The sequence below is a fragment of the Bradyrhizobium sp. IC4059 genome, assembly GCF_020193615.1.
Classification (GTDB): Bacteria; Pseudomonadota; Alphaproteobacteria; order Rhizobiales; family Xanthobacteraceae; genus Bradyrhizobium; species Bradyrhizobium yuanmingense.
Genome location: NZ_JADYVH010000012.1, coordinates 55933 through 233768, shown reverse-complemented (window position 1 = coordinate 233768; position 177836 = coordinate 55933). Strand labels below are relative to the sequence as shown.

The window sequence follows — 177836 nt, the reverse complement described above, 5'->3', positions numbered from 1 at the left end:
GTGTCCTGGAACGTCGAGCGCGTGCCGAACAGCGGCAGGAACTGCTTGGGCCGAACCTCGCGCGAAGCGGGCCACAGCCGCGTGCCGGCACCGCCGCACATGATCAGGGGGATTATGCGTTTGTCCAAAATCTGAAGCTCCAGGCCAAATTCAATTCACAAATCGTACAACATTCATAAAGCCAGAATTTCACCGTTGGGAATACAAATTCGAAATAGCCTCAGCAGGACTCTGTTGCCTATTGCGCAGACCTCAACGCTGTTAATCTAAGCTTGCTTTTTTGACCCAGCCCATCTCCCTATTCTCTTCGTTTTCGAGTACGAACGGCCTACCGAACCTTGAGATTATTATGACAAAGAAACGAGCACTTATTACCGGCGTCACCGGGCAGGACGGCGCCTATTTGGCCGAACTTCTTCTGCAGAAGGGATACGAGGTCCACGGCATCAAGCGCCGGACCTCCCTCTTCAATACGGACCGCATTGATCATCTTTATCTCGATCCGCACGAGCCCGATCCGCCCTTCCGGCTTCACTACGGCGATCTGACGGATTCCTCGAGCCTGATCCGGATCGTTGGCCAAGTGCAGCCAGACGAAATCTATAATCTTGCGGCGCAGAGCCACGTTGCCGTTTCGTTCGAAGAGCCCGAATACACAGCCAATTCCGACGGTCTCGGCACCCTGCGCATCCTCGAGGCCATGCGTATTACCGGCCTGGAGAGGAAGGCGCGCTTCTATCAAGCGTCAACATCCGAGCTTTACGGATTGGTCCAGGAGATCCCGCAGAAGGAGACCACGCCGTTCTATCCGCGTTCACCATACGCGGTCGCCAAGCTGTATGCCTACTGGATTGCGGTCAATTACCGCGAAGCCTATGGGATGTATGCCTGCAACGGCATCCTCTTCAACCACGAATCTCCGGTCCGCGGCGAGACCTTCGTGACCAGAAAGATCACGCGTGCTTTGGCGCGCATCCATTTGGGGCTGCAGGAAAGGCTCTATCTGGGTAATCTGGATGCCTTGCGCGATTGGGGACACGCGCGCGACTACGTCGAAATGCAATGGCTGATGCTGCAGCAGGACAAGCCCGAGGATTTCGTGATCGCTACTGGCGTGCAACATTCGGTCCGAGATTTTGTCAATGTCGCTGCCAACGAAGTCGGTATGACGATCCGCTGGGATGGAAGCGGCGTCGAAGAAAAGGGATATGACGCCAAGACCGGCAAGTGCGTCGTTTCGGTCGATCCCCGCTATTTCCGCCCAACTGAGGTGGCGACGCTTCTTGGTGACCCGTCAAAGGCCAAGCAGAAACTTGGCTGGGAGCCCAAGACGTCGTTCGAAAGCCTGGTTCGAGAAATGATGAAGGAAGATCTCGGGTCCGCAAAGCGCGACGAACTCATCAAGCAGCACGGGTTTAGATATTATCCGCGCCACGAGTAGTTCTCATAGATCGGCTATCAAGCAACTCAAGCAAGCAAATGAGCGCCCATTGCGGCGCTCATTCTTTTCGGACCGTATCCAACTCTGTCGAATGCCTCAGGGCGACCGAACGGCATCCCCCACAGGAAGCCCAATATCGTTGGCAGCGCCCGCCGGGCTGGCACTCGTCTGCCCTGTCGCATTGCCCTGCCCTGTCATGGCCTCCGACCACCGGCGCACGATCGTGCGTCGATCCCAGCGATCAAGAGCTCGCCTTCTTCCTTCTTCGCCGTAATGCTCACGCAGGGTGGGCGCGTCGCTGAGCTGGCAAATTGCCATTTCGAGAGCCGACGAATCTCCTGGCGGAATCACGAGGCCCGCGTTCGTGACTTCCGCCGCGAGGCCGGTGCCTTCTTCGGCCATCGCAATGACCGGCCGAGCGGATGCGAAGATCGCGCCGAGCTTCGAGGGCAACACGAGATCGGCGGCCTCGGCCTTCTGCGGAATCAGATGGAAATCGGCCGTGGCCATCAATTGATTGAAGCTGTCATTGGGCTGAAGCCCGAGAAAGTGGATATTGCGATGTCCGGCTGCAAGCTGCTCGAGCCTCATCTTGTGAGGCCCTTCGCCTGCAAGGATGAAGTGGATATGCGGATGACTTCGCTCCAGGCCAATCGCGGCCTCGATCACGAGTTCAAGACCCTGCTTGTTGGACATCGTGCCGGAATAAAGTCCAACGATATCGCTCTCAGCCAGGCTCAGTTGTTGACGGTATTTGGTCGCTCGAGGCCCCGGGCAAATCGCAGTCGTGTCGATCCAGTTCCTCACTTCCGCGGTTTTGTCGGGCCGCAATCCCTTGATCCTCAACCGCTCTACCATCGCTTGAGAGATGGTTGAAACGTTGTCGAACGATTTGAGGATCGCCGCTTCGATTCGAAGCATCCATTTTCGCAGAGAAGGATTGCGCAGCAAACCAAGATCGAACGCCGCATCCACCTCGAAATCCTGCACGTGAAGCCATGATTTGGCGCCGACGCGACGAGCGACGAACGAGACGAAGGCTGCCGACATCAGCGAAGGTGCGACAGCGATCATGACGTCGGGCCGCCAGGACAGCGCCTCAAGAAGAACCGGGGCCGAGCTCGTGAGCGCGAATGAAGCGTGATGGACTAGCCGTCTGACGCCAGAGGGATGTCCGGGCACATAAATCGGCGTACGCGTTACTCGAACTCCGTCAACATCTCTCGATCTGAAGTACGAGGAATTGAATGCAGGTGGGATTTTCCAGGCGGGGTAATAGGGAGGCGCCGTAATCACTCTGACTTCATGGCCTTCGGCGACCAGACTTTCGCAGAGCTCGGCGTTGTATTTCGCCACACCGATCAGATCGGGGGCATAATTGATGCCGACCAAGAGAACACGCATAAAGCCCGCCCCAATTCAAACTTCAGAATAAAAAAATCTCTAGCAATCTAACTAGTCTACTCAGCGCGTTGCGCCGACTTCCAGATGACGCCCGTAGCCATGAAGATAATCTGCGTAGGCGGCTGCAAGGCCTGTCCGCAGGGCAACTTTCGGCTGCCAACCAAGTGCTCGGATTCTCGAGCTATCCAGCAACTTGCGTGGCGTTCCGTCAGGCTTGGATGTATCGAACGCGAGCTTGCCCCCGTAGCCCACCACCTCCGCGACTGTGGTCGCGAATTCGGCAATCGACAATTCGTCGCCCGTGCCGACATTGATGGGCTGGTCACTCGAATAGTTCTTCAGAAGGAAAACGCAGGCATCCGCAAAATCATCGACATTGAGGAATTCGCGCAGCGGCGTGCCGGTGCCCCACACCGAAACGCTGGGTGCATTGGCGAGCTTGGCTTCGTGGAAACGTCGGATCAATGCGGCCGGCACATGACTATGGTCCGGATGATAATTGTCACCGCGGCCGTAGAGATTGGTCGGCATCACCGAGATGAAATCGTCGCCATATTGCCGACGATACGCCTGGCACATCTTGAGGCCGGCAATCTTGGCGATCGCATACCACTCGTTGGTCGGTTCGAGCGGTCCTGTCAACAATTCGCATTCGGCCATCGGCTGCTTGGCGTGCTTTGGATAGATGCAGGACGAGCCGAGGAACAGCAGGCGCTGCACACCAACCGCGTGACTTGCGCGGATCACGCTCAATTCCAGCGCGAGGTTGTCGCAGAGAAAGTCGACCGGGAAATTGTTGTTGGCTGCGATACCGCCGACCTTTGCAGCGGCATGAACCACGACGTCCGGGCGATTGGCCTCGAGCCATTTGAGCGTGGGTTCTTCCTTCGTCAGGTCCAGCTCGCGCCGATCAGCCGTGAGCACGGTGCAGTTCTCCGATGCAAGCCGGCGGACGACAGCTGATCCCACCATGCCGCGGTGACCCGCAACGAAGACACGTTTGGCCGTGAGATCGTAGGTTGAAGCCCCTGTCATCGTACCCTCTATCAGCATCGGTTTGGCTGGATCGCACCACCTGGCGAGATCCGGCGACCGGTCGCTTTACGCTATCACGCTGCAGATGCAGCCCCGCCGAACTGCTAACACAATCTTCACCATGCGACAGCCTGCCCCGGCCCGACAAAGATATTCATGGTGAACCTGCGCTGCGCGCACAAATGATCGGCACACAATGAAACAAAAACAAGCAAGGCAGCCGCATCAATTGTGCGACTGCCTTGAAAACGATCGGTGACAGGCGGCAGCCGCCGCTCGGTTTATTTCGATCTCAGTACGCCCGACGCAGGACCGGACCGACCGGCGCGCAAACGCGATCCATGTACCAGCCATAGGGTGTCTCGACCCGCACCAACGGACAATGGCGCCGCGGCACATACCGGTAGGGATACGGCTGCGCCCAGAACGTAGTGGGCGTCACCTGGCTCTCGCCTGTGAGCAGGGCGGCCGGCGCGGGCATCTGCATTGCGGCGTTCGCTCCGCTCGCTGCGCAGAAGGTAACGGTTGCAGTCAAAAGACCTGCTCGCATCAACGTCTTGAACATCTAAAAAGCTCCTCGCCCCTGCGGATTTGAACCCCGACCCGCGCTTGCCAGACCCCAGCCGACCAACGTCACGGTCCGTAAAGCCACTCCGCAACTAGCCCAAATAGTGAACCGAACTTTACCAAGGCCACCGACGAAAATGCAACCGATGCCGGGGCGGCCAGGCGCCTTTTGGGACGATATAGCGCGCAAGTGTGGCTTCTTGGTCCTATTTTTTTCCTATTTGTCCTGGCTCCACGCGCCTGGAGCCGCGAGGTCGGGTGAACGGCGGTACACATCCCGCAAGAACTGGTAGCTGACCGTTTGAGCCAAAGGCACGTCTTCCTCGCCCAGCTTGGCGAAGAGAAGGATATCCCGAAGCGTCCGCCAGCGGCTTTCGTCGTAATCGCCGATGCGGCCGCCCGTCGGCAGCACCAGCGGGCGCTGCTGCTGCAGCTCGAACTTCAGCCGCTCAGGGTTCAGGCCAGCCGGTCCGGTACCCGTAAGAACGGGCACGCTCCGTGCATAGTCCGCGTAGGTGAATTGCCATCCTCGAATGAGGCCCTGAAGCACGTCGGCAATCATAGATGGCTGTTCATGGACGAGACTATTGCTCGCAAAGTAGACTAGGCCAGGAACATGGATACCATAGTCTTGCGGCTTGATGACGTTGAGCTTCACGAAGGCCGAGCTGGTGGGATCCGGCTGCTCGTCGATGGCGGCGATGATCGCATCCACCTCCCCGGCCCGCAGGGCTTCGAAGCTGTCGCGGTCCGGCACCTTGGTGATCTGGCTTCGGGGAAGCCCGAGCTGCGCCATCATGGCATCGAAGACGACGTCTCCCTCACTCGCCCTGCGGTATCCGATCCGCTTTCCGACCAGATCGGCCGGCCGCCGCAAGCCGGAGCTTTCGAGCGTGAAAATCGCGACAGAGGTATCGAGGAAGCTTGCGGCAAACGCAGTCACGGGGACGCCGCGCCAGCTCGCCAGCAGGAAGTTCTGGCCGCTCGTCACGCCGATGGCATGTTGGCGTGCAATGGTTTGGACGAAGTCGGGACCGGGCTGCGCCGACACCTCGATGCGGGAGGAGAAATATCCCTGCCTCGATGCGGCGAGCTCCCCGGCAAACCGCGCGCCATACGGCCCATCAAGGAGGAGCTTGATTGCAACGGGCCTGGACGCTGTTGGAGCTCGGAGGGGCGCCGCATCGGGGCGCAGAAGGAGAAGCACAAGTCCCGCCAAAGCGACGGCCGCAAGGCCAATGGCGAGGTAGCGCTTCCCGCTCGAGCGGGATCGCCGCCGGGACTGGGTACGAGGCAACGAGGACTTCCTAACGGGTTGTGAAATTTAACATATCAGTCGAGGCGAGATGAGCTACAATGCACGCTTGTGGGGTAAGGTTAATTTTTCCTTCGCCTTGTTCTAACAGCGATTTTGCCCGATAGCACGGCTTGTTCGGGCTAATGAATTTTGCGTCAATGGATTTGGCAGGATGACAATTCTTTCTACTCGGCCGGTGCCTGTCGCTGATTCTGCGACGGAAATCCGGCTGGTCGAGCCGGTTGCGTCGGCATCTACAGGCTTTGCGCCGAGCTGGTTGCGACCTGTGGTGGTCGAGCGGCTGCTGGCGGTGGTGGATGCGGCGCTGATCGTGGTCAGCGGCATCGGCTGCGCAGTCGGGTATCACGTCATCACGGCGGGCACGCTCGGCAAGGCGGACGTCTATGCGGCGGCGAGCGTGCTGGTGGCGATCAACTTCGTCCTGCTGACCATCGTGCAGCAGGGTTATCGCCTCAAGACCGTCACCAACCTTGCCCGCACGTTCCGGATGACGCTGACGACGTGGACCTTCCTGTTCGGCGCGCTGCTGGCGATCGCCTTCACCATGAAGGTCAGCGACGAGTTCTCCCGCGGCACCACGATCTCGTTCTATTTGGTCGGCCTTGCCGCCCTGCTCGCCTGGAAGATTGTGGCGGCGCGCTGGACCGCGCATGCCTTGCGCACCGGCGCCTTCGCCAACGGACGGGCGCTGCTGATCGCCGAGTTCGGCCTTGCGACCTCGTCCAACACGGTCGAGGACCTCGGCCAGCACGGCTACCGCCTGATGCGCGTGATGGAGATCCCGGCCAAGGAGCTGGCTTCGCCGCTGCTGCTGTCCTCGTTGGCGCCGCGCTTCGAGGAGCTGATCAATTACGCGCGCGAGCAGCGGATCGAGCACGTCTTCCTCCTGATCAACTGGAGCCGGCAGCATGCGATCGACAGCATCCTGGACGCGCTGAAGATCCTCCCCCTCCCCGTGCATCTGGTGCCGGACCCCAACACCGCGCGCTTCCTGCGCTATCCGCTGGTCGGCACCGGCAACACCTTCACCGCCGAGCTGCGCCGCGCCCCACTCACCTGGCGCGAACGCGCGCTCAAGCGCGCGCTGGACCTTGCCGGCGCCAGCCTTGCGCTGCTCGTGTTCGCGCCGGTGATGCTGGTGACCGCGCTCCTGATCAAGCTGACCTCGCCGGGGCCGGTGTTCTTCCGCCAGACCCGCCACGGCTTCGGCGGGCGCGCGTTCAGGATCTTCAAGTTCCGCACCATGCGCGTGCTCGAGGACGGCCCGACGATTCAGCAGGCGCAGAAGAACGACCCGCGCGTCACGCCAATCGGCAAATGGCTGCGCAAGACCTCGATCGACGAGCTGCCGCAGCTCCTCAACGTGCTCAAGGGCGACATGTCGCTGGTCGGCCCCCGCCCGCACGCGGCCGCCCACAACACCGAATATGAGCAGATCATCGGCAACTACGCCTTCCGCCACCACGTCAAGCCCGGCATCACCGGCTGGGCCCAGGTTAATGGTTATCGCGGAGAAACCCGCACGCTCGACCTGATGCAGAAGCGCGTGGAGTATGATCTGTGGTACATCAATAATTGGAGCGTTACGATTGATCTCATGATCTTGGTGCGAACCATCGCTGTTACTTTCACCAAACCAACGGCCTACTAACAGCTAAGGAGGCGCGAACTCCTTCGCGCCATGCAAATGCCTGTACGCTGCCATCTATGACTGCACCCGTGATTATGTCTCATAACTTCGCCTACACTAAGAATCCCGGCGGAGTTGCTGATGTGGCGCATAACCTCTCCGAGGCTTTCCGAGCAGGGCTGCCCCACTTTAGTGAAGCTTTCCCATCTACAAGCCATCCGAATGCGAAAGTTCTACGGAGATTCTCAGAAGAAATCTCTTTAGAACTGAAGCATTTTCGGAAAGACGTTATTTTATTCTTTCCAAACTATTTTACTCTTCCCCTCCCCGGCTCATCGACGCGCAATGTGGTTCTCGTCCACGACTTGCAGTATCGAGCTTATCCTCATTTTCATTCGGCCCCCAAACGCCTCCTGCTCGAATGCTCCTACCGAATCGCTCGGAGACGTGCCGCTGGAATTGTCTTTATCAGCCAGTCGACGCAAACCGACTTTGTTCGCGTGTTCGGAGAGCCAGCTTGTCACAAGGTCATCTTCAACCCCGTGATAGTAGATAGGTCTCCTGTCGACTCAGCAATCAAAAAGGCGATTGGCTCATCTCCTTACGCGATTGCGAACTTCCATTCCTATCCGCATAAGAACATCGACAAAGCATTCGCGATGTTCAGCCAAATGCGCCGCCGCATTCCAGATCTTAAGCTGGTCTTGACTGGTCGGCACTCCCAAATCGATCCATTGCTGCGCAGCCATGGACTGTCCAAAGAGGTGATTATCTCAACAGGCTTTATTCCTAAAAGGATGGTGCTCCAATTAGTGGCTGATGCAGAACTCTTTATATCTCTATCACTGTTTGAGGGTTTCAATATGGCGGCAGCGGAAGCGGCCAAGCTTGGAAGGCCCCTGATCCTATCAGACATTCCCGTTCATCGAGAGCTGTTTAGAAACTACGCGCTGCTAGTGGACCCAGATGTTGCTCACTTTCCATGGGAGCAGTTTCAAGCATACCTGAGTGACTTCAAACTGAAGCCTCGATGGGAGTTCTTCGAGGCCACAGAGCCAGAGGTCGTCGCACGAAATTACAAGCACTTTTTTGAAAAAGTGAGTGTGGGTTGACGGATCATCCACTGCTGCAGGAGAGTAGCTTGTCCAAACTCAAACAAGCAGTCATCGCCCTTACACGTAAGTACTTATCATATTTCGGAGGCGCCTTAAGAGGCACGACGCGGCCCGAGTTAGAGGCGGTCTATCAACATATCTTCACGAGGGATGCTGCTCGAATTGGCATTCACGATGAGTTTTATCCGATTGGCGCTGCAGCAAACTATAGCTTTCTGTATTTGATCCTGCGTGCGACGCGGTCCTTTCAATTCCGATCGATTCTTGAGTTGGGCGCTGGGCAGACCACGCTACTGCTGAATGCGCTGCGGGCGACGGGCGTCGTCAGCGGTGAAATCAACACCATTGAACATGATACCCTTTGGGGCAATAGCGTCGGCAAGCTGGTAACCCATAAGGTTCAGTGCCTGCCCCTTGTTGAACGCACAGATGGGCCATATCGGTATAAGGGGTACGACCTTAGAGCTGCTGCAATCCCTGACCTGATAGATCTTCTGCTGATCGATGGGCCTGTCGCGTGGCAGAAGGACTGTCGCTACTCTCGTCACGGCGCCCTGCCCCTTCTCGATCGGCTTGATCGAGAGGGCTTTGTTATTGTGGTGGACGATGCAGAACGGGAAGGCGAGAGCGCGTTAGTGGAAAGGATCAGAGACTGGCTTCTGCACGAAAAAATCAGCTTTCAGTATACACGCGTTTCGGCAGCAAAGTGCCAGAGCGTCTTTGCAAGTGGGAAGTTTTCCGAAGTCGCTTTCTATTAGTTCACTGTCTCTGCTGACGCCCCTCAAAGGTATCTGGTACTTGAGGCAACCTGGAGGTCAATTGAGGAGCAATCGCTATTGAGGCAGGCACCTCTGCTGGACCGAAATTTTGTTCGCGCAGCGGCGAGTCGCTCTCGACGCGAAAATCGCCATTCGTCGGATTCTTAAACTTGGGATCTACCTCAATCGAATCTCGGTCCCGAAACGTGTCCCCCATCGACCAGTTCGCCAAGGCTGGAAGCCCTGGATAAAATTGGCTGACGTTGCTGGTCCGCCAATAGGCATTATGCTCAAAGGCGAAACTGCCCCCGTTGCATTCCCCCACAAAGACGGGAGAAGTTGCTTCGTGATAAAAGACGTTAGCGCGAAATCGAACTGATAGGTGTTGCTCTTGACGCGAGCAACGAACCTCGGATCGCTCACCAAGCGCAATAATATTGTTATGAAACTCATTGGCAAAACCGAAGTGAATGTGAAAACCGCCATCACGCGTACGAAAGACTAGGTTGTCGTATATATCTAGGAACGAAGCTCCTTGATCAGCATAGATGCCCCAACCGCCATATTGGTGCACATCCACATCATGAATCACATTCTTCGCGACGACAGTACCAGGACTCGAGCCGAGTAAATAGATTCCGCCAAGGTCGCTTAACACGCCTTTGCCAATCTGATGAACGTGGTTTCCAATGATAGTGTTGTGGTGGGCTCCGCTCTTTCCATATCCCCATGTCCAACCAACAGAAATCCCGGAATAATAGAAGTCATGGATCTCATTTTCCTTGATGGTCACGTTGTCCATGTTGCCGACCCAAATTGCTACTGCGCCTGGTGAGGTGCGACCGCCGGCCGAGATCAGATTGCGGGAGATAAAAACCCTATCTCGGTCGATCGCAGGCGAAACATCTTGAGGGGGCGGCACCGCAGCCCCGATATTAGGAGTTCCGATCTGGAGCCCGCCGGCTCCAAGATCCCTCAACTCACAATTCTGAATCCGAATACGAGAACTAGACGAGCCAATCGAAATGGCATGAGCTCCTGTATGGATGACGCCGACATGATCCAAAGTAATGTCCTGAGCGGCGCCAACTTCAACGGCGGCAGGCAGGCCCACCTCCGCTTGTGGAGCGCTACGGCCGTTGGTTGGCATGTTCCAGTTAGTGTGCTCAAAAACTAGGTTACGAAACTCAATGCGCCCAACTAACTCCTTTGCACCATAGGCATTACCAATCCGCAGCAGCGTGGGCAGCAGCGGCGCTACAACCTGTGTAGCCAGCGGCGATTCGCCAGGAAAAGGCGCATAGGTCAACTCTCCGGTTGAATGGTCTAGATGCCATTGTCCCGCCTGCAACTCGGAGGCAGCGACATTATCAAAGAAATACCGTGCGCCGGCTCTAATTCTTCCATTGTTGTTAGATGTGAACGTGTGCCCGTGGGCAGTCAAAATGGAAGAAGTCCGATCAATCTGGGCGACAGGAAGCCTTGACGTCGTCCAACTGTGAAAAACAAGCAGCTCCGCGTGCTGGCCCAGAAGTGCGTCGCTTGGGAAACCGATTGGATTGAACTTGAACCGATTGTGCCCAAGTGCTCCAGCCGCCTCGGTTGGATCGATGGGACCGACCGCGCTTAGATACCCTTGAGCCGGATAGCGAGGACGTGTTCTTCTCTGACCATCAACGAACAACTGCGAAAACTTCCACTTGCCCCGGACTACATCCTCAAGCCTCGTGCGCCAAAACCCGTCAGCTCCTACCTTCCAATTGTCAAGGATGCGCCCCCCACTGAGAATCGGCCGTTCACCATCGTACGCCTCGATTCGAAGCGGCGGCGCTCCTGCGCCTGCAATAGCTGGTGTTATTGCCAATGGCTCCGGGAGTAGATAGAGGCCGCCGCGCAGAACAATTCGCCTGAGTTGAGCTGCGGGCATCCAGCGCCCTGAGCACGACGCCATGCGTTCCAGCGCTTTCTTGGGTGAACGAAAAGGTCCATCGTTTAGGCCAGCATTCGGCTCAGCCAATGTTCCCGACCACTCATCTGACCCCAGAGGTGAGACAAATAGAGATTGCTCGCAAACCTGACCGGGCGGATTCGGTTCGGCTGCTTGCGCAACCACCCAAAACAAGCTGAAAACTACGGTGAGGCTCGCTCTGAGAATCAAAGTCATCTCACTGCGTATCCGTCGCAAGCTCATTCAGTCAGTTTGGTGTTGCGCCGACCTGAACTGCGGTCTTCATCCTCATCATCTTTCTAGGTCTGCGATGGAGCGAGGCGAGGTTTCCTGTCAACGCTCCGGCAAACGCAAGCAAAAAACCACCATCGAAGTATCCAGCACCGCGGATTACATTGCCAATAAGCAGGTTCAAGAAGATGGCACCAATCATCTTGCGCGGGCCACTCCCGAATGCATCCCTTGTGTGCTTCACCAAAACAATCAAGAATAAAAGCAAACCCGCTCCACCAAACTCTGTTAAAAATTTCAGAACAGCGCTTGATCCATCTCTCTCATTTATATTGCCGAAAGCCGTCGTTAGTTGAAAGCCGTACGTCCAATTCGCAAAGATATAGTTGTCCAGCCCAAATCCAAAGGGATAGCTCTCCATCACCCGCTGGAGCACGTACACACTCTTAGCATATACAATCGAAGATACGTTCTGATGCCCATTGATCCTCCCTGAAAGAATATCCAAGAGGTCGATGATCCGCTCGAAGATAGGATTCTGATCTCTTAACACATATGCAATGGACAATAGGGAAGGAGCAACAATCATGGCTGCAAGCAGAACCAGCCGCCCGCGATTGCTTCGCGCGAGCAGAACCACAACATTCAAGAAGACGCTGACAATTAGTGTGGCTGAAGGGCAAAGCACCACAATCATGAAGAGAATGGCTGATTGCAACAATCCCATCTCAGCAATCCATCGGCGAGGAAACTGCAGAAGGATCGAGATCGGAATCGACAACATGATACCAACGTGAGAGGGCTCTCGCAGGATTCCTCCCTGTCGTTCGATCGGCAAAAAGTAGTGCTGATACTGAGAATTACCGGATGAATAACCTAAGACAGTTTGGGCAATCATTACCGCCAATTGGATCGGCAAGAATATCCTCACCGCAAGTAGTATTGCTTCTTCGAACGAACTGACTGACAGGACACCCTTCGCCAAACATGCAACCGTCACAGATGCAAAGACTGCTATTCCGATGTGCCTGACATCGACTCCCGCTCCGGCAGATGACATGCCAGTAAGCTCCGTTGCGACGTAGAGGTGCAACAGCAACAAGGCGAACGTTGTGGCAGCAACAAGTACAAATCCGGTCAATGCCCCGATACGCCCAATGCAGATCAGGAATAGTGGGATCGACACATAGAACCAGAGCGGAGTTGTACCCAGGACAAAATCAAACTTGATCCCCCAGGTAAAAAGGAAAAAGAATAGCGCCACCCCCAAGATCGTGCTTGACCCTGGACCCCGAGATGCATGAGGGCTTGGTTTCATTTTGCTCATCTACGACGCTCGCTGGGGTGCAGCAGAGGTGCTGGCTGCACGGATGAGTAACACAACTCGCTTTGTTCTAATCAAAAGAAAGATAAGGGTGAGTGCAGAGATGAAAGTCATGACCCCAGGAAGACTGCCCAATACTGCAGCCACCGGCAGAAACGCGATGTAGATTGGGAAAAAAGTCAGGTTACTAGCAGCGACAAATCTGTCGTCCCGAGCGCTTGCCAGGACAGCGTTCATTGCAACGGAAAGTACAGCGACCCACTGACAAGATGCCATTGCAACAGACAACCAAAGATAAGGGCGCACTTCATTCCCTTTGACCGATAGCGCCGAAAAGTAGGCTGCAATTGCAGCTAATGAACAAAGACAAAGCGCGAAGACCGCCACTCGGCACACATACCTTCTCGCAAGCTTGCTCCAATCCGAGTGGCTTCCGGCGTTGCGGCGCGCTCGAACTAGCTCAGGCCATTCAGTTTGTACCACTCCAGCATCTACCAAAGTGAGCACCGTGTTCGAAAAGGCCCAAAAGAAACTATAGATCCCAACCTCCCGGAGCCCGAGAACGCTGGCGATGATGTAACGGTCAAGATTCGAGGCTATCGCATGAACGACCTCGTTGAGGTAGATGTACCACCCCTTCCGCGCGATAATTAGGTAGCTACCAAGCTTAGGTCGGGTCCAAATGAGGTCTGGGTTCCAGTTTAGAAGGAGGGCCAGAACGCCAATGTAACTGGCGATGGTGAAACCAATCCATAGATCAAAGATGATTTTGAGCGAAAAGAACCAGCCAAATCCAAAATGGCCGGCAAGCACTAGGGGCACCCAAGCAGACGACCGAATAAAGTACAGAAGATTTGCGGTGCGAGAATGTCGAACCGCATTAAGCCCAACGTGGATATCTTTCCCAATCACTTCAAGAAAACACAGCCCAATTATCTCCGGCAACAAGCCGCTGAAGCGCACATCGATCCAAGACGCCGACGAGAATACAATCAAGGAAATCACAGAGCATACGAGCAACGAAAGGATCATCCGATCTCGGACTGCTAAGCTAGCTTCGCTCAGCGAGGCATGAACTAGGTTGCGTCCCCAAAAATAGTTAATTCCAAGCCCCAATGCCGCTGGAGAGGGGGCGATTAAAGACTGCACCACACCGTAAACACCGATTCCTTCAAGGCCTGCCTCACGAGTAATGAAAATAATCAACGAAAATCGAAGCACGATCGCACTGGCCCGCAAACCAGCATTTATCAATGATGGAGCCTGATCGAAAGCTCTCCTGATTTGGGGCATCATCTCTCACAAGCTCTCATCGATGAGAACTATTGCTCTGATGCAAGACATGAAGCGCCAAGCTTGACAGCTACTCGATTCGGCTGGAGACGTCTCAGACGCGATTGGCAGCAATTTCGCAAATGAAAGTCGTATAGGCATTGACCACTCTGTCTGGATCAAGCATTTCGCGAACAGATTGACGAGCATTGGATGCGAGCATTTCATATAAGCTCTCATCATCCAACAACCGGCGCATCGCAAGACCGAGAGAGTCGGGTTCATCGGGATTGCAGAGCAACCCATTGACTCCGTCCTGGATGATCTCAGGGAGACCACCCCGATTTGAGGCGATAACGGGCATGTGGCGTGCGCAGGCTTCGTACGCCACATTGCCAAGCGCTTCCGGCCAAATCGAAGGAACGACACATACATCGATCTTTGCGTAGAATGAGGATGAGTCACAGTATCCTAAGAACTCAACGTTCAGCCCTCCACCTTTTTGCTTCAGGTGCTTGAGGTATTCGGGATCACCATCGCCGGCGATTAACAGCCGATTCGTGATCCGGTGCCGAATGAACTGATCCAACAACCACGACACTCCCTTCGCGGGTATAATCGTTCCAATGTAGCCAAACGTTAGCTCGTTTGACTTGATCTTCTTTTGGGAGCGCCGCTCTTCCGCAATCGCGCGTGCATTGCGGATGGTACGTGCTTTAGCGCGGCTGAAATAACCTTCTTGGCGGAAACGCTCCAACATGTAGGCGCTAACACCAACAACACCATTAACTCGATTGGAGGCGAACCGGTGCGGCAAACGAGCTAGGCGACAGGTCACGCAACGTTGAACACAGGCTTGCCCGTTCCTGAACATAAGCGCGGACCGGCAAAGCATATAAGAGTCATGAAGGACTGCGATGGTGGGCAAACCGGTACGAATAGCAGCAACACAAGCAGAGATCGACCAGCCTGAGAGGTTGTGACAAACAACAATATCAGGCTGTTCAGCGCGAATTGCTTCCCGGACGTGCCGCGACATCCAGGGATTATAAATGTCCAGCAAGTGCCAAATTGCGCGTATGAGTCCAGCCGCTTTTCTGGGCTTTAGATGCCAATAGATGTTGGCAATGGGGATCCGAACAACCCTGATTCCGTCGATAAGATCTGTTCTTCGTTCCGAAGATCCAGTTGTGGCAAGGAGAACTACGTCCACACCCGCTGCAGCGAGTGGTCTATAGATAGATTCAATTGTGACCTCTGCCCCACCCCCAACGTCAGGCTTGTAAAAGGAGTTAATCACCAAGACTTTCATGGGCATTACAACTCAGTGCTGCAGGTCAGCGTTGGGAGATGGTGTACTTAAAGAATTGTATGCCCTTCATGGATCCTAATATCGTATCCACTCGCCTATAGGGTTGAACGTCCAGGTTGTTACAATGGCCAGAGTTGGAATAGCAGACACTTACCCTTATCAAGCGTGAACAGTTGTTCTTGATACTGACAACATGGTCCAACATAGTCGGGTTTATAGCTTGAGCCCTGGCGGCCGCCTCCACGTCCAAGCATGGACGTCCTAACGGATCTTTGATGGCTGCGGAATTTGAACGTTCAGGAGGGCCTTGCAGCGTGAGATTGGATGAAGCCTGCGCGCTAGCCGGGTCGCAAGGGACCAGTTGAGATGTGAGGAACAAGACAACGACACACGTCGGCCGGGCAACTAGAGGACATTTGATCATCGTTGCAACAGCCTTTCATCCAAGGATACTCCTGGTATCGTGACCTGAACCCCGTCTCGCGCAAGTCGCTTAGCAAGGGCCTCCCGCGAGACAATGTACACTTCGGTGAGCCCCCTCAACAGCCGATCCCTTTGAGCCCAGCCAACTCCTGCCAGATTAGTTGCTGCATGCTCAGTGAACCCGCTCTCAACCAACGTGGCAAATTCCGTGACGACCTTGTCCTGTAGAGGTTCGCTTAAATCTCCAAATGCGGCCAAGCCCAACTTGTTGCGACGCAATACAATCCAACCCTCTAGCGAACCTCTATTATAAGATTCTTCAAGATATCCGACGTTTGCTGAGCTGAATCCGGCACGAGTGGTCTTGATTGAATAAAGCGTCAGCCAAAGGAAAGAGTCGCCGGGACTTGCAATAAGAGCAAATCTCAAACTTGCCTCCGCGGCCGCGAACTCGCTATCGGCTTCCGCTGAGCTTCTGCGCATTACCGCATCTTCCGCTAGTCGCACCCGAACAAGTGCGCTAGCGCGCGCGAAGTCGGGGTGAGGCAGTATTGGAATGCGTCCGCCTTCGATGACGGCTAACAGATTCGGAGCGGCACCTCGCCTGAAGCTATCATCTTCGATGACGCGAGCCGCAGCAGCAGTGGCTGGGACCAATCGCAAGAAAGACGGCAGGACGACAATCGACCAGATTGCGCTTGCAAAGCCGAACGCCAAGACCGGCCCGTGCACCAGCATCTGAGCGGTGATTGGCAATCTATTCGACATACCCATAGCGGGCATAGTATTTCTGATAATAGTAGCGCCCGTGATAGGACTCATATCTTGCGAGAGCTTTGGTATCGGCTTTGTTCAATACCACCCCAAGCAGCTTGTCTTGGATTTCCGGCGAGCCGCGCAGGTTGTGCTTCACAACATCAATTTTAGTTTTGCCCCACTCCACCACAAAGACATAGGAATCAACAAATGACGAGGTGACGCGAACGTCGACCACTGGAGCCATCGGTGGCATGTCCAAAACGACATAGTCAAAGTTCGAACGAAGCTGAGTGACCAGCGCGTGCATTGCCTTCGATGCGAGGATTTCGTTGGTGTGTAGCAGCTTTGAGGTCGTTCCGGCCGCGAGGATTGCAAGCTTGGTTTGAGGATCGACGACTAGTGCGTCTTCCAGTTTTGCTTTCTGAGCGACGACTTCGACTAAGCCGATCTTGGCATCTGGCACCAGCGCACGCGACAGTGAAGGATTGCGCAGATCGGCATCGACCAGGATAACGCGCGCGCCCCCATGCGCCATAATCTGGGCGAGATTGGTCGAAAGCGTGCTCTTGCCTTCGTTTGGCAGGGTCGAAGTGGTCGCCAGCACGCGATTCTCTCGCACGATCGCATTGAGATCCACCGCCACCTTCACCGAGCGAACGGCCTCCGAGAAGCGCGACAGCGGGTTGTCGACGACATATCGCATCAAATCGGGCTCGGGATTGTTCTTCCTCAGAAGCTTGCCACCTAACACCTTCTCGCCGAGTCTTGGGGCGATGGCCGCGGTGCCGAGCGCAGGCAGAATCGCAATGCAATTCGCGCCGAGTTCTTCTTCAACTTGGCCGGTCGTGCGAAAGACCTTGTCTGCGAATTCCCGCATCATTGCGGCACCAAAGGCCAACATCATTCCGCCGAACACGCCCCCTGCCAAGATGATCAGTGTTTTGGGGTAGCTCTTCTTCAACGGTGTGGTCGCCGCACTGATTACACGGGCCTCGGTGATCGGGAACGACTGCTGCTGTACGCTTTCCATGTAGCGCTGCAGGAAGTTGTCATACATGGCCTGGTAACTTTGCGCGTTACTCTCAAGTTCGCGGAGAGCTACCTGTGCCTGATTGGTGAGTTGCGATTCCGAGACGACGCTGGCTAGGCTCGACTTGATCGCCTCCTCGCGAGTTTGAGCGATGTCGTAATCGCTCTTGTAGGACTCCTGGATGCGCCTGAGCTCGTCAATGATGTTCTTCTTGATCTCGGCCATCTGCCGGCGGAGGTTGACCGCGGCAAGGTGATCCGAGCCGTATTTCATGGCCCAGATCGATTCCTTCGAGGCCATGTCGACATATTGGCCGCGCAGCTTGACGATGGTGTCGTTCTTCAGCGCGTCGGCGACGCTGGCGTCCGGGATCTCCTGCTTCAGGATATCGTTGATACGGTCCATCCGCGCCTTGGCTTCGGCGGTGGCTGCGTGCGCCATCACGAGCTGACTGTTCACCTCGGCAAGCTGCTGCTCATTCATCAGCCGGCCGCCGGTGTCGACGATATTGTTGGCGGACTTGAAATCCACCACCGCCCTCTGCGCCGCGGAGGCTTGGGTGCGCAGTTCTTTGATACGGTCCTGCAGCCAGACGCTAGCTCGTTTAGTTGCTTGGTACTTCGCCTCAAGCTGGTCAACAATATAGGCGTCTGCAATGGCGTTAGCGATCCGAGCCGCCTTCGCTGGATCCAGCGAGGTGAAGTTGATCTCCATGACGTACGTGAAGCCGAGGCGTTTGATGGTACGATTCTTTTCGAAGCGCTCCAATGCCTTGCGCGTCAGCTCGAACTCTGTGGGCGGATGACCGTCTGAAAATAGACTAGAGATGACATCTAGCAACGCGCCAAGCACGCCGCCGCCGTTGCCGGTGAACTCGGGATCATCGATCAGATGGAGGTCCCGGATCACAGCGAGGCTGATGTTCTCCGATTTCAGGATCTCAACCTGGGTTTCCACCGTCGCGGAGTCCACCGCGATGTCGCCGAGCACGGATTGCTGCTGGAACAGTTGCACCTTGCGGGTGTCGATCACCATCGATGCGGTGGAGGTGAACCTTGGCGCGGCGGTGAAGAGATAGAGCAGCGCCAGGATCACGCAGGCCGAGACGATCGCGACCATGGTCGGAAACTGGCGGCGGATGATGTCGAGATAAGACGTGAATGTCTGCGACGCAGAGCCGTCGGCCTCGGCGAAATCACGGTTGATCTCCGAGGTCGGCTTGTTCACCTGCAACATTTATCGATTCCTGAAATCAATCCGCGATCTGCTTTTTAGGGATGGAGGTTTGTGTGGAGGCCTGGCAATTGCCTCCCGCCTTCGGAAGCAAGCCCCCTTTGCTCCGTCGCTATATATTAAGGTAGCACAAGGGCATCTGAAGTTGAACGCTGTTGATGCAGGGCAGCGCGACTTTGACACTACAATTCGCGTGAACGTTAACGCCACCAACGCAAAAGCGGCGCTCGATGGCGCCGCTCTGCTGGACTTTCGCAACAATGTCCCCCGCGCAGGGCTTTACCGCGGGCTCACCTGATTGGGGGTGGTGCCGCCGACGCCGCCGCCCGCGGTCGCGGGCGGATTGTTGGCGTTGTTGTTGTTGCCGAACCTGACAGCGCCGCCGCCATTGCCGCCGTTCGGGAAGTTGTTGCCGGTGGGGCCGCCTGAGCCGCTGCCACCACCACCGCCGCCGCCGGTCGCGGCGATCGCGACGTCGCCGGTCGCGGCCTGGTAGGCGGCGATCACGTCGGGGTTGCCGATGCCGGCGATCGCGGTCTGGATCTCACTGGCAAAGGCCTGGTCGGTCTGCGCGGCCATGCGGGCGACCTGGGCGAGGCCGCCGACGATCGCGCGCATCTGGTCCTTGGTGGTCGCGGGATCCTTGAGCAGCGCGATCAGGCCCGGCAGCGTGGTCGGATCGGAGGCGCCGAGGTCGCGCACGCGCGAGATCAGCTGCGGGCCGCCGGTCGGATATTGCTGCAAGAGGCTGTTGGGAGCGGCCTTGAAGTCGGAAATGACGGTGGCCGGCAGCTGGCGCTGCGGCGGGTAAACGGCGGCGCTGGCGGCCGTGGTGATGGTCGCGGCGAAGGCCGCGGCGGCAGCCATGCGAAGCGCGTTTCGGATAACGCTCATAAATCAACCTCCAAAAAATCAGCTGCCCCGATTCCTCGGCCCGGGCAAATGGCTGTGCAGTGCGGAACCTAGCGGAAGAGAAAACAGCTGTCCACTTATTCTAAAGACTTCGTAAACGGCGCAACTGCTTCATATCTAGACACTTTTGTGAAGCTCGCCCAGAGCGCGCGGGGCTCGGGCTGCGGTTGCGGAGCGGCCCTCCGCTCGCGGTGCGGTGGCGAGCGCCTCGGCCGCGGGGCGGCCCTCCCGGCTGGAGAAGGACTGCGCCAGGCCCGCGCCGAAAAGCGCAAAGAACGGAATGCTGTAGCCGGGCACCTGCAGCGTGAAATCGAGGCACGAATGCAGCAGCGACAGCGTCGCGGTCGCCGCGGCGGAAAGCGGGATGATGACGTCGCGCCGGCGGGTGAACACGCCCCGCGCCAGCACCAGCAGCATGATGGCCCAGCCGAGCGCCACCAGCAGCGCCATGGGGATGCCTACCTCGGAGGCAAGCTCCAGCGGCGTCGAATGCGCGGCATCCCAGACGCCGCGAATCGAAATGTTGGGGCTGCGGTAGGGCGGGAAGGCCCATTGGAAGGTGCCCATGCCGGTGCCGAACCAGGGATTGTCGGCGATGATCCGCAGCGTCGATTTCCAGGCCTCGATGCGGCCCTCGTCGACCAGGCCCTGGCTGTCGAAACGGCTGGAGACGCGCCCGCCGAGCAGCTGCAACAGGCCGAGCGCGACGGCCGCGCCCGAGCCCAGCGAGATCCAGATGCCCGTGCGCGGCGGCAGGTCCTTGCGCAGGAACAGCGTGAAGGCGACGATCATGGCGAGCAGCGACAGGCCGACGCCGGCGCGCGAGGTCGTCATGAACATCGCCATCAGGCAAATCAGCAGGCATGCGAGTTGCGGCAGGATCTCTCTTGGCGGGATCGCGCGCAGGTCGAGCGATAGGCGCCGCCACTCGATGTGCCGCTCCGGCAGGCGGCGACGGACGTCCTCCAGGATCAGCAGCATCCAGATCACGGCGGCCGAGCCGAAATAGGCCGCCGCCGTGTTGCGGTTGATGAAGGTGCCGGTGACGCTGCCGAGATAGGCCGTCTTGTCCCGCCACAGGATCATGGTGGGCTCGATCAGGAACGAGGCTACGCCGTAGAGCGCGTAAGCCGCGCCCGATATCGCAATCACCCAGAGCAGGCGGCGCGCGCGCATCCGATCGGCGCCGACGGTGATGCCGAGCACGATGGCCAGGATGTTGGCAAGCGGCGCGCCGAGCGCGAAGAATGCCTCGTTCTTGACGATGGAAGCGGACGGGGCGATCGGGACGCCGAGCAGATCCGAGGCCTGCTTCCAGATCGGCTGGAACGGCGCGACGAAGGGATGGTCGGACAGCTGCTCATGCAGCACGAAGGCATAAGCTGCAACGATCACGCCGATGCCGGCGAGCAGCCAGCGATGCGGCGGGCGGAGATCGCGCGTCGGCGCGAAGATCACCGCGACGCCAAGACACAGGCACCAGAACGCGATCGACAGATCATTGGTCGAGCCGAACGGAAACGGCGCGCCGGCGGCCACGAAGAACAGGATGAAGGCCGCGGGCAAGCTCCATGACCAGCGAATCTCGGGAAGCCGAAGGCGCATCGTCATGTCTTGCGAGCCTTGCTTAAGCCTAGAGGAAGCAATCGATCGGATAGATCTTCAGATCCACGTTGAGGCGGCTGTTCCGGCTCTGCGCGCGGAACGCATAGAATAATCCAAAGCTATCACTCCCCTGATCGAGTTTTATTCCGGGGGTTAATTCATCCGGCGGGACCAGGACGCCGATGTGCCGGTTGATGGCGGAAATCTCGATCCGTCCCTCCCCTTGCGCAAAATGCCCGCCGAGCTGGGTCACCGTGACCTTCGGCAGGCCGCGGCGCTGATGGCAGACATCCTCCTCCCACAGCTTGGTCTGCTGCACCAGCGGCTTGCCCGGGCCATCCGGCACGACGATGTCGGGGAAGGACGGGCGCAGCATCCCGAAGAACTTGCTCTCCTTGGAGTTCGCCGAGAGGCGAACCGTGAAGGACAGCTCGCCCCTGGCGCCCTTGAGGCGGGACAGGACGGGAGCATCCGGCTCGGCGGAAACCATCACGTCGATGCGGTGGCGGACGCCCATCTCCGCGCCGCGCACCGACCCGACCTGTGCAAGGGCGAAGGCGAGCGGGGTGAGAGCCAGAAGACGGCAAAATGTTCGAAAGCGCATGAAGCCCCTTGCAAGACCCTCAGGGTGACCGATCACCGGCACGCCGTGCCGCGTGCCGCCTCGATCCTGATCCCGGGCTCGTCGGCGCAGCAGAACCGCTTCGATTGCTAAACGAAAATGGCACCGGGACAAAGCCCCGGTGCCATCGTTTTTGGTCGGTCAAGTCGGCGTCTTACGGCGCCAGCTTGATGTTGTTGCGGAAGATCAGGGCGTCGTTGGCGAGATTGATGCTATCGCTGCCGGTCGCCATGATCACACGCAGGTAGTTCAGGAACTTGGCAACTTCGACGTTGCGCGAGTTCGAGACGTAGATGATGTCGCCGTTCTTCATCATGACCTTGGTGGCGAGGAAGAAGCCGCCCGGATCGCGGAAGTTCACGTTGAAGATGACCGGGATCGTCTCCGAGGTGTACTTGCTCACGTCGATGCCGAGCTGGGCCGCAACCTCGCGCGGCTCGCGGCGATAGAGATACACGGCCGCCGGATCGGCCTGGCCATCCAGCAGGCCGCCGGCTTTGCCGACGGCTTCGCCAAGGTTGATGCGCCAGGCATCGAAGTTGAACTCGCCGCTCTGGCCGCTGGCGCCGAACGCCAGGAACTTCTGCTGCTCGCGATAGACGTAGATGCTGTCGTCAGGACGCACATAGACGTTGTTCTCAGGCGCCATCACGAGATTTTCGAACGGCACGGTGGCCCGCCGTCCGCCACGCTCCAGCATGACCCAGGTCTCGAAGCCCTGGCCCTTGATGCCGCCGGCGCGGGTGATCGCATCGAGCACGCGATCCTTCGCGCCCGCCGCGCTCGCCGGATAACGCGCCGGCGAATTGACCTCGCCGAGCACGCTGATCAGCTGGGTGCGCTGCGAGGACATCGCCACGACCGCCTGCGGCTCGATGGCGCGGTTGCCGATCCTCTCGACGATCGCGCGCTGGATTTGGACCGCCGTCAGGCCTGCGGCCTTGATCTGACCGGCATAGGGCACGGTGATAAAGCCATCATTGTCGACCGACTGATCCGGGATGGTCACATAGTTACCCGGGCGGACACCGGCTTCCGCCGGGATGAACAGACCGCCTGCCGCGGCCTCGAAGATGGTGACGCTGACAACGTCGCCGATGCCGAACACGATGCTGGCGGGCGGGCGGCGATCGGTGAACACGCCGGCTAGGCCCTTGGGCTCGTGTGTGTGCAGGATCTTTACGGTCGCCGGATTGAGCGGCACCAGCTCGTAGGCCGGCGCGTTTTCCGTCTGTATCTTGTTGTTGACGTCGTCTGTCAGCGGACCCGAGCCGGGATTGGTCGAGCAGGCTCCGAGCGCCAAAGCGGCGGCCAGAAATGCTGGCTTGAAAAGATATGACTTGGCAAAGGAATGCATCAATCGCGCCCCAGGAGACCCCAATTAGCCCTTGATTGGTACGGCCTAGGGGGTGGTGCGACAAGGGTTCCCGGTAGTTAACGGAGCGATCGGTCGGCTACTGTTGCGTGCGGGACACTGTTTCGGGCTTAGTTTAAGTCTTTGTGACTATTTGTTGTATTTCGCGTGCTCGATCGGTGAGCAGATCGCCCCAATCGTGGGGGCGCTGTGTCGGGCTCAAGGCTTCTTGACCCCGCCGCCGTCTGCTAAGTCTGGGGCTATTAAGGATAGGAACTCCCCGTGTCTGGCCACCTTCTGATCCTGCTGTTGGCAGGCTCCCTTCTTGGCGCCGCCGATCGCGCATGGGGCCCCGCCGCCGAGTGCCCTGGCAGCGCCCGGGCGTGGTGTCGCGGCGCGGCCGTTGTTGAGGTGGCCGCCCCTGCGTCCACGTCCGCCTGGAAATTCACCCGGACCCAAGGGTCCAAGGATGGCGAAAGCTTCGCGGCCATCATGAAGACCGCCGACACCACCCAATCGGACCCGGACTTCGCCGGCCTGATCGTGCGCTGCGCTCCGAAGGGCAAGGTCGATGTGCTGGTGGCCTTGATCCGGCCCTTCCCGCCCCGGAGCCGCCCCAAGGTGACCATCGCGGCGAGCGGCGGCGGCACCCTGAGCTTCGAGGGAAGCATGGCGGCCGCGGGAGCAGCCGTGCTGTTGCCCGACGAGGTCTCGGCCTTTGCTGCCGGAAAGTGGCAGACGACGGCCTCCCTGTCCGTGGTGGTCAGGGAAGGCGACAGCGAGATCAAGGGTATGGTGGCGCTCAACGGGCTGCGGGAGGCCTATCATGCGCTGCTGGCAAATTGCGGCCAATAGGCTAAATTTAGCCATACAACTTAAGGGTCTTTTTAGGCGGGGAATCTAGGGTCCGGAGCACGGAGAGTGTTTCGGATGACCGCCTTTTTGATTTTCAGCTTTCTCACAGGTGCCGTGCTGGGCCAACGCTTTCGCGTGTTCGTGCTCCTGCCGGTCACAATTGCGCTGGTGCTCACCATGCTGCCGGTCAGCATGATGACCAGCCTGGGCTTCCTTGACGGCATGAAGGCTGCGGCGTTCGCCGCCATCGCCCTCCAGGGCGGTTACCTCTTCGGTTCGGGGGCGCGCTTTGCCCTTGCCGCCGCACGCGCCACCCGCGTCTTCGGTCGACCGGTCAAGGCCACGCGCTGATCGCAACGCAAGCCTCTGTTTGAAAACGCACCGCTCGCTTGTATGGTGACCTGACAGTTTCAGGATTCCGTGTCGAGCGCGCCGTTTGTCCCTCGCTTATTTTGCCCTCATCGTTTCCATCGTCTCCGCTTCCGCTCTCGAAATCGCCGGCGCCGCATTGGGGACGCAGCTGGGGTCGATCGCCGCAGCGCTAGGCCTGCTGGCCGCGGCCTCGAGCTCGCGAAAGGCCGACCACGAGCACTATCTTCGTGCGACCTCCTGGGGCCGCTGGATTCTGCTCGCCATCCCGCTGTGCATCGCGGCCCAACTCGCTCCGCTTCCGCTGCGCTTTGCGCATCCGATCTGGGCCAGCGCCCACGAGGTGATCGGGGGCCTCTCGCTCGGGCCGATCACGGCCGATATCGGCTTGACGGTGAATGCGCTGCTGCTGGCGCTTGCCGCGATCTCATTGCTCGGCGTCGCGATCCTTGTGGTCCGCAACCGCGGCCGTGCCGAGCTGGTTTTGTTCGTGCTGAGCGGCGTAACCGCGATCTCCGCCTTGATGTTGGACCTGCATCGGCTCTCGCCGGCGCTTGCCGGATCCGTCCCCCATGACCTCACGACGAGCCTGGCGGGGCTCGGCCTCATGCTTAATCTGGCGGTCATGCAGCTCGCCGCTGAACGGGCGGAGACGCATCATTCGATCGTTCGCTCGGTCGCGATCGGACTTTGCGGTCTGGTCGGAGCCTTGGTCAGTGCCGCCGCGATCTTTGGGCTGTCCGGGACCAACAGCGCCATCGCGGCGACCTTTGGCGTCGTGCTGATCCTGCTGATCCTCGTGATCCGCAGACTGGATCTGTCGCCATTGGCCGCGAGCGCGTTGTCGGTGGCAGCCCTGATCGGCGCGGCGATCGTGCTGACCTTCCTCTTCGAAAAGAATTCCGGACCGATCCTCCTACGGCTCGTTCCGGAGATGGGGACCGAGACCAAGGCCGCCCTCGAGCGCATGCTGGCCGATACACGCTGGTTCGGCGCCGGTGCCGGGACTTTTCCTGCGGTGGGCAGGATCTATCAGAGCGATGCCGGCGCCGTCCTGACGGCGCCCTCGGCGGCCACATCGGTGTTCGCGGGGATGGGTTGGGTCGGCTTGGTCGCCATGATCGCGGTGAGCCTGCTCGCTTTGGTCCGCCTGTTCGTCGGCGCCCTGCAGCGCGGACGCGACTCGTTCTTTCCGGCGGCGGCCGCGGCCTGCGTCCTGTTTGCGCTGGTTCAGAGCTTTGCCGGTCCCGGATTGCTGCACCCGGCAGCAATCCTTTGCCTTTCGGTGATCTTGGGACTGGGGCTATCGCAGAGCGTCAGCCAATCCGGATCACGATAGCGCGCGGGTGATCAGACCGCGCGGTCGCCGAGCGAGGCCCAGTAGTTCGGATTCTTGGGCGACTGAATGCGGACCCAGCGATAGGGCTTCTTCGACCACGGCATGATGTGGCCGGAGAGATTGTCCAGCACGAGATCGCCGGAGAAGGTGCGCACCACGACCACGAGATGATGCTCGCCCCAGCTGGTCACGACCTCGCTCAGCAGCACCGAGCGCGCCGGAAAGCCCTTGGCGATCAGATCGTGGCGTTTTGTCACGGCGTAATCGTTGCAGTCGCCGCTCGCCGGATGCAGCAGCCATTTCTCGCCGCGCAGCCCTTCCAGATTGGCCTCGGGACGGATCGCGGTGTTGACCCGCTGGTTGACCTCTTGCATTTGCGCCATGCGCTCGGCCGTCAGCTTCAGGCGGCCGCCCCGGAAGACGATCCGCTGCGGCCGCGGCCTGCACTCGTCCTTGTACTTCAGGCAGAAGAGCGTGAACGCCATCGGCGGCAGCGTCGGCTGGTCGAACTTGATGTAGTGGATGGCACCACGCAGCCCCAGGGGCGCCCCGACGAAGGCGGCTTCCGCTTTCTGCTGCACCCCCGCAGCAACGACGATGGCGGCGACGGCCGCCAGGAACTTCACAACTTTGCGCATGTCGCGCTCCCCGTTCTTGTTGGGGAGACGCTACGCGAGACCTCTTGAAATACGGCTCAAAGGCCACGCGAGGCTTTAATCAAAATGCGGGCTCATCGGTCGGAAACAATTAAGAATACCGATGTGTGACTTGTTCTGCTAAGAGCGGTCACGACTTCCGCTCGTGACGCTGGATGCGATTCGACCGACCCGATGGGCCTTTCCTCCCGCTTTCGCAAGAAGACCAAGCCGCGGCTTCCCGATGGCGTCCGCGTCTATGCGATCGGCGACGTGCATGGCCGCGCCGACTTGCTTCAATCGCTGTTAACCGTGATCGACGCCGACTTGGCCCGCTCGGCGCCGCAACGCGCCATTCAGGTCTTTCTCGGTGACTATGTCGACCGCGGCCCGGACTCACGCGCCGTTCTTGATCTCCTGATCGAACGCTCGAAGTCGCACGAGACGGTCTGTTTGAAGGGCAATCACGAGGTCTTCCTGCTCGAGGTGCTCAAGGACCCGACCCGCCTGCAGGAGTGGCGCCACTATGGCGGCCTGCTGACGCTGGTCTCCTATGGCGTCACGCCGACGATGAACCCTTCCGCGGAGCAGCAGGTCGAACTGATCGAGGGACTGAGACGTGCGCTCCCGCCGGAGCATCTCGCCTTCCTCCAGCAATTGCCCTCGTCCTTTACCTGCGGCGACTTCTTCTTCGTCCATGCCGGCGTCAAACCGGGCGTCCCGCTCGATCGCCAGAAGGATGAGGACCTGCTCTGGATCCGCGAGGAATTCCTCGCCTCCGAGGAGCGCTTCGGCAAATATGTCGTGCACGGCCATACGCCGGTCAGCGCGCCCGATATCCGGTCGAATCGCATCAACATCGACACCGGCGCTTATGCGACCGGCAACTTGACCCTGTTGACGATCCAAGGCGATAGTCTTCTCGCAATTTGAAAGCTCAGGCCGCAACTTCGGTGATCACGCTTCGCGCCATTGGTATCTTGACCGCGATCGCGCTGGCGCTCCACGCCGGCACGACGTTCTATGGCGATCTGGTGCGGCCGAACTTTCGCGCCAGCGACTTGTTCTCGGGCGAGATTCCGCCGGACAAGGCCAAGCTCGCGGCCGCAGGCAGCCTGGCATCCTTTTCGTGGGATGGCGACCTCCTGGCAAATCATGCGGCGGCGATGGCCGCCGACGTTCTGCACCGTCCGTCGGCCGAGGCAGGCGGAAGGGCCAGCGAGAACAAGACGGCCCAAGCCGCTGTCGTGGCAGCCTTGAAAGTTTCGCCGATCAGGCCGGCGCTCTGGCTCACGCTCGGCACGCTACAGGCCCAGGCCGGCGAGGCGGTCACGCCTGCGGTGAAGATGTCGTACCTGACCGGGTCGGTGCCGATCGACGTTGCCTTCTCACGCGTCCGCACCGTGACCTCGAGCGCCGCTGCAACCGACGAGGAGATCAAGCTGCTGGCGCAATCCGACATCCGCTCGGCGCTGGCCAACCGCTCGCGCTACGAGCCGCTGCTGATCGCGGCTTATGTGCAGGCAACTCCGCAAGGCAAGTCGCTGCTGCTGGAGACGACGAAGGTGACCGATCCAAGATTCAACGAGATCTTGCGGCGGTACTAAATCAGCGCACCGATTTCGGGTTGACCGGCACGAAGTCCTGATCGCGGCGCGGCTGATCGGATCGCCCCTGGTAGACGAACATGCCCTTCTTGGTGGCGACGATGTCGCCTCGCTGCAGGCTGTCGTCGCGAAGCAGACGTTCGGTCGCGACGAGGTCCGGATCTTCCGAAGCCGGCTTGTAGAGTTCCGGATGCTCGCGCCGCTCGCGCGCAACCCCCTTGGCACGGCGTCGCGCATCCTCGATGCGCTGCCGCCATTCGTCGCGCGAGACTTCCGGCTCGCTCGGCGGAAGATAGTCGTTGATGGACGGCTCCGGCTCAGTCTGAGCACGGCACGAGAGCGGGCAGGCGTAAAGAGCCAATCCGACAGCGGCCGCCACGGCCGCCTGAACCGGCGCGCGCGCCGGTCTCCGGCGGTCTGACAGGGACTTGCAGCGGACGGGTCGCACTCCGATGACTCCGATGGCGGGCCGAGCAGCAGCCGCAACTTCAGCTGATACGGCTGCCAATTGCAACATTTTCGGAACGCAGCGGCCGTCCCTTCAAAAAGCGAAAAACAACCCCATGCACAGTAGCCGGCACCAACCGAATCAATGACTTACGTATTTTCCGAAGTCCTGACTTGATCCGTCGGGCAAAACAGGTCTAGTATGGCATGATCCGGAGAGAGGCCGACCGATGATCGACCTATCTGCGATCGGCATCGGATGAGCGCCGCAAGGACAATAGCGTCGTTCTAAGGCCTCGTTAGGCCATCGCTGCTAGACTTCGGCATCTGTCGATGGAGTTGCCGAGAATGCGTGCAAGCCTGGTATCGTTGTTGCGCGTTGCCGTTGCGGCGTATGCCATGTCCGCCCTCACGGCTCACGCCAGCCCGCTCTGCATCAAGGAGCGCACGCCCTTCGCCTTGTCGCAAGACACGGTGAAATGGACGATGTCGATCGCCCCTGGCGCCGACTGCATTCAGGGACTGCGTTGGTCTTACATGCAGATCTTCAACGTATCCGTCGTGAGCGGGCCATCACGGGGACAATTGGCGGTGGTCGGGTCCGGCTTTCGCTATTCGGCAGAAAGGGAAGCGCGAGGCGCCGACAAGTTCACGCTGCTGATTTCGGGCAAGAACCGTCATGATCCCGGGACGTCGACTCTGGAGGTCGAAGTCAACCCGCAATAGGCAGGCCCACGACGCGCGAGGGGTATCTACTTCGCCCGAAAACGCTTTAGTAACGGCGGCTCGACCCGCTACCCCGGGTCGTATTCCCGTGATAGGGCCGGGCCCGTCCGTAAGTCGTCACGGGAGGCTCGATCCGGCTCGGGATATTCGGCGTCGCGTTGGGACGCGCGGGCTGCGACGGGTTGACGATGATCACATTGCGATTGGGCGTCGACGGATCGCTGACGCCCTGGGCCCAGGCGCCCGCAGGCACCACAAGGGCGAGTGTGATCAAGACTATTCGTTTCATGCGATATCTCCCGAGCAAGAACGTCAGGGAGGGAACACCGTTCCTTCACGACGGCATCACGGTTCGTTGCGCGACCTCACCGCGGCACGGGTGACCTCAGCGAGGCACCGCGATCAGCTTGCCATTCCTCCAGACAGCTTGGGCCGCCTGTCCGGTAGAACCGCTACCCACGTTCCGGACAGCCGTAGGCCGCGAGGCAGCCTGGGTGGTCTGCTTCTTTTTGTCGGTCGTCGTCACGATGCTGGAGCTAGTCGTGTTGGCCTGATCCTTGGTTCCTTGCGCAGACGCAGACTGAACCAGAAGGGCCGAAAACATGATTGCTGTCAAAATGCCGCGCATGGTCACACACCGGAGGAAGGAGCCGGTCGAAATGTCACAGGTTTCCGCCCAAAAGCAAGCGCTACGAAACGACCGCGCAGGACCTTTGCGGCCGGAGCATCAGCGTGTTTCACCGCAACCGACGCGATCCGGGGTGAAAAAACCTAGCGAAACGGCACTATCCGGGCTAGTTGATCGCTCTTGATGACCGAGACCGGCGACACCGCAGCCAACGCCTCGCAGGCGCAAGAGATCAAGGCCGGGCTCGTCCGCCTGTTGTCAGAGCGGATCCGCGAAGTCTCCGGCGACCCCAGGCAGATGCGGGATGTCGTCTACGAGCTGGCTCGCGTCAAGCTTCTGGAACAATTCACCCACGCCGATGCGCGGGAAGCGCGAGAGCTCCAGCAAGTCCTCGAACGCGCCATTCGAGAGGTCGAACGCGCCTTTGAGCGAAGCGAGAAGTCTTCACCGACCAGGGATGCCTCGGTCCCCGTGGCGAATTCTCCACCGGCGAACGTTCCCGTCCCCCCGCCCATTCCGACGCTCGCTGCCTCGGCGTCATCAGCCATTCCGATGGCTGCCGAGACGCCGCGGCGTCCTGCCGCACCGCCAGGATCGCCCGACCAACCCAAACGGAGCGGCGCTTTCAAGTCTCTCGTTCGATTGACCGCGATCCTCCTGCTCATTGCGGGCGCCGGCACCGCGGTCGTGTATTGGCCGCGGCTGAAGGCACAACTGACGGCATCGTCGCAGATGGCGCAGCCCGAACGTTCGGCCAAGAGCCCGGAGCCTCAGCCGGCCGCGATTCCGACTCCCTCGGCCAGCGAGGCCGCTGAACGAACCCCGGAGGGCGCAAAGGAGCCGGCGCCGGCGGCGCACCCCTCGATGCCCCTGCCGACGACGTTCGGCGTCTACGCCTTGAGCGAGGGCCAGCTCCATGAGCTCAAGCCAGTGCCGGGAAAGATTCCGGACCGGCGGGTCGCGATCTCGGCCGCCATCAACACGCCGAGCGCGACCACTTTGATGGACGGCGACGTCAAATTCATCGTGTTCAGGCCCGACGGGGGTGTCGATGCGACCGGGACCGAAGTTCGGGTGATCGCGAAAGTGTCCCGGTCGATGGGCATCGATGCCACGGGCAAGGCCGCCATGGTCAGCGCCGGCGATTCCTGGGTCATCCGCAGCATGTCCTACCCCTACAAGGTAGGTCCGATTGACGACCAGTCGAGAATGCTGTTGCTGCAACCGGAGCAAGACGGCTTCACGCTCGCGCCCGGCCGCTACGTCGTGGTGGTCAGGGGAATGGGCTATGACTTCACCATCGCTGGGACGATCACCGATCCCAACCAATGCGTCGAGCGCATCAATGCGGCGAACGGCGCGTTCTACTCGCCCTGCCCGCCGCCGCGGCGATAACGCAGCCTTTGTTTCCTATTTGGCCGGCTTGCTGTCCTTTGGCGCATCCGCCGGCATGTCGTCGACCTTGCCGTTGTTGGCGACGCATTTCTGGAAGTACTCGCGCTGGTCTTTGCCCGTTCCCTTGGCACTCCCCGCTGCGGGGTTGCCGATCTGCCTGGGCGGAAAGGCCTTGGCCACCGCGGCGTCACATGCCCGCGCCACTTCGGCAGTGATGGCCGACGCCGTCGCCGGCACGGCCAATGTCAAAGCGAATGCCAGCCCAACCAATGTCCGCAAATTCTTGACCGGCACGTCGTTGCTCCTTCACTCGGTGAATGCTTGCCGGACCATACCAAAAAGGAACGAGGCGCCAAACGGCAAAGCGCGCTGAATTGTGACTGCGCACTTGTTCGGACCATGCTCCAGAGCCGCGTCTCGAAGCACGGCCGCAGAGCGCGCAGAAATATCACCGCTCCTAGCTGTTCAGCTGCGGCGGCTTGAAATCCGGAAAGCGCGTGAGCATTGCCGTCTTGACGAACTTCAAGTGGGCGATGCTGCTCGCCAATTCCTTGAGCCGGCGCTGGCCGTTCGAGATGTCGGCCGCGAAGAGATCCTGATGATGATTGTCGAGCGGCTCCCGCTCGAGATATTCGTCGGTGCCGTTTCCGAAGGTGACGGAGGCACGGGCAAGCGCATCGTCGACACGCCGGTTGAGCCCGGCCTGCTCCCTCTCCGCCTCCTGCAAGGCGGTTTCGATCGCGGCCAAAACGGCACCGATCCGCCCGCGGTCGGTCTCCGCGTCACGCTCGGCCGAGCGGGCCTTGAAGGTTTTGTCCTCGCGGCGGGAGCCGAGAAGATTGTGTGCGCGCGCTCTCAGGAACAGCTGAAACATCCGGGCCATCCCACATACGAGATCCAGGCGGGTACCATCGGTCAGACGTAGTTAACAAATCCTGAATCCGGCGCCCGTGCGGTCTGGCTTTGTGCAATCCATGCCCGCCAAGCTCCCGCGTGCTTGGAATACAGCTCGTGCCAGCGGATCTCGCCGTCGGCAGCGGCTCCTTTTCGCACGCGGACCTCGGATGTAAATTGCCCTGTCTCGTTCGATGCAAGATCCAGAGCTTCGAACTCCGCCGTCTCTTCCGGAGACAGGCCGATCAGAACGCGATGCCCTTGGGCATCGACGAAGTATCTGCGCGGCGCGTTGTGCCTTTGATCAGTCATTCGCAGGGCCCTCGTTCATGATCCAAGGCCCCGGACGATCCTTCAGCCGCCGCTCAAAGCCACGAACAAACGCGATCAAAACGAGGACGCAAGTCGCGCCCAGCAAAGCAATCAAATACGCCATTCACGCCCACCTATGCGAGCCGCGAAAATACAGGCGGCTAAACTCTCACCATGAATTGCTACGTTCTAGGTTGCCTTTCCAAAGCTCTCAAGCGCCGCACCGCGTTAACCTAACTGCGCATGGTTATCCGACGCGGCCGCACGGCAGGATCAGCGTGCACTCTCATCGCGGCCATGGCTGTGCCACTACGATGGATGCTCGCTCTGCTTTGACCCCATCGCCGCCGGCGTGTAGGGCGCATAGAGACGATATCGTGCCGATCGCCTGCGCGAGCGCCATGCCCGCACGCCGTAGCCGCAGCAAAAGCCAGCTGCAAAAATCGAAATCAGAACCAGAATTGCAAACATTTGGAATGTTCCCAATGATCGGAACGCTCCTCCCGGTACATTTCAACGTGATGTTCTGACGACTTCAAGATCATCGGCGCTGAAAGTTTTGTCAGAGGAAGATGAAGTTTGTGCAACGTGGTGCTTGAATTTTGGCCGTCGCGAGAACCACGAGCCCGGAGGACGACGAAATCTCGCATCGTTCGGGGGCGATATCCAGCCGGCGATGTTAACCCGTGTTCACGGCGGCAGCAGCCTCGAACGAAGCGGCTGGATGCGCTGTCATCGGGCACAGTTGCGATCTGCACGATAGGTCTTGCGAAACGTTCTCGAACGTATGGAGCGGCCTCTCGGACGAGACCGCTGAAGAAGCATCCGTGCTTCTACGGAGCGCCATGCACCAACTTCATCGCGGTAAGGTTGAGAGGTTAGCTTAACCCGCGTTGTTTGTTGCGAACTTTCGGCGATTGCTTATCCATCTCGCACCGGGCTCCCCCAAGCCCGGCCCCACCCAAGCAAAGCCGTCGAGCGAACATGGGTCCGCTTGGCGGCTTTGTCGTTGTGTCGACGAGAGGATCATTTCGGTTATGGCGCGCAGGCCCTGGTCGTTCAAGGAAGATCGCCGGCTCATCGAGCTGGCCAAGTCTTCAACCTCGCTGGAGCAGGCAGCGAAAGCTCTCGGGCGCTCGCCCGATGCGATCAAGCGCATGGCGTTGCGGCTTGGTCTTTCCTTGAAGTCGAAGCCGGCAAAGAAGAGCTGATCTTAGAAGTGCCGGCGCTCGCCTCGGCTTCATGTACGGCCGCTGCAGTCCAACGGCCCCGCATCGATAGGGCCAGCCGCCCTTATCCCGGGGTCGTTCCGGTCCGCCATCGTCTTGGACGGTGAGGTGGATTGAGCGGGTTGCCGGCGGTGCCCCGCCAGCCGCCACACTTAATTCTGCGTCCTCTTCTGGGACCCCATCCCTGGGCTGGTTCCGTAGCTGGGCGTCCCCGTTCCCTTGAAGGCGCCGCCCATCGTGTCGGATCCGGAATTCGTGCCCGTGCCACTGCGCGTCGCGGAGGTGGATTGCGTGCCCGATGGCGTGTCTTTGGTCCCCTGCGCCGAGGCCAGAGAGCTCCCGATTGTCAACGCCATCACGAGACTTAACGTCCTGATCATACTGCTCAACTTTCCATGCTTGTTTCTGACCCCGAGCCGCCAGACCATTGGCCGGGCACTGCTCAGGTGGGGCCCTTCGGGCCGGTCTTTCCGTTAAACCCTATCTTAGCCCCCGCTGGCTAGGATCAATCTCCACGCCTTGCTTGAATTTCCGCCCCGCCCTGTTTTCGCCTGAGCCGGATGAGAGTGCTGCGACCAGACCTCCCGTTTGTGGCACTCGTGCTTGCGAGCACGATGGCGTTCGCCTTGGCGGGTCATTTCGCCGCTGGCGCCGTCATTCGCCAGCACCAGGCGCATCAGCTCAATGAGCTCACCGAGGTGGTTCTGCGCCGATCGGAGCTTGCGGTCGATTTCGCTGCGGGCAGCCTGGACGAGCTCGCGCGGCGCAATTTCGCCAGCTGCGAGCCGGCGGCGCTGCAAGCCATCCGCCTGCACGTCTACCAGCGCTCGGCGATCAAGGACGTCCGCCTCGTCAAGCCGGACGGCTCGGTGATCTGCTCGGCCTATTCCGAGACGCTCGAATTCGACAAGGGATGGGTGGATCGCCGCGACATGCTGCCTTCGCGCGACAAGACGCTTTCCCTGTTCCGCGTGGAGCAGTTCGGCGGCGACGCCCTGGGCGTGCTCAGGGACGTCAATGGCAACTCCGCCCTGGTCGCCATTGTCGGTGTCAATGCCAGCGTGTTCGACATCATGCCGGCCGAGCTGCGCGCGCACAGCCAGGTGATCCTCGCCTTGAGCAATGGCGAGAAGCTCGGCGAATTCCAGACCGAGGCCGGCAAGTCTCTGCCGGCGCCGATCGGCTTCGAGCGAGCGTCCGCTCGGCTCCCGCTTCATGCCACGATCCGGCTCGAGCACGCGGTGCTGTCGAGCTGGAACAACGAGGCCTATTGGCCAACGCTTGCAGTGGCGCTCGGACTTGGCGCGATCTTCGGCATCCTGCTGGCACGCAACCGCCGCATGGAAGGGCCAGTGGCCGATCTCGACCGGGCGCTGACAGCCGGCGAATTCAAGCCATATTACCAACCGATCTTCGACCTCCGGACAGGTCGGATCAAGGGCTGCGAGATTCTGGCGCGCAGGCTGCGCCGCGATGGCTCGGTGGTCCCGCCGATGAATTTCATTCCGCTCGCCGAATCCAGCGGACGCATCCAGGCGATGACCTGGCAGATCCTGGGATCGGCGCTCACCGAGCTCAGGCCATTGCTCAGGGCCGACAAGAATTTCAAGCTGTCGCTGAACGTCGTGCCCAAGCACCTCCTGAGCGCCGGCTTCGTCGAGACACTGCGGCGCACGGTTCTGACGGCACGCGTCTCCGCGCGCCAGATCGTGGTCGAGATCACCGAGCGCGACGAATTGGATGATCTCGCCCGCGCCGCGTCGGTCGTCGCCGAGCTGCGGGACCGCGGCTTCCGCGTCGCCATCGACGATGTCGGCGTCGGCCATAGCGGACTGTCGCGGCTGAAGGGCCTCGGCGCCGATACGATCAAGATCGACAAGTTCTTCGTGGACACGATCACGGTGGACGCATCGACGACCACGATCGTGGAGATGCTGGTGGCGCTCGCCAAGGACCTCAATATGAGCGTGGTCGCCGAAGGCATCGAGACCGAGGAGCAGCTCCGCGCATTGCTCGCCTCCGGCGTCGAGGAAGGCCAAGGCTATCTGGTTGCGCCGCCCCTGCCCGCCGCCAAATTCAATGAGCTCATCAAATCGCGTCGGGCTGCGCAGCCGGATGCGGCGACATCCGGTGCTAAGGCTTTGGTGGCCTGACTGGTCGGCCCCCAGAGGCTTTAACGATACTTTCTAACGATGTTTTCGGCTTTCGAACCGGAGCGGCGACCAACCTTGTATGTTGGCGCCATGCGCAGGAACCACCTCATAGCAGCCGCAAGCATCTGTCTGGCGCTGATCGCCTATGCCACGCTGGCGAAGCTGTCGGGCCGGCCTGCGCTCATGGGTCACCACGAGGCCTATTGGATCGTCGTGATCGAGCGCTTCAGCGCCTATGGCCTGCTCGGCTTCCTGCTGTCGTTCCTGCTGCCGGGACGGTTTAGCCTGGCTTGCTCGCTCGTCATCGCAGTCGCCATGGGGTTGGAGCTGATGCAAGCGTTGATACCCGATCGCGATCCAGGCTTTCTCGACGTGCTGCAGAAGGCGGCGGGCGGCACCGTGGGCGTCATGCTCGCCCAGATGATCCTGGCGTTCCTGCCCAGACCACCTGCCTGAAACGGCGAGCATGGCCTCGGCGGAGCGACCGGGCGACCCGGTCCTTACTTCATCATCTGGCCGCGCAACTCACCGCCTGGGTTGGCGGCCGTGTGAATGTTCGCGTACCATTTTCCGCCCAACAGATCCGCCGCCTGCGCCTCGGTGAGGGTTGCACTGCCTTCGATCGGGCTTTGCGCCGTCTTGAACGGCAGGGCGATGCCGGCATTCTTCCCGGCCTCGCCGGGGCCGTGAAAATGCGCCCCTATCGCCGGTCCCGTCAACCCGGTAAAGGTGACGAGGTAGGTCAGGACCTTCGTTTCGGTGTTGTAGCTCGCCTCCGCCTTGCCCGACCCGGTCGAGCTATTCGGCGGCACTTCATTGCTTCCCTTGAGCTCCGCTCGCAGCTTCACGACCTCCGCACCTGCCGTTCCGCTCGTCGCGCTGACGCCTCCGACCAGCGCCAATGCCCCCAACAGTGCCACGGACCGTCGACACACGGCTTTGCTCATGCACTTCCTCCTGCGGATTTCGTTGGTCCCGCGATGAAAACACCGAGGACTGCCGGACATTCCACCGCAGAGCTTATGCTGATTCGGGACAACGCTCGCGGGAATTAGCCATCGCAAGCGCATCACGCGCCGGCTCAGGCCGCCCCGCGCCTCGTGTGACGCTCGGAGGGAACCAGGAGCTCGGCCATCTTCCGGTGGGTGTCGTGCAGCGCTTCAATGGCGCAGTCGAGATCGAAATCCGCCTCGCGGACGGATGCAAAGAACTTGGCCGTCAGCGCCAGATCGAGCTTGACGCGCGTGGCACCGTCGCGACTCCTGCGACGATCGAGCGACAAATGGATCGCGCGGTCCCTCGCCTCCACAGCATCGCAGCCGCAAAGCGCGCCGAGCTCGTCATATGTCATCCAGATTTGAGGCATGTTCTTCCACCACGCTTGATCTATCGCAGACTAGATAGCTCTCGCTTCTGAAGGCGGAGTTTCTGCAGCGCGAATTCGAGCCAACAACGTCAACGCAATGCTAAGCGCGGCGCAGACGTGAGCCGGGTGGACTGGCGCAGCTTGTTGCCGATCCACTGTCACTTGGGCGCGCCCGTCGTGAACGGATGCCGCGGCCGTGAACGGCTGTCGAGCCTCTTGGGCAGCTTGTCGGCCTTGAGCTTCACGACCGCGCCCCGGGGGTCAGGAGCCGGCGCCTCTTCCTGGCTGTAGATCAGCGTCGCTTCGAATCTCACGTCGGGCGCTTGGCGGGCCGTTCCCGAACAGGTCGCCATCGCCCCGCTATAAACGCCGGAGAGCTCGACCTCGACCTCGTCCAGCCCGAACACGGTCGGCGGCCCGTCGGCATGTCGCCGTGTGGTCAGGACGGCCGTGAAATGCCGGTCGTTGTCGAACTGATAGGAGCCGCCATAATTGAAGAAGCTGTCGCTGCCCGAGATCCGTCCCTGGGCCAGATGCACGATGCCGGTGCCTTGCGCGTGCGCTGTTCTGAACCACGCCGCGTATTTGCCCTCTTTCAGCATGGAAACATCCACCCGTAATTTCCACGTGTATTTGCAACGAAGCTTGAGGCGCGACAATGACCGACACGACGAGCATTCCGCCACGGTTAACGCCCTGCAAAATCAATCCGTTAAATTTCTGCGGCCGCACGCGGCGGCGGCGACGTCAAAACAATTCGATGCCGTCGTCAGCCGTTTCCACGACTTCGACGCGACGCGACGGCCGTACAAGGAGCCAATGCCGCTCGAGGCCGCGCGCGGCTACCTGGTCGAGAACGCCGGGCGACAGTTCGATCCTGGCTGCGTCGAGGCTTTCCTGTTGCGCTGGGACGAGGTGGTCGAGATCGCCGGCGGTCAGCGGACAAGTCCCTTGCCGGTCGCCGCGGCCCCTCCCGCTCCCGATATAGAGCGTGCAGCAGCGAGCTCGTCAGACGCGCGCCATCCCGCGTCCCGACCGCCTGACCCGATCGATCCGCCAACATCTTGCCGCGGCACCATTTTTCTCCGGTCGCCGGTTTGAACCTGTTCCTGCTAAAGTGGCACCAAGACCTGAGAGTGATTCTGGTCACACTTGCCCCGGCGCCCTGCTGCTAGGCATCGAACCAGGACGGGCACCAGAGCATCGTCGAATTGGATGAGAATTCCCATGAAAAGCCTGATCGGCGCCTGTGTCGGCGCATTCTGCCTTGCGGCCCCCGCTTGGGCGGAGACTCCCGCTGCGATCGTCGAGGACGTCCAGGGCAAGGTCGACGGAATCGCGTTCATGGACTACGTGGCGCCAGGCAAGATCATCAAGCTCGGACCAAAGGCCAGCATCACGCTCAGCTACCTGAAATCCTGCCAGCGCGAGACCATCAGCGAAGGTGTCGTCCTGGTCGGCGCCGAGCAGAGCACCGTGCAGCTGGGCGAGGTCAAGCGGGAAAAGGTGCCCTGCGATACCAATGCGGCAAAACTGTCCGAGCGCGAGGCGAACCAGAGCGCCGCAACGACCTTCCGCACCGTGCGCTCGGACGCCAAGGGCGGACCGGCCAAGCTGCCGACGCTCTACGGCGTCTCGCCACTGGTGCAGGCCAAAGCCGGCGGCACGCTGGTGATCGAACGCACCGACGGCAAGGAGCCCACGATCAGCGTGCCGCTCAAGCGCGACGCCATGACCGGCGGCGGCAAGTTCTATGATTTCGCCAAGGCCGGAAAGACACTGACCCCGGGCGGCAGCTACCTCGCCATTCTCGGTGCCAAACGCTACACCTTCCAGATCGACGCCAGCGCCACCTCCTCGCCGACCCCGATCATCGGCCGCCTGCTGCGGCTCGAATAGGCGGACTCGAATAAGCGGAGTTGGCGACGGGGCGATGCGGCGGATCGGGGGACGGGACATCGTTGCGGCAATCCTGATCGCGCTCCTTGCGGGCGCGATCTTCACGTCCCCGCCGCTGCAGACACTGCAAGGCCTCTCGCTCGACATCCTCACCGCACTGCGTGGGAAGGTTGTCGGCGAGCGCCGCGATCCCGCGACGTCGCCGGTCGTCGTCGTGGCGATCGACGGCGAAACCTACGAGACCCCGCCCTTCAAGGGATCGCCGACGCAGACCTGGACGCGCGAGATCGGCCGGGTGCTCGGCAGTATCAGCGACGGCGGCGCCAAGGTGATCGGCTTCGACGTCATCTTCAAGAACTCGATCGAGCAATCCGAGATTCCCTTTGGCGACGCGCCGCTCGGCGCCCGGATGCGCGGATTTGACCGGGACTATCTGATCGCGCTGCGGCAGATCGCCGACAACGGCAAGCTCGTGCTCGGCGAGATCCTGAGCAATGACCAGCCGGAAGTGCCCTACCGTGCGCAGCGGCTGGCGGTGCGAAACAACGTCCGCGCGCTCAATGTCCACACCGACGCCGACGATGTCATCCGGCGGATGCCGCTCAGCTTCTCGATCGAGGGCAAGCCGGTGCCCACAATGGCGGTCGAGCTCGCCGCCCGCGCGCTCGGCGCGAAGGTCGAGATGGCGCCATCCGGCGCGGCCGGGCTGTCCGGCTACGCAATCCCGAGCACTGTACCGAACACGCTGACGCTCAACTTCCGCGGCCTCAGCCGCGACGTTCCGACCTTCTCCTTTGCCGATCTGCGCGCCTGCGTCGAAAAAGGCGACCGCGATTTCTTCCGGCGCGCCTTCGAGGGCAAGGTCGTGCTGCTCGGGACCGTCCTCAACTTCGAGGACCGCAAGCTCACCTCGATGCGCTTGTCCGGCGGCTATGACGGAACGCCGTCGGCGCGATGTGCCCTGCCCGCGGCTGCCGGCTCCGCGCAAAAGGCCCGCAGCGACGTCGCCGGTGTGTTCGTGCACGCCGCTGCGGTCCGAAACCTGATCGAGCGCGATGCCGTGACCGAGCTCGGCTTTCCCTCGCGCACCCTTCTCACGATCGCGTTCGCGGCCGTCATCGCCTGCGCGGCCGGCGTGTTTGCGCCGAGCGGCGCCCTGATCGCCTGGCTCGGCCTCACCATCGCCTACGCGGTCGTTGCCGTCGGGGCATTCGTCCATGCCTTGGCGCTGCCGCTGACCGAGCCGGCGCTCGCCAGCCTTGCCGCGCTCGCGATCATGATCGGCTATCGCTTCGTGCTGGCCGACCGCGACGAGCGCTTCCTGCGCAAGAGCTTTGCCTTTTACCTCGCGCCCGAGGTGATCGAGACCATGGTGGCCTCCGGCAAGATGCCGGCGCTCGGCGGCGAGATGCGCAACGTCACCATGTTCTTCTCCGACCTAAGCGGATTCTCGTCGATCGCCGAGACGATGACGCCGGTCGAGCTGGTGACGCTGATGAACGAATATCTGTCCGCCATGACCGACATCATCGAAGGCCATGGCGGTTACGTCGACAAATATATCGGCGATTCCATCGTCGCCATGTTCGGCGCCCCGGCCGACGATCCCGCCCACGCGCGCAATGCGGTGCGGGCCGCGCTGAAGTGCCACGAGACGCTGGCCGAGCTCAATGAAGGCCATCCCGCCTTCGCCGGTCACGGCCTGTCGCACCGTATCGGGCTCAACAGCGGCGAAGCCGTGGTCGGCAACATCGGCTCGCGCCGCCGCTTCAACTACACCGTGATGAGCGACACCGTGAACGTCGCCTCGCGGCTCGAAGGCGCCAACAAATATTACGGCACGGCGATCATGGCCTCGGAAACCACGATGGCGCAGACCGGCGATAGCTTCGCCTGGCGCGAGCTCGATGCGATCAGGGTGCAGGGCCGCGGCGAGGCGATCAGGGTGTTCGAGCCGCTGGCGGAAACCGGCGCGGAAAGCGCCGAGCAGGCCAAGGTCGCCGCAGCCTATGCGGAAGGGCTGGCGTGCTGGCGGGCACGGGAGTTTGCCAAGGCGGCCGACGCGTTCGGGGGCGTCGCGAAGATCGATCCTGCGTCAGCCCGGTTCGCCAAGCGTGCGAACGTACTGACGCAGACTCCGCCGCCGCCGGACTGGACACCGGTCAATACGCTGGAAGGAAAGTAGTGGCTTCTTACCCTCCCCTGGAGGGCCCTCCAGGGGAGGGTTAGATCGCCTAAAACGGCAGCCCCGTATAATTCTCCGCAAGCAGACGCTGCGCCGTCTCGGACGAGAGCAGGTAGTCGAGCTCCGTCTGCTGCAGACGATCCTCATATTCGATCCGGTCGGGGAAGCGGTGCAGCATCATCGTCATCCACCAGGAGAAGCGTTGTGCCTTCCAGATTCGCGCAAGCGCCTTGGCGGAATAGCCCTTGAGACCGGCATCGTCGCCGCTCTGATAATGCGCGAGCAGCGCGTGATAGAGATAGTAGATGTCGGACGCCGCGCTGTTCAATCCGCGCGCGCCGGTCGGCGGCACGATGTGCGCGGCATCGCCGGCGAGGAACAGGCGGCCATAGCTCATCGGCTCGGCGACGAAGCTGCGCAAGGGCGCGATGCTCCTCTCGATCGACGGACCCGTGATCAGACGGCCGGCGACCTCGTCCGGCAGGCGGCGCTTCAGCTCGGCCCAGAACGCGTCGTCGCTCCAATCCTCCACCTTGTCGGTCAAAGGCACCTGGATGTAGTAGCGGCTCAGCACCTGCGAGCGCAGCGAGCACAGCGCAAAGCCGCGCTCGTGCTTCACGTAGATCAGCTCGGGCGATACCGGTTTCGTGCGCGACAGCACGCCGAGCCAGCCGAACGGATAGACCTTCTCATATTCGCGCAGCACGTCCTTCGGGATCGACTTGCGGCTGACGCCATGGAAGCCGTCGGCGCCGACGATGTAGTCGCAATCGACGCGGAGCGTCTGCCCGTTCGAGCGATACGTCACATAGGGCCGATCCGACGTCAGATCGTGCGGCGTGACGTCCTCGGCATTGTGCACGACCTTGCCGCCGATCCGGTCGCGTGCCTCGTAGAGGTCGCGCGTCAGCTCGGTCTGGCCGTAGACCAGGACCGAATTGCCGCCGGAATGCTTGTGCAGGTCGATGTGGGAGAGCACGCCGTCATGGGCGATCTCGAACCCGTTGTGGATCTCGCCCTCGCGGTCCATCCGCTCGCCGCATTGCGCCTCGCGCATCAGCTTCGCAAAGCCGTGCTCGAGCACGCCGGCGCGGATCCGGGCCAGCACGTGGTCGCGGCTGTATTTCTCCAGCACGATGGTGTCGATGCCCTTGAGGTGCAGGAGCTGGGACAGCAACAACCCGGACGGCCCGCCGCCGATGATACAGACCTGAACTTTCATTTTTGCGTCCTCCCGTCGGCATTTTTTTGCATACGTTAAGGCGCAAGCCGATGGAGGGTTTCGCCTTTGTCTTGTACTATTCGAACATGAGAAGCGCGGCCCCCGCCCCGGCCATCCGGGTCTACAATCTGTTCGGCGAGTCCGGCGATCTGCCCGATGTCGTGCATTGCGAGACGATCGCCTCGCGTTCGGTGCTGCACGACTGGACGCTGGCCGTGCACCGCCATGCCCGGCTGCACCAGGTGCTGCTGATCGAGCGCGGCGGCGGCGAGGCGACGCTCGACGGGCGCGTGGTGCCGCTGAGGCCGATGCAGATCGTCAACGTGCCGGTCGGCCACGTCCACGGCTTCCGCTTCGTGCCCGATACGCAAGGGTGGGTTTTGACCATCGCCGCGGAGATCCTCGATGAAGCGCTGCTCGCCGCCGAGGGCCTGCGCGGTGCGCTGTCGCGGTCGGCCGTGGTGCGCGGCACGCCGCAGATCCGCGCCACGATGAAGCAGATCTTCGCCGAGCACGCCGCGCGCGACTTCGGCCGCGCGCATGTGCTCCGCGCCTTGTCGTCGGCCATGATCGGGCTCGTGGCCCGCGCGCTCACGGGCGAGAGCGGCGGCAACGGCACCGCGGAAAGCGGGTTGTTCCGCCGCTTCGAGGCGCTGCTGGAGCAGCATCATCTGGAGCGCTGGAGCGTCGCCGACTATGCCGAGGCGCTGTCGGTGACACCGACGCATCTCAACCGGATCACGCGGGCGGCGACCGGCGACACCGCCTCGCATCTGATCCTCAACCGACTGATCCGGGAGGCGCGGCGCAACCTCGTCTACACCAACCTGCCGGTCTCGACCATCGCCTACGCCCTCGGCTTCGAGGACCCCGCCTATTTCAGCCGGGTCTACGCCGCCGCCACGGGGGTCTCACCGCGCGCCTTTCGCGCCCGGCTCCATGGCGGCGAAGGCTGAACCACCGGACAAAGGATCAGGGCACGTCTGATCGACGCGCCCCGGATCCGCGATGTCTCTCGTTGCCACTTACCTTCGTATATAGCGCCCCATCCTTTGGATAGAGGCGCTTTACCTCCGTACAATTGAGCGGGGCACGCCCTCGCCCTAGCGTAACGGCATTCGGCGCCCTGGCGCTGGTGGCATGGAACCTCCCTAACCTCGGCGCAAGGCGGCCAACCCTGTCCGGTCGTCTGCGCCGCCTTTTCAGCAAAGCCATCGGCGCCTTCAGTTATTCCCGCCGATACGCCGCGCCATTTCGGCTGGACGGTCGGCTTTCGTGCCGAACCCGGGGAGTTGTGCATAATGTCTTCGCTTGGGAAGAGCGCGCTCTTTATCGACGGCTCCAATTTCCATGCCACCGCCAAGGCGCTCGGCTTCGAGATCGACTACAGACGCCTGCTCAGTGAATTTCAAAGCCGAGCTACGCTGTTACGGGCCTTCTACTACACGACCATCATCGAGGATCAGGAATATTCGTCGATCCGCCCCTTGATCGATTGGCTCGACTACAACGGCTTCACCGTCGTCACCAAACTCGCCAAGGAGTTCGTCGACCCCGCTACCGGCCGCCGCAAGGTGAAGGGCAGCATGGATGTGGACCTCGCCGTAAGCGCGATGGAGCTTGCCCAGCACGTCGATCAGATCGTGTTGTGCTCGGGCGATGGGGATTTCCGTTCGCTGGTCGAAGCCTTGCAACGCCGCGGCGTCCGCGTGACCGTCGTCTCCACACTCTCCACTCAGCCGCCCATGATCGCCGACGACCTGCGCCGGCAGGCGGACATGTTCATCGATCTGGTGGAGTTGAAGCCAAAAGTGGGGCGCGATCCACCCGATCGACCGGTATCGCGCGAAATGCGGCAGCCACCGCAATTCCTCGCGCGCGGAACCATCAGGCGCGACGACCGGGTGGAATGATCGAAGGACGCCGGCCCGACACCTCACACGTCGAAGAACACCGTCTCCTCCGGCCCCTGCAGATTGATCGTGAAGGAATACACGACCTTGCCGGCGCGCTCGCTGCGGGTTGCGATCAATGTCTTGCGGCGCACCGGCTGCTCGATCAGGTTGAGCACGGGATCGGCGGCGTTGGCCGCCTCTTCGTCCGAGAAATAGAGCCGCGTGTTGAGGCCGATATTGATGCCGCGCGCGACGATCCAGACGTTGACGTGCGGCGCGCATTTGCGCCCCGTCCTGTCGGTGATCGCACCCGGCTTGATGGTCTCGAAAGTGACGAGGCCGCTGTCGAAGTCGGAGCCGGCGCGGCCCCAGCCGCGAAACTCGTCATCCGGCGCGCCGGCGGAGCGATCGGCGGGGTGGTTGTAGCGGCCGGCCGCATTCGCCTGCCAGATCTCCAGCAGCACGTCGCGCAGCGGCGTGCCGGTGCCGTCGAGCACCTTGCCCTCCAGCGTGATGCGCTCGCCTTTGGTGTTCGGGCTCACCAGCACGTTGGAGAAGTTCTTCTCGAAGATGTCGAAGCCGGCCATGGCCGGGATCAGGCCGATATGTACGTAGGGCCCGGCGGTCTGCGAGGCGGTTTCCTTGAGATAATTGAGCGGTTGCGGCATGGGCGTTAGTTCCCCGCGGTGCGATTTTCGAAATAGGTGGAGCGCTGGCCGCGCAGCACGATGTCGAAGCGGTAGGCGAGCGAGTCGAACGGCGTCGAGGCGTTGAGGTCGAGCGGCGCCACGAGGCGGTCGAGCGCGTCCTTGTCCGGGATCGTCGTCAGGATCGGGCAGACCGGGATCAGCGGATCGCCTTCGAAATACATCTGCGTGATCAGCCGCTGCGCAAAGCCCGAGCCGAACACCGAGAAGTGGATATGGGCGGGGCGCCAGCTGTTGACGTAGTTGCGCCAGGGATAGGGGCCCGGCTTCACGGTGCGGAAGTAATAGTAGCCGGTGTCGTCGGTGAGCGCGCGGCCGCAACCGCCGAAATTCGGATCGATCGGCGCCAGATAGGTGTCCTTCTTGTGCCGGTAGCGGCCGCCGGCATTGGCCTGCCAGAACTCGACCAGCGTGTTCGGAACGCCCCGGCCGGTCTCGTCCAGCACGCGGCCGTGGACGATGATGCGCTCGCCGACGGGATCGCCGTCCTTGGCGTAGTTGCGGATCAAATCATTGTCGAGCGGGCCGAGATCGTTGTGGCCGAACACCGGCCCCGTGATCTCCGAGATCGAGTTCTCCAAGGACAGCAGCGACTGGCGCGGCGAGCGCAGCACCGAGGACTTGTAGCCTGGCGCATGCGCCGGCGGATGCATCGCGCGGTCGCGCTGGAAGAAGCCGCCGTCGCCGAGCGGCGGCGTGAAGGGCTCGGGACGGTTGAGGCGGGGATCCCGCAAGGCTGGCGCCTGGGCATTCATCGGCGTTGTCTCTCCCTGGGAGCCCGGGGTCGGGCGGCTTATCGGGAGAGCATGAGCCAGCCTATTCTCAAAATAAATAGATGAATTATAATGAATTGCATGAAGGAAATCGATCATTTGGCGCTCGACGGCCATGCCCTCGAGCTGTTCCTGGCGGTGCTGGAGGAAGGCTCGGTGACGGCGGCAGCGACGCGGCTCGGCCTCACCCAGTCTGCCGTCAGCCACGGGTTGAACAAGCTGCGGCGAATCGCCGGCGATCCGCTGTTCGCCAAGTCCGGCCGTGGCATCGTTGCGACGGCCCATGCGCAGGCACTGGCCGGCAAGGCACGCGCGCTGATCGACGAGATGCGCAGCTTTGCCGGTGGTGTCAGCTTCGCGCCGGAGGAGGCTCAGCTGTCGCTGACGATCGCCGCCAACGACTTCCAGCGCGACCTGCTGTTGCCGCGGTTCTTCGATCACGTCGCCGCACAAGTGAAGAGCCTGAACCTGCGCGTGATCCCCTCGCAATCGCCCTCGCCCGCGATGCTGCGCGAAAACCGCTGCGACCTCCTGATCACGCCGCTGCCGCCGTCGGGCGTCGACATCGTGCAGAAGCGGCTGCTGAGGGATCACTACGTCTGCTACTACGATCCCAAAGCGCGCGCCGCGCCGGCCAGCCGCAATGCCTATCTCGCGGCGCGTCACATCACCGTGGTCTATACCGACAATGAGCGGCTCGACTTCGACCGCCGGCTGGCAGCGAACGGGCTCCACCGCGACATCGCGATCTCCGTGCCGAGCTTCTCAGGCGTGCCGTCGTTCCTGCGCGCCTCACAGATGCTGGCGAGCATGCCGAGCCTGCTCGCGTCCGGCGTAATGCGCGGCTTTGCGCAAACACCGATCCCACTGGCGTCCCGCACGAAGACCCTGGCCGAGCTGCCGATGTTCATGGTCTGGCACCAGCGCTACCAGAAGGACCCGGCCCACCGCTGGGTCAGGAGCCAGCTCGAGGCCGTCGCGGCGACGGCCGCCACGTTCTGACCTGCCGTTCTCCTGATAGCAGGCGCCGCGCTCCGCAAGACTGCCCTTCCCAAACCCACTGGTTGCGCAGGGGGAGCCGCGCTAAAATCCTCCCATGACAGTGACTGACATTGCGAACCGGACCTACAATCACAGCTGGCGGCTGGATCCCATCATCCGCAGCCTGCTCGATACCGACTTCTACAAACTATTGATGTTACAGATGATTCGGGAGGATTACCCGAGTCAGAATGTGACCTTCTCGGTCATCAACCGCTCGCGCCATGTGCGCCTTGCGGAGATCATCGACGAGGGCGAGCTGCGCGCCCAGCTCGACCATGCCCGCACCATCCGCTTCACCAAGAAGGAGCTGATCTGGCTGGCCGGCAACACCTTCTACGGCAAGACCCATATGTTCTCGGCGGATTTCATCCGCTGGCTGGCGGAATTCCGCCTTCCCGAATACGAGCTGCGCAAGGTCGAGGGCCAGTACGAGCTGCATTTTCACGGGCCCTGGACCCACACCACGATGTGGGAGATTCCGGCGCTTGCGATCCTCAACGAGCTGCGTTCGCGTGCGGCCATGAAGGGCCGCGGCCGCTTCGAGCTCGACGTGCTCTACGCCCGCGCCAAGGCCAAGTTGTGGACCAAGGTCGAACGGCTGCGCCAGCTCGAGAACCTGCGGCTCTCCGACTTCGGCACGCGTCGCCGCCACGGCTTCCTCTGGCAGCGCTGGTGCGTCGAGGCGGTGAAGGAAGGCCTCGGCCCCTCCTTCATCGGCACCTCCAACGTGCTTCTCGCGATGGACAACGATCTCGAAGCCATCGGCACCAACGCGCACGAGCTGCCGATGGTGGCCGCCGCGCTCGCCAGGGACGACGAGGAATTGCGCTGGGCGCCCTACCGCATTCTCGACCAGTGGCGTCAGACTTACGGCGGCAACCTCCTGATCGCGCTGCCCGACGGCTTCGGTACCAGGACCTTCCTCCGCGATGCACCGGAATGGGTCGCCGATTGGACCGGCTTCCGCCCCGACAGCGCGCCGCCGATCCAGGCCGGCGAGGAGATCATCGCCTGGTGGCAGAAGCAGGGTCGCAACCCCAAGGAAAAGCTGCTCGTCTTCTCCGACGCGATGGACGTCGGCTCGATCGAGGACACCTATCGCCACTTCGCAGGGCGCGTGCGGCTCTCCTTCGGCTGGGGCACCAACCTCACCAACGATTTCGTCAGCTGCACGCCGGACGGCTCGATCAGCCTCGATCCGATCTCGCTGGTCTGCAAGGTCTCATCGGTCGACGGCCGTCCGGCCGTCAAGCTCTCCGACAATCCGGAGAAGGCGACCGGCCTGCCCTCGGAAATCGAGCGTTATCTGCGCGTGTTCGGCGACGCCGGTCGCGTGCGCAAGCCGGTGCTGGTGTAGGACATACGTCCACGGAGAGCGTGTAGCGCCCGTCCGACGCTACGTCGTCATTGCGAAGAGCTCTTGCGACGAAGCAATCCAGAATGATGCCGCGGAGGCAGGCTGGATTGCTTCGCTGCGCTCGCAATGACAAGGCATTGGTTCGCGATATCACATCAGCTCCGATTTCGCGGCATTTGAAACGATCTGCGCGCATCCACGTCACATTACCTTCACCCTCCGTCACAATCCCTCGCACTTTTCAGGTCCAGTTAAGCAACCATCTCGTCTACTTTGCGTTGCAGGCGCAACGCCCCTGCCGGGCGCGTCGATCGACTTGGGGACTGGTGTGTTTCGCAGAACAGCGGCGTCGGCGGAGGGCGGCAACCTCCTTCACGTCATCAAGCTCGTCTCGCCTTTCGTGATGGTCGTCGTGCTGCAGGCGGCGATCGCCGGATTCAGTCTCGAGGTGATGTCGTCGGTCCGCGCCTATGTCGCCGGCGAAGCACTCTGGTCGCGCTCGCAGAAGAACGCGGTCTACTTCCTCAATCTCTATCTGCATTCGGGCGAACCGAGCCAGTTCGCGCAATATCAGGCTTCACTCGCCGTCCCCATCGGCGACGAGTTCGCACGCTGGGCGCTGGAACGCGATCCGGTCGACGTCGAGGCCGCCCGCGTCGGCTTTCTGCAAGGCGGCAACCATCCCGATGACGTCCCGGGACTGATCTGGCTGTTTCGCTATTTCAATCGCGTCAGCTTCCTCCAGGACGCGATCAGGGAATGGGCCGCCACCGATCCCATGCTGCTGGAGCTCAGCGTGTTCGGCGAGGTCATCCGATCCGAGCTGAAGAAAGGTCCCATTCAGGACGACGACCGCCTGCAATTCCTGTCGTCGCGGCTATCGGAGCTCAATGCCCAGTTCACGGTGCACGCCAAGCAATTCTCCACCGTCCTCGGCGAAGGATCCCGGGCGATCAAGCTGACGCTGACGGGCATCAACATCATCACGGCTGCGGCGCTGATCCTGCTCCTGATCTGGCATACGCGGCGCCTGGTGCGGCAACGGCAGACCTTCGAAGACGCCTTGCATGCCGAGAAGGAGCGCCTGGCCTGGCAGGCATCGCATGATTGGTTGACCGGCCTCTCCAACCGCCGCGCCTTCGAGGCGCGCCTGCAAGCCGAACTGGACAATGCCGCGGCGGGTGCGCTCGCCCTCATCCTGCTCGACCTCGACCAGTTCAAGAGCGTCAACCACAGTTGCGGCCACCTCGCCGGCGACCGCCTGCTCTGCCAGGTCTCGCGCCTGCTGCAGCAGGACCGGCATGCGCATGATCTGGTGGCCCGGCTCGGCGGCGACGAATTCGGCCTGATCCTGCCGCGATGCTCGCCCTTCGATGCCGTCGACATCGCCGAGCGTCTGCGCCGGTCGCTGGAGCTGTTCAATTTCGCCTGGGACGACCGTTGCTTTGCCGTGACCGCCAGCATTGGCGTCGCCTGCATCGCAGACGGCAACATCACGCTCGAGGATGCGATGCGACGCGCGGATGCGGCCTGCTACCGCGCCAAGGAAAAGGGCCGCAACCGCGTTCAGGTCGAGAACGGGCGATCGGACGTTGTCGTCGTTGCGCCACGCCCGCGCGAAGCGGTCGCTGCACGAGGGTAATGGCATCGTCACCGCAGGGGCAGAATTCCAAGTCCTGCGAGATGGGTGTCGACGAATTGTTCGATCTGCTGGCGCAGCATCTGCGACGGCACGGCCACCATGCGCTCCTCGAGGCCGAGCGAGATGATGCCATGCACGGCGGAAAACAGCGTGCGCGACAGCAGCGCAATCTTCACGTCGTCCGCATCCGGCAATAGCCGCACCAGGGGCGGATGCATCAGCGCGAACGCATCCAGCACCATCTGGAGGATGTCGTCCGGATAGGGGCGATCGTCCTCCATCCGATGCTCGAACAGGGAACGCAGCAGATTGGCGTGCGCGGCGAAGAAGTCGAGATAAGTCTCGGCGAGCCCATAAAGCTGGCGGACCGGATCCTCGGCGGGAACAGCACGGAGCCGGGCCGTGAGCGCCTGAACCGTTTCCCGGTTCACCGTCAGAATGACCCCGTCGAAGTCGCCAAACTCGTTATAGACGCTGCCGACCGAGCAGCCGGCCGCCTCGGCAACATCCCGAACCTTCAATGATCTCAGCCCCTTAGCTGAGATGATGCCGCGGGCAATTTCGACGATCTGGAGCCGGCGCCGAAATTTTTTCTGGTCGCGCAGCGATTCTTCTTGAACATTGTTCATTTTCAAGCTACTCATGTGAACATTGTTCAATTTAACCCGGAGACCTGGAAAATGCAAACCCTTGCTGTCGATATCGCCACCACCTTCGTCGATGACGCCGCCGCCCTCGTCGCCGGCTTTGGCCGGGCCCTGCTGCGGCTGGCCATGGCCCCGGTCAACCGCATCGCCAACGCCTGCGACGTTGCCGGTGTGCTCGCCGAACGCCGGGCGACTCTTCGGATGTGGCGGGCGAGCCGTGCCCGTGCCCGTCACGAGGGCCGCCGGTTCAGCCTGCTCGGCCGCTTCTCGCCGTTTCGCCACCTCGCCCATCTCACCTGAGGCGCGCACGCGGGTCGGCTCGAATGCAAGCGCCGGCTGCAAGGATGGACTTAACCATGTCCGGACGGGCGTGGCCGATCCGGCGGATTTCGACGATGCGGTTCAGTCTTTCCTTCATCGCCCGGCGCCATATCCGGGCGAGCGAGGCCGCTCCGCCCGGCCTCGACCGGATATTTGCGAACCTAACGATGCCGATTGGAGACCAACAGGATCGGAGGAACCGAGGGGACAGAGCAGGCCAGCAACTTCGTTGCCGCGCAATCGTTCGCCCTATGCTTCCGGTCGTGACGTTTCACAGACAACGTAACCACCTCAGTCTGCCTTGCCAAAACAGGACCAGTCATGATCAGGGAATTGATGTCGTCACGCCGCTTTGCGCCGCTGTTCTGGGCGCAATTCTTCTCGGCGCTCAATGACAACGTGCTCAAGAATGCGCTCGTCATCATCCTGCTCTACAGCGCGGCGACGAGCCACGGCGATGCGCTGGTGACGGTGGCAGGCGCCGTCTTCATCTTCCCCTACTTCATCCTGTCCGGGCTCGGCGGCCAGCTCGCCGACAAATACGTCAAATCCGTCGTCGCAAGGCGGCTCAAATTCGTCGAGATCTTTGCAGCTTGCTTCGCCGCTGCCGGCTTCTTCCTGCATTCGGTGCCGCTCTTGTTCGCAGCGCTCGCACTGTTCGGAACCATCGCCGCGCTGTTCGGCCCGGTGAAATACGCGATGCTGCCGGACCAGCTCGAGCTCGGCGAACTCGCGACCGGCAACGCGCTGGTCGAAGGCGCGACCTTCATGGCGATCCTGCTCGGCACTGTCGCGGGCGGCCAGTTCGTCGCCGGCTCCGCGCATATGGGCTGGGTCGCATCCGCCGTGGTCGTGCTGGCCGTGTTGTCCTGGGCGTTCGCGTCCCGCATTCCGCAGACGACGCCCTCCGCGCCTGAGCTGCCCGTCGACGCCAATCCCTGGACCTCGACGGTGAGCCTGCTCAGGACGCTTCGTGCCGACCATCGCCTCTGGGACGGCACCGTGATCGTCTCCTGGTTCTGGCTGGTCGGCGCCATCGTGCTGTCGCTGCTGCCGGCGCTGATCAAGGACGTCGTCGGCGGCACCGAGGGCGTCGTGACGCTGTGCCTTGCCATCTTCGCGATCGGCATCGCCATCGGCTCGCTGTTTGCCGCCAGCCTCAGCCACGTTCGCCCGAACCTCGCGCTGGTGCCGATCGGCGCCATCATCATGGGCTTTGCCGGCCTCGATCTCGCCTGGGCCATCGGCGTCACCGCAAAGGGGCACGAGATCACCGCGCTCGGCTTCGCGACTTCGTTCGGTGGCCTGCGCATGCTGGCCGACTTCGTCGCCTTCGCCTTCGGCGGCGGCCTGTTCGTCGTGCCGTCCTTTGCCGCGGTCCAGGCCTGGTCGCAACCTTCCGAACGCGCCCGCATCATCGCCGCCGGCAACGTGCTGCAGGCTGCCTTCATGGTGGTCGGCTCGCTGTTCGTCGCGCTATTGCAGGCGGCAGGTTTGCATATCGGTTGGATCTTCTTCGGCCTCGGCGTCGCCAGCTTCGGCGCGGTGTGGTTCGTGCTGACCAAGTGGGGCAAGGAAGGCGTGCGCGATGCTGGCGGGCTTCTGTTCCGCGCCCTGTTCCGTACCGAGGTGCGCGGCCTCGAAAACCTGCCGCCTCCCGGCACGCGCATGCTGATCGCGCCGAACCATGTCAGCCTGATCGACGGCCCGCTGCTGCACGCCGTGCTGCCGATCGACGCGAGCTTTGCGGTCGACACCGGCATCGCCAAGGCCTGGTGGGCCAAGCCGTTCCTGCGCGCCGTCAAGCACTACACGATGGACCCGAGCAAGCCGCTGGCCGCGCGCGACCTGATCAAGCTGGTGGCGGCGGGCGAGCCTGTCGTGATCTTCCCTGAGGGACGGATCACCGTCTCGGGATCGCTGATGAAGGTGTATGACGGCACCGCGATGATCGCGGACAAGGCCGACGCCGTGGTCGTGCCGGTCCGGATCGAAGGCGCGCAACGCTCCTATCTCAGCTATCTCAACTCCAGCCAGATCAAGCGGTCCTGGTTTCCGCGCGTGACGGTGACGATCCTGCCGCCGGTCAAGCTTCCGGTCGACGAAACGCTCAAGGGCAAGGCACGCCGCAACGCTGCCGGCGCCGCGCTGCAGGACGTCATGATCGACGCCCTCGTCAAAAACGCCATGCTCGATCACACGCTGTTCGAAGCCCTCGGACACGCCTATCGCGACCGCGACACCGGCAAGGTCATCATCGAGGACGCGCTCGGCACCAAGCTGACTTATCGCAAGCTGATCCTCGGCGCGCAGGTCCTGAGCCGCAAGCTCGAGAACGGCACCGCAACCGGCGAGAATGTCGGCGTGCTGCTGCCGAACTCCGCGGGCGTCGCCGTCGTCTTCATGGCGCTGCAGAACAGCGGCCGGGTGCCGGCGATGCTCAATTTCTCGGCCGGTCCGGTCAACGTGCTCGCCGCCATGAAGGCCGCGCAGGTCAAGACCGTGCTGACGTCGAAGGCCTTCATCGAGAAAGGCAAGCTCGACAAGCTGATGACTGCGATCTCCGCGGAGGCACGCGTCGTCTATCTCGAGGACGTCCGCGCCTCGATCAGCCTCGCCGACAAGATCAAGGGCCTGCTCGCCGGCACGACCCCGCGCGTGCCCCGCCAGGCCAACGATCCCGCCGTCGTGCTGTTCACGTCGGGCTCGGAAGGTACGCCCAAGGGCGTGGTGCTGTCCCACCGCAACATCCTCGCCAACGCGGCGCAGGCGCTGGCGCGGGTCGATGCCAATGCGAATGACAAGGTGTTCAATGTGCTGCCTGTGTTCCACTCGTTTGGACTCACGGGCGGAATGATGATGCCGATGCTGGCGGGCATTCCGATCTACATGTATCCCTCGCCGCTGCACTACCGGATCGTGCCCGAGCTGATCTACCAGACCGGCGCTACGATCCTGTTCGGCACGGATACGTTCCTGACCGGCTATGCGCGCTCGGCGCACGCTTACGACTTCCGCACCCTGCGCCTCGTCATCGCCGGCGCCGAGGCGGTCAAGGACCGCACGCGGCAGGTCTTCATGGAGCGCTACGGCATTCGCATCCTCGAAGGCTATGGCGTCACCGAGACGGCGCCGGTGCTGGCGATGAACACGCCGATGGCCAACCGCCCCGGCACCGTCGGCCGTCTCTCGCCGCTGATGGAAAGCCGCCTCGATCCGGTCCCCGGCATCGAGGAAGGAGGACGCCTCTCGGTGCGCGGCCCGAACGTGATGCTCGGCTACCTCAGGGCCGAAAAGCCCGGCGTGCTCGAAAAGCTCCCCGACGGCTGGCACGACACCGGCGACATCGTTTCGATCGACGCGGCCGGCTTCATCACCATCAAGGGCCGCGCCAAGCGCTTTGCCAAGATCGCGGGCGAAATGGTCTCGCTGTCCGCGGTCGAAGCCATCGCGGCGTCGCTATGGCCGCAGGCGGCATCCGTCGCCGTGTCGATCCCCGACCAGCGCAAGGGCGAGCGCATCGTGCTGCTGACGACCGAGAAGAACGCCGAGCGCAGCGCGATGCAGGCCCAGGCCAAGGCGATCGGCGCCTCCGAGCTGACCGTGCCCGCTGCGATCATGGTGGTCGACAAGGTGCCGTTGCTCGGCACCGGCAAGACCGACTATGTCACGGCCACGACGATGGCCCGCGAGCAGGGATCCCCGCCCGAGCGCGAGGTCGCGTAAGAGGTTGCGAGACGGGCGGCGCGGGGTCACGCCGCCGTCCGCCGCTCCTGCGCGTAGCGCACCAGCGCGGCAAAGCGATAGATGCCGTGCATGAACTTGCCGTAGGGCATAGTGATGAACAATGCGAACACCGCGCCGAGATGCAGCGCCAGCAACGGGCCCATCGCGGCGGTCTCGCGCAGCACCAGCAGCAGCATTCCGGTGAGGCCGGTCAGGAACAGCATGGCGATGAAACCGACGTCCATGCCGTAGCTGTATTCGTCGAGCAGCGCGGGATCGCTCCGCATCTTGGCGGCGAACAGGCCGATCGGCCCGACGATCAGGCCGATGCCGCCGAGCGTGCCGAGCACCACGGGCAGGTCCCACCACGGATACGGCGCCTCGCGGCCGAGCAGATAATGATAGAGCGTCGCCACCGAGGTCGCTGCAAAGCATAGGACGAAGCCGTAGAAGGTCAGGTGATGATAGAGCTTGCGCCGGTCGGTCGGCTTGTCGTCCTCGTTGTAGCAGCCGACGCCACCGCCATGGAGATAGCGCAGCTCGCCGGCGTCGCGGATCGCCTGAAAGATCGAGCCGCCATTGGCGCGGCCGCCGATCGGTGTGCCGATGTCGCGCCAGAAGGCACGCACGCTCATGACGAGTGCGAGGATCGCGTAGAGGAATGCGGCGCCAAACAGCGCGACCATCGCGTTGTGCGGCATCAGCTTGTAGAAGGCGCCGGGCCCGGTGTGCACGCCGAACAACACGCCGCGGTCATTCAAGGCGGCAAAGCCGAGAATGAAGATCGCCATGCTGAGCGCGGCGGTGATGCTGATGACGAGGCCGTTGCGCGCGAAGGCGCCGGATAGCGGCCGCGGCCAGGCATAGGCCGCATAGGACTCCGCGCGCGCAACCGCCAACGTCTTCGGGACGTTGACGTTGAATTCGTGCGGCGGCGAGAACTGGCAGTCGACGTAGCAGGCGCCGCAGGAATGGCAGAGATTGGCGAGATAGTTGAGATCGCCGTCGGAGAAGGCGCGCCGCATCTCCATGGCCGGAAACACCGCGCACAGGCCCTCGCAATAGCGGCAGGAATTGCAGACCGTCATCAGACGGTCGGCTTCGTCGAGAGTCCTAGTTCCGTGCATGTTTCGCCGCTTCCCGTCCTGCGATCCGCCCGAACACGCTGCCGATCGTCATGCCCATGCCGGCCGCATAGCCCTTGCCGAGCACATTGCCGGCCATGATCTCGCCGGCCGCGAACATGTTGGCGGACGGCTTGCCGTCCTTCATCAGCATTCGCGCCTCCTTGTTCACGCGCGTGCCGAGGTAGGTGAAGGTGATGCCGGGCCGCACCGGATAAGCGAGAAAAGGCGGCGTCTCGATCCGGCGCGCCCAATGCGTCTTGGGCGGCGTGATGCCCTCCGTCACGCAATCATCCAGAATGGTGTGGTCGAAGGTCCCGGGCCGCACCGCGGCGTTGAACTCGGTGATGGTCTGTTCCAGCGCGGCCGGATCGAGCGCGAGCTTGCCGGCGAGCTCCGCGATCGTCTGCCCGGCGATCGGCGGAAACAACGTCGGCATGAAGCTGGTCACGACGGTGGAATCGAAGATGATGTAGGCGATCTGGTCGGGCTGCGCCGCGACCAGCCGGCCCCAGATCGCGTAGCGCTTCGGCCAGAGGTCCTCGCCCTCGTCGTAGAAGCGCTGGGCATGCTTGTTGACGACGATGCCGAACACGACGGAGTCGTGCCGCGTGATGATGCCGCCGTCGAATTTCGGCGCGCGGGCATCGATCGCGACCGCATGACACTGCGTGGGATCGCCGACCTCCTGCACGCCCTTGTCGAGCAGCATCTTCAGGATCGAGCCGCGATTATAGGGCGTGCCGCGGATCAGGAAGTTGTCGGCCGCCTCGCCCCAGTATTGCTTCAGCCATTCGATGTTGGCCTCGAACCCGCCCGCAGCGGCGACCAATGAAGTCGCGCGGATCTCGCTCTCGCCCTTGACCGGCCGCTTGAGGCGCGCGGCGAGGAACATGCCGTCCTCGATCACGAGATCGATCACCTCGGCGTCGTATTCGACGTCGACACCGAGCCGCTCCGCGGTGAGATAAAGCGCGTTCAGCATCGCCCGCCCGCCGCCCAGGAAGAAGGAGTTGGTGCGGCCGAGGCTCAGCGTGCCGCCGAGCGAGGGCTGCCAGCGCACACCCTGCTCCACGATCCAGTTCAGGATGTCCTTGGATTCGCGGATCATATGTCGGGCGAGCACCTCGTCGGTCTGCCCGCCGGTGACGCGCAGCAGGTCCTCCCAGAATTCTTCCTCAGTGTAGGGGCCGGTCAGGATTTCGGTCGCCGCATCATGGGCGCAGCGCATGTTGCGGGTGTGGCGGGTGTTGCCGCCGCGATAGAATTTCGGCGCGCCTTCGAGCACGAGCACCGAGGCGCCGCCGCGCCGCGCGCTGATCGCCGCGCACAGGGCCGCATTGCCGCCGCCGATCACCAGCACGTCGTATTTGCTGCTCATACCGTCCGCCCGACGGCACGCGAGATTGGAGAAATTCTGTCCGTCAGTGGCATGCTCGACCTTCCAGCGTTGCGCATTTTGTCGACAACTAGCGCCTCGCCCTGCGCGCTGGACGCGCGTCTTCAGCCAAAGCCGATAAGGCATTGTCGAGAATCTCGGTCGGACCGCCCAGCGTGCGCGTCAGGCGGATGGCTGCCTTCAGCAACAGCGACGCCATCGTCTTGATATTGTCTCTCGTGAAGCGCGGCTTCGGCCCCGAGAGCGACAAGGCGCCGACGCACTTGCCGCCGGACCCGAACACGGGGCAGGCCAGCCCGGCACAATCCGGATCGCGCTCCCCGAACGACACTGCGATGCAGGCCTCGCGAATCGCGTCATAGGTCGCGCCTTTCTCACCGTCGAAGGCGAGAATAACCCGGCCCGCCGCCCCGCGCTCCAGCGGCAGCAGCATGCCGGCCTCGACGCGGTCGAGCGTCGAGTGTTGGGAATCGACGCGGAACACGCAGAGCCGGCGCTTGGCATCATGCCGCACGTGGTACGACGGACTTTCGGTGCCGTCGGCCACGAGCTGGCGCAGCAGCGGCATCACCCGATCATGCAGATTGTTGTTGCGCTGGTACACCGCACCCAGCCGGAACGGCGTCGGCCCGAGATGGTAGCGGCCGTCGGCGAGTTGCACGAGGTAGCCGAATTCCTGAAGCGAGGCCATCAGCCGCAACAGCGTGCTTTTGTACATCTTGGTGCGCTTGGCAAGCTCCGCCAGCGTCATCGGCTCCGGGGCATCCTCGAACGCGGCAAGGATCGTCAGAGCGCGGTCGACGGCGGCGACACCGGGCGAAGGCATGGCGTTTCCTATTGGGGGAATCCGGAGGGATCGATGAGCTTAGCGATGACGGGAAAGTAAGCATCCCCCATCCCCTTGTCGATCGTCTCCTGGAAGATGGTGCGCATAAGCGCGGCACCGCGCAGGTTGAGCCCAGCCTGCGCGCCGAGCTCCAGCGCATAGGAGAGGTCCTTCATTGCATATTCAGTGGAGAACGCCCGCAGCGGAAACGCCCCGGCGACGATCGCCTTCATGCCGTGATTGCGCAGGGCAAAACTGTCCGCCGACCCCTTGGACAACGTCTCCAGCAGCAGCTTCGGCTCGACGCCGCTGTGCTTGGCAAGCGCGACGGCCTCCGCCAGCGCATTCACCGTCTCGAACAGCACCATGTTGTTGAGGATCTTCGTCACTTGGCCTGCGCCGGTTCCGCCACAGAGAGTGACGTCGGTCGCAAAATGCCGGATCAGCGGCTCGACCGCGGCGAACTGCTCGGCTGTCGCGCCGACCATAACGCTGAGCGTGCCGTCCTGGGCTGCCTGGCGGGTGCGCGCGATCGGCGCATCGATCCAGAGCGCGCCCTTCTCCGCGAGCTGCTTCGCGAATGAACGGGTCAGGCCGACGTCGGACGTGCCGAGATCGATCACAGTCTGGTCGCGCTTGACCGCCGGCAGGATGCTCTCGAAGACCGACATGACGTGCTTGGCGCTGGGCAGGCACAGGAAGACCGTCTGTGCGCCGGCGACGACATCCCCGATCGACGTCGTCGCCGTCGCTCCGTCAGCTGCGACCCGAGCCAACGGCTCCGCAGCAAGGTCGAAGGCAAGCACCGGCCGGCCGCTCTTGCGCAACAGGTTGCGGCAGATCGGCTCGCCCATGACGCCAAGACCGATGAACCCAATCGAACCAGACATTCCTAAACTCTCCCTCGAAGTCGTGTGGCCGGGCGGACGCCGGTCCCGCCCGGCCGGCGCAGTTACTTTACCAGCGGGCAGCCGCCTTCGCTCAACGGCCGGAATACCTCGTCGCCCGGCTTGGAGCCGACGATCCGGTAATAGTCGAACTTGTACTTGGACTCCTCCGGCTTCTTCACTTGCACGAGATACATCGTGTGCAGCACGCGCCCGTCGGGGCGGACCGCAACGTCCTTGTTGTACATGTCGTTGACCTTCAGCTCGTGCATCTTGGCGGCAACGACCGTTGCATCGGTGGTGCCCGCTGCCTTGACGGCGGCGAGGTAATGTCGGACGCCGCTGTAGACGCCTGCCTGCACCATGCTCGCGACCTTGCCGTCCATCAGCGTCGAGTAGCGCTTCGACCAGGCCCGGGTCTGCTCGTTGAGGTCCCAGTAGAACGAGGTCGTCACCTGCAAACCCTGCGTGACCTTCAGGCCAAGCGAGTTCACATCCGTGATGAAGACCAGGAGGCCGGCGAGCTTCTGGCCGCCCTCGACGATGCCGAACTCACCAGCCTGCTTGATCGCGGTCTGCACGTCCGCGCCCGACGTCGCGAGGCCAACGACGTCGGCCTTGGATCCCTGCGCCTGCAGCAGAAAGGACGCAAAATCCGCAGTGCCGAGCGGATGCGCGGCCGAGCCGATCACTTTGCCGCCGGCGACGTCGATGAACTTCGTGGCATCGCGCTGAAGCGCGTGACCGAAGGCGTAGTCGGCTGTCACGAAGTACCAGGTCTTGCCGCCAGCCCGCGTGATCGCGTCGCTGGTCAGCTTCGACAGCGCGTAGGTGTCGTAGTTGAAGTGGAAGCTGATCGGCGAGCAGGACTTTCCCGTGAAATCGGACGAGCCCGGACCCGAGATGACGAAGATCTTGTTCTTCTGCTTGGCGACTTCCAGGATGGCAAAGCCGGCCGAGGAGGCTGCGCCGTCCGCGATCATGTCGACGCCCTCATTGTCGAACCATTTGCGCGCAGTTGCCGATGCGATGTCCGGCTTGTTCTGATGGTCGGCCGAAATGATCTCGATCTTCTTGCCGAGGAGTTCGTTGCCGAAATCCTCCGCGGCGAGCCTTGCGGCGGCGACCGAGCCCCGCCCTCCATTGTCGGCGAACACACCGGACTGGTCGTTGAGAACGCCGATCCTGATGACATCGTCGGCCGCGACCGCGGCACTCGTCTGCGCGGCCAGAGCGACCGCAATCATCCAACGCAACTTCATAACATACGCCTCCCGTTTACGACTTTTGCTTATCGAGGATGTTTTGCAGCACCGGCGCGATGTAGCGGCGGAACTGGCCTGGGTTTTCACTCATCGGAAAATGGCCAAGCCGCTCCATGACGGTGGCCTTCGCACCGGGAATCCCGGCGGCGGTCCGCAGCGTGTCCTCCGGCGTGCAGGAGAAATCGTACTCGCCGGTCAGCAGATAGAGCGGGCACTGGTTGACGTCGATGTTGCCGGTGCGTCCACGCAGATCGCCATCGACGCGATAGAAATAAAGATCGCCCTTGAAGATGCCGGGTCCGCCCTGCTTGTAGCCCCACAGTGTCTCGTTGCGCGCACCCTCAGGACCGCCAGGCGCGATCAATCCCGATACCAGCGCGGCGCAGACCTCGCCGCCATGAACATCGGGCCGGTTCAGCCAGGTCGTTTCGTACCAGGGCTGCTGGAAGTCGGCGGCCTCAAGGCCGATCAGAGCGCGAAACTCGTGAGCATGCGCAATGGCGAGATTGAGCACGATGCGGCCACCGATCGAGCAACCCATCACCACCGGCCGCTCCAGCCCAAGCGCGCTGCAGAAGGCGCGGATCGTCGCCGTGTAGCTCGCGGTGGTCAGCCGGTATTCGCTGCCATATCGGCTGTCCGGGGGATTGGACTTACCATGCCAGGGCATGTCGAAGGTGATGACTCGGAAATGCCTCGTGAACTCGTCGTCCACGAGCAGATGACGCCACTGCCGCGCGTCGGAGCCGGCGGTGTGGAGGCAAACCAGGGGAATGCCGCTGCCGTTCTCCTCGAAATAGATCCTGTTGACCTCGCCATCGATCTCGACGTGCACGTAGCGCCCGACAATCGGCTCGATGAAGCCGTTCATGACGCGCCTCCGAACCCGCTGCGCCGCGGTAGCGCCAGAAGATCCTTGAAATACTGAAGGTACGCCATGAACGGATGCAGATCGCCTTCGAGCGTCGCCTGCCCGCGCTTGGTCAACGCCAGCAGATCGTGCCATCCCGCCGGCGGCATTCGTTGCCAATATGCGGCGAACGCGGCGGGCGTCGCGCGATAGGAGAAGCGCCAGGAACGCATCAGCACTGGCGCCGGCGCCATGTCGACGATCCGACCGGCCCGAATGGCGAGGTGGAATGGCTGCGTGCTCGGCCCGAGCAGGCAATCCACATCGAGCCAGCGACCACGGGCAGTGAGGGCCTCGTCGCGGATCAGCAAATCGGGAATCGCCTTGAAGGCTTCGATGACGGCATCGGGCGTGAATGGCACCGGTGAGCCGTCGTCCTGCCGGACGCGTTCGAATTCCATTGTCTCGTCCCTCAATTGCGTTCGTTCTATTGTACAGAACGATATTCTATTTCTATTCCAGTTTCTATACAGGGCTTGTGAGCGAACTCAAGTGCGCAGGAGCCGTGGGGCCGCGCGCCGTGGCGGAAGCAGGCCGACCGCGCGAGAGAGACCGCTTGATTTCAAGCTTCGAAGACGCGCGCGACCAGCCAATAGCCGCCGAGCAGGCCGATCATGGCAGAGAACGTGTAAACCAGCCCCTCCGCCCTCACCGGTTCGGACCGGTCCCCTCCGCTCCATCGATCGGCGAGACGGAGGGTCGGCAACGCGACCGCAACGATCGCGACCTGCCCGATCTCGACGCCGATGTTGAAAGCGGCAAGCGCCGGCACGGCTGTGTTTGGCGGTAACCCGATGTCACGCAGCACCCCCGCGAAGCCGAAGCCGTGGATCAAGCCGAACAGAAAAGCCACGCGCCAGCGCCTGTCGATGTCGCGCGAAAAGAAGTTCTCGACCGCGACGAACACGATCGAAGCGGCAATCGCCGGCTCCACGATGCGGCTCGGAATCACGAGAACATCGAGCGCGGCCAGCGACAAGGTGATTGAATGGGCAATGGTGAAGGCCGTCACGATTTTGACGACGGGCATGAGCCGTCGCGCCCACAGCACCACCGCGATCAGGAATGCGATGTGATCGTAACCGAGGAAGATGTGCTCGATGCCGGTGATGACATAGCGCTGCATCGTCGACCACAGCGACGGCGGCGCGGTTGAAAGCGTGACCGTCGTGTTGCCGGCGTCGAGCAAGGCCTGCGTTTCCGACCGCCCCTGCGCAATCAGCACGATTTGTCGAGCAGCCTTGTCCTTCTCGGTCAGCACGGTGGAGCGATAGATGAGATCGCCGGCAGCGTCGGCGCAGGCAAAGCTGTTGCGATAGACGACGCCGTCGCCGTCGGCCAAGATCGCGGCATCTCCGGCAACACAGGCCTTGGCACCACCTGTGACAGCCAGGTGCGTGCCCATATAGGCAAGGATCGCGGGCTTGGCCGCTTCGACCGCGACAGGATCGACCGCGTCCCGTCTCGGATCATAGATCTTCGTACCGATCAGGCGATCGACATCGCTGCCCTTCAACCCGAGCTCGACGCTCACCGAGCGATCAGGGCTCAGCCCCACGCGCGCGGTGACGAGATTGACCTCATGTGCCTCTGCCGGGAAAGCGATGCCGAGCAGCACCCAGAACCCCGCCAGAAGCAGCCGCCTCATGATCCCGCTCCATCGCGCTCACGCCAGCACATCCGCCACCACGGCCTTCAGGACGTCCCGCGCATCGGCCGGCTTCAGCCGGACCTGCAAGCCGCGCTGGCCTCCATTGAGATAGACGAGATCATGCGCAAGCGCGCTCTGCTCGATGACGGTGCGCACAGGCTTGCGCTGCCCGAACGGGCTGATGCCGCCGACCTTGTAGCCGGTGACGCGCTCGGCCTCGGGCGGCTTCATCATCTGCGCCGACTTGCCGCTCGCCGCCGCCGCCAGCTTCTTCATCGAGACCTCCTGGTCGGACGGCACGACCACGCACACCGGCTTGCCGTCGACCAGCGCCATCAGCGTCTTCAGGACGCGCGCCGGCTCCTCGCCGAGCGCGGCCGCCGCCTGGAGCCCGATGCTCTCGGCGTCGGGGTCATAGTCGTAGGTGTGAACCGTGAAAGCAACACCGGCGGCCGTGAGTGCGCGTGTCGCGGGGGTGACTTTGGACATGCGTCACATGTAGCACCGTCATTGCGAGGAGCGAAGCGACGAAGCAATCCAGAATCTTGCCGCGGAGGCAGTCTAGATTGCTTCGCTTCGCTCGCAATGACGGTGTGGGCACCATGCGCCCCACCCATGACGTCCCCTACTCCGCCGCGTCACGCATCACGGCGCGCTCGGCCCGCGCTGCGCAGAACTTGAACTCCGGGATCTTGCCGAACGGGTCCAGCGCCGGGTTGGTGAGCAGGTTCGCCGCCGCCTCGGCGTAGCAGAACGGCATGAACACCATGTTCTCCGGCACGTCGCGGTCGGAGCGGACCTTGACCTCGACGGCGCCACGGCGGGTCTCCAGGCGAATGAAATCGCCGGGCACCAGCTTCTTCTTGCGCATGTCCTTTGGCGACATGAACGCGACCGCCTCGGGCTCGATCTGGTCGAGCACCTGGGCGCGGCGCGTCATCGAGCCGGTGTGCCAGTGCTCCAGCACGCGGCCGGTCGAGAGCACCATCGGATATTCGTCGTCGGGAATCTCGTCCGGCGGGATGACCTTGGCCGGCACGATCTTGCCGCGGCCGCTCGCGGTCGGGAAGCCCGTGGTGAAGATGATCTCGTTGCCCGGCTTGTCCGGAGCGTCGACCGGATAGGTCACCGCGCCTTCGCGCACCAGCCGCTCCCAGGTGATGTTCTTCAGCGACGGCATCAGCTCTGCCATCTCGGTGAAGACGTCGCCGGGTCCGGCATAGTTCCACGGCAGGCCCATGCGCTTGCCGATCTCCTGGATGATCCAGAGATCCTGGCGCGCATCGCCGGGCGGCTTGATCACCTGACGCGCCAGCTGCACGCGGCGGTCGGTGTTGGTGAAGGAGCCGTCCTTCTCGGCGAAAGCCGAGGCCGGCAGGATCACGTCGGCATGGAAGGCGGTCTCGGTGACGAAGAGGTCCTGCACCACGAGATGATCGAGCATCGCCAGCGCATGGCGCGCGTGCTGCAGATCGGGATCGGACATCGCGGGATTCTCGCCCTCGATATACATGCCCGTGATCTCGCCGGCATGGATCGCGTTCATGATCTCGACCACGGTCAGGCCGCGGACGGGATCGAGATCCTGCTGCCAGAGCTTTTCGAAGGCGCCCCGCAAATCATCGCGGCCGACCGGCTGGTAGTCCGGCAGGAACATCGGGATCAGGCCGGCATCGGAGGCGCCTTGCACGTTGTTCTGGCCGCGCAGCGGATGCAGGCCGGTGCCGGGACGGCCGACCTGGCCGGTGATCAGCGCGAGCGCGATCAGGCAGCGCGCATTGTCGGTGCCGTGGACGTGCTGGCTGATGCCCATACCCCAGAAGATGATCGACGATTTCGCGCGCGCATAGGTGCGCGCCACCTCGCGCAAGGTCTGCGCCGGGACGCCGCAGATCGGCTCCATCTTCTCCGGCGTGAACTCCTTGATCTTCTCCTTGAGGTCCTCGAAACCCTCGGTGTAGCCGGCGATGTACTGGTCGTCGGTCAGGCCCTCAGTGATGATCGTGTTGATCATCGCGTTCAGCATGGCGACGTCGGAGCCGGGCTTGAACTGCAGATGCTTGGTCGCATGCCGCGACAGCGACTGCCGGCGCGGATCCATAACGAACAGTTTTGCGCCGTTCTGCTTGACCGCGTTCTTGATGAAGGTCGCCGCAACCGGATGGTTCACAGTCGGATTGGCGCCGATCACGATGATGACCTCGGCGTCCATGGCGGCAGAGAACGGTGCCGACACCGCGCCCGAGCTGAGGCCTTCGAACAGCGCCGCGACCGACGAAGCGTGGCAGAGGCGCGTGCAGTGATCGACGTTGTTGGAGCCGAAGCCGGTGCGCACCAGCTTCTGGAACAGATAGGCCTCTTCGTTCGAGCCCTTGGCCGAGCCGAAGCCGGCCAGCGCCTTCACGCCCTTCTCGTCGCGGATCTTGACGAGGCCCTTGGCGGCGATGTCGAGCGCTTCCTCCCAGCTCGCCTCGCGGAAATGCGTGAACGGATTGGCCGGATCGACCTGATCGTTCGCATCCTTTTTCGCGTTCGGCAACCGCACCAGCGGCTTCGTCAGGCGATGCGGATGGTGGATGTAGTCGAAGCCGAAGCGGCCCTTCACGCAGAGACGATTGTGATTGGCGGGGCCGTCGCGGCCTTCCGCATAGATCACCTTCTCGTCCTTGACCTCATAGGTGACCTGGCAGCCGACGCCGCAGAACGGGCAGAGCGAATCGACCTTCTTGTCGGCATAGGTGACGCGCGTCTGCTTGTCGTCGAGCATCACGGCCGGCATCAAGGCGCCGGTCGGGCAGGCCTGCACGCATTCGCCGCAGGCAACGCAAGTGGATTCGCCCATGGGATCGTCGAAGTCGAACACGATCTTGGCGCCGGCATTGCGGTAGGCCATGCCGATGACGTCGTTGACCTGGACCTCGCGGCAGGCGCGCACGCACAGGCCGCACTGGATGCAGGCATCGAGATTGACGCGCATCGCCGGATGGCTGGCATCGGTGGCCCAGCGCTCGGCGGCGGGAAAGCGGCTCTCGGTGACGCCTGTCGTCTCGGCCCAGTGCCAGAACTTCGACTCCGGGTCGTGGCTGATTTCGCGCGCCGGCTGGTCTGCGACCAGCAGCTCCATCACCATCTTCTGCGCAGCAGTCGCGCGGGCGCTCTCGGTCTTCACCTTCATGCCGACCGACGGCGTGCGCTTGCAGGACGCAGCCAGCACGCGCTCGCCCTCGATCTCGACCATGCAGGCGCGGCAATTGCCGTCGGGGCGATAGTCCGGCGCCGGCGAATAGCAGAGGTGCGGAATGTCGCGGCCCTGGCGCTTTGCGACCTGCCAGATGGTCTCGCCGGGCTTGGCCTCGACCTGCTTGCCGTCGAGTTCGAACGTGATCTTGGTCATTCGGCGGCTTCCTTGAACTCGTCAGGGAAATATTTGATCACGGAAGACAGCGGATTCGATGCCGCCTGTCCGAGCCCGCAGATCGAGGCATCGCGCATCGCCTGGCTCAATTCTTCCAGCAAGGCACGGTTCCAGACCGGCCTTTGCATCAGCAGCGCCGCCTTCTGGGTACCGACGCGGCACGGCGTGCACTGGCCGCAGCTCTCGTCCTCGAAGAACTTCATCAGGTTCAGTGCGGCCGACCGCACGCTGTCCTTGTGCGACAGGATCACGATCGCAGCCGAGCCGATGAAGCAGCCGTATTTCTCCAGCGTGCCGAAATCGAGCGGGATGTCGTCCATCGCTGCAGGCAAAATGCCGCCGGACGCACCGCCCGGCAGATAGGCGTAGAACTGGTGGCCGTCGGCCATGCCGCCGCAATATTCCTCGATCAGCTCGCGCACGGTGATGCCCGCGGGCGCGAGCTTCATGCCGGGATTCTTGACGCGGCCCGAGACCGAGAAGCTGCGCAGGCCGTGACGCTCGTGGCGGCCATGGCCCTTCCACCAATCGGCGCCCTTCTCGACGATGTCGCGCACCCACCACAGCGTCTCGATATTGTTGATCAGCGTCGGCAGGCCGAACAGGCCCACCTGGAACGGGTAAGGCGGCTTGTGCCGGGGCAGGCCGCGCTTGCCCTCGATGCTCTCCAGCAGCGAGGATTCCTCGCCGCAGATGTAGGCGCCGGCGCCGCGCCGCAGATGCAGCGTCGGGCCGCTCGACGGAAGCTTTGCGATCTCGCGCTGGAGGATCTCGCGCGAGGCCGGATATTCGTCGCGCAGATAGATGTAGACGTCGCTCGCCTGCACCACGTGAGCGCCGATCAACATGCCCTCGATGAAGCGATGCGGATCGGTTTCGAGATAATAGCGGTCCTTGAACGTGCCGGGCTCGCCCTCGTCGCCGTTGATCGCCATCAGCCGCGGCCCGGGCTCGCCGAGCACCGCGCGCCATTTGCGCCCGGTCGGGAAGCCGGCGCCGCCAAGGCCGCGCAGCGAAGCGTCGTCGAGCGCCTTCAGGAGATCGTCCTTCGACAACTCGCCGGAGCGCAGACGATTGAGCAGCTTGTAGCCGCCACCCGCGACGTAGGCATCGTACTCGGTATATTTGGGCAGATGCGTATGAGTATCGCCGGCCTTTGCCGCCGCCATCACATCGGCGACGGTCGCGTGGTCGACGAAATTGTGCCCGACCTCGGCGGCCGGCGCTGTGTCGCAGCGTCCAACGCAGGGCGCGCGCACGACGCGGATGCCGGGACCTGACGCGCTCTGCAGATCTTCGAGCAGGTTCTCGCCGCCAAGCATCGCGCAGGTGAGCGAATCGCATACCCGGATCGTCAGCGGGGGAATGTCGGGCTCGCCTTCCTTCACCACGTCGAAATGCGCGTAGAAGGTCGCAGTCTCGAACACCTCGGCGAAGGCGAGCTTCATCTCGTCGGCGAGCGCGGCCAGATGCGCCGCCGAGATCTGGTGATACTTGTCCTGGATCAGGTGCAGATATTCGATCAACAGATCACGCCGTCGCGGCCTGTCGCCGAGCAACAGCTCGATCTCGTGCGCGGCCGTGGGATCGACCTGCCGCCCCTTGGGGGTCGCCTTGGCGCGTCGGCGTCCCTCACCGGGATGCTCGAAGGAGCGGACCTTGTGCACGTCCTCGTGGCTCATCGCTTCGTCTCGATCTCGTCCTTATCAGAACTCCACTTCTATCCTCTGGCATGCCAGATGCCAAGAAAATTATCACGCTCGCGGAAGTGGTTACGCTGCACGGCTCAACAGAGCCCAGCACCGGCCCTGCGTTCTTGAGCAAGGCCGAGCCAAGCCCGAATTGGCCGGGAGATCAATAAAGGCGTCTCATGCTGCGATAGCGAAGTCCTATCGACGTCGCTTGAGGCGCGGCGGGAGCGCAAAGGCCGTCGCCGTGAACATTCCCCTTTCTACGGGGCGTCGCTCTTTTCGACCAGGAACACGATGCGTGTCTCGTTGCGCTCGGTGATCTCGACCTTGTCGCCGGTCTCGCGGATGAGATTGGGAATATCGATCACAGAGAGCGGATCGGTGCAGTGAACTTCGAGCTGGTCCCCTGCCTTGAGCGGCTTGAGCGCCTTCCGCGTCTTGAGGGCCGGCAACGGGCATTTCAACCCGGTGAGATCAAGTGTCGTCCTGGTCATGGCCGCACCATGGCGAGGCGCAGCGGCTGCGTCAACGTTAGGCGGCATCAGATCAGGCTGGCGTAGGGCAGGAAGCCGACATCCTGCCCCGGCTCGACATTCGTGATGTCCTCGCCGAGTTCGACGAGGCCATCGGTCTCGACCACCGAGGATAGGAGCCCTGCCCCTTCGCGCGGGAACTTGATCGCCTCGAGCCCGCCGTCCTGCGCGCGCCGCAGCGAGGCGCGCACATATTCACGCCGGCCGGCCTTCTTCTTGTAGGTGAACGCCGCGCGCAGCGGGATCGCCAAGAGCGGCTCCGGCAAGGCGCCCGACAGCGCCAACGCCGTCGGTCGCACCACATGGACGAATGTCACGAAGCTCGCGACGGGATTGCCGGGCAGTCCGATCAACGGTGTGCCGCCGATGATGCCCATCGCCACGGGACGGCCGGGCTTGATCGCCATCCGCCACAGCACCAGCGAGCCGATGCTCTCCACCGCCGCCTTGACGTGATCCTCCTCGCCGGTCGAGACGCCGCCGGTGGTGAGGATCAGGTCATGGCCGCCTGCGACCTGCTTCAGGCCGCGCGCCAGCGACGCTCGCTCATCGCGCAGAATGCCGAGATCGCTGACCTCGCAGCCCAGCCGCCGCAGCATCGCCATCAGCATGAAGCGGTTGGAATCGAACAATTGCGAGGCGGCGCGCGGCTCGCCGGGCGAGGCGAGCTCGTCGCCGGTCGAGAACACGGCGACACGGATGCGCCTGACGACGTCGAGCCTTGTCAGGCCGAACGCGGCGGCAAGGGCGACGTGCTGCGGCCGCAGGCGCTGGCCGGCGCGCAGCGCGACCTGACCTTGGGGAATGTCCTCGCCTGCGGGCCGCACATTTGCGCCGGGCTTCAGCCCCGGCGGCAGCACGATCCTGCCTGAAGCATCGATGCGGACGTCCTCCTGCATGAAGACGGTCTCCGCATCCGGCGGCATCGGGGCGCCGGTGAAGATGCGCGCGGTGTGGCCGGGCTTGATCGGCGCTTCCGCAGGGCCGCCGGCCTGGATGCGGCCGTCGAGCGGGAAGGCCTGCTCTGCGCTTGCCGGAAGGTCGGCGTTGCGCACGGCGTAACCGTCGACGGCGGAGTTGGTGAACGGCGGCAGCGGCAAAGGCGCGGCCACATCGCGCGCGAGCACGCGCCCGTCGGCATCGACCAGCGCCACCGTCTCGAGATCGACGATGGCGTTGACGCGCGTCGTGATGAGGCCGACGGCTTCGTCGACCGACATCATCGGGCCGCCGAAGGCAAAGCAATCGTCCGACAGTTGCGCCATGGTGCCTCGTCAGCGTGTCGCGGCGCTTCTTGCTACCGCTTCCTCGACCGGCATCGCCGCCCGTAGCATCAATGCCGCCGCGCCTTCGATATCGTCGAGATGGACAGTCGGGAGCCTCGTGTCAATCGCGACGTCGGTCGCAATCCCGGCAATTCCGGGATCGTCCGGAAACAGCAGCGGCTTGCCGTTGGCGGCACGATGCACCTCGATCTTGCGGTGCGGCTCGCGCTTGAATCCCTCGACCACGACGAGATCGACCGCGGAGAGCTTGTCGAGCAGCTCCGGCAGCCGCGGCTCCGCCGCCCCGCGCAGCTCATGCATCAGCGCCCAGCGTTTCGACGAGGCCACCAGAACCTCCGCCGCGCCGGCCTCGCGATGGCGCCAGGAATCCTTGCCGGGCACGTCGACGTCGAACTGGTGATGCGCATGCTTGATCACGGAGACGCGCAGGCCCTGCGCGTCGAAATGCGGGATCAGCCGCGTCAACAGCGTTGTCTTGCCCGCACCGCTCCAGCCTGCAAGGCCGATGACTTTCATTCCAGCTCTCTTTTCCAGCAACCAGCGCTCGCCGATGGAACCACCATCCCCTCCCCTCATTGGGAGCGCAGCGAAGCAATCCAGACTGCCGCTGCGGAAAGATCCTGGATTGCTTCGCTGCGCTCGCAATGACGACAAGGTGGCATTTCGCTCTCTCCCCGCCATGCTTATATCGGCTTGACCCGAATGTCATGCTAACCTCGCCGCCATGATGAAGATCGACAAAGCCCCGGTGCCCCTGATCGTCCCCAATCCGGACGACCCGCGCCTGACCCAGAGCGTGACCGGCACCGACCAGACCGGCGCCAGGGTCGAGATCAAGGTACCCATGGAGCGGCCGCTGACGCTCTATTTGAACGCGCAGGAGATCGTCACCATGATGACGATCGGCGACTACCCGGAATATCTGGCGCTCGGCTATCTGCTGAACCAGAACATGCTGAAATATAACGACGTGGTCACCGAGGTCGAGTACGACGACGACCTCCAGGTGGTCGTCGTGCGCACCTCACACCACACCAATTTCGAAGCCAAGCTGAAGAAGCGCACGCAGACCTCCGGCTGCGCGCAGGGCACCGCCTTCGGCGACCTCTTGGAGGCGGTCGAGAGCGTCGCGCTGCCTAAGGCAGAGCTGCGCACCTCCTGGCTCTACCAGATGACGCAGACCATCAACACCATGCCCTCGCTTTATCTGGAGGCCGGCGCGATCCACGGCTGTGTGCTGTGCAAGGAAGGGACCCCGCTCTGCTACACCGAGGATGTCGGCCGCCACAACGCCGTCGATAAGATCGCGGGCTGGATGTACCGCCACGGCGTCGACGCGTCCGACAAGATCCTCTACACCACGGGGCGCCTCACCTCCGAGATGGTGATCAAGACGGTGCGCATGGGCATTCCGATCCTGGTGTCGCGCTCCGGCTTCACCGCCTGGGGTGTCGATCTGGCAAGGCAGGTCGGCCTGACGCTGGTCGGGCGCACCCGCGGCAAACGCTTCATCGCGCTCGCAGGCGAAGAGCGTATCGTCTACGACCAGAACCTCGCTTATGTCGAAGAGGAATCGGCCAAGCACAAGCGCAAGGGTGAAGGCGGTGACGACTGACATTTCCGCGGCGCGTGTTCCGCCGACTCTCGGCGTGCTACTCGCCGGTGGGCTCGCGCGGCGCATGGGCGGCGGCGACAAGCCGATGCGCACCATCGGCGGCCGCACCATTCTGGAACGCGTGATCGCGCGCCTTGCGTCCCAGTGCAGCGGACTGATTCTCAATGCCAACGGCGATCCCGCCCGCTTTGCCGCGTACGGCTTGCAGGTCGTCGCCGACGACGTGCCCGGCTTCCCGGGTCCCCTCGCCGGCATCCTCGCGGCGCTCGACTGGGCCGCGGCGAACCGGCCGCAGATCGAATGGGTGCTCAGCGCCGCCGGCGACTGCCCGTTCCTGCCGCGCGACCTCGTCGCGCGCCTGCATGAGGCGCGCGCGCGTGAGAATGCGCAGCTTGCGGTCGCAGCCTCAGGCGAGCAGTCGCATCCGGTGATCGGCCTGTGGCGCGTCGCCTTGCGCGAGGAGCTGCGCCACGCGCTCGTGGACGAAGACCTCCGCAAGATCGACCGCTGGACCGCGCGCTATCCGCTCGCAACGGTGACCTGGCCGAACGAGCCGCTCGATCCGTTCTTCAATGCCAACACGGTCGAGGACATCGCCGAGGCCGAGCGGCTGGCGGCGCTGGATGACGCGTCTTAGCGACTCTATGATTTCGGAAACTCGTTGAGGAGCTGCGCCCAGATGATCGCGAAGGCGATCAGGCCGCAAATGCCGACGGCAGTGGTGAAGCGCGGCAAACGGCCGATCGCAACCAGCACCCAGGCCGGCAGGAAGAACGCCCCGAAAACCATGCCCAGCGGAAACACCGCGAGCCATTGAAAGCCGCTGCCGTCCCCGGGCGGGACATTCGCGATGTAATGGAAGGTGTAGAGCCAGAACAGCGTGCCGGCCGCCGCGACGAGAGCAGCGATCTTGCGGAATTTGAGGGGCGTCGATGCAGTCATGACCTGGCTCATGTTCCTTGGTCGCTGCGGCGCCCCGCCAGGTTCATGACGTCTTGAACCGGACCTGGAACGGGAGCGACCACAGGTCTGGACATTCCCCGGACGAAGCCATGGCCGCCCCTCTCTTGAATACGATCTTCGAATTCGTCGACTTCGTCTTCGATCTCTCCGAGACGATCGATCGCACGAGGCAGCTGAGCAAGCCTGACATCGTCGAGGTGCCGCCGGATCCAAAGCCGCTGCCACCCGCCGCGCGGCGCGCGCTTGCCGAGGCCGAGGATCGTGAGCGCAAGCGAGAGCAGGCCGCTCAGGCCGCCAGCCGTACCGACCAGGCATCGTAGCCGTAGACCTCTCATGGCTCGAACGCGTCGTGGTCCCTCGTCTATGCGGGCCGGAAGCCCGCTCGCGCGAGCGACGCGCGTACCTCGTTCGAGCCGAGTGCGTCGAGAAACGCCTGCACTGCCGGCCGTTGCTTTCGCGCACTCACCAGCGCGAAGTCATAATGCTCTTCGGCGAGCGGAATGAAATCGAGGCCGGCCGCATAGGCGACCGGCGCGATGGTCATGCCCCAGTCGGCGCGGTGCTGCGCCACGGCCGCCGCTACCGCATTGTGCGAACGCGGCTGGTTCCAGTAGCCTTCCGGACGCGCGCCGCCGAGCAGCCGGTCGATCAGGATGCGCGTGCCGGCGCCCTGGTTGCGGTTGACCATGATGCAGGCGGGATCAGCGAGCGCCGCCGCAACGGCGTCCTTTGCACCAAGACCTTGGAAACGTTTGTCGTCCTTTCGGAAGACGATGCCCTGCATCCGCCGCCAGCCTGGCACGAGCTCGAGACCTTCGACGAGATAGGGCGTGTTGTAGGTCTCGCTTCTGTCGTCGAACAGGTGGATCGGCGCGAGATCGCATTCGCCACGTTTGGCTGCTGCAAGCCCGCCGAGGCTGCCGACCGCGATCGAGCGCACGGTGAGACCAGCATGCGCGAGCTGTGCGGTGACGAGATCGAGGCCGGTGCAATGGCTGCCGACGATGACGAGATCCGGCACGCGCACATGCGGCGTGAACAGCGTCACCTCGGTCTCGGTGCCGGCCGGCATCTGGTCGGCAAGTGCGTCGATGCGCAGAAAGCCGTCCGCCTGAGCAAAGGACGTGATCGCACCAGACCCCTTGCCGGAGGGATAGGCGATGAGGCCCTCCCTGCCCTCAACCAGCGAGACCATGACGAATTCGGTACGGCCGAGCTCGGAAGCGATGCGTACCGGCACGGTCGCGTTCACCTTGGCATCGGAGCGCGGCGGCAGTCCGGCCATCCTGCGCAGCACCGGCACGATCATGTCGTGGAAGGTGAACATCGCCGAAGTCGGAAAACCCGGCAGGATCACGACAGGCTTGCCGTCGCACACCGCAAGACACAACGGCTTGCCGGGCTTGAGCGCGACGCCATGGGCGATGATGCCGGGTGCGCCGAGCCGGCTGATGATGCGATGAGAGAGGTCGCCCGCGCCTTTCGACGTGCCGCCCGAGAGCACCAGCATGTCGGCTTCCGCAAGCGCGTTGCGCATGGCGGCTTCGAGCCTGGCTTCGTCGTCCGGAACAGCGCCGAGGAAGACGGCCTCGCCACCGTTTTCGTCGACCGCGGCCGCGACGATGGCGCCATTGGTATCGTAGATCTCGGCGGGCCCGAGCACCTCGCCGGGCTGAACCAGCTCATCGCCGGTGGAGATCACGGCAACCCGCGGCCTGCGCGCGACACCCACCTCGGCGATGCCGCAAGCCGCCAGCATGCCGATCTCGCGCGAGCCGATGATGGTGCCGGCGCGCAGCAGCGCCTCGCCGCGCGCAATGTCGGACCCGGCATACGAGACGAATTGCCCCGGCGACACGGCGCGACGGACATCGATCGCATCCTGGCCGGCAGGCTGGGTGTGCTCGACCATGACCACGGCATCGGCGCCGCGCGGCAACGGACCCCCGGTGGCGATCGCCGTTGCGGTTCCGGCCGCCACCTGCAGCGTCGGCGCGGTCCCGCAATGAACGGTCTCGCCATTCAGCGCGAGGCGCACGGGCGCGCCCTCGCCGGCCGCCGCAAGGTCGGCGGAGCGCACGGCAAAGCCGTCGACATTGGAGCGGTCGAACGGCGGCACGTCGATCGTTGCCGTGATATCTTCGGCGAGGGCAGCGCCCAGCGCGGCTGCGAGCTTGCGCGTTTCAGTTCGAAGCGCGCGCGGGAACAAGGCCGCCTCGAAGCGCGCCAAGGCCTCTTCGCGCGACAGGATCTTGAGGAACTGCTCCTGCTCGAGCGCGCTGCGGTCCGGTGATTTCGGGATCATCGTCATGCCAGAACCCTTATCACGCCCGCATCAGATACGCATCGATCGGCGTACCTGCCGCAAATCCCTCGTCGCTGGCGGAAATGAGCAGCCATGCGTCCGCACGGGCGATGGCCTGAAGCGGCCATTCGCCCACGGCAAGCGGCATCCAGGCACGATGTTCCTCAGCCAGCAAAGCGATCTCCGTGATGCCGACGCTGGAGGCGATCTTTCGCGCAAGCGGCAGCGACACTTTTCGACGCGGCCGACGCGCCGACAAACGGTCCGCGAGCGGCAGCGCGAGTGCAAGCCAAGCTGCAAGCGCGGAATCGGGCGAGCCGGGCAAGGCGACGACGGGAACCCGTCCCAGCCGTCCGACCGCAGCGGTGCGTCCCGGCTGCAGCGCAAGGCCGTGCGCCATCACCTCGCCGCGCCGGGCGAGGGCGGCGATGGCGGCGTCCTGGCGGCCGACGCCGCTGCCGCCGATGGTCAGCAGGACATCGCAGGAGGACGCATCGAGCGCATCGGCAATCGACGCTGCATCGCGCGCACGCGCTGGACGCGTTTCCACATCCAGTCCCGCTGTGTGCGCGATCCCGGCAATCGTCTGCGCCGCGACCGTCCCACCCGGCACATTGACTATGCGCAGCCGCGGCCGCCTCACGGCGAGTTTGTCCCCGCCCGCCGCACGCGCCAGCAACAGGTCCGCCGCACGGATGGGATGGCCGGCGTCCCCCACGGCCCTACGCGCGGTGATGTCGCTGCCTGCGCGCCTGACACCCTGCCCCGGCGCGCCCTCTGCGAGCACCTGGGCAAGCGGCCCCGACGTCTCCACGGCGTCGGCATCGAGCACGCAGTCGCATCCCGCCGGCATCGCCTCGCCCGCCTCGACCCATGCAGGAGCCATTGCCAGCGGCACGGGCGAGTAAGCGGACGCCCCGACGAGATCGTTGGCAGATAGCGCCCAACCATCTACGGCCGCAACATCCCGGGAAGGATAGGCGGCAAGCAGCGGCGCACCCGCCGCGATGCAGCCGATTGCGTCCGCCAGCGGCACCTCCATCGGCGCGACGGGATCAACGCCCCGTAGCAGCGCGGCGAGCGCGGTGTCGAGCGGCGTGAGCGAAGGCGGCAGGCGCTGGGTCATGCGCCATGAGGACCATGCATCGTCCGGTTTGGCAACCGCCGGCGGTCCCGGCCTCAACCCTCAGCCGCCCGACCTGTCCGAATTGGGGAAGAACAATTGCTGCCCGTCCACCTTGTAGCCGGCAATCGCCGTCTGCCCCTCCGGCGATGTCAGCCAATCGACGAAGGTCTGCGCGAGGTCCTTCTTCACGTTCGGGAACTTCGCAGGGTTCACCAGCATCACACCATATTGGTTGAGCAGCCGCCGGTCGCCTTCGACGACGATGTCGAGATCGCCGCGATCGCTGAACGCGATCCAGCTGCCGCGATCCGCAAGCACATAGGCATTGGCCGCGCGCGCGGCCCCGAGCGATGCGGCCATGCCGGGCCCGGCCTCGCGATACCAGGCGCCCTTGGCGCTCGCGATGTCGATGCCGGCAACGATCCAAAGCGCGAGCTCCGCGGCATGAGTGCCCGACCGATCGCCACGCGTCACGAACGGCGCGCCTTTGGCTTCGATCGCCTTCAGCGCCGTCGCGATGTCCTTGCCCTTTACGCCCGCGGGATCGCTCTTCGGCCCGATCAGCACATAGTCGCTGTACATCACGTCGTAGCGCTTCACGCCAAAGCCGTCGGCGACGAACTTCTCCTCCTGAGGCCGCGCGTGCATCAGCACGACGTCGACCTCACCCCGCCGCGCCCCATCGAGCACTTCGTCGGCGCGCCGCGCGATCACGGCGACGTCGATGCCGGTCTTGTCGCGGAAGATCGGCAGCAGATAGTCGAGCAGCCCGGATTCCTGCGTCGCCGTCGTCGAAGCGAGGACAATGCTGCGGTCCTCCGCGGCCGAAGCCGCAACGCCTGCGGCAAGGCCGCAGAGAAGCGCAAGTGCAACGGACAGGCGGCCCATGATCGGGTTCCCTCAGGTTTGACGCCGTCATGATGATCATCGATTGCGCCGCACTCGTGACGCGTTTTTGCGCTGCCGGCCGGGAAATTTCGGCAACTTCATCGCGGCGCACCGGGCGCGCGATCTCTTTAGGATCGTTCACCAAAGCAGAGATCGCGCGTGCGGATGTGTTGCAAAGCAGCGAGATGATCGGGCATGGTTCCCTGCGACAAATATCTGAAATGCAGAATTCCACCTGCGTCGGACGTCAAAAAGAAGCAAGAATTTGCATAGGAATGCAGGATGGAATTCCTGACCACCAGCGAAGCCGCCGATTACCTTCGGCTCGGCGAACGCAAGCTTTACGAGCTCGTCACCACCGGTGCGATCCCCTGCAGCAAGGTGACGGGGAAATGGCTGTTCCCACGGCACGAGCTCGACCTCTGGGTCCTGTCGGGCCTTGCGCGTCCGGCCGGCATGTTGATCGCGGAGCCGCCGCCGGTCGTCGGCGGCAGCCACGACGAACTGCTCGATTGGAGCCTGCGCGAGTCCGGCTCGGGGCTCGGATCGATGAGCGAGGGCAGCGCGCGCGGGCTCGAGCGCTTGCAGCGCAATGAGGTGATGGCAGCGGCGGTGCACTTCCACGCCCTCGACGCCGGCGACAATTTCGCCAGCGATGCCAGTGTCGAAGCGCTGCGGACCACGCCGGACCTGCATGATGCGGTGCTGATCGCGTTCGTGCGCCGCGAAGAAGGTCTCCTGCTGCCACGCGGCAATCCCAAGCACCTGCACAGCCTGACCGACGTGCTAGCAGCCGGCGCCCGGATGGCGATGCGGCAACAGGGCACGGGCGCGCAGATGCTGCTCGACGTGCTGCTCAAGCGCGCGGGCGCCTCGATGCGGGACTTACGCCGGATCGAGACGCCGGCTCTGACCGGCCCGGATCTGGCCGAGCTGGTCCGCGCGGGCCAGGCCGATTGCGGCATCGCGACGCGCGCGGCGGCGCGCTCGGCCGGTCTCGATTTCGTGCCGCTGGTCTGGGAGAATTTCGACCTTGCGATGCGGCAGCGCAGCTATTTCCGCCCCGCCATGCAGGCCTTGCTCCGCTTCCTGAACGAGCGGCGGCTGCGCCAGCGCGCGGAGGAGCTGACCGGCTACGATCCCTCCCCCGCAGGACAGATCCGCTTCGCAGCCTGACATTGACGCCAGCCCCCTAATAGTTGCAAAAGAAACCAATTCCGCCGGGCTAATACCGGGGGACAAGCAACACCGGCCAATGAGCCGGATCAGGGGAGGACGAGGCGTGAACCCAATCAGATTTGGAGTGCCGGTCGCGGCCGCCTTGTTGGCGGCTCTGCTGTCCGGCGCGGCGTCGGCGCAGGTTTCCGACGACGTCGTCAAGATCGGCGTGCTCACCGACATGAACGGCCCGGCCTCGGCGCCGACCGGCCAGGGCTCGGTGACCGCGGCGCAAATGGCAATCGACGATTTCGGCGGCAAGGTGCTCGGCAAGCCGATCAGCGTCGTGATCGGCGACCACCAACTCAAGGCCGACATCGGCGCTTCGCTGGCGCGGCGCTGGTTCGACGTCGAGCAGGTCGATCTGATCGTGGACGTGCCCGTCTCGGCGGTCGGGCTCGCGGTGCAGACCATCGCCAACGAGAAGAAGCGGCTGTTCATCACCCACTCCACCGGCACCGCCGATTTCCACGGCAAGTTCTGCTCGCCTTACGCCATCCAATGGGTGTTCGACACCCGCGCGCTCGCGGTCGGCACCGCGGACGCCGTGGTCAAGCGCGGCGGCGACAGCTGGTTCTTCATCACCGACGATTACGCCTTCGGCCATTCGCTGGAGCGCGACGCTTCCGCCGTCGTCACCGCCAATGGCGGCAAGGTGCTGGGCTCGGTGCGGCCGCCGCTGGCAACACCCGATCTCTCCTCCTTCGTGTTGCAGGCGCAGGCCTCCAAGGCCAAGATCATCGGCATTGCCGCCGGTCCCCCCAACAACATGAACGAGATCAAGACCGGCGCCGAGTTCGGCGTGTTCAAGGGCGGCCAGCAGATGGCGGCGCTGCTCGCGCTGATCACCGACATCCACGGCATCGGCCTACAGGCGGCGCAAGGCCTGCTGCTGACCACCTCGTTCTACTGGGACATGGACGACAAGACGCGCGAATGGTCGAAGCGCTATTTCGCCAAGATGAACCGGATGCCGTCGATGTGGCAGGCCGGCGTCTATTCCAGCGTGATGCACTATCTCAACGCCATCAAGGAGACCGGCAGCGACGATCCGCTGAAAGTGGCGGCCAAGATGCGCGAGAAGCCGATCGAGGATTTCTTCGCCCGCAACGGCAAGCTTCGCGAGGACAATCTGATGGTGCACGATCTCTGGCTGGTGCAGGTGAAGACGCCGGAGGAGAGCAAATATCCGTGGGACTATTACAAGATCCTCACGACCATCTCCGGCGACAAGGCGTTCGGCCCGCCGGACCCGGCCTGCCCGCTGGTGAAGAAGTGAGATTGGCGAATATGAGGCCGCGATGACGGTGTACCCTCTCCCCTTGTGGGAGAGGGTGGATTCGCGAAGCGAAGCCGGGTGAGGGGTTCTCACCGCGAGCCCAGGTCTCATTTGAATGCGCGGATACAACCCCTCATCCGGCGCTTCGCGCCACCTTCTCCCACAAGGGGAGAAGGGAAGTAAGAGAGCTACTTCACCACCCCTATCTCGCGAAAATACTTCATCACGCCCGGATGGATCAGCTCCGGCCTCGGCGCGGCCGCGACCGTGTTCGCTGCGGTGGTCTCGCAGGCCTGGGCGAGCTTCTTGCAGAACGTCGCCTCATTGCCGTGCAGCGTCTTGGCGAGGCGGTAGGCGACGTCGTCGGGCAGATCGTCGCGCGTGAGGATGAAGCTCCAGGAACCGAGCGAGGCGATCGGCTCGGTCTGCTTCGGGTAGGAGCCGGCCGGCACGGACAGCGGCTTCAGGAACGCATGCTTGGCGCGGATGCGCGCGATCTCGTCCGCACTCGGCGCGATGAAGCGCGCGCCCGACGCGCTCGAAGCGACGGCGGCAAAGCCGGGCCAGCCGATGCCGGCGCCCCAGAGCGCGGCGACGCGGCCGTCCTCGACCATCGCGGGCCCGTCGCCGGCGCGGTCGAGATAAACAGCCTTGAAGTCCTCGTCCTGCTTGAGGCCGAGACCATCGAGCACATAGCGCGCCAGGATCGGCAGGCCGGAGCCCCTGGCACCGAACGCGACGGGCTGACCGACGAGATCGCGGATGGTCGTGTACGGGCTGTCGGCGCGCACCACGAACATGCCGGGGTTGGAATAGATCGCGGTGAGGATCTTCAGCGCTACCTTCGCATGGCCGATGCCGGCGAAGGCTTCATAGGCCGGCTCGCCCGCAACCAGTGCGAGATCGAGCTCGCCCTTTTCCAAGAGCGGGATGTTCTCGTTGCTGCCCTTGGTGTTGCGCGGGGCGATGGTGAGATGCGGATCGGCCGCGTTCATCAGCTCCGCGAAGGCGTTGCCATAGAGCGGGAAGCCGCCGCCGGGCGTCGCTGTTCCCAAGCTGATCGTCGTGGTCGGAATGACCGTGCCTCCGGTCTGGGCGGCGGCGGGGCTGGCGAGCAGCGCCGCACCGAGAAGGATCATCGCGAATCTCATGGTCGTCCCTGACGGGCCTGCGTCAACACCGACTTGCGGCGATGTAGGCAGCCGCCGGTTTTTATGAAAGCATGCCGCGCAACGACAATAGAACAATGGGAGGTGTCATGTTGCGAATTTTGCGTCACGGTGTTTTCGGGCTCGCAGTCCTGTTGGGTCTTTTCAGCGCCACCCCTCCCGCCGCCGCAGCCTATCCCGATCGTCCCGTACACTGGCTGATCGGCTTTTCCCCCGGCGGCCCGGTCGACATCGTGGCGCGGATCATGGCGCAGTGGCTGTCGGAGCGGCTCGGCCAGCAATTCATCGTCGAGAACCGCACCGGCTCAGGCGGCAACATCGCTGCGGCCGCGGCGATCAACGCCCCGCCGGACGGCTACACGCTGCTGTTCGTCGCGCCCAACAACGCGATCTCGACCTCGCTCTACAAGAAGCTGCCGTTCGACTTTTTGCGCGACACCACCCCGGTTGCGAGCATCATGCAGCTCACCAACATGCTGGTCGTCTCCAACGCGTTTCCGCCGAAATCGGTTCAGGAGTTCATCGATTATTGCAAGGCCAATCCCGGCAAGATCTCCTATGCCTCCTCCGGCAACGGCACCTCGGTGCACATGTCGGCCGAGCTGTTCAAGGTAATGACCAAGTGCGACATGGTGCACGTGCCCTATCGCGGCTCGGCCATCGCCTTCCCCGACATCATCTCCAACAAGGTGCAGCTGATCTTCGACAATCTGCCCTCGGCGATGGAGCAGGTGAAGGGCGGCAACGTCCGCGCGCTGGGCGTGACCTCGCCGCAGCGCTGGCCGAGCGTGCCCGACGTGCCCGCGATCGCCGAGACCGTGCCGGGCTTCGAATCGGTTGGCTTCTACGGCATCTCCGCGCCGAAGGGCACTCCGCCTGAGGTGATCGAGATCCTCAACAAAGCCGTCGGCGAAGCGCTGAAGGACCCGAAGCTGGTGGCAAAGCTCGCCGAGACTGGCGGCATCCCCAAGCCGATGACGCCGGCCGAGTTCGGCAAGCTGGTCGCGGACGAGACCGCGAAGTGGCGCAAGGTGGTCGAGTTCGCCGGGGTCTCGGTGGACTAGGCAGCGGCCGTGCCGCCGAGCGCAGCCGCACATGTTCGAGGGGGCCAACAGGCCCCCTCAAACAATTGCGAAAACAACCCCATGCACAGTAGACGAGACCAGTGTTTTCAATGGGTTACCGCCCACGTCGAAAAAACCTGCGAAAACGCGGTTTGCTTCGTCGGGCAAAACAGGGTTATACAGGCATCATCGCCAATTTCGGTTATTCGAAATTTATCAATGATGCCGTGCCGGCGTTCCCATCCACCAGCGCCAGCATTGCACCCCCGCCTCAGGCCCTGTAAACGAACCGCGCACCGTTGCCGGCCGCGCTACCTGCGGCCGCCTCGCGGCGGGGCCTGTAGCTCAATGGTTAGAGCCGGCCGCTCATAACGGTCTGGTTGCAGGTTCGAGTCCTGCCGGGCCCACCACGCTTCGCCCTTCGGGCTACGCGCGGCCCAGCCAAGCGGAGAACGAGGGGCGAAGCGCGGTGTCGTAGCCGGAGCGCAGCGGAAGCAAAGACGGACTGGCGCGGCAAGCTTCGGCTCGGCAAGCCAACGCCACACATCAAAGTAAGCATGCGAAGGTATTTCTCGCGTCCGTTCACTCGACGGTGCACTCTCGATCTTTCGCGAGCAGGCGAAAGCGCTCCCCGCTCGTTCAAGGTGAAACCAGCCGCTTGCGGACAGCATACCGAACCAGCTCGGCGGTGGAGGACATCCTGAGCTTGCGCATGGCCGAGGCGCGGTGTGTCTCGACCGTCTTGACGCTCAGATTCAGGATCGCGCTTATCGACCTGTTGGTGTGCCCCTCTGCGATCAGCTGGACCACGCTCTCCTCGCGCGAGGTCAGCAGCATGTCGGCCCGGTTCTGCTTGTTCGCCTGGTAGTCGCGGAGCAGCTTCTCCAGCAGAACACTCGTGAAGTAGGGTCTGCCGTCGAGCAGCGCTTCGACCGCGGAAATGAGATGGTTGCGAGCGTCGGACTTGAACAGGAAGCCGCGGATTCCGGCCAGAATGGCCTCTGTCAGCAACTCCTCGCTTTCATGCATCGTGAGGATAAGCACCTCGGTTTGAACGTGAAGCGCTCTGAGGCGGCGGCTGACCTCCAGGCCGTTGATGATCGGCATGGAATAATCGACGATCACGATGTCTGGCCTGGTTTCCAGCGCAAGCGTGACCGCCTGCTCACCATTGGTCGCCTCGCCGCTCACGATCCAGTTGGACCGCGTTTCAACAATCGCGCGAAGTCCGGAACGCACGATTTCATGGTCGTCCGCAATCAAGATGCGTTTCACGGGTCGTTCCCGTTTGCCTACCCTCGGCCAAGCCAGGTGGACTAGAGCGGTCATCGGCGGTCAGGTCGAACGATGATACGGCGTCCCACAAGAACGGTTATCCAGCAAAACCCTGAGAGATGCAGGCGAAGGTACTGACAGCCACGGATCGCCACGGCTTGCGATCAGGCCTCGACGAGTCCGCTCCGCACCGCGTAACGCACGAGGCCCGCCGTCGAGTTTACCTCCAGCTTGCGCATCGCCGCTGCACGATGTGCCTCCGTCGTCTTAACGCTCAGGTCGAGGATCGCGCTAATCCCTTTGTTGCTGTAGCCCTCGGCTACCAGCTTGACGACGAGTTGCTCGCGCGAGGTCAGCCCATGGTGGTGTCGTTCGCCGTGGGGGCCCGGCCCGCCATCGTATTCGATAATGCTATTCGTACAGAAGAACGGCCTATGCATCAGCAGCGACTCGACAGCCGCCAGCAGCAGCTTGTTCGCATCAGACTTCACCAAGAAAGCGCGGGCGCCGGCCTCGAACGCCTGCTGCGCTATCAGACCCGAATTGTGCACGGTGAAGATCAGGATCTCGGTTTGCAGCCGATAGTCCCTCATACGCCGCGCCACCTCCACGCCGGTCATCCTCGGCATCGAGAAATCCAGGATGGCGACGTGGGGCTGGCTCTGGATCGCCGCGGCGACCGCCTTGCCTCCGTCAGTGGCCTCGGCCACCACTTCCCAGTCCGCCCGCTGTTCGAGGACCGCCCGCAAACCCGATCGCACCGCTTCGTGGTCGTCGGCTATGAGGATACGTTTCATGCAGCACACTCCCTATTCTTGACGGCGGTTCGGGTCACACTTTCGACCCGCCGCCGCTGGCTAGTGTTCTTTCGCTGATTGTGTGCCGGTATCGGCCCTCGTATTGGTCGTGGTCCTTCGTCGATTGCGCCTATTTACTGCAAGGACGTGCGGGAAGACCGCGGACAGAACGGTACCGGAATGCGGCGCCATCCCGCTGGACTGGATGGCCAACGTACCTCCGATCCCGTGCAGTCTTGCTCGCATCGCGGGAATTCCGACGCCGCTCGATAGCGTCCCGGCACCCGGCCTGCCAGGGTGGGGAAGACCGCGTCCATTGTCGCTGATCATCAATTGGAAACGACTGTCGACAACATCGATGACGATTGCCACCTCCGTCGCTTTTGCGTGACGGAAGACGTTCGTCAGAGCCTCCTGAACAACGCGCAGCAGCGAGCGTTGGGCCTCATAAGGTAACCCATCGACCTCCGGCACGATGTTCACCCTCACATGCAACGAGGTGCGCGCCGCGAACCCTTCCGCGTAGCCTTCGATCGTGGCCTTCAATCCGTCACCCGTCAGATCCCGCGGATGCAGCAGATAGGCAAAAGCCCGGAGCTCCCGGAGCGCTTCATCAATCGACGCGTCGATTTCGTCGCAGATCCGTTCGGCGGCTTGTGTGCCGTCAAGCTGGCCGCGGATCCGCATCAAGCCGAGACTCGCGGCAATCAGATGTTGACAGGTCGAATCGTGGAGATCGGAAGCGATCCGCTGCTGAATGCTCTCCTGAAGCGACAGCAGGCCAGCTTCGACATCCAGCCCGTTCCCCCATGTGGTGGGGTCCTCGAAGCGAACGTCGCGCGCCTCGCGATGGCAGCCGATCAACCGGACGACACCGCGGGTCGCGGGATCCAGGATCGGCGTGACAGTCGTTTCCCTCGTGCGGGACGAACCACCAAACGCCAGCCGCTGCCGGATCCTGATCTCAGCCTTCTCCGCGAGGCTCGCCCGAAGTGCTTCGCAGACAGATCTCGCGTCATCCGCGCTCAGGCAATCGGATACATCCATGTCGAGCACGTCTCGCGACGATACGCCGAGCCGGGACTCGAATGCCGGATTGATGCTCTCGTAGACGAAATGTCCGCAAAAGGAGGGGCGCGCGACGAAGAGGAGATCTGCAGAAGAGTTCCAGTAAAGCTCCTCGGTCGATGGTTGCAAACCTACGCGCAGCCAGCGCTTGGGACTGGTTTGCCTCGACTCTCTGGCGGGGGAGCCATGTGGCTTCACTGTACTACTCACTCTATTCCGGCGACTCCCGATATTGGCCACGACGACAATAGCGGGGTCTCTCCCCACCCTGCCGGCGAGAAATCCTCCACCGAATTCGGAATAGCGCACCTGCGGGTCAATCAACTATACACCCAGCGAACCGCTCATTCAACATGAGGTAGTATTCATGGGGGATTGAAATCTTGGCCTTCGTCAAGGGCCGCCGAATCTCAAATCCGATGCAATAGAGAGTAAAAATGGCGATGCGCGGCGAACGAGCCCGAATGGCATCGTCGCGCCGCCATTCCGTGGTCGCCGGGCGTCCTCCACCGTTCCCCCGCCTAATGCGCTGACAGGTTCGCCAGGGCTATCGGCTACTGCTCGTGTCCGACTTCTTCTTTCTGGTCGCCTTCGCGGGCGGTGCCGCCGGGGCCGGCGCAATTGAGAGCGGGTGAGATGGTTGCTCCAGACGGCGCGTCGCGGCATCATCCCGAAGTGCATCGGTATCGAGTCGATGGCTACGATCGACCGCATCGCGAGGATCGGCCAGCACGACCGTCGTCATCATGCTTGAGATGATGAGGCAGGTCAGCATTAGAAGGCGTCTTGCCGGCATCTCTCGAGCACCTCTAAAAGGCAAAGTCCAGGCGAGGCCCGATCCGAACGTCCCTGTATCGCCGCAGCGGGACGTTCGAGGTTCGTGCCTCGTAGAGCACGGTCGTCGTGAGCGACACGTTGTTGGCAACGTTGTACTTCAGGCCGAGGTCAACCGAATAGAGCTGATCCTGGCGACCGGTATTGAGTCCATCGGTGAACCAATAGGCTTCGAACAGGGGCGTACTGACGATCGACCATCTGGGATCAAGCTTGACCTCGATTCCGAGCACGGCGTCAAAGCGCCAGCGGCGCGCCTCGGCCAGATCGGAGAAACGGTAGGTCAAAAGCACTAGTGGCGAGAACGTCGCGTTGCCAACGCGGAAATCGCGCGCGACTGAGCCCATCACGTCGTGGGACGTGAAGGCGAGATCGCGGTAGATGCCATCGAAATCATATCGATTTTCGTAAATGCCAGACAAGCGCCAGCCGTCCCAGTTCTCGGTCAGACGCGCGCCCATACGCGCGACGGCGAAATTGCCGTCCTTTTCCCGCGAAAAGGCTTCGTATTGAGCCCGCGCATAGAGCCGGTATGACAGATCGTTGGTGAGGTTCCCGTCAAGCCTGACGCTCACGTCTGGCGCGTAATAGACGTCGGACCTGCGGTTATCGCGGGTGAAGAGCGCGTTGTCGGTGAAAGTCGGCGAGATGGAACCAACGACGCTCCAGGACGGGGCTTGGTAATAAGGAACCGCGTAGGAGGATGTAGCGGCTCCGCTCGATTTGAAGTCGGTGAGATCGAGGTCCGCCGCCCAAGCCGTACTACTGCCGAGCAGTGCGGCAACCGGCAGAAAAAATCCAGACGGTCGCATAGGTCCCCTCCGATGCTGCAGCCGGACACCGGGATTCGTGTCACACTGCGCGCCGATTGTGGCGTGTTAATGTTCAGATGATAAATCACAGGTTGATCTGGGTCGATTCCTCCGCCGGCTAGTAGTCGACCGGATCCCTGGTAATCGGGCAGGTCATGCAGTGACCACCGCCGCGGCCGCGGCCGAGCTCCGCGCCGACGATGGTGATCACTTCGATTCCCTCCTTGCGCAGCAGCGTATTGGTGTAGGTGTTGCGATCGTAGGCGAAGACGACGCCTGGAGAGGCGCAAACCAGGTTAGCGCCGCTGTCCCACTGGGTTCGTTCGCGCAGATAGGCATTGCCACCGGTCTCCACGACGCGGAGCTTCTTCAGGCCGAGCGCCCCAGCCACGACGTCGACGAAAGGCTTCTCGTCCTTGCGCAGCTCGATTCCGGCAGAGTTGTCCGCCGGCCGGTAGGAGTACGCCGTGATGCTATTGACGATATCGGGGTAAAGCAGCACGCAATCCCGATCGGCGAACGTGAAGACCGTGTCGAGATGCATCGCCGCACGCAGCTTGGGCATGGCCGCCACGATGACGCGCTCAGCGGCCTTTTTCCTGAAAAGAGCGGCGGCAAGCTGGCTGATCGCCTGTCTCGATGTCCGTTCGCTCAATCCGATCAGGACGTTTCCCTTCCCGATCGGCATCACATCGCCACCTTCCAGAGTGGCAAGGCCGTGATCCTGAGTCGGATCGCCCCACCAGACGTGGACCTTGCCGGCGAAATCCGGATGGAACTTGTAAATGGCGGCGGCGAGGATCGGCTCCTCGTGACGCGCCGGCCAGAACAGCGAATTCAACGTTACGCCGCCATAGATCCAGCAGGTGGTATCGCGCGTGTACAGCGTGTTCGGAAGTGGCGGCAGCAGATACTCGGTCATGCCGGCCGCCTCCCGGATCAACCGGAGCATTTCACCGCCATGTGCGTCGGGGAAATCGTGGGTCGACAATCCGCCGATCAGGGTTTCCGCCAGCGCGCGGGGGGCGAGGCTTTCCAGATAGCCGCGGAGCTCGTCAATCAGGCCGAGACCGACCTGGTTTGGGACCACCTGATTGTCGAGGATCCATCGCCTCGCCTCCGGGATGGCGACGGTGTCCGCGAGCAGATTGTGCATCTCGACGACCTCGATGCCGCGGTCGCGCATCTTCTGCACGAAGTCGAAATGGTCGCGCTTGGCATTGTCGACCCAAAGGACGTCGTCGAACAGCAGCGTGTCACAATTGGTCGGAGTGAGACGCTGGTGAGCGCGGCCCGGCGAGCAGACCATTACTTTGCGCAACTGACCGACTTCCGAATGAACGCCAAAAGGAAGCGCTCCGTTTGATGTCTGTTGTGTCATGAGCGCAACCTCCGCAATCGATCCGCCTAGATCGTGATGTAGCCGGTGGCGAGGCCGTGAATGCCGACGGCCGCGCCGATCGCAGCCACGATGAAGATGCCCCACTCCACCGGTGCAAAAATCCGCGCCTTCTGTTGGACCCGCGCCCAGACATACAGCGCCGTGCCGGGCACGTAGAGCAGCGCGGATAGCAGCAGGTATTTCATTCCGGCCGCGTAGATCAGGAAGAGTGTGTAGATGACGGCGATGCCGGTGAAGATCAGGTCTCGTCTGTGCTCGCCCGCGCTCTTCTCGTACGTCTCGCCGCGCTTCACCAGCAGCAATCCGTAGGCGGCGACCAGGAAGAACGGAATGAGGTTCATGACGCTCGTGAGATTGAGCATCAGCGAGAAGGCATCCCGGGACCAGTAGGTGCTGATGACGAAGAGCTGCACCACGATATTGGTCAGCCAGAGCGCGGCAGCCGGCACCTTGTTGGCGTTTTCGGTACCGAACACGCGCGGCATGTCCCGGGTCCGACCGGCCGCGGAGAGCACTTCGGCGCAGATCAGCGACCAGGCGAGATAGGCGCCGAGCACCGAGACCAGGAGCCCGATGCTGACGAAGACGGCACCCCAATGTCCGACCACTGCCTCCAGCACCGTGGCCATTGACGGTTGCCGCATGTCTGCAATCTCCGCACGCGGCAGCACGGCATAAGGCAGCATGGTGACGAGCACCATCAGGCTCGTGACGACCAGGAAGCCCATGATCGTCGCCGCGCCGACGTCGGACCGCTCCTTGGCGTAGCGGGAATAGACGCTGGCCCCCTCGATCCCGAGAAAGACGAACACCGTGACCAGCATGGTCGCGCGGATCTGCTCGAAGAGTCCCGTGTCCGGCATGCCCTCGCCGCCCCAGAAATTGGCACGGAACAGGTCGGCCTTGAAGGCAAGGATCAGGATGACGATGAAGATCAGGATCGGCACGATCTTGGCGATGGTGACGATCGTATTGATCGCGGCGGCCTGCTGCACCCCGCGCAGGATCATGAAGTGGAACAGCCAGATCCCGATCGAGGCTACGACGATCGCGATGACCGTATTGCCGTCGCCGAACACGGGAAAGAACGCGCCCAGGGTCGATTTGATGAGGACCCAGTAGGACACGTTGCCGATGCAACTTCCCATCCAGTAACCGAGCGCCGACAGGAATCCGGGATAGTCGCCAAAGCCCTCTTTCGCATAGGCATAAACACCGGCATCCAGACCAGGCTTTCGCTCGGCCAGAGACTGGAACACGCGCGCCATGGTGTACATGCCACCGCCTGCGATGCACCAGGCGAGGATGGCGCCGAAGGGACCGGTTGCGGTGCCGAAGGTTCTGGGCAGCGAGAAGATGCCGGAGCCGACCATGGAGCCGACGACCATTCCCGTCAGCGCGAACAATGAGAGCTTCTGGGCCGATGTCGTCGCAGTCATTGAATGGCCTCGAAGAGCGAGCGAAGACCGACGCCGTCATCGATGTCTCGAACGATGCGTTGCCGACCTCCTCATTGCGAGATCGAACCATGCGCCGTGGCCTCGGCCCGGCCCATCAGGTGATTACCTAGTCGCTGTCCGGGATTACCCTCGCGCCGGGCTGGAAGCATCGGAAGCTGGCGCCATTTCTTTCCCGCCGAACCAGGCGACATACAAGGTCGGCAGCAGCACCAGAGTTAGAACGGTTGCGACGAGCAGGCCGCCCATGATCGCAAAGGCCATCGGCCCCCAGAAGACGGTCGGCGCTATCGGGATCATGCCGAGTACGGTTGAGACGGCCGTCAGCATGATCGGACGAAAGCGGGAGCTGCTTGCATCCACTGCCGCCTGCCAGGGCCCCTTCCCTTGCAAGCGCTCCGCCTCGATTTGCCCGATCAGGATCACCGCGTTCTTGCTAATCATGCCAAGCAGCGCCAACACGCCGAGGATGGCGACGAAGCCCAGCGGCCGCCCGGACACGAGCAGCGCCGCGACGACCCCGATCAGGCCGAGCGGCGCGACGCTAACGACCATCAATAGTCGCGGGAAGCTCTGCAGCTGCACCATCAGCACCGTAAACATGACGAACAACATCATCGGTACGACTGCCATCACGGACGACCTCGAATTTCGGCTCTCCTCCACCGTGCCGCCGACCACGACATCGTACGAACGCGGCAGAGTGGCCTTCAGCTTGGCGATAGCGGGAGCCAGCCGATTGACCACCGTCTCCGGCGGCATCTCGTCGGGAACGGCGGCCCGCACCGTCAGGGTCGGCATGCGATCGCGCCGCCAGATCAGCGGAAACTCCTGACCGTATTCGAAGGTGGCAAACTGGCTCAGCGGAACGGTCTGCCCTCCCGGGATCGGCACCTGCAGCGTCCGCAAGCTCGGCAGCGAGACGCGCTGCTCGTCCGTTGCGCGGGCCAGCACATCGACGAGGTAGATATCGTCCCGCACCTGGGTCACGGGCAGGCCGGAGATCACGGTGTTCAGAACGATTGAGATCGCCTGCGAGCTCAGGCCGAGACGGCGCACCTCATCCTGATTGACGCGAACGCGGATCTGGCGATCCGGCTCCATCCAGTCGAAATTGAGGCTCTTGGCCCTCGGATCGGAGCCGACGATCCGCGCGACTTCGACCGCGATGTCGCGCACGAGCTCGACGTCGGGACCGCTGACGCGATACTGCAGCGGCCATCCCACAGGGGGACCGAGCCCAAGCGGCGAAACCGAGGAGATGGCGTTCGGGAATTCTTCCACAAGGAACCGTTCCAGCTTGGCATGCAGGCGCTCGCGTGCCGCGACGTCTTTGGCCACAACGACCGCCTGGGTGAAGAAGTCATTCGGCAGCTCGACGCTGAGCGGCAGATAGAAGCGGATCGCACCGCGCCCGACATTGGTACTCCAATGACCAACGTCGGGATCACCGGTCAGTACTTGATCGAGGCGCTTGGCCGCCGCCTCGCTGGCGTAAATCGATGCATTCTGCGGCAGGCCGATGTCCACGAGAAGTTCCGGCCGGTCGGACAATGGAAAGAACTGCTGCGGAACCAGCGGAAGCGCGAGCACGGAAGCGAGAAAAAGCGCAACCGTCGCGCCGATCGTCAGCCATTTGGCGCGGATCGCCAGGACCAGAAAGCGCCGGTACAAGCGAAAGGCCATTCCCGGCGCATCGGCTGTGGTCTTGGGCGGCGCGAGGATAGCGACGCCGAGCAGCGGCGTGAAGATGACGGCGACGAACCACGACGCCAGGAGAGCGATCGTAACCACCACAAACAGCGAGAACGTGTATTCGCCGGCCGCGCTGGCTGCAAAGCCCACCGGAATGAACCCGGCGATCGTTACGAGTGTGCCCGTGAGCATGGCGACTGCATGCGTGCGAAAGGCGTAGGCCGCGGCCGCGATCTTGCCGTCGCCCAGCGCCAACCGATTAAGCGTGGCGTCCGTCGTCGTCATGGCGTCGTCGACCAGCAGCGCGAGCGCGATGATGAGAGCGCCGAGGGAAATTCGCTGCATATCGATGCGAAGAAACTCCATCGTCGGGAACACGATCGCAAGCGTGAGCGGAATAGCCAGTGCGATGATGAGGCCCGGCCGAACGCCGAGGCTGATGAAGCTCACGACGAGGATGATCGCGATCGCCTGCACCAGCGAGGTCATGAACTCGCGGATCGCTTTGTCCACCACGACGGCCTGGTCGGCCACGAGGCTCGGTTCGATTCCGATCGGCAGATCGGCCGTGATCTCTGCCATCGCCGCCTTGATGTTCCTGCCGAGAACGAGAATATCGCCGCCCTCGCGCATCGCGATCGCGAGCCCGATCGCTGGACGACCGCCGACCCGGAACAGCGGTTGCGGCGGATCGGCATAGCCTCGCCGTACCGTCGCGAGATCGCTCAGACGTAGCGTGCGACCGCCCGCGCTGAAGTTGATGTCGGCAATGTCCTGCTCCGACTGGAACGCCCCGGACACCCGAAACGAAATTCGCTCGGTCCCGGTCTGGATGGTGCCGGCCGGGCTCACGATATTCTGTGCCTGCAGGGCGGCGATCAGAGCCGTGCGATCGACCCCGAGACTTGCGAGTTGCCGTTTCGAGAACTCGACGAAGATCACTTCGTCCTGCGCACCCAGCAGTTCGATCTTCGCGACATCGGGCACGTCTAGAAGACGCGAGCGGACCGCCTCGACCCGGTCACGCAGCTCGCGCTGGGTAAATCCATCACTGGTGAATCCATACATGATCCCGAACGTGTCGCCGAAATCGTCATTGAACGCTGGCCCCACGATGCCCACCGGCAGCGTGTGACGGATGTCCCCGATGGATTTCCTCACCTGGTACCAGGTATCGGAGACGTCCCTTGCGTTGGCGCTCCCCTTCAAGTTCACGAAGATAGTGGTGAGACCGGCCCGAGTGAAGCTGCGCAGGAAGTCCAGATGTGGCGTCTCTTGCAACCGCCGCTCGAGCCGTTCGGTCACCTGCTTCATCGTCTCTTCGGCCGTCGCTCCAGGCCAGGCCGCTTGAACAACCATAGTCCTGATGGTGAATGCAGGATCTTCGTTCCGGCCCAGCCGCAGATAGGACAGCACGCCGGCGATGACGGCGGCAATCATCAGATAAATGACGAGCGAGCGGCGCCCGAGCGCCCATTCCGAGAGGTTGAGCCCGGTCATGGCTCCGACCCAAGGACGCGCACCCGCTGACCCGGATGAAGTGCCTGGACGCCCGCGGTCACCACGACCTCGCCTATGTCCAAACCTTGCGAGATGATCACCTGCGCCTGATCGAACCTCAAGACGTCGACATTGCGGATGGCGACCGTCTTCGTCGCGGGATCCAGGATCCAGACCGCCGGCTGGCGATTCATCCTGGTCAGCGCCGTTGCCGGAATGTCGATCATTGGTCCGGCGCTCATCTCGACGCGCCCCGTGACAGTCGCCCCCAGCCGCATCGCGGCAGGGGGATCGCGAAGTCCTATCTTGATCTCAAAGGTTCGCGTGACCGGATTGGCCTGCGCGGCAACCTGCCGGATACGCCCTTCCGCAGTCACCGCTGGATCGTCGGTCAGACTGACGCTCACCTGCAGATTGGACGGTGCCGCGCGGACGAATTGAGCCGGCATGTCGAAGACCGCGTCTCGGCCATCCTGCCGCGCGATCCGCGCAATCGTCTGTCCGGCCTGGACGACCTCTCCGGCGGCGGGCCCCGTTTCGGTTATCTTGCCCGGTGCATCGGCCCGCAGCTCGGTGAAGCTGACCTGGTCGTGGGCGGAATTCAACTGAGCTTCGGCCATTTCAACATTCGATTGCGCAGTCTGTTGCGCCTGCGTCGCGGCCTCGAAGTTGGCGCGCGTGGTCCATCCCTGCGCCAACAGAGTCTGCTGGCGTTCGAAATGATTGCGTGTCTGAGTGAGCTGGCCCTGAGCTGCGGCAAGGGCGGCCTGCGCCTGCCGCAACGCGCTGAGTTGGTCCTGCGATTCAAGCTTCGCCAACAGCTGGCCGGCCTCGACGCGCTCACCGGGCCGGATGTCGCTCGAGTGCAGCCGACCGGAAATTCGAAATGCCAGATTCACTTCGTCTTCGGCTTCGATGCGGCCGGAAAATGTGAGGGGCGTGAGTTGATCCCGCTTCTCGACTGTCATGGTGCGGACGGGACGCGCCGGCGTCGGCAGGGAGACCGTCGCCGCCTCCCTCTCACAGGCGACCAGCAGCAGCGCAGAAACCCCTGCAACAAGCGTCGTGCTCAGTGACCGCAGCTGCATGAATCGACCCATCCGTGCCGCTGAGGATTTTGCGGAGAATTCATCCCGCTTGTATCGGTAAATCTACTGAGCATCCGCGGGTGCAATCGTGAACGAACATCCGGCGGAGCCGAAAGATTCCGGCAGCGAAGTCAGGCGATCACCCGACAGCCCAAGCGCGCAGACGGTGCATAAGCCTGAAGCTGCCGCCGTTGCGGCGCATGCGATCCCTTCGTCAAAGCCGCGGCGGGTTTGACGAGCCTGCGATCCGCGGCTCGACGTGATTGCTCAACGACAAGGAAAAGCCAAGATGACAAAGCTGGCTTTGCTCTCCGCTGCCGTCTTCATTGCGCTCAGTGCCATGGGCTCGTGGACGCCAGGACAAGCGCAGGATCTGGCATGGTGCAGAAAGTTCAGGGGAACGCTGACCTGTATGTATGACACTCGCGCCCAATGCCGCGCGTCGGTGAGCGGGCGGTCCGGCACCTGCGTCCCCAATCCGCGCCGCTAGATGCCGCAATTGATCGCCGAGGTCGCATCGATCGGGCGGCGCCAGCAATTTCACTTTGCGCCGCCCCTTCGGGACGCAGTCTACAGCGTCCAATCTCATTCGGAACATTCCCCACCGGGACCGAGGGTTTTCTCCGATCCCCTGAGGCAGCTCTCGCGGGGTAGCTTCCTCGGGTCCGCTTGCATGCTCCAACGGGAGGTCTTCATGTCAGATCTGGTCGCCATCGTATATCCGTCCGAGGCGAAGGCCGAGGAAGTGCGTCAGCGATTGCTCAAGCTGCAGAAGGAGTATCTGATCACGATCAGTGACGCCGTGATCGCCGTAAAGACGGACCAGGGCAGCATCAAGCTCAACCAACTCGTCAACACGACCGCCATGGGCGCGGTGACGGGAAGCTTCTGGGGCCTTTTAATCGGTGTCCTCTTTCTCAATCCGATCCTCGGAGTTGCCGTAGGCGCAGCGTCGGGTGCGCTCGGCGGCGCTCTTTCGGACGTCGGCATCGACGATGCCTTCATGAAGAGTCTCTCCGCCAGCCTTCAGCCCGGCAACGCCGCCCTGTTCGTCCTGATCAAGCACATGACCGCCGACAAGGTGATCAAGGAGATCAAGGACGCGGGCGGCGTCGTACTCAAGACCTCCCTCGACGAGACGAAGGAAAAGGCGTTGCGCGATGCCCTCGCCAGCACGGTGGAGCGGCCGGCGGCCTGAGCCGCCGCCCTTCCCTTCTCAACGGCGGCCGCCCGCAAGACGCAGCAGCATCAGGAACAGGTTGAGGAAATTGAGATAGAGCGACAGCGCGGCAAGGACCGACTTTCGCCCCGAAGCGGTTTGGTCATCCGCGCTGTCGTACATCGTCTTGATCCGCTGCGTGTCATAGGCCGTCAAGCCGGCAAACACGCCGACTCCTACGATCGAGATCAGCCAGTCGAGCGCAGTCGACCACAGGAACAGGTTGACGACGCTCGCGAAGATGATCCCAATCAGCCCCATGAACAGGAAGGTACCCAATCCCGAAAGGTCGCGCCGGGTCGTGTAGCCTAAGACGCTGAGCCCGCCGAACATTGCAGCAGCGATGACGAAGACGCGGGTTATCGACGAACTGGTGTAGATGTGTAGTAGGATCGAGAGCGAGATACCGACCAGGGCAGCATAGAGGAAGAACAGCAGGCGCGCAGTTGGCACCGACAATGTCTCGATGCGCGAGCTGAGGAAGAACACCAACCCAAGCGGCGCCAGGATGAAAACCCACATCAGCGGGCTCTGCAGCAGCGCGGGGCCGGTGACCTGATAGGTCAGGCCGGCGGCGACGGCGGTCAGGGCGACACCCGCGGCCATGTAGCCATAGATCCGCAACATGTACTGACGCAGTCCGGCATCCACTGTGATCCGGCCGCCGACGACGTCTGTCGCCGCCAAGTTCTGATCGAGATTCGACATCGCATCCTCCTGTGCAGCCCCCTAAAGCGCGACCACGCTAGGCTCTGCTTCGACGGAACAACATCGGACAATCACCCGAAGACATCAGGTGAAAACCACTCTTGCCCGAATGGGGACGGCATGGCGCTGATTGCCGATCCGTAAGACTGGAACGTGCTTCGGGGTCGTAAGACTTTTGACTGAGGCACCTTGCGCTTTTGTCACTGGAGACCGGAGGCGCGATGACCTAACCGGAGGCATGCGCTTCTTCTTCCATATCACCGATCGATACGGCGTCTCGCCCGACACGATCGGATGCGATCTTAGCGAGCAGGATGCGGCCGTCCTACATGCCAGACGCCTGGCCGCCGAACTCGCCAAGTCCGGCGAGTTCTTCCGTGGCAGCGTCGTGCTGGTCGCGCGGGATACGTTGCCGACGTCCTGGCACAAGGGCGGGGACGACACCACCGCTTCCCGTGGCGATATCTGAATCGGCGGCCACCGATTTCCTGCCTCTCTTCCTACAGACAATCCCTGATGTGCGCACGCGGGAGGCGGCTCTAAGATTCCGGGAGGGAGGCCGCGAATGCAGCCGCCTCGGATCGGAAGGCATCCATCATGGCTGCTTCGACAAGCGAGGCCGATCAGAAGCTTTCGCGCAATGCGCTGATCGCCCTGGTGATCGGGTCGATGGTCGGCTCCGGCATCTTCGCATTGCCGGCTCAGTTCGGGCGCACCACCGGCGCTTTGGGAGCGATCATTGCCTGGATGATTGCTGGCACCGGCATGTTGACTCTGGCCTTCGTGTTCCAATCGCTATCCCGGCGCAAGCCGGAGCTCGATGCGGGCATCTACGCCTATGCCAAAGCCGGTTTCGGTGACTACATCGGCTTTGCGTCCGCCGCCGGCTACTGGATCGGCTGTTGTCTAGCCGACGTCGCCTGCCTCATCCTGATCAAGGCCACGCTCGGCCAATTCTTCCCCGTGTTCGGCGACGGCACCACGCCGGTAGCCATCGCTTCGGCCTCCGTGCTGCTTTGGAGCGTCCATATTCTGGTGCTGCGCGGCATCAAGGGGGCTGCCGCGCTCAACACGGTCACAACTTTCGCGAAGATCATCCCCATCGTGCTGTTCATCGTGGTGGCTGCGGTCGCCCTGAACCGCGGGCTTTTCTCCGACAATTTCTGGGGAACGACCGAGCCCGACGCCGGGCAGGTGTTGAGCCAGGTCCGCAGCACGATGCTGCTCACGGTGTTCGTCTTCGTCGGCATCGAGGGCGCGAGCGTGTATTCGCGTTACGCACGAAGGCGCGACGACATCGGTATCGCGACGGTCACCGGCTTTCTGACCGTTCTCTGCCTTCTCGTGCTCGTGACACTCCTGTCCTACGGCATCCTGCCGCGGAGCGGGCTCGCGGACCTGCCGACACCATCGATGGCAGGCGTGATGGAGGCCATGGTCGGCCGCTGGGGCGGTGTGTTCATCAGTATCGCATTGCTGATCTCGATCCTCGGCAATTACCTGTCATGGTCCCTCCTTGCGGCCGAGATCCTGCACTCAGCGGCCATTCAGCGCACGATGCCGGCCTTTCTGGCGCGCGAGAACGTTCACAAGGTCCCTGTCGGCGCGCTCTGGCTCACCAACTGCGTGATACAGGCGTTGCTTCTTGTGAGTTGGTTCGCCGAATATGCCTTCACGCTCGCCCTCAAGATGACGAGCGCAATGACACTGGTCCCGTATTTCCTCGTGGCGGCTTACGGCCTGAAGCTCGCATGGACTGGTGAGGCTTATGCTTCCGGCGAGCGCGCCCGCACCAGCGAGGGGATCTTCGCGGCTGTCGCGACGCTCTACGCGGCGGGAATGATCTACGCCGGCGGGGCGAAATTTCTCCTGCTATCCGCGATCCTCTACGCGCCGGGAACGCTGCTGTTCCTGATCGCCAAGCGCGAACGCAAGGAGCGGCTTTTCAGGCCGGTCGAGTCCGTCCTGTTCGGCGCGGTGGCCATCGCCGCGGGGATCGGAATCTACGGCCTGGCTGTCGGAGCCATCGCGATCTGACCGATGTCGCTGACCGCATGGAGGCGAGGATGAAGATGTGGATCAACTATCGTACCCTGTTCCTCACCGCAGTCGTAGCCGCCACTCTGCTGTCAAGCATTTCCCCGGCTCAGCCGAAGGACGATACCGTGGCCGCGCCGAAGCAAACCGGCACGGCCGCCCCGGGCGATGCGAGGCCCAACATCAACACCAACACGAATCCATTCAAGCATCGCTATTGGCGTCATCGCGGCGGCAAGCATCCGCATTTTGGCAGCCGCCGCGTTCGCTCGTGAGGCGTGACCACATGACGGCGGACCGATCGATGAGCGACGCCAGGGTCGGATCCGAGCGGGTCCGCGGCCTCGTTCGGAATGAGAGCCCGATCGACGAGTCGGTCCAACCCGGACGACCGAGCCTGCTTGCGATCGGCCTCACCGTGCTCGTCGTGGCCGTGGCCCTCTTCCTGGTCTGGCAAACGGTGTCGAGTCTCTTGATCGTGTTTGCAGGCGTGCTTTTCGCAGCCTTTCTCGATGCCGCAGCCCGGGCTCTGGCGCCGGTTCTTCCTCTCAGCCGCCTCTGGCGTCTGACGCTCGTTCTCCTGCTGCTGTCGGCGCTGGCAGGCTTCGGGCTGGCCTGGGGGACCGGTAAGCTGCCGGAGCAGACGCGTGTGCTGCTGAAAGTCATGGATGCCCAGGTCGACATCCTGCAAGAGCATTTGTTGTCTTATGGCGTGGATCTGCTCGGCCCGGAATGGGGGCGTGACTTCGCGCAGTGGCTGTTCGCCGACCAGGGTCGGTTCCTCAGCCATGCGCAATTCCTGCTCGGCGGCGCCTCGAGCCTTTTGACCGCCGTGCTCGTGATCTTGTTCCTCGGCATTCTCTTCGCCTTCGATCCCATCAGCTACCGCGACAGCGTGGTCGTGCTGGTCAGGCAATCTTACCGGGCCCGCGCGCGCGAGGTGATGGACGAGATGGGCACCGTGATGCGACTGTGGTTCGTCGGCCAGTTGATCCGCATCATCCTGATGACGCTCTTCGTCTGGCTTGCCCTTTATCTCATCGGCCTGCCTGGCCCATTCGTTCTCGGATTGCAGGCAGGATTGTCGAACTTCATCCCCTATCTTGGGCCAATCGTCGCCGCGATCCCGATCGCGCTCGTTGCGATGCCGCTCGGAGCCTCGCCGCTGATCTGGGCGGTCGCGGTCTACACCATCATCCAGTCGATCGAAGGTTACGTCATCGGCCCGCTGATTCAACGGCATGCGGTCGAGACCCCGCCAGCCTGGACCCTGGTCGCCATCGTCCTGCTGGGCGCCTTGTTCGGCGTCATGGGCATTGCGCTCGCGATGCCGCTCGTCGCGGTCGGACGGGTGGCGATCATCAGGTTGTATGTCGAGGATTATCTCGGAGACAGGATCGAACCGGCAACGACCGATCCCCCAATCCTGGGTGAGCAGCCATGAACGAAACGGATGCACAGCAGCGTGAAGACCACGTGCCTCAACAGGCTCGCTCGGGAATGGGGCGTCTTGTCTGGCAGCAGCTTCCGTACGCCGTCGCGCTGCTGCTCGCCATCGCAGGAGTTGCCTATACCAACGTCTCGCACCAGCCGCTGATCGGCTATTGGGAATTCCTGGCGCTGGCGATCGGGGTGGTCTGCGTCATCACCAAATGGCCGGAGATCGAAGGCAGGGAGGGCCAGATTCGTCTGATCTGGACCCAGGCGCTGCACTGGATCGCCGTCCTGATCACGATGAACATCATCCTGGTCTCCGGCGTTCAGCAACTGCTCCCGACGCCGGCAACCGGTCTCGTCCTGCTGACGCTGCTCGCGCTCGGCACATTCCTCGCAGGCATCAGCCTGTTGTCATTGCAGATCGCTTTTCTCGGCCTTGCAATGGGCGCAGCCGTCCCGGCGATCTCGTGGCTGAAGCAATCCATCTTCTTCTTCCTGCTCGGCGCCGTGCTGCTGATCGGGCTGGCCATTTCGTTCTGGCTGCGCCGGGACGGCGGCCCGCCGCGGGCGCCGACCGAAACAAAGCACCACGCGGAGGCTTGAATGCGACAATTGCCATATCTCGCGGCCGTCGGCGCAGTGGCGGTGCTGTTGACGATTCCCTCGCCCGCAGGAGCCGAGAGATTCAGAATAGGCAGGCTGCTATGCTTCTCGGAGCCACGCGTTGGACTGGTGCTCGGATCGACGCAGTCGCTGCGCTGCGTGTTCGATGGGGTGCGCCCTGCCCGCCGCTACATCTACGAGGGACGGATCAGACGCCTCGGCCTTGATCTCGGCGTGACCAGCGCCGGCACGCTGTCCTGGGCCGTGTTCGCCAGGACTTCGCGGATTGGTGCCGGCACTTTGCGCGGCAGCTATGTGGGCGCGAGTGGCAATTTCGCTCTAGGCCCCGGCCTCGGCGCCAACGTCCTGATTGGCGGCTCGCGCAGGAGCATCATGCTCCAGCCGATCTCGATCGAACGCTCGATCGGGCTCAATCTCGCGGCCGGCGTGACCCATCTGACACTGGGCCCGCGCGGACCGCGATGAGCCGTGTCCGCTCAGGAAAGGTCGCAACAAGTTGGAATGAGAATATTCCCGCCCCTCAACTCCGGGTTTCGTCCGATGTTGGACCTGCTGGTTCAAGTCTAGGATCGAAGGCGTGTCGATCGGAGCGTAAGCACCCAGGAGGTTCGCATGACCGTCTACGACAGCCGCGACGATCTCAACACGCTGGGTGCCCCACCGCTATGGGCTTGCGCTCTCCTCGGAATTGTCCTGATCGCCGCCGGCCTCCTCGCCCTCGGCGATCTCGCCTTCGCCACGATCATCAGTGTCAAGTTCATTGGGCTCACCGCAATCGCTGCCGGCGCCTTCGAGATCGCGCATGCGTTCTGGACAAAGGGTTGGGGCAGTTTCCTGTGGCGGATCATTCTCGGTGCGCTCTACCTCGCCTTCGGCCTGATCCTTCTCACCCAGCCGGTGTCGGGTGCACTGATCCTGACCTATTTCCTCGGCGCGCTGCTATTCGCATCCGGCGTCGTTCGATGCGTGCTGAGTTTCGCCTATTGGCGACAGAACGGCTGGATGATGCTGATCTCTGGCGTTTTCGCCATGGCCGCCGGCGTGCTCATCCTGTTTGGCTTCCCGGATATTAGCGTCTGGGCGCTCGGCTTCCTGCTCGGCGTCGACCTGATCTCACATGGCCTCGCATGGCTGCTCTACGCCCTGCAATCGCTGCGATCGACTGCGTGACAGAGGAGGACGACACATGGTTGGTTCCAGCCGCCGAGCCTTCCTAGGCTTTGCAACGAGCGCCCTTGCCGCTGCCGCGCTCGGCGCCACCGGCGTGCGTTTGATCGACGTTGCCGAAGCGCTGCCGATCGATCCAGATCCGCGACGCGCCACCACGTCATCAGAACTGATCAAGACGCAGTGGGGACCGCCTCCGCGACCCGGCTGGGGCCCTCCACCGCGCCGTCGCCGCCACCGGCGCTGGGTCTGCTGGTGGCATCGCGGCCGACGTCGCTGCGGTTGGCGTTGGGTCTAGGCGGGTCTCCGAAGCCTTGCGAAGCTGATGGAGGTAACGATGCGCGACAGGAACCAATGGGCGATCGCCGCCTTGCTGGCCGGTCTGCTGGTCGGGGCGAGCTGGTTTTGCGTGTCGGTCTGGCGATCGACGCCGATGCCCCTCTATGGAAACGTCATCCTGACCGGAGCCGTGATTCTCATCCTGATCTTAGGCTGCGGCCTGATCGCGCTGATGTTCTACAGCCATCGCAAAGGTTACGACGAACCAGCCCGCAGCAACAGGACGCAGCGCGAGTAATGCAGTCCGCCAGACGCCGAACGAAGTGACGTCGGCGTTCGGAGCTCTGGAACACGGAGCGGACCATGAACCTTGCTGACGTCGCGACCAGATTACTGGCGGCAGGATTGGTTACGGTCTCGATCGGCGGGACTGTCCGGACCCAGCCGACGCCTTCCACGCCTGCCGTCGGCGTTGTGGAGGCAACGCGCCGGCTGATCACCGAAAGCAACGAGTTCCTGGGCCGAGTTGAGGCGGTCAACCGGGTCAACGTGACGGCCCGTGTCACCGCCGCTCTGGAGCAGCGGCTGTTCAACGAGGGTGCCGAGATCAAAAAGGGCGACCAGCTCTATCGGCTGGAGCGCGGCCCATTCGAGGCCGATCTCGCAGCCAAGCAGGCGCAGGTGGCGCAACTCGAGGCGATGCTGGAGAACGCCAGGCTGACGACGGAGCGCGCGCACACCCTTCTCGGCGGGCCGGCTGGGCAGCAATCGACCTATGACGCCGCGCTCGCCACCCAGCGCAGCTTACAGGCCCAGGTCCAGGCTGCCCAGGCGCAGGTCCAGGCCTCGCAAATCAATCTCGACTACACCGTCATCAATGCTCCGATCGAAGGCAAGATCGGTCGCACGGCGGTAACCGAAGGCAACATCGTCGGGCCCTCCTCCGGCGTGCTGACCACGATCGTCAGCCAGGACCCGATGCACGTCACGTTCCCGGTGCCGCTGCGAGAGGGGCTCGAGCTGCGCGAGCGGTACCTCCCACAAGGCGGTCTCGAGGCGGTGACGATCAGGCTGCGGCTGCCGGACGGCCGTATGTACGGTCAGTCCGGCAGACTGAACTTCGTCGACAACAGCATCGCCCAGAATACCGACACGATCATGGTCCGCGGCGAGATTGCCAACCCGATCTTGCGCGCCCCGTCTGCCGCAGGCGTGACCGCGCACGAGCTGACCGACGGCGAGTTCGTCACCGTTCTGCTCGAAGGCGTCCAGCCGATCGAAGTACTTGCGATCCCACGCGCGGCGGTGTTGTCCGACCAGCGCGGCGACTATGTTCTCGTCGTCGGCAAGGATAATAAGGCAGAGCAGCGGCGCGTTCAGCTCGGACAATCGACCGCAACAATTGCCGCCGTCATCGGCGGGCTTGCTGCCGGCGACAAGGTGATCGCCGAAGGGTTGCAGCGGGTTCGCGCGGGTCAGACCGTCGCTCCGGATACAGCAAGCGCACTCCTGCGGTCGAGCATGGACGGCGTAGCGAGCGAGGCGCCACCGCGGAGCGGCCGCGGCACTCCGATCCGGCCCCACGCCGCGGACCGCACTCCATGATATCGGGCGTCTTCGTCGATCGGCCGCGCCTTGCGATAGTGATCGCACTTCTCATCACCATTGCCGGCGCGTTGGCACTCACGCAAATTCCCGTGGCGCAATTTCCGGATATCGTGCCGCCGCAGGTGACCGTCTCCGCGACCTTCCCAGGCGCGTCCGCCGAGGTCGTGGAAAGCAGCGTCGCCCAGCCTCTCGAAGCGCAGGTGATCGGCGTCGACCGCGCGCTTTACATGAAATCGACAAGCGGCAATGACGGCAGCTACACGCTCACCATTTCGTTCGCGCATGGCACCAATGCCGACATCAACACGGTCAACGTCAATAATCGCGTGCAGAGCGCCCTGTCGCAGTTGCCGACGGAGGTGCAGCAGCAAGGCGTGAGGGTGCAGAAGCGATCCTCGTCGATCCTGCAGTTCCTCGTGCTCTACAGCGCCGACGGCCAGCAGGATCCCCTCTTCATCACCAACTACGCCATCATCAACGCGCTGGACGCGATCGCGAGCACGCCGGGTGTCGGCCAAGCGAACCTGTTCGCAAAGATGAACTATTCGATGCGAATCTGGTTCGATTCGCAGCGGCTCACCAGCCTCAGCTTGACCCCGTCGGACGTGATTGCCGCGATCCGCGCGCAGAGCGTCCAAGCTGCCGTCGGCCGCATCGGCGCGCGGCCGATCAGCGACGATCAGCAGTTCCAATTCAACGTGCAGACCCTCGGCCGACTCGCCAGCGCCGATCAATTCGCAAACATCGTGCTGCGCGCCAATCCCGACGGATCCTCGCTGCTGGTGAAAGATGTCGCGCGCGTCGAGATCGGTGCGCAAAACGTCGACAGCGAGGCGCGGATCGACGGGCGCGCCGCCGTTCCGATCGCAGTCTACCTTGCGCCGGGAGCGAACGCGGTGACCACGGCGCGAGCGGTGGCCGAGACGATGCAACGGCTGTCAACGCGATTTCCGCCTGGACTGAGCTATCTCGTCCAATACGATTCCACGAGCTTCGTTCGGGACACGATCGCGGAGGTCTTGCGGACACTGGCCGAAGCCTTCGTTCTCGTGATGCTGGTCGTCTATATCTTCCTCGGTAGTCTCCGTGCGACGGTGATCCCGGCCATCGCAGTACCGGTGAGCCTGATCGGCACGTTCGCAGTTCTGCTCGCGTTCGGCTATTCGGCCAATACGGTATCGCTGCTCGCGATGGTCCTCGCCATCGGCATCGTCGTCGACGATGCCATCGTCGTCGTGGAGAATGTCGAGCGCGTCATGGCGGCGGAACCAAGCCTGGCTCCAGCCGAGGCCACCAAGAAAGCCATGACCCAGATCACCGCGCCGATCATCGCGATCACTCTGGTGCTGCTCTCCGTGTTCGTGCCGATCGCGTTCATTCCCGGCATTTCGGGCACGTTGTTCCGTCAGTTCGCCGTGACGATCAGCGCCGCAATGTTGATTTCGGCGGCGAACGCCCTGACGCTATCCCCTGCACTGTGCGCGCTGCTGATGCGCCACGGCAGACGGCCCCGCGGCATCATCGGACGTGTACTCGGCGGCATCGACTGGTTGCGCGAGCGCTACGGCAACGGCGTCCGCTACCTCGTGCGCCGGGCCGCGCTCTCGCTGCTGCTGGTTGCCGTCTTCGCCGCCGGCGTCTTCGGTGTCTCGATCATTACTCCGACGGGATTCCTGCCGGAGGAGGACCAGGGCGCCTTCTTCACCTCGGTGCAGCTCCCGGACGGCGCGTCGGTCGCGCGCACCAGCCAGGTTACGCGCCAGATCGAAGACGTCCTGAAACAGATGCCGGCCGTCGATCACGTGCTCGCGGTGATCGGCTTTTCACTGCTCGATGGCGTCTCCCAATCGAACAGCGCACTGGTGGTGGCGCGGCTCAAGCCGTTTTCCGACCGGACGGCGGCCGCAGACTCGGCGCAGGCGCTAATCTCCAGGACATTCGCAGCCGGTGCCCAGGTACGACAAGCCAATGTGCTGCCGTTCAACCTGCCGCCGATCATCGGCCTCTCCACCGGCGGCGGATTCGAGTACCAGCTTCAAGCTCTGGAAGGACAGGGCCCAGCCGCGATTTCGAGCGTGACAAACGCCCTGATCGGCGCCGCCAACGCCGATTCGCGGCTCACGCGGGTGTTCTCGACCTTCACCGCGACCAATCCGTCGCTCTATCTCGACGTCGACCGCCGAAAGGCCCAAGCGCTGGGCGTCGCGGTCAATGACATCTTCATGGCGCTGCAGGCGACGCTCGGCGGCGTCTACGTCAACAACTTCAACCTGTTCGGACGCACCTGGCAGGTCAACGTTCAGGGCGACGCATCCGATCGCGCCCACGTCTCGGATATCTGGCGGATCTACGTGCGCAACAACAACGGCGAGATGGTGCCGATGCGGGCGCTGGCCGACGTCATGGTCGTAACCGGGCCGCAGGTCATCACTCGCTACAACAATCATCGTTCCGTGACGGTGAACGGCAGCCCTGCGCCGGGGACCTCTTCGGGCACCGCGCTATCCGCGATGGCGCAGATCTCCGACGCCGTGCTGCCGTCCGGCTACGACTTCGCCTGGACCGGCACCGCCTTTCAGGAGCAGGGAGCGGCAGGTCAGACCGGAATCGTGCTCGCGCTGGCCGTGATGTTCGCCTATCTGTTCCTGGTCGCACTTTACGAGAGCACGGTTATCCCGATCCCGGTGCTGCTATCGGTGGTCGTCGGTGTGCTCGGATCTTATTTCGGCATCATGATTGCGCGCCTCAATCTCGACCTCTATGGCCAGATTGGCCTCGTTGTGCTGATCGCTCTTGCCGCCAAGAACGGCATCCTGATCGTCGAGTTTGCGAGGGAACAGCGGGAGGCGGGTATCCCGATCTGTGAGGCCGCGGTTCAGGGTGCCCATATGCGTTTTCGTGCGGTCATGATGACGTCACTTGCGTTCATCCTCGGCCTTCTGCCGCTGGTCATTGCGACCGGAGCTGCCGCGCTGAGCCGCAGAGCAGTGGGCACCGCTGTCTTCGCTGGTATGCTCGCAGCAAGCTCGATCGGGATCTTCCTGGTGCCGATGCTCTACGTCACCTTCCAGCGCATACGGGAGCGCGCGAAAGGCACAATCAAAAGCGGCTAAGAATGCCCGATCCTAACAAAAACATAGAACGTAACGAAAGAATGTCGTCTCGCTTAGATGAGCTACTTCGATGATTGAGGAGTACGCTGCCGGATTACGAGAGATTATTAGTAAGCTGCGCAGAAAATTGAACCAAGTTTACCCGGGTAGAGCTTTCATAGAGCGCTATTTCCACAGTTGGCACCCCGATTCCTGCTCCGCCGGTGTACAGAGAATCCCTAATGTACGGGACAGATGGCGTCTCTAAGCTGGCGGACTGGAAGGCTCGGGGACCCCGCTCAATCCGCGGGACGTACTTCTATGCGGGTCCTTTGGTGCAACGGAGCTCACATCAAGCGGAAGCTGGCGCAAGTCGAATGTAGCAGCATAGGGACCCGACCTTGCCACGAATGTTCTGATGGATGGCTCTCGCCAAATGGTCACGGTCCGATGGTTGTCGGTCGAGCGAATCGGAACGAACTCGTGTGCGGCGCGACAACTTCCGCCGGGCTCCGCGCCGCTGGCGAGAGAATACGACATGCTAGGAAGGAACACTGCAAATGCGGATAGCCGAGTGTGCCACGATCATTGTTGCGACGTGCACCTTTCTCACGCCGGCGGAGCCGCAAGAGCGGATTGCAGTCACCGTCTTCGAGAACGTGCGCATCTTTGACGGGAAGAGCGAGACGCTTTCCGTCCCATCGAATGTCGTCATCCGCGGAAACATCATCGAGCGGATCGTGACCGCGCCCATTCCAACCGATCGTCGCGTGGACGCCCGCGTCATACAAGGCGGTGGACGCGTGCTGATGCCCGGGCTCAGCGACATGCATTGGCACGCGATGATGGTCCGTCCGACACCCGCGCAGATGCTGTCGAGCGACCTCGGATATACGACGCTGCTGGCGAGCGCGGAAGCGACAGCGACACTGATGCGCGGATTCACGACAGTCAGGGACATGGGCGGCCCCACCTTCTCACTCAAACGCGCGATCGATGAAGGTCTCGTCCCGGGTCCTCGCATCTATCCATCGGGAGCCGTCATCACGGTCACCGGCGGCCATGGAGACTTCCGCGAGCTTTGGGAGCTGCCGCAAAGTCAGGGCGGAGCAAGCCGCGTCGAACAGCTCGGCGGAAGCATCATCGCGGATGATCCCGACGAGGTCCGCAAGCGCGTGCGCGAACAGCTCATGCAGGGCGCGTCCCAGGTCAAGCTGACGGCAGGGGGAGGCGTCGCCTCGCCTTTCAGCCCACTTGATGTGACCACATTCAGCGAAGCGGACTTGCGCGCGGCCGTCGAAACCGCCACCGATTGGGGGACGTATGTTGCAACACACGCATATACACCGAGCGCAATTCGACGTTCCATCGCCGCGGGCGTCAAAGTGATCGAACATGGTCATCTCATGGATGAACCGACTGCACGCCTCATCGCCGAAAAGCAAATCTGGCTGAGCACTCAGCCGTTCGTAGACCTCGGCGGCGCAGCCATGCTCCCCCCCGCCCAACAGGCGCAGATGCGCCAGGTTGTTGCGGGAACGGACACCGTGTACGGGTTTGTCAAGAAGTTTGGGATCAAGACTGCCTTTGGAACAGATATCCTCTTCTCGAAGCCACTGGCCGAGCATCAGGGTCAGGGCATCGTAGACCTCACGCGGTGGTTCACGCCGGCGGAAGCGCTGACGATGGCGACCTCAACCAATGGAGAGCTGCTCGCGCTTTCCGGTGCGCGGAATCCTTATCCCGGCAGGATCGGAGTGGTCGAGGAAGGCGCATTGGCCGATCTCCTGCTCGTCGATGGCAATCCGCTGGAAGACATTCGCCTCATCGAGGACCCCGCAAATAAGCTTGTCGTCATCATGAAGGATGGGATCATCTACAAAGACACCAATCCCAAGTGACCTATTCTCACGGCTGCGCCTGTGACCGATAGTGATGGCCTGTCACCCTGCCTGACGGACGTCAAACCGGATATTTCGACAACCAGCGCAGACCTTTCGCTTGGGTAAGCCGAGATGTGATGGACTCCAAGGGCCTGACCGACTTCATGAGCTCCGAGTCCACGAAGTGGGCCGGGATCATCAAGAAGATCGGCATCGAGCCGATGTAGCGATGCTTGGCGAAGACCTTTCGTTCCAATCCGCTTGGCGCCTCCAACCTGACCGCATCATGATCTAGATGCTGCGCGGTTGCGTTCCTCTGCATGCCGGCCTCGCAATACGCGCCCGGCACCGTCGTCGCCATCGATGGCGGCTTTCTGGCAGGATAGTCAGCCGTCTCCGATCGACCGCAGATCGTGCCAGAGTTGAAGATGCGGAAGCTCGACAAGGATGCGGTGCGTGGTCCTCTCGCCGCCCTAGGAGTGAGCAGGCCCGGACGGCGCCACATCCAAGCGGACCGCGATCCCGTCCAGATCCGGGGTCGGCGCTGGATAATGCATCATGACCAGCGGATCGTGACCTGGAACGATGTGGTCCGCATCCGGCGCTGCGGCGCGCAGCTTGTCGAACCCCACCAGCATGTCGCCGACATGAAACGCCGTCGTAAAGGGACGCTCGCTGGTCAGGTTTTCGTAGAAATGACTGACGTCGGAAGCGAGCACGACCGGACCGCGGCGCGTGTTGGCCCGGACAAATTGAAGCCCGGCGGAATGTCCCCCCGCCGCATGGACCGTCAGCCCGGGAGCGATCTCAGCATCGCCATCGTAGAACAGGACTCGGCGCGCATAGTTCAGCCGCACGATGCCGCAAACGTCCTCGACCTCGAAAGAATGCGACAACCTCGGATATTGCATGTAGCGGCCGGTGGCGTAGGCAAGCTCGCGCTCCTGGAGATGAAATCGTGCGTTCGGAAAGCGGTCGAAATTGCCGGCATGGTCGTAGTGCAGATGTGTGAGGATCACGTCCTTGATCTCGGCCGGCTCGATATCGAACGCCACAAGAGTCTCCACCGGGCAGCGCAAGAATGTCCGCCTGCGCTGCTTCGCAATTTCGGCGTTGAATCCGGTATCGATGACGAAGGTGCGCCCACCTCCCCGCGCCAGCCACATGAAATAGTCCATCGGCATCGGCCCGTCATGCGGATCGCCGCCGATGAAGTGGTCGCTCCGCTGCGCATCCCGCGTTGCGTAGCGGATGGCGAAGAGTTCGTAGATCGGGTCAGCCATGGATTTGCTCAGGAGCCGGCCGCGTCGACCTCGTTGAAGGCCTCGCGCGCATTGCGGAAGGCGTCGATGCCGGCGGGCACGCCGCAATAGACCGCGACCTGGAGCAGGATCTCCTTGATCTCCTCCTTGGTCAGCCCGTTCTTCAACGCGCCCTTCACGTGCAGCTTCAGCTCGTGCGGCCGGTTCAGTGCGCCGAGCATCGCCAAATTGACGATCGAGCGCGTGCGACGGTCGACGCCGGGCCGCGTCCACAGCGCGCCCCAGCAGAATTCGGTGGACCATTCCGCCATCGTGCGCGTGAACTCGTCGGCACCGGCGATCGATTTGTTGACGTAGTCCTCGCCGAGCACCTCCTTGCGGACTTTGAGGCCCTTTTCGAACAGTTCGGTCTTGGTCATGATCGTCCCTTTCAGGTCTTGCGAGAGTCTAGATGGAAGTTGTTCGGCGCATCGCCGAGGGCGGCCGCAACGATCGCAGCAGTTCGGCAACGTCAGCCACCGCATCGAGGCGCCAGACGGCGTCGATGACACCGTCCGCGTCCCAATTGCTCTGGCCCGTTCGTACGCTTTCGCGCAGCTTGGCCTCGAGATCGCGATCTTCAAGCGGCGCTGCCCGGCTGCCGCGCGGCGAGATGACGGTCTCGGTGAAAACGTCGCCGGACGACAGGCGCACGGTCGCGCGTGCCGCACCATCCGGCATCCCGTCATCCCACTCCGCCCTCACCTTCTGCCGCAGCTGCACAATATCGGGCCGGACGACCGTCTCGCGTGCAAACTCGGCGACGCCGGCTCTGCCGAGCAGCAATCCGCACGCCACGCAATGATGGATGCTGACGCGCGCATCGCGCTCGTTGTTGACGGGGCGGTCGCCGCGCGCAAGCAGCAGCTTCGAGCCTTGAACGGTCACGGTGTCAATCTGGTCGAATCGCCGACCGATCTGCTCTCGCAACTGAAGGCAGGCATCAATGACCGCATGAAAAACGATGCCGGCGGGATAGGGCTTGTAGGTGTTCCTGGCGATCTCCCAGGTCTTGCCGAGACCATCAAGCAAGCGGGCAATATCCGGCTCGTCACCCATGGTGCGTGCCCAACCGAGCGGGCCTTCAATGGCGTGGGGGGCTGCCTCATAACCCTGCTCTGCAAGCAGCGCCGCAAACAAGCCGTTGCGCGCCGCGTTGCCGACGCTGACATTCTTCGCGGCACTGGGCAGGTTCTCGACATTGCCTGCCGACTGGCTCGCCGCGAGCCCGATGGCATTCGCAATGCCCTCCGCGGGCAGCCCCAATAGTTTGGCGCAAGCCGCCGCGGCGCCAAAGATCCCGCAGGTCGAAGTGATGTGCCAGCCGCGCGCATAATGGCGCGGCGAAACGGCGTTGCCGATGCGACATTCGACATCCACGCCGAGGATGAACGCCGTCAACAATTCGCGTCCAGACAATTTATGCGTCTCCGCGAGTGCGAGGACTGGAGCTGCGACCGGTGCCGCCGGATGAATGATCGTCTCGGGATGGGTGTCATCGAAATCGAGCAGATTGGCCGAGATGGCGTTGAGAAACGATGCGCACATCGCGTCCATCGGCTGCGAATGACCGATGACCGTCGCGGTCGCGGCGCCGCTGAACGGCGACAGGGTTCGCATCGCCGCCATCACCACCGGATCGCGTGCGGAGCCGAGTGCCGTGGCGAAGAAATTCAGTATCGAGCGTCGCGCCTCGCCGCTCTGCGCCTCCACGTCCGCCCACGATGTCGCCGCGACGAAATCGGCGAGCGTCCTGCTCACGCTGGGAATTGGGTCTTGCGGCACGCGGGGCGTCTTCCTCGTTTTTCGGACCTTATGCCGATCCGCGGCAAACTGTCGACCCCAAATGTTATGCTTGACAGCTTGTCTGACAATCATAACAATCCGGCACGCTGGCACGGGAACCCGCCGCCGCAACGACGGCGGTCGTCAGGGCCGGCCGGCGAACTGACAACGACAAGATCAAGACGGCGCGCCCCGCGTGGGATCGCGCGACAGGGAGTGAACGATGGCGGGAGAGACGCTCGGTGTGATCGGAACGGGCCGCATGGGCGGCCCCATGGCGGGGCGGTTGATGGACGCGGGCTATTCGCTCGTCGTCTACGACACGCAGACCGACGCGACGCAGCCGCTGGTCAAGCGCGGCGCCTTGGTCGGCAAGTCGCCGGCCGACGTCGCCTCGCGCGCCGACATCGTGCTCGCCAGTCTGCCGACGCCCGACATCGTCAAGGGCGTCACTCTCGGCGAGGACGGCATCAGCAGCGGCAACCGCGCCAAGATCGTCGTTGATCTCTCGACCTCTGGTCCCGGCGCGGCGAAGCTCGTTGCGGAAGGGCTGAAAGCCAAAGGCATGACGCTGGTCGATGCGCCCGTCAGCGGCGGCATCAAGGGCGCCGTGAACGGCACGCTCGCCGTTATGGTATCGTGCCCGCAAGCGACTTACGACATCGTGCAGCCGATCCTGAAGAATTTCGGCAAGCTGTTCTACACCGGCGACAAGCCCGGCGTGGCGCAGACCGCCAAGCTCGCCAACAATCTGATGGCGGCGGCGGCACTGGTGATCACGTCGGAAGCGGTCGCCATGGGCGTCAAGGGCGGCGTCAACGCCAAGGTGCTGATCGATATCATCAACGCCAGCAGCGGCCGCAACAGCGCCTCCGAAGACAAATTTCCCCGTTCGGTGCTGCCGGGCACGTTCGATTTCGGATTCGCCACCGGCCTTTCCTACAAGGACGTCCGTCTCTGCGTGGACGAGGCCGAGGCCATGGGCGTGCCGATGGTCTGCGGCGCAGTGGTACGGCAGATGCTGGCGATCACCAACGCCAAATACGGCCCGTCATCCGATTTCACCTCGATCGCCAAGGTGCTCGAGGAGTGGGCCGGGGTCGAGATGCGCGGCTGAGCGCAAGAGCCTTTGGGAGAAACACTTGCGATGACGAACAGCCCGACCGGATCAGGCAAGGTATCGCTCGCGCGCCAGATGGCGCGGAGCGCACTTGCCGTTGATCTCGGAGATTTCGGGCCTGAAGTGGTCGCCAAGGCCAAGCTCTGCCTGCTCGACTTCCTGTCCTGCGCCTTCGAGGCGGGCCATCATCCCTGGAGTCGTCAGGCAATCGCGGTCGCACAAGGTGGCGGCAGCGCAACCATCGTCGGAATGTCGCGACTCTCCTTGCCGGCCGATGCCGCCTTCGCCAATGCCGTGATGGGGCACGGACTCGTGCGGGAAGACATGCATGCCGCCAGCATTGCGCACCACGGCGTGGTGATCTGGCCCACATTGCTCGCGCTGTCCGAACAGTCGCAGCTGCACGGCTCAAGGCTGCTCGCAGCCGCGATAATCGGCTATGAGACCGGCGCGCGGATCGGCCGCGCGTTGCTGACCTCCGATCTCGCCCGGCTCTATCGTCCGACCGGCCTCGTGGCCCCTCTGGGCGCGGCGCTCGCCGGAAGTTTCGCGCTCAACCTGTCCGAAGACGCAGCGACCAGCGCCATCGCGATCGCAGCCAACACGTCCAGCGGTCTCAACGAGTGGCCGCATGCAGGCGGCTCCGACATGTATTTTCATCCGGGCTTCGCCGCCAGCAATGCGATCAAGGCAATCGGCCTCGCCGCAGCCGGCGCTTTCGGCTCCGAAACGATCCTCGAAGGCGAAGCGGGCCTGTTCGCCGCCTATGGTCGCCGGGCCGCGCCCGACAGCATCGCGCTGTTCCCGAATGGCGAATGCGAGATCATGGCGGTCTACAACAAGCCGGTCCCGGCCTGCAATTTCGCGCAGACCGCCGCGCAAGCGGCCCTTCGCGTCTCGCACGAACTCGCCGGCACCGAGGAGATCGACAGCGTCGTCGTTCGCGCTCCCGATGCCGCCGTGCGCTATCCTGGGTGCGCCTCCACCGGCCCGTATCGGAACGCGCTCCAGGCCAAGATGAGCATTCCCTTCAGCGTCGCGGCCACCCTCGTGAGGGGCGAGATCGAGGAAGGCAACTACGCCGAACTCGATGATGTCGATATCATCCGCCTGGTTGCGATCACGAAGCTTGAGCCGGATGTCGGCTTCACCACCGCGTTCCCCGACAAGCAGGGCGCGGATGTGACCGTGCATCTGCAGAGCGGCCGGACGATCCGGCACGCGCTACCCGACGTCATCGCCGCAACGCCTTCAGATATTCGCACGCGCTTTCGCACTGCCGCTCAGGGAGTCCTCGGTGAGGACCGCACGTGCCAGTTGGAGCAACTCATCGAGAGCTGCGAACGGCTCGGCAACGCCGGCGATATCGCAGCACTATGCCGCCTGGACACGGCGGAACGGGTTTTACGATCGGCATCATAAGAAGTGCCGGAGAGTACGGGGGAAACATGGTCGACTTCGAGACCCGCTTAGGTTCGTCAGCCGCGCGGAGGCGAAGCTGATGGAAGGATTTTTGCAAGCGCTCGCCGCGGGCCTTCTGATCGGCGCCGTCTACGGCCTGATGTGCGTCGGGCTCGGCCTGATCTTCGGCGTCATGCGCGTCATTAACTTCGCCCATGGCGATTTCATGATGCTCGGCATGTACACTGCCTTCTATCTGTTCACCGCCGCCGGCGTTCAGTCGTTCTTCGGCAATGCCGTCGGACCGTTCGTCTCCATCTTGCTGGCCGGCCCCGTGCTTGCCGTATTCGGCTACTTCGTCCACCGGGCACTGATCTCGCACGTCTCGGGGACGCGCACCGCCTCGCTCGAAGGCGAGGGACACTACGCCCAGCTGATCCTCACGCTCGGCATCGCGCTGATCCTGCAGAACGGCGGCCTCATCGTGTTCGGCTCGGTGCTGGCCTCGATCCGCACGCCGCTGTCGAGCTCGGCGTGGGAGCTCGGCCCCTTCTTCGACATGAGCATCTTTCTCAACAAGGCCCGCAGCATCGACATGATCGTTTCGCTGGTCATGATGATCCTGCTTTCGCTGCTGATCACGCGCACGCGGATCGGCAAATCGCTTCGCGCCGCCGCGGATAATCCGACCGCCGCGACCTATATGGGCATCGACGTCGACCGCGCGCACCGAACCGCCTTCGCGCTCGGCTGCGGCATCACGGCGATCGCCGGCGGCCTCCTCGCTACGAACTATCCGTTCCACCCGTTCGTCGGCCTCGAATACGTCATCGTCATGTATGCGGGCGTCGTGCTCGGCGGCATGGGCAGCATCATCGGCGCGTTCTGGGGCGGCATGACGATCGGGCTCGTGCAGCAGATGTCGACGCTGATCCTGCCGACGCAGCTGCAGAACGCCGCGATCTTCGCCGTCTTCCTCCTCATCATCTTCTTTCGACCGCAAGGCTTCTTCGGGCGGATGGTGGAGAGGACGTGATCATGCTCCGGATGCGCTCCTTTCTTCCTCCCCTGCTCTTCACCATCGCCTATGCTGCGCTGTCGCTCGGCGTCACCAACTCCTACTACCAGCTCATCCTGACGCTGGTGCCGGTGTGGGCGGTGTTCGGCCTCTCCTGGAACCTGCTCAGCGGCTACACCGGGCTGATCTCGTTCGGCCACGCCGCGTTCTTCGGCATCGGCGCCTATGCAACCGCGCTTGGCCAGATCTACTTCGACATCTCCCCCTGGCTGCTGATCCCCATTGCCGCCGTGCTTGGCGGCATCGCCGGGCTGCTGATCGGATTTCCGACCTTCCGCCTCCAGGGCCACTATTTCGCCCTGGCGATGCTCGCCTACCCGCTTGCCATCCTCTACGTGTTCGAGTGGCTCGGCTTCCAGGAGGTGACCCTTCCGATCAAGCGCGACGCGCCGATCGCCTACATGCAATTCGCCGATCCGCGCATCTACACGCTGCTGGGACTCGCAATCATGCTTGCCACCATCGTGCTGACGCAATTCATCGAGCGCTCCCGCTTCGGCATGGCACTGCTCGCAATCAAGCAGAACGAGGCCGCCGCCGAGGCAGCCGGGATCAATACGCTCGCCTGGAAGCTGCGCGCGATTACGCTTAGCGGGGCCATTGCCGCGGCGATCGGCGGCTTTTACGCGCAGGTGTTATTGGTCGTGACGCCGCAATCGGTGTTCGGCATGCTGGTGTCGGCCCAGGCGCTGACGGTCGCGATGTTCGGCGGCGTCGGCACGGTCTGGGGGCCGGTGATCGGCTCCGTGATCCTGATCCCGCTCGCCGAGATACTGCATGCCGAAGCCGGCGCGCGCTTCCCCGGCATCCAGGGCGTGATCTTCGGCTTCGCCATCGTCTGCGTCATCCTGCTGGCCCCGGAAGGCCTGTTCTGGAAGCTGCGCGATCTCCTGCGCAAACGGATCGCGCCTAAGGCGCCTGCCTCCGACCTGCCCGAAACATCGGCTGCCAACGTCACCACGCTGAAGCCCGCACCGCGACAGCGGGCTGCCACCGGGGAAGTCATGCTCGAAGTCAAGAACCTGTCGCGGTCCTTCGGCGGCCTCAAGGCCGTGCAGGATGTCAGCTTCAAGCTGCACCAGAACGAGATCCTCGGCATCATCGGCCCCAATGGCGCCGGCAAGACCACGCTGTTCAATCTCCTCAACGGCTTCCTGAAACCGAGCGAGGGCGAGGTCTTGATCGATGGCCGCAACATGTCCGGCCAACGGCCGCACGTGATCTGCGAGGCCGGCATCGGCCGCACCTTCCAGGTGATGCGACCATTCCTGCGCATGTCGATCCTCGACAATGTCGTGGTCGGTGCCTATGTGCGCGCGCGGTCCGACGACGAAGCCCGCAAGCTTGCCGCCGATGCAGTTGCCCGTGTCGGGCTCTCTGCCGTCGCCGACCGTGTCGCCGGCGAGCTTTCGACCAAGGAGCTGCGGCTGATGGAGCTTGCCCGCGCGATCGCCGGCCAACCACGCATCCTGCTGCTCGACGAGACCCTCGCGGGCCTCGGCCACGGCGAGGCGGACGAGGTCGTCGCCGTGATCCAGCAGCTCGCGCGCGACGGCATGACCATCGCGATCATCGAGCACACGATGCAGGCGATGGTCCGGCTGGTCGACAGGTTCGTCGTACTCGACCACGGCGCCGTCATCACCGAAGGCCTGCCGGAAGTGGTGACGCGCGACAACCGGGTGATCGAGGCCTATCTCGGCAAGAAATGGGTGGGCCATGCTGCGAATTGAGGGATTGAGCGCGGGCTATTCCGCCAAACCCGTGCTGAACGACATCTCGATCAATGTCGGCGCCGGCCAGTTCGTCGCCATCGTCGGGCCAAACGGCGCCGGCAAGACCACGCTGTTCAAGACCATCTCCGGCATCGTCAAGCCGAGCGGCGGGGCCATCACCTTCGACGGCGTCGACCTCCTCGCAGTGCCGCCGCCGCAGCGCGCCCATCTCGGCATCGCCCACGTCCCCGAGGGCCGCCAGGTCTTTCCCTCGCTGACCGTGATGGAGAATCTGGAGATGGGTGCGATGACGGAGAGCGGTCGACGCGACTGGCAGAGCAACATCGAGCGCATCTTCGAATGGCTTCCGGTGCTGAAGGAGCGTCGCAGCCAGTTCGCGGGCACGATGTCAGGCGGCCAGCAGCAGATGCTCGCGATCGGCCGCGGCCTCGCCTCCTCGCCGAAACTCTTGATGCTGGACGAACCCTCGATGGGGCTGGCGCCCTCAACCGCCGACTTCATCTTCGATCGGCTGATCGAGATTCGCCGCCAGTCCGGGCTGACCATGCTGCTGGTCGAGCAGCGCGTCGCGGAAGCGCTGGAATCCGCGGACCACGGCTACGTCCTCGAAGCCGGCCATGTCGTGCTCGAAGGCAACAACGACACGCTGCGCGCCGACGACCGCGTGCGCAAGGCCTATCTCGGCATGTGACAACCATAAAAAAGACCAGGGAGTAAACAAAATGAACAAGACATCGGAGGGACTCTCGCGACGGACCGTGCTGTCCGGCGCCGCCGCCGTGGGCCTTGCCGGCGTGGCACGCGCGCAGACACCGGCCGAGATCAAGGTCGGGCTGATCGTGCCGCTGTCGGGCATCTACACCCGCCCCGGCCAGGTGATGAAGATGGGCGCCGAGATGGGTATCGAGCACATCAACGCGCAGGGCGGCATCAAGGCGCTCGGCGGCGCCAAGCTGAAGCTCGTCGTGATCGATTGCGGCGACACCACCGAGAAGGCCAAGAACGCGGCGCAACGCATGGTGGCGCAGGAGCCGGATCTCGTCGCTGCCACCGGCTCCTATCTCTCGTCCTTCACGCTGGCGGTCACCGAGGTGACCGAGCGTGCCGAGCTGCCGGTGCTGACGCTGTCCTATTCGGACCTTCTGACCGACCGCGGTTTCAAATACATCTTCCAGACCGCCGCGACCGCGAGCCGCCAGTCCGAGCTCGGATTGCCGACTCTGATGAAGCTCGCGGAGAACGCCTCGGGCAAGAAGCCGAAGACGGTCGCGATGCTGATGGACAACACCGCGACTTCGGTTGCCACGGCCAAGGCGCTGAAGGAGAAGCTGTTCGCGCAGGAAGGCCTCCAGCTCGTCGTCGAGGAAGTCTGGACCCCGCCGCTGTCGGATGCGACGCCGCTGATCCAGAAAGTCCGCTCGGCCAAGCCCGATCTGCTGCTGTTCATGCCGAACGCGGTGTCGGACGCCAAGCTGGGGCTCGAGAAGATCAGCGAGTTTGGCCTTGGCCAGGGCAAGATCCCGACCGTGTCCTTCAGCATCACCATCGCCGAACCGGACATGCTGCAGAGCGTGAGCCCGGAGACAGTGCAGGGCATCATGACCATCGTCGCCAATTGGGGCTCGAAAGGTCACGAGGCGCTGATCGCCGAGCTCAAGGCGAAATACAAGGAGCCCTGGATGACGCAGAACGTCATCTCGACCTATGGCGACATGTGGCTGATGAAGGAAGCCTTGGAAAAGGCCGGTAAGGCCGACCGCAATGCGGTCGCGCAGGCCTTCCGCACCATGGATGCCGGACCGTCGAAATACTATCCCGGCGGACAGCTCAAGTTCGACGAGAAGGGCCGCAGGGTCGGCGCCGGCGTCGTCATCGTGCAATGGCAATCGGGCGTGCCAGTCACCGTCTATCCGCCCGAGCTCGCGCAGGCGCAGCCGTTCTGGCCGAAGAAATAGCATCGCACGCTTTTCAGGGAGGAGGATTGTCATGAGAACAACGAGCAAGATCAGGATCACCCGTCGAACACTGCTTGCGGGCGCGTCCGGCACGCTGATCGCATCCCGTGCCTGGGCACAGCAGCCATCTGAGGTGAAAGTCGGCCTCTTGGTGCCGATCTCCGGCATCTACGCCCGTCCCGGCACGGTGATGCGTCAGGGCGCCGAGATGGCGGTCGAGCACATCAACGCGCAAGGCGGAGTCAAGGCGCTCGGCGGCGCCAAGCTGAAGCTCCTGGTGCTCGATTCCGGCGACACAACTGAGAAGGCCAAGAACGCCGCCCAGCGTATGGTGGCGCAGGAGAGCGACCTGGTCGCGGCAAGCGGCGCCTACCTGTCATCCTTCACGCTCGCGGTCACCGAGGTCACGGAACGCGCCAACTTGCCCGTCCTCACCCTCTCCTACTCCGATCTGATCACGGATCGCGGCTTCAAATACGTATTCCAGACCTCGGCCACGGCAGCCTCACAGGCCCGTCAGGCCTTGCCGCAAATCATCAAGCTGGCCGAGACGGCATCGGGCAAGCGGCCGAAGACGGTCGCGATCCTCACCGACAACACGGCCGCGTCGATCGCCTCGGCGAAATCGATGCGCGAGGGCCTCTTGGCAGAGAACCAGCTGCAGCTGATCGTGGACGAGACCTTCACGCCGCCGCTGGCGGACGCGACGTCGCTGGTTCAGAAGATTCGCTCGGCCAAGCCCGACCTGCTCTTCTTCCTGCCGACGGTGATCTCCGACGCCAAGCTGCTGCTCGAGAAGATGAACGAGTTCGGCCTCGGCCAGGGCAAGGTGCCGACCATCTCGTTCGGCATCGCCATCGCCGAGCCTGACATGCTGCAGACCGTGAGCCCGGAACTGCTCCAGGGAGTCCTGACCTGCGTTGCGAGCTGGGGCGCCAAGGGCCACGAGGCGCTGATCGCCGAGTTGAAGACCCGCTACAAGGAGCCGTGGATGACGCAGAATGCGATCTCCACCTATGGCGACATGTGGGTGATCAAGGACGCGCTGGAGAAGGCCGGCAAGGCCGACCGCGTTGCCGTCGGCGAAGCGCTGCGCACCATGGATGCAGGCCCCTCGAAATATTACCCGCTCGGCGAGATCAAGTTCGACCAGAAAGGCCGCCGCGTCGGCGCCGGCATGACCATCGTGCAGTGGCAATCCGGCGTGCCGGTGACGGTGTTCCCGCCTGAGCTTGCGCTGGCCAAACCGTTCTGGCCGAAGACCTGAGAACGCCCGAACGAGAAACGGAGAACAGAATGGACAAGGCGACCTACGACCGCGGCCTCGAAATCCGCAAAAGCGTGCTCGGCAGCGAGTTCGTCGACAAGGCGATCGCGTCCGCGGACGAGTTCAACCGCCCGATGCAGGATCTGACCACCGAGTATTGCTGGGGTTACGTCTGGGGCCGCGAAGGGCTGACGCGAAAGACGCGCAGCTTCCTCAATCTGGCGATGCTCTGCGCGCTCAACCGTCCGCACGAACTGAAGACCCACGTCCGCGGCGCCCTCGCCAATGGCGCGACCAAAGAGGAGATCCGCGAGGTCTTCATGCAGGTCGCGATCTATTGCGGCGTGCCGGCCGGCGTGGACGCGTTCCGCAACGCGAAGGAAGTCTTCGCCGAGCTCGACAAGAAATAAGGGCGGGCGGGCTGCGATGAAGGGCAAATGGGCACTCGTGACCGGCGCGACCGCAGGCCTTGGCCTCGCCATCGCGGAAGGCCTGGCCGGCGCGGGCTGCAACATTGTCCTGCACGACCTCGTTGCGCCGAAGCAGCCCGCGGACGACCTCAGCGCCCGCTTCGGCATCGAGGTCATCCCCGCCGCTGCCGATCTGTCCGGGCGCGACGACATCGAGAGCATGATGGTCGGCCTGCTCGACCGCTGCGGAGTCATCGACATCCTTGTCAACAACGCCGTTGTCAGGCATTTCTCGACGATCGAGCAGTTTCCACCCGATCGCTGGGACCAGGCGCTCGCTGTTAACCTGTCGGCGCCGTTCCACCTGATCCGCCTTGCGCTGCCCGCGATGAAGCAGCGCGGCTGGGGCCGGATCATCAATATCGGCTCGATCTATTCGAGCCGCGCGGTCGAAGATCGCATCGACTACGTCACGACCAAAGCGGCAATCCTCGGCATGACCCGCGCGGTGGCCATCGAGACCGCCCGCAGCGGAATCACCTGCAACGCGCTCTGCCCGGGTACGCTGCCGACGCCGGCGATCCTGAACAAGATCGCGACGATGGCAGCGAATAGCGGACGCCCCGTCGATGACGTGACCCGCGAATATCTTGGCGAGCGCCAGCCGACGCAGCGCTTCGTCGAAATGGATGCGGTCGCCGCCATGGTCATCTTTCTCTGCGGCACCGCGGCAAATGACATCACCGGCGCCAGCCTGCCCATCGACGGCGGCTGGTCAATCGCATGAGAGCATTGGAATGGGAGTGCTGAGATGACCGAACAACCAGGCCAGACCGTCGTCCTGACCGGCGCTGCCGGCGGCATGGGACGTGCCATCACCAAGGCGCTGCTGGACAGCGGCCGCCGCGTCGTGCTGGTCGATCGTGACGCCGAGGCGCTTCAGCAGCTGGCGGCCACCGTCGGCGACAGGGTGTTTCCGATTCAGCTCGACGTCAGCGATTTCCGGAACGTGGATAGTCTGCCGGAGGCCATCCCTGCTCATTTCAAGCCGGTCGAAATCCTCATCAACAATGCCGGGCATGACATCGGCGGCCGGACACGCTTCGACGCCGGCTCCGCCGACGACTGGTCCAACATCATCCAGACCAACCTGATTGGCCTGATGCGCGTCACCCGCGCGATCCTCCCCGACATGGTCAAGCGCAACGCCGGCCATATCGTCAACATCAGCTCCATCAACGCCGTCCGTATAGTCCCGGATATGGCGGCCTACAGCACCAGCAAGGCGGGCGTGCACATGTTCACCGAGACCCTCCGGGGCGAGCTGGCGGACACCGCGATCCGGGTCACCGAGCTCCAGCCCGGCCTGACCAGGACCAACATCATCCTGACCCGCTACCGCGGCGACAAGCAGAAGGAAAAGGACTATTTCGACCAGTTCAGGATGGCGCTTGAGCCGGCCGACATCGCCCGCTCGATCGTGTTCGCCCTGGATCAGCCCGCCCACGTTCAAATTGCCGAAATGATGATTCTGCCTGTAAACCGGTATTGAATCATTCCAACCAAGGCCCGGACATGGAAAGACGCCGCGAATTGCAGTCGACACTCCGCATCGATGACGTACCGACCGTCCGAGCGATGGTGGCGCAAAAGCTGCGCGAGGCGATCATGTCCGGCACGCTGAAACCGGGCCAGCGCCTGGTCGAGCGCGAGCTCTGCGAGATGATGGGCGTCAGCCGCCCCTCGATCCGCGAAGCACTACGCGCCCTCGAGGCCGACGGGCTGGTCAATACGGTCCCTCACCGCGGCCCTGTGGTCTCCACGATCAGCCTGGAGGAGGCCCGGCAGCTCTACGCCGCCCGCGCGGTGCTCGAAGGCTTCGCCGGCCGTGAATGCGCCAGGCTTCACGACCCGGAAGTGGCTCGCCGGATCGGGGAAGCCCTGACCCGGCTGAAGGCAGCCGCAGCCAAGCAGGACCTCGTCGGATGCCTGGAAGCCAAGACCGACTTTTACGCCGCTCTGATCGGTGGCTGCCGCAACGCGTTCATCGAGCGCATGCTCAAGCCGCTGCATGACCGAATCCAGCTGTTGCGGATCACCTCGATGTCGCAGCCGAAGCGGATCAACAAGAGCTTGCGCGAGGTTACCGCGATCTGGCGCGCGATCCAGAACGGCGATGCGGACCTCGCCGAGCGCTGCTGCGTCGACCACATCAATGCGGCTGCGGTGGCCGCGCTCGACATGATAGAAAAATCGTCGGCAGCCAAGGAGGCGGCGCCTTCCGACGACTAAAACATTGCCGCCAGGGAGTGTTCGATGACGTATCTCGTACGATCGCTGATCCTGCTTGTCCTGCTCTATCCCTGCCGCGCAGCCATTGCGGAAGACTACCCCACCCGCCCGGTCACGATGATCGTGCCGTTCTCAGCTGGCGGTCCCGGCGACGTGATCGCACGCATCCTCGGCGGCGCGATGAGTGCGACGCTGAAACAGTCGATCGTGATCGAAAACGTCGTCGGCGCCGGCGGCACGCTCGGCACCAACCGTGTCGCCAAGGCGGCCGCCGACGGCTACACGCTGCTGCTGATGCATGTCGGCCAGGCCACCGCGCCGGCCCTCTACGCCAAGCTGCCGTTCGATCCGGTCGGCGATTTCGCCCCGATCGGGCTCGTCACCGACGTCCCGATGATCCTCGTGGCGCGGCCGAACTTTCCTGCCAAGGATCTCAACGAGCTCATTGCGCGGATCCGCAATGCCGGCGACAAGATCACCTTCGGCAATGTCGGTCTCGGCTCGGCCTCACAGCTCTGCGGCTTGATGTTCATGAGCACCACCGATACCAAGCTCACCCCGATCTACTACAAGGGCGGCGGCCCAGCGCTGAACGACGTCATCGCCGGCCACATCGACGTTTATTGCGACCCTGCAACCGGGCCGACGCCTTATATTCAGTCGAACACGATCAAGGGCTACGCGATCACGAGCAAGAAGCGGGTTGCAACGCTGCCGAACGTGCCGACCTCGGCCGAGGCCGGCCTTCCCGCGTTCGACGTGACGACCTGGTATGGCCTCTACGCCCCGCGCGGCACGCCGAAGCCCGTAGTCGACCAACTCGTCGGCGCGCTGCAGACCGCGCTGAAGGATCCAGCCCTGATCAATCGGTTTGGTGAGCTCAGCATGTCCCCGGTTGAACCCGAACGCGCGACGCCGGAAGCCCTTGAAGCCTTTCTCAAGGCTGAGATCGGCAAATGGGGAAGGATCATCAAGGCAGCCGGCATCGAGCCGCAATAGGTTAGCTAGAGCGGATCGACCCCGTTGCTAGCTGTAGAAGATGCCTCCGTCCACGTTGAGGGCTTGGCCGGTCACAAACGCAGAATCGTCAGACGCAAAGAACGCAACGGGCCCGACGACGTCCTCCGGCTGCCCGAGCCGGTGCAGGTCCGTGACCTTCTCGAAATAGGCGACACGCTCGGGATCGCGGAGATTGTTCATCCCCATCTCCGTCACGATGATGCCCGGGCATACGGCATTGACCGTGATGCCGTAGCCGCCGAACTCCATAGACGACACCCGGGTGAATCCGACCACGGCCGACTTCGACGCGGCATAGTGGGACTGTCCCGGACCGCCCGTCCGTGCGGCGAGCGAGGCGATGTTGACGATCCGCCCGTATTTGCGCTCCTTCATGTGTGGCACCACGGCCTGGGTCATCTGGAAGACGCCGCGCGTGTTGACGGCGAAGGTCTGATCCCATGTATCCGTCGTCAGCTCGTCGATGGTGGCCAGCCTGAGGATGCCCGCATTGTTGACGAGGACATCGACGTGCCCGAGACCCTGGACGGCTTCAGCCACCGCACGCCTGCAATCGCCGATATCGCTGACGTCGCCCAGCACCGGGATGCAGCGGCCGCCAAGCTTGCCGACCTCGGCGACGGTCTCGAGCAGAACCTTCTCCTGGGCCGCGATGTCGGTCAGCGCGAGATCGTAGCCTCGCCTTGCAAGCCCAATGGCAATCGCGCGGCCAATGCCGCGGCTTGCTCCCGTCACGATCGCATGTCGGGCCATGTTGCGTTCTCCCCTGTTATTTCCAATGAATGTTGGTTCTTTACCGGCGTTGAAAAGATCAGGCGCGAGCCGGCTTGCGGACTGGCAAGGTGTTCATGGCCTTCACGGTTTCCTCGAAGGATACGAGATTGGCGCCCGAACCCAGCCCCGTCGCGACGATCGCGGCCGTCGCGGTCGCAAGCTTGGCGCAATCGAGCAGGTCCCAGTCGCGAGCCAGCCCCGCGATGAAGCCGCCCGTATAGGAATCGCCGCATCCCGACGTATCGCGAACGGCAACGTCGAACGCCGGCACCGTGAACTGGCGTCCGTCGCGGGTCATCACGAAGGAACCATCGGCACCAAGAGAGATGGCGCAGGCCCCCGCCCCCTTGTCGATGAAGAACCGCGCGCATGCGGCGGGATCGTCGGTTCCGACCATGGCACTGGTCTCGTCGATACTCGGCATGAAGAAGTCAACGTAAGGCAGCAGAGGCTCGACCAGCGCCAGCGTCTCACGCCGCGCCTGGATGAGATCGAGCGTCGTCGTGCAACCAGCGGCTTTCGCGTCCTGCAGCAATGCGACGGAAGGCGCTCCATCCATCGCAAGCAGAGAGCCGACCCCGCCGAGATGGAGAATTTTGCTCCGGCATGCGGCTACTTGCGTTTCGGGCGCGATCCGCCATCGGGCTGAGGCGCCCCTCGCATGCATGACCGGACGCGAGCCGTCGGGCCGGATCGGCAAGATCGTTGCAGAGGTTGGAGCGCCGGTCATTCGCTCCATCAGAGCGATATCGATGCCTTCGCGCTCCAGCGCGTTCAGCATCCAATCAGCCTTCTCGTCGGAGCCGACGGCACCAACCGCGAGCGCCTTCAAGCCGAGCCGCGCGCAAGGAACGACCGTTCCGCCGGCCGTGCCGGCGACCGCGAGCCGGATTTCCTCGATCAACAACCGGCCACCTCCGGGTGGGATCTCGGTAACGGGGACCCCGAGAATATCCAGGATGTAAGTGCCGCAGACGCTGACGTCGTGAGTGTAGGCCATGAGTTCTCGCAAGGCAGGGGATTATTCGTGATCTAGCTCGACAGCTGGGTAATCTTGGCCGCGCCTTCGTTATCGCGCAGGCCGTAATGCCCCCATCGCTTCAGGATGCTGTCGATCTCCTCGTCCGGTAGCAGCGGAGGAGAGCCGAGTTGAAGACAGCCGTGATACTGCTTGGCGAGCACCTCGACCTCCACCGCGAGCCACAAGGCTTTGCGCAGGTTGGGACCGATGGCGATCAGCCCGTGATGTGCGAGGAGGCAGGCGCGGCGATAGCGAAGCGCGTTCAGGGCCGCCTGCGACAGTTCGGCCGTGCCATATTGCGCATAGGGCGCGCAGGGGATGTCGTTGCCGCCGGCCGCGGCAATCATGTAGTGAATCGCAGGGATCGAGCGATTCATGATCGCGACGATGGTGCAAAAGACCGGATGGGCGTGAACGACGGCGCCAACCTCCGGCTTCGACTTGAGGATGTCGAGGTGAAAACGCCATTCGGTCGACGGAACATTGCCGGCCGATGCAGTCCATGAGCCGTCCCACTTCATGGCCACGATGTCTTCGGGCTTCATGCGGTCGTAGGGAAGACCGGACGGCGTCAGCAGGATGCCGTCGTCGGCTCGAACGCTGATGTTTCCGGACGTTCCCTGGTTGATGCCTTGCGCCGCCATCTCGCGGCACGCGTCGATGATGGATTGACGAAGTTCGAGCTCTGCTTCGCGGCCGGTCATACCTTGCTTCCACCCTGGTTCATGCACTTGCTCCGAGCTGGACCTGACGGTCGACCAACAGCCAGGTGGCTCGCGCGGTCGCCAGCACCTCCTGCTCGGCATCGAGCAAAGCACTCTCGGCAAACAACTTGCGGCCTTCCCGCCCGGTCGGCCACGCCACCACCGCACATCGATCTCCGGGACGCGGCCGGCGTTCGATCCGAGCGGCCATGCGTCCGAGCAGCGCCGTTTCGTCGCCCTTCAATCCCAGGTGACGGGCGCCAACGGTGCAATAGCCGGTCGGGCAATCGAGAGCGGCCCAGACGAATTCGGGCGCGACATGGCCGTCCGCACCGGACAGGCTCCCATGAGGTACCCAGGAGGCCGCGAACACGACGGGCTTGCCCGGGACAGCGCCCGCCTGCAGCGGGCCTGCGAAGATGCGAAGACCATCGCCGTGACCACGCGCGGGGCCACAGACAAAACAAGTCGGAAGGTTATGAGTCTGCTCTTCGTAGGGTGTTCGGCCGGCCGCCTCTTCGGCCGCCTCGTAGCTTACCCTGGGAACGTCCAGCACATCGATGTCTGTTGCACGCGCCGTCGCGAGCAGCTTGCCGTTCTCGCGCAACTCGATCCCGCCGTCGGCCCCCGTCAACACGTCGAGCGACCGCTCCAGCGGCGGCGGGGCGCGCAACGTCACTTCGGCGTCTCCACTGACGTGCCTTGCGAGACATCCGCATACATAACCGCCGTTGCCGGAGTTGGGTGGGCCCCGGAAGCGCCTGTCGATGACCAGCGATACCATTGCAGCTCTCGTTCGCGGCGTTTAGCGTCCCATCGCGAAGAACTCGTCGTTCGGACGCATGCTGGTGACGTTGGCGAGGCGGTTCGACATGCCGAAGAATGCAGCGATGGCTGCGATGTCCCAGACGTCCTCCTCGGTGAATCCATGTCCCTTGAGATCCACGAGGTCGGAATCGTCCACCTCATAGGCGCGCGCCGAGACCTTCATCGCGAAATCGAGCATCGCCCTTTGCCGCGCGGTGATATCGGCCTTGCGGTAGTTGACGGCGACCTGGTCCGCAATCAGCGGATTCTTCGCCCGCACGCGCAGGATGGCGCCGTGCGCCACGACGCAATACTGGCATTGATTGGCGCTGCTGGTCGCGACGACGATCATCTCGCGCTCGGCCTTGGTGATCGGCCCCGGCTTGTCCATGAGAGCGTCGTGATAGGCGAAGAATGCCCGGAACTCGTCCGGACGATGCGCAAGTGTCAGGAAGACGTTCGGGACGAATCCAGACTTCTCCTGAACGGCCTCGATCCGTGCGCGGATATCCTCCGGCAGCGTCGCGATATCGGGAACGGGAAAGCGGCTGATCGCGGTTGCAGACATGTTCCAAGCTCCTGTTAGACTGCCGCAAGCGCGTCGAGCGTTTCCTGATAGGCCTCGAACGCATCGCGCCGATCGGCGGCGTAGGGCTCGACCCGCACCAGGCAGGTATGGGCCGAGCAGCCCTGGCCGAATTGAGACGTGCCGATGTCGAGCGTGAGCACGTTCGGATTGCCGGCGACCTCGAGGCCGCTATTGCCGGTCGGTGTGAACCAGGCGCCGGTCGGGAGCACAAGCACGCATCGGCGGACCTCGTCGCTGACCTCAGCAGTCGCAAGGCATTCCCCGCGGTCGTTCCAGATGCGGATCGTCTGGCCGTCGACGATGCCGAGAGCAGCCGCGTCGTCAGGATGAAGACGGGCCTGTTCACGGCCATTGCGTTTCATGACGCGGCTCGATGGGCCGGTTTCAAGCTGGCTGTGAAGACGGCCGGCCGGCTGATGCGAGATGAGGTGCATTTGGCCAGCTTCTGCAGTGCCGAGCCATTCGGCGGGCTCGATCCAGGCAGGATGCGAGCGGCAGTCGGGATAGTCGAGCCTGGCAAGCGTCTCGCTGCCGAGTACGATCTTCCCGCTTTCGGTGTTGAGCGGGTATTCCTCGGGCTCGTTGCGGAAGTCGGCCAGGAACGTGTGGTCTGCCTTGACCGGGCAGTGGGCATAGCCGGATTCCCAGAACGCATCGAACTCCGGCATGGCGAAACCAAATCGCTTCGAGGCGTCGTCGCGGCAGGCTTCGTAGAGATGCCGGACCCAACCCATTTCGTCGCGGCCTTCGTTGAAGCGCTCGGCCACACCGAGCTTGCCTGCAATCGCGTTGAAGATATCGAAGTCGGAGCGGGCTTCGCCCAGCGGCTCGATGGCCTTCTTCATGGCCAGGATGAAGTCGGAGCGCCTGTTGCCGGCAAGATCGTTACGCTCGATCGACGTGGTTGCCGGCAGCACGATGTCGGCCCGTTGGGCTGTCGCGGTGAACATCGGGTCCTGCACGATGATCGTTTCGGGCCTCGTCCAGGCTTCCGACAGGCGGTTGAGATCCTGATGATGGTGGTAAGGATTGCCGCCCGCCCAATAGACCAGCCTCGTATCCGGATAGGAGCGGATCTCGCCTTCATAGCTGAATGGCCGACCGGGATTGAGCAGCATGTCGCTGATGCGCGCCACCGGGATGAAGCTGTCGATCGGCCTCTTCAGCTGTGAAATGGCTGGAGACTTGCCGAGATTGAGCGGGGCCCCGACACCTCCCAGCGAAGCATAGCCGTAACCGACACCGCCGCCCGGCAGCCCGATCTGGCCGATTATCGAGGCCAGTCCGAGCGCCGCCCAGAACGGCTGTTCGCCGTGATGGGCACGCTGCAGACTCCAGCTCACCGTCAACATGCTCCGCGTGTCGACCAGGCGCCTTGCGAGCTCGGCAATCTGGCCTGCACCGAGCCCGCAGATGCCGGCGGCCCACAAGGCGTCCTTTCGTCCGCCATCCGCCTTGCCTTCGAGATAGCGAAGAAGACGATCCGCGCCGCTGGTGCAGCGCGCAAGGAAATCCGTGTCGTGCCGGCCGGCCTTCACGATCTCGCCGGCGAGGCCGAGCATCAGCGCAGTGTCGGCGTTCGGCCGGATCGGCCACCATTCGGCATCGACCCAGTCCGGCAGATCGTCCTTCAGCGGCGAGACGTGGATGACCTTGACGCCACGCTCGACGATTTTCCTGAGATAAGTCTCGAGGCGGTGGCTGCCAATTCCTCCGGCCTCGTTTTGCGCGGTTCGTGGCGACAGAGCGCCGAACACCACCAGCGTCTCGGTGTGCTGCGCGATCGTGTCGAGCGTATTGGCGCGGCCGCCACACGCGTCGTCGTTGCCCAGCGTGTGGCGCAGGATCACCGGACCCGCCGCGATGGAATAGGTATCGACGTGCCGGGTGAAGCCGCCAACCAGATTGAGCATGCGCTTCAGAAGCGAAGAGGCATGATGCAGGCGCCCCGAATTCGTCCAACCATAGGAGCCCGCAAAGATCGATGCGTTCCCGAACGCGTCGGCGACGCGGCGCACTTCGTCGGCAACCAGCGTCGTCGCCTCGTCCCAGCTGACCGGAACGAACTTCTCTCGGCCACGCCGGCGGCGATCGCTCTTTTCGCGCTTGTCCAGCCAGCCGGAACGGACCATCGGCCGCAGCACGCGCCGCTCGGGATTTGCCCATTCGGCAATAGAATGGATGATCGGGGACGGCGCCGGATCGTGCTGGAACGGCTCGATGCCCACGATGCGATTATCCTCGACGAGGATCGTGTACGCACCCCAATGGCTGCAATGCGGGATCCGTTTGATCCTGCTCATGCGTCCACCGCTCCAAGTTCGCGCCGCATCTGCGCGGCGAATTCGGGATAGGTCTCGGCGAGTTCGTCGAACACGCGGCCGCGGAGCAGATCGAGTGTCGATCGATCGGGCAGCGCGGTCTGCCGCGGCTCGGCTTCATGCTCGAATCGAAAGCCGGTCGCTTGCTTGATCTCCGCAAGATCGTGCCCGGGGTGAACACTCTCCAGCTCGAACCCCGGCCGCGTCTTGTCGAATCGAAAGAGTCCCTTGCCGGTCAAGAGAGCCACGGGGCCGCCGCTCCGGAAGACTCCCTCGGGACTGACGCCGGGGGCACTGATGAAGTCGACCTTCTCGACGAAGACGCGCGGCGTATGCTCCTCGCGGAACAGGATGACCCGCGGCACGACGAAATAGAGATAGGCCGACCCGAACGAGCCGGGCCAGCGCACGCTGGAGCGCGGATAGTCACCGGTGCCGACGAGGTTCACGTTGCCAAGGCCGTCGATCTGGCCACCGCCGAGGAAGAACGCGTCGATTCGGCCCTGACCTGCACAATCGAACAGCTCCGCCGAACCGTTGGTGAAGAAATTATGCTCGACAGAACCGAGGATGGAGAGGCGTGGACCAACGGCGCCACGCGCCTCCTTCATTGCACGCAGCAGCATCGCGCCAGCGGCAGGAATCGGAGAGGAGGCGCCTACGGCAACATGCCTGACGCCATCGAGCAACCGCGCGATCGTGCAAATCAGCACTTCGCGAGGGAGAACGTCCGACATCACGCGGGCTCCATCTGCGCCTGCGCCATATAGGCCGAGAAGCCATCGGCCGTTCGCGCGGCCTTCGCATAACGCGCGATCTCCGCGCTATCGGCGGGATACTCGCCCCATAAACCGTATGGCCATGCACCCTTCGGTGCGCGCGCGACTGCCGTGACGTAGAGTGCCGGCAGCACGCCGGCCGCGCTCATCTCGTCGGCGAGCAAATTTTCCTCGACGATGCGCTCCACCGTGACGAGAACTGTCTGCGAAGCGTAGGCCATTGCGGCAAGCTCGCGGCGTCGCCCGATCCAGACATTGCCGAAGCGATCAGCCATCGGCACATGGAAGATCGTGACGTCAGGCTTGATGGCGGGAATCAGCACGATCGGATCGCCTCCATCCGCCAGCGGATTGTCGACGACACGCCAATCGTCGCGGTGGCGCAGCAGATCCGTTCCGATCAGCCCGCGAAGGGGCATGAAGGGGCTGCCCTTCTGCGCCGCCATCAGGCCCGCATGGATGGCAGGACAGGTCGCGTCCTTCAGTCGAACCGCGCCTTCCTTGACCGCCGCGTTGAACCGGGGCGCTCCACCTGCTTCGCCCAGCGAGACCGCACTGGTCTCCACCGTCCGGACCAGACCTGCGCCGACAAGCTGGTCGAGCTGCAATCCGCCGGTTGGCACGCAGACCAGATCGAGATCGCCCGCGCCATGCTCGATCATTGGACGCGTCATGGCCATGGAGACGCCGGCGTAATCGACGGGCAGCGCGACGCGCATGCCCGGCTCGATGTGCTTCGCCATGACGCGAGGCTCGCTCAACACCATCATCCTCCCCAGCCTTGTTCTATATTGTAGAACGCAATTCTAAATTATGTTAGGCGGGTTTGGACGATGTTGTCAATCTGGCTTCGCCGGCGGAGCCTAGATTTCCAGGACTCTCGCGCGCAGCCGGCCGCAGCAGCGCACTTTTGCGCCGCGATCAGGCGGCGCGACTTGACAAGACGACGCGCTGCTCCAACAATAATTGGAATGACGTTCTATAATATAGAACATACTGGGAGGATAGAATGGGCGAGCCTTCGGCTCAGCGTGCGATGCGCTCTGGCGATGCGAACGTTCGGACATTGCCGACCGGCCGCCTCCGGGACCGCGACGCGTTCGGATCGAGCATTGCCGTCCGTGAAGCGGTGAAAGCTTACGGCAACTTTCATGCGGTCGACCGGATCAGCATCGACATCGAGCCCGGCGAATTCATCACGCTTCTTGGCCCATCCGGCAGCGGAAAAACGACGCTGCTCAACCTTGTCGCCGGATTCCAGAGCCTCGACAGCGGCGAGATCCTCGTCGACGGCAAGCCGGTCCACAACGTACCCACGCACAAGCGCGGCTTCGGCATGGTGTTCCAGAGCTACGCGCTGTTTCCGAACATGACGGTCAGCCAGAACGTCGCGTTTCCGCTTCGGATGGCGGGGGTCGACCGGGCGACTGCGGAGCGGCGCGTCGCCGAAACGCTGGAGATCATGCGGCTGACGGAGCATGCGACGAAGTCTCCCTCGCAAATGTCGGGTGGACAGCAGCAGCGCGTCGCGATTGCCCGCGCCATCGTCAGGAAGCCCAAGGTCGTGCTGATGGACGAGCCCCTCAGCGCCCTCGACCGGCGGTTGCGCGAGCAGATCCAGATCGAGATCCGCGACCTTCACCAGACCATCGGCAGCACGATCCTGTTCGTCACCCATGACCAGGGCGAAGCCCTGACGATGAGCGATCGCATCGCGGTACTCAACGCCGGCAAGATCGTTCAGATCGGCCGCCCCCTGGACATCTACCGGCATCCGACAGATCGCTTCGTCGCCTCGTTCGTCGGCGAGAGCAATCTGATCGAGGCCGAGATCCTGCAGAAGCGCGGATCGACACTGACGATGAAGAACCGTGCAGGATACGTGTTCAGCGCCGAAAGCCGGGACACGATCGACGTCGGACGCGCAACTGTGCTCGTGCGTCCGGAACGCATCGCCGTGTCGAACGAGCCGGCTGCGAATTCCACGCCCGTCAGCGTCACGTCTGCGATCTTCCTCGGCGAGATCCTGCGGATCGAGGCGCAAATGGAGGGCGGAGATCCGCTCCTGATCCGCTGCACCGACATGGCCGACCGGCCGCTGCCGGCCGTCGGCGATCGTCTGCACGTGAGCTGGGGCGCCGCGGACTGCTGGGTGCTTGCATGACCGCGGCATCGATCGGCGCCCAGGCAGGCCGTCCTGCGGATCTCGATCTCGTCAGGAGGTTGAAGGATCCGGCGCTGCTGCTCCTGCCCGCGCTCGCGTTTCTGGCCTTCATCTATCTGCTCCCGCTGATCGATCTCATCCGCATCAGCGTGAGCGGGCCGTCGTGGTCGACCTATTTCGAGCGGGTATTCGCCATACCGCTCTATTGGGATTCGCTCGTCCGCACGATGCAGATCTCGGTCACCGTCGCCGGACTGTGCCTGCTGTTCGGATATCCGACGGCGCTGCTCATTCACCGCAGCCGCGGCATGACCCAGGCCCTGATCGCGACCGCGATCGTGCTGCCCTATTTCATCGCCATCCTGATCCGAACCTACGCCTGGATGGTCCTGCTCGGCCGCAACGGGCCGGTCAACAAGCTGCTGGTTTCGGTCGGAATATTGAGCGAGCCGGTGCAGCTCCTCTTCAATCGCGGCACGGTACTTCTCGGCATGACCGCGGTGCTTCTGCCGCTGATGGTGCTGACGATCTATTCCAGCGTGGCGCGCCTCGATCAAAGCCTGACCCGCGCGGCGCTGGCCAGCGGCGCCGGGCCCATTGCGGCGTTCTGGCGCGTGTTGCTGCCGCTGACCCTACCCGGGATGGGCGCCGGCTTCCTGCTGGTCTTCGTCGCAGCGATCGGGTTCTTCATTACGCCCACGCTGCTCGGGGGACCCGGCGACCAGATGTTTGCCATGCATATCACCCAGCAGGCGGACTCGGTCACATCGGAGGGATTCCTGCAGGCCTTGGGCGTGGTGCTGCTGACGATCACGCTGGCGGTGGTCGCGGTGGCCGGACGCTTCCTCGGCTTCGAGTTCATCTGGGGCGGCCGCAAGCTGACCGAGGCCGCACCGACGACGACTGACCGCCACGCTGCCGATGTCGGCCGCCGTAGTTTCGGCGCCTCAGCTGCCGACTTGATAGGCTGGCCGCTTCTGAGACTTTTCGGGCGGCTGCCGGCGAGTTTTGGGACCTGGACAGTTCGCCTTCTGGGCGGACTGGTCATTACCGTTCTCATCCTGCCGATCATCGTGGTGATGATCATTTCGTTCAGCAGCGCAAGCTATCTGACCTTCCCGCCGCCGGGCTTCTCATTTCGCTGGTATGAGCAGTTCTTCTCCGATTCGAACTGGATGCGGGCGTTCTGGACATCCTTGGTCGTCGCGGCGATGTCGGCCGGAATTGCGATCGTGCTGGGCGCGTCGGCCGCCCTCGGCATCGTCAGGAGCAGCATTCGCGGCAAGTCCACCATCATGCTGCTGCTCGTAAGTCCGATCATCGTGCCTCCGGTCGTGCTCGGCCTGTCGCTCTACAGCCTGTTCCTGCGTTTCGACCTGGTCGGCTCCGTCTTCGGCCTTGCCGCGGCGCATGCGATCGGCGGCCTTCCCCTCGTCGTGGTGATCCTGTCCGCATCGCTTCAAGGCGTCGATACAAGGCTCGAACAGGCGGCTGCCGTCCATGGCGCATCGTCCCTGACGGTGTTCCGCCTGGTGACGCTGCCGGCCATCATGCCGGGCCTCGCTGCAGCGACATTCTTCGCCTTCCTGCACTCGTTCGACGAGTTGGTGCTGACGCTGTTCCTGTCGAGCGCGGAGCTGAAGACGCTCCCGCTCATGCTGTGGGGCGACATCAATTACCGGCTCAATCCGGTGCTGGCCGTGGTCTCGACGCTGGAGGTGCTGCTGGTGGTCGCAGGGCTCGTCCTTGCACGGCCCGTTCTCGCCACGTCGCGGAAGGCAACGTGACACAGATCAATTTCAACTGGAGGAAAGAGAAAATGCTGGGAATGAAACGCTGGCGACTGTCGGTTTCCGTATTGGCCTCGGCCCTGTGCATCGCGATGGGGACGGGCCCGGCTCAGGCTCAGAGCAACGTCGTGATCATGCAGGACCCGGGCGGCGGATATGGCGATGCATTGCGCAAGGTCATGTACGATCCGTTCGAGAAGGCGACCGGCATCAAGGTGGTCACCGTCCAGGAGGCGCGTAGCGGCCCACGCATCAAGGCTCAGGCCGAGGCCGGCAAAGCTCAATGGGACCTGACGTTCATCTTCGACCAGGAGACCAAGCTGCTCGGCGACTGTTGTCTCGCCGACATCGACTATTCCAAGCTGTCCGACGCGGCCAAGCAGACGCTGGCGGCCATGCCGGACAATCTTAAGCGCAAGAAGGGCGTGGCGCTGCAGGTGATCGGCGTCGGCCTCGTCTACAACAAGGACAAGTACAAGGGCGAGAACGTGCCGACCAGCTGGGCCGACTTTTGGGACGTGAAGAAATTCCCTGGCCGGCGCTGCATGCCCGCCTGGCCGCGTTTCGTCTTCGAGGCGGCGCTGATGGCCGACGGCGTAGAGAAGAGCAAGCTCTACCCAATCGACATGGAGCGGGCGCTGAAGAAGGTCAAGGAGATCAAGCCACACATTGCCAAATGGTGGACGACATCCGCACAGCCGCCGCAGCTCCTGCTCGACGGCGAGGCCGACATGTGCATGGCCTACACCGGTTCGATGAGCAAGCTCGCGCTGGAGGGCGCCCCGATCGAGCTGACTTTCAATCAGGGCTTCATCTACTACGACTTCTTCTCGATTCCCAAGGGAGCGCCGAACTACGACAACGCGCTGAAACTGCTGTCGTGGCGGCTCGAGCCCAAGCGCGCGGCGCAGCTCACCTCGACCTTCCCGGTCGCCCTTCCCTCCCAGGTCGTGTTCGAGGCCGCAACCGACAAGAAGCTCGCGCGCTACTGGGCCAACAACCCGGACAACGTCTCGAAAGCGATCGAATGGAGCCCGGATTATTGGGGCGCGACTTCGCCGGCTGGAAATTCCACCAATGAAGAGTACGGGCAGGAGAAGCTCAACGCCTTGCTGGCCCAGTAAGCAGGCTGATCAGCCCCGATCCGAAAGGATCGGGGTTAATTCCACACCCGGGCTATTGCCGTTCGCGCGGCCATGCTAGATCGAGTGAAATATCATTCTATTTTGGCTGGTGGATGGATAAGGCTTTTACCAAGGGACTGCGTCTCCTGGAAGCACTTGCTCTGAGCGAGCAGCCCCGCGGCGTCACTGACCTCGCGAGCGAGCTGAAGCTCACCAAGAGCAACGTGCATCGGCTGCTGATGACTTTGCAGTCTCAAGGCTATGTGCGCCAGATCCCCCCGCACAGCACCTACGAGCTCACGACCAAGATCTGGGCGCTCGGCAGCCATGTCATCCACCGGATGGATCTCATCAACGTCGCGCGACCGGCAATGACGAAGCTTGCCGAGATCACCGGCGAAACCATTCACCTGTCGGTGCTCGAGGACACCGACGTGGTCTATGTCGACAAGATCGAAAGCGCTCACCATATCCGCGCCCATACAAGCGTGGGTATGCGCGCACCCGCTTTCACCATGGCGACAGGCAAAGCGATGCTCGCACATATGCCTGATGACTACCTGGAACGGTTCCGGCCGCATCTGAGGCGCTACACGGAAGCGACGCGAACGACGATCGAGGAGCTGCGGGAGGACATCGAGCTGGCACGCGCGCAGGGCTACTCCTCCGTCCTGCACGGCGAGTGGCGCGAGGGCATCGCCGCCTGCGCTTGTGCCATCCTCGGTCGTTCCGGCGAACTCGTGGGAGCGATTGGCATGTCCGGGCCCGACAGCCGCATCAAGCGCAAGCAGATAAAAGAATATTCGGTTCACGTGATGGAGGCAGCCCGAACCATCGGCGCTGCCCTCGGCTATTCCAGTAGGCCGGCGGCATATCCAGCAATGCGAGGCGGTCCTAGACAGTCACATCAATCACGACGAGCCACCTGATCTTTCCAGGACGGCGTTGGTGCCGGGCAACGGAAGCAGCCGCTGCTCGTCCATCGCGGACTTCAGATCGAGGTCCGCACCCGTATACCCGGCCAGGAAGTGGGCATCCCCCGCTCACTCGCAAAAGCCGAGGGCGACAACGGCATCGGCTTCACGGACGCGCTTGATTCGCTCGACCGCGCCCGCGCCGCCGATCGCAGCGGCGACATCGACGCGTGCCGCCGGGAGATCGCACGCGCGCGGGCCGTCCTGAGATAGCAAATGCCGCTCAAGGGTCGAAGGCAAGGCGATGCGCGCAACGCGGTCGTGCAGCCGTGGGAGCAGAACGTGCGTTCTGGAAATGCTCGCCCGAGCGCAGGTTTCTAATGTCAATGCAATCAGGTGGAGCCTTCTCCATGCATAAACAGCACTCATCGAACAATAGGCCACACACGGGCCGGGATCGCGCCGAGCCTTCTTGATGAATTTCAGTGCGATGCTTGCTGCGTCTTGCACCTGCCACTAGGGGTTCGATCTGCGTCCGACTTCAGCATCCGGGCGGCAGCACCGGCGACACGCCGGGCGTTGGTGCTGCGCCTGAAGCGTTCGCCGGCAGCACAGTCGCAGGCGAGGCGAGATTCATCGAGACGCCTTCCATGCAAGCCGAGCTGTTCGGGCTGGGCACAACCGCAGCGTTCGGGTCTATGCCCGTCCCACCGGCACCACTGGCTTCCGCCTGAATCGTACCAGGTGCGGGGCTTGTATCCACTTGCGGGATCGACAATGGCCGGGACGCAGCGCTCGTCACCTCTCCCCCCGGCGTCGAGCTGCATCCGACCGTCGTACCTGTTCCTGAGGGCGCAGCCGAGGAGATCGTACCGGTGGCGCTGCTGTTCTGCCTTATCACCGGCAGCAACGGCGCCGCGATGCCCGGTGGTGCAAGGCCTGTCGGCGATACGGTCGGCGTCGCCGGCACCGGCGTCGGCGATGACGACGGCGGAGCGCAGACGACCACCGTCCCCGGCGTCGTCGGATCCGACGCGAGCGGAACCGGCGCCAGCGTCGTGTCCGGAGCACCTGACACGGTCGTTGCGGAAAACGGCCCGGGACTGTTGAGCGGTGAGACCACGATCGCGCCCGGCACCGTCGGCAGATCCATTGCAGTAGTGCCGGTCGTTGCGACCTGTGCCTGACCAGCAGAGCTTCCGAGCAGCAACGCCGTCGCCGCTGCGAGTACAATTCGCATCATCTTTCGCGTCCTAGCTCGCCTCGCTCTTGCGAACGGTGACCTTGCTTCCCTCCGCCAGATTGACCGCGGGATTGAGCACGACCTGGTCGCCGGGCTGCACGCCGTCGCGCACTTCCACCGTGGTGCCGAAATCCCGGGTGATCGAGACCTGCTGAAAATGGACCGTGTTGTTGCGCACAACCACGACATGGAGGCCGTTCTGGTCGAAGACGAGCGCATCGGATGGGATCGTCGTCGATGCTGTCCTGCGCGGGATCGATAGTTCGACCGTGCAATATATGCCCGGACTGAGCAGGCCATCCGGATTGGGCACGTCGATCTCGGTTAGCAGCGTCCGGCTTCCCGGCTGCAGCGCGGTTGCGATCCGCGTGACCTTGCCCGCAAACGTCCGCCCCGGAATCTCGGGGACGCGGATATCCGCATCGACGCCCGGGCCAACGCCGAACGCTTCGTCCTGTGGCACGAACACCTGGGTTCGGATCACGTCGGAATGCATCAGCGTGAACATGAAGGTGGACCCGGCTGATACCAGGCTGCCGTTGTCCACGTTACGCTGCGTGACCACGCCGTCGAATGGCGCCACTACACGCTGATAGGACTTCTCCTGCTGAAGAACTCGGATCTGCGCTTCCTGCGCCGTGATATTCGACTGGGCGACACCCACCGCGCCTTGCTGCGCGCGCAGGGTGAGACGATCGTTGTCGCCCTGTTGTGCCGTCAACCAGCCCTGCTTGACGAGATTGCTGTCGCGCGAGTTGGTCACGTCGGCCAGTTCCCGGCTTGCCTCCGCCTGCTGAAGCGCGGCCTGGTCCTGCGCGAGCGTCGCTTGGGCCTGCGCGATTTGCTGGTCGAGCTCGGGCGCAGTGATTTCCACGAGCAGCTCTCCCTTCTTGACCCGATCGCCGATATCGACGTAGCGCTTCTCGATGTAGCCGCTGGTCCGCGCGAAGATGTTGGCCGCCTCGAACGCGGTCGTCGTCGCCGGCAGGCTCACCTTCATGATGTCGCCTCCGGGCTTCACCGTCGCGACCCGAACCTCGGGAAGGTTGGTTCGAGCCTGCTCTGCCACAGCGGCAACGCCACGCATGGCCTCATAGTGCCGCCAGCCGCCGATGCCGAGACCGCACGCAAGCAGCAGGAGCACGCCTCCGCCGAGCAGCGCGCCGCCGTAACGGCGTCCGGATCGAGGGCCCTTTCCCGGCAGTTCCACAATCCGGAGGCTCTCCGCCCCCGGGCGGTGTGTCGCCCCGTCGTCATCGGTCCTTGCGCGAACGTCACTCATTCCGGTTGCTCCTCGAATACCCCATGATGAGGCTTGCCGTCGTTGCCTTTGCGCAGCATGGCGAAGAGATAAGGCACGATCAGCAGGGTGGTCGGTGTTGCAAACAGCAGACCGCCGATGACCGCCCGCGCGAGCGCTGCATTCTGCTCCTCGCCGGGCCCGCCGATCGCCATCGGGATCATGCCGACGATCATCGCCGCCGCGGTCATCAGCACGGGCCGGATTCGCGTCCGGCCTGCGCTCAGCGCCGCCTGGAATGCCGAATGCCCCTTCAATTGCTCGTCGCGTGCGAATGTCACGAGCAGGATGGAGTTCGCGGAGGCTACGCCGATCGCCATGATGGCTCCCATCAGCGAAGGCACGTTCAGCGTCGTCCCGGTGATAAACAGCATCGTCACGATGCCGCAGAATGTCGCCGGCAGTGCCAGGATGACGACAAAGGGATCGCCAAAATTCTGGTAGTTCACGACCATCAGCAGGTAGACGAGGATGGCCGCGAACAGCAGTCCAAGGGAGAGATCGCGGAACGATTGGTGCATGCTCTGGATCTGGCCGAGAACCTGGATCGAGTTGCCCGGCTGGAGTTGCTTCTGCAGCGTGGACGTCACCTTCTCGATGTCAGCCGCGACGCTGCCGAGATCACGGCCCTGCACGCTCGCATAGACATCGTAAACCGGCTGCACATTGGCTTGGTTCGAGTTGGTCGGAACGGTGCCCCGCTTGAAGGTCGCAACATTGCTGAGCAGGCCCGGCACCGTCTGCCCGCTTGCGGCAAGCGAGGCCGAAACCGGCGTATTGCCCAGCGCGTTCAGCGAATTGGTCCTGTACTCTGGCGTCTGCACAGCCAGGTAATAGGGAATGCCGGAAGTCGGATCCGTCCAGAAGTTCGGCGAGACCTGCGCGGACGATGAGAGGCTGACATTGATGTTGGTTGCCACCGTGCTCGCATTGAGACCGAGTTGCGCGGCGCGGGTGCGGTCGATGTCGGCGTAGAATGCGGGAGCATCGACCTCCTGCTGCAGATGTGCATCGACCACGCCGGGGATCGCGGCGAGACTCTTTTGCAGTTCCTTGGCGACGGCGAGATTGTTGTTGCCGTAACCGACCGTGCGGACATCGATCTGCGCCGGGAGACCGAAGTTCAGGATCTGCGTGACGATATCGGCCGCCTGGAAATAGAACGTGTCCTCCGGGAATGCCCTCGGCAGCACCTGCCGCAGCCTCCTGATGTAATCCGCCGTCGGCTGGTGCCCTTCCTTCAACGACACGAGAATGGTGCCGTCGTTCACCCCGATGGTGGAACCGTCCGTGAAAGCAAGGTTATAGGGCCGCGCCGGCAGGCCGATATTATCGACGATCAGCGCCCGGTCGTGCTCGGGAATGACCTCGCGGATCTTGTCCTCAACTGCCTGGAAGATCGCTTCCGTCCGCTCGATCCGCGTGCCCGCGGGGGCGCGAACATGGAGCTGGATCTGGCCGCCGTCGATCAGGGGATAGAAGTCCTGGCCGACATAGGCGAACATCGTGGCACCGAGCGCCAGCACCAGCACGGCGACGACGGGTATCACTGCGCGGTGCCGCAGCAGTTTCAGCAGCAGATCGGAATAGCCGTCGCGCAGGCGTTCGAAACCGCGCTCGAATGCCGCGGAGGCGCGTGCGAGGATGTTTGACGGCCGATTGCCCTCGCCATGACGTTGCTCGCCCTTCAGGAGCAGGCCAATGGTGATCGGCGTCAGCGTCCGCGACAGGCCATAAGACGCCAGCATCGCGAACACCACGGCAAGGCCAAGTGGCGTGAACAGATATTTGGCCGGGCCCTCGAGGAATACGACCGAGATGAACACGCAACTGATCGCGAGCGTCGAGACCAGCGTCGGAATGGCGATTTCGGCGGCTCCGTGCAGAGTCGCGTCCGGCAGCGGCATGCCTTCCTCGGTCCAGAGCCGGTGCGTGTTCTCGACCGTCACCGTCGAATCGTCGACGAGAATACCGACGGCAAGAGCAAGGCCGCCGAGCGTCATGGTGTTGAGGGTCTCGCCGAGGAAATAGAGGACGATCAGCGAGGACAGCATCGCCAGCGGGATCGAGATCAGGACGACGAGCGTCGATCGCCACGATCCCAGGAACACCAGAATCATCAATGCCGTCAGGCCCGCCGCGATCGCGCCTTCGCGCAGCACACCATCGACCGAGTGTGTGACGAAGATTGACTGGTCGAACAGCTCGTTCACCTTCAGCCCCGCGGGTGCCGACGCGCGGATCGACGTCAGGGCCGCTTTCACGCCGTTGACGACGGCCAGCGTGGAGGCATTGCCGTTCTTGATGACGCTGAGCAGGACGGCGCGGTGGCCATCCTCGCGCACAATATTCTGCTGAACCTGGGCGCCGTCGCGGACCTGGGCGACGTCCTTCAGGAAGATCGTCGCCCCGTTCGCGAACTTCACCGGGATCATGTTGAGATCCTGGATCGTCGCCGGCGTCGCGTTGGTACGAACGGTGTACTGGGTGTCGCCGATCTTGGTCGTGCCGGTCGGCAGCGTCAGGTTCTGCGTGTTCACTGCGTTGACGATGTCGAGCGGTGTCAATCCGCGCGCCAGCAGCTTGTTCGGATCGAGGTCAACCATGATCTGGCGGTATTTGCCGCCGGTAGGCGTGGGCAGGGTCACGCCTGGAACGGGAGCCAGTTGCTGGCGGACCCGGTAGATGCCGAAATCGTAGAGCTGCTGCTCATTCAGGTTGTTCGATTCGAGGCTGAGCTGGAGCACCGGCACGCTTGAGGCATTGAACTGCACGATGATCGGCGGCTGGATGCCGGGAGGCATCAGAGCGCGGATGGCGTTGGTCGCCGAGACGATCTGCGAGATCGCGAGATCGAGATTGACGTCCGGCTGAAAGTAGATCTTCTGAACCGACAAGCCGTTGAGGGTCTGCGCCTCGATATTCTTGATACCGCTGACATTGGCGCTGATCGAATACTGGCTGTAGGTGCTGACGCGCTGTTCCATCTCCGGCGTGGAAAGGCCGGTGTAGCTCCAGATGACAGTGACGACGGGAATCCGGATCTCCGGAAAGATGTCTGTCGGCATCGAGCGAATTGCGATGCCGCCGAGGAACAGGATCAACGCCGCAAGCACGTAGAAAGTATGCGGAAGCCGCAGCGCGAAGCGAACAATTCCCATGATTGGTCTGCCTGAAACAGGGTTACGCAGGATCGTCGGACAAGTGAGGGCGGCCGCGCCTCCGTTCAAATGAAAACGAATTCAGTCGCTGCACGCGGCGGCGTGTGACACATCATGCGCGGCGTTCACGACGGCCCGTTTGACTTTGGCGAAGGTACGGATCTCGATCTGCCGAACCCGCTCGCTGGATATGGACAGCTCTCGGGCGAGCTGATCGCGCGTAACAGGACATTCCTTCAGGCGCCGCGCCTCGAAGATATGACGCTCCCGCGGCGCGAGCCCGTCCAGTGCAGCGCGCAAAGCCCTGCTGCGCTGCTCCGTCTGGTCGTGATCGGCAAGCATCGTCTCGGCGTCGACCGCACCATCGACCAGCAGGGCCTCCAGCTCGGTTCCACCGTCCTCGTCACCGACGCGCGCGTTCAGCGACATGTCGCGGTGGAGTCGCGCGTCCATCTCGATCACCTCGCGCGCCGTCACCTCGAGCTTCCCGGCGATCAATTCAGCGACGTCGGGTGTGAGCCCGGCCATCGCACTGCTGGTGGCTTTCCTGATCTCGCCGCGGAGTTTGAAAAACAGCTTCTTCTGCGCAGCCGTCGTCCCGATCTTGACCAGGGACCACGATCGCAGGATGTAGTCGTGAATGGTGGCCTTGATCCACCAGATCGCATAGCTGGAGAATCGGGCGCCGTGCCCGGGCTCGAAGCGCGACGCCGCGATCACGAGGCCGAGGTTCGCTTCCGCGATCAGATCGACCAGCGGCAGACCGTATCCCTTGTAACCCCTCGCCAACTTGGCGGCGAGCCGAAGATGGCTGGTGACGAGCGCATCCGCGGCGCGCCGGTCCCGCGTTTCCTGCCAGCGACGCGCCAGCTGCTGCTCCTGACCTGATTCAAGTAGCTCGTAGCGCCGGATTGCGGCGGAATAGGCGGTGAGGAACGGCGTCGACACCGCTGCGATCGGCACGGCAACAGGATCGCGGCACACCACCTCATGGCTCGTCTGCATTTGTCACTCCTATAGTCCGGGCCGGCTGATTGATCTCGGAGGCACGGCACGTCATTTGGCTCATCCCATCTGGCCGGCCTCTGCGTGCAGCAATGCGCGTGACCGGCGCGCGATGGGCCTGCCCGCACTCCCGGTCCAGGCGAGGATCTCGATGCGCCCACCGGGAGCCGGGCCAATGATCAGCCGGAAGCCGTGCAGCTTGACGATCGCCGCCACCAGGCTCAGTCCAAGCCCGACGCCCGGCGTATTGCGCATCTTGTCGGAGCGGTAGAACCGCCGCAGCACTGCTTTGCGCTCCTGCTCGCTGATGCCGGGCCCGGTATCGCTAACGCGCACCAGCGCGGTCTCGTCCTCCGCCTGCAGGGCGAGGTCCACCCGCCCGCCGGACGGCGTGAACTTGATGGCGTTGTCGACGAGGTTGGCGACTGCCTCGAACAGCAGGTCGCGGTCACCCCACACCTGCACATTGCACTCGGTGACGACGCCGAGCCCGACATGCTTGTCCTCGGCGATCGGGTCGTAGACGTCGCACACCTCCCGCAGAATCTCGTCGAGCGCGACGTCGCCAAACCCGGCCATACGGCGGTTGTTCTCGATCTCTGTCAGGCGCAGCAAGGCCGTGACGATCGCGAGCGACTGATCGATGCCGGCGATGGCCTTGTCCGCAACGTCCTGCAGCTGTTCCAGCGTCGCCGCATGGGTCCGGCCGCGCTCCAGCGCCAGACGGACGCGGGTCAGCGGCGTCCTGAGATCATGAGCGATGTCGTTGCCGACGCCGGCGAGCGCATTGATCATCGTCTCCATCTCGTCGAGCATGCCGTTGACGATCCTGGCCAGCCGCGCAAACGGGTCGTCCGTCCCGCCCTCCGGAAGCCGCTCGCGCAGCTCGCCGGCCACGATGCGCTGGACCCGCTGGTTGACCTCCTCTACGCGTCGCTGGGCGCGCAAGCTCAGCCAGGCACCCGCAAGCAGGCAGAGGCTGAAGGCCGGCAGCAGACCCAGGGCCAGGGCCTGGCCCACCACGCTCGATATCTCGCGCGTCTCGTCGACGTTCCGTCCCATCACCAAGACATCGCCGTCCTCGAGACGGCTGCCGACCACCCTGACGACGGGACCATGCGCCGTCGGCTTCTCCAGCAGATCGAGTTGCACGCCCTGCGCCGCCCCATCGAGCCCGAGTTCGCGCGGCAGGCGGTCGATATTCCCGGCCAGCCTTTTGCCGGCAGCATCGAACAGTCCCGCGTACTGAACGCCCCTGGAATCCTGCGCGAGGTGATCCGCGATGGCGCTGACGCGGCGGGCCGGGGACAATTCCGCGACGAAGTGGATCTGCGTGGTGATCATGCGATCGGACCGCGCGACCAGATAGGCATCGAGCTTCCAGTAGATGAAGGCGAACAAGGCGACCACGAACAGCGCAAAGGACGCCGCCACGGCCAGAGCCCAGAGAAATGTGCTGGAGCGGATCAACTGTGTCTGCTGCATCGCCCGTCTCTCCTACCGCGAGCGAAGGACGAAGCCGGAGCCTCGGACATTGTGGATGAGCTGTGTCTCCCCGGGACCGTCCACCTTGTGACGAAGCCGGCCCATATGCACGTCGATCAAGTTGGTGGTCGCCGGAACGAACTTGTAGTTCCAGACCTCCTCGAGCAGCATCGCGCGCGTCAAGAGCTGATCGCTCCGGCGCATCATGTACTCGAGCAAGCGGAATTCGCGCGGCAACAGGTCGAGCCTGCGCTCGCCGCGTCGCGCGGTGCGCTCGATCAGATCGAGCTCGAGGGGCCCGACATGCAGGATGGTTTCGCGGCTGTCGCTCGGCCGGCGCAGCAGCGCCTCGATTCGCGCAACCAGTTCGATGAGCGCGAACGGCTTTGTGAGATAGTCGTCCCCGCCCATGCGCAACCCGCGCACCCGGTCATTCACGGCGCCAAGCGCACTCAACACCAGCACAGGCGTCCTCACCTGCTCCTTGCGCAGCACCTCGATGACGGTCAGCCCGTCAACTCCCGGGAGCATGCGATCGACGATCATGGCATCGGGGCTCGACGCACGCGCGCGCTCGAGACCGTCGACGCCGTTGCCGGCCCACTGCACCTCGAAGCCGCGATCGCCGAGTTCGGCGAGGATCGCCTCGGCGGTTTCAGTGTCGTCCTCAATCAGGAGAATCCGGGTCATGAGCCTCGTACCATAATTCCCACGGCGTCTCGACGCGCGGTTGGGCAGCACGGGTACGGCGTCGGGCCGTGTCATGCTCAGTGCCCGCGTACGTCGGACGCGCGTCGCTGATGCCGCCTGTTGCCGGTCGCCCGCTGCGCTATGAGGTAGCTCTGCCGCGCGCACCGCGCCACTAAATTGCGGTTCATGTTGTCGGCTGTGCGTGCCGCCAACGGCACGAGGACCCGCACCACGCGTGTTACAAATGCAATGATCATCTTCCGCGCTCCGCTGCCAACCGACTGGATCGAACATATGCCGTCAACGCACGTGCCGTCGTCTCAGGGACCACGGATGTTATGCATTCGCACGATCGTGGTTGCGACACCGCAGCGGCTCTCGGGCGGTTGAAATGCAGTGAGCAAAACGTGCGTTGGAAACGTGGCCGATCGTTCACACATCGTCGCTGAGCCGGCTTGATCGGCCTGATGTCGTCAGAGGAGAGAGCGAATGACCACGTCCAAACTATTGTCGATAGGATTGATCGCGGCCGCAATGCTGGGTGGCCCAGTCATGGCGCGCGAGCACCAGCGCGCCGCGCAGCAGCCCGACGTGGCCGCCGATACAGTCGCGGCGACCACGCCGTTCCATTATCCGGGCGAGCGCGCCTGCGTTCCGGCGCCGCGCGTCGGCGCCTTTGCAACCGCGCCGTGGACCGGCAACAACGTACCGTGCGAGCCGGGCACAGGCAGCTAGTACTGATTGGGTGACGCGGCCTGCCCTATAGCTTCGCCGCGTTTTGCAATAACGAGGAGCGGACTGCGCTGGTCGGCCCGCTCCTACGCGTGCGTCGCGCCGATCCGCGAGACGCTCTTCGCGAGCGGCTTGCCTGATATTCTGACATCGAATTCAGTTGGATCGCCTCGTACCGGACCTACCTCTCCCTCATCACTGACCCGGCCATCGGCAACCTCGCGCGGAACATGGCCGGACAGCGCAACAAGAGGAGTCATCCATGAAACGTGCAATCATGATTCTGGCGACAGCAGCACTCGCCTCGACGCTCGCCGTTGGCGCGGCCAATGCCCATGGCGGCGGTGGTGGCGGTGGCCACGGCGGTGGTTTTGGCGGTGGCGGCTTTGGCGGCGGACATGCAGGCTTCGGCGGTGGACATGCGGCCTTCGGCGGCGGCGCGCATTTCGGCGGCATGGGCCATGAGGGAGATTTTGCCGGCGGCGCCCGGTTCGGCGGCGAGCACCTTGGCTTCGGTGGTCATGACGTAGGCCTGCGCCAGCACGCGTTTCACCACTTCCGCCGAGGCGGCTATGGATTCTACGGCGCCTATCCAGATTGCTACGACTGGTACGAGTTGCATCCCGACCTGCCGTTACCGCTGAGCTGCAGCTAACCGCCGCACTCTGCAACCATTGGTCTGGAGCAGCGGGGGCGCATTGCCGTTCGCGTCGAGGATAGAGTCGATGAAGTGCGTCGTTCTATGCGCGTGGCCACGTCAGGCACGCCCTGCGGTAAGCTCGTGAGCATCGCCTCCTTCTTCCGAGGTGCGCTGCCCGCGCTGTGCTTCCGTGCGCTTCTGCAAGGCGGCCTAATCGCTGCGATGCGGTCTGCGCGACCGCAGAATAGCTAAGGCGGAGCCCCGCTCAACTCTCGCGATCGAGGAGGCTGTTGCGCTCCCCTGGGCCCGTCCCGACTATAAAGCCTCGACCGGCGCGGCGCTCGACGATCGCACATCGGTCTCTCGATAGCGTTCCACCGCTTCAGACGACTTGTACTAAATTGGCCCCGACGGTTTTCCTCGAGCAGGTTGTTCATTGCGGGCCGCGCTCGCAGCACCCAGCTCCACAAGACCACGACATCTGGACAACAAATCGCGGCATCCAACCCAAGATCTAGCGTCATCACCCATTCGACTAGCAGATCTTTGGAATTGACCTAAAACGACTCGCGATCTTTTGGCGACGGACGCGAAACCAATGAATCGACTCGCATTTGATTGGTCCCGACAGCACTCAGGAATCGCTGAAAACGGTCGCGTACCGAAGGTGCGCGGATTGATTTCTGATCATTCGACTTGGCGCGCTACGGTTTCTCCGCCGGAATCCGACCATCCGGATCCATTTTCAGATACTCACCGCGATGGGTGGTGAAAGCCGTGGTGCTGGGCAACGCCAGGCATTGTCTGGTAGGCCCTGTTGGGCCTAAACAAGGGAGCCGCGCCGCCAGGGCGTTCCAGGCCCATTCTGCCTGCTGGCGTCAATTCGCAGTCGTTCAACACATCCCGATCGGGATATTGCGCCTGAAACGAATTTGGATCTTGAATCGCCCACAACGGGCACTGGGCGCTTGCAGAGCTTATCGCGCCAATCGACATCATCGCTGCAATAACAAAGGTCCTGAATCCAGTCATGGTCGTGCTCCGAACGGCTGTTGTTTTCGTGCGGAGCATTCGCGCTGACTCGAACCGGCTGCTCTGTTGAAATGCGCTTCCTTTGAATTTCTTGGTTGAGCATTAGGTGGGTATGCGCTCGGGAAAAACACGTGGGTGAACAATCACGCCTGCGCGAATGGCAAATCGGTGTGCTCATCATCGCGTGACGCACCCCGGCGACGAAAGACTCCAAACCGTGACGCAACTGCCAGCATGAAGCCGAGTGCGGGGTTTACAGATTCGCACGAATTCGACCGCCAACCCGCGCGTGATGCCGAGGACGTTACCAGTCTTGCAGGCGTCACCGATTGCGAGGGCGTGGACCGAGGCTCATCTAACTCATCATCGTAGGTCTATCGGAGAAACTCCCATGCGATCGGGTCTCGTTTTGAGCCTTTTGATTATCCTGTGGGCCCCCGTCAGCGCCGCGGTGGCAAGCCAGGTCCATCGGCATCATGCAAAAGCGCATCCTCGTGTTCTGACGACTGGGAGTACTGCGGCCTGGGCTTATTCACCGGCACGGCCGGACCGCCGTCAACCGGCCCCGCACTATGATGATCAACCAGAGCCAGGTCATAATCCTTACGAGAGATGGGGTGGTTAGCACCCCGTCGCCGCCGCGTCGCCGCCGACTTGGCGCCCCTTCGAGCGCGGCGATGGACCGCTAGTTCGTTGCCGACCTCAATCCCGGTTCAGGAGGCGTTCGCCCGCGCCCGTTCGCGGGCTTCGCGGCGGCGCTCTCGGCGCTCGCGCCTCCGCTTGGCCCGGTCGGCTGGCTGCGGCAGCGGGGGAAGCGGCGCAATCTCCAATACCGGCTCGGACGTCTCATTGACCACGGATGCCAGGCTGGGCTCGCTTGGTGCCGGGCGGGCTTCCATGAACGCCAAGATGTCTCGCCCCTTCGACGTCAGTCTCCAGCCACCGCTGATGCGCTCGACCAGCCCCTGTGAAAAGATGTCGAGGTCCGGCACCCGGCTGGCAAGACGCCTCGTCCGGTCGGCCCAATCGCGGCCGCTGGTCGCCAGGATCGCCATGTCGCGCTTGAGGTCTTCCATGACGGCAAAGCCATCCGGATAGCTCACCAGGATCTTCAAGACCGTAACCTGGAAATTCACGCCCCGGCCCCCGCTCTGGCTCAATCAGCGCCAGAAGATTCACTCCCGCGAAAACGCCCACCGTACTTTGCTTCGGTGCCTTCGCGATTCAAAAATGTTAAGTTCGAGAAAGAAGTGCGCACCGGAGAGCGGGGCTGCAGCCCGCGTCGGGCGAACCTAAAGCTTCCGATACGTCACATGCGCCGTCGCGAACGGAATGCCCGCGCGCCCGGCGGATCCGCGCACGATGCAGGCGCGGTCATCGATCGCATAGAACCAATCGTCGAAGTTCAGCTTGAACGACTTTCCATCGCCTTGGGGCGTGTCGCGCGTGTACTTCCAATGGAATGCACAACCGGCCTGCTCGCCCGTGGCTTCACCCTCCAGTCGATTTTCGTGGCCGATGTATTGACCTTCGCTCAGCTTGTGGATCGTCCAGCGCAACGTGTCGCTATGGCCGTCATCAAAGATGTAGGTTTCAGTCAGAACGACAGTGTCGGTGTCCGCGTCCAATTCGCCATGCGCCGTGATCGTCGCCCGCTTCAACAGCCCGCCGACGAGACTCTCGACCACCGCCCATCCTTCCAAGCGACCAACGAAGAACTGCTCAGGGAGAAACACCGGCGTGGTGCCAGCGAACGCATCAATGACCATGGCTTTTCCTCCGAAACCGATGACGACATAAGCCGCCTCTCAGCACCAGGGTTCCTCAGGAGGAAACCTGCCTGGCTCTGCTGGGTGCTTGCAACGCATACAGACGCTGCGTCACAACGCGCGCTCCCCTTCATCCGGAACACGTGGACAAGCCCAGCCCTGCCGTTTGGGAATCTCTGACCCGTGTTAACAGCCCGGAACGATCTGGCGGCGGCACGGATTCGTCCCGCAGGAGCAATCTCGCATGCTGATGACCAGGGAAAGACGGCCGGCGATCCGGACCTTACGGGGATGGGCCACCCACGTGCTGCACGAGGCCGGCGCGATCTGCGAATGCGAGGAGCACGGCTGGGCCAGGGATCGCGCCGACCCGCACGCGCGCCATCTCGCGGTCGCGCTTGCGCGCCAGGATCCGCCGGACGGCGTCTCTGCCGATCAGGCCGTCGCGGAGATCAACGATGTCCTCGATTCGATCGGCGATACATGTCCGGAGTGCCCTGACGAGGGCCTTTGAGGCCTGCGACTAGGACCTTCGCGTACCAAGCGGCATAGGGCGTGTTTTCGATTTAAGTCCGGCGTCACGGGATGCTTCATGCCGATTTCCGCCGCGCCCCTGCGGCCGGCTTTTTCGCGGACGTCTCCCTGGCGGCCGCCTTCTTGCCGGCGATCGGCATCAGCATCTCCTTCTGGCCGGCCGCCGCCTTCCTCGGCTTCTTCGCCGGCTTGTCCGCCTTCGCGGGCGCGGCCTGCTTCCCGACTTCCTTGCCGACGCTCCGCCGCAGCGCCTCCATGAGGTCGACGACGTTCTCGCCCTTCGGCCGCTCCTTCGGCCGGATCACCTTGCCGGCGCGCTTTTCGTTGATCAGGTCGATCAGCGCGGTCTCGTAATGGTCCTCGAACTTTTCGGGCGCGAAGCGTCCGGCCTTCTGGTTGACGATGTGCCGGGCGAGATCGAGCATGTCCTTGGTGACCTTCACGTCCTGGATGTCGTCGAAATATTCGGCCTCGCTGCGCACCTCGTAGGGGTAGCGCAAGAGGGTGCCGACGAGGCCCTTGTCCATCGGCTCCAGCGCGATGATGTGCTCGCGGTTGGTCAGCACCACGCGCCCGATCGCGACCTTGTTCATCTCGCGAACGGTCTCGCGGATCACCGCGAAGGCGTCGTGGCCGACCTTGCCGTCGGGCCGGATGTAATAGGGGCGGATCAGATAGCGCGCGTCGATGTCCGATTTGTCGACGAACTCGTCGATCTCGATGGTGCGCGTGGACTCCAGCGCGATCTCCTCGAGCTCTTCCTTGGAGACCTCGATGTATTGGCCCTTCTCGAGCTCATAGCCCTTGACGATGTCCTCGTTCGTCACCTCGTCGCCGGTCTCCGCGTCCACCTTCACGTATTTGATGCGGTGGCCGGTCTGCCGGTTGAGCTGGTTGAACGAGATCTTCTCGCTCTCGGAGGTAGCGGGATAGAGCGCCACGGGACAGGTGACGAGGGACAGTCTCAGGAAGCCTTTCCAATTGGCGCGCGGGGCCATTTACGCAGAACTCCGGTTCGAGGCGGCTTGGATTCAAGACGAACGGCCGGCCCGGGTTCCGACATCGGGAGCAACATTCATGACGAGCACGCTTTGCGGCGTCTTGCTCCATGTTTTGGTTTAGGCGGCGCCCGACTTGACAGAATCGACCACCAGCCGGCGCAACCAGACCGCGCCGGGATCGTCGTGACTTCGTTCGTGCCAGAGCAGGCGATAGCCGTAGGGCGTCACCTGCGCCGGCGGTTTCAGCATCACGAGACCGAGCCGCGGCGCAAGCTGCCGGGCCGCCCGCGAGGGCATGGTCACCAGGTAATCCGACGCAGCCGTGATCACCGCGGCCGTTGCGAAATATGGAACACGCAGCGCGACGTGCCGCTTGTAGCCGCGCTCGGCCAATGCGGTATCGATCGGCCCGCCCTGCCCGCCAAAAATGCTGACCACGATGTGCGGCCAGGCCGTGAACAGCTTGATCGGCAGCACGTCCTTTGCCCCGCGCATCTGCTTGAGCAAAGGATGCCCTTGCCGGACCAGCGTCACGAAATTTTCGCGGAACAGCTCGCGCGCCCGAAACGAGCCGGATACCGGATTATCGGCATACAGCACGAAATCGACCTGACCGTCAGCGAGCATGCGGAACACATCACGCGAGAAGCTGACGACCTCGATCGCCGCCCCGGGTGCCTCGCGCGCAAAGTGGGCGGCGACATTGGGCAGGATGGCGAGCGCCCCATAATCGGTCGTCGCGATGCGAAAGACGCGGTCGGTGGCGGAAGGATCGAATTTCGGCTTGTGGAGAAATGTCTCGACGCCGCCGAGCAAGGTCGCCAGCGGCTCGCGCATCGCCTCGGCGCGCAGCGTCGGCGTCATGCCGCTTGCCGCCTTCACCATCAGCCGGTCACCGAACAGGCGCCGCAGCTTTGCCAGCGCACGGCTGATCGCGGGTTGGCTGCTGCCGAGACGCTCAGCGGCGCGCGTGACGCTGCCGGTCTCGAGCAGCGCATGCAACACCACCAGCAGGTTGAGGTCGACTTTCGCCAAATCCATCGAACGCATAATGTAAATTCTATCATGACATTTGTGGATGATGCCAGATCATCGTACACAGACCCCACCGCGATAGGCCGCAGAAGCCGTATGCCATCACATCTGAACATCAGCCGCCGCATAATGCTCGCAGGCGGCGCGGCCGGAGCGATGACGCCGCTGCTGGGCATGCCGGCCGCGATCGCGCAAACGCCTGCTGGCAGGGCCAATTCCGGCCACTACAGTTTTCGGATCGGCGATATCAAGACAACCGTCGTCAGCGACGGCACGCTGAGCGGCAATCCGCGCATCTATGCCCACACCGCCCAGGCGGAGGAACTCGGCAGGACGCTGAGCGATGCGTTCCTGCCGACCGACACCTTCAGGCTCAACCTGAACACGCTTCTGCTGGAAACCGGTGGCAGGAGAATCCTGATCGAGGCAGGTGCAGCGCAAACGCTCGGCCCCGATGGCGGACATCTATTCCGCAATCTTGCGGCGATCGGCGTGGAGCCCGAGCACATCGACGCCATCGTGATCACGCATACCCATCCCGATCACGTCGGCAATCTCAGCCGCGCCGACGGATCGAGCGCTTTTCCGAAGGCGACGGTCCATCTTCCCGAGGACGATTTTGCGTTCTTCATCCGTAACGAGCCTGACCTGTCGCGGCTGCCCATGCCGGAAGATTTCCGGCGCGCCTTCATCGCCAATATCAAGCGAAGCGTGGCGCCCGTCGCCAAGTCTGCCGTGCTGTACCGGCCGGGCAGCGAGTTGTTGCCGGGCATAACGACGATCGCCGCCGGCGGCCACACGCCGGGCATGTCGGCGATCCTGGTGCATTCCGGCGCGCAAGCATTGCTGATCACGTCCGATGCCGCCTATAGCCCCCTACTCAACATCGACAATGCCTGGCGGCCCGGGCCGGATCTCGATCCCGATACCGCGTTGCAGTCGCGCAGGCGCTTGTTCGACCGCGCTGCGACGGACCGCATCCCGGTGCTTGGATTCCATTTCCCGTTTCCGGGCATCGGCAACATCAGGAAGACGGACGACGGCTATCGCTGGGTGCCGGCGAACTGGCGGTTCGAAGGCTGAGCCAGCCCGAAGATGCGAAAGCGGCTATCGTAGGATCTCAAGCCCATCATTCTACGACCGCCGTATGCAGAAGCGCTGTTCTATCCAGGCGCCGCCCCGGCGATTTCCGAGATGAATCGTCCGCAGCGCTCTACGATCAGATCCTTGTCGTTATCGAGCGTGGCGACATGATAGGAATTGTCGAGCCAAAGCAGGCGCACGTCGTTGGAACTGACCTCCTGCGCGATTCGCTTGCCATTGGCCGCCGGCACGACGTGGTCCTCTCTGGAATGAATGGCGAGCGTGGGACAGCTGACCTTGCGCAGCAGGCTTTCGGTCGCAGCAATCAGGACGTGGACCTGCCGGAGGCAAGCGACTGGCACCTCCTGATAGGCCAGCTCCTTGACGCCGGCGGCCTTGATGTCCGATCCGATGCCGGGAACGCGCTTCGGCGCCGCGCCGTCCGATACGAGCTCGGCCATCGCGCCATCGAAGATTCCGGCGGCACCGTTGATCGGCACGGCGCCTGCGACGATGTTCGGAAAACGTGCGGCTAGGTTGAGCGTCAGCGTGCCTCCCATGGACAGGCCGGTGACGAAGACCTTGGTGCCCTGGCCAGCCAGCTCGTGAAGCGCCTGCTCCGCCGACGCGAGCCAATCGAGATAGCCGGTCGTTTCCATGTCGTCCGGTGAGGTGCCGTGGCCCCGCAGGCGAGGCCCGCTGACGGTGAAGCCGAAGCGCCGGTGAAGCTCTTCGCCGAGATACCGCATGCTTTGCGTCGTTCCCGTGAAGCCGTGGAGCACGAGGACCGCAGGCCCCTTGCCCTGCATGAAGAATGGTTCGGCTCCAGCCATCACATCGGTCATGTCATCTCTCCTGTTGTCATCGCGGCTGCGGCCGCATCCGTTCTCGTTTCGATATCGAGGCAATCATGACTGGCGCCTTGCCGAATATGCGGCCGCTGCAAGGCCGATGATCGCACCCTGCAGCATCAGCTTGGCGGATTCGCCAAGCCCCAGACTCGTCAGCAGGTTGAAGCTGAATGTCAACATCAAGGCGGCGACGGTCGGGCCGAGCCCCTCTCCCAGGACTATTGCATATGGTGCTTTGCGCGAGCTGAGCGCGCGCCTCGTCCTTCAACGCCCGCTAACGGCGGGCGTCTCGAAGAATGGCCACAGGCGAGATCGCTCCCATATGCGATCGCCCTGCCCCTTTCCGGAGCCGAAGGTAACGCCGTCGGCGTGAACGGCGCTAGCGGACCCGCTCGAACGTGATGCGGATCTTCGTGCCGTCAGGTCGTTCAAAATTCTCGGTCATGACGTCGCCGTCGACCACCAGACGCAATTCCTTCCGCGTCCGAACGCTGCCGATCCAGTTCGGAAAGGTGCAGCCCTCGACCTTGTTGCCGCTGAACTCGCCGTTCTCATCCACCGTGTAGGTGCCGAAAAAGCCGATGCTGCCGGCCATGGCCGCGCGGTTTTCCGCGTCCGTGCCCTCGCCCCGCACGCTGGAGGCAAAGCGCGGGACGTCCGAGTCGGTCAGCACCTCGATGAAGTGCATGTCCGGCGTGAAGGTCAGCAGCCCGTTCGGCCGCGCGCCATAGGCCGGCAGGTTCTTTCCTTCCGGATCGATCTGAGCGGAGACCATTCTCCAGGTGCCGAGCACCTTGTTCGGCGGCGTAGCGTGGACTGGAGCACTCATCAGGCAAACTCCCAAAGCGATCAGCACCAGATTTCGACGGGTCATGTTGGAGTCCTCTGCTTCGTCTTTCCACGCGGCCGCCGGGCCTCGGAATGGCGGACCTGCGCGAGGCCGCTTCAAGTGCACAGATCCGTCCTCGCCTGGGTGCGGGACGACTCCGTCGCTAAGCGAGCGCCGGTCAGTCTTGCCGAGACATCCCACAGATGAGACGCCACCGCATCGTCATCGGCCTGCGGCGGCACGCGGGCCACGGACGGCGAACCGCGGATTTCGCCGAACTTGTCCGGACCGTAATAGCCGCCGGGGACGATGTCCGGCGACGTCGCCGCGAACAGCGTCGGCAGCGCACCTTGCGCCGCCGGCTGAAACAGGAACCAGAGGGCGGTCCGCGCCAGGCCGGGAAGGCTCATCCGGCCGGCGCCATTCGGAATGAGGTCGGTCCGCGATACGCCGGGATGGGCCGCAACGCTGGTGATGCCCCAGCCGAACCTCCGGCTGCGTCGCTGCAGCTCGAACGCAAACATCAGGTTCGCAAGCTTGGACTGGCTGTAGATCGGCATCGGCTGGTAGCGACGCTCAGCCTGCAGATTGTCGAACTCGATCGCTCCGCTGCGCGCTGCCAGGCTGGACACGGTGACGACGCGCGGCTCGACGCCCTTGTGCAGCAGCGGCAGAAGCTCGGCCGTCAGCGCGAAATGGCCGAGGTGGTTCGTGCCGAACTGCATTTCGAACCCGTCGGCCGTTACTTGCCGGACAGGGGGCATCATGACCGCGGCATTGTTGACGAGCAGGTCGAGACTGTCCCGTTGGCCACGCAAACGGGAGCCGAAGGCCCGCACCGAATGAATATCCGCAAGGTCGAGCCGTTCGAACCGGACGTTCGCGTTGGGCTGACGGGATCGGATCCGCGCGACGGCGTCTGCTCCCTTCGAGGCATTGCGACCGGCAATGATCACTTCGCCGTCCGCACGCGCCAACGCCAGCGCATCTTGGTAACCCAGGCCACCCGTGCCCGTGACAACGGCGCAACGCCCCCGCTGGGACGGAATATCGCTCGCACTCCAACCAGGCATCGGGCCATCTCCCACGGCACAACATCACATCGGGCCAGTTAAATTACACCTAGTGTAATTTTCAAGCGTTGTGCCGCCCGAGCCTGTTGACCTTCTCGTGAACGACACCTGCGCCGCGGCCCTCCCGCGCTGCGCGATTCAGTGGCCGCAGCGAAGCTCTGAGGATCCCGCGCAGCCGGACAAGCAAGAGGGCGGCTAGCGCCCGCAGCTTGGCCAGCGTCCCGGCGCGGATGACGGTCAGCACGGGGAGCAGCGCGAGCAGAAGGCTGAGGCCAATCCAGCGCAGAAGGCGGCCGGCCAGAAAGGCCTGGATCGTCGGGGTCCAGTCGTCCACCACGAGATTGACGGGTCGCGGCGAACGCCGCCTTCGCACCGAGACAGAGGAAGCTGTTCGAAACGACGTTCGCCAGATCGAAGCAGGGATGGAACGAGATGGCGCACAGCAGGATGAGAACGCCGAAATTGCCGAGATACGGCGAACGTATGGCCTTCACCGCGCGCGCGAGGGTCCGAGCGACAAATCGACGCTGGTCACGTTCCCTTGGCGAGCCTTGCACGGCGCCGTCGAGGCGCTGCTCGCCGGCATGACGGGCTCGCGCGTCATGTATCGTCCGGGGGACGGATTGCAGGCTCCTGCGAGGTCTGCTGATTGCACGGCGAGGCCGGTGCGGCGCGCCCTGGCGATGGCTGGAGGCGACGTAACCGGCAGGATTGCGGCGTAGAAGCTCGATGTTGCCGGAGCTGCGCGTGCGCTGGTCCTTCCCGGCCGCCGCTTGCAGCAAGCCGGCCTCGGCATCGTGGAAATCGCAACGCGAAGCATCGGCATCCCGGTCGTTCGCCGGGCCGTCCCTGTCTGCAGTCATCTTGATCCAGTTCGCTGGTCTTGGACGCCTCGAATCGGCCCGAGCCTTGCTGGCCGGCCTCACATGCAGTAATTTCGCACTTGATGCGGAATTTTATCGCACTGAGTGTAATTTTGAATGAGGCCGTTGTGTGTCGAAACAGGACGGAGACGACCCATCACCGAAAAGCGAGGGACTGAGGGAGCAAAAGCGCCGCGAAACGTTGCGACGGATCACCGACACCGGTCTGAGGCTCTTCCTTCGGAACGGCTATGAGGCGACGACGCTCGACGCCATCGCGGAGGCAGCGGGAATTTCGCGTCGGACCTTCTTCTATTATTTCAAGTCGAAGGAAGACATCATCCTGGCCTGGCAGGGCGGTCTCGCCGAAGCCATAGGGCGCGCCGTTCTGGAGCAATCGACCAAGCAGCCGCCGCTCGAAGCGGTGAAGAATGCACTGGTCAGACTCACGGCGTCCTACGAGGACGTCCAGGCCCGGAAACAAATGATGGAGATCGACCGGTTCATCCGCACCAACGAGACGCTTCGCGCCCGCGAGGCCACCAAATACGCCCAACAGGAACAGGCGGTCTTCGACGCGCTCTGCACGATGTGGCCGCAGCCCAAGCGGCGAACGGCACTCCGCATAGTCGCGATGGTCTCAATCGGAGCTTTTCGCCTTGCGATCGACAGTTGGAGCCAGGATGAGGGAAGGCGTCCCTTCGCCGCCTATTTGCGGGACCGTTTCGCAAACATGAAGGCGGAAGCTTGAATCCAGGGGCTGTGACTGAGGCGCAGCCTCGCAAGGCTTATTGCGCCGCGATGCCCTCAGCCCTCCACCCGGTACAGCCGCCACCTTTCGGGCACCCCCTTGAGCCGGTGCTGGCCATGATCCCTCAGGTTGATTGCGGACTGCGCCGCCATCAGTTCCTTTACCGCGCTCGAAACCAGCACCTCGCCCGCGCGTGCTTTCGCTGCAACCCGGGTGCAGATGTGGAACGCGAGGCCGACCATTTCGCCGCCGCTGATGGTGTATTCGCCCGCGTGGAGACCCACCCTGATCTCGAGGCCGAGCGTGCGCACGGCTTTCTGAATCGCGGCCGCGCAGGCGATGCCGGCAGCGGGTTTCCTGAAGGTCGCCAGCACGCCGTCGCCCGTGGTCACGACCTCCTTGCCGCGGCACGTCTTCAGCTCCTTGCGGACCACCGCGTAATAATGGCCTATCACCTTGGTCCAGCGCGCATCGCCGAGCTTGGCTGCCTTCGCCGTGGAGCCGACGATGTCCACGATGAGGATGGTGGCGAGCGCCTGCTTGAGCTCGGCGGCGCGGGCAGCCGACCGGCGCCGGTTCGCGATGGGTCCGGTCAGCGGCTCATAGCGGTGATTGCGGCGCCGCGCGATCGCGGCTTTCGTGTACTCCTGCGCGCGCTGCGCGGTGCCGCAACGGATCGTCTTCTCCTGCGGCGACCGCGACCAGTAGACCTTGCGCCCGGCGCCGGCGCCCTGCACCTCCACCGCGCCCCATTTCAGGAAGACCGCCGCGCCGACGCGTCTGACGCACCACGCCTTCGAGGTGTATCCGGAGACGTTGGACTGATGGACACCGATGCGGAGAAATTTGGGCATGAAGGTGCGGCGAGAGACCGTTTGGGCGTAGCTTCGGCAAGGCTAGTCGGACAATCCGGCCTTGGCAACCGGACCTCCGGCCTCTGACTCCGGCGGGACAAGCTTATCCAGGAGCGATGTCCAGATCGATGTGCTATCCTCCTATGGGGCGGCAGAAGAAAATCCGGAGAGAATTTATGGCAACGAGTGTCAAGCAAATGCTGGAAGCTGCGAACGCGGCGGTCCCGAAGATCACCTCGGAGCAGGCGGCCGAGATGATCAACAAGGGCAACACGCTGGTCGTGGACGTTCGCGATGCGCCGGAAGTCGCCGCCAGCGGCAAGATCGCCGGCGCCGTGAACGTCTCGCGCGGGATGCTGGAGTTTCGCGCCGACCCGGAGTCGCCCTATCACGACAAGGCGTTCGACAAGGACAAGACCGTCATCCTCTATTGCGCATCCGGCGGCAGGTCGGCGCTGGCCGGCAAGCTCTTGAAGGATATGGGTTACGAGAACGTCTACAACGTCGGCGGCTTCAAGGACTGGACGGGCGCAGTCGAGAAGTAGCGAGAACAGCGGCGCGGTTCCGTTGACTGCGCTGCGAACTCCGATTGGCACTTTCTGCGGCAAGGCGCGTTGCGGTGTTGTCGAGGAGGCGCAGATGACCAAGACCAAGGCTGCCCACGCACAAGACGCCAAGATTCCCACGCAAGCAGCGCTCAATCCCGGTGACGAAGCTCCGCCCGGAACCAAGGGCACCGGCGACGACGTCTGTCCCGATTGTCACGGCAAGGGACGCATCGACGGCGCGCCTTGCGCCACCTGCGGCGGGAGCGGCACCATCACGCGGGCAGTCGGCGGCGCCTGACGCCGCCTCGTCCAGCGGCTTCATCTTCGTAGCAACGATCGGCCCTTCACGTGTGTTTTCCCCAACTGGAGACAGTGAGGCGCACCATGAACAAGACGACCGGACTGAGACCCGACGATTTTCCGATCGAAGCCGACAAGGACAAGCTGAAGACACACAAGGGCGAGCCGGTGGCCTCGGCCGAGACCGAGCAGATCGCGGACGAGATCGCCGACCGGCTGAACGAGCAGGCCCACCAGGAAGAGCAGGATCGCTGGTCGGCGTAGTTCAGCGGCCCTGCCATCGAATTTGGAACGACCACGCGTTCCTGCGCATTGGCCCTTCGCCGGCGTCTCACCATTCCGGCAAATGGCGGCCCCGGCTCAAGCCCGCCCCCGGATGCCGGGCCGGGGCCGCCTAGAGCGCGATGCGATTAGGATGAACCGTCATCGCGCTCCAGGTTATTGTTTGAGCATGATCTTTTCGGAAAACCGCTGCGCACTTTGCGCTGCGCGGCCCTCCGGGTCCGGATCATGCACCAGGCCGAGCACAGGAGCGGACATGAAAGCACTCGTCATAGCAGGGCTCATCGCGGCGCTCGCCTCGTCCCCTTCCGCCTTCGCGCAAAGCGGCGCGGGGCCGTCGAGGACGGGCTCCGGCATCAATTCGACCGGCACCGGCGGCACGACCGGCGCGGGCGCCTCCAGCCTCAATACGTCATCGGACGCCAACAACGGCGGCGCCAATGCACCGGCGAAGTCGTCAACGATGAGGCCGGGCGACAACGATCCGGCCAGGCAGACCCAGGGGGGCCAACAGGCCCTGCCGAACGCCCCCGGAACTAACCGGAAATAGCACGAGCCGGATAGGCATAGAGCTCGATCGGGGCGTTGAAGCCGCGCACCTCGTGCCGGCCGACATGCTCCAATGCGAACTCCTTCTCGACAAGCTCGGCGAAATCGCGTGACAGCAGCACATTCCTGCCGAGCGTCTTGGTCAGCGCCTCAAGGCGGGAGGCCATGTTGACGGCCGGGCCGATCACCGTGAAATCCAGCCGCTGGGCAGATCCGATATTGCCGTACATGACATCACCGACGTGGACGCCGATGCCGTAGTTCAGCGGCGCGCGGCCGGTCGCGCTGTTCCGATCGTTGAGCGCGGCCATGGCTCCCCTCGCCTCGGCCACCGCATGCAGAAGATTGGCGCAGGCGTTCGGCTGATGCAGCGGGAAGATGGCGAGCAGCCCGTCGCCGATGAACTTCAGGATCTCGCCGCCGTGCCGCGCGATCGGCTCCGACATCGCGTCGAAATAGTCGTTGAGAAGGTCGATGACATCGTCGCGCGGCCAGTTGTCGGAGATCTTGGTGAAGTCCCTGAGGTCGCAGATCATGATCGCGGCGCGCACCGTCGTGCCGGTGCCGCGCCTGGTGGCGCCGGCCAGGATCAGCTCGCCGGCATGGGAGCCGACATAAGTTTCCAGCAGCGTGCGCGCCAGGCGATTCTTGATGCGGATCTCGCTGACCAGCGCCAGCACCGGCAACAGCTTCTTCAGGCCGGCGATGTGGACATCCTCGAAACCGCCGGGACGATCAGTGGCGAAGGTCACGACGTGGCGCTTGCCGAGCGTGTGCAGCAGCGGCCAGGCCACATAGTCGGTCATGCCCAGCGACCGCATGTCGTCATAGAGGGCATGCTTGCGACCGAGCGAGGAATCCTGCTCGAGCTTTTCGCGGACCTCGTCGGCACCGTCATGGATCTCGTTGGCGGAGCTGCCGATATATTCGGACCGCTCGCGAACGTCATAGTCGGCCAGCGTGATCTCCGCCTCGCGCTTGCCGTCGGACCACATCATGCGGGCACCCAGCCATTGCGGATGATGGATCATCACGTGAAGCGTCGATCGCTTGAGCGGAATGCCCGCCTGCTGCAGGCGGATGCACATCAGCGCGAAGATGTCGTCGATGAAGCGCTCGTCGCGCGTGCCGTTGGTCAGCCAGTCGATGACGCCGTCGGCCAGTGTGGGGGCGTATGTGTGTGGCGCATTCATATCCTGCCCCTCGAGCTGCGGTTTAGCCAGCAGATATCGTGCGCCGGCCCGGCGGCGTCAACCTAGCTAGTTGCATGGATTGTGCGCATCGGTCTGAGGTTCTAGACCAGAAGCCGGATCGACCCCAGCACCGCCAGACCCGCGACGAGCGCAAGCTGCGACGGCCCGGCCAGCTCGACCTTCAACGTGCCGGTGCGGGGAATCGCAAATTCCTCGTTGTCGAGGCGGATGCGGCATTCGCCGCGCGGGGCGTAGACCAGATGCGTGCCGGCGGCGAGGTGCCGGTCGCCGGGCTGCTTCAACGCGAGGAGATCGATCTCGGCCGCGCCGCGCCGCGCCATGAGGTTCACGACCTCGACGGGACCGGCCTCGAGCTCGGTCACGATCTCGAGCTCGCCGGTGAACCGCACCGTCGTAAAAGGTTCACGTTCGTCGAATTCCTGCGTCGGCGACTTCAGCACCAGCCCGCGGCCCTCGACGACCATTTGCAAGCGGTCGATGCCGGGCATGTGGGAGAACGGACCGGACGCAAGAATCGGCGTCGACGCAAAGCGCCAGAGCAGGCTGTCCCAGTCCTTCCGCGGCGCATCGGCCCGATGCGCATCCGCGATGTCGGTGAAGACGCCGGCGCCGTTCTTCCACGGCGAGCGGGTGTAGATTTCAGGATTGAGCAGCGTTGCCTTCATGTCTTGAGCTCGTCCGGGAAAGTCGGAGTATGTACCAGAGTTTGTAGCCGGATGATGTCGCTATTTCGACGCCAATGCCGCCACAGGCCGCCAGCTGACGTCGGGCGCAGCTGCAGCGAGCCGACGGCAGCGGTCACGCATCAGCTCGGCCGGGCGATCGTCGCCGCGCCGCTTCAGCACCGCCTCGAAATCGGCGAGCGCATCGGCAAAGCGGCGGGCGCGATAGGCGGCGAGGCCGCGTTCGTAATCCGCGATCCAGCCGATGCTGCCGACCGCATTCTCGTTCACCATCCCGATCAGCTCGTGGACGGAGAGTCCCTCCTCGCGTCCGTAGACCGCGATGCTGTCGACCTCGCGCGTGACGACGGCGCCGCGCGCCAGACGTTCGGTTGCCGCGCCGATCAGGATCTGCGTGCCGTAGGATTTGTTGGCGCCTTCGAGCCGGCTCGCGACGTTCACGGCATCGCCGATCACGGTGTAGTTCAGCCGCAGCTCCGAGCCGATATTGCCGACCAGCATGCGGCCGGAATTGATGCCGATGCGGATCTGGAGCGGCTGACCGAGATCGTCGACGAGGCCCGACTCGTCGATCGCCCGGCGGCAGGCGAGCGCGGCGCGGCAGCATCGTGCGGCGTGATCGCCTTGCGGCTGCGGCGCGCCCCAGAACGCCATCACGGCATCGCCGATGAACTTGTCGATGGTCCCGCCATTGGCGACGATGATCTCCGAGGTGAGGTCGAGATAGCGCGACAGCAGCGGCACGACGCGATCGCCGAGCCGCTCCGACAGTCCGGTAAAGCCGGCGATGTCGATGAACATCACGCTGAGCTCCTGAACGCTGCCGCCGGGCTTCGCCTCGACGCCCTGGCGCAGCAGGCCACGGACGAGATCGGCCGGGATGAACTTGCGGAATGCGGACAGGCCGGCCGCCATCTCCGCGATCGCACCCGATAGGCTTGCGATCTCCTTCAGCCGCGACGGATGGCGGCGGACCTGCTCCAGCGCGAAGGCTTCGACATGGCGCAGTTCGCCGACGACGCGCGACAGCGGCGCGGCGATGACGGACCGCGCCAGCATCGCCGAGGCCAGCGCCGCGAGCACGGCGCCGACGGCGAGACCGAGGATCAGGCGGTGCAATGTCGTCTCGACCGGCCCGAGAAATTCGGCCTCGGGGATCACGGTCGCGAGCGACCAGCCGGGAAACGGCAGCGGCGTCAGCGCAACCTCATAGGCCGCGCCGCCCGAGGTGAGCCGGCTCCGCCAGGCCTCCTTGCGGCCGGCTTCCCCCGCCTGGCCGAGCGCTGCGCGCGCCAGTGGCAGCAGCGCGGTGTCGCCGCGGGCCGGATGGAGCTCGTCGGCGTCCTTGTCCGGCGCCGCGACGAGCTCGCCGCTGCCGTCGACGATGAAGGCGGTGCCGGTGCGTCCGACCTCCAGCTGCGAGAGGAAGCGCGCAAGCCTGGTATATTCGATGATGACGGCAAGCACGCCTTGGCGCTCCTGGTAGACGTCGATCGGGCCGGCGAAGGCGATCGACGGCCGCTCGCCGGTCGCGTGGTCCATCACCCTGAACCATTGCGGGTCTTCCGCGCCGAGGCCGGCCTTGAACCAGGCCTGATCGGCGACGCGGAAATCGGTCGGCTCGAAGCGGCGGTTGGCGAACTCGATGTCGCCGGGCACCACGTCGTATTCGTCGACGCGGCGCTCGCCCGGATGATCCGTCAGCGAGATCTCCATCATCTCCAGGCGCCGATCGCCGAGCTTGTGCGCGGCGAAGAAGGAGCCGTCAGGCCAGCCGAACGCGACCCAGGAAATCGTGGCCTGCGATTGCAATTGCGAGAGGAAGACGAATTCGCGCTTGTCGGCCTCGCGGGTGTCGAGCACGTTCTGGAGGAACAGGGTGCGGATCGCGGTATGCGCGGCGCGCGCCTCGTCGACGATGGCCGAGACCTCCTTGCGCACCGCCGCGACGATCTGCTCGTTGATGGTCGAGGCGAGCTGCCGGCTGGCCGCCTCCGCGGTGCGCCACCACAGCAGGCTGGAGAGCGCCGCGGTCAGCAGGATCGCGGCGAGGACCAGCGCGGAGACAGCAAGGCGGATGCTCACCGTCATCCTAGCGATCGCGCGAAGCTGGCGTCCGGGATCGACGTTCATGGTTTTATCCGCCTTTGGGTGGGCGCGACTCCTGTCATCGCTCTACGCGGATGCCCTACCGTCCGTTACCTCTGCCAAGTTTCATCGGACGCATCCAATGCTCTCGCTCTAACGTGTCGATAGCGCCAAGGCATTGGATTGGCTGCCCACTTGCCCGCTACTCCTCACCCAAGCGCACCGTCCGTGCGCCCGATCCCAACCGGTCTCACGGATTTGTGAGCAGCCCGCCGTAACGCGGGCGGCGCGCGGAGCGAAGGAGACCATGCGTGCATCCCGGCCCAGGCGATGCCATCTCGAACAGGAGAACCTCGATGTCTGCCAAACATACCGTCACCTCCCTGGTCCTCGCCGGTGCGGTGTCGACCGCGCTCGCGACCCTTGCCTCTGCCGCCCCCCTGAGCAAGGCCGAAGCCGATGCCGCAATCGCCGCCAAGAAAGAGAAGTGCTTCGGCGTCGCACTGAAGGGCCAGAACGATTGCGCCGCGGGACCGGGCACGACCTGCCAGGGCACCTCGACCGTGGACTACCAGGGTAATGCCTGGAAATTCGTCAAGGGCGGCACTTGCACCAGCATCGAGGTGCCGGGCGGCAAGAAGGGTTCGCTGAAGCCGATCTGAACGGCGCAACGGCAGGCGCGAACGGAGCAGCACGATGAGCACGATCAAGCCGGCCCCGCCAGCAGCGCTGCCGCTCCGCTTCGCAACGCCGATCGGCGGCGTTGCCGGGACGAGCTTCAAGCCCGAGCACCTCCCGGCAATCCTCGAGGCAAAGGATCAGCGCGGCTTCTTCGAGGTCCACGCCGAGAACTACATGGGCGCCGGAGGGCCGCCGCATCGCGCGCTTGAGGCGATCCGCCGCGACCATCCGCTCTCGCTGCACGGCGTCTGCATGTCGATCGGCGGACCCCGGCCGCTCGACAAGGCGCATCTGGCGCGCTTCCGCGGCCTGGTCGCGCGCTATCAGCCGGCGCTGGTCTCCGAGCATCTCGCCTGGTCGACGCACGAGACCAGCTTCTTCAACGATCTGTTGCCTCTGCCCTATACCGCGGCGACGCTCGCTTGCGTCTGCGATCACATCGATCAGGTGCAGGAGGCGATCCGGCGACCGCTGCTGTTGGAAAACCCGTCGACCTATCTCGCCTTCCGCGAATCCTCCATGCACGAGACCGAATTCATCCGCGCCATTGCGGAGCGCACCGGCTGCGGCCTGCTGCTCGACGTCAACAACGTGTTCGTCTCCGCGGCCAACCATGGATATTCTGCGCTCGACTACCTCGCTGATTTCCCGCTGTCGCGCGTCGAGGAAATTCATCTCGCCGGGCATGCCGAGCAGGCCGACGACGAAGGTGACCTGCTGTTGATCGACAGCCACGATGGCCCGGTGGCCGACGCCGTCTGGAAACTCTACGAGATCGTGATCCGCCGCCGCGGGCCGGTGCCGACGCTGATCGAATGGGACAGCAAGATTCCGGACTGGCCGGTGCTGCAAGCGGAAGCCGCTGCCGCCCAGGCGATCCTCGATCGCCATCAGTCCGCCGTGCCGGCAGGAGAGCGTCATGCCGCCTGAACCAGGTTTGTGCTTTGCCGCATCGTTCGCGCCGGCGCTGCTGGATCCGGCGCGCAGCACGCCTGAGCTCGTGACCGGCCCCAACGGCAAGGCCGCTGGCCGGCGCTATGACGTCTACCGCAACAAGGTCACGGTCAGCCTGATCGACGCGCTCGCCGCGATCTATCCGGCGGTGCAGCGCATCACCGGCACCGACTTCTTCCGCGCCATGGCGCGCTTCCATGTGCGCAGCAATCCGCCGACATCGCCGCTGCTGTTCGAATACGGCCGCGATTTTCCGGATTTCATCGAAGCCTACGAGCATGCGCAAGGTATGCCCTGGCTCGCCGACGTCGCGCGTCTCGAGCGGGCCTGGCTCGATGCCTATCACGCCGCGGACGCCGTCCCGCTGTCGCCGGCCCGGCTCTCGGCGGTGACACCCGACCGCCTGGCTGATGTGGTGTTCATTCCGCACCCGGCCGCGCGATGCCTGCGTTCGGACTATGCCGCCGTGACGATCTTTGCGGCCAACCGCGACGACGCACCGGTCATGCGGATCGATGCCTCGACGCCGGAAGATGCCCTGATCACGCGAGGCGAATTCGACGTCGCCGTGCGCCGCCTTCCACCCGGCGGTGCGGTCTTCGCGCACCATCTCATGTCGGGCCGGCCGCTCGGCGAAGCCGCTGCGGCAGCGCTGGAGGCGGCAAGCGAATTCGACATTGCCGCGAACATCGCCGGGCTGATCGAAGCCGGCGCCTTCACCTCGCTCTGTTGCGGAGACCCATCATGATCACGGAGCAACCCATGACGCCCGCCAGCGGCCTGCCGTCGCTCGGAGCACTCATCGACAGAGCCAATCATCTGGTGCAGGCGCTCGCGATACCATCGCTGGTCCAGCTGGTGCTGCGCCTCGCGCTGGCCGTGCCGTTCTGGCGCTCGGGCCTGCTCAAATGGGACGGCTTCCTCAGGCTCAACGACACGGCAGTAACGCTGTTCAGCGACGAATTCATGCTGCATCTGCCCGGCGGTCCCTATCACTTTCCGGCCCCGACGGTGATGGCCTTTCTCTCGGGCTCCGGCGAGATCATGTTCCCGATCCTGCTGGTGCTGGGGCTGGGCACGCGGTTCGCAGCGCTCGGACTGCTAGTGATGACGGTGATCGTCGAGCTCACGGTGCCCGACGGCTGGCCGATCCATCTCACCTGGGCAGCGATGGCACTTGCCCTCATGGCTTACGGGCCGGGGCACATCTCGCTCGATCATCTGATCTGTCGCATCCGTAGCCCGGATGGAGCGCAGCGCAATCCGGGGCAGGTTGCGCGGTGAGGCATCGGTCCCGGATTACGCTTGCGCTCCATCCGGGCTACAGAAGAGCACTTACATTCCGCTCAGGCCGCTATCGACTGCGAGGGTCTGTGCGGTGACGTAGACGCTTTCGTCCGAGAGGAAGAACAGCACGGCATAGGCAATCTCCCAGGCTGTCGCCTGGCGGCCGAACGGGATGTGGCTCTTGCCGCGGGAGGGACGGCCGGCGCCGGCTTCGCGGCCGTTGGGGGTGTCGACGAGTCCGGGATAGACGAGATTGGCGCGGATGCCGCGGCGGGCTCCGAGATGGGCGATGTTGCGCATCAGACCGCCGAGCGCGGCTTTCGAGGAATCGTACACCGCCATCTGCGAACCCGCCTTCAGCGCGGCGATGGAGGAGATGAAGACGATGGCGCCGCCATCGTCGAATTTCGGCAAGCCGGCGCGGCAGCACAGCATGGGGCCGCGGACATTGACGTCGTAGATCTTGTTCCACTCCTCGGGGCTGACGGCATCGAGCCCGACCTTGCCGAATGTGCCGACGTTCAGCACCATGCCGTCGAGCCCGCCCATGGCGCGGCGCGCCTCGCCGATCATGCGGACGACGTCGGCCTCCGAGGTGACGTCGGCCGCGATGGCAAAGCCCTCGCCGCCTTCATCCGTGATGCGCTTCACCGTCTGTTCGGCGGAGCTGCGGTTGAGATCGGCGACCGCGACCTTGGCGCCCTCGCGGGCGCACAGGATGCTCATGGCACGGCCGTTGCCGATTGGATCGCTCGCTGCGTCGAACACGCGTTGGCCGCCGCCGACGATCAGGATGCGGCGCCCTTTGAGGCGCCCCCTGCCCGGCGCTTCTCCGGATGATTCCGCGCTCGGCGGACGAATGTAACGCTCCGGCTTGCTCTCGGTGTCCGCCATCTCAGCCGCCTGGCTTCTTGCCGCCGTCATAGACCTTCATGCCAGCGGCGGGATCGAGATCGGTTTCCGTTGCTTCGGTCAGGCGCGCCATCATCATGTAAAAGCCGAGCGCGACGATGGCTTCGACGATTTCCTGGTCGCTGAAATGTTTTCGCACGGCCGCGAAGATGGTCTCGGGGACACGGACGTTCTCGACCACTTCGCGGCCGAACTTCAGCAGCGCGCGCTCGGCCTCGCTCAGGCCGGCGGCGTCGTAGTCACTACGCTCGACGGCGTCGATCTGGTCCTGCGTGCAGCCGACGCCGAGCGCGATCGGCACGTGCTGGCGCCACTCGTAGGCGCCGCCTTCGAGCTGGGCGGACTGGAGGATCAGAAGCTCGCGGTTGACCGCGCTGAGCTTCTGCTTGTGCAGGATGGAATTGCCGAGCCGCATCGCCGGAATCATGTTGGCCTCGGCATGGGCCATCATGCGGAAGATGTTGAGCTTGACCGGCATGCGGTCGAACGAGGCGCGAATGTCGCCGCTCGTCGTCTCCGGATCAATCAGGGGCAGCCTTGCCACGCATTTCTCCCTTGGGCTTTCGTTTCTTGTTGTCGGCGTCTTGACCTGCCGCGATCAGCGACAGGAAGAAGGCGAGATAGCGGTCGATCGCCTCGATCACCTTCGGCCGCGGCGACGGCACCGCGCCCATCACGTAATGCTCGAGGCGGATGTAGATCAGACCGGCGGCGAACAGCCGCGCGGTCTCGCGCGGATCAGTGGTCGAGATCAGGCCGGCGAGCGCGAAGCCGCGGAAATAATCCGTCATCAGGCTCTGCTCGCGCGCGTAGAAATGATCGGCGAATTTGGCGCGAATGCCTGGCACGCGGTTGCGCTCGGCGGTGATGACCTTCTGGAACTGGTGCTCGCGCGGATCGGACCATTGCTCGACGAGGTCGAGCGCGAACTGCCGGCAGAACTCCGCCGGCTGCCGCGCCAGCTGCTTGTAGCGCGGCTCCTCCAGCCGGCTCGCCGAGCTGGCCGGGCCATGCTCGCTGACGATCGCCTCGAGGATCGCCGCCTTGCCGGGGAAATGATTGTAGAGGCTGCTCTCGCGGATGCCAACGCGGCGCGCGAGCTCGCGCATCGAGGCGCCGCCATAGCCGCTCTGCGCGAACAAATTGAGCGCTTCGGCGAGGATGCGCTCGCGCGTCGTGGGCGCGTCCGCCGCGCTTGAGGTGTGGACAGCCATGATGCTTGACTAACGAACGATCGTTCGCTAGTCAACCGTACGAACGATCGTTCGTTTCAACTCCGCTCGATAAGCGGAGAGCAATTGGGGAAGAACGCCATGGCAAGCCACGCTCGCCTTTTGCCCGCGCAAACCATCGCAGCGCTTCGCATCGTCACATCATTGCTGCTGATCTTGTCAGCGGCGCCGTCCGCCCGCGCCGAGGATGCTGCCGCCTACCCCACCCGCAAGATCAGGATGCTGCTGCCTTACGCGGCCGGCGGCGGCGGCGACGTAGTCGGCCGGCTGCTTGCGGACAGGATGGGCAAGACGCTCGGGCAGAGCATCTATATCGAGAACCACACCGGCGCCGCCGGCACGATCGGCACGCAGATGGTCGCGACTTCCGCGAATGACGGCTACACCATCACCGTCGGCGGCATGACCACGCATGTGCTGGCGCCCGCGATCTATCCAAAACTGCCCTACGATCCGATCAAGGACTTCACGACGATCGGGCGCGTCGGCGTCTCCTCCATCATGCTGGTGGCGACCAAGGATTTTGCCGCCAATGACATCAAGGGTCTGGTCGCGCTGGCCAAGAAGGGCGAGCCGATCCAGTACGGCAGCTGGGGCGTCGGCTCGACCGGGCAATTCTGCGCGGAAATCCTGATGCAGCAGACCGGCATCAGGATGGACCACGTGCCGTTCAACGGCATCGCAAAGCTAGCCGGCGATTTGCTCGGCCGCCACATTTCGCTGGCGACGCTCGACGTCGCCACCGCAACGCCGCTGGTGAAGGAGGGCTCGATCAAGGCGCTGGCCGCCTGCGGCGAGCGGTCGCCGAGCCTGCCCGACATCGCCAGCTACAAGGAGCAGGGGGTCACGTTCGACCGCAGCCTGTCCTGGGCGATGTATGCGCCAGCCGGCGTGGCGCCGCCGATCGCGCAGAAGCTGTCGACCGCCCTGAAGGATGCCCTTGGCGATGACGTCGTGAAGCAGAAGCTGCTGGCGCTCGGCATCACCCCGCAATTCGTGCCCGGCGAGGAGCAGCGCGACATCAACGCGCGCGACATTACGGCCTGGAAGCAGGTTGCCAAGGACGCGGGCATCGAGGTCAAGTGACCAACGTGACGAGGGGAGCGCGGGCATGAGCCGCATCTTCGGCGCGGTGCGCCAGAACGGATATGTGGTGCGGGACATCCACGCCGCGATGAAGCACTGGATCGAGGTGATGGGCGTCGGTCCCTGGTACTACATGGACCGGGTAAAGACCGACTGGTTCCGGCATCGCGGCCGGGATTCCGCCGTCGAGATGAGCATTGCGCTGGCCAATTCCGGCGATCTTCAGATCGAGCTGATCCAGCAGCGCAACGACGCGCCCTCGCTCTACAGGGAATTTCTCGATGCCGGGCACGAAGGCCTCCAGCACATGTCGTATTGGAGCCACGACTATCAGGCGCTCTACGACAAGGCGCTCGGGCTCGGCTATCGGATCGGCCATGAGGGCCAGATCGGCGGCAACAAGGGACGCTTTGCCTATTTCGACACGCAGGCGCATCCGGGCACGGTGATCGAAATCTCCGACATCAGCGGCACCAAGGGCCCGTTCTTCGAGAAGGTGCGGCAGGCCGCGATGAGCTGGGACGGCACGCGGCCGATCCGCGAGATCGGCGGCGGGAGATCGTAGAACCGATTGCCCGCAATGTACGCCGTTGCTGGCTCTTGCGGGAAACCATGGTAACGTGGCCTCGTGTCCGAACCTTCAGCGAGGCTAGCATGCCCGACACTGACAAGGTTTTCGCCGGCTCGATTCCGAAAATCTACGACGAGTATCTGGTCCCGATGATCTTCGCCGTCTATGCGGAGGACATCGCAAGGCGCGTTGCCGCACGCTCTCCCGCTGTATTGCTCGAGATCGCAGCGGGCACCGGTGCGGTGACGCGTGCCGTGGCGGCGGCGCTGCCGCGCGGCGTTCGATACGTTGCAACGGACCTCAACGAACCGATGCTCGCGGTCGCAGCGCAGCGCCAGGCGAATGACGATCGCATCACCTGGCGCCAGGCGGACGCAATGGCCCTGCCCTTGGGCGACGCCGAGTTCGACGTGGTCTGCTGCCAGTTCGGCGCGATGTTCTTTCCGAACCGCATCAAGGCCTATGGCGAGGTCAGGCGCGTCCTGAAGCCGGACGGCACGTTCGTGTTCAACGTTTGGGATCGCATCGAGGAGAATGCGCTCACGCATGAAGCAACGGTCGCGCTCGAGAAGCTGTTTCCCAATGATCCGCCGCGTTTCATGGTCCGGACGCCGCACGGCTATCACGACAAGGCCGTCATCAGGAGCGATCTCGAACGAGCTGGCTTCCGCGACATCTCGATCGAAACCCGATCCGAAATCAGCCGCGCGCCTTTAGCCGAAGATGTCGCCATTGCGCTCTGCCAGGGCACGCCGCTGCGCAGCGAGATCGAGGCACGGGATGCCGGCAAGCTTCAGGCTGCGACCGATACGGTTGCGGAGGCAATCCGGGCCCGCCATGGATCCGGTCCGGTGGAGGGCAAGATCCAGGCGATCGTGATCGAGGCCCGCCCGTAGCAGGGGCGTTGGCCGAGGCGGCGCGTCCTTTACCAGAAGCCGCGCTGGAACGGCTGCGCCGGCTGATAGTACTGGTACTGGCTGCGCCGGCGCGGGTTGGCCGGCTGGACGTAGGGATCGCGATAGAAGAAGCCGAAGCCGTTGTCCCAGCCGTCATCGCTGGCGATCATGGCAGGCACGGTCGGCTTGCGCGTGATGAAGCCGCCTTGCGGCTCGTTGCTCAGCACCGCGACGAACTCGGTGCGGTAATTGGTCTCGCTGCTCAGCGGCTCGTCCGAGACGACGATCGAGGAACGCGGCAACGCGGTCGGTCCGATGCGGTCCCATACGTCCTGCGGGATGGTGATGCGGTCGAGTGCGTTGCGCGCCTCATCGCCGTTCTCGATCGTGACAACGCTCCAGCGCAGGCCCGTCCCGGTCTTCGCCATCGCCGTAAAGATATGCGTGCCGATCGGCTGCTCGGGATTGCGGATCGTGACGGGGACCTCGATGCTGGTGTCGAACACCTCGCCGCCGCCGTCGGGCGCCGGCTTGTGCGTGTTCCGACGCACATAGAGCTTCTGCGTCGCCCGGCTGATGTAGACCGAGACCGGCTCGCCCGCGAGCTTCGCGTCGGTCGCCGCCTTCACCGCCTCGGTCTTTCTGGCCGCAGCGGTCTTCGCGGCTTCCTTGGTCGCAGCCACCGCATCGCGCTTCGGCTGCGCGGCGGCCCTGGCGGCCTCGAGCTGCGTCGCCGCGTCGGCAGCCTTGGTTGCTGCCTTCTGCTTCAGCTCCTCGGCCTTGGCGCGGGCCTGATCCGTCTTGGCATTTGCGAGCATTTTGTCGGCGAAGGCGAGCTCGGCATCGGCGCGGGTCTTCTGCTGTTCCAGCTTGCGCAACGCGGCCGGGAGCGAGGCGGCTTCCTTCGCGGCGGCGGACGCAGCCTTCTTGGCCTCGTCGGCCGCCCTTGTGGCCTCCTCCGCCTCGGCGGAGAGCTTGTCGGCCCGGCCGGGCACGGCCGCGATGGCCTCCGGCTTTGGCACGAACAGCGACGGATGAGAGAATTCCGTCGGGACCGTGTCATGCGGCGAGACGATCACGCGCATCCCGATATAGGTCTTGTCGAACACATTCTCGGCGAAGCCGAACGGCATTCGCACGCAGCCGTGCGAGGCGGCATAGCCGGGCAGCGGTCCGCCATGCAGGGCGATGCCGTTCCAGGTAATGCGCTGCATGTGCGGCATCCAGGCATCGTCATAAAGGCTCGAGCGATGCTCCCGGTTCTTCTCGAGAATGGCAAAGACGCCAGCCGGCGTCTCGCGTCCGGTGGTGCCGGTCGATACCGGCGCGCGCACGATCCAGCCGTCGGCATCGTAGAAAGTGACCTGCTGGCTCTTGATCGACACGATCGCCATGACCGGATCGCCGGCCACCCGCGGCGCGACTGCCTCGGCCACCTGGCGCTGCTGCTTGGCCGCAATCGCCGGGGTGGCCGCCGCAAGGGTCGCCGCCGCCACGAGCGCCATGATTCCGGCAGGCCCCCGGCGCCCCACCGCCCTGATGGATTGCGCCGTCGTCGATCGGTTTTTCATGCCATCCTCGGTCGAGCTGCCAGTCGGCTGGTGTCGCTCACGTGTCAGATTGGAATCATTGGATTAAGAAATCGCAGCCGCCTTACGTTCCCTCTGTGGCGGGATTCGGTACGTTCGGGCGACAAATCTCTCATATACGAGGGTTGGCGAAGGCGGAAGGCGGCCTTCAGCCGGGGGCGGTCCGGAGCTGCCTCGATCGCTGCGGCAGAATGTCCGGATCACCTTTTGGTGCAACCGTACGAACGCGCGGATAGTCCCTCGCTAGACGCCGAGAGCCTTGCGGTTCAACGTTCGCAGGAAACGCAGCGACAACGTTCGCACGTTCGCAACATTCAGCAGCCACGCCGCGGCGGCATAGGCAAGGCCGCCGGCGAGGCTGACGATGACGAGCGAGGCGAGGCCGGTGCCGCCCACTTGCGCGCGCGCAACAAGGATCGCCGCCGCCATCAATGCCGCGGAGGCGGCAACGCCGGCGAGGCGGTTGAGCTCGAACGGGACCGGATGGGCCCGATGCATCAGGACGAGTGCGACGAGGAAGCCGATCGCCTCGGTTGCCAGCGTCGCCAGCGCCGCGCCGTGAAGGCCGTAGCCGCCGATCAGCGCGAACATCAGGATGACGCTGATCACCAGCGTGAGAAAGGATTGCGCCGCCAGCATGAAGGGCCGCTCGGCGAGCTGGAAGCTGATCTGCACGTAGAACTGATTGGCGATGCCGAAAAGCCGCGCAAGCACCAGTGTCGGCAACAGGGCCGAGACGCCGGCGCGGAAGTCGATCCCGACGAGCGTTCCGGCCACCTGGTCCGCCGCAAGCGCAAGCCAGACCGCAACGGGCGCCACCACGACGAGCAGCAGCTCGAGGCTTTCGGTCAGCCGCTCCCGCGTCGTCTCGCCGTTGTTCTCGGACAATGACCGGAACACCAGCGGCACCGTCGCCGCGGCGACGCTGGATGCGATCATGACCATGAACTGGCGCGGCAGATCGGCGGCAACGCCGAAGATGCCGGCAGCGTCCTTGCCGAGCAGATAAGCGACAATGAGGCGGTCGCAGGCCGAATAGACCGCCACGGACAATCCCGCCAGCGTCAGCGGCAGGCCGTAGCGCGCCAGCTGCATGAACTGGCTGCGCTGGAAGCGCGCGATCCCGGTGCGGTCGCCGACGAGGTTCAGGATGATGCCGGCGAGCGACCCCAGGCCGAATGCGGCGAGCAGCCCCAATCCACCCCAGCCGAGCCAGATTCCGAGAAGACCGAAGCCGACGCTGGAGACGCTGCGCACGATCGAGATCGCCGCGAACCGGTAGGGGCGCAATTTAGCGCGCTCGAACTCCTGGCCGACATCGACTGCATTGGCCATGATCGCGACGAACATGCTGGCGAGCAGCAGCTCGACGCTGACATCGCTGCGGAACAGGACGACCAGCGGAGTGGTGGCGCAGAGCACCGCGGCCGTGAGCGCGAAGGCGACGATTGCCGTGCCACGAAAATCGACCTCCGCCGACATCGCCTGATAGCGCGACACCGACAGCTTGATCCAGGCGAAGAAGATCGCGCCCAGAATCCCGGCAAGGCTGATGCCGACGACATAGACGCCGTACTCCGCCGGGCTGAGGAGCCGCGTATAGGCCGTGACGGCGAAGAAGCCCACCGCCGCAGGCAGGATGTAGGCGACGAGATAGATCGAGAAATGGCGGTTCAGCATGCGAGCACGGGACCGTGGGCGGCCATCAGGATTAACGGATCGTTAAGACGATTGGGTGCGACAATCGGGGCTCGCCGCTGGCATTGCCAAGGATAGGTCAAGGACAAGTCAAGGATAGCCGGATAACCCTGCAAATCGGATCGCTAATGGAGCGAGCACGCGGTTATCGCGCGTTAGCGTTAAATTTGCCCTGTCCTTGAAGGAGCGGGCGCGATCACAGAAAAGAAGCAATGATAGCGAAACGTCGCCCGACTCCTCCGACGCACTGATGTAACTGATATGGACGTTGTCGAACGAACACGGGCGAGATCGACCTCCCTCCCGCGTCGAACCGCCACTGCTCCCGCGGCTCCGGCGTATCCCGGCGCGAAGGGCCGCGACAGGATGGTCCTCAACCTCTTCTTCGAGGAACGAGACGACCGCTGGTTTCCCGGCGACCGTCACCTTCGGCCGCTGCTGCGCCGGTTGCTGCTGGGCAAGTCCTTCATCAGCGGACAGCGGCGCGTTCTGCTCAATCTGTGCGCAGGTCTCGATCGGCTTGGCATTCGCTACCGCGTCAACGATTATCGCTACATTCGGAAGCATCCGGAGGAACTGGCCTGCATCATCGGCCGGCCGTTCGTGCTCGACTGGTTCAAGTGGAAGAATCCACTGCTGCTTGGCGTCGCCATGTATGACCATCCAATCGACGCACCAGAAACTCTAGAGGATCTCGACGTGAGGCAGGTGCTGTTGCCGTGCGCCTGGTATGCCGACATGTTCCGTCCGCACTGGCCCCATGTCGGTGCCTGGCCCGTCGGCATCGAGACGGATCTGTGGGTCCCGGCGCCGGCCGCGCAGAAGAAGATCGACGTGCTGCTCTACGACAAGGTCCGCTGGGATTACGACCGGTATCAACCGGAGCTGATCGAGCCGATCCGAAAGTTTCTCGAAGCCGGCGGACGCACGGTCGAAACGATCCGCTACGGGCACTACAAGGAAGAGGATTACAAGGCCGCGCTGGCGCGCTGCCGCAGCATGATCTTCCTCTGCGAGCACGAGAGCCAGGGCATCGCCTGCCAGCAAGCACTCTCGAGCGGCGTGCCCGTCTTCGCCTGGGATCGCGGCGGGCCCTGGCAGGATCCGAAATATTTCCCGGACAAGGTGCGATACGAGGGTAACGTGTCCTCGGTGCCCTATTTCGACGCACGCTGCGGCATGACCTTTACTGACGCGGGCAGCTTCGCGGCGGGCTGGGGCCGTTTCTGGTCAGAGGTCGAGGCGGGAGGCTTCGCGCCGCGCGATTATGTGCTGGACCACCTGACGCTCGAGAAGGGCGCGCTTCACTATTACGAAATCGCGGAAGCCGCGATGCAGCGGCACGCGTGACCGGGCTCGACCGACGCGAATTCCTGCTCGGCAGTGTCGCAACGCTCGCGGCGGGCGCATCGGCGTCCGCGGTGCCGGCCTCGAAACGCGTCCAACGCCGCCCGGGCTACGGCGCAGCCGCCACGCTCTGGGACCTGCAAGCCGATCCGCGGCTCGGCGAGGCCATCAGCACCTATTGCACGCAGGTGGTGCCGGTGCTCGAGCTGAAATGGCCGATGCTGCGGCCGGACGCCCATACGTTCACCTTCGAGCGCGCCGACGCGATCCTGGATTTCGCGCGCGACAACGATCTGGCCATGCGCGGCCACGCACTCGCCTGGTATCACGACATTCCGGACTGGACCAAGCAGATCAAGGGCAGCAAGGGCGTCGAACGGGCCTATCTCGACCACATCGGCACCGTCGTTTCCTACTACAAGGACAAGCTGACGTCGTGGGACGTCGTCAACGAGCCGATCCCGGACAATCCGCGCAGCCCGAAGGACCGGCGCGACACCTTCTGGACGCAACATCTCGGCGATCGCTGGATTCCGCTGGCGTTCCGCACGGCGGCGGCGGCCGACCCCTTCGTCAAGCTCGCGATCAACGAATATGACATCGAATCGGCGAAGGACTCGTTCATCGCCAAGCGGGCGGCCTATCGCACCCTCATCATGGACCTGCTCGATCAGGGCGTTCCGCTCCACGCCGTCGGGCTGCAGGCGCATCTTCACGCCGAGCTTGAGATCGACACGCACGGGCTCGCCGAATTCGTCACCGAGCTGCGTTCCTGGGGGCTCGAGGTTCTCATCACCGAGCTCGACGTCGACGACCAGAAGCTGGCGGGAAGTCCTGCGGAGCGCGACGCCGTCGTCGCCAAGCGCGTCGACGACCTGCTGACGGCCGTTGCCGCGAGCGGCCCGGTGCGGTCGATCCTGACCTGGGGCATCTCGGACCGTTACAGCTGGATCAACGGCACCTTTGCCCGCAAGGACAAGCAGCCGAACCGCCCCCTGCCGCTCGACGGCGAGTTCAAGCCGAAGCCGTTCATGGACGTCATCAGCAAGTTCACGAAGGGCGGCTAAAGCGCGATGCGATTAGGATGAATCGTCATCGCGCTTTAGATTATTGTTCGAGCATGATCTTTTCGGAAAACCGCTATGCACTTTTCCGGATCATGCTTTAGAAATCAGCGTGTCTTCGGCGTTTCGAACGCGGCCACATCGCCGATATGATCGGGGGCCAGGCTCGGCGCGCGCCGCTCGCGCGAGGACAGGCGGAACACGTCGCGGATGTCGGCGATCGACGTCGACGAATAGGACTGAATGCAAAGCGCGACCTGCTCGGGCGAGGCCGTGCGCATCATCGCTTCGATGGCCGGGCGATCGAGCGGCGTGTCGTCCCAGTGCGAGACCGCGATGCTGTCTTCGGTGAGCCGATGTCGCGCCAGGTGTTCCGGCGCATTGGCGACGAAGTTTCCGTAAAGCAGATACTCTGAAAACTTCTTCTTCCGGCACAGCGCCAGCACCCAGCTCAGGCCGGTCGCCGACTTGATCGCGTCCGTCATCGCACGCGCCGTGTCCCTGTCCCAGACCAGCGCGTTGCCGACATAATCGTCCGCCGGGAACGCGCGCTGCTTGATGCCGAGAAGCTGGTCGACGGTGCGCAGCCACAGGCCGTGCAACGGGTGGTCGGCGGCGATCGCTTTGCGCGTGACGAACAGCGGCGTCGTCTCAGCGCCGGCATATCGGCTGACGTCGAACTCGCGGAAGAACAGATTGTCCGAATCTAGGATGCAGACGCGCTGCTCGGGCGCGTTGAGGACGCCGGCGATCTTCAGGATCTGCTGGATGTGCCAGCCGTGCACCGGCGAGGACAGCAGCGACAGCCAGACGCGCCGGCTGCCGAACTGGAGCGCCGGCGGCAGCGCGAACAGCCACTTCGGCAGATAGCGCGAGGCCGGAACGATGACCCGCTTGTCGGACGCGAAGCGCGCGAACAGCGGCACGTCCTCATCGTTAACGAGTACATAATGCCGCCTGTATCCCGATAGCCAAGTGTCGATGCTCTCGCTAAGCAGCGAAAAGCGTTCGATATCCTTGGCGTAGCTGGCAGTCAGCAGGGCAACGGAATGCATGGAGCACGCTCAAATGGCCATCAGACCCGCACTGATAGCGGCAATGCGAGATACCGGAAACTCACGATCGAAATCAAGGTAAAGCGAAACGAAGTGTTAGCCATCCGACGGCAGCCCCTGCTCCAGCTCGCGAAAGCGGAGCGGTGCCAGGGCTGAGGCGCGCTGCCACCAGTCGGCGACGCGGTCGTCGAGGGCGGTCACGCCGCGGCCCCGGCCGGGAAAGATCCGGATCTGCTGGATCGCCTCTGCCTCGAA

At 63.4% G+C, this 177836-nt stretch carries 170 protein-coding genes, 1 tRNA gene and 1 pseudogene (1 of these 172 running past the window's edge); 78 read left to right on the top strand and 94 right to left on the bottom strand.

Annotation, left to right across the window (positions count from 1 at the left end):
• Positions 1-128 (bottom strand): sugar phosphate nucleotidyltransferase (locus I6F12_RS30975; RefSeq protein WP_225157958.1); only part of this gene is annotated, 128 nt, incomplete at its 3' end.
• A gap of 221 nt (positions 129-349) precedes the next feature.
• Between I6F12_RS30975 and gmd the strand changes: the two genes are divergently transcribed.
• Positions 350-1441: a GDP-mannose 4,6-dehydratase gene (gene gmd, locus I6F12_RS30970; RefSeq protein ID WP_225157953.1), complete on the top strand. Its 1092-nt coding sequence runs from the start codon at positions 350-352 to the stop codon at positions 1439-1441.
• A gap of 96 nt (positions 1442-1537) precedes the next feature.
• On the opposite strand, the gene I6F12_RS30965 is transcribed toward gmd, so the two are convergent.
• The 4 genes from I6F12_RS30965 to I6F12_RS30950 all read right to left on the bottom strand — a co-directional run bounded on the left by I6F12_RS30965 (position 1538) and on the right by I6F12_RS30950 (position 5654).
• Positions 1538-2845, bottom strand: a complete 1308-nt coding sequence (locus tag I6F12_RS30965) for a WcaI family glycosyltransferase (protein WP_225157952.1) — start codon at positions 2843-2845, stop codon at positions 1538-1540.
• A 60-nt stretch (positions 2846-2905) separates the two neighbouring features.
• Positions 2906-3880 carry a GDP-L-fucose synthase gene (locus tag I6F12_RS30960; protein ID WP_225157951.1) on the bottom strand — a complete coding sequence of 325 codons (975 nt, stop codon included), beginning with the start codon at positions 3878-3880 and terminating at the stop codon, positions 2906-2908.
• Positions 3881-4172: 292 nt separating this feature from the next.
• Positions 4173-4445: a hypothetical protein gene (locus I6F12_RS30955; protein ID WP_225157950.1), complete on the bottom strand. Its 273-nt coding sequence runs from the start codon at positions 4443-4445 to the stop codon at positions 4173-4175.
• A 219-nt stretch (positions 4446-4664) separates the two neighbouring features.
• Entirely contained in the window at positions 4665-5654 is a 990-nt protein-coding gene (locus I6F12_RS30950; RefSeq protein ID WP_225157949.1) for an ABC transporter substrate-binding protein, read from the bottom strand.
• Positions 5655-5916: 262 nt separating this feature from the next.
• Here I6F12_RS30950 and I6F12_RS30945 point away from each other — a divergent pair, with 262 nt between their 5' ends.
• The 3 genes from I6F12_RS30945 to I6F12_RS30935 are packed head-to-tail and all read left to right on the top strand — an operon-like array spanning position 5917 to position 9268.
• The gene (locus tag I6F12_RS30945; RefSeq protein WP_225157948.1) at positions 5917-7416 is read left to right on the top strand and encodes an undecaprenyl-phosphate glucose phosphotransferase; all 1500 of its coding nucleotides are present in this window, start codon (positions 5917-5919) and stop codon (positions 7414-7416) included.
• A gap of 56 nt (positions 7417-7472) precedes the next feature.
• Positions 7473-8507 (top strand): glycosyltransferase, encoded by a 1035-nt coding sequence (locus I6F12_RS30940; protein ID WP_225157947.1) that lies wholly within the window; start codon positions 7473-7475, stop codon positions 8505-8507.
• 29 nt (positions 8508-8536) lie between these two features.
• Complete coding sequence (locus I6F12_RS30935) at positions 8537-9268, top strand: hypothetical protein (RefSeq protein ID WP_225157946.1); 732 nt, start codon at positions 8537-8539, stop codon at positions 9266-9268.
• Between the two features lies 1 nt (position 9269).
• Here the strand turns inward: I6F12_RS30935 and I6F12_RS30930 are convergent, their stop codons facing one another.
• From I6F12_RS30930 to I6F12_RS30910, 5 genes are all read right to left on the bottom strand, one after another.
• Positions 9270-11432 carry a right-handed parallel beta-helix repeat-containing protein gene (locus tag I6F12_RS30930; RefSeq protein WP_225157945.1) on the bottom strand — a complete coding sequence of 721 codons (2163 nt, stop codon included), beginning with the start codon at positions 11430-11432 and terminating at the stop codon, positions 9270-9272.
• Positions 11433-11463: 31 nt separating this feature from the next.
• Complete coding sequence (locus I6F12_RS30925) at positions 11464-12774, bottom strand: hypothetical protein (protein ID WP_225157944.1); 1311 nt, start codon at positions 12772-12774, stop codon at positions 11464-11466.
• Complete coding sequence (locus tag I6F12_RS30920; protein ID WP_225157943.1) at positions 12775-14067, bottom strand: oligosaccharide flippase family protein; 1293 nt, start codon at positions 14065-14067, stop codon at positions 12775-12777. It lies immediately after the preceding gene.
• 91 nt (positions 14068-14158) lie between these two features.
• Positions 14159-15355: a glycosyltransferase family 4 protein gene (locus tag I6F12_RS30915; RefSeq protein WP_225157957.1), complete on the bottom strand. Its 1197-nt coding sequence runs from the start codon at positions 15353-15355 to the stop codon at positions 14159-14161.
• A gap of 1180 nt (positions 15356-16535) precedes the next feature.
• Positions 16536-18803, bottom strand: a complete 2268-nt coding sequence (locus I6F12_RS30910) for a polysaccharide biosynthesis tyrosine autokinase (protein WP_225157942.1) — start codon at positions 18801-18803, stop codon at positions 16536-16538.
• On the opposite strand from I6F12_RS30910, the gene I6F12_RS30905 reads away from it, so the two are divergent.
• The gene (locus I6F12_RS30905) at positions 18787-19098 is read left to right on the top strand and encodes a hypothetical protein (protein WP_225157941.1); all 312 of its coding nucleotides are present in this window, start codon (positions 18787-18789) and stop codon (positions 19096-19098) included. The genes I6F12_RS30910 and I6F12_RS30905 overlap by 17 nt on opposite strands.
• Here I6F12_RS30905 and I6F12_RS30900 read toward each other — a convergent pair.
• The 4 genes from I6F12_RS30900 to I6F12_RS30885 all read right to left on the bottom strand — a co-directional run bounded on the left by I6F12_RS30900 (position 19080) and on the right by I6F12_RS30885 (position 23296).
• Entirely contained in the window at positions 19080-19694 is a 615-nt protein-coding gene (locus I6F12_RS30900) for a hypothetical protein (protein ID WP_225157940.1), read from the bottom strand. The genes I6F12_RS30905 and I6F12_RS30900 overlap by 19 nt on opposite strands.
• Before the next feature lie 135 nt (positions 19695-19829).
• A complete protein-coding gene (locus I6F12_RS30895) occupies positions 19830-21323 on the bottom strand; it encodes an O-antigen ligase family protein (protein WP_225157939.1) in 1494 nt (497 codons plus the stop codon).
• A gap of 22 nt (positions 21324-21345) precedes the next feature.
• Positions 21346-21921 carry a hypothetical protein gene (locus tag I6F12_RS30890; RefSeq protein ID WP_225157938.1) on the bottom strand — a complete coding sequence of 192 codons (576 nt, stop codon included), beginning with the start codon at positions 21919-21921 and terminating at the stop codon, positions 21346-21348.
• 172 nt (positions 21922-22093) lie between these two features.
• Positions 22094-23296 carry a polysaccharide biosynthesis/export family protein gene (locus I6F12_RS30885; RefSeq protein ID WP_057026186.1) on the bottom strand — a complete coding sequence of 401 codons (1203 nt, stop codon included), beginning with the start codon at positions 23294-23296 and terminating at the stop codon, positions 22094-22096.
• 279 nt (positions 23297-23575) lie between these two features.
• Between I6F12_RS30885 and I6F12_RS30880 the strand changes: the two genes are divergently transcribed.
• The 3 genes from I6F12_RS30880 to I6F12_RS30870 all read left to right on the top strand — a co-directional run bounded on the left by I6F12_RS30880 (position 23576) and on the right by I6F12_RS30870 (position 25856).
• Positions 23576-24148 (top strand): hypothetical protein, encoded by a 573-nt coding sequence (locus I6F12_RS30880; RefSeq protein ID WP_225157937.1) that lies wholly within the window; start codon positions 23576-23578, stop codon positions 24146-24148.
• A gap of 75 nt (positions 24149-24223) precedes the next feature.
• Entirely contained in the window at positions 24224-24499 is a 276-nt protein-coding gene (locus I6F12_RS30875; protein WP_225157936.1) for a hypothetical protein, read from the top strand.
• Between the two features lie 85 nt (positions 24500-24584).
• Positions 24585-25856 (top strand): hypothetical protein, encoded by a 1272-nt coding sequence (locus I6F12_RS30870; protein ID WP_225157935.1) that lies wholly within the window; start codon positions 24585-24587, stop codon positions 25854-25856.
• 11 nt (positions 25857-25867) lie between these two features.
• Here I6F12_RS30870 and I6F12_RS30865 read toward each other — a convergent pair whose 3' ends face one another.
• The gene (locus I6F12_RS30865; RefSeq protein WP_057026184.1) at positions 25868-26494 is read right to left on the bottom strand and encodes a transglutaminase-like cysteine peptidase; all 627 of its coding nucleotides are present in this window, start codon (positions 26492-26494) and stop codon (positions 25868-25870) included.
• 192 nt (positions 26495-26686) lie between these two features.
• On the opposite strand from I6F12_RS30865, the gene I6F12_RS30860 reads away from it, so the two are divergent.
• Positions 26687-27424 carry a metallophosphoesterase family protein gene (locus I6F12_RS30860; protein ID WP_057026183.1) on the top strand — a complete coding sequence of 246 codons (738 nt, stop codon included), beginning with the start codon at positions 26687-26689 and terminating at the stop codon, positions 27422-27424.
• Between the two features lie 20 nt (positions 27425-27444).
• Positions 27445-28098 carry a hypothetical protein gene (locus tag I6F12_RS30855; RefSeq protein WP_036011260.1) on the top strand — a complete coding sequence of 218 codons (654 nt, stop codon included), beginning with the start codon at positions 27445-27447 and terminating at the stop codon, positions 28096-28098.
• A gap of 1 nt (position 28099) precedes the next feature.
• Here the strand turns inward: I6F12_RS30855 and I6F12_RS30850 are convergent, their stop codons facing one another.
• Positions 28100-28477 carry a hypothetical protein gene (locus I6F12_RS30850; protein ID WP_225157934.1) on the bottom strand — a complete coding sequence of 126 codons (378 nt, stop codon included), beginning with the start codon at positions 28475-28477 and terminating at the stop codon, positions 28100-28102.
• Positions 28478-28893: 416 nt separating this feature from the next.
• On the opposite strand from I6F12_RS30850, the gene I6F12_RS30845 reads away from it, so the two are divergent.
• Positions 28894-29271: a hypothetical protein gene (locus I6F12_RS30845; RefSeq protein WP_225112342.1), complete on the top strand. Its 378-nt coding sequence runs from the start codon at positions 28894-28896 to the stop codon at positions 29269-29271.
• Positions 29272-29317: 46 nt separating this feature from the next.
• Here the strand turns inward: I6F12_RS30845 and I6F12_RS30840 are convergent, their stop codons facing one another.
• Positions 29318-29560: a hypothetical protein gene (locus I6F12_RS30840; RefSeq protein ID WP_128262894.1), complete on the bottom strand. Its 243-nt coding sequence runs from the start codon at positions 29558-29560 to the stop codon at positions 29318-29320.
• 522 nt (positions 29561-30082) lie between these two features.
• Between I6F12_RS30840 and I6F12_RS30835 the strand changes: the two genes are divergently transcribed.
• Positions 30083-31294: a hypothetical protein gene (locus tag I6F12_RS30835; RefSeq protein ID WP_225157933.1), complete on the top strand. Its 1212-nt coding sequence runs from the start codon at positions 30083-30085 to the stop codon at positions 31292-31294.
• Between the two features lie 15 nt (positions 31295-31309).
• On the opposite strand, the gene I6F12_RS30830 is transcribed toward I6F12_RS30835, so the two are convergent.
• The 3 genes from I6F12_RS30830 to I6F12_RS30820 all read right to left on the bottom strand — a co-directional run bounded on the left by I6F12_RS30830 (position 31310) and on the right by I6F12_RS30820 (position 32500).
• Positions 31310-31588 (bottom strand): hypothetical protein, encoded by a 279-nt coding sequence (locus tag I6F12_RS30830; protein ID WP_225112340.1) that lies wholly within the window; start codon positions 31586-31588, stop codon positions 31310-31312.
• A 163-nt stretch (positions 31589-31751) separates the two neighbouring features.
• Positions 31752-32168: a hypothetical protein gene (locus I6F12_RS30825; protein ID WP_036011274.1), complete on the bottom strand. Its 417-nt coding sequence runs from the start codon at positions 32166-32168 to the stop codon at positions 31752-31754.
• A gap of 41 nt (positions 32169-32209) precedes the next feature.
• Complete coding sequence (locus tag I6F12_RS30820; RefSeq protein ID WP_036011277.1) at positions 32210-32500, bottom strand: hypothetical protein; 291 nt, start codon at positions 32498-32500, stop codon at positions 32210-32212.
• Positions 32501-33537: 1037 nt separating this feature from the next.
• Between I6F12_RS30820 and I6F12_RS30815 the strand changes: the two genes are divergently transcribed.
• From I6F12_RS30815 to I6F12_RS30805, 3 genes are all read left to right on the top strand, one after another.
• Complete coding sequence (locus I6F12_RS30815; protein ID WP_167361675.1) at positions 33538-33711, top strand: hypothetical protein; 174 nt, start codon at positions 33538-33540, stop codon at positions 33709-33711.
• A gap of 632 nt (positions 33712-34343) precedes the next feature.
• Positions 34344-35882: an EAL domain-containing protein gene (locus I6F12_RS30810; RefSeq protein WP_225157932.1), complete on the top strand. Its 1539-nt coding sequence runs from the start codon at positions 34344-34346 to the stop codon at positions 35880-35882.
• A 90-nt stretch (positions 35883-35972) separates the two neighbouring features.
• Positions 35973-36338: an antibiotic resistance protein VanZ gene (locus tag I6F12_RS30805; RefSeq protein ID WP_036011287.1), complete on the top strand. Its 366-nt coding sequence runs from the start codon at positions 35973-35975 to the stop codon at positions 36336-36338.
• A 44-nt stretch (positions 36339-36382) separates the two neighbouring features.
• Here the strand turns inward: I6F12_RS30805 and I6F12_RS30800 are convergent, their stop codons facing one another.
• From I6F12_RS30800 to I6F12_RS30790, 3 genes are all read right to left on the bottom strand, one after another.
• Complete coding sequence (locus I6F12_RS30800) at positions 36383-36829, bottom strand: CHRD domain-containing protein (RefSeq protein WP_036026578.1); 447 nt, start codon at positions 36827-36829, stop codon at positions 36383-36385.
• A 134-nt stretch (positions 36830-36963) separates the two neighbouring features.
• Positions 36964-37248: a hypothetical protein gene (locus I6F12_RS30795; protein WP_036011293.1), complete on the bottom strand. Its 285-nt coding sequence runs from the start codon at positions 37246-37248 to the stop codon at positions 36964-36966.
• 158 nt (positions 37249-37406) lie between these two features.
• Positions 37407-37850, bottom strand: coding sequence for a hypothetical protein (locus I6F12_RS30790; RefSeq protein ID WP_036011297.1), 444 nt, complete (start codon positions 37848-37850; stop codon positions 37407-37409).
• 193 nt (positions 37851-38043) lie between these two features.
• Here I6F12_RS30790 and I6F12_RS30785 point away from each other — a divergent pair.
• The 3 genes and pseudogenes from I6F12_RS30785 to I6F12_RS30775 form a co-directional block, all read left to right on the top strand.
• A pseudogene (locus I6F12_RS30785) lies at positions 38044-38349 on the top strand (hypothetical protein); the annotation flags it as partial.
• Positions 38350-38475: 126 nt separating this feature from the next.
• Positions 38476-39147 carry a hypothetical protein gene (locus tag I6F12_RS30780; protein WP_036035538.1) on the top strand — a complete coding sequence of 224 codons (672 nt, stop codon included), beginning with the start codon at positions 38476-38478 and terminating at the stop codon, positions 39145-39147.
• Positions 39148-39181: 34 nt separating this feature from the next.
• A complete protein-coding gene (locus tag I6F12_RS30775) occupies positions 39182-41332 on the top strand; it encodes an adenylate/guanylate cyclase domain-containing protein (RefSeq protein WP_225157931.1) in 2151 nt (716 codons plus the stop codon).
• Positions 41333-41381: 49 nt separating this feature from the next.
• Here the strand turns inward: I6F12_RS30775 and pobA are convergent, their stop codons facing one another.
• Positions 41382-42554, bottom strand: coding sequence for a 4-hydroxybenzoate 3-monooxygenase (gene pobA / locus I6F12_RS30770; RefSeq protein ID WP_225157930.1), 1173 nt, complete (start codon positions 42552-42554; stop codon positions 41382-41384).
• 50 nt (positions 42555-42604) lie between these two features.
• Between pobA and I6F12_RS30765 the strand changes: the two genes are divergently transcribed.
• The gene (locus I6F12_RS30765) at positions 42605-43510 is read left to right on the top strand and encodes a helix-turn-helix domain-containing protein (RefSeq protein ID WP_036026589.1); all 906 of its coding nucleotides are present in this window, start codon (positions 42605-42607) and stop codon (positions 43508-43510) included.
• Between the two features lie 345 nt (positions 43511-43855).
• Positions 43856-44467 carry an NYN domain-containing protein gene (locus tag I6F12_RS30760; RefSeq protein ID WP_225139041.1) on the top strand — a complete coding sequence of 204 codons (612 nt, stop codon included), beginning with the start codon at positions 43856-43858 and terminating at the stop codon, positions 44465-44467.
• 23 nt (positions 44468-44490) lie between these two features.
• On the opposite strand, the gene pcaG is transcribed toward I6F12_RS30760, so the two are convergent.
• A complete protein-coding gene (gene pcaG / locus I6F12_RS30755; RefSeq protein WP_225135058.1) occupies positions 44491-45117 on the bottom strand; it encodes a protocatechuate 3,4-dioxygenase subunit alpha in 627 nt (208 codons plus the stop codon).
• A 5-nt stretch (positions 45118-45122) separates the two neighbouring features.
• Positions 45123-45911, bottom strand: coding sequence for a protocatechuate 3,4-dioxygenase subunit beta (gene pcaH, locus I6F12_RS30750; protein WP_225142416.1), 789 nt, complete (start codon positions 45909-45911; stop codon positions 45123-45125).
• Positions 45912-46001: 90 nt separating this feature from the next.
• Here pcaH and I6F12_RS30745 point away from each other — a divergent pair, with 90 nt between their 5' ends.
• From I6F12_RS30745 to I6F12_RS30735, 3 genes are all read left to right on the top strand, one after another.
• Positions 46002-46931 carry a LysR family transcriptional regulator gene (locus I6F12_RS30745; protein WP_225157929.1) on the top strand — a complete coding sequence of 310 codons (930 nt, stop codon included), beginning with the start codon at positions 46002-46004 and terminating at the stop codon, positions 46929-46931.
• Between the two features lie 94 nt (positions 46932-47025).
• Complete coding sequence (pncB, locus tag I6F12_RS30740; RefSeq protein WP_225157928.1) at positions 47026-48330, top strand: nicotinate phosphoribosyltransferase; 1305 nt, start codon at positions 47026-47028, stop codon at positions 48328-48330.
• A 328-nt stretch (positions 48331-48658) separates the two neighbouring features.
• Positions 48659-49972, top strand: a complete 1314-nt coding sequence (locus tag I6F12_RS30735; protein WP_225157927.1) for a GGDEF domain-containing protein — start codon at positions 48659-48661, stop codon at positions 49970-49972.
• A gap of 8 nt (positions 49973-49980) precedes the next feature.
• On the opposite strand, the gene I6F12_RS30730 is transcribed toward I6F12_RS30735, so the two are convergent.
• Positions 49981-50601 (bottom strand): TetR/AcrR family transcriptional regulator, encoded by a 621-nt coding sequence (locus I6F12_RS30730; RefSeq protein WP_225157956.1) that lies wholly within the window; start codon positions 50599-50601, stop codon positions 49981-49983.
• 51 nt (positions 50602-50652) lie between these two features.
• Between I6F12_RS30730 and I6F12_RS37545 the strand changes: the two genes are divergently transcribed.
• Both I6F12_RS37545 and I6F12_RS30725 read left to right on the top strand, forming a co-directional pair.
• Positions 50653-50919 carry a hypothetical protein gene (locus I6F12_RS37545; protein WP_074448103.1) on the top strand — a complete coding sequence of 89 codons (267 nt, stop codon included), beginning with the start codon at positions 50653-50655 and terminating at the stop codon, positions 50917-50919.
• A 342-nt stretch (positions 50920-51261) separates the two neighbouring features.
• A complete protein-coding gene (locus tag I6F12_RS30725) occupies positions 51262-54666 on the top strand; it encodes an acyl-[ACP]--phospholipid O-acyltransferase (RefSeq protein ID WP_225139045.1) in 3405 nt (1134 codons plus the stop codon).
• A gap of 26 nt (positions 54667-54692) precedes the next feature.
• On the opposite strand, the gene tcuB is transcribed toward I6F12_RS30725, so the two are convergent.
• The 14 genes from tcuB to mobB all read right to left on the bottom strand — a co-directional run bounded on the left by tcuB (position 54693) and on the right by mobB (position 70169).
• Positions 54693-55793: a tricarballylate utilization 4Fe-4S protein TcuB gene (tcuB, locus tag I6F12_RS30720; protein WP_225157926.1), complete on the bottom strand. Its 1101-nt coding sequence runs from the start codon at positions 55791-55793 to the stop codon at positions 54693-54695.
• Positions 55780-57171 (bottom strand): FAD-dependent tricarballylate dehydrogenase TcuA, encoded by a 1392-nt coding sequence (gene tcuA / locus I6F12_RS30715; RefSeq protein WP_225157925.1) that lies wholly within the window; start codon positions 57169-57171, stop codon positions 55780-55782. The genes tcuB and tcuA overlap by 14 nt, the downstream gene beginning before the upstream one ends.
• 88 nt (positions 57172-57259) lie before the next feature.
• The gene (locus I6F12_RS30710) at positions 57260-58015 is read right to left on the bottom strand and encodes an IclR family transcriptional regulator (protein WP_225157924.1); all 756 of its coding nucleotides are present in this window, start codon (positions 58013-58015) and stop codon (positions 57260-57262) included.
• Between the two features lie 8 nt (positions 58016-58023).
• The gene (locus I6F12_RS30705; RefSeq protein WP_225157923.1) at positions 58024-58905 is read right to left on the bottom strand and encodes an NAD(P)-dependent oxidoreductase; all 882 of its coding nucleotides are present in this window, start codon (positions 58903-58905) and stop codon (positions 58024-58026) included.
• 62 nt (positions 58906-58967) lie between these two features.
• On the bottom strand, positions 58968-60164 hold the full coding sequence (locus I6F12_RS30700) for an ABC transporter substrate-binding protein (RefSeq protein ID WP_051057080.1): 1197 nt from the start codon (positions 60162-60164) through the stop codon (positions 58968-58970).
• Positions 60165-60180: 16 nt separating this feature from the next.
• Complete coding sequence (locus tag I6F12_RS30695) at positions 60181-61038, bottom strand: alpha/beta hydrolase (RefSeq protein WP_109145110.1); 858 nt, start codon at positions 61036-61038, stop codon at positions 60181-60183.
• Positions 61035-61478, bottom strand: a complete 444-nt coding sequence (locus I6F12_RS30690; RefSeq protein ID WP_036011397.1) for a hypothetical protein — start codon at positions 61476-61478, stop codon at positions 61035-61037. Before I6F12_RS30690 ends, I6F12_RS30695 begins: the two co-directional genes overlap by 4 nt.
• A 161-nt stretch (positions 61479-61639) precedes the next feature.
• The gene (locus I6F12_RS30685; RefSeq protein WP_225157922.1) at positions 61640-62725 is read right to left on the bottom strand and encodes a HupE/UreJ family protein; all 1086 of its coding nucleotides are present in this window, start codon (positions 62723-62725) and stop codon (positions 61640-61642) included.
• 18 nt (positions 62726-62743) lie between these two features.
• On the bottom strand, positions 62744-63217 hold the full coding sequence (gene ybaK / locus I6F12_RS30680) for a Cys-tRNA(Pro) deacylase (RefSeq protein ID WP_036011401.1): 474 nt from the start codon (positions 63215-63217) through the stop codon (positions 62744-62746).
• A 136-nt stretch (positions 63218-63353) separates the two neighbouring features.
• Positions 63354-66122: a formate dehydrogenase subunit alpha gene (gene fdhF, locus I6F12_RS30675; protein ID WP_225157921.1), complete on the bottom strand. Its 2769-nt coding sequence runs from the start codon at positions 66120-66122 to the stop codon at positions 63354-63356.
• A complete protein-coding gene (locus I6F12_RS30670; RefSeq protein ID WP_225142397.1) occupies positions 66119-67825 on the bottom strand; it encodes an NADH-ubiquinone oxidoreductase-F iron-sulfur binding region domain-containing protein in 1707 nt (568 codons plus the stop codon). Before I6F12_RS30670 ends, fdhF begins: the two co-directional genes overlap by 4 nt.
• A 269-nt stretch (positions 67826-68094) precedes the next feature.
• On the bottom strand, positions 68095-68328 hold the full coding sequence (locus I6F12_RS30665; RefSeq protein WP_225112323.1) for a sulfurtransferase TusA family protein: 234 nt from the start codon (positions 68326-68328) through the stop codon (positions 68095-68097).
• Between the two features lie 47 nt (positions 68329-68375).
• Positions 68376-69632, bottom strand: a complete 1257-nt coding sequence (gene glp, locus I6F12_RS30660) for a gephyrin-like molybdotransferase Glp (RefSeq protein WP_225157920.1) — start codon at positions 69630-69632, stop codon at positions 68376-68378.
• Positions 69633-69641: 9 nt separating this feature from the next.
• On the bottom strand, positions 69642-70169 hold the full coding sequence (gene mobB, locus I6F12_RS30655; protein WP_225135032.1) for a molybdopterin-guanine dinucleotide biosynthesis protein B: 528 nt from the start codon (positions 70167-70169) through the stop codon (positions 69642-69644).
• Positions 70170-70377: 208 nt separating this feature from the next.
• Here mobB and fdhD point away from each other — a divergent pair, with 208 nt between their 5' ends.
• Together fdhD and mobA are read left to right on the top strand one after the other, a co-directional pair.
• Complete coding sequence (gene fdhD, locus I6F12_RS30650) at positions 70378-71268, top strand: formate dehydrogenase accessory sulfurtransferase FdhD (protein ID WP_036011418.1); 891 nt, start codon at positions 70378-70380, stop codon at positions 71266-71268.
• Complete coding sequence (gene mobA, locus I6F12_RS30645) at positions 71249-71905, top strand: molybdenum cofactor guanylyltransferase MobA (RefSeq protein WP_225157919.1); 657 nt, start codon at positions 71249-71251, stop codon at positions 71903-71905. The genes fdhD and mobA overlap by 20 nt, the downstream gene beginning before the upstream one ends.
• Before the next feature lie 5 nt (positions 71906-71910).
• Here the strand turns inward: mobA and I6F12_RS30640 are convergent, their stop codons facing one another.
• Positions 71911-72210 (bottom strand): hypothetical protein, encoded by a 300-nt coding sequence (locus I6F12_RS30640; protein WP_225146962.1) that lies wholly within the window; start codon positions 72208-72210, stop codon positions 71911-71913.
• A gap of 110 nt (positions 72211-72320) precedes the next feature.
• Between I6F12_RS30640 and I6F12_RS30635 the strand changes: the two genes are divergently transcribed.
• Positions 72321-72551, top strand: coding sequence for a hypothetical protein (locus tag I6F12_RS30635; protein WP_036011421.1), 231 nt, complete (start codon positions 72321-72323; stop codon positions 72549-72551).
• Positions 72552-72592: 41 nt separating this feature from the next.
• On the opposite strand, the gene I6F12_RS30630 is transcribed toward I6F12_RS30635, so the two are convergent.
• From I6F12_RS30630 to I6F12_RS30620, 3 genes are read right to left on the bottom strand one after another with little or no spacing between them, the layout of a single operon-like run.
• Positions 72593-74542 carry a molybdopterin biosynthesis protein gene (locus I6F12_RS30630; protein WP_225157918.1) on the bottom strand — a complete coding sequence of 650 codons (1950 nt, stop codon included), beginning with the start codon at positions 74540-74542 and terminating at the stop codon, positions 72593-72595.
• 13 nt (positions 74543-74555) lie between these two features.
• The gene (locus tag I6F12_RS30625) at positions 74556-75662 is read right to left on the bottom strand and encodes a molybdopterin-binding protein (RefSeq protein WP_036026618.1); all 1107 of its coding nucleotides are present in this window, start codon (positions 75660-75662) and stop codon (positions 74556-74558) included.
• A 60-nt stretch (positions 75663-75722) separates the two neighbouring features.
• Positions 75723-76550: a substrate-binding domain-containing protein gene (locus I6F12_RS30620; protein WP_225157917.1), complete on the bottom strand. Its 828-nt coding sequence runs from the start codon at positions 76548-76550 to the stop codon at positions 75723-75725.
• Between the two features lie 282 nt (positions 76551-76832).
• Between I6F12_RS30620 and I6F12_RS30615 the strand changes: the two genes are divergently transcribed.
• On the top strand, positions 76833-77726 hold the full coding sequence (locus tag I6F12_RS30615; protein ID WP_225157916.1) for a helix-turn-helix transcriptional regulator: 894 nt from the start codon (positions 76833-76835) through the stop codon (positions 77724-77726).
• Positions 77727-77832: 106 nt separating this feature from the next.
• Complete coding sequence (locus I6F12_RS30610; RefSeq protein WP_225157915.1) at positions 77833-79047, top strand: ABC transporter substrate-binding protein; 1215 nt, start codon at positions 77833-77835, stop codon at positions 79045-79047.
• A gap of 188 nt (positions 79048-79235) precedes the next feature.
• Here the strand turns inward: I6F12_RS30610 and I6F12_RS30605 are convergent, their stop codons facing one another.
• Positions 79236-80198: a TAXI family TRAP transporter solute-binding subunit gene (locus I6F12_RS30605; protein WP_225157914.1), complete on the bottom strand. Its 963-nt coding sequence runs from the start codon at positions 80196-80198 to the stop codon at positions 79236-79238.
• A 107-nt stretch (positions 80199-80305) separates the two neighbouring features.
• Between I6F12_RS30605 and I6F12_RS30600 the strand changes: the two genes are divergently transcribed.
• Positions 80306-81280, top strand: coding sequence for a tripartite tricarboxylate transporter substrate binding protein (locus tag I6F12_RS30600; RefSeq protein ID WP_225124547.1), 975 nt, complete (start codon positions 80306-80308; stop codon positions 81278-81280).
• 334 nt (positions 81281-81614) lie between these two features.
• Positions 81615-81690, top strand: a tRNA-Ile gene (locus tag I6F12_RS30595).
• Between the two features lie 229 nt (positions 81691-81919).
• On the opposite strand, the gene I6F12_RS30590 is transcribed toward I6F12_RS30595, so the two are convergent.
• The 9 genes from I6F12_RS30590 to I6F12_RS30550 all read right to left on the bottom strand — a co-directional run bounded on the left by I6F12_RS30590 (position 81920) and on the right by I6F12_RS30550 (position 93208).
• Positions 81920-82555: a response regulator transcription factor gene (locus I6F12_RS30590; RefSeq protein WP_036035698.1), complete on the bottom strand. Its 636-nt coding sequence runs from the start codon at positions 82553-82555 to the stop codon at positions 81920-81922.
• Positions 82556-82719: 164 nt separating this feature from the next.
• Complete coding sequence (locus tag I6F12_RS30585) at positions 82720-83352, bottom strand: response regulator transcription factor (RefSeq protein WP_036011473.1); 633 nt, start codon at positions 83350-83352, stop codon at positions 82720-82722.
• Between the two features lie 60 nt (positions 83353-83412).
• Complete coding sequence (locus I6F12_RS30580; RefSeq protein WP_225157913.1) at positions 83413-84618, bottom strand: ATP-binding protein; 1206 nt, start codon at positions 84616-84618, stop codon at positions 83413-83415.
• A 349-nt stretch (positions 84619-84967) separates the two neighbouring features.
• Positions 84968-85195, bottom strand: a complete 228-nt coding sequence (locus I6F12_RS30575) for a hypothetical protein (RefSeq protein ID WP_225157912.1) — start codon at positions 85193-85195, stop codon at positions 84968-84970.
• A gap of 34 nt (positions 85196-85229) precedes the next feature.
• Entirely contained in the window at positions 85230-86066 is an 837-nt protein-coding gene (locus tag I6F12_RS30570) for an outer membrane beta-barrel protein (RefSeq protein WP_036011475.1), read from the bottom strand.
• Positions 86067-86184: 118 nt separating this feature from the next.
• A complete protein-coding gene (arcA, locus tag I6F12_RS30565; RefSeq protein WP_225157911.1) occupies positions 86185-87447 on the bottom strand; it encodes an arginine deiminase in 1263 nt (420 codons plus the stop codon).
• A 26-nt stretch (positions 87448-87473) separates the two neighbouring features.
• Positions 87474-88907, bottom strand: a complete 1434-nt coding sequence (locus tag I6F12_RS30560; protein ID WP_036011479.1) for a basic amino acid/polyamine antiporter — start codon at positions 88905-88907, stop codon at positions 87474-87476.
• Between the two features lie 144 nt (positions 88908-89051).
• Entirely contained in the window at positions 89052-92120 is a 3069-nt protein-coding gene (locus tag I6F12_RS30555) for an efflux RND transporter permease subunit (protein ID WP_225157910.1), read from the bottom strand.
• Positions 92117-93208 carry an efflux RND transporter periplasmic adaptor subunit gene (locus I6F12_RS30550; RefSeq protein WP_225157909.1) on the bottom strand — a complete coding sequence of 364 codons (1092 nt, stop codon included), beginning with the start codon at positions 93206-93208 and terminating at the stop codon, positions 92117-92119. The genes I6F12_RS30555 and I6F12_RS30550 overlap by 4 nt, the downstream gene beginning before the upstream one ends.
• A gap of 694 nt (positions 93209-93902) precedes the next feature.
• Here I6F12_RS30550 and I6F12_RS30540 point away from each other — a divergent pair.
• Positions 93903-94406: a DUF1269 domain-containing protein gene (locus I6F12_RS30540; RefSeq protein ID WP_036035718.1), complete on the top strand. Its 504-nt coding sequence runs from the start codon at positions 93903-93905 to the stop codon at positions 94404-94406.
• 18 nt (positions 94407-94424) lie between these two features.
• Here I6F12_RS30540 and I6F12_RS30535 read toward each other — a convergent pair whose 3' ends face one another.
• On the bottom strand, positions 94425-95135 hold the full coding sequence (locus I6F12_RS30535; protein WP_036026641.1) for a Bax inhibitor-1/YccA family protein: 711 nt from the start codon (positions 95133-95135) through the stop codon (positions 94425-94427).
• Between the two features lie 238 nt (positions 95136-95373).
• Here I6F12_RS30535 and I6F12_RS30530 point away from each other — a divergent pair, with 238 nt between their 5' ends.
• The 11 genes from I6F12_RS30530 to I6F12_RS30475 all read left to right on the top strand — a co-directional run bounded on the left by I6F12_RS30530 (position 95374) and on the right by I6F12_RS30475 (position 107280).
• Entirely contained in the window at positions 95374-95604 is a 231-nt protein-coding gene (locus I6F12_RS30530; RefSeq protein WP_225112296.1) for a hypothetical protein, read from the top strand.
• A 128-nt stretch (positions 95605-95732) separates the two neighbouring features.
• Entirely contained in the window at positions 95733-97172 is a 1440-nt protein-coding gene (locus I6F12_RS30525) for a basic amino acid/polyamine antiporter (RefSeq protein ID WP_225157908.1), read from the top strand.
• A gap of 29 nt (positions 97173-97201) precedes the next feature.
• Positions 97202-97447 (top strand): hypothetical protein, encoded by a 246-nt coding sequence (locus tag I6F12_RS30520; RefSeq protein ID WP_225157907.1) that lies wholly within the window; start codon positions 97202-97204, stop codon positions 97445-97447.
• Positions 97448-97476: 29 nt separating this feature from the next.
• The gene (locus I6F12_RS30515; RefSeq protein ID WP_225157906.1) at positions 97477-98616 is read left to right on the top strand and encodes an AI-2E family transporter; all 1140 of its coding nucleotides are present in this window, start codon (positions 97477-97479) and stop codon (positions 98614-98616) included.
• Positions 98613-99212 (top strand): hypothetical protein, encoded by a 600-nt coding sequence (locus tag I6F12_RS30510; protein WP_225157905.1) that lies wholly within the window; start codon positions 98613-98615, stop codon positions 99210-99212. Before I6F12_RS30515 ends, I6F12_RS30510 begins: the two co-directional genes overlap by 4 nt.
• Positions 99213-99698 carry a DUF992 domain-containing protein gene (locus I6F12_RS30505; RefSeq protein WP_128262852.1) on the top strand — a complete coding sequence of 162 codons (486 nt, stop codon included), beginning with the start codon at positions 99213-99215 and terminating at the stop codon, positions 99696-99698. It abuts the gene before it with no gap.
• Between the two features lie 147 nt (positions 99699-99845).
• Positions 99846-100403: an HdeD family acid-resistance protein gene (locus I6F12_RS30500; RefSeq protein WP_036026649.1), complete on the top strand. Its 558-nt coding sequence runs from the start codon at positions 99846-99848 to the stop codon at positions 100401-100403.
• A gap of 334 nt (positions 100404-100737) precedes the next feature.
• A complete protein-coding gene (locus I6F12_RS30490) occupies positions 100738-100977 on the top strand; it encodes a hypothetical protein (RefSeq protein WP_063822473.1) in 240 nt (79 codons plus the stop codon).
• Between the two features lie 65 nt (positions 100978-101042).
• On the top strand, positions 101043-102284 hold the full coding sequence (locus I6F12_RS30485; RefSeq protein ID WP_225157904.1) for an efflux RND transporter periplasmic adaptor subunit: 1242 nt from the start codon (positions 101043-101045) through the stop codon (positions 102282-102284).
• Positions 102281-105400, top strand: a complete 3120-nt coding sequence (locus I6F12_RS30480) for a multidrug efflux RND transporter permease subunit (RefSeq protein WP_225157903.1) — start codon at positions 102281-102283, stop codon at positions 105398-105400. Before I6F12_RS30485 ends, I6F12_RS30480 begins: the two co-directional genes overlap by 4 nt.
• 539 nt (positions 105401-105939) lie before the next feature.
• Positions 105940-107280, top strand: coding sequence for an amidohydrolase family protein (locus tag I6F12_RS30475; protein WP_225157902.1), 1341 nt, complete (start codon positions 105940-105942; stop codon positions 107278-107280).
• A gap of 455 nt (positions 107281-107735) precedes the next feature.
• Here I6F12_RS30475 and I6F12_RS30470 read toward each other — a convergent pair whose 3' ends face one another.
• From I6F12_RS30470 to I6F12_RS30460, 3 genes are read right to left on the bottom strand one after another with little or no spacing between them, the layout of a single operon-like run.
• The gene (locus I6F12_RS30470) at positions 107736-108545 is read right to left on the bottom strand and encodes an N-acyl homoserine lactonase family protein (protein WP_109145135.1); all 810 of its coding nucleotides are present in this window, start codon (positions 108543-108545) and stop codon (positions 107736-107738) included.
• 8 nt (positions 108546-108553) lie between these two features.
• Positions 108554-108943 (bottom strand): carboxymuconolactone decarboxylase family protein, encoded by a 390-nt coding sequence (locus I6F12_RS30465; RefSeq protein ID WP_036011521.1) that lies wholly within the window; start codon positions 108941-108943, stop codon positions 108554-108556.
• 28 nt (positions 108944-108971) lie between these two features.
• A complete protein-coding gene (locus I6F12_RS30460) occupies positions 108972-110324 on the bottom strand; it encodes an MmgE/PrpD family protein (protein ID WP_225157955.1) in 1353 nt (450 codons plus the stop codon).
• A gap of 247 nt (positions 110325-110571) precedes the next feature.
• On the opposite strand from I6F12_RS30460, the gene I6F12_RS30455 reads away from it, so the two are divergent.
• The 12 genes from I6F12_RS30455 to I6F12_RS30400 all read left to right on the top strand — a co-directional run bounded on the left by I6F12_RS30455 (position 110572) and on the right by I6F12_RS30400 (position 122606).
• Positions 110572-111465 carry an NAD(P)-dependent oxidoreductase gene (locus I6F12_RS30455; protein WP_225112286.1) on the top strand — a complete coding sequence of 298 codons (894 nt, stop codon included), beginning with the start codon at positions 110572-110574 and terminating at the stop codon, positions 111463-111465.
• A 30-nt stretch (positions 111466-111495) separates the two neighbouring features.
• Entirely contained in the window at positions 111496-112890 is a 1395-nt protein-coding gene (locus tag I6F12_RS30450) for an MmgE/PrpD family protein (protein ID WP_225157901.1), read from the top strand.
• Between the two features lie 79 nt (positions 112891-112969).
• Complete coding sequence (locus I6F12_RS30445; protein WP_036035780.1) at positions 112970-113905, top strand: branched-chain amino acid ABC transporter permease; 936 nt, start codon at positions 112970-112972, stop codon at positions 113903-113905.
• Positions 113906-113907: 2 nt separating this feature from the next.
• On the top strand, positions 113908-115680 hold the full coding sequence (locus tag I6F12_RS30440) for a branched-chain amino acid ABC transporter ATP-binding protein/permease (protein ID WP_225128799.1): 1773 nt from the start codon (positions 113908-113910) through the stop codon (positions 115678-115680).
• Positions 115667-116374, top strand: coding sequence for an ABC transporter ATP-binding protein (locus I6F12_RS30435; RefSeq protein WP_036011537.1), 708 nt, complete (start codon positions 115667-115669; stop codon positions 116372-116374). Before I6F12_RS30440 ends, I6F12_RS30435 begins: the two co-directional genes overlap by 14 nt.
• Positions 116375-116405: 31 nt before the next feature.
• Positions 116406-117638 (top strand): ABC transporter substrate-binding protein, encoded by a 1233-nt coding sequence (locus tag I6F12_RS30430; protein ID WP_128262831.1) that lies wholly within the window; start codon positions 116406-116408, stop codon positions 117636-117638.
• A gap of 31 nt (positions 117639-117669) precedes the next feature.
• Positions 117670-118905, top strand: a complete 1236-nt coding sequence (locus tag I6F12_RS30425) for an ABC transporter substrate-binding protein (RefSeq protein ID WP_225157900.1) — start codon at positions 117670-117672, stop codon at positions 118903-118905.
• A 29-nt stretch (positions 118906-118934) separates the two neighbouring features.
• Entirely contained in the window at positions 118935-119315 is a 381-nt protein-coding gene (locus I6F12_RS30420) for a carboxymuconolactone decarboxylase family protein (RefSeq protein ID WP_036011548.1), read from the top strand.
• 16 nt (positions 119316-119331) lie between these two features.
• A complete protein-coding gene (locus tag I6F12_RS30415; RefSeq protein ID WP_225151588.1) occupies positions 119332-120102 on the top strand; it encodes an SDR family oxidoreductase in 771 nt (256 codons plus the stop codon).
• A gap of 24 nt (positions 120103-120126) precedes the next feature.
• The gene (locus tag I6F12_RS30410; protein WP_225157899.1) at positions 120127-120867 is read left to right on the top strand and encodes an SDR family oxidoreductase; all 741 of its coding nucleotides are present in this window, start codon (positions 120127-120129) and stop codon (positions 120865-120867) included.
• Between the two features lie 23 nt (positions 120868-120890).
• A complete protein-coding gene (locus I6F12_RS30405; RefSeq protein ID WP_050991723.1) occupies positions 120891-121607 on the top strand; it encodes a GntR family transcriptional regulator in 717 nt (238 codons plus the stop codon).
• A gap of 24 nt (positions 121608-121631) precedes the next feature.
• Positions 121632-122606, top strand: coding sequence for a tripartite tricarboxylate transporter substrate-binding protein (locus I6F12_RS30400; protein WP_225157898.1), 975 nt, complete (start codon positions 121632-121634; stop codon positions 122604-122606).
• Between the two features lie 27 nt (positions 122607-122633).
• Here the strand turns inward: I6F12_RS30400 and I6F12_RS30395 are convergent, their stop codons facing one another.
• The 8 genes from I6F12_RS30395 to I6F12_RS30360 all read right to left on the bottom strand — a co-directional run bounded on the left by I6F12_RS30395 (position 122634) and on the right by I6F12_RS30360 (position 130389).
• Positions 122634-123380: an SDR family NAD(P)-dependent oxidoreductase gene (locus I6F12_RS30395; protein ID WP_036011561.1), complete on the bottom strand. Its 747-nt coding sequence runs from the start codon at positions 123378-123380 to the stop codon at positions 122634-122636.
• A 58-nt stretch (positions 123381-123438) separates the two neighbouring features.
• Entirely contained in the window at positions 123439-124401 is a 963-nt protein-coding gene (locus I6F12_RS30390; protein ID WP_225144711.1) for a sugar kinase, read from the bottom strand.
• Between the two features lie 32 nt (positions 124402-124433).
• A complete protein-coding gene (locus I6F12_RS30385; RefSeq protein ID WP_225157897.1) occupies positions 124434-125126 on the bottom strand; it encodes an L-fuculose-phosphate aldolase in 693 nt (230 codons plus the stop codon).
• A 19-nt stretch (positions 125127-125145) separates the two neighbouring features.
• A complete protein-coding gene (locus I6F12_RS30380) occupies positions 125146-125805 on the bottom strand; it encodes a hypothetical protein (protein WP_345944190.1) in 660 nt (219 codons plus the stop codon).
• A gap of 126 nt (positions 125806-125931) precedes the next feature.
• Entirely contained in the window at positions 125932-126501 is a 570-nt protein-coding gene (locus I6F12_RS30375; RefSeq protein WP_225157895.1) for a peroxidase-related enzyme, read from the bottom strand.
• Between the two features lie 14 nt (positions 126502-126515).
• On the bottom strand, positions 126516-128825 hold the full coding sequence (locus tag I6F12_RS30370) for a molybdopterin-dependent oxidoreductase (protein ID WP_225157894.1): 2310 nt from the start codon (positions 128823-128825) through the stop codon (positions 126516-126518).
• The gene (locus I6F12_RS30365) at positions 128822-129580 is read right to left on the bottom strand and encodes a CoA transferase (RefSeq protein ID WP_225157893.1); all 759 of its coding nucleotides are present in this window, start codon (positions 129578-129580) and stop codon (positions 128822-128824) included. Before I6F12_RS30365 ends, I6F12_RS30370 begins: the two co-directional genes overlap by 4 nt.
• Entirely contained in the window at positions 129580-130389 is an 810-nt protein-coding gene (locus I6F12_RS30360; protein WP_128262920.1) for a CoA transferase, read from the bottom strand. The genes I6F12_RS30365 and I6F12_RS30360 overlap by 1 nt, the downstream gene beginning before the upstream one ends.
• 242 nt (positions 130390-130631) lie before the next feature.
• Between I6F12_RS30360 and I6F12_RS30355 the strand changes: the two genes are divergently transcribed.
• From I6F12_RS30355 to I6F12_RS30340, 4 genes are all read left to right on the top strand, one after another.
• Positions 130632-131786: an ABC transporter ATP-binding protein gene (locus I6F12_RS30355; RefSeq protein ID WP_225124506.1), complete on the top strand. Its 1155-nt coding sequence runs from the start codon at positions 130632-130634 to the stop codon at positions 131784-131786.
• Positions 131783-133573, top strand: a complete 1791-nt coding sequence (locus I6F12_RS30350) for an ABC transporter permease subunit (protein ID WP_225157892.1) — start codon at positions 131783-131785, stop codon at positions 133571-133573. The genes I6F12_RS30355 and I6F12_RS30350 overlap by 4 nt, the downstream gene beginning before the upstream one ends.
• 32 nt (positions 133574-133605) lie before the next feature.
• Positions 133606-134700: an extracellular solute-binding protein gene (locus I6F12_RS30345; RefSeq protein WP_036011588.1), complete on the top strand. Its 1095-nt coding sequence runs from the start codon at positions 133606-133608 to the stop codon at positions 134698-134700.
• Between the two features lie 113 nt (positions 134701-134813).
• A complete protein-coding gene (locus I6F12_RS30340; RefSeq protein ID WP_036026695.1) occupies positions 134814-135629 on the top strand; it encodes an IclR family transcriptional regulator in 816 nt (271 codons plus the stop codon).
• Between the two features lie 114 nt (positions 135630-135743).
• On the opposite strand, the gene I6F12_RS30335 is transcribed toward I6F12_RS30340, so the two are convergent.
• On the bottom strand, positions 135744-136124 hold the full coding sequence (locus I6F12_RS30335) for a hypothetical protein (RefSeq protein ID WP_225157891.1): 381 nt from the start codon (positions 136122-136124) through the stop codon (positions 135744-135746).
• Positions 136125-136489: 365 nt separating this feature from the next.
• Between I6F12_RS30335 and I6F12_RS30330 the strand changes: the two genes are divergently transcribed.
• Entirely contained in the window at positions 136490-136801 is a 312-nt protein-coding gene (locus I6F12_RS30330; RefSeq protein WP_225114043.1) for a hypothetical protein, read from the top strand.
• Positions 136802-136867: 66 nt separating this feature from the next.
• Here the strand turns inward: I6F12_RS30330 and I6F12_RS30325 are convergent, their stop codons facing one another.
• The 5 genes from I6F12_RS30325 to I6F12_RS30305 all read right to left on the bottom strand — a co-directional run bounded on the left by I6F12_RS30325 (position 136868) and on the right by I6F12_RS30305 (position 144498).
• Positions 136868-138139 carry an efflux RND transporter periplasmic adaptor subunit gene (locus I6F12_RS30325; RefSeq protein WP_225134981.1) on the bottom strand — a complete coding sequence of 424 codons (1272 nt, stop codon included), beginning with the start codon at positions 138137-138139 and terminating at the stop codon, positions 136868-136870.
• Complete coding sequence (locus I6F12_RS30320) at positions 138136-141318, bottom strand: efflux RND transporter permease subunit (RefSeq protein ID WP_225157890.1); 3183 nt, start codon at positions 141316-141318, stop codon at positions 138136-138138. The genes I6F12_RS30325 and I6F12_RS30320 overlap by 4 nt, the downstream gene beginning before the upstream one ends.
• An 81-nt stretch (positions 141319-141399) precedes the next feature.
• Positions 141400-142323: an RNA polymerase sigma factor RpoH gene (gene rpoH, locus I6F12_RS30315; RefSeq protein WP_036011601.1), complete on the bottom strand. Its 924-nt coding sequence runs from the start codon at positions 142321-142323 to the stop codon at positions 141400-141402.
• Between the two features lie 60 nt (positions 142324-142383).
• Positions 142384-143808: an ATP-binding protein gene (locus I6F12_RS30310; RefSeq protein WP_225157889.1), complete on the bottom strand. Its 1425-nt coding sequence runs from the start codon at positions 143806-143808 to the stop codon at positions 142384-142386.
• A 12-nt stretch (positions 143809-143820) separates the two neighbouring features.
• Entirely contained in the window at positions 143821-144498 is a 678-nt protein-coding gene (locus I6F12_RS30305) for a response regulator transcription factor (RefSeq protein WP_192893334.1), read from the bottom strand.
• A gap of 489 nt (positions 144499-144987) precedes the next feature.
• Between I6F12_RS30305 and I6F12_RS30300 the strand changes: the two genes are divergently transcribed.
• Positions 144988-145233 carry a hypothetical protein gene (locus I6F12_RS30300; RefSeq protein WP_109145157.1) on the top strand — a complete coding sequence of 82 codons (246 nt, stop codon included), beginning with the start codon at positions 144988-144990 and terminating at the stop codon, positions 145231-145233.
• A 259-nt stretch (positions 145234-145492) separates the two neighbouring features.
• Positions 145493-145885, top strand: coding sequence for a hypothetical protein (locus I6F12_RS30295; RefSeq protein ID WP_036026706.1), 393 nt, complete (start codon positions 145493-145495; stop codon positions 145883-145885).
• A 1730-nt stretch (positions 145886-147615) separates the two neighbouring features.
• On the opposite strand, the gene I6F12_RS30290 is transcribed toward I6F12_RS30295, so the two are convergent.
• Together I6F12_RS30290 and I6F12_RS30285 are read right to left on the bottom strand one after the other, a co-directional pair.
• A complete protein-coding gene (locus tag I6F12_RS30290) occupies positions 147616-148038 on the bottom strand; it encodes a hypothetical protein (RefSeq protein ID WP_225157888.1) in 423 nt (140 codons plus the stop codon).
• A 156-nt stretch (positions 148039-148194) separates the two neighbouring features.
• Positions 148195-148671, bottom strand: a complete 477-nt coding sequence (locus I6F12_RS30285; protein WP_225157887.1) for a DUF3833 family protein — start codon at positions 148669-148671, stop codon at positions 148195-148197.
• Positions 148672-148915: 244 nt separating this feature from the next.
• On the opposite strand from I6F12_RS30285, the gene I6F12_RS30280 reads away from it, so the two are divergent.
• Positions 148916-149185, top strand: a complete 270-nt coding sequence (locus I6F12_RS30280) for a hypothetical protein (RefSeq protein WP_225157886.1) — start codon at positions 148916-148918, stop codon at positions 149183-149185.
• A 76-nt stretch (positions 149186-149261) separates the two neighbouring features.
• Here the strand turns inward: I6F12_RS30280 and I6F12_RS30275 are convergent, their stop codons facing one another.
• The gene (locus I6F12_RS30275) at positions 149262-150203 is read right to left on the bottom strand and encodes a Ku protein (protein ID WP_036026710.1); all 942 of its coding nucleotides are present in this window, start codon (positions 150201-150203) and stop codon (positions 149262-149264) included.
• A gap of 120 nt (positions 150204-150323) precedes the next feature.
• Positions 150324-151256, bottom strand: coding sequence for a LysR family transcriptional regulator (locus tag I6F12_RS30270; protein WP_225140426.1), 933 nt, complete (start codon positions 151254-151256; stop codon positions 150324-150326).
• A 141-nt stretch (positions 151257-151397) separates the two neighbouring features.
• On the opposite strand from I6F12_RS30270, the gene I6F12_RS30265 reads away from it, so the two are divergent.
• Entirely contained in the window at positions 151398-152324 is a 927-nt protein-coding gene (locus I6F12_RS30265; RefSeq protein WP_225128801.1) for an MBL fold metallo-hydrolase, read from the top strand.
• 80 nt (positions 152325-152404) lie between these two features.
• Here the strand turns inward: I6F12_RS30265 and I6F12_RS30260 are convergent, their stop codons facing one another.
• The 5 genes from I6F12_RS30260 to I6F12_RS30245 all read right to left on the bottom strand — a co-directional run bounded on the left by I6F12_RS30260 (position 152405) and on the right by I6F12_RS30245 (position 155411).
• Positions 152405-153169, bottom strand: coding sequence for an alpha/beta fold hydrolase (locus tag I6F12_RS30260; RefSeq protein WP_036026712.1), 765 nt, complete (start codon positions 153167-153169; stop codon positions 152405-152407).
• 63 nt (positions 153170-153232) lie between these two features.
• Complete coding sequence (locus tag I6F12_RS37385) at positions 153233-153355, bottom strand: hypothetical protein (RefSeq protein WP_260345905.1); 123 nt, start codon at positions 153353-153355, stop codon at positions 153233-153235.
• Positions 153356-153554: 199 nt separating this feature from the next.
• Positions 153555-154004 carry a lipocalin-like domain-containing protein gene (locus I6F12_RS30255; protein ID WP_225114035.1) on the bottom strand — a complete coding sequence of 150 codons (450 nt, stop codon included), beginning with the start codon at positions 154002-154004 and terminating at the stop codon, positions 153555-153557.
• A 116-nt stretch (positions 154005-154120) separates the two neighbouring features.
• On the bottom strand, positions 154121-155077 hold the full coding sequence (locus tag I6F12_RS30250; RefSeq protein WP_036011654.1) for an oxidoreductase: 957 nt from the start codon (positions 155075-155077) through the stop codon (positions 154121-154123).
• Positions 155078-155138: 61 nt separating this feature from the next.
• Complete coding sequence (locus I6F12_RS30245) at positions 155139-155411, bottom strand: hypothetical protein (RefSeq protein WP_225157885.1); 273 nt, start codon at positions 155409-155411, stop codon at positions 155139-155141.
• A gap of 731 nt (positions 155412-156142) precedes the next feature.
• Between I6F12_RS30245 and I6F12_RS30240 the strand changes: the two genes are divergently transcribed.
• Entirely contained in the window at positions 156143-156691 is a 549-nt protein-coding gene (locus I6F12_RS30240; RefSeq protein WP_225114033.1) for a TetR/AcrR family transcriptional regulator, read from the top strand.
• A 56-nt stretch (positions 156692-156747) separates the two neighbouring features.
• Here the strand turns inward: I6F12_RS30240 and I6F12_RS30235 are convergent, their stop codons facing one another.
• On the bottom strand, positions 156748-157545 hold the full coding sequence (locus I6F12_RS30235) for an adenylate/guanylate cyclase domain-containing protein (RefSeq protein WP_225157884.1): 798 nt from the start codon (positions 157543-157545) through the stop codon (positions 156748-156750).
• Between the two features lie 176 nt (positions 157546-157721).
• Here I6F12_RS30235 and I6F12_RS30230 point away from each other — a divergent pair, with 176 nt between their 5' ends.
• The 3 genes from I6F12_RS30230 (at position 157722) to I6F12_RS30220 (ending at position 158657) form a co-directional block, all read left to right on the top strand.
• Positions 157722-158090 carry a rhodanese-like domain-containing protein gene (locus I6F12_RS30230; protein ID WP_109145166.1) on the top strand — a complete coding sequence of 123 codons (369 nt, stop codon included), beginning with the start codon at positions 157722-157724 and terminating at the stop codon, positions 158088-158090.
• A 94-nt stretch (positions 158091-158184) separates the two neighbouring features.
• Positions 158185-158391 carry a hypothetical protein gene (locus I6F12_RS30225; protein WP_050991724.1) on the top strand — a complete coding sequence of 69 codons (207 nt, stop codon included), beginning with the start codon at positions 158185-158187 and terminating at the stop codon, positions 158389-158391.
• Positions 158392-158477: 86 nt separating this feature from the next.
• Entirely contained in the window at positions 158478-158657 is a 180-nt protein-coding gene (locus tag I6F12_RS30220; RefSeq protein WP_225157883.1) for a hypothetical protein, read from the top strand.
• A gap of 174 nt (positions 158658-158831) precedes the next feature.
• Here the strand turns inward: I6F12_RS30220 and I6F12_RS30215 are convergent, their stop codons facing one another.
• From I6F12_RS30215 to I6F12_RS30200, 4 genes are all read right to left on the bottom strand, one after another.
• Entirely contained in the window at positions 158832-159155 is a 324-nt protein-coding gene (locus tag I6F12_RS30215; RefSeq protein ID WP_158284442.1) for a hypothetical protein, read from the bottom strand.
• Positions 159156-159211: 56 nt separating this feature from the next.
• A complete protein-coding gene (locus I6F12_RS30210; RefSeq protein WP_036011675.1) occupies positions 159212-160417 on the bottom strand; it encodes an adenylate/guanylate cyclase domain-containing protein in 1206 nt (401 codons plus the stop codon).
• 101 nt (positions 160418-160518) lie between these two features.
• Positions 160519-161103 carry a HutD family protein gene (locus I6F12_RS30205; RefSeq protein WP_036026727.1) on the bottom strand — a complete coding sequence of 195 codons (585 nt, stop codon included), beginning with the start codon at positions 161101-161103 and terminating at the stop codon, positions 160519-160521.
• 60 nt (positions 161104-161163) lie between these two features.
• The gene (locus tag I6F12_RS30200) at positions 161164-163254 is read right to left on the bottom strand and encodes an adenylate/guanylate cyclase domain-containing protein (protein ID WP_225157882.1); all 2091 of its coding nucleotides are present in this window, start codon (positions 163252-163254) and stop codon (positions 161164-161166) included.
• Positions 163255-163565: 311 nt separating this feature from the next.
• Between I6F12_RS30200 and I6F12_RS30195 the strand changes: the two genes are divergently transcribed.
• From I6F12_RS30195 to I6F12_RS30180, 4 genes are read left to right on the top strand one after another with little or no spacing between them, the layout of a single operon-like run.
• Positions 163566-163871, top strand: a complete 306-nt coding sequence (locus I6F12_RS30195) for a DUF2282 domain-containing protein (RefSeq protein ID WP_225157881.1) — start codon at positions 163566-163568, stop codon at positions 163869-163871.
• 34 nt (positions 163872-163905) lie between these two features.
• A complete protein-coding gene (locus I6F12_RS30190) occupies positions 163906-164820 on the top strand; it encodes a DUF692 domain-containing protein (protein ID WP_225157880.1) in 915 nt (304 codons plus the stop codon).
• Entirely contained in the window at positions 164810-165592 is a 783-nt protein-coding gene (locus tag I6F12_RS30185) for a DNA-binding domain-containing protein (protein WP_225157879.1), read from the top strand. Before I6F12_RS30190 ends, I6F12_RS30185 begins: the two co-directional genes overlap by 11 nt.
• Positions 165589-166128 carry a DoxX family protein gene (locus tag I6F12_RS30180; RefSeq protein WP_225151627.1) on the top strand — a complete coding sequence of 180 codons (540 nt, stop codon included), beginning with the start codon at positions 165589-165591 and terminating at the stop codon, positions 166126-166128. Before I6F12_RS30185 ends, I6F12_RS30180 begins: the two co-directional genes overlap by 4 nt.
• A gap of 51 nt (positions 166129-166179) precedes the next feature.
• On the opposite strand, the gene I6F12_RS30175 is transcribed toward I6F12_RS30180, so the two are convergent.
• Genes I6F12_RS30175 through I6F12_RS30165 form a run of 3 tightly spaced genes read right to left on the bottom strand, consistent with a single transcriptional unit; the run spans position 166180 to position 168257 of the window.
• Positions 166180-167025 (bottom strand): SDR family oxidoreductase, encoded by an 846-nt coding sequence (locus tag I6F12_RS30175; protein WP_225157878.1) that lies wholly within the window; start codon positions 167023-167025, stop codon positions 166180-166182.
• 1 nt (position 167026) lies between these two features.
• Positions 167027-167587, bottom strand: a complete 561-nt coding sequence (locus I6F12_RS30170) for a carboxymuconolactone decarboxylase family protein (RefSeq protein ID WP_036011690.1) — start codon at positions 167585-167587, stop codon at positions 167027-167029.
• On the bottom strand, positions 167565-168257 hold the full coding sequence (locus I6F12_RS30165; protein ID WP_225114021.1) for a TetR/AcrR family transcriptional regulator: 693 nt from the start codon (positions 168255-168257) through the stop codon (positions 167565-167567). The genes I6F12_RS30170 and I6F12_RS30165 overlap by 23 nt, the downstream gene beginning before the upstream one ends.
• 99 nt (positions 168258-168356) lie before the next feature.
• Here I6F12_RS30165 and I6F12_RS30160 point away from each other — a divergent pair, with 99 nt between their 5' ends.
• The 3 genes from I6F12_RS30160 to I6F12_RS30150 all read left to right on the top strand — a co-directional run bounded on the left by I6F12_RS30160 (position 168357) and on the right by I6F12_RS30150 (position 170828).
• Positions 168357-169361, top strand: coding sequence for a tripartite tricarboxylate transporter substrate binding protein (locus I6F12_RS30160; protein WP_225157877.1), 1005 nt, complete (start codon positions 168357-168359; stop codon positions 169359-169361).
• Positions 169362-169386: 25 nt separating this feature from the next.
• On the top strand, positions 169387-169926 hold the full coding sequence (locus I6F12_RS30155; RefSeq protein WP_036011717.1) for a VOC family protein: 540 nt from the start codon (positions 169387-169389) through the stop codon (positions 169924-169926).
• A gap of 89 nt (positions 169927-170015) precedes the next feature.
• A complete protein-coding gene (locus I6F12_RS30150) occupies positions 170016-170828 on the top strand; it encodes a class I SAM-dependent methyltransferase (protein ID WP_225147758.1) in 813 nt (270 codons plus the stop codon).
• A gap of 29 nt (positions 170829-170857) precedes the next feature.
• Here I6F12_RS30150 and I6F12_RS30145 read toward each other — a convergent pair whose 3' ends face one another.
• Positions 170858-172399 (bottom strand): L,D-transpeptidase, encoded by a 1542-nt coding sequence (locus tag I6F12_RS30145; protein ID WP_225157876.1) that lies wholly within the window; start codon positions 172397-172399, stop codon positions 170858-170860.
• Positions 172400-172660: 261 nt separating this feature from the next.
• Entirely contained in the window at positions 172661-174097 is a 1437-nt protein-coding gene (locus I6F12_RS30140; protein WP_225147759.1) for an oligosaccharide flippase family protein, read from the bottom strand.
• A 279-nt stretch (positions 174098-174376) separates the two neighbouring features.
• Here I6F12_RS30140 and I6F12_RS30135 point away from each other — a divergent pair, with 279 nt between their 5' ends.
• On the top strand, positions 174377-175465 hold the full coding sequence (locus I6F12_RS30135; RefSeq protein WP_225157875.1) for a glycosyltransferase family 1 protein: 1089 nt from the start codon (positions 174377-174379) through the stop codon (positions 175463-175465).
• The gene (locus tag I6F12_RS30130; protein WP_225157874.1) at positions 175462-176529 is read left to right on the top strand and encodes an endo-1,4-beta-xylanase; all 1068 of its coding nucleotides are present in this window, start codon (positions 175462-175464) and stop codon (positions 176527-176529) included. The genes I6F12_RS30135 and I6F12_RS30130 overlap by 4 nt, the downstream gene beginning before the upstream one ends.
• Before the next feature lie 104 nt (positions 176530-176633).
• Here I6F12_RS30130 and I6F12_RS30125 read toward each other — a convergent pair whose 3' ends face one another.
• Positions 176634-177581, bottom strand: coding sequence for a DUF6492 family protein (locus I6F12_RS30125; RefSeq protein WP_225157873.1), 948 nt, complete (start codon positions 177579-177581; stop codon positions 176634-176636).
• Positions 177582-177677: 96 nt separating this feature from the next.
• Positions 177678-177836, bottom strand: the final stretch of a protein-coding gene (locus I6F12_RS30120; RefSeq protein ID WP_225157872.1) for an rRNA adenine N-6-methyltransferase family protein. The gene runs 636 nt beyond the window's last position; only the last 159 of its 795 coding nucleotides appear in the window; its start codon lies off the right edge, out of view; its stop codon occupies positions 177678-177680.

What these genes read in the sequence shown, in the direction of transcription:
- gmd (WP_225157953.1), top strand. Translation starts at nt 350, where the DNA reads ATGACAAAGAAACGAGCACTTATTACCGGCGTCACCGGGCAGGACGGC.
- I6F12_RS30965 (WP_225157952.1), bottom strand. Translation starts at nt 2,845, where the DNA reads ATGCGTGTTCTCTTGGTCGGCATCAATTATGCCCCCGATCTGATCGGT.
- I6F12_RS30960 (WP_225157951.1), bottom strand. Translation starts at nt 3,880, where the DNA reads ATGACAGGGGCTTCAACCTACGATCTCACGGCCAAACGTGTCTTCGTT.
- I6F12_RS30955 (WP_225157950.1), bottom strand. Translation starts at nt 4,445, where the DNA reads ATGTTCAAGACGTTGATGCGAGCAGGTCTTTTGACTGCAACCGTTACC.
- I6F12_RS30945 (WP_225157948.1), top strand. Translation starts at nt 5,917, where the DNA reads ATGACAATTCTTTCTACTCGGCCGGTGCCTGTCGCTGATTCTGCGACG.
- I6F12_RS30940 (WP_225157947.1), top strand. Translation starts at nt 7,473, where the DNA reads ATGACTGCACCCGTGATTATGTCTCATAACTTCGCCTACACTAAGAAT.
- I6F12_RS30930 (WP_225157945.1), bottom strand. Translation starts at nt 11,432, where the DNA reads ATGACTTTGATTCTCAGAGCGAGCCTCACCGTAGTTTTCAGCTTGTTT.
- I6F12_RS30925 (WP_225157944.1), bottom strand. Translation starts at nt 12,774, where the DNA reads ATGAGCAAAATGAAACCAAGCCCTCATGCATCTCGGGGTCCAGGGTCA.
- I6F12_RS30920 (WP_225157943.1), bottom strand. Translation starts at nt 14,067, where the DNA reads ATGATGCCCCAAATCAGGAGAGCTTTCGATCAGGCTCCATCATTGATA.
- I6F12_RS30915 (WP_225157957.1), bottom strand. Translation starts at nt 15,355, where the DNA reads ATGAAAGTCTTGGTGATTAACTCCTTTTACAAGCCTGACGTTGGGGGT.
- I6F12_RS30910 (WP_225157942.1), bottom strand. Translation starts at nt 18,803, where the DNA reads ATGTTGCAGGTGAACAAGCCGACCTCGGAGATCAACCGTGATTTCGCC.
- I6F12_RS30900 (WP_225157940.1), bottom strand. Translation starts at nt 19,694, where the DNA reads ATGAGCGTTATCCGAAACGCGCTTCGCATGGCTGCCGCCGCGGCCTTC.
- I6F12_RS30895 (WP_225157939.1), bottom strand. Translation starts at nt 21,323, where the DNA reads ATGACGATGCGCCTTCGGCTTCCCGAGATTCGCTGGTCATGGAGCTTG.
- I6F12_RS30890 (WP_225157938.1), bottom strand. Translation starts at nt 21,921, where the DNA reads ATGCGCTTTCGAACATTTTGCCGTCTTCTGGCTCTCACCCCGCTCGCC.
- I6F12_RS30885 (WP_057026186.1), bottom strand. Translation starts at nt 23,296, where the DNA reads ATGCATTCCTTTGCCAAGTCATATCTTTTCAAGCCAGCATTTCTGGCC.
- I6F12_RS30875 (WP_225157936.1), top strand. Translation starts at nt 24,224, where the DNA reads ATGACCGCCTTTTTGATTTTCAGCTTTCTCACAGGTGCCGTGCTGGGC.
- I6F12_RS30865 (WP_057026184.1), bottom strand. Translation starts at nt 26,494, where the DNA reads ATGCGCAAAGTTGTGAAGTTCCTGGCGGCCGTCGCCGCCATCGTCGTT.
- I6F12_RS30860 (WP_057026183.1), top strand. Translation starts at nt 26,687, where the DNA reads ATGGGCCTTTCCTCCCGCTTTCGCAAGAAGACCAAGCCGCGGCTTCCC.
- I6F12_RS30845 (WP_225112342.1), top strand. Translation starts at nt 28,894, where the DNA reads ATGCGTGCAAGCCTGGTATCGTTGTTGCGCGTTGCCGTTGCGGCGTAT.
- I6F12_RS30840 (WP_128262894.1), bottom strand. Translation starts at nt 29,560, where the DNA reads ATGAAACGAATAGTCTTGATCACACTCGCCCTTGTGGTGCCTGCGGGC.
- I6F12_RS30835 (WP_225157933.1), top strand. Translation starts at nt 30,083, where the DNA reads ATGACCGAGACCGGCGACACCGCAGCCAACGCCTCGCAGGCGCAAGAG.
- I6F12_RS30825 (WP_036011274.1), bottom strand. Translation starts at nt 32,168, where the DNA reads ATGTTTCAGCTGTTCCTGAGAGCGCGCGCACACAATCTTCTCGGCTCC.
- I6F12_RS30820 (WP_036011277.1), bottom strand. Translation starts at nt 32,500, where the DNA reads ATGACTGATCAAAGGCACAACGCGCCGCGCAGATACTTCGTCGATGCC.
- I6F12_RS30815 (WP_167361675.1), top strand. Translation starts at nt 33,538, where the DNA reads ATGGCGCGCAGGCCCTGGTCGTTCAAGGAAGATCGCCGGCTCATCGAG.
- I6F12_RS30810 (WP_225157932.1), top strand. Translation starts at nt 34,344, where the DNA reads ATGGCGTTCGCCTTGGCGGGTCATTTCGCCGCTGGCGCCGTCATTCGC.
- I6F12_RS30805 (WP_036011287.1), top strand. Translation starts at nt 35,973, where the DNA reads ATGCGCAGGAACCACCTCATAGCAGCCGCAAGCATCTGTCTGGCGCTG.
- I6F12_RS30800 (WP_036026578.1), bottom strand. Translation starts at nt 36,829, where the DNA reads ATGAGCAAAGCCGTGTGTCGACGGTCCGTGGCACTGTTGGGGGCATTG.
- I6F12_RS30795 (WP_036011293.1), bottom strand. Translation starts at nt 37,248, where the DNA reads ATGCCTCAAATCTGGATGACATATGACGAGCTCGGCGCGCTTTGCGGC.
- I6F12_RS30790 (WP_036011297.1), bottom strand. Translation starts at nt 37,850, where the DNA reads ATGCTGAAAGAGGGCAAATACGCGGCGTGGTTCAGAACAGCGCACGCG.
- I6F12_RS30780 (WP_036035538.1), top strand. Translation starts at nt 38,476, where the DNA reads ATGAAAAGCCTGATCGGCGCCTGTGTCGGCGCATTCTGCCTTGCGGCC.
- I6F12_RS30775 (WP_225157931.1), top strand. Translation starts at nt 39,182, where the DNA reads ATGCGGCGGATCGGGGGACGGGACATCGTTGCGGCAATCCTGATCGCG.
- pobA (WP_225157930.1), bottom strand. Translation starts at nt 42,554, where the DNA reads ATGAAAGTTCAGGTCTGTATCATCGGCGGCGGGCCGTCCGGGTTGTTG.
- I6F12_RS30765 (WP_036026589.1), top strand. Translation starts at nt 42,605, where the DNA reads ATGGAGGGTTTCGCCTTTGTCTTGTACTATTCGAACATGAGAAGCGCG.
- I6F12_RS30760 (WP_225139041.1), top strand. Translation starts at nt 43,856, where the DNA reads ATGTCTTCGCTTGGGAAGAGCGCGCTCTTTATCGACGGCTCCAATTTC.
- pcaG (WP_225135058.1), bottom strand. Translation starts at nt 45,117, where the DNA reads ATGCCGCAACCGCTCAATTATCTCAAGGAAACCGCCTCGCAGACCGCC.
- pcaH (WP_225142416.1), bottom strand. Translation starts at nt 45,911, where the DNA reads ATGAATGCCCAGGCGCCAGCCTTGCGGGATCCCCGCCTCAACCGTCCC.
- I6F12_RS30745 (WP_225157929.1), top strand. Translation starts at nt 46,002, where the DNA reads ATGAATTGCATGAAGGAAATCGATCATTTGGCGCTCGACGGCCATGCC.
- pncB (WP_225157928.1), top strand. Translation starts at nt 47,026, where the DNA reads ATGACAGTGACTGACATTGCGAACCGGACCTACAATCACAGCTGGCGG.
- I6F12_RS30730 (WP_225157956.1), bottom strand. Translation starts at nt 50,601, where the DNA reads ATGAACAATGTTCAAGAAGAATCGCTGCGCGACCAGAAAAAATTTCGG.
- I6F12_RS37545 (WP_074448103.1), top strand. Translation starts at nt 50,653, where the DNA reads ATGCAAACCCTTGCTGTCGATATCGCCACCACCTTCGTCGATGACGCC.
- I6F12_RS30725 (WP_225139045.1), top strand. Translation starts at nt 51,262, where the DNA reads ATGATCAGGGAATTGATGTCGTCACGCCGCTTTGCGCCGCTGTTCTGG.
- tcuB (WP_225157926.1), bottom strand. Translation starts at nt 55,793, where the DNA reads ATGCACGGAACTAGGACTCTCGACGAAGCCGACCGTCTGATGACGGTC.
- tcuA (WP_225157925.1), bottom strand. Translation starts at nt 57,171, where the DNA reads ATGAGCAGCAAATACGACGTGCTGGTGATCGGCGGCGGCAATGCGGCC.
- I6F12_RS30710 (WP_225157924.1), bottom strand. Translation starts at nt 58,015, where the DNA reads ATGCCTTCGCCCGGTGTCGCCGCCGTCGACCGCGCTCTGACGATCCTT.
- I6F12_RS30705 (WP_225157923.1), bottom strand. Translation starts at nt 58,905, where the DNA reads ATGTCTGGTTCGATTGGGTTCATCGGTCTTGGCGTCATGGGCGAGCCG.
- I6F12_RS30700 (WP_051057080.1), bottom strand. Translation starts at nt 60,164, where the DNA reads ATGAAGTTGCGTTGGATGATTGCGGTCGCTCTGGCCGCGCAGACGAGT.
- I6F12_RS30695 (WP_109145110.1), bottom strand. Translation starts at nt 61,038, where the DNA reads ATGAACGGCTTCATCGAGCCGATTGTCGGGCGCTACGTGCACGTCGAG.
- I6F12_RS30690 (WP_036011397.1), bottom strand. Translation starts at nt 61,478, where the DNA reads ATGGAATTCGAACGCGTCCGGCAGGACGACGGCTCACCGGTGCCATTC.
- I6F12_RS30685 (WP_225157922.1), bottom strand. Translation starts at nt 62,725, where the DNA reads ATGAGGCGGCTGCTTCTGGCGGGGTTCTGGGTGCTGCTCGGCATCGCT.
- ybaK (WP_036011401.1), bottom strand. Translation starts at nt 63,217, where the DNA reads ATGTCCAAAGTCACCCCCGCGACACGCGCACTCACGGCCGCCGGTGTT.
- fdhF (WP_225157921.1), bottom strand. Translation starts at nt 66,122, where the DNA reads ATGACCAAGATCACGTTCGAACTCGACGGCAAGCAGGTCGAGGCCAAG.
- I6F12_RS30670 (WP_225142397.1), bottom strand. Translation starts at nt 67,825, where the DNA reads ATGAGCCACGAGGACGTGCACAAGGTCCGCTCCTTCGAGCATCCCGGT.
- I6F12_RS30665 (WP_225112323.1), bottom strand. Translation starts at nt 68,328, where the DNA reads ATGACCAGGACGACACTTGATCTCACCGGGTTGAAATGCCCGTTGCCG.
- glp (WP_225157920.1), bottom strand. Translation starts at nt 69,632, where the DNA reads ATGGCGCAACTGTCGGACGATTGCTTTGCCTTCGGCGGCCCGATGATG.
- mobB (WP_225135032.1), bottom strand. Translation starts at nt 70,169, where the DNA reads ATGAAAGTCATCGGCCTTGCAGGCTGGAGCGGTGCGGGCAAGACAACG.
- fdhD (WP_036011418.1), top strand. Translation starts at nt 70,378, where the DNA reads ATGATGAAGATCGACAAAGCCCCGGTGCCCCTGATCGTCCCCAATCCG.
- I6F12_RS30640 (WP_225146962.1), bottom strand. Translation starts at nt 72,210, where the DNA reads ATGACTGCATCGACGCCCCTCAAATTCCGCAAGATCGCTGCTCTCGTC.
- I6F12_RS30635 (WP_036011421.1), top strand. Translation starts at nt 72,321, where the DNA reads ATGGCCGCCCCTCTCTTGAATACGATCTTCGAATTCGTCGACTTCGTC.
- I6F12_RS30630 (WP_225157918.1), bottom strand. Translation starts at nt 74,542, where the DNA reads ATGACGATGATCCCGAAATCACCGGACCGCAGCGCGCTCGAGCAGGAG.
- I6F12_RS30625 (WP_036026618.1), bottom strand. Translation starts at nt 75,662, where the DNA reads ATGACCCAGCGCCTGCCGCCTTCGCTCACGCCGCTCGACACCGCGCTC.
- I6F12_RS30620 (WP_225157917.1), bottom strand. Translation starts at nt 76,550, where the DNA reads ATGGGCCGCCTGTCCGTTGCACTTGCGCTTCTCTGCGGCCTTGCCGCA.
- I6F12_RS30615 (WP_225157916.1), top strand. Translation starts at nt 76,833, where the DNA reads ATGGAATTCCTGACCACCAGCGAAGCCGCCGATTACCTTCGGCTCGGC.
- I6F12_RS30605 (WP_225157914.1), bottom strand. Translation starts at nt 80,198, where the DNA reads ATGAGATTCGCGATGATCCTTCTCGGTGCGGCGCTGCTCGCCAGCCCC.
- I6F12_RS30600 (WP_225124547.1), top strand. Translation starts at nt 80,306, where the DNA reads ATGTTGCGAATTTTGCGTCACGGTGTTTTCGGGCTCGCAGTCCTGTTG.
- I6F12_RS30585 (WP_036011473.1), bottom strand. Translation starts at nt 83,352, where the DNA reads ATGAAACGTATCCTCATAGCCGACGACCACGAAGCGGTGCGATCGGGT.
- I6F12_RS30575 (WP_225157912.1), bottom strand. Translation starts at nt 85,195, where the DNA reads ATGCTGACCTGCCTCATCATCTCAAGCATGATGACGACGGTCGTGCTG.
- I6F12_RS30570 (WP_036011475.1), bottom strand. Translation starts at nt 86,066, where the DNA reads ATGCGACCGTCTGGATTTTTTCTGCCGGTTGCCGCACTGCTCGGCAGT.
- arcA (WP_225157911.1), bottom strand. Translation starts at nt 87,447, where the DNA reads ATGACACAACAGACATCAAACGGAGCGCTTCCTTTTGGCGTTCATTCG.
- I6F12_RS30560 (WP_036011479.1), bottom strand. Translation starts at nt 88,907, where the DNA reads ATGACTGCGACGACATCGGCCCAGAAGCTCTCATTGTTCGCGCTGACG.
- I6F12_RS30555 (WP_225157910.1), bottom strand. Translation starts at nt 92,120, where the DNA reads ATGACCGGGCTCAACCTCTCGGAATGGGCGCTCGGGCGCCGCTCGCTC.
- I6F12_RS30550 (WP_225157909.1), bottom strand. Translation starts at nt 93,208, where the DNA reads ATGCAGCTGCGGTCACTGAGCACGACGCTTGTTGCAGGGGTTTCTGCG.
- I6F12_RS30540 (WP_036035718.1), top strand. Translation starts at nt 93,903, where the DNA reads ATGTCAGATCTGGTCGCCATCGTATATCCGTCCGAGGCGAAGGCCGAG.
- I6F12_RS30535 (WP_036026641.1), bottom strand. Translation starts at nt 95,135, where the DNA reads ATGTCGAATCTCGATCAGAACTTGGCGGCGACAGACGTCGTCGGCGGC.
- I6F12_RS30530 (WP_225112296.1), top strand. Translation starts at nt 95,374, where the DNA reads ATGCGCTTCTTCTTCCATATCACCGATCGATACGGCGTCTCGCCCGAC.
- I6F12_RS30525 (WP_225157908.1), top strand. Translation starts at nt 95,733, where the DNA reads ATGGCTGCTTCGACAAGCGAGGCCGATCAGAAGCTTTCGCGCAATGCG.
- I6F12_RS30520 (WP_225157907.1), top strand. Translation starts at nt 97,202, where the DNA reads ATGAAGATGTGGATCAACTATCGTACCCTGTTCCTCACCGCAGTCGTA.
- I6F12_RS30515 (WP_225157906.1), top strand. Translation starts at nt 97,477, where the DNA reads ATGAGCGACGCCAGGGTCGGATCCGAGCGGGTCCGCGGCCTCGTTCGG.
- I6F12_RS30510 (WP_225157905.1), top strand. Translation starts at nt 98,613, where the DNA reads ATGAACGAAACGGATGCACAGCAGCGTGAAGACCACGTGCCTCAACAG.
- I6F12_RS30505 (WP_128262852.1), top strand. Translation starts at nt 99,213, where the DNA reads ATGCGACAATTGCCATATCTCGCGGCCGTCGGCGCAGTGGCGGTGCTG.
- I6F12_RS30500 (WP_036026649.1), top strand. Translation starts at nt 99,846, where the DNA reads ATGACCGTCTACGACAGCCGCGACGATCTCAACACGCTGGGTGCCCCA.
- I6F12_RS30490 (WP_063822473.1), top strand. Translation starts at nt 100,738, where the DNA reads ATGCGCGACAGGAACCAATGGGCGATCGCCGCCTTGCTGGCCGGTCTG.
- I6F12_RS30485 (WP_225157904.1), top strand. Translation starts at nt 101,043, where the DNA reads ATGAACCTTGCTGACGTCGCGACCAGATTACTGGCGGCAGGATTGGTT.
- I6F12_RS30480 (WP_225157903.1), top strand. Translation starts at nt 102,281, where the DNA reads ATGATATCGGGCGTCTTCGTCGATCGGCCGCGCCTTGCGATAGTGATC.
- I6F12_RS30475 (WP_225157902.1), top strand. Translation starts at nt 105,940, where the DNA reads ATGCGGATAGCCGAGTGTGCCACGATCATTGTTGCGACGTGCACCTTT.
- I6F12_RS30470 (WP_109145135.1), bottom strand. Translation starts at nt 108,545, where the DNA reads ATGGCTGACCCGATCTACGAACTCTTCGCCATCCGCTACGCAACGCGG.
- I6F12_RS30465 (WP_036011521.1), bottom strand. Translation starts at nt 108,943, where the DNA reads ATGACCAAGACCGAACTGTTCGAAAAGGGCCTCAAAGTCCGCAAGGAG.
- I6F12_RS30455 (WP_225112286.1), top strand. Translation starts at nt 110,572, where the DNA reads ATGGCGGGAGAGACGCTCGGTGTGATCGGAACGGGCCGCATGGGCGGC.
- I6F12_RS30450 (WP_225157901.1), top strand. Translation starts at nt 111,496, where the DNA reads ATGACGAACAGCCCGACCGGATCAGGCAAGGTATCGCTCGCGCGCCAG.
- I6F12_RS30445 (WP_036035780.1), top strand. Translation starts at nt 112,970, where the DNA reads ATGGAAGGATTTTTGCAAGCGCTCGCCGCGGGCCTTCTGATCGGCGCC.
- I6F12_RS30440 (WP_225128799.1), top strand. Translation starts at nt 113,908, where the DNA reads ATGCTCCGGATGCGCTCCTTTCTTCCTCCCCTGCTCTTCACCATCGCC.
- I6F12_RS30435 (WP_036011537.1), top strand. Translation starts at nt 115,667, where the DNA reads ATGCTGCGAATTGAGGGATTGAGCGCGGGCTATTCCGCCAAACCCGTG.
- I6F12_RS30430 (WP_128262831.1), top strand. Translation starts at nt 116,406, where the DNA reads ATGAACAAGACATCGGAGGGACTCTCGCGACGGACCGTGCTGTCCGGC.
- I6F12_RS30425 (WP_225157900.1), top strand. Translation starts at nt 117,670, where the DNA reads ATGAGAACAACGAGCAAGATCAGGATCACCCGTCGAACACTGCTTGCG.
- I6F12_RS30420 (WP_036011548.1), top strand. Translation starts at nt 118,935, where the DNA reads ATGGACAAGGCGACCTACGACCGCGGCCTCGAAATCCGCAAAAGCGTG.
- I6F12_RS30415 (WP_225151588.1), top strand. Translation starts at nt 119,332, where the DNA reads ATGAAGGGCAAATGGGCACTCGTGACCGGCGCGACCGCAGGCCTTGGC.
- I6F12_RS30410 (WP_225157899.1), top strand. Translation starts at nt 120,127, where the DNA reads ATGACCGAACAACCAGGCCAGACCGTCGTCCTGACCGGCGCTGCCGGC.
- I6F12_RS30405 (WP_050991723.1), top strand. Translation starts at nt 120,891, where the DNA reads ATGGAAAGACGCCGCGAATTGCAGTCGACACTCCGCATCGATGACGTA.
- I6F12_RS30400 (WP_225157898.1), top strand. Translation starts at nt 121,632, where the DNA reads ATGACGTATCTCGTACGATCGCTGATCCTGCTTGTCCTGCTCTATCCC.
- I6F12_RS30395 (WP_036011561.1), bottom strand. Translation starts at nt 123,380, where the DNA reads ATGGCCCGACATGCGATCGTGACGGGAGCAAGCCGCGGCATTGGCCGC.
- I6F12_RS30390 (WP_225144711.1), bottom strand. Translation starts at nt 124,401, where the DNA reads ATGGCCTACACTCACGACGTCAGCGTCTGCGGCACTTACATCCTGGAT.
- I6F12_RS30385 (WP_225157897.1), bottom strand. Translation starts at nt 125,126, where the DNA reads ATGACCGGCCGCGAAGCAGAGCTCGAACTTCGTCAATCCATCATCGAC.
- I6F12_RS30375 (WP_225157895.1), bottom strand. Translation starts at nt 126,501, where the DNA reads ATGTCTGCAACCGCGATCAGCCGCTTTCCCGTTCCCGATATCGCGACG.
- I6F12_RS30370 (WP_225157894.1), bottom strand. Translation starts at nt 128,825, where the DNA reads ATGAGCAGGATCAAACGGATCCCGCATTGCAGCCATTGGGGTGCGTAC.
- I6F12_RS30365 (WP_225157893.1), bottom strand. Translation starts at nt 129,580, where the DNA reads ATGTCGGACGTTCTCCCTCGCGAAGTGCTGATTTGCACGATCGCGCGG.
- I6F12_RS30360 (WP_128262920.1), bottom strand. Translation starts at nt 130,389, where the DNA reads ATGGTGTTGAGCGAGCCTCGCGTCATGGCGAAGCACATCGAGCCGGGC.
- I6F12_RS30355 (WP_225124506.1), top strand. Translation starts at nt 130,632, where the DNA reads ATGGGCGAGCCTTCGGCTCAGCGTGCGATGCGCTCTGGCGATGCGAAC.
- I6F12_RS30350 (WP_225157892.1), top strand. Translation starts at nt 131,783, where the DNA reads ATGACCGCGGCATCGATCGGCGCCCAGGCAGGCCGTCCTGCGGATCTC.
- I6F12_RS30345 (WP_036011588.1), top strand. Translation starts at nt 133,606, where the DNA reads ATGCTGGGAATGAAACGCTGGCGACTGTCGGTTTCCGTATTGGCCTCG.
- I6F12_RS30340 (WP_036026695.1), top strand. Translation starts at nt 134,814, where the DNA reads ATGGATAAGGCTTTTACCAAGGGACTGCGTCTCCTGGAAGCACTTGCT.
- I6F12_RS30325 (WP_225134981.1), bottom strand. Translation starts at nt 138,139, where the DNA reads ATGAGTGACGTTCGCGCAAGGACCGATGACGACGGGGCGACACACCGC.
- I6F12_RS30320 (WP_225157890.1), bottom strand. Translation starts at nt 141,318, where the DNA reads ATGGGAATTGTTCGCTTCGCGCTGCGGCTTCCGCATACTTTCTACGTG.
- rpoH (WP_036011601.1), bottom strand. Translation starts at nt 142,323, where the DNA reads ATGCAGACGAGCCATGAGGTGGTGTGCCGCGATCCTGTTGCCGTGCCG.
- I6F12_RS30310 (WP_225157889.1), bottom strand. Translation starts at nt 143,808, where the DNA reads ATGCAGCAGACACAGTTGATCCGCTCCAGCACATTTCTCTGGGCTCTG.
- I6F12_RS30305 (WP_192893334.1), bottom strand. Translation starts at nt 144,498, where the DNA reads ATGACCCGGATTCTCCTGATTGAGGACGACACTGAAACCGCCGAGGCG.
- I6F12_RS30300 (WP_109145157.1), top strand. Translation starts at nt 144,988, where the DNA reads ATGACCACGTCCAAACTATTGTCGATAGGATTGATCGCGGCCGCAATG.
- I6F12_RS30295 (WP_036026706.1), top strand. Translation starts at nt 145,493, where the DNA reads ATGAAACGTGCAATCATGATTCTGGCGACAGCAGCACTCGCCTCGACG.
- I6F12_RS30285 (WP_225157887.1), bottom strand. Translation starts at nt 148,671, where the DNA reads ATGGTCATTGATGCGTTCGCTGGCACCACGCCGGTGTTTCTCCCTGAG.
- I6F12_RS30280 (WP_225157886.1), top strand. Translation starts at nt 148,916, where the DNA reads ATGCTGATGACCAGGGAAAGACGGCCGGCGATCCGGACCTTACGGGGA.
- I6F12_RS30275 (WP_036026710.1), bottom strand. Translation starts at nt 150,203, where the DNA reads ATGGCCCCGCGCGCCAATTGGAAAGGCTTCCTGAGACTGTCCCTCGTC.
- I6F12_RS30270 (WP_225140426.1), bottom strand. Translation starts at nt 151,256, where the DNA reads ATGCGTTCGATGGATTTGGCGAAAGTCGACCTCAACCTGCTGGTGGTG.
- I6F12_RS30265 (WP_225128801.1), top strand. Translation starts at nt 151,398, where the DNA reads ATGACGCCGCTGCTGGGCATGCCGGCCGCGATCGCGCAAACGCCTGCT.
- I6F12_RS30260 (WP_036026712.1), bottom strand. Translation starts at nt 153,169, where the DNA reads ATGACCGATGTGATGGCTGGAGCCGAACCATTCTTCATGCAGGGCAAG.
- I6F12_RS37385 (WP_260345905.1), bottom strand. Translation starts at nt 153,355, where the DNA reads ATGTTGACATTCAGCTTCAACCTGCTGACGAGTCTGGGGCTTGGCGAA.
- I6F12_RS30255 (WP_225114035.1), bottom strand. Translation starts at nt 154,004, where the DNA reads ATGAGTGCTCCAGTCCACGCTACGCCGCCGAACAAGGTGCTCGGCACC.
- I6F12_RS30250 (WP_036011654.1), bottom strand. Translation starts at nt 155,077, where the DNA reads ATGCCTGGTTGGAGTGCGAGCGATATTCCGTCCCAGCGGGGGCGTTGC.
- I6F12_RS30235 (WP_225157884.1), bottom strand. Translation starts at nt 157,545, where the DNA reads ATGCCCAAATTTCTCCGCATCGGTGTCCATCAGTCCAACGTCTCCGGA.
- I6F12_RS30230 (WP_109145166.1), top strand. Translation starts at nt 157,722, where the DNA reads ATGGCAACGAGTGTCAAGCAAATGCTGGAAGCTGCGAACGCGGCGGTC.
- I6F12_RS30225 (WP_050991724.1), top strand. Translation starts at nt 158,185, where the DNA reads ATGACCAAGACCAAGGCTGCCCACGCACAAGACGCCAAGATTCCCACG.
- I6F12_RS30220 (WP_225157883.1), top strand. Translation starts at nt 158,478, where the DNA reads ATGAACAAGACGACCGGACTGAGACCCGACGATTTTCCGATCGAAGCC.
- I6F12_RS30210 (WP_036011675.1), bottom strand. Translation starts at nt 160,417, where the DNA reads ATGAATGCGCCACACACATACGCCCCCACACTGGCCGACGGCGTCATC.
- I6F12_RS30205 (WP_036026727.1), bottom strand. Translation starts at nt 161,103, where the DNA reads ATGAAGGCAACGCTGCTCAATCCTGAAATCTACACCCGCTCGCCGTGG.
- I6F12_RS30200 (WP_225157882.1), bottom strand. Translation starts at nt 163,254, where the DNA reads ATGAACGTCGATCCCGGACGCCAGCTTCGCGCGATCGCTAGGATGACG.
- I6F12_RS30195 (WP_225157881.1), top strand. Translation starts at nt 163,566, where the DNA reads ATGTCTGCCAAACATACCGTCACCTCCCTGGTCCTCGCCGGTGCGGTG.
- I6F12_RS30190 (WP_225157880.1), top strand. Translation starts at nt 163,906, where the DNA reads ATGAGCACGATCAAGCCGGCCCCGCCAGCAGCGCTGCCGCTCCGCTTC.
- I6F12_RS30185 (WP_225157879.1), top strand. Translation starts at nt 164,810, where the DNA reads ATGCCGCCTGAACCAGGTTTGTGCTTTGCCGCATCGTTCGCGCCGGCG.
- I6F12_RS30180 (WP_225151627.1), top strand. Translation starts at nt 165,589, where the DNA reads ATGATCACGGAGCAACCCATGACGCCCGCCAGCGGCCTGCCGTCGCTC.
- I6F12_RS30175 (WP_225157878.1), bottom strand. Translation starts at nt 167,025, where the DNA reads ATGGCGGACACCGAGAGCAAGCCGGAGCGTTACATTCGTCCGCCGAGC.
- I6F12_RS30165 (WP_225114021.1), bottom strand. Translation starts at nt 168,257, where the DNA reads ATGGCTGTCCACACCTCAAGCGCGGCGGACGCGCCCACGACGCGCGAG.
- I6F12_RS30160 (WP_225157877.1), top strand. Translation starts at nt 168,357, where the DNA reads ATGGCAAGCCACGCTCGCCTTTTGCCCGCGCAAACCATCGCAGCGCTT.
- I6F12_RS30155 (WP_036011717.1), top strand. Translation starts at nt 169,387, where the DNA reads ATGAGCCGCATCTTCGGCGCGGTGCGCCAGAACGGATATGTGGTGCGG.
- I6F12_RS30150 (WP_225147758.1), top strand. Translation starts at nt 170,016, where the DNA reads ATGCCCGACACTGACAAGGTTTTCGCCGGCTCGATTCCGAAAATCTAC.
- I6F12_RS30145 (WP_225157876.1), bottom strand. Translation starts at nt 172,399, where the DNA reads ATGAAAAACCGATCGACGACGGCGCAATCCATCAGGGCGGTGGGGCGC.
- I6F12_RS30140 (WP_225147759.1), bottom strand. Translation starts at nt 174,097, where the DNA reads ATGCTGAACCGCCATTTCTCGATCTATCTCGTCGCCTACATCCTGCCT.
- I6F12_RS30135 (WP_225157875.1), top strand. Translation starts at nt 174,377, where the DNA reads ATGGACGTTGTCGAACGAACACGGGCGAGATCGACCTCCCTCCCGCGT.
- I6F12_RS30125 (WP_225157873.1), bottom strand. Translation starts at nt 177,581, where the DNA reads ATGCATTCCGTTGCCCTGCTGACTGCCAGCTACGCCAAGGATATCGAA.